Genomic DNA, 163,842 nt, shown 5'->3' with positions numbered 1-163,842 from the left:
CTGACGATCGCTGCCCGAGACGCGTTCCCCACCACGAGACCATGATCCAAGATCACGGGCTCGACGTCCCACCCGCTTACCGTGCACGAGCTCGTTAGGGAAGTCTCGTTCGCGATGGAGGCGGGCCACGGACATGGATTCATCGGTGTGACCCGCCGTACCGTCTGCTGGTCGCGGCCGTTTCAGGCCTGGTATCCGGGCTGGAGCCTCAGTTGTCGGCCAGGTTGCGGTCCAGGAGCGAGAGCAGGCGATCCCAGTGACGCTTGCTCCCGAAGGCGCTGAAAGCGTCGGTGTCGGACATGGTGAAGCCGTGGACGGTGCCGGGGTAGATCTCGGAGGTGTAGTCGACACCTGCCGTATCCAGGGCCTGGTTGAGCTCGCCGAGGGCCTCAGGTGTCATGTCGCCTTCGGCGTGGCCGAGGTGGACCTGGGCGGTGAGCTCGGAGAAGAGGTTGGCTCCATCGACACCTACGGGGCTGTGGAACGCGGCGACGGCCGCCACCTGGTCGGGGTGGGCCGCGGCGGTGCGCATCGCGTAGAGGCCGCCCATGCAGTAGCCGGTCACCGCGACCGGTCCGGCGCCGACCTCGGGCTGGGTGGTGAGGAACCTGAGGTAGGCGTCGGCGTCGCTCAGGACACGTTCGGCAGTGTGCGCCTCGATCAGGGGCATCAGCTGGGCGAAGACCGCGGGCCGGACCTCTTCACCGATGTACTCGGGAAGCTCGACCAGCGGTGCCGGGCCGTGCCGGTAGTAGGAATTGGGGACGAGCACGTAGTAGCCGTGCCCGGCCAGTTCGCGGGCCATCTCCCGCAGCGCGGGCCGGATACCGATGCCGTCCGCGTACATCAGCACCCCTGGGTGCCGCTCGCTGTGGTCGGGGAAGGCGGCGAAGGCGTCGGCCTGGCCGTCCGTGGTGGGAATGCGCAGCGTCGTGGTAGGCATGAATGCTCCTGTCGTGGTTGATGTGCAGAGCCTGTGATCAACACGACGGAGGCGGAGCCCGCGCAACGGCCCAAGTGCCTCGGTCGAACAGCGGGCCCACACCAGCCCGTACGGCGCTCAGAAGAGCCCCGGGTCACCGATCCGTGTGTGGCGCAAGGCCGTCCCGGTATTCATGGCCGTACAGCGTAGCCCACCGGATATGAGCCGACGCCTGCATTCCAGCCCGAGCGGATGCCTCGATGGATGAGAACCGGTGCGCGCCGCATGCGACACAGAGAATCCGACCGCCGGCAGCGAGGGACGGGGCGCCGCAAGCCGTGATCGGTGATCGTCCGGTTCAGGACGCGGCGTTCGGCCAGTTCCTGGGCGGCGTTCGTGATCGCTGAGCTGGCCCGGTTGAACGCGCAGTCGAAGCGGGATTTCACCCTCTCGTAGCGGGCCTGGATCGGGATGGGCCGTTCTTCCAGACGGATGCGGATGGCGATCGTGTGGACCACGAACGTGCGGAGGGGTGTCAGTGCATCGATCCGCCCGAGTTCGCAAAGACGATCAGGAAGATAGCGAGGGCGATGAACACGGCAATGAAGAGCAGAGCGCAGCCCGTGCTCGCGGCGAGCTTCGCTGGAGCCGGGACCTTGGCGGTGGCGCGTTCGGGGCGCTCCGGCAGGTAGTGCACTGTCACGATGTCACCCTCGACCCTGGTTGACGGACCGTCCGTCTCGTCGAACCGGATGACGCGCCCGTCCCGTGTCGTGAACTCGTAGACGTGGTGCAGCGTTGTGCTCACCATGTCGTCTCCGCTGCGGCTGGTTGTCGTGTACGACCTGATACACCGTGCCTCGGCCGTAAGCCCACTGGACCAGGCACTGCTGATATCACGAGAACGGCGAAGCACGACGACGGCACCGTACACGGCGAGGGCGATCAGAAGGAGGGGGACGACGCTGAACAGAACTGCCATGGGATCCCCCAGGTCGTGCGCTTGCCCTGAATGATCGGTGTACCGGGGAAGGTACCCGGAGGGTCCTCGGATCCATTAGCAAGCAGGTCAGAAGTCCGGCATGTTCACGCTGACGGCCTGTCGTCGCGATGCTGGAGCCGAGCGTTGCCGTGCCGATGTGCCACGCGATCCGCCGGCCGGTGATTTCTAGGACTAGGACCCGGCCGCACGCCCAGCCGGACAACGCGCAGCCCGGCGCTCACACTGCCCGGACACCGCGCATTCCTGCCCACCCGAAGCGGTACTGCACGCCCGCCAGCCGCTGTACGACCACCGCCCAGCCTGGCGGGGCATCACTCACCCCCGTACCGGACGACCTGCCAGCCGACGCCCCCACGCTCGGTCCTGGCCGACAGCGGCGGCATGTACCGGACGCACCGCTTCGCCACCGCAGCTGGCGTGCGGGGAGCTTGCTCGGTTCGCGGAGGCTCACTGTCCGGTGCGGCCGGACCGGAGTACGGTCGCGCGGAACGACGCGACCACGGGGCGCAGATCGACTCGGTGCCATGTCGCCCACAGTTGGACGCACTTGCGGTGCCAGGGGAGTTCACGTACAGCGACGGATTCCGACATGCCGCGGACCATGCTCCGCTGCACGAGCGCGAGTCCGAGCCCGGAGGCGACCAGACCCAGCGCGGTCAGTGGCTCCGCGGCTTCCATGCGGATGTCCGGGGTGAACCCGGACGCGGCGCACGAAGCGACGAAGGTGTCACGCCAGCCCGGGTCCTGGAGGTTCTCGACGGCGATCCACGGCTGGCCGTCGAGGTCCTGCGGCGTCAGCTCCGTCCGGTCGGCCAGAGGATGGCGGGCCGGCAGGACGAGCAGCAGGGGGTCTTCCAGCAAGGGCGCGGCCAGCAGGTCGGGATCGTCTCCCGGCGGGGGTTCCTGGACGAGGGCGATGTCGAGGCTGCGTTGGCGCAGGCCCTCGAACTGCTCGGCGGGAGGCAGGCTGTACAGGGCGACGTGGATTCCGGGGCGTTCGTCGTGCAGCGCGCGCAGCGCGCCGGGCAGGATGCCGGTGTGCATGGCGTCGGCGATGTAGCCGATGCAGAGACCGCCCTCCTCACCTCGGCCGAGTCGGCGCCCCAGGTTCTCCAGGCGGTCCGCGTGCCGCAGCAGCGCCTGGGCCTCGGCCAGGAAGACCCGCCCGTCCGACGTCAGCCGGATCCGCTGCTGGCCGCGCTCGAACAGGGTGAGTCCGAGGTTCTTCTCCAGTTGGGCGATCTGCCGGCTGAGCGGTGACTGGGAGATGTGCAGCCGCTCGGCGGCGCGGCCGACGTGTTCGGTCTCGGCGACCGCCACGAAGTAGTGCAACTGGCGAAGATCGAGCATGTAAGACCTCTGAGGACTCAAGTGTGTCCAAGCAAGTCTTGGACAGTCTCAAGTAGGGATCCTAGCCTCGAACACGTTGGGACGACGGACCGCCCCGGTGGGCCTTTCCGTCGCATTACGTACAGCAGCAAGGATCTTCTACATGTCCATCACCTCCCTCCTGCCCGGCGCATTGGGCTTCGGCACCGCACCGCTGGGCAACATGTTCCGGGCCATCCCCGACGAGGAGGCCGCCGCCACCGTCGAGGCCGCCTGGGAGCACGGCATCCGCTACTTCGACACCGCCCCCTTCTACGGTGCGGGTCTGGCCGAGATCAGGCTGGGCGAGGTCCTGGCCGCTCACCCGCGGGACGCGTTCGTCCTGAGCACGAAGGTCGGCCGCGTCATCCTCGACGAGGTGGAGGATCCGTCCGCCCGTGACCTGGGCGAGAAGGGCGGACTGTTCGCACACGGCCGCCCGAACAAGATCGTCGACGACTACACGGCGGAGGCCACGCTGCGCTCCGTCGAGGACAGCCTGAAGCGGCTGAGGACGGACCGGCTGGACATCGTGTGGGTGCACGACGTCGCCCAGGACTTCCACGGCGACGAGTGGCTGGCCGTCTACGAAACGGCCCGCACCGGTGCCTTCCGTGTCCTCCAGAGGCTGCGCGACGAGGGCGTCATCAAGGGCTGGGGCCTGGGAGTCAACCGTGTCGAACCCCTCGAACTGACCCTCGACCTCGACGAGCCGAAGCCGGACGCGTTCCTGCTCGCCGGCCGCTACACCCTCCTCGACCACGAGCGCGCCCTGCAACGGCTGCTGCCGGCAGCAGCCGCACAGAACGTCGACATCGTGGTCGGCGGGCCGTACAGCTCCGGCGTCCTCGCGGGCGGGCAGCACTTCGAGTACCAGCAGGCACCACCTTCCGTCATCGCGAAGGTGGAGCGGATCAAGGCTCTCACCGCGGAGCACGGCGTCAGCATCAAGGCAGCCGCGCTGCAATTCTCCCTGGCCCACCCGGCCACCGCGGCGGTCATCCCCGGAGCGACGCGGCCGAGCCGCATCGCCGAGGACGTCGCCGCGCTCGGGGAGACGGTTCCGGAGGCCTTCTGGACGGCCCTGCGCGAGGAAGGGCTGATCGCCGAGGACGCCCCCGTACCCACCGTCTGACCCCCTCCGGCCTCCAAGGAGACGACCATGGCCCACACCACCGCATCCCTCGACATCCCCGTCGGCCCCGACCGGGTCTGGCAACTTGTCGGCGGCTTCGGCTCGCTGCCGGACTGGCTGCCGTACATTCCGCAGAGCAGGCTCGGTGAGGGCGGCCGCGTCCGCACCCTCACCAATGAGGAAGGCGGCGTCATCGTCGAACGTCTCGAAGCGTTCGACCACGAGGCGCGCACCTACAGCTACTCCATCCTCCAGGCGCCCTTCCCCGTCACCGACTACCGCTCCACGCTGACCGTGCACGAGGTGCCCGGCTCCGGGGCGTCCCGAGTGGAGTGGTCCGGCACCTTCACCCCCGCGGGGGTCGGCGACGACGAGGCGACCGCCCTCTTCCACGGCATCTACACCGAGGGGCTGGCCACACTGAAGCAGGCGCTCGGCGTCTGAGGGACATGTGCGGGCAGTGCCCCGGGCCGTGCCGCCGGGCAGGCGTCAGCCGCCCGGCGACACGGCCCGGCCCGCCGGACCCGGCGATCGGTGTGCAGGGGTGGACGCCACCGGCTTCCCCGACGACCTGGCGCGGAGGCCGGCAAGCCGCTCGGAACGCCGCCCACGCCCCGCCCCACCGCCGCTCCGCGTGACGCTGGTCGGCCACAGTTACGGCGGGATGGTGATCTCCGCCCGTCGCCGACCGTGCCCGCGGCCGGGTCTCACGACGTATGTACCTCGACGTCTACGTGCCGCGCGACGGCGAGTCCTGCTGGTCGTCGACCACCGAGCGCTACCGGCAAGCGTTCATCAATGGTGCTGCGTGCACCGGCTCCGCCGTGCTTCCGCCTGCCGGTGGTGATCCCCGCCGCCGCCCCCATCCGCTCGCCTCGTTCCTGCGCAGACGATCCGGCTCACCGGTGCCGCCGACCAGGTGCCGCGCCGCGAGTGCATCTACTGCTCCGGATGAAGGCCGACAGCAGCGCGGGCCCGTGCGCGGCCTCGGATCGGGCACCGCCGGTGAGTGTGACGGCGAACGGGGGGTCCGCGGCGGTCGACGGTCAGGGGCCCGGAAGGGCGCCCCGCGCGTTCCGCATCGCGGCGGCCAGAACCCCACGCCGCTGCCTGCGGCGCCGCTACCCGGGCCCCGCCGCATCATGCGCCATCCGCCCGATTCCCTTCTTTCGGGTGCACATGCCCGGCTTCATCCGCCGGCCCCCTGACGGAGAGCGATAGTGGTGGGGCCGCCGGAGCTTCCCCCGGACACGGTGGCATCCCCCCGATCAGCGCTGTAGCAGAGGTGACAAGCATGCCCACCACCGAGGCCAACGACCGCGTCCAGCTCGTCTTCTCCCTGTTCGACGCCGACGGCAACGGCGTTCTGGAGTCCGACGACTTCGAGCTGATGGGCAAGCGGGTCATCACGGCGGTGCCCGAGGCCGGCGACGGGGCGAAGGACGAGATGCTGGACGCCTTCCGCCGCTACTGGGAGACGCTCGTCCGTGAACTGGATGCCAACGGCGACGGGCGGATCAGCCCCGAGGAGTTCACCGCCGTGGTGCTCGCCCCCGAACGGTTCGACGCCACGGTCGACGGCTTCGCGGACGCCCTGGCCGCCATGGGCGACCCGGACGGCGACGGCCTGGTCGAGCGCGCTCACTTCACCGCCCTGATGACGGCCATCGGATTCCAGCGCCCCAACATCGACGCCCTGTTCGACGCCTTCGAACCGGTCGCCGGTGACCGCATCCCCACGGTCACCTGGGCGGACGGCATCCGGGACTACTACCGCCCGGAGAAAGCCGGCATCCCCGGCGACCACCTCACCGCGGGCACGGCCCGGTGACCCGCCCCCACGTTCCCGCGCCAGAAGGCGAATCACGTGTCGCCAGGCCCGTCATCGGCCTGGCGGTGGGCCGGGGGACCGGGCCCGAGCTCGCGGACGTCTTCGAGCGGGTGCTCGGCGCGCTGACCGCCGGTCATCCGCACGGCGTGGCGATCGAACGCTCCCCCCGCCTCTACCACTCCTACGTCTCGCTCCGTGCCGAACGGGACGTGGCCAGGATCCGTGCGCTGACCGCCGACGACGCGGACCATTATGAGCGGTTCTGCCGCACCCGGGCCGAGCAGGGCACCGAGGCGATCTTCCGCACCGCCATCAACGCTCAGTCCCTCTACCTCGTCCGGCAGCGGCTGCGCGCCGTGAAGGTCGATCTCCTCACCGACGCCGGGCGCTCCCTGCTCCTGGTGCGGGACCAGGCCCAGGGGTTCTACACCGGGGACAACCGGCACACGCCCGGCGAGGTCATCCGCACCATGACCTTCAGCCGGGAGATCACCGAGGCCGTCGTCACCTACGCCCTGCGGCGCGCCCGGCACGCGTGGCCGGACGGCCACCTCGACCGTATCGTCATGGCCTACAAGTTCCACCTGCTGGACGGCGCCCTCGACGCCTGGGTGGCCGACCTCGCCGACCGGCTCGGCATACGCATCGACCTGTTCCAGCCGGACACGGTCAACCGCAACCTGATCACCCACGGCCTTCCCGACCGCACGCTGATCGTCGCCGGGAACGAGTGGGCCGACATCATGCACGTCATGCTGCTCGACCGGTTCGGCTCCGGCCGGCAGGAGAACCACTGCACCGAGAACGTCTGCCTCGCACCCGGCCCGGCCGGTCTGGTCGAGTACCAGACGGTGCACGGGTCCGCCGACGACCTGGCGGGGCGTGAACTGGTCAACCCGGTGGCGACCATCCGCGCGGCGGCGCTCGTCGCGGAGCGCCACGCCGGCTCCCCGGGAGCGGTACGGGCCACCGAGCGGTCGCTGCGAACGCTGGACGAGCGGGGCGTGCACACCCCGGACCTCGGCGGGCGGCACTCCACCACCGCCGTGGTCGACGCACTGCTCGACTGCCTCGACGTGCCAGGATCCGACGGGACGCCACAGGACACCGCCCTGGTCGGCGGGTCATGACCGGCGGGGAACCGGACGGGACGGCCCTGGTCGTGGTGGACCTACAGAACGACTTCTGCACCGGCCCGACGGCCCTGACCCGTTTCGGCAAGGACCCGGCCGTGCTGGACGCGGCCGTCGCGGGTAGTGTCCGGGCGGTGGGCCTGGCCCGCGAGCGCGGTGTGGAAGTGGTCTTCGTACGGTTCGTCGGCGATCCCGAGTACCAGGGGGCCGCCTGGCGGTTGCGGGACCGTGCCCTCGACAAGCGGCCCAAGTGCCTGGAGGGTTCCTGGGGCGCGGAGTTCCACGCCGTCGCCCCGGCCCCGGGCGAGCGGATCTTCACCAAACGCGCCTGCTTCGACGCTTTCCTGGGCGACGGCTTCGAGGAGCACCTCACCGCGCGGGGGGTGGGCCACTTGGTGCTCGCCGGGCTCTACGCGGACGTGTGCGTGGACTCCACCGCCCGTACCGCGTTCCAGAAGGGCTTCCACGTGACCGTCCTGTCCGACTGCACCGCCGCGCTGCACCTGCCGTACGACGCCGTACTGCGGTTCATGCGTGTCGTGTACGGCGCCCGGACCACCAGCGCGGACGACCCGCGGGCATGGACGGCATCCGTGTCCCGACCCCAGGAGGAGGGGTTGTGCGTCCTGCCGCCGGGCTGAACGCCGGTGTGGCGGAGGGTGTGGGCCGTACCGCCCTGCTGGTGGCCGCGGCCCGCGCCATCGAGACCCATCGCACCGACGCCCTGGCCCGGGACCCGTTCGCGGAGCACTTCGTGCGCGCGGCACCGGTCTCGGCCGGCTGGCCGGTCCGCCCGGAGCAGGTGCCCGCCGGTGAGGCCGACCCGTTGTGGGGCCGCCTCGGCCGGTATTTCGGATTGCGCACCCGGGTCCTGGACGAGCATCTGCTCGACTCCGTGGAGCGGGATGCCCGGCAGGTGGTGCTGCTGGGGGCGGGCCTGGACTGCCGGGCGTTCCGGCTCGGTTGGCCGCCGGGCTGCGCGGTGCATGAGGTGGACACGGCCGGCGTCCTGGCGTTCAAGCAGGCGGTGCTCGACGGGACCCGGGCCACCCCCACAGCCGGGCGCCGCACCATCGCGGCCGACCTCCGGCTCGACTGGAGCGAGGTACTGCTGAACGCGGGCTTCGACCCCGCCGCGCCCACGGCGTGGCTCGCCGAGGGCCTGCTGCTCTACCTCCCGGCGGCGGCCGAACGCCGCCTCATGGCCACGATCGGCCGACTGAGCGCGGCCGGCAGCACCCTTGCCTACGAGATCAAGGAGATCGCCGAGTCACCACGGGTACGGGCCAGTCCGGTCTATGCGGCGGCGCGACAGCGGCTCGGCATCGACCTGCTCGCCCTGTTCGACAGCGAGGCACGCCCCGACTCGGCGGGTGAACTCACCAAGAGGGGCTGGACGGTGGCCGTCCACACTCCGTACGACTTCACCGCCCGGTACGGCCGCGGTCCCCGCCCGGAACCGGACGACGCCCTGGCGGCCAACCGCTGGATCTTCGCCACGGCCCCGGCCTAGGAAGCGGTGGCCGACCGTCGCGACCGCGGTGGGGCCTCCGCGCACCCGGCGGGACCCGGCCGCCGCGGCTCGGCCTGCCCTGTCCTGACGGCGTCGTCAAGGCGAACGCCGATGACCACTGGCGCCGGGGCCCGGGAGTACATCGCCCAGCAGGCCGGCGGCCCGCCGAACTGATCGGCGGGCCGCCGGCCCGGTGGCCGCGGTTGGTGCCGCGGACCCGGCGGCGCGGCTGCTGCTCCTCGCACACCCGTCGGCGGGCTTCCGCTCAGCCCGCCGACGCGGTCACGAACGCCGGCTTCTGGAGCTGCCCGGCCGCGCCGTCCGGGCGGTGACGAGGTGGTTCAGCAGGCGCCGAGGTCCTGCCAGACGCCCCACTCGCCGGTGGTGCCGGGCTCCTCACCCGTCGTCCACCACTTGGCCTTCCAGTTGTGGCCCTTGTACGAGACCTGCTGGCCGCCGGTGTAGACGGTGGCCTTGGCCCACGGGGCGGCCGTGCACTGGCTGCCGGAGCCGCCGGTGATGGTCAGGGAGTAGGTCGCCGAGTGGCTTCCCGTGGCGCCCGCACCGGTCACGGTGACCGTGTAGGTGCCCGAGGCCGCGGCCGAGGTGGTGGCCAGGGTGAGCGTGGAGGAGCCGCCCGCGGTGACCGAGGTCGGGTTGAAGGAGGCGGTGACGCCCGCCGGGGCCCCGCTGACGCTGAGCTTCACGCTCTGGGCGTCGCCCTTCGTCACGGCCGTCTTCACCGTGGCCGTCGTGGACTGGCCGGCCGTCACGGTCCCGGAGGCCGGGCTGAGCGCGACGGAGAAGTCGTTGGACGGAGTGGTGGCGCCACCACCGGTGAAAGGCGCGAAGACGTGGGTGAAGTCCCACGTGTTCTGCTCGATGCCCGAGCAGTTGTCCGCGGCGGCACCGCCCGCGCAGCTGCCGTTGTCCCGCTGTAGCGCCCAGAAGGACAGGGTGTTGATGCCCTTGGCGACCGCCCAGTCGTACACGGTCCGGGCGTTGGCCAGGGTGAAGGTCTCCGCCTTGCCGAAGTCGTCGACGCCTGGCATCTCGGTGACACCGACCATGTTCCACAGCTGGGCCGGGCTCTTGCCCGGGTACAGCTGGGCGAGCAGGTCGTACAGGCCCTGGGCGGCGGTCTGGGTGTCCTTCGCCATGTCGTGGGGCTGGTTGTCGTAGTAGTCGAACGTCATGAGGTTCACGACGTCGACCCGGGCACCGTTGCTCACCGCGTTGCGCAGCAGTGCCTCGCCGCTGTCCGCGAGGCCGTGGGTGGTGGTCGGCAGGGTGTAGGAGATCTCCACCTTGCGCCCGTTGGCCGCCGCCCAGTCCTGGACCACCTTGATGGCCTTGTTGCGGCGGTCGATCGCGGCGGTGTTGTCGAGCGAGTCGACCTCGATGTCCATGTCGAGCCGCGAGAGGTCGTAGGTGGTGATGACCTTCTCGTACGCGGCGGCGATCTGCTGGACGTCGGTGCAGCTGTCGGCGATCTCGGTGCCGGTGGTGTCGGCCGTGTAGCCCCCGAACGAGGGGATGACGTCGCCGCCGTTGCCCTGGATCGTCTTGATGTCGGCGCCGAAGGTAGAGGCGGCGACCGGCATGCTCGTGTCGCCGTTCCAGTACGGCGTGCAGGAGCCCTTGGAGGCGGTCTGCAAGAACGCCATCGTCAGGTGCTTAGCGCCCGACTGGGCGGACAGGGCGGCGGGGCTTTCACCGGTCCAGGCCTCGAAGTAGGGGGCGAAGACGTGGTTCGGCAGTGGTGTCGCGGCCTGGGCGGTGCCGGTTCCCGTGAGGGCGAGGCCCATCGCGGCCGCCATGGTGGCGGCTGCGGTGAGGGCCGCGCGGAAGGGAAGCACGAGTCTCATGTCAGTCCCGGTGTGTGGTGGGGAGGGTGGCCAAGGTCCGTGTGCGGGGCGGGTGTTGCCGACTACTGGAATAACGCCCGTCAGACGGGTGGGTCAATGGTCTGGACCAAGAAGGGACTAGACCAATTTGCGGAGCCTGCGCGCCCATTGCCTGTCCAGAGCGCCCGGCGGTGGACTGGACCACTCACGAATGTTCGACGGCTCGTCAGCGGGCGCCCCACGCCTTCGGCCGCGGGACTCGCGGACGGTGGGCGCGGGAGTCGGCGACCGGGGGCGTGGAGGCGGCTCACGCGGACGTCGGCGTGTTCCGGGACCATGCCCCGGTCGGCCCCCCGGCGCCGGCCCGCCGCCGGGCGGGAAGCAGGGACGCCAGCGCCCAACGCCCCGGGCCGAGAGCGGCGATGAGGAGGAAGCACCAGCAGAACATCGCCGCCGGTTCTCCGCCGTTCTCGATGGGGAGGACCCCGTGGGCCTGGTGCACGTCGAAGTAGGCGTACGCCATCGACCCCGAGCACAGCACGGCCGCGACGCGGGTTGCGAGACCACTCAGAACCAGCGCGCCGCCGACCAGTTGGATGGCTGCGGCCCACCAGCCGGGCCATGCTGCGAAGTGCGGCTCCGCGCCGTGCGGACCGCCCAGGACGCCGAACAGGGCCGCTGCTCCGTGACAGGCGAACAGCAGCCCCACGACGATCCGGAACAGTCCGAGCACGTGCTCCTTGCTTCTTTCCAGCGCTTCCATGGGAGGTGCTCCTCTCTCGCGCAGCGACCTCGGGGGCGCTGCGCCGCGGTGGGGGCTGTGCGAGCTGGATCGCGTTTGCGGGCGTACCGGGCCTGACGGCGTCGGTGTGTGGTGCTCGGGGCGGCGCTCCGGTGGATGACGCAGGTGCGTCGGACGCTGCCGCGCCGCGGGGTGGCGAGGGTTCGGATGTCGCCGGGGGCACGCAGGTGCAGTCGAACTGTGAACCATCCGAGTCAGAGTCGTCTAGACCAATACGGAGAAAAGTTCGGGGGCTCGGCGTGGCGCGCCAAGTGCGGCCTCCGGATCGGCAGTCGCCTTGCCGGGCCTCTTGACCGCGCCCGGTCCGAGGCTATGGTCTAGACCTAGTGGGCGTCAGGTCCAGACCTGCGTCGGCCCCCGCCCCCGGCCCATGGCGTCGTTCGCGCGCCCCTGCGGCGCGGTGTGGCCCGCGCCGCGCGTCAACCTGCCCGCGTGCCTCGCCGGTCCCGGCGGAGCGCGTGGCCGGTGCGGACCGCGCGTCCCGCGCACGATCGGCGAGGCCGGACTTCACAAGCGACGGTTTTGACACACACCGAAGGAAGTGGCACGGCATGAACACGAAAAGACGAGTGGCTCTCACGATCGGCGCACTGGTCGCTCCGGTGCTCGCTGTCGGCCTCCCGGCGAGCACGGCCAGCGCCCACGGCTGGGTGACGTTGCCGGCGAGCCGGCAGCAGCAGTGTGCCGAGGGTGTCGTCGACTGCGGTCAGATCAAGTACGAGCCGCAGAGCGTCGAGGGGCCGAAGGGTCTCCAGAGCTGTAGTGGCGGGCACGCGGAGTACGCCGAGCTGGACAATGACAGCAAGGGCTGGAAGGTCACGCCGGTCGGCACGACGGCGACGTTCACGTGGCACAACACGGCCCGGCACTCCACCGCCAACTGGCAGTACTTCATCGGTGGTCAGAAGATCGCCGAGTTCGCCGGCGGCAACCAGCAGCCGGCCGCGGACGTCAGCCAGCAGGTGAACTTCGGCAACTTCACGGGCCGTCAGAAGGTGCTCGCCGTCTGGAACGTCGCGGACACGGCCAACGCCTTCTACTCCTGCGTCGACGTCAACATCGGCGGCGACAGCGGCGGCGGGACCGGCGGCGGGACCGGCGGTGGTGGGACCACCTGCGCCGCTTCGGCCTGGGACCCCGCACGCGTCTACAACGGCGGCGACACCGTCACGTACGGCGGCCACACCTGGCGCGCCAAGTGGTGGGTGACGGGTGACAAGCCCGGCACCACCGGCCAATGGGGTGTGTGGGAAGACCTGGGAGCCTGCTAGGCCCGGATCCCGGCCCGTCGGCGCGCGCTACCTCACGGGGCGCCGACGGGCACGGATGGCGGCGGCTTCCGCCGCCCCGGCACCGGCCGCCCCGCTGGGACCACCCGAGCGAAACAGCACCCGCGGAGCGGCGGACCTCACGCCGCTCCACTCGGCGCCCCCTCCCCGGGACGGCGGCGATCGGCGCCGGGCCGATGCCCGACTGCCGCCGGTCAGCCGGTCACCCGGACACCGCGTCGGCAGGGACGGGCAGGAAGTCCGGTACCCGGGTGCCCAGCCCGAGGGATTCGGCGCGGCGACGGACGAGGTCGGCGAGGGCGAGGTCGAGGGTGCCCAGGCCGAACGGGGAGAACACGGTGACGCGGTCCTCGGGACGCCGGAAGGGTTTCCCGGTGTTCAGGACGGAACCGAGGGAAGTGGCGATGAAGTCCCGGTTGCCGCAGAGTTGTTCGGCCAGGTGCAGGGAGGTCGACTCGCGGCACACGTGGTCCGCGTCGTCGACCACGTTGACGACGGTCAGGATGCTCCCCGGGGTCAGATCGCGCAGGGACACGTGCAGGACCAGGGTGCCGGGCCGGCAGGCGTCGGTGGTCAGGTGCGGCGCGGCGGCGGTGGTCGCCAGGCAGACCAGCCGGTGGGTGGCGAGCGCCTCCTCGGTGCTCTCGGCGACCTCGGTCTTCAGCCCGGGCCAGCGGGCCTGGCAGCGAGCGGCGAAGGCCTCCGCCCGGGAGCGGTCGAGGTCGAACACGGTGACCGCGGCGAGGTCGGGCAGGACGGCCCGGAGGTAGGCGAGGATCTCGAAGCCGATGACGCCGCAGCCGATCAGGGAGGCGCCGGTCTCGGGGACGGACGAGCCCAGCGTCACCGCCGCGAGGGCGGCGCTCGCCGCGGTACGCCGCGCCGAGATCACCGAGCCCTCCAGCAGGGCCTCCGGCTGCCCGGTGGCCATGGAGTTGAGGATCACCGCGGCAGAGGCGCGTTCCAGTCCGCACGCGGTGTTGCCGGGGAAGGAGGCGATCCACTTGATGCCCGCCACCGGCTCGTCCTCGCCGAGGTAGGCGGGCAGGCCGATGATCCGGTTGCGCGGGTCGTCGGGGAAGCGGAGGAAGACCGAGTGCGGCAGGACCGTCCGGCCCCGTTCGTGCAGCAGGTAGGCGCGGCGTACCGCTGCGACGACCTCCGTCTCGGCGCCGTCGAGGACCTGGTGGACCTCACCGGATCCCAGGATCAGCATGGTGCCACCTGCATCGCCCACTTCTTCTCCTTCCACAGGTGGGACACGTCGCCGAAGTGGCGGGCGACCCATTCGTCGTCGTAGATCGTGTCGAGGTACCGCTCCCCGCGGTCGGGCAGGACGACCGCGCAGCGCGCGCCCGCCGGAATGCGGTCGGCCAGCCGGTCGACCGCCGCCACCAGGGCTCCGGAGGAGCCGCCCGCGAGGACGGCCTCCCGGGCGGCGAGCCGCCGGCAGCCGACCACGCAGTCGAGGTCCGTCACGTGGACGACCTCGTCGGCGAGCCCGTCGCGGTAGAGCGCCGGCCGTACGGCCGCGCCGTGACCCGGGATCAGCCGGGACGCCGGGACGTCGCCGAAGATGGCGCTCCCCCTGGCGTCCACCGCGACCACGGTCACCGGCAGCCCCCGGTCGCGGACGTACTCCGCGCAGCCGCGCAGCGTGCCGCACGAACTCGTCGCGCAGAACACGTAGTCGATCCCGCCCGGCGCCGCCTCCAGGATCTCGCGCATCGTCTGCCGGTGCGCCCGGGGATTCAGCGGGTTGGCGTACTGGTTGGGCCAGTAGGCGCCGGGGATGCGGGCGATCAGTTGGCTGATGCGGCGGATCCGGACGGGCAGGTACTCACCGGTCTCCGGGTCGCACTCGCTCACCACCTCGACCTCCGCGCCGAGGGCCCGCATGACGGCGATGTTCTGTCGGTTGGTGCGGGGGTCCACCACGCAGATGAACCGGAGCCCGTAGTAGGCGCAGATCTGGGCGAGCCCGATGCCGAGGTTGCCGGAACTCGATTCGACGACCACCGAGCGGCCGGGCACGAGGGTGCCGTCCCGGATCAGCTCGCGGAGCATCTCCAGGGCCGAGCGGTCCTTCATGCTGCCGCCGGGGTTGAAGGCCTCCAGCTTGGCGTACGTGGTGAAGTGCCGCCCCGGAGCGAGCTTGGCGAGTTCGACCAGCGGGGTGCCGCCGATCGTGCCGAGAACGCCGGCCGGCCCGTCGTCAGGTGTCGGCATGGTGGCCTCGCCCGGTCGGGTCGGGGCTCGGCCCGAGCATGGTGCGGAACACGCTGGTTCCTCCTGTCAGCACTGGATCGAGGGTGTGTGCGCCGGCCGCCGCCCGGCCGGGTGCGGTGGGAGTGGGAGCCGCGGCCGGGCCGGGGCCCGACGGGTCACCGAGCCGGCGGGCCGGGCGTGGCGCGTACGGTGCGGGCGGCCGGGGCGGCGCCGGCGATGAGCACCATCCAGCCCGCCGGCGCCGGCGTGGCGGTCCGCGCACCGGCCGAGTCGAGCAGCAGGCCGCCGATCAGCGAGCCGATCAGCGGTGCCCCGATCACCAGGGCGCCCAGCGGTCCGGAGGGTGAACCACGGCGCCGCCAGCGAGCCGAGGACGCTCCCGGCCCCCGCGAAGCCGACCATCAGGCCCACCCCCACCCAGGACGCGCCGACAACGGCGGCCAGCACGATGGCGACGAGGAAGAGCGCCCGGAACATCAGGTTGCTGCCGGTCACCAGCAGGGTGGTGGTGCGCGGGAAGGGGTGTCGCCACAGCCGCCCCGGGCCCTCGCGGACCTGCCCGCCGATGCTGCCGGTGCGGGCCGCGCGCTCGGCCTCGAACTCCCCGCGGATGAACAGCAGTCCGGTCAGCGGGACCGGACAGGTCAGTGCGTCGGCCAGGAACAGGACGGCCCGGCCGAGACCGAAGAGCACACCGCCGAGCGGTGTCCCGAGCATCACGGCGGCCCGCCCCCGCGTCCCGTTGCGGAACACAGTCGGCGAGAGCTGGCCCGGCGGCACGACGTTCGGGACGGCCGCGTGCGCTGCGAGCCCGTGGAACACCGTCAGCGCACCCTCGGTGAAACTCACGGCCAGCACCAGCGGCAGGCCCAGGACGCCGAGGGCGGCGGCGACCGCGATGGTCGCCGTACCGAGCGCGCGCAGCGCGTCGCACCAGATCATCAGCCGCCGGAGTGGCCAGCGGTCCACCGGGGCGCCGGCCGGCAGGGGGAGGAGCAGTGCGGGCAGCAGCGCCACGAATCCGGCCGGTCCGGCGGCGAACGGCGAACCGGTGAGGGCCAGGACCAGCAGCGGGTGGGTGATGGTGGTCGCCGTCGAACCGAGCAGGGAGACCGCCGAGCCGCCCCACAGCAGCAGGAAGTCGCGGTTGCGGTGCAGCGGGACCACCGGACCGGCGGTGGCCGCGTCCGGTGGCTCCGGCGGTTGCGTGTCCGCCGGCGCGCTCGTGTCGGGGCTCGTCATCTGTCACACTCCTCGTCCGGCCCGGCCGGACGCTAGCCGCGCGCCGCCCGCTCCATCTGCCGGCGCAGACTGAGCGGTCGCATGTCGGTCCAGACGGTGCCGATGTGGGCGAGGCATTCGGCCCGGGTTCCCTCGGTGCCCTCGGCGTGCCAGCCGAGGGGCAGCTCGCGGTCGGCGAGCCAGACCGAGTACTGCTCCTCGTCGTTGAGGACGACGCGGTACGTACGCTCGTCGATGTCTTCCTCGGCCACGGCGGGCCCTCCCTCGGGTGTGAACTGCCGCGTCACGAACGTCACGTGACCGGGGCCGGCGTCAAGGAGCCTGCCGCAGCCGCCCGGTCCGGTTGCAGAGAAGGAGGCGCAGTCACCGCGACGTCAACGCTGCCGACGTGACTGCCGGTTGTTCTCTCGGAGCGGCGACGGCCCGGCGGCGACGCTGAGGCGCATGACTGCGAACGCCTCGGTCCGGATCACGCCGGCCGACCGCGCCCGGGAGCGCGACGCAAGCTCCACCCTCCCCTGATGATGCCGGCAGAGTCCCCGGTACGCCCCTGTCCGAGCCCCTGTCGCCCGCCCGCCCGCCCGCCCGGCCGGCCAGGCCGCGACGCCGGTGGAGGGAGGCCTTCCGGCACCCGTGACGGTTGTGCCGCGTGAGAGATCACGCCGCGCACCCGGCAGTTCGCGGTAGCTTCCTGCCATACGAAGCGAACTTCCTGCCGATGAAACGAAGGAGACGAGTACGTGGAACCTCGTCCGGCATCGTCCCTGCTCACGCCCGTCCTGCGTGTGCTCACGGGTCTACTGGGCGCGGGGTCCTTCGGAACGGGGGTGCTCGCGGTGTTCGTGACCCAGAACGGGACGGGCACGGGAGTGCTGCTCGCCTTCGGCGGCGTCCTGCTCGTTCTCGCTCTCCTCGGTAACCGCATCGAGAGCTTCGAACTCGGTGGAGCCAGCCTCAGGCTCCGCGCGGCCGCAGGGGAGAGATTCGCGCTGGCGGAGGAGTCCGAGCGTCAGGGGGATCCCGCCACGGCCGGCCAACTACGCGCCGAGGCACGGGCCCTGCTGGACGCCGCGGGGCCCATCGCCGCCAACTACAGGTCGGTTCGCCGCTCGATGCGCCCGGGCCCGGACCGCACCCGCGCCATGCAAGATATTGTTTCCCGGGCTCGCCGTCTCTCGGAGGAGCAGCCGTTCGAGCCGGCCGAGGTTCTGCGGTGGCTGCGAGAGGGGAGCGACGAGGAACGCGTCACCGCCCTGGCCATGATGCAGGCCAGCCGTGAGTTGCGGAACTTCGATGCCGCACTCGCGACCATCGAGCACTCGCGCAGCGCATTCGAGCAATACCTCGCCATGCTGCTCACCAGACTCATGATCGACGATCTTGACGCGGCGCAGTTGAGGCGTCTCGCCGACATCATCAAGTCTCAGCGAGGGCTTCGATTCCGCCGTGACACCGACCGGTGGCGGCTCAGTGAGGAGATCCTCCAGCGGGTGGATGGACGCTCAGGCACCCGCTGACCGCGCCGCTCCTGACCCATCCGTCCAAGCCGTGACCGGGTGGGTCAGGGGCGCGCCTGCGGGTACCCGCAGGACATGATCAGGCGTGCACTGTGGCAGGGATTGGTCGCCGGTACGGCCGGGGGAGTCGTCATGACCTTCGGAGAGAAACTCGAACAAGCCGTCACCGGCCGACCCGACTCCTACGTGCCGGCCCGCGTTCTCCAGCGCCTGACCGGCCTGCCGGAACATGACGGGGCACAGCCACTGCCGGTCAACTGGGCCATGCATTTCGGCCAGGCCGCCCTGCTCGGCGTCCTGCGCTCGATCATGGCTCAGGCGGGACTGCGGGGGCCGCTCGCCTCCGCCAAGTTCGCCGTCGTCCGCCTCACCAACGACCAGATCCTCGAGAACGCGACCGGTGTGGGCGCTCCGCCGTCCACCTGGCCGAGGAAAGAGCTCGTGCTGGACGTCCTGCACAAGACCGTCTACGCCTTCGCCACGGGCGCTGTCGCCGATAGGCTCGCAGCCCGCAGCGGCCTTGGTCCCGGGCAGCGTCACGCCGCGCTCCGCCCGGGTCGCCACCCCGACGTCGGCCCCCTTCCCCGGTGAGCCGACGGTAATGCCCGGCCGGGCATGCCGAGCACGGCCAAGCCGTGCCCCTCCGCCCCCGGCTGAGCGGTGAACCGGTGAGGACGGACCGGCGGCGTTCGGGCATCGGCCCTACCGTGGTGGCATGGCAGTGATCACCGGTTGGCGAAGGGGAGCAGGAACCCCGGGCGGCACGCTGGACGTACTGGGGCCGGCCGTGCTGTTCGTGCTGTCGGTCGTGGCCGCATCCGTCATCCCGCACGAGCACCGGATCGCGTTCCAGTGGCCTGCCGTCGCGCTGGCGGCAGTCGGCTGCTTCGCGTTGCTGTGGCGGCGTCGCCACCCGTTCGGCGTACTGGTCACCGCCCTCGCCTGCGGAATGGTCTTCCAGATGTTCGGGGTCCGGGAGAGCCCGCTGGTGACGAGCCCGGTCATCGTGTCCGTCTACACCGTGGCCGCCCGGACGGACCGGCGGACCACCTGGGTCGTGGCGTCCGCCTCGGCTCTCTCGCTGGTCGGGGCGGCCATGGCGTTCGGGCCGGGATCGTGGCTGGCTCCGGACAACGCGGCGATGCTGGCCTGGACGGCTCTGCCCGCCGCCGTGGGGGACGGAGTGCGGTCACGCCGGGCTTACGTGGCGGCCGTGGAGGAACGGGCGGCGCACGCGGAGCGGACCCGTGAGCAGGAGGCGCGGCAGCGGGTGGCGGCCGAGCGGGTGCGGATCGCGCGCGAACTGCACGACGTCGTCGCGCACCACATCGCCTTGATCAACGCGCAGGCCGGTGTGGCCGTCCATCTGGTGGAGCGGCGGCCGGAGCAACTGGTCACCGCTTTGGAGGGCATCCGGGACACCAGCCGGTCCGCGCTGGAGGAACTCCGGGTGACCGTGGGCCTCTTGCGGCAGTCCGACGATCCGAAGGCGCCGCGGGATCCGATGCCGGGGCTGGCGCAGGTACCGGCGCTTCTGGCGTCCTTCGAGCGGGTCGGCCTGTCCGTCAGGCACAAGCGGCACGGGCCGGCCGAGCCGCTGGCGCCGGCGGTGGACCTGGCCGCGTACCGCATCGTGCAGGAGGCCCTGACGAATGTGCGCAAGCACGCCGGGGCCGATCACGCCCGTCTCTACCTGCACTACCGGCCTCAATGGCTGACGATCACCGTCGAGGACGACGGGCACGCCGGATCGCACGAGCCTCACCCCGGGACCGGCCACGGGCTGATCGGGATGCGCGAGCGTGCGGCCAGCGTCGGGGGAAAACTGGAGGCGGCCGGGCGCCCCGACGGGGGTTTCACCGTGACCGCCGAACTGCCGCTGCGGCCGACCGCGGCAACGGCGGTACCGATCGGGCAGAGTGCCGAGGAGAGATGGGCATGACGATCCGCGTACTGCTCGCCGATGACCAGGCGCTGTTGCGGGGCACCTTCAGGATGCTGTTCGACTCCGCCGACGACATGGAGATCGTGGGCGAGGCGTCCAACGGCCGCGAGGCAGTGGAGCTGGCGCGCTCGCGGCAACCGGACGTGATCCTCATGGACATCCGCATGCCCGAGATGGACGGCCTCGTCGCCACGCGGCTGATCGGCGAGGCGGAGGATCTGGCCTCGGTGAAGGTCCTCATCCTGACCACCTTCGAGGACGACGAGTACGTGGCGGAGGCACTGCGGGCGGGCGCGAGCGGCTTTCTCGGCAAGGGGGCCCGCCCCGAGGAGCTGCTTGATGCCGTCCGCGTGGTCGCCGCCGGGGACGCCCTGCTGTCCCCCTCGGCGACCCAGGGGCTGATCAGGCGATTTCTGGCGCAGCCGGCGCCGTGCACCACAGCCGTGCACGAGCGGCTGGCATGCTTGACGCGGCGGGAACGCGACGTCGTCGGGCTTGTCGCGCTGGGACTGTCGAACGACGAGATTGCCGAGCGTCTGTTCGTGAGCCCGCTGACGGCCAAGACCCATATCAACCGGGCCATGACGAAACTGGCCGCCCGCGACCGAGCCCAGCTGGTGGTGATCGCCTACCAATGCGGTCTGGTCAGCGCGGCGACGACGGCGGCTCCTCCCTCAGTGCCTGGTTGAGCGCCCGGCGCGGCTGCCGAATGCCCTGTCCGGGCGGTAGGACGACCCGCCGCGTACCGCAGCCGCAGTACCCGGGAATCGCCGCACAGGGACGACGCGCGAGGGCCCTCGCCTGGGCGATGGTGAAGGCATGAACGCAACTCTGATAGCCGTCGGACCCAGCCCAGCGTCGGAAGAGCCCACCGTGGTCACCGCCCTCGAGGGCTGCCGCACGATCAGCAACCTGCTGGCCGGACACGCGCTCGACATTCTGGAGTCGCACGAGGCGACCGCGGTCCGTGCCCACCTGGCGACCTGTTCCGACTGCCGGGACGAGCATCACTGCCTTGCGGCCGTGGCCGCCCACCTTTCCTCGCTCCGCAAGGCCCTGGCGTACGGCGCCGGCCGGCAGCGGTCCTCGTACCTGCCCGGCCCCGCCGGGCCTCGCTCGGCACGGCACTCACGCCGTCGGAGCAGTGCCGCCCGAGGCCCCCTGGACACCTCCCTCACACTGTCCCAGTGGGTGAGCAGGCTTGCCTGCGTCAGGTGAGCGGCTGGTCAGGACTGATCAGCCCCGGCGGGCACAACGCCCCGCGGCTCCCCTCGCTGCCCGGCCCCCGCGAGCGCTGCGCGTGCGCGGGGGCCGGAAACACTCGCACTCGACCTGGTTGCCGGGCACAGGCCGAGGGGGCGGCCCCGGGGTGATGCGGTGATCCAGCCCTTCGCGTACGGTGGCCGGTTTCCCCGGACCGAAAGGGAGTTCACCGGAGGTAGGGATCGTGGGCTCCGAGCAGGTGTGCACGCGCGGATGACGCTGCCGCAGATGCCAGGAAAAACCGTTCGGCGCTTCGCATGAGCCGGATTATCCATATGTTGGCCTGGCATGTGCGTTTGTACGGGACGGACCTCCGGGTACGGTCACCCGGGAGGTGGTACCCCGTGACTCAGTCCCTCGCAGCCGCCGGAACGGCCGCCGGTCAGCTGGCGGAATTCGTTCTCGCCGGTGATCTGGCCCGTCCGGCCCGTCTGACGGTGCCCGACCTTCTCGCCTGGCCTCAGCACCAGGCGCAGGTCGCCTTCGAGTGCGCCACCAGCGGCACGCAGCACCACCGCTTCACCGGACCGCTCCTCCACGACGTCCTCACGGACGCGGGCCCCGCCTTCGACCCCGTCCGCCGCAAGGACCGCCTGCGTTTCCTTATCGCCGTCCGCGGGGCGGACGGCCACCACGCCCTGCTGACCTGGGCGGAGATCGACCCGGACTTCGGCCGTGCTCCCGTCCTGCTCGCCGTCACCCTCGACGGCTCCCCGCTCGACCGCGCCGGTGCCCAGTTGGTTCTGCCCCAGGACCGCTGCGGGGCCCGGCACATCAGCGGGATCAACGCGATCCGTGTGGACGGCGGATACACCGCGTGAACCCGACGGCGACGAGAGGAACCTGGTGCGGCACGAGCCCGTGACGGACGTCCGGGTCGTGGAGCCCCCGCCGCACGAGGGCCGCGTGGTAGCGGACGCGCGACGCAGTCGGCGACCTGCTGGACAAGAACCCGGCACCTGGCAACCGCGGCCGGATCGCCGTCTGCGACGATCGTTCCCGTGGATTACCCGAACGACCAGGACCCCGGCGCTCCCGTCCGCTTCGGTATTCCGGAGCACGGCCGCATCCCGAAGTACTACGCGGTGAAGGCGCACATCGCACGGCTCGTCGAGGAACTGGGTGAAGGCGGGCTCCTGCCGACCGAGCGGGACCTCTCGGAGACCTACGGGGTCGCCCGGGAGACCGTGCGGCAGGCACTTCGCGAGCTGCTGCTCGAAGGGAAGCTGCGCCGGCAGGGACGCGGCACGGTGGTCGCCGGTCCGAAGCTGGAGCAGCCGCTCTCCCTGGCGAGCTACACGGAGGGCGTGCGGCGGCAGGGCCGCACCCCCGGCCGTTCACTCATCTCCCTCGACCGGTTCCCGTGTCCGCAAGCGCTCGCCGCCGAGGTGGGGCTCCAGTGCGGTGAACCGGTCTGGCACATGGAGCGGGTGCTTCTCGCGGACGACGAGCGGGTCGGCCTGGAGAGTACCTATGTGGCGGTGGGCCGGGTCCCGGATCTCGACCGTGACTTCGACCCCGACTCCTCGTTCTACGCGTACCTCCGCGACCGGCTCGGCATCGCGTTCGGTGACGCGGACGAGCGGATCGAGACGGTGCTGGCCACCCCGCGCGAAGCGCTGCTGATCGGGACACCGCCCGCCCTGCCGATGCTGCTGATCCACCGGGTTTCGCGGGACACCGGGGCGAGGCCGCTGGAGCGGGTGCGGACGCTGTACCGGGGGGACCGGTTCTCGTTCACCACGCACCTCGGCGATTGATTCCAGCCAGCTGAAGGCGAGCCCCGGCTCGCCTTCATTTATTACGGAAAGATAACGTGTCTAGCCCAAATGTGATGGGCAGTTCATCATCTGGTTGCTGTCCGGACCCTTCCGATTCCCGCGTCCCAAGGAGTGTGGCCGTCGTGAGAGTGATAATTGTCGGAGCCGGCGTGGTGGGCACCCTGCACGCCTGGCATGCCGTGGAGCGCGGCCACGAGGTCGTACAGATCGAACGTGAGGCGGAGGCGCGCGGGGCCTCGTTGCGCAACTTCGGACAGATCTGGGTCAGTGGCCGCGCCGGGGGAGAGGAGCTCGACACCGCCCTGCGCGCCAGGGATCTGTGGGAGGGGATCGGCGCCCGCGTCCCGGATCTGGGCTTCCGGGCCTGCGGCTCGCTGACCCTGATGCGCGACGCCCGTGAGATCGCCGTGGCCGAGGCCGCCCTGGCCCGCGACGACGCGGCGGCCCGCGGCTACAAGCTGCTCACCGCCGGTGAGGCGCGCGCCCTGAACCCCGCCCTGCGCGGGACCTTCGAGGCAGCCCTGTACTGCGAGCGCGACGCGGCCGTCGAGCCGCGCACGGCCCAGGTGGCCCTGCGCGCCGAGCTCCTGAAGTCCGCGCAGTACACGTTCCTGCCGGGTCGCGAGGTCCGCGAGGTGATCGGCGAGAACGCCGTCCGCGACGACCACGGCGACGTCCACACCGGTGACCACGTGGTGCTGTGCACGGGCGCCTGGCTCGGCGGCCTCGTCCGAGAACTGGCCGGGCCGGAACTGCCTGTGCGGCGCGTCCGGTTGCAGATGATGCAGACCGGCCCGCTGGGCGAGCCGCTCACCACCTCCGTCGCCGACGCGGACAGCTTCCGCTACTACCCGGCCTACCGGAGCGAGGCGCTCGACACGCTCAACGCCGGTCGGCCGCAGGCGCCGATCGCGGCCGAGCACCGGATGCAGCTGCTCATGGTGCAGCGCGCGGACGGCGGCCTGACCATCGGCGACACCCACGAGTACGAGCACCCCTTCGGCTTCGACACCCTCGAAGACCCCTACGACCACCTCACCGAGGTCGTCGAATCCTTCCTCGGCCGCCCGCTGCCGAAGATGCGGCGCCGCTGGGCCGGGGTGTACGCGCAGTGCACCGACCCGAGCCGGGTCGTGCACCGCCAGCGCGTACGGGACGGGGTGTGGCTCGTCACCGGGCCCGGCGGGCGCGGCATGACCTGTTCACCCGCGATCGCGGAGACGACCGCCGACGAGCTGGGATGGTGACCGAGTTGAACGACATACGACTTGTGGTACTCGACATGGCCGGCACCACCGTCGCCGACGGCGGCCTCGTGGAACAGGCCTTCGGCATGGCCGCCGGTGAGCTGGGCGTGGAGCCCGGTTCCGCGGACCACGCGGCCAAACTCGACTACGTCCGCGCCACGATGGGCGAGTCCAAGATCTCCGTCTTCCGGCACCTGTTCGGCCAGGAGTCCCTCGCGCAACGGGCCAACGCCGCCTTCGAGAAGGCCTACGGGGAACTCGTCGACGGCGGTCGCATCGCGCCGATCACCGGGGCCCGCGAGATGATCGAGGAACTCCGGGCAGGCGGCCGGACCGTCGTCCTGACCACCGGGTTCGCCCGGGTCACCCAGGACGCCATCCTCGCCGCCCTCGGCTGGCAGGACCTGGTGCCGCTCACGCTGTGCCCGGCGGACGCCGGTGGCCGTGGCCGCCCCTACCCCGACATGGTGCTCGAGGCATTCCTGCGGACCAAGGCCGCCGACGGCGTCCAGCAGATCGCCGTACTCGGCGACACTACGTACGACATGCTCAGCGGGGTCCGCGCCGGGGCCGGTGTCGTCGCCGGGGTGCTCACCGGGGCCCACGAGGAGGAGGCGCTGCGCGCCGCCGGGGCCGGGCACGTCCTCGGTTCGGTGGCCGAACTGCCGGCGCTGCTGGGCAAGTCGGCGGACCCCCGTGGAGCCGGACGATGAGCAGCGGGATCCGCTTCGACCGGGTGTCCGTCGCCTACGGCGGCACCAAGGTCCTCGACTCCCTCGACCTGAGCGTCGGGCCCGGCGAGGTGATGGCCCTGCTCGGGCCGTCCGGATCGGGCAAGACCACCGCACTGCGGGCCGTCGCGGGATTCGTACGGCCCGCCGCCGGGCGGGTGTTCATCGGCGACCGCGACGTGACCGGCCTGCCGCCGCACCGGCGCGGGATCGGCATGGTCGTCCAGCAGTACGCCCTCTTCCCGCACCTGCGCGTCGAGGCCAACGTCGCCTTCGGGCTCAAGGCGCAGAAGGCCCCCAGGGGTGAGATCCGTGGTCGGGTGGCCCAGGCGCTGGAGATGACCGGGATGGCGGCGTACGCGCGGCGCTATCCGCGTGAGCTGTCCGGCGGGCAGCAGCAGCGCGTCGCCATCGCGCGGGCGCTCGCCATCCGGCCCGGCGTCCTGCTGCTCGACGAACCGCTCTCCGCGCTCGACGCCCGGCTGCGCTCCGGGATGCTCGCGGAACTCGCCCGTCTTCACCGGGAGTTGCCCGACGTGTCGATCCTCTACGTCACCCACGACCAGGTCGAGGCACTGACCCTCGCCGACCGGATCGCCGTCATGGACAAGGCGCGGCTACAGGACGTCGGCACACCCCAGGAGCTGTACCGGGCGCCGCGCACCGCCTTCACCGCGTCCTTCGTGGGCAACGCGAACCTGCTGCCCGTGACGGTTAGGGCGGACGGCGTCGACTTCGCCGGAACCGCGCTGAAGGTGCCGACCGTCGACTCCGCCCGGGGTGCGACCGCCACGCTGTGTGTACGCCCGCACCTCGTCGGACTCGGCGCGGGGCCCAACGCTCTCACCGGGACCGTCACCGAGGTGCAGTGGCGGGGGGCCACCCATCGGGTCCACGTCGAAGTCGGGGGGCACCGGGTCAAGGCGGACCTGCGGGAACTGCGGCAGCCGCCCGCCCTCGGGGACGAGGTCACCGTGCACTTCGCCCCCGAGGACGCGGTCCTGCTCCACGCGGGCGTCAGCGACGAACGGGCGGCGCCGGCCACCGCCGGGGAGAGGGCACGAGTGGCCGAAGGGGTGACCCGGGATGGCTAGCGCCGTGGTCGCCGCTCCGGCGAAGGCGGCCCCCCGGTCCAGGACGGGAACACCGCCCTGGCTCTGGGCCCTGCCTCCCGTCGCCGTACTCGGGCTCGTGTTCCCCTGTCCGCTCGCCCTGGTCGTCCGGCAGTCCTTCCGGCCGGACACCGGGGGCGCCTCGGCGCAGGCCTACGAGGACGTGTTCGCATCCGCCGCGTTCCGGGAGGCGCTCGGCACCACGGTATGGCTGGCGCTGGGATCCACGGCCGGGTGCCTGATGCTGGGTTTCGTCCTCGCCCTGGTCATCGCCTTCGTGCCGTTCCCCGGCGGGAAGGCCGTCGCGAAGTTCATCGACGTCTTCCTGTCCTTCCCGTCCTTCCTGATCACGCTCGCGCTGTTGTTCATCTACGGCACCGCCGGCATGGCCAACGGGCTGTGGACGGGCGCCACCGGGGCGGCTGAAGGGCCCTTCCAGTTCCTCACCACGCCCTGGGGGGTCCTGCTCGCCGAGATCACGTACTTCACCCCGTTCGTGATGCGGCCCCTGCTCGCCGCCTTCTCGGGCATCGACACCGGTCAGCTGGAAGTGGCGTCCTCGCTCGGCGCACGGCCCGCGCGGATCGTGCGGCAGGTCATCCTGCCCGAGGCGCTGCCCGCGCTCGCCGCCGGCGGCAGCCTGGTCCTGGTCCTGTGCCTGAACGAGTTCGGCATCGTGCTGTTCACCGGGGCGAAGGGGGTCACGACCCTGCCGATGCTCGTGTACAGCAAGGCGATCCTGGAGTCGGACTATCCCGGAGCGTGTGTCGTCGCCGTCGTCAACGTCCTGATCTCCGTGGGGCTCTACGGCCTCTACCGGGTGGTGAGCCGCCGTGCTGGTGCATAGCCGCAAGGGAAAGTGGGCCACCTGGGCCGTCTTCTTCGTCCTCTTCCTGCCCCTGTTCGCCCTGCCCCTGCTCGTCGTCCTGGCCGCGTCGCTCGCCACGAACTGGTCGAGCGCGTTCCCCGCCGGCTTCACCACCGGGCACTACACCGCCGCCACTCGCGGCGCATCCCTCCAGGCCCTCACCACCAGCTTGGTCACCGCCCTCACCGCGAGCGTGCTCGCGCTGGTCATGGGCACCTGGGCGGCGCTCGCCGGGCACGCTCTGAACCGGCGCGGCAAGCGCCTGCTGGACGCGCTGTTCATGCTGCCGGTCGCGGTGCCCTCCGTCGTCGTCGGACTCGCGATCCTGGTCGCGTTCTCCCAGCCGCCGGTGCTGCTCAACGGCACCCGGTGGATCGTCATCCTCGCGCACACCGTCCTGGTCACGGCGTTCGCCCACCAGTCGGTGTCGGCCGCCGTCGGGCGTCTGGACCCGGTGTACGAACAGGCCGCCGCCTCCCTCGGCGCCCGGCCCTCCTACGTGCTGTGGCGCGTACGGCTGCCGCTGCTGCTGCCCTCGCTCACAGCCGCCGCGGGGCTCTGCTTCGCCCTCTCCATGGGCGAGCTGAGCGCCACGATGATGCTCTACCCGCCGGACTGGACCCCGCTCCCCGTCCAGATCTACGCGGCCACCGACCGCGGCGCCCTGTTCACCGGATCCGCGCTCGCCGTCGTCCTCATGACGGCGACGGTGCTCGTCCTGTCCGCCCTGTCCCGGATCCGCACCAGGGCCTCCTACCGCTGATCCGTCGCGCGCTGCACACGCCTCAACCGCCCCGCCCGAGCAAGGAGTTCATCTCGCCATGCCCAGAAACACCCGCCCGCTCCGCCTCGCCCCGATCACCGCCATGACCGGCAGCCTCGCCCTCACCGGCTCCCTCACCGCCTGCGACGGCGGCTCCGCCGCCTCCGACACCAAGGCCGTGACCGTGTACAGCGCGGACGGGCTCAAGGGCGAGAACGGCGACGGCTGGTACGACCAGGTTTTCAAGGACTTCGAGAAGCGGACCGGCATCAAGGTCAAGTATGTCGAGGGGGGTTCGGGCGAGATGGTCCAGCGGGCCGTACGCGAGAGGACCAACCCGCAGGCCGACGTCCTCGTCACCCTCCCGCCGTTCATCCAGCAGGCCGACGGCAAGGGACTGCTCCAGAAGTACGCCCCCGAGGGCTCCGGGCAGGTCGACGCCGCTGACAAGGCCGCCGACACCACCTGGACCTCCGTCGTCAAGAACTACTTCGGCTTCGTCTACGACAAGAAGGAGCTGAAGCAGGCGCCCACCACCTGGAACGAACTGCTCGGCGGCACGTACAAGAACAGAATCCAGTACTCCACCCCGGGTGTCGCAGGTGACGGAACCGCCGTGCTCATCAAGGCGATCCACGACTTCGGCGGCAAGGACGCGGCGCTCGCCTATCTGAAGAAGCTCCAGTCCAACAACGTCGGCCCGTCCGCCTCCACCGGCAAGCTCGCCCCCAAGGTCGACAAGGGGGAACTGCTCGTCGCCAACGGCGACGTCCAGATGAACTACGCGCAGTCCAAGGCCATGCCCAACCTCGGCATCTGGTTTCCGCGGGCCACCGGCCAGGCGGCCGACGCCGCCGAGAAGCCGACCACTTTCGCGCTCCCGTACGCCGCCGGCCTCGTCGTCAACGCCCCGCACTCCGAGAACGGAAAGAAGCTCCTCGACTTCATGCTGTCCGCCGAGGCCCAGCAGGAGGTCGGCAAGACCGGTGGTTTCTCCGCGCGCACCGACGTCGAGTCCACCGACGCCGACGCCGTCGCGCTGACCCGGCTCATGCACGGCGTCGAGATCTTCCAGCCCGACTGGGCGGACATCGACAAGAACCTGACCTCGTACGTCGAGGACTGGAAGTCCGCCACCGGCAGCTGAATTCCGCTCACCCACGACGCCCCTGGAACCACCGGGGGCGTCACCATGCCCGCCCCGCACCACCCGGCCCTGTCCCACCGGCATCCGGCACCCCAGCCCCCTCCCGGAGGAATACGTGTCGTCACCCATGTCCCGTCGCTCCGTGCTCGCCTCCGCGGCCGGCCTCGCCCTCATCGCGGGCCCGCTCGCGTCCGCCGCCCGGGCCGCCGCCAAGACCCCCAAGGTCCTCGTCATCGGCCTCGACGGCACCCTGCTGAGCCGTATCAGGGACGCCGACACCCCCCACCTCGACGCCCTGATGGCCGGCGGCCCGACCGCACCCAGCAGCATCTGCGCCAACCCGTTCGCCCCCACGCTCTCCGGGCCCGGCTGGTCCACGATCATCACCGGGGTGTGGCCCGACAAGCACAACGTCAAGGACAACACCTTCACCGGCCACGATTTCGCCCAGTAGACCCTCAAGGTGCCGATCGGCGCCTCGACGGCCCGCGTCCGGTTCCGGTACACCGGCGGGAACAACTGGTACTGGGTGATCGACGGGGTGTCGCTCAAGTCGGCCTGACCAGGCATTCAGAGGCCGCTTCCCGGGGCCGCCACCGGAGCAGCGCTCGTGTTGCGACGGTGGTGGGCGAACGGGCGCCCTGCCTTCCCCGCATTGCGGGGAAGGCAGGGCGCCAGGCGTGCCCACTGCTCATCGGCCAGCGGGCGCATGCGCTCGCTGGTGGTCACCGGGGCCGGTAGGCGGTGGCCAGCACGGAGACGGTGACCTGAGCGGGCAGGAGGCCGTCGTCGTTCAGGTCCGCACGGTGCACGTGGCGTGCGCTCGGCGTCATCGCCACCAGGTCCAGGGTATCCAGCCCGGGCAGGGTCGCGCAGTACTCCACCTGTTCGGTGACGACGGGCTCGAAGAAGGGGTTCAGCGTCCGGTGCAGGCGCTGTTCCTTGGCCGGGTCGACCGTGACCATCGCAGGCAACCGGCCGCGCAGCTCGGCCAGATGCCGCCCGGTGGGACGGACCACGATCAGCCGGCCGGTCGGGCGCAGCACCCGGTGGAACTCGGCCGGGTTGCGCGGGGCGAACACGTCCAGCACGACATCGACCACCCCGTCGGCCAGCGGGAAGGGACGGAAGACGTCCCAGGCCACCGCGGCGGCCCGCTCGTGGGCCCGGGCTGCCGAGCGCAGCGCGCGCACCGATGTGTCCAGACCCAGACCACGGGCGCAGGGCAACTGGTCGAGTACGCCGGCCAGGTAGTAGCCCGTGCCACATCCCACGTCCACGACCGGCCTGCCCGGACACGGCATCGGCCGCCAGGCGGGCCCCGACTGTGCGGATGGGTGCGTAGGCGCCGGTGGACAGGAACCGGTCCCGGGCCCGGACCATGGCTGCGTCGTCGCCGCTGGTGGCGCGGGTGCCCGTCAGCAGGCCGGCGTAGCCGTGGCGGGCGATGTCGAAGCTGTGGCCCACCGGGCAGCGCAGTGCGCCGCGGTCGGGGTGCAGGTGGCGTGTGGGGCACGTGGGGCAGCGCAGCAGATCGAGGGACAGTTCGAGGGCAGGGGGAAGCGACATGGGCACGAGGCACTCCTGGCGAGGGGTGAAGGGAAGAGACCGTGCCTGCACCGCGCGCTCAGACCGTCACTGCCTCAGGAAGGGACGGGCAGCGCGGGGAACGTGGTGCACGCAGCAGGCACACCAAGGAGGGCGACGCCGTCCGGCATCGCCCTCAACGTCTTCCGATCCCAGGAAGCAGCAGTGCGGGGTGCTCATGAATGCCACGTCATGAGTCTACGAGCCTCGACGACGTCCCTCATGCCCGCTCCGGGACGCCGGCACCGCCCGGCTGCTGCCACGCCTGGTCCGGGACCGCGTCCGCCAGTGCCGTGTTCGTCGGCGAGCCGAGCGCGCTTCCCGGCTGACGGCCGAGCCGGCAGCAGGCGCTGAGTCGGGCGGTGCAGGTCTGCGGTCGAATGGAGTTCGACGCGGTGTGATGCGTGTAGTGCGGGGATGCTCCAGAGGCCGGCCCCGGCGCCCCCTCCCGCACTCCGTCGTGTGGGCCGAAGGCGAGAGGGGCATGGACCGGCGCCCCAGGTGACTCGCCGCGTACAGGGTGACCTTGTGGCGGTCGGGTGGAAGGTGAGCCGTCGGCAGTCATTCTCCGTGGGGGACCGGGGTCAGAAGTCTGGTGGCGAGGTGCCGCAGTTGGGCCCGCATGGCGTCCCGTGGCACGTTCTCCTGCCCGGCCAGGTGCTCGACGAGATCGGCTCGGGTGGCGGCGAGCAGGGCGTGGGCGGTGAAGTCGCTGTCGGCCACGCCGGGAATCTGGTCGAGAACCGCTCGGAGCAGGCCGTGCCACCGCTGGTAATGCTCTGCCCGGTACGGGCTGCCGCTGCCGCTCTCCTCCAGGGCCAGCGCGAGGCGGCGGTTGTCGAGTTTGAAACACAGGACCGCGTCGAGCAGCGCGGGCACGCGCCGCTCCGGCGGGGTGGTAGGGCCCAGGGGTGGCGGGCCGGTCTCGACGGCCTCTCGGACCGGTTCGAGCCGCGCCTCGTACAGGGCGCGCAGCAGCCCGGTGCGATCACCGAAGGCCCGGAAGAGCGTGCCCTTGCCTACGCCGGCGGCCGCCGCGATGTCGGCCATCGTGACGTCCTCGGGACTGTCGCAGCGGGCGAAGAGGGCGTCGGCGGCCGCGAGCACGGCCTCCCGGTTCCGGACGGCGTCCTTGCGGGACTTGCGCTCGGGCACGCGGTTCCTCCTGTTTGCAAAACGGACCCCGGGTCCGTATCGTCAAAGCGGACCCAGGGTCCGTATTTTACGAGATGGAGGATACCCATGTCCGTACCGACTTCTCCGTCGGATCTCTATCGCCACAGCCTGCGACTGCTGCTGGACAAGGACATCGCCGGCTGGATCGACCTGTGGGCCGAGGACGGCGTCATGGAGTTCCCCTTCGCTCCCGAGGGCCGGCCCGGACGGCTGGAGGGCAGGGAGGCCATCGCCGCCTACATGCGCCCCTACCCCGACCACATCGACCTGCACGACTTCCCCGACCTGCTGATCCACCGGACCACCGATCCGGAGACCATCGTGGTCGAGATGCGCGGCGTGGGCCGCCTGGTGGAGACCGACAAGCCCTTCGAGATGACCTACATCGCCGTCGTCGCCGTGCGGGACGGGCGCATCACCTCCTACCGCGACTACTGGAACCCCCTCGCCGTCCTGGAACCCGGCACCGACTTCACCGGGAGCAGCCGATGAGCACCACCGGCACCACTCTGGTCATCGGCGCCACCGGCACCACCGGCAGCCGTGTCACCGCGCTGCTGACGGAAGCCGGTCACCACGTCAAGGCCGCCAGCCGGCACGCCACCCCGGTCCCCGGCGCCGAACCGGTTCCCTTCGACTGGCACGGCCCCGACACCCACGCCGCAGCGCTCGACGGCGTCGACCGCGTCTACCTCGTACCGCCCCCGGGAGACCCCGATCCCGCGGCGATCATGCTGCCGTTCCTCCGGCAGGCCCGGACCGCCGGGGTGAGGCGCGCGGTACTCCTCAGCTCCTCGGCCGTCCCCGAGGGCGGTCCGGCCGTAGGAGCGGTGCACCGGGCCCTGCCCGCGCTGTTCGACGAATGGGCGGTACTGCGCCCGTCGTGGTTCATGCAGAACTTCACCGGCACCCACCCGCACGCCGTGAGCATCCGTGAAGAGGGCGTCATCCGGACCGCGACCGGGAGCGGCCGGGTCGGCTTCATCGACGCCGGGGACATCGCGGCCGTCGCCGCCCACGCCCTGACCGACGCCCACGCCCCCGACACCGACCTCGTGCTGACGGGACCGGATGCGCTCGGCTACGACGGCATCGCCGCGGTCATCACCGAGGTCACCGGGCGACCAGTGGTCCACCGTCGGCTGTCGTACGAGGAGATGCGTGATCGCCTCACGGCGCTGATGCCGCCGGAGTTCGCCACCATGCTGGCCGGCATGGACCGCGCCATCGCCGAGGGGGCGGAGGACCGCGTCACCGACACCGTCCAGCGCATCACCGGACGTCCCGCGCGGACCTTCCACGCCTTCCTGGAAGAGGAGATGGGCTGCGACAGCTGATGTCAAGATCTACCGGCCGGTACGACCCCTACTCGCAGTGGCCGCGCACATAGTAGGAGCGCACCATCTGGCTCCGGTGGTGGAGCGAGGGAGACCGGCACCGGCACCGCTACCGGCACCGCCCACCGGGGTCGTAGCCCGGCATCAACCGATCGGATGATGCCGCTTCCAGCGGGCCGGCCGATGTGCCGGAGCCCACCCGCCCGGGATGCTCAAGGCATGCCATCCGTCATCGAAGTCACCGATCTGCGCAAGTCGTACGGCGGCCGGGCCGTTGTCGACGGCGTCTCCTTCGCCGTCGAGGAGGGCGAGATCTTCGGGGTCCTCGGCCCGAACGGCGCCGGCAAGACCACCACCGTGGAGTGCGTCGAAGGGCTGCGCGTCCCCGACGGCGGCCGGGTCCGGGTCGCCGGTCTGGACCCCGTCGCCGACCACGAGAAGGTCGCGAAGGTGCTCGGCGCCCAGCTCCAGCAGAGCGGGCTCCAGCCCAAGCTGACCGTGCGGGAGGCGCTTGAGCTGTACGCCGCCCTCTACCCGAATCCGGCCGACTGGCGGCACCTCGCCGACCGCCTGGGCCTCACCGCGCAGCTCGGCACCCGGTTCGGCAAACTGTCCGGCGGGCAGCAGCAGCGCCTGTTCACCGCGCTGGCCCTGATCGGCAGCCCGCGTGTCGTGGTGCTGGACGAGCTGACCACCGGCCTCGACCCCCGCGCCCGCCGCGACACCTGGCAGCTCATCGAGGACATCCGCGCCAGCGGGGTCACCGTGCTGCTCGTCACCCACTTCATGGAGGAGGCGCAGCGGCTGTGCGACCGGATCGCGGTCATCGACAGGGGCCGGGTGGCCGCCCTGGACACCCCGGCCGGGCTCGTTCGCCGCTCGGCGGGCTCCACCGTCATCAGCTTCACCCCCTCCGTGCCGCTGGACGAACGTGACCTCGCCACGCTGCCGGCGCTCGCCTCTATCGAGCACAGGGACGGCCGGGTCACGCTCTCCGGCACCGACGAGACCGTGAACGCGGTCATCACCCTGCTCGCCCGCCACCGCGTCACCGCCCACCAGCTGCGCGTGCTCGAAGCGACACTGGACGACGCGTTCCTGGACCTGACCAAGGAGGCCTCGGCATGAACACGGCCGTGCTGCGTACCGAGTTCCGCCTGTTCCGCCGCGAACCCGCGGCAGTGTTCTGGATCTTCCTGTTCCCGACCCTGCTCCTGGTGATCCTCGGCTCGATCCCGTCGTTCCGGCACCCCGATCCGTCGATGGACGGACTGCGGCCCATCGACGCCTACGTGCCCATCGCCGTGCTGATCGCGCTCATCATGTCCGGCGTGCAGTCGCTGCCGCAGGCCCTCACCGGCTACCGGGAGCGGGGCATCCTGCGCCGGATGTCCGTCACCCCGGTACGGCCCTCCGTCCTGCTGTCGGCCCAGATGACCGTGCAGGGCGCGATCGCCCTGGCCTCCGCACTGCTCGCGCTCCTGGTCGGCCGTGTCGCCTTCGACGTGTCCCTGCCCGAGCAGCCGGCCGGCTATCTGCTCGCCCTCCTGCTCGCCTCGGCGGCGGCCCTCGCCCTCGGCAACGTCGTCTCGGCGCTGTCGCGGACCACGAAGATCGCGGGCGCCATCGGATCGGCGGTGTTCTTCCCGATGATGTTCTGCGCGGGGGTCTGGCTGCCGGTCCGGTCGATGCCGCACCCCCTGGCGCGGGTGGTGCAGCTGACCCCGTTCGGCGCGGCGGCCCGCGCCCTGGACCAGGCGGTCGCCGGCCAGTGGCCCGGCTGGACACATCTGGGTGTGCTCGCGCTGTGGGCGGTCCTGCTGACGGCCGGTGCGGCACGTTGGTTCCGCTGGGAATGAGCGGACCGCGCCGGGAGACTGAGGGGATGACGGACGCCGCGCGACAGATGGCCCGGGCCTCCTTCGACACCTGGGGGCCCTGGGCACTGCTGGTCGCCGGTGCCGTCGCGGCGGCGATCTCCACCCGTGTGATCGGCATGGGCCGGTCGGAAACGGTTGCCGCCGCCGTACTCGTGGCCGCGGCCGCGGTGCTGCAACTGGGCTGGGGAGTGGTGAAGCGCAGGCGGCCGGGCCCGCACCGCACCGGCGCCGTCCTCTACTCGCTGCGCTGGGCCATGGGGTTCGTACTGACCTGGATCAACCCGTTCTTCGCCTTCTACGCCGTGACCGGCTACTACACCGCGGGCCGTGAACTGCCCCGTCGCCTCGTGCTGCCCGGACTCTTCCTGACCGCCGTCACCATGTCCGGCAGCGAGATAGGCGGCATGCCGCCGCACGGGACCGTCCTGTGGCTCGGCTTCTTCCTGGTTCTGGGCGTCAACATGGGCATGGTCAGCGTGTTCACCCGGTTCGCCGAGCAGGAACAGGAACGCCTCGGCTTCCAGGCCGACACCATCGACGAACTGGAGCGCACCAACACGGCGTTGCAGCACGCCCTGGACGAGAACGCCGCCCTGCACGCCCAACTCCTCCTCCAGGCCCGGGAGGCGGGCGTCGCCGACGAGCGCCGTCGGCTCGCCGCCGAGATCCACGACACCATCGCGCAAGGCCTGACCGGGATCATCGCCCAGCTCCAAGTCGTGGCGAACGCCCCCGACCTGACCACCGCCCGCACCCACCTGGAGCGCGCCTCCGCCCTCGCCCGGCACAGCCTCGGCGAGGCCCGCCGCTCGGTGCACAACCTCGCCCCGGTCGCCCTGGCCGCCGACGGACTGCCGCAGGCGCTGGAGAAGACGGTCGCCGAATGGGGCGGACGCACCGGCGTACGCGCCGACTTCACGGTCACCGGCACTGCCGGGCAACTGCACGACGAGGTCGCGGCGACGCTGCTGCGGATCGCCCAGGAGGCCCTGTCCAACGCCGCCCGGCACGCCCGCCCCGCCCGTGTCGGGGTCACCTTGTCCTTCATGGGCGACGAGGTCACCCTCGACATCCGCGACGACGGCATCGGGTTCGACCCGGCCGCCGTACCGGAGCGCACCCGCGGCGGCGGGTTCGGTCTGACCGGTATGCGGGCCCGCGCCGAACGCATCGCGGGCTCGCTCACCGTGGAGTCCGAGCCCGGGCACGGTACGGCGGTGTCGGCTCGCGTACCGTGGGTGGGCGATGACCGCTGACCCCACCATCTCCCTGCTGATCGTCGACGACCATCCGGTCGTCCGCGACGGCCTGCGCGGCATGTTCGACTCCGCGCCCGGCTTCGCCGTGCTCGGTGAGGCCGCGAACGGCGTGGAGGCGGTCGACCGGGCCGCCGCCCTCGACCCGGACGTCATCCTGATGGACCTGCGGATGCCCGGTGGCTCCGGCGTGGACGCCATCCGCGAGCTGGCTCGGCGCGGCTCCCGGGCCCGGGTCCTGGTGCTCACGACCTACGACACCGACTCCGACACGCTGCCCGCGATCGAGGCCGGAGCGACCGGCTACCTCCTCAAGGACGCTCCGCGCGACGAGCTGTTCACCGCCGTCCGGGCCGCCGCCGAGGGCCGTACGGTTCTCTCCCCGGCGGTCGCCTCCCGCCTGGTCCACGCGGTGCGCACCCAGCGGCGGCCCGGCGCCGAGCCGTTGTCCGCGCGCGAGCGTGAGGTGCTGGCCCTGGTCGCCCGCGGCACGTCGAACCGGGAGATCGCCCGGGAGCTGTTCATCAGCGAGGCGACGGTCAAGACGCATCTCACCCATCTGTACGGCAAGTTGGGTGTCAACGACCGGGCGGCGGCGGTGGCGGTGGGGTACGACCGGGGCCTGCTGGGCTGAGCAGGGCCGGCTGCGGGGGAGAGGGTCTGTTCCGTACGGACGACGTAGACCGGTCTCGCCCGTGTGAGGGGAGCGAGTCATCCCCGGGTTCGCCGCCCGGTATCGCCTGCTGAACCCTCGTAGGTGTAGGTCGCGGTTCCGCGTCCCGGCCGGCACACCGGCCGACTCCGGCCCCCTCTGCCGGGGACTGCCTACGGCTGATGAGTCCGCCCGGCGGCCCGGATACCCCGGCGGCGGCCCGCGCGACTTCCCGCCGTCGGAGCGCACGCTGCCTGCCCGACCGGCACGCCGCGGTGCACCGGACCCACGGCGCCCACACACCGGTCGGCGCTCAGCCGTCGGCCTCGCTCCGCCGCGGGCGCAGCGCACGCCGCTGCCTTGCGGTGAGGCCGCCCCAGACGCCGTCGTCCTCTCCGTGCCGTAGTGCCCAGGCGCGGCACTCGCGCACCACGGCACAGCGGAAGCAGATCCGCCTGGCCCTCTCGATCTGCGCGAGCGACGCGCCATCCTCACTGATCGGGAAGAACAGTTCGGGATCCTCGCCGCGACAGGCCGCCCATGTTCGCCAGTCCACAGTGCCCTCCACCTGGTCGGACGCACGGCCGAGCGGTCAGGACCCCGGAGGGCAGCCGGAACCGCGCGGCGCGTGCAACACGTCGCAGACCCGGCAGAGTGCTGACCAAAATAACCCAGATGGGTGGAATTCTTCCAGACCGGGAGACAGGAAAAATGTCCCGTTTCGCGGAGCGGGTGGGTGCTGCCTCGACACAGCTGCCTCGGGGGCTTGGACTCCGGCGATCCGGGCACGCGGGACGCTGAACGAACACCGGTGGTGGACCTGAATGAGGACGGTGCCGTGATGACCCCATTCGAACGTGCATGGATTATGGTGCGGCCCTCGCCGGTGAGGCGGCTCCGGGCCGGCGCTGACCAGCCGGCCGCCTGACCGCCGGCCCCCGCACGCCATGGCTCGCACGAAGCAGTACGCCGTCGCCGCCTCGGGACAGTGGACCGACGAGGAGGAGGGACGCCGTCGGCTGCCCGCCGGCGAGGTCCACGCCTGGGAACCGGGTCGGAACGAAACGGTCTGCGGTCTGTCCCTCAGCCGCTCCCAGCTGACCCGCTTCCCGCACATCACCTGGGTCGACACGTTCCCCGAGTCCGGTGGCGCGGCGGACCGGGTGAAGCGCGTCTGCCCGCGGTGCGCCTCCGTCGCCGGACGCCGCGGCCGCGACGCACGCCCACGGTGGCACCGCACCAACCCCCGGCCCTGAGCCCAGCGCCGTCTCCCGGGCCGTGGCCCCCGTTCCGCGAACATCCGAGTGGGGGACAGGGGGCTCTCGTCGGTGGTCCTACGACTGCGGATCCACGGACTTCGACGCGTATCCGGAATGCAGCAGCAGCGGCGATGTCTCCCTGTGCCTGCATGAGCTGAAGAAGTAGGCGGCGAGGGGGGGTGCGCGGGCCCGCCGGGGCTCGGGCTGCCCCTCGGCGGGCGTCCCGCAAGCGGCGTCCCGCCCCTCCCCTCGGAGGTTCAAGACGGGCCTCGTGGCCGTCCACGACGCGCTGAGCCGCGTAGAGCCGCTGCCGGTCGAGGCGCCGGACCATTTGGCGGCGGGATCGCTGGAGCCGGACCCGCCGCACGGCGGCACTCCCCGGTGCGAAATACTCTCCCGATGAGTTCACGCACTTCCCCGATCGGCCGGTCGATCACGATACGGAGGGCCGTCGCACGGGATGCCAAGCGGCTCACGCGGCTCGTGCGCGGCTCGAGCGCCTACGAGGGGAAGTACGCAGCCGCGGTCGCGGGCTACAGGGTCGGTCCTGATTACATCGAGGCCCACCGCGCCTTCGTAGCCGTCGGCGCCGACGAGCATGGAGGCCGCGTCCTCGGGTTCTACTCGCTCGTCCTCGCTCCGCCGGAGCTCGACCTGCTGTTCGTCGCCGACGAAGCGCAAGGACATGGCATCGGACGGCTGCTCGTCGAGCACATGCAGTCCGAGGCCCGTGCCGCCGGGCTCGACCGTGTCAAGGTCGTGTCGCATCTTCCCGCCGCGGACTTCTACCGCAACGTCGGGGCGGTGCGGACCGGCACCGCGCTCGCGAATCCGCCCGCCGTGGCGTGGGACCGCCCGGAATTCGAGTTCCGGATTCCCTCGGCCTGACGCGATGCACCGGTTCGCAGGGCAGTGACGTCGGCTGCATGGTGGAGGGGGATGCAGGAGCCGCTGGACGCCGCGAAGTCCGTGTACGCCGTCGTCCCTGCCTGACGGGGGGATCGCCTGCGCCAGCGGCCTCTCCCGGTGACTTCCTCACCTCCGGCACTTCGAGGACCGTCGGAAGCGCGCACCTCAGCTGGTCCGACACACGATCGGGGTCGGCGGCGTAGATACGTAATTCCACGGATGGCTCGCGGCCGTGCAGCGGGACGCTGATGTTACGCGGCTCACCGGGGCGGAAGCGGTCGAGGCCGTCGTGCAGGCGTCGAAGCTCGGGGGCCACGCGGGCCTTCGGTCGCTGGGTGCAGTTGGGCATCGCTCACGTTTCTGACCGCTTCCCGGGCCGAGGCCGGGCGACGCACATCCGGTCAATGCCTGAAGCTCGCACGCGCGCCACGTCGTGCTATCCGGACAGCTCCGCCGAGCCGTCTGTCTTCGGTGTCGCGATCCAGGTGCCGAACCCCGCCCCAAGAAGCACCAATGTGCCCTTTCTCGGCCTGGGCACCCGCAAGGACGTCTCCTCCGGTGCCGTGCCCGCAGCAAGTGTCGGGTCAGGCATGATGCCCCCTCAGACACAGCCGTCCTAGGGGGGACATGAACACCAGAACCACCGCTGCCGCCCTCTGCGCCGCCGCACTCCTCTGCCTCACCGCCTGCTCCTCCGACAGCGATGACCACACCACGGCGAAGCCCACTAGGACCAGCAGCCCGAAGGCTTCCCCGACGCCCAGCGTTGATAAGAGCGCAGCCGAGAAGCCTGCTGGCATCCCGCCCGAGCCGACCGCTGCGAAGCGCGCCGAGCTGCTCCGGGCCCTCGCTGCGGCCAACCCGGACATCGTGAAGTACGAGGACAAGGCCATCGATGCGGCCCGCAACGAGTGCGGCGCGATCAATGGTGGAGCCCGGCGGCTCGACTGGTTGGCGGCACAGCGGTTCACCTACAAGGACGTCACGACCAACGAGGTGCAGGGCAAGCAGATCAATCAGGCGCTGGAGGGCATCGGCTTCTGCAAGGGCTGATCCCCGGATCGCTGCTGCGGTGAAGGCGCCGCGGAAGGCGTAGGCCCGTTCGTCGTGCTGGTCCCAGCGGCTGTGGAGCCCGTATCCGATATCCGGCACCTCGATCGTCTGCGGGCGTCACCCCACTGGCCCGGCGTGGCCAGCAAGGCCATGGGGCGGCGGCCGCCCTGCTCCTCGAGTCCGGGCTCACTGCAATCGTCACCACCGCGGAGAACGCCCACGCCTTCCATCTGCGGAGCGAGGACAGTGACAGCGGCACCAGGGAAGACGGTAGGTCCCAATATCACTGTCCCGTTTCGGGGACGAGGGCCACCACCTCCGGTCGCCACGGTCCGGTAGGACGAAGCGCTCCCGGACCCCCTACGTGGTCACGAGTCACGCACGACGAGTCGTCGGCCATCCCCCAGTGGATGTGAGCAGCACATTCGATGCACGTCCTAGTTGCCGGGTGACTCGTCGGCGAGCCGGTTGTTGCGGTCGATCTCCGGCATGTGTGTCTCGGCCCAGACCCGCAGGGCGGAGAGCGGTCCTTCGAGGGACAGGCCGAGCTCGGTGAGCCGGTAGTGGACGGCGGGCGGAACGGTGGGTTCCACGCGGCGCGCGACCAGGCCGTCGCGGACCAGGCTCTGGAGGGTGGTGGACAGCATCTTCTGCGAGATGCCCGGGACACGGCGCCGCAGTTCCGCGAACCGGAGCTCGCCCGGGGCCTCCTGGGCCAGCACCTTGACCATCATGGACGTCCACTTGGTGCCGATGCGGTCGAGTAGCTGGCGGGTCGGGCAGCGCGGATCCAGCAGGTCACCGCGCTCACGGGGCAACTGGTCACGTCCGCCGGGCCTCGACGTGGTCACCTGGGGCTCACCACCTGAAGGGAAAGTGCCGTCTTGGGCGGACCAGGCTAGTTCCCTAGCGTGACCTTGCCACCCCTCCCTCACCACCCACCTGGAGTCCCTCCATGCCCGAGCTGCGACGCGTCCCCGTCAACGGTGTCGAACTGAACGTCGCCCTCGCCGGGTCGGGCCCAGCCGTCCTGCTGCTGCACGGCTTCCCGCACACCTGGGAGTTGTGGACGGACGTCATGGCCGGTCTGTCCGATCGCTACCGTGTCATCGCGCCCGACCTGCGCGGGTTCGGTGGGAGCAGCCGGGCCCCCTCCGGGTACGACGCCGGCACCCTGGCCGAGGACGCCGCAGCGCTTCTCACCACCCTCGGAGTGACCTCGGCCGCGGTGGTGGGCATCGACGCGGGCACCCCGCCGGCCTTCCTCCTGGCCCTGCGCCGCCCTGGTCTCGTCCGGCGTCTGGTCGTCATGGAGTCCCTGCTGGGCAGGCTGCCCGGCGCCGAGGACTTTCTCGCCGACGGGCCGCCGTGGTGGTTCGGGTTTCATTCCGCCACGCCCGGCCTCGCCGAGACCGTGCTGGAGGGCCACGAGGCCACCTACGTCGACTGGTTTCTGCGCGCCGGCACGCTCGGCGACGGGGTGCGCCCCGCCGTCCGCGACGCCTTCGTCCGCGCATACACCAGCCGCCAGGCGCTGAGCTGCGCGTTCTCCTACTACCGGGCTCTGCCCGAAAGCGCGCTACAGATCGAGCGGGCGGTCGCCACTGCCCGCCTGACGGTGCCGACGATGGCGCTGGGCGCCCGGCCCGTCGGTGCGGCGCTGGAACACCAGCTCCGCCCGGTCACCGACGATCTCACCGGACACGTCATCGAGAACTGCGGCCACATGATCCCGCTGCACCGGCCGCGCGCCCTGCTCACGCTGCTGCGTCCGTTCCTGGCCGGTCAGAGCACCAGAGCGGCGTGACCGGGGCCAGCGCCACTCCGCTCCGGGGACCAGGCCGTGCCTCGCGCGCAGCACGGGCTCGCGCGCCTTGTGCTTCTGCCTTCACTGCACCGATGCGCGCGGGACGAATCCCCGTCGGTCACGCGATCGAGCTGATCTCCCGCTCGGAGCCGCGGATTTCCGAGGCGTCAGAGCATCAGCAGCAGCCGCGTGTTCGCCACGAGTTTGCGGTTCACGCTGGTGCTCTGCACGAAGATCGTGTAATCGTCGTTGTGGTCCGGCTTGACGCGGACTTCCGCGTCCGGGAGGCCGAGCAGGGCCCGGGCCTCGGGTCCCGTATACACCCGGTCCGTCTTCTTCTCCAGTACGGCGATCTGCTTCCTCGCCTGTATCTTCTCGGACTTGCTCAGCTGGTAGAACGCGCCGCCGGTACGGTAGGCGTGCCCGTTCTCGGTGACCCATTCCCGGATCGCCGTGTCACGGGTCACCGGGATCAGCTGGTATTGCGACGGCTTCACCGGGGTGAGGCCGGCCGCCTTGATGGTGTCCCTGTTGACCGTTTCCGCACCCATGGAGAACACGGCCCGCGATCCCCGGATGCCCTTGGTGCGGCCCACCATGAATTTCTCGGTGGCCTGCTGGATGACCTGTCCGGCTTCTTCGAGACCCTGTGTGCTGGTGGCGTCCCAGATGGCGACGTTGTCCTTCGGGAAGCCGCACTTCATGGCCTCCCGCTTGCCCATCTGGTCCGGCACCAGGACGGCCAGTGTCCAGTTGTCCGCCTGTGTCTCGATCATCTCGGCAACGGCCTGGGTCAGTTCACGCGGGTCCTGGGTGAGCGTATCGGGGCAGCGATGACTCGCGTTCTCCTGCCCGTCGGTGAGTATGAACGTCAGGAAACTGTGGTCGCCGTACAGTTGAGCGGTCTGAGCCAGTTCCCGCTGTGACTTCAGCGCGGCCGCCAGCAGGGCCGTCATTCCGCCCGCCCGGTACAACTGCTTCAGGGACGGCATCCGCAGCACGTCCTTGTCATAGACGACGCATTCCACCTTGTCCGCGAAGACGTACACCGTGACACGGGTTTCCTGGTCCAGCTCCCTCGAACGCCGGGCGAGATAAGCGATCTGCTGGTCGGCGACTTCGACGACCTTGCGGCTCAGGTGCGTCATGGACGAACTGGCATCCAGCACAAGGGCAACGTGATTGATGTAATTCTGGGTTCCGGACACGAAAGCTCCCCCTCATTCCGACTCGATGCTCCTACCGTCTCACGCACCACTGACAATCGGTCCTGGCTCCCGCCGGCGGCGGTCCGGACTTTCCCCGGGGAGGAAGACGGCAGTGCCCTCGCGCGTGTCACCGGCCGGTGGCGGTCGGCAGGAGGAGAGCGGTCACCGGCAGCGGCGAGTGGACGCCACCGCGTCGCGTGGCGCCGGTGCGCGGACCCGGGCCAGCGTGGTGGCCAGGGTCTGCCAGACATGGGCGGCCAGGTCCATGTTCCGCGCGTCCGTCGCCTGATGGGCCAGCCGTTCCAGGGTCGCTATACCCTCCTCGACGCGGCCGTCCAGGATGGTCAGCCGGCCTTCGAGGACGGCCAGCCGTACCCGGTCCCGGTAGGGCAGCCGCAGCTCGCCGTCGGACAGCAGGGCACAGCACAGCGCGTGGGCCTCGTCCAGCCTTCCCTCGTGGAAGGCCAGGTGGGCGCGCAGCGCGTGCAACTCCTGCCCCTGCAACGGCGTGCCGGTCAGTTCGACGAGCACCTGGGCCTCGCCCAGCCAGCGCCGGGCCGCGTCGAGCCGGGGCGGCGACATCTCGAGCGCGGCGGCAGCCGCGGCGGTGCGCAGCCGTGTCCACAACTCCAGGTCGTCCCGGCTCTGGAGCAGGCCGAGGGCGGTTTCCAGCCGGTCCTGGGCGGCGGTGTGGTCCCCTTGACGGTGGCTGACCACGGACGCGGTCCACAGGGCCTCGGCCGCCTGCGGGGCGCTGGCGGCGGGAAGCAGGTCCCGCTCCAGTTCGTGGACGTGCCGGCCGGCCGCGTCGAGGCGGCCCAGTTCGGTCTCGACACCGATCAGCGTCATGAGCGCGGTCATGGTGTCGGCCACCTGGAGCTCTTCCTCGCGCGCGATGGCCAGCGCGGTCACGGCCGCCGATTCCGCCGTCCCCAGGTCGCCCAGCGCACCCAGGCAGCGGGCGTACTGGACGTTCGCCCTCACCCGCAGCTCCGGTACCGCCAACAGGTCGCTCAGCTCGATGAGTTCGCCGAGCCGGCCGCGTTCCTCCTCGTAGTCGCCGTTGCGGCAGTCGACGCGGCTCAGCAGCCACAGCGCCTGCCAGCGGGTGGAGAGGTCGGCGCGTTCGTCGTCCCGCAGCGCGTGAAGCAGAGCGACGGTGCAGTCCGTGCCGGGCGGTGCCGAGGACGCGGCCGCCAGTGCGTGGCTGAGGGACCTGCCGCCCAGCGGCTCGTTCAGCGCCGACGCGTCGACCCCGAGCCGCTGGGCCAGATAGGTGACGGCGCGTGGGGTGGGCCGGCGTTCACCGGACTCCAGCCGTGACAGGTATCCCGTCGACATGCCCTCGCCGACGACCGCCGCCTGGCTCAACCCTCGTTCGAGTCTGAGCATCTTCAGCCGTCGCCCGAAATGCGGCTGCTCGAGCATTCCCACCCTCTGATCCCCCGAGGTCTTCGTGAGTCCGCTTCCTTCCACGGATTCCGCTGGCAGCGTGCGGAAGCGGTCCAACTTTACGAAGCGTCGACAGCACGGGCAACACGGTGGCGATCGCGTGAGCCACCGGCCATTCACCGGTGTTCGCTCTTCATGGCCTGATCGTGTCCCCGGGTTGCCGGTTTCTTTCGGCCGAAAAACGGCCCTGTGAAAGAGAGTTGACAGACCGTCGGACCGATCGGGCAAACCCTTGCCAAGGGCGTTGCCCGGCCGTAGCCTCCATGGTGCCGGCCTGATGCGATTACGCCCTCGTCTCCGGAGGCTTCCGTGCCCCCTCGCGTCCAGCCGGGCTCGTTGTGGAAGCTGACCGCGGAGAAGACCGCGGCAGCCGCTCCCGAGGCGCCCGGCAGGTTGTCCCGCGGTACCGGTGTCCCTCCAGCCCTGGCGGCGGAGCGGCGATCCCCGGGGAACCCGGGCAGACAGCGTCGGGAAACGGAGCTCCGACAACGTTGTCCGCAGGCCGTCACGCATTCCGACCCCCCATGCACAGAAAGAGGGTACGTCCGTGGCCCCCATGAGCATTGCCTCCTCCCTCTCCTCCTCTCCCTCCCCGGACGGCGGAACGACGGCCGCCGGCCTCGCTTCCCGGGTCCTGCCGGGGGACGCCGGAGGCGGCCGTCGACGTCGTACGTACACGGCCCACGCGTCCGCGAGGGACACGACCGTCACCGCTGCGGAGACGGATTTCGCCGCGGTCTTCGGTCTGAGCCCGGTAGAGATATGCGGGCGTGACCTCTGCGATCTCCTTCTCGCCCGGTTTCCCGTGAGTCTGCGGCGCCGGTTCACCGATCTCTGTGGAGGCCGGACGGACCGGTTCACGGAGCAGGTGACCGGCCGGGACGGCAGCGGCCGGACCTTCTGCGCGGACCTGACGGCGACAGCGGTGGCCGGCCCGGACGGCACGGCCGGACTCGTCATCCTGCTCAGCCGCACCGGGGACGGGGCCGGGGCGGAACGCCGTGGGGAACAGATGCTCAGCGAACTGGACGCACGCGTGCTCGAAGGTGTGGCGAGCGGTGCGTCGACGGTGCAGCTGGCCAGCCGCCTCTACATGAGCCGTCAAGGAGTCGAGTACCGCGTGGGGCGGCTGCTGCGCAGATTCGACGCTCCCAACCGTCCCGCGCTCGTGGCGCGCGCCCACGGGCTGGGGATGTTCTCCGTGGGACAGTGGCCGCCACGCGTCCTGCCCGATTTCGTCGAGTAACCGGCACACGGTCTCCCGCCCCGCCGGGGCGGTCACGGACGGTTCGACCACCGTCCGTGGCCGCCCCGGCAGCAGTTGCCCGCCCCCGACCGGGGTCCGGCCGCGACGGTCACGCCGCCGACGGCAGCCAGGCCTCCCGGAAGCGGCGGCGCGCCCGGTGCAGACGGGACCGCACCGTCCCCACCGGCAGGGAGAGGACCCGCGCCATCTCCTCCTCGTTGAGCCCGTAGGCGCGCAGGGTGAGCACCTGCCGGTGAGAGGTGGGAAGACGCTCCAGTACGTCACTGATGTGCACGGCGTCCAGCGGGTTCGTCTCCTGGCCAGGGTCGACCTGCGCACAGGCCCCCTCCTCACCCGCCCGTTTCGCGACGCGGACGGCCTCGCGGACCGTCACCGAACGCACCCAGCCGTAGAACGCGGCCGGTTCGCGCAGGGTGCGCAGACCGCGGTAGATGGCGAGGAGCGCCTCCTGTGCGGCGTCGGCGCCGTCGTCATGGGTGACGGACCGGCAGATGCGGGCGACGTACGGCGTGATCGCGGTCAGCAGGTGGTTCATCGCCTGCTCGTCGCCCGCCTGGGCTCGGGGCAGCAGCGCGAGGGGGGTGGGGAGGTGGCTGACGGTGCTCATGCGGGGGAGTGCTCCTTGTGGCAACCGGTGCGGTCGGGCGCGGTGGACGGGATGACCGTCCTCACCGTGCGGGCGAGGGCAGAGGTTCGGTGACGTCCGCGAAGGTGAGGAGCCCGGCGAGGACGTCGTCACGGAACGCCTGCATGAAAGAGGGGCTGAAGCACGCGGTGAAGTGCGGGAACTCGATGGCGAGGCGTCCCTCGAAGGAGACGACACACGCCATGACCGGACTGCGGCCCGCCTGCGGGAAGTAGTGTTCGCGAGCGGGCACCAGCCGGATGTCGGTGGCCCGTAGTCCGGCCGGCAGCCGGGGGCCGGGGACGACGCCCATGTTCGTGGCGATGACGGTGGCCAGCTGCAACGCCGGGTTGCCCGGGATCTCCGGCGTGATGCGCAGCTCGTGATACTGGTCCGCGCGGTCGATGAAGTCGCTCAGCCGGCCGTGGACGGTACGCGCCAGCGCCATCGGATCGGTGTCCGCGGCGACGCCGAGGGTCTGTAGATGGGTGGTGACGGCCGGCACCATCAGCAGGGCGGGCAGCGCGGGGGTCAGCCGGGACCGCAGGTCCACGGGGGACAGGCAGCCGAGGGTACGGGGACCGTCGCCCTCCAGACGGCGGCGTGCCGCCGTGAGCAGTGCGGCGGCGACGAGGGCGTGCACGGACACGCCCGCCTGACGTGCGGTCCGCCGCAGCCGGGTGGTGCGCTCCTCGTCGAGGGCCAGCCGGCACACCTCGATGCGGCCGTCGCCGGCCGGTTCCGCACCCGGCCCGGTGCCGGCGGTGGCCGGCCGCGGCACGTCGTAGGGCACGAGTTCGACGGGGTGCCGCCGCGTCTCCTCGACGCGCCGCTCCAGGTAGGCGGCGGTGGCCGCCGGGTCGGCGGCGGGCAGCAGCCGGCTGACCGGCTGCGGCCAGCGCAGGGGATCCCCGGAGTGCCCCTGGGCGTCGGCGGTCGCACCGGTCGGGGTCGCCTTCCCCTCGTTCCCGCCGCCCTCGACCACGGCCCGGTAGTGATCCCAGACGGCGTTGTGCAGGGCGATGCTGCTGTGCCCGTCCGTGATCGTGTGATCCACGACGAGGACGAACAGATGGCGGTCCCCTTCGGGCGCGCTCACCAGGACCGCCCGGCTGAGCGGACCCCCGAGCGGCAGCGGAGCGTTCAACTCCGCGAGGTGGACCTCCTCGCCGCCGGTGCGGGTGATCAGCCGCGGCCGCTCGTCCTCGGCGAGGAGACGCAACGCGAAACCCGGCCCGTCCGGCGCGATGCGCGAACGCAGCGTCGGATGGGCCTGCGTGAGGGCGTCGAATGCCGCGGACAACGCCCCGGTGTCGACCTGCCCGTGCAGGGCGCACGAAAGCACCGCTCTGCTCCGCTGCCCCACGTACAGCGTCTCGACCGGGCACAACACACGATGCATGCCGCCAGCCTTCCTTCCGTATCTCTTCGTCGTACAGGACCTGGTGACGGATCGTCACGGCCGGGCCGCGCATGCCCGACGCCCGTTCGAGAGTGCAACGCCGGGAGCCGGTGAATCCACCTGGACCGGACGGCGGGACGAAAGTCGCGGGAATTCCTTAGAGTCCGCCGGGTCCGGCGCTATCCCGCTCGGTGCGTTCTCCAGGGAAATACCTGAATTCTTGGCGGGGGCCCGGTCCCGGCTTGATCGGTCCCGTCGCCTCGTCGCACCCTGAGGGCACTTGCGGGAGCGGCGGTGGGGCCGTGCATACCCCACGCTCTCGGCAGTGCGACCGCCCCTTCCCCGTTCCGTGGGCCGAGGCCGCACCCCCCGTCCGCCCGACCGGGCCGTTCCGGCCGGGACGTCACGACTTGCCACGCGAGGTTGTGCCATGTCACTCCACGAGGAGTCACTCCGCGAGAACGACCACCGGCCACTGTCCGGAGCCCAGGAGGGACTCTGGTACGCCGGGCGGCTCGCGTCCGACAGCGCCGCGTACAACACCGCGGAGGCGGTGGAGATACACGGCGCCCTCGACACCGACCTGTTCGAGAAGGCCCTGCGCCGGACCGTGGGGGAGGCCGACACCTTCGCCCTGCGTTTCCTCGACACGGACGACGGCCCCCGCTGCCACCGGGCGCCGGACGCGGACGACTGGACGCTTCAGCGGATCGACACCGGCGACGCCGACGACCCGGAGCACGCCGCCTGGGAGCTGGTCCGCACGGAGCTGGCGACGCCGGTGGACCTGGACAAGGGGCCGCTGTTCTCGCACACCCTCCTCACCCTCGCCCCCGACCGGCACCTCTGGCTGCTCAGGGCCCACCACCTCCTGCTGGACGGTTACAGCTACAAGCTGCTCGGCCGTCACCTCGCCGACACCTACAACGCGCTGGCCGAAGGGCGTGAACCCGCCCCGGCCGTCTTCGCGTCCGTGAGCCGGCTCCAGGCGGAGGAGGCCGCCTACCTCGCGTCCGAGCGCCGCGTCCGCGACCGGGCGTACTGGTCGCGGCGGCTGGCCGGACTGCCCGAGCCGGCACGGCTCACGCACCGCACCGCGGCGCCCGTCGCCCCGTTCCTGCGCCGCACCGTGGAACTGGAGGACGCCGACGCGCAGGCCCTGTCGGACGCGGCCGCCCGGCTCGACGTCACGCGCACCGACCTGCTGACCGCCGCCGTCGCCGCCTACCTGCACCGCATGACCGGCGCCGACGACCTCGTGCTGGGCATGGCCACGATGAGCCGGCTGGGCAGCGCCGCCCTGCGCACCCCGGGCACCGCCTCCGACGTCCTGCCGCTGCGTGTGGCCGCCGACTCCGGCACGACCGTCGCCGGCCTCGTCCGGACGGTCGCCGACGAGGTGCGACAGCTGCGCCGGCACCAGCAGTACCGGGGCGAGTTCCTCCGCCGGGACCTGAACCTGCTGGGAACCGGACGCCGGCTGTACGGGCCGGTGCTGAACATCGTCCCGTTCACCGAGACCCTCGACTTCGGCGGTCACCCGGCCACCTGGCACCACCTCTCCGGCGGTGCCGTCGACGACCTCCAGATCAATGTCCGGCCCGGCACCCGGCCCGGCGGCCTCTGGCTGGCCCTCGACGCCAACCCCGCGCTGTACGACGAAGAGGAACTCGCCCTGCACCGCGACCGGTTCCTGCTCCTGCTGCGACAGCTGGCGGACGCCGCGCCCACCACACCGCTGGGGGACCTGGACCTGCTGCTGCCCGGCGAGCAACCGAGCGACGCCCCCGTGCGGGACTTCCCGGTCACCGCGACCCTCACCGACCTGTTCGAGCGGCAGGCGAGGACCTGGCCGCAGCGCGTCGCGGTGTCGTACGAGGATGAACGGTTCACCTACGCGGAACTCGACGCCCGGGCCAACCGCCTGGCCCGACTGCTGGCCGAGCGGGGGGCGGGTCCGGGCCGGGTGGTGGCGCTGGCCCTGCACCGGGGCCCGCGGCTGCTGCCCGCCCTGCTGGCCGTCCTCAAGACCGGTGCCGCCTACCTCCCCCTGGACCCCGGCCATCCGGCACGACGTCTGCGGCTCGTCATGGACGACGCGGACCCCGTCCTCCTCGTCACCGAGACCGATCTCGCCCCGCGCTTCACCGACGGGGTCCCCGCCGTCGTCCTGGACGACCCCGCCGTCGAGGCGGACGTCGCCGCACGGCCGGCCGGCGAGCTGACCGCCACCGACCGCCGGGGGGAGACGAGCCCGTCGGACATCGCCTACATCATCCACACCTCCGGCTCCACCGGCCGTCCCAAGGGCGTGCCCGTCGCGCACGCCCACGTCGTGCGCCTCTTCGCCGCGGCGGCCGAGCACTTCGACTTCGGCGAAGAGGACGTGTGGACGCTGTTCCACTCCTACGCCTTCGACTTCTCGGTGTGGGAGATCTGGGGCGCCCTGCTGCACGGCGGCCGGCTCGTCGTCGTCCCGTACGCCGTCAGTCGCACGCCCCGGGACTTCCTGCGGCTGCTGCACCGCGAGGGAGTGACCGTCCTCAGCCAGACGCCGTCCGCCTTCGGGCAGCTCATGGACGCGGACGGCGAACAGGCGCCGGACGGCGGCCCGGAGCCGGCGGGCGCACTGCGCTACGTCGTGTTCGGCGGCGAGGCCCTGCCCCCCGAGCGGCTGCGCCCCTGGGCCGACCGGCACGGGCTCCAGAGCCCGGCGCTGGTGAACATGTACGGCATCACCGAGACCACCGTGCACGTCACCCACCACCGCATCACCGAGGCGGACCTCACGGACCCGCGCCGGACGAGCGTCATCGGCGCACCGCTGGCGGACCTGCGGGTGCACCTGCTCGACCCCGCGGGCCGGCCGGTGCCGCCGGGCGCCGTCGGCGAGATGCACGTGGCCGGCGCGGGCGTGACCGGCGGCTACCTCGGCCGGCCCGAGCTGACCGCCGAACGGTTCCTCGACGACCCCTTCGGCCCGCCCGGCAGCCGGATGTACCGCTCCGGCGACCTCGCGCGGCGCCGCGCCGACGGCACCCTCGACTACCTCGGCCGGGCCGACCAGCAGATCCAGCTGCGCGGTTTCCGCGTCGAACCCGGCGAGATCGAAGCCGTCCTCAGCGCCCACCCGCGGGTCACCCGGGCCGCCGTCGTCGTACGACGTGCCGACAACGGCGCCCAGCAGCTCGTCGCCTACACGGTGCCCGCCGGACAACAGCCGCCGAGCCCGGCGGAACTGCGCGCCCACGCCGCCGCCCACCTTCCCGACCACATGGTCCCCGCGGCCTGTGTGAGCGTCGACGCCCTCCCGCTGACCGCGAACGGCAAGCTCGACACCGGCGCCCTGCCCGCCCCCGACTTCACCGCCGCCGCAGCCGGCGCCTGCCCGCAGACTCCCCGACAGGCCCTCCTGTGCGCCCTGTTCGAGGACGTGCTGCGGCTGCCGCGCGACACCGTGGGCACCGACGCCAACTTCTTCGACCTGGGCGGCGACTCCCTGCTCGCCACCCGCCTGCTGGCCCGCCTGCGGCACGAGAACGGCGCCGAGGTGCCCATCACCGCCCTGTTCGACGGCCCGACACCGGCCGCGCTCGCGCAGCGGCTCCCCTCCGGGCCCGGCACCGCTCCCGCCCGCCCCGCACTCGGGGACATCGACCGGCCGGAGCGCGTCCCGCTGTCCTACGCCCAGGAACGCATGTGGTTCCTCAACCGGCTCGACGGCTCGGCCGCCACCTACAACATCCCGCTGGTGGTGCCGCTCGGCGCCGCCGTGGACGCCGAGGCGCTGGGCGCGGCGCTCGGTGACGTCACCGACCGGCACGAGAGCCTGCGGACGGTGTTCGCCGAGCGGGACGGCGTGCCCCACCAGCGGATCCTGCCGCCCGGGGAGCTGCGCCCGCGGCTGCGCCGGGTGGACTGCCCGGCCGAAGAGATCGCCGCCCACGTCACCGCGGCCACCCGCCACCGTTTCGACCTGACCGGTGAAAGCCCCCTGGCCGCCTGGCTGTTCGGGACCGGGGAGGAACGGACGCTGCTGCTGGTGCTGCACCACAGCGCGGCCGACGGCTGGTCGCTGCGCCCCCTCGCCGACGACCTGAGCGCCGCCTACGCGGCGCGCCGGGCGGGCCGGGCCCCGGCCTGGGACCCGCTGCCGGCGCAGTACGCCGACCACGCCGTCTGGCAACGCGCCCTGCTCGCCCCGGGACCCGACGGCCCGGGACGGCTGGAACGGCTGACCGCGCACTGGCGCGAAGCGCTGGCCGGTCTGCCGCAGGAGTGCACCGTCCCCGGCGACCGGCCCCGCCCGGCGGCACCGCGTGGCGACGGCGCCCACGTCACCGAGACCGTGGACGCCGCACTCCACCGGGACCTGCTCGCCCTGGCCGAGCGGGAGGGCACCAGCCTGTTCATGGTGCTGCACGCCGCGCTGAGCGCCCTGCTCACCCGCTGCGGGGCCGGCGAGGACATCGTCGTCGGCACCCCCGTCGCGGGCCGCTCCGAACCCGCGCTGGACGATCTGATCGGCCTGTTCACCAACACCCTCGTCCTGCGCGCCGACACCTCGGGCGACCCCGCCTTCCACGAGCTGCTCGCCAGGCTGCGCCCGCACGACCTGGCCGCCCTGGACCACCAGGACCTGCCCTTCGACCGGCTCGTCGACGAGCTGAACCCGCCCCGCCGCGCCGGCCGCCACCCGCTGTTCCAGGTCATGCTGGCCCTCCAGAACAACGAGCCCGCCGTCCTGCGGCTGGACGGCCGCGAGGTGCCGCTGCGGCCCACCGCCACCGGCACCGCCAAGTTCGACCTCTTCGTCGACGTCCTGGAACGGCACGGCGCGGACGGCACACCCGACGGGCTCGACCTGCACGTCGAGTACGCCACGGACCTGTACGACGCCGCCACCGCGGAGGGGTTCGCCCACGCCCTGGGCGAACTGCTGCGCGCGGTCGGCGCGGACCCGGGCCGCAGGATCGGGGACCTCCCGGCGCCGCCGCCGCGCACCCCGGCCGCGTCCGCCGATGCCGGTGCCGACGACGTGACGGACACGGCTCTGTCCGTACCCGGCATCCGCGACGCGGTCGCCCTGCCCGGCTCCGACGGCACGCCGCCGCACCTGTACGTGGTGCCGGGCCGCGCGGATGCCGCCGAGCGCGTCGAACAGGTCCTCGACGCGGCCGGGCACGGCGCCGTCCGCGTCACGGCGGTCAACACCCTGCCCCGCACCGCCGACGGCGCGCTCGACACCGACGCGCTGCGAGCCCTGCCCCCGGCCGACCGCACCGCCGCCGAGTCCTGGCGGCAGCACCTGGCCCGTGTCCCCGGCGTGCGCACGGCCGAGGCCGTGGTGGAGGCCGTCCCCGAGGAACTGGCCCGCCGGCACGCCGGCCCCCCGCGCCGCACCGCCGGGCCGGCACCGGCCGGCCACGGCCGCACGGCGACCGGGACCGTGCCGGCGCTCAGCGAGGGACCGCGGCTGGCCGAACCCACCGTGCCCGGCTGGGCACAGGCCCTCGTCCGCGCCGCCGAGCAGGACCACGGCGACATCGTGCACGTGCACGCCGACGGCAGCGAGACGCGGCGCAGCTACGCCTCCCTGATCACGGAAGCCTCCCGGGTGCTCGCGGGGCTGCGGCGGGCCGGGCTGCGCCCCGGCGACCAGGTGATCCTCCAGTGCGACGCCACCGAGGACTTCCTCGCCGTGCTGTGGGGCTGTGTCCTGGGCGGTTTCGTCGCGGTCCCGCTGACCGTCCCCGCCTCGTACACCACCCCTTCGGCGGCGCTGACCAAGCTGGAGGGCATCTGGCGGATGCTCGGCAGGCCCTGGACGGTGTGCTCGGCGGCGCTGGAGCCCGGCCTGCGCGACCTGGCGGCCCGCCAGGACTGGCCCGGGCTGCGGCTGACGACGGCCGACGCGCTGCGGGACGCCCCCGAGGACCGCGACTGGTACGCCGCCCGGCCGGACGACCTCGTGCTGATGCTGATGACGTCCGGCAGCACCGGCCTGCCCAAGGCCGTGCGCCTGACCCACCGCAACGTGCTCACCCGGTCCGCCGCCACCGCGGCCATGAACCGGCTCGGCGAGCAGGACGTCTCCCTGAACTGGATTCCGCTCGACCACGTCACCGGCGTGGTGATGTTCCACCTGCGCGACGTGTACCTGGGATGCCGGCAGGTCCACGCACCGACCTCCTGGATCCTCCAGGACCCGCTGCGCTGGATGGACCTCGCGCACCGGCACCGGGTCACCGTCACCTGGGCACCCAACTTCGCCTTCGGACTGCTGGCCGGGCAGGCCGACCGCTTCCGGGACCGGGAGTGGGACCTGACACCGATGCGGCTGGTGATGAACGCCGGCGAGGTCGTCGTGGCCGCGGCCGCCCGGCGGTTCCTGCACACGCTGAAGCCGTTCGGGCTGCCGCAGGACGTGATGCATCCCGGCTGGGGCATGTCCGAGACCTGCTCGGTGGTCACCGACGCCGTGCTGCCCGCCGAACCGCCGGCCGCCGACGAGACGTTCGTCAGCTGCGGCCTGCCCTACCCCGGCTTCGCCATGCGCGTCGTCGACGAACACCGCACCGTACTGGCCGAGGGCGATGTCGGCCGGCTCCAGGTCCGCGGCACCTCCGTGACCGGCGGCTACCACGACAACCCGGCGGCCAACGCCGAGGCGTTCACCGACGACGGCTGGTTCGACACCGGTGACCTGGCCTTCCTGCGCGACGGCGAGCTGTACATCACCGGCCGCGCCAAGGACGTCATCATCGTGAACGGCGTCAACCACTACAGCCACGAGATCGAGGCCTGCGTCGAGGAACTCCCGTACGTCGTCCGCAGCTTCACCGCCGCCTGCGCGGTGCGCACCGACCCGTCGGCGGCCACCGACGAACTCGCCCTGTTCCTCCACCTCGCCCCCGGGCACGACCCCGCCACCGCGCTGCGGGAGATCGCCGGCAAGGTGACCCGCGAGATCGGCGTCAGCCCCGCTTTCCTCGTGCCGGTCGACGCCGCCGCCGTACCGAAGACCGAGATCGGCAAGATCCAGCGGACCAAGCTGCGCAAGAGCTTCGAGGCAGGCGCCTTCGACGACGCGGTCCGCGAGGCCCAGTTGCTGCTGGGCACCGCCGCCACCCTGCCCGACTGGTTCCTGCGGCCGGTGTGGCAGCGGGCCGAGCGCCACCGCCCCCGCCCGGCGGCGGCCGGCCGGCACACCCTCGTCCTCACGGGCGGCGACCCGCGGGCACAGGACCTCGCCCGGCGCCTGGCGGAGGAGGTGCGAGCCGGCGGCGGACTGTGCACCCTGGTCACCGACGGAGCGTCGTACGCCCGGCTCGACGCCGCCCACCACCGGCTCCGGCCCACCGAACAGGCCGACCACACGGCGCTGCTGCGGGCCCTCGAGGCCGACGGGCGGCCGGTCGACGCCCTCGTGCACCTCGGCGCGCTGCACCTCGGCGAGACCGCCGATCCCGCGTCCGCCGAGACCGGTACCGCGTCCCTGCTCGCGCTGGCCCGGGCCCTCGCCGGCCGGCCCGGCGGACCGCGCCCGGTCGACCTGCTGCACGTGACGGCCGGCGCCCAGGCGGTCACCGCCGGGGACCGCCCCTCCCCGGCGCACGCCATGGCCGGCGCCGTACTGAAGTCGCTGCGGGAGGAGTCCGGCGGCCTGCGCTGCGTCCACCTCGACCTGGACCCGCACGGCGAGGACGACCCCGTACCCCTGCTGCTCGCCGAAGTGGCCGGCACCCCCGCCGACACCGAGGTCGCCCACCGCGGCGGACAGCGCCTGGTACGCCGGCTGGCCCCCCTGCCCGACCCGGCACCCCGCACCGAACCGCCCGCCGCCGACGGCTTCCACCTGATCAGCGGAGGACTGGGCGGTGTCGGCACCGAACTCGCCGCCCATCTGCTGCGCACGCCCGGCACCCGGCTCCTCGTCCTCGGGCGGACCCCGCTGCCCCCCGAGGACACCTGGCCGCGGCACCTGGCCGCCGGAGGGCCCACGGCCGCCCGCGTCGAGGCGTACCGGCGGCTGCGGGAACTCGGAGAGGTCCGGTACGCGTGCGCCGACGTCACCGACGAGCGGCAGGTACGGGAAGCCGTCCACACGGCCGCCGAACACTGGGGCGCGCCCCTGGTGTCGGTGCTGCACCTGGCCGGAACCCTCGTCGAACGCCCCGTCGGCGAACTGGACGCCGCCGCCTGGCACGAGGCCCTGGACGCCAAGGTGCGCGGCGCCTGGACCCTGCACCGCGTGAGCACCGACCACCCGGTCGGCACCTTCGTCACCTTCTCCTCGGTGAACGGCTGGTTCGGCGGCGCCATGAACACCGCCTACGCCGCCGCCAACGCCTACCTCGACGCCCTCGCCCTGCACCGCCGCGCCCTCGGCCTGCCCGCGCAGAGCCTGGCCTGGAGCATGTGGCGCGAGCGCGGCATGAGCAGCGGCTACCGGCTCGCCCCGCTCACCGAGGCCCGCGGTTACCGGGTCCTGGACACCGCCGCCGCGCTGCGCTCCTTCGACCTGGCCCGCACCCTGGACGAACCCCACCTGCTGATCGGCGTCGACCGCAGCGCTCCCTGGGTCCGCAGCCACGTCCTCGAACCCGCCCGCCAGGTACGGCGCCTGGCCGCGCGCGTCGCCCTGGAGGAGGGCGCCGACATCGGCACCCTGTACCGGGCCGCCGCGGACGCCGTCGGCGGGGACCACTGGGTACTGCGCGCGGCCGGCGCCGCCGAACAGCCGGCGGCCGCCTCCGGCACGGGGGAGCGGCTGAGGAAACTGGAGGACCGGCTCGCCGGCCTGTGGCGCGACGTCCTGGGCCGCGACCGGATCGGCCGGAACGAGAACTTCTTCGACCTGGGCGGCAACTCCCTGCTGCTGGTCGCCGCCCAGAACGCCGTCAACCAGGCCTTCGGATGCGAGCTGCCGGTCGTCGACCTGTTCGCCCACCCCACCGTGCGCGACCTGGCCCGCCACCTGTCGGCCCTCACCGCACCCGAGACGGCCGACACCCCGTCGACGCCGGACCCGCAGGCACCGCCGGAGGCCGCCGGGACCGGGCCGAGCGGCCTGGACCGCGCCAAGGAACGAGCCCAGCGGCAGCGTGCGGCCCGAACCCGCCGTACCGCACGGCAAGGAAAGGACCGAGGCCATGCCTGAGACCACCGAACCGCAGGACGAACAGGCATCCGCCGTCGCCGTGATCGGCATGGCGGCACGCCTCCCCGGCGCGGACGACCCGGACGCGTTCTGGGACAACCTGGCCGCCGGACGCGAGTCCGTGCGGCCCATCACCGACGACGAGTTCCTGGCCGCGGGCGGAGCCGAACGCGACCTCCACGACCCCACGCTCGTCCGCATGGCGTCGGTCGTCGAGGGAATCGACCGCTTCGATGCCGGGTTCTTCGGCTACAGCCCCGCCGAGGCCGCCGTGGTCGACCCCCAGCAGCGGCTGCTGCTCGAGACGGCCTACCACGCCCTCGAGGACGCCCGGTGCCTCGGTCCCGGCGCCGACACCGGTACGTTCGGCGTGTACGCCGGCAGCGGCGACAGCCGCTACTACCCGTCCCACGTGTACCCCCGCTACGCCGGGCAGCCCGGGTCGGTGGAACTCGTCCACGCGGCCACCGCCAACTCCCTGGGCACGCTCGCCACCCGCGTCTCCTACGAACTGGGGCTGACCGGCCCGAGCGTGTCGCTCCAGACGGCCTGCTCCACGGCGCTCGTCGCGGTGCACACCGCCTGCCAGGACCTGCTCGACTACCGGTGCGACACCGCGCTCGCCGCCGCCGTCTCCCTCAACCCCTCGGCGTTCCTCGGCTACCGCCACGTGCCCGGCGGCCCCTTCTCGCCCGACGGCCACTGCCGCGCCTTCGACGCGGCGGCGGCCGGCACCTCCTCCGGCGACGGCGTCGGCGCCGTCGTCCTCAAACGCCTGGAGGACGCCCTCGCGGACGGCGACCACGTCCGCGCCGTCATCCGGGGCAGCGCCGTCAACAACGACGGGCGCCGCAAGGTCGGCTTCAGCGCGCCCAGCGCCGCCGGGCAGACCGAGGTCATCCTCGCGGCGCAGGCCCAGGCGATGACCGACGCCGGCACCATCGGCCTGGTCGAGGCGCACGGCACCGCCACTCGCCTGGGCGACCCCATCGAGGTGGCCGCGCTCACCGAGGCGTTCCGCCAGTCCACGCGACGCCGCGGCTACTGCGCCCTCGGTTCGGTGAAGACCAACATCGGCCACCTGGGAGCGGCCGCCGGCATCGCCGGGCTGATCAAGGCCGTCCTCGCCCTGGAACACCGGCAGATCCCGCCGAGCCTGCACTTCGAACGGCCCAACCCGCACATCGACTTCGCCTCCGGCCCGTTCCGGGTGCCCACCACCCTGGAGGACTGGCCGGCGGACGAGCACCCCAGAAGGGCCGCGGTCAGCGCCTTCGGCATCGGCGGCACCAACGCGCACGTCATCCTGGAGGAGGCGCCGCCCACCCCCGTCCGGCCCCGGGAGCCCGAGGACCGCCACCGCCTGGTCCTGCCGCTGTCCGCCCGCACCGCCGACGCGCTGCGCGGCCAGGCCGAGGCACTCGCCCGCCACCTCGAAAGGCGGCCGGATCTGCGCCTGGACGACACAGCGCACTCCCTGCGCGCCGACCGGCCCGCGCTGCGCCACCGCCTGGCCGTGACCGCCGCTTCCCGGGAGGAGGCCCTGGCCGCGCTGCGCACCGCCGTACCCGGCACGCCCCCCGGACCGGACGAGCCGCCGCGGGTGGCGTTCCTGCTGCCGGGCGGCGGCACCCAGTACCCGGGCATGGGCGCACAGCTCTACCGCGAGCACGACGTCTACCGCGACACCGTCGACGAGTGCGCGCGCATCCTGCGCCCCGCCCTCGGCGTCGACATCCGCGACGCCCTGTTCGCACGCCGCGAGAGCGACGGCACGAGCACGTCCCTGCTCACCCTGGTGGTCACCGAGTACGCCCTCGCCCGCACCCTCATGGCGGCGGGAGTGCGCCCGGACGCGCTCATCGGCCACTCGCTCGGCGAGTACACGGCCGCCTGCCTGGCCGGGGTGATCGACCTCGACGAGATGCTCCCCCTGGTCACCGAACGCGTCCGGCTCATCAGCTCCGCGGGCGGGGCGACCGTCGGAGTAGCGGCACCCGTCGAGGACGTGCTGCCGCTGCTCGGCGAGGAACTGTCCCTCACCGCGGTGAACGGCCCCGTCGCCTGCACCGTCGCCGGACACGAGGACGCCGTCGCCCGCTTCGAGACCGAACTCGCCCGCCGTGACGTCCCGTTCCGCCGGCTGCGCATACCGGTCGCCGCCCATTCCCACGTCCTCGACCCGGTGCTCCCGGCGTACGAGAGACACCTGCGCGGCGTCACCCTGCGCCCGCCGCGGATCCCGTTCGTCACCAACGTCACCGGCGCCTGGATCACCGACGAGCAGGCCACCTCGGTCCGGCACTGGATCGCGCACACCCGCGACACCGTGCGCTTCGCCGACGGCGTCACCACCCTGTGGGAGCGCCGGCCCGTCCTGGTCGAGGTCGGACCCGGGGACACGCTGACCAAGCTGGCCGCCGCCCAGCTCGCGGAGCATTCGCCGGTGACGGTGACCACGATGCGGCACGCCAAGGCCGACGCCGCCGACGGTTTCGTCCTCGCCGAGGCGCTGGGCCGGCTGTGGAGCGCCGGCGTGGACACCGCACTGCCCGAGGTGCCGGGTACGCCCCGGCGGGTGCCGCTGCCCCCCTACGCCTTCGCACGGCACCGGCACTGGATCGACGCCCCCGGCGCCCGCACGGACCCCGGCACGCCGGACAGCGGCGCCGCGGTGCACGCCGAACCGGCCCTCGGCCCGCGGCCCCGCCTGGCGACCGAGCACGTGCCCCCGCGCACCGCGCGCGAACAGGCGGTGACCCGGGTGTGGGAGGAGACCCTCGGTATCGGTGGCATCGGCGTCCACGACAACCTCTTCGACCTGGGCGGCGACTCGATGCGCGCCGTACTGCTGACGGGCCGGCTGCGACAGGCCGGCGTCCTCGACGTGCCCGCCGCCGCTCTGCTGGCCGCGCCCACCGTGGCCGGTCTCCTCGCGGCGGCCGACGACGCCTCGGCGCAGGCGCCCGGCGCGGGCGCGAACGCGCTGGCTCCGCTCCTGCCGCTCCGGGCGCAGGGCGGCGCCGCCCCGCTGTTCTGCGTCCACCCCGGGGCGGGCGTGTCCTGGCGCTACACCGGACTGCTGCCCCACCTCGGCGGCGACCAGCCGGTCTACGGCATCCAAGCCGCGGGCCTCGACGGCACCCGGCCGCCCGCACCGGACGCGGCGTCCATGGTCGCCTGCTACCTCGACCTCGTCCGCGAGGTGCAACCGCACGGTCCCTACCGGCTCCTGGGCTGGTCCTACGGCGGTTTCGTCGCGCACGCGATGGCCTGCGCCCTACAGGAGCGGGGCGAACGGGTGGAACTGCTGGCCATGCTGGACGCCCCCCAGCCGCACGGCATGCGGTACGACGCCGCGGCGGTCGAGCGGCAGGTGGCGTCCCTGCTGATGCGGGTGGCCGGCCCGTCGGCCGGGACGGGAGCGGACGAAGTGCCGGACGTGGCGGCCGTCCTCGCCGGCATCGACACCGCCCTGACGGCCGACCCGACGAGCGCGCCGGTCACCCGGGCCGAGGCCGAGGCCATCGCCGCGGTCATGCGCAACAACCTGCGCATCGCCCACCAGTTCGCGCCCGGTGTCTTCCGCGGAGAGGTGCTGTTCTTCAGCGCCGCCGAGGAGGCGGACACCGGCTTCCCCGGCGATCTGGCGGTGCTGCCCGACAAGGCCGAGAGCTGGCGGCCCCACGTCGAGGGCACCCTGCACGACCACCGGGTGCCGTGCGGCCACTACGAGATGACCGAACCCGAACCCATCGCGCTGATCGGCACCGCGGTCGCCAAGGCGCTGCGGCTGGCAGCCGAGTGACCGACCGGTCCGCCGACGCTCCGCACTCGGGGCGGTGTCGACCACCGGCCTCGGGTGCGGAGCGGGCGGACGACCGCCGGGGAGAATGAGGAAGGCCGGAGAGAGAGGGAACGACAGGCCCCCTCACTCGATTCCGTCGGCGCGTCGACGAGCGACGAGCGCCCACGCGGCTTCGGCGGGGGAGCGGGAAAGGAAAGAGCACCACTCGTGGGTGCGGTTGCGCGGGTGCCGGTGTGCGGGGGGCCTTCGATGAGGCGGTGGCCGGCGGTCAGGGGCCGGCCCGGCCGAGGACCGTGCTGAAGACGCCCGTGCCGACCGCCACCACCTCGACGTACACGGCGGGCCCAGGGTTCCGCCGCGCCTCGATCCGCAGCCCGCGCGCGCATGGGCGGGCGAGCAGGTCGCGCAGGCTCCTCAGCATGCCCGTGGGAAGCGCTTCCGGGCCGGTGTGCAGGGCTTTCCACGCGGCTTCCTTCGCCGAGAACAACGAGGTCACCGACCACCGCGCCGCACCCGGCGCGGAAGCGTGCAGCAGTTCCTCCTCGTCCTCGCGCAGCACCAGGCGGGCCGCCTCGGCGGGCAGGGGGCGCAGTTCCAGATCACAGCCGAGCGGGCTGTCCCGTCCCGGTGCCCGGGCCACGGCCACCGCGACCCCCGCGCTGTGCGAGATGGACGCCGCCCGCCCGGGAGGGAACACCGGCAGGCGGCCCGCCCGCGGGATCTCCCCGCAGTCCAGCCCCACCGCGCGCAACGCGCGCCGCGCCGCGAGCCGGCCGGCCAGGAACTCCAGCCGGCGCTGCGGCGCCATCCCCGCGGCCGCGGCCTCCTCGGCGGGCCCGGCGGGGACGGCCCGCGGTTCCGAGACGACGGCGGCGCCCAGCCCGAGCCCGGCCGCCGCCCACTCCGCCCGCAGCGGGCGGAGCAGCGCGGCCACCTCGGCACCCGGACCGGGCGTTGCCCCCGGGAGCGTGCCCGGGGGAGGGCCTGCCGTCGGAGCCGGGCACTGACACGGGCGCACGCGTCAGGCCCGCAGCAGCTTCTTGACGATCTTCCCGGCGGGGTTGCGGGGCACCTGCTCGATGAACTCCACCCGCCGCGGACGCTTGTACGGGGCGAGCCGCTGCCCCACGTGGGCGAGCAGCTCCGCGGCCCGGGTGTCCGGTTCGGCGACGACGTACGCCAGCGGTACCTCGCCGTAGTCCTCGTCGGGCATCCCGACGACCGCCGCGTCCCGGACCGCCGGGTGGGACAGCAGGGCCCGCTCGATCTCCGAGGGGTAGACGTTCTGCCCCGCCCGGATGATGACGTCCTTGGTGCGGTCCACGAGATGGATACGGCCCGCGTCGTCCACGAACCCCAGGTCACCTGTTCTGATCCAGCCGGCGAGGCTGATCTCGCGCGTGGCCTCGGGGTCGTTCCAGTAGCCCTGCATGACGCCCGGCCCGCGCACGACGATCTCGCCGATCTCGCCGCGCGGCAGCTCCCGCCCGGCTCCGTCGACCGCGCGGGCGGACATCCCGGGCACGACGCGTCCGCAGGGGATGCGGGCCGTGACGTCCCCGGGCGCCGGGTGCTCGTCGGGGCCGAGGGTGACGAAGGGCCCGCCCACCTCCGTCATGCCGTACACCTGCCGGAAACCGCAGCCCAGGCGCTCCACCGCGTCGGCGTACACGTCCAGGGGCATGGGGGCGGCGCCGTACAGGATCTCCCTCAGCGAGGACAGGTCGGCGCGCCCTGCGCCCTTGGCCTGGAGCATGAAGCGGAGCATCTGCGGGACCAGCCACATGTGCGTGGCACGGTGTTCCTCCACCGCGGCCAGCGCCCGCTGCGGCGTGAAGCCGGGCATGAGCACGACGGTGGCCCCGGCCGCCAGGTAGGTCAGGGACACCACCATGCTGCCGTGGTACAGGGGGCAGCAGTTGACCATGACGATGTCGTCGGTGGGCCGTGCCATGACCAGCCAGCCCAGGGCGATGGCGCGGAACGACGCGCTGTCGACGGTGACGCCCTTGGCCTGTCCGGTCGTCGCCGAGGTGTGCAGCACGGCGATCGGGTCGGTGTCGGCCACGTCGGGCAGGTCGCGCTCGGCGGCCAGGGTGCCCAGGGCCTCGAACACCGGCTTGTCCAGAGCCACCCTCATCCGCACCGACGCCGGAAGCTCGGGGTGCCGGTCCAGCAGCTCCGACTCACCGAGGACGGCCACCGCTCCGACGCGTTCGACAATGCCGGCGACCTCCGGCACGGCCAGGCTGTGGTTCAGCGGGACGAACAGCGCGCCGAGCCGGGCGAGCGCGAAGTAGGTCTCCAGGACCTCGATACGGTCCTTGGACAGCACCGCGACGCGGTCACCGCGCCCGATGCCCAGATCGGCCAGCCCCCGCGCGAGTTCCAGCGTGCGGTCGTGGAACTGCGACCAGGTGAGCCGGCGCCGCTCGTCGACCAGCGCCAACCGGTCGGGCCGGCACTGGCGGTTGCGCTCCAGCAGCTGTGCCAGCCACATCACGCACCGCCGGCGCCGGCGACGGAACGCTCGGCCGTGAACCGCTCGTAGTCGGCGATCGTGTGCAGGCGCTCCATGTCGTCCGCGGTGATCTCCACGCCGAGCCGCTGTTCGACGAGCAGGACGAGACGCACCAGGTCACCGGAGTCGATGCCGCTCGCGGCGAGGTCGACGTCGTCACCGACCCGCTCGGCGTCGGCGAACTCCGCGGTACCGGTGAGTTCGACCAGCAACTCCCTGATGGTGCTCATGCTTTCCCCTTTCGCCGCGGCGAGTGACCGCCGGGCGGATCTCGTGGGTCCGGTGTCACCCGAACAAGAGGCCCGCGCGGCGCACGGCAATCCCTGCCGGTCGGCGTGAGCTTTGTCACGCACCCGCACCGGCCGACGCGGGGATAGCGGGGCGCGCACCGAGCCTCTTTCCCCTACGGAGACCGCGCGGCACCCGCCCGGCGGACCGGGCACTGCGAGGCGCCGGGCGACCCGGAGCCCGACGCGCCGGGCCCGCCGGGCGGGCCGATACCCGCAAGACGCCGAAGGAGTGATGCCAGTGCCCAGGCCATACGTCCGGTCCGAGGACCGGTACGTGCCCGCCGTGGCGGTAACCGGCCGCGGAGGCACCGCATGAGCGCACAGCCGGCCGGCACCGCGCCCGCCGCACCGGACGAGCTCCTCGCGCACTTCGACGGCCTCATCACCAGGGGCGAGACGATCGAACCCCGTGACTGGATGCCCGACGGCTACCGCCGGATGATGATCCGTCAGATCGCGCAGCACGCCCACTCCGAGATCATCGGCATGCAGCCGGAGGGCGCCTGGCTCACCCGGGCCCCTTCCCTGCACCGCAAATCGGTGCTCATCGCCAAGGTGCAGGACGAGGCCGGGCACGGGCTGTACCTCTACTCCGCCGCCGAGACACTGGGTGTGGACCGGGCCGATCTCTTCGACGCCCTGCACGGGGGGCAGCAGCGGGCTTCGGCGACGTTCAACCACCCGGCGCTGACGTGGGCGGACACCGGCGCCGTCGCCTGGCTGACGGACGGCGCCGCCGTCATCAACCAAGCGCCCCTGTGCCGCACGTCCTACGGACCGTACGCCCGGGCGATGCGCCGCGTCTGCCAGGAGGAGGCCTTCCACGTACGGCAGGGGTACGACCTCATGCGCGCCCTGTGTGCGGGCACGCCGGAACAGAAGGCGATGGCCCAGGACGCGGTGAACCGCTGGTGGCTGCCGGCCGTGGCGCTGATGTTCGGCCCGCCCGACACCGAGGCCGGCGGCACCGACGCCCGCACCGCCGCACTCGGCGCCGCGGTCTCCCGCCGCGCCATGGCCTGGGGCATCAAGCGCCACACCAACGACGAACTGCGCCAGCGCTTCGTCGACAGCTGTGTCCCCCAGGCCGAACGCCTCGGGCTCACCCTCCCCGATCCGGCGATCCGCTGGAACGAGGAACGCGGCCACTACGACTTCACCCCGGTCGACTGGGACGTCTACCGCGAGGCGCTCGGCGACGACACGCACTGGTCCCGGCAACGCGTCGAACACCGGCGCACGGCGCACGAGGACGGCGCCTGGGTGCGGGAGGCGTCCGCGGCGTACGCGGCACGCTTCGGAGCCGACGGGGCACCCAGCAGCACGGCTACGGCTACGGCTACGGCTACGGCTACGGCTACGGCCACGGACGCGGACACGGCTACGGTCCCGGTCACGGCCACGGCCCAGGGGGCGCGGGAACGGGTGGGTGAGCGCTGATGAGCCGGGAGCGAGAGGGCGCCCCGGCGTCCTGGGAGGTCCTCCTCAGGCCCCGCCGGGGCCTCGCCCACCAGCACGTGGGGTCCGTGCGCGCCTCCGACGCCGAAACGGCCCTGCTGCGGGCCCGTGATCTGTACACCCGGCGCGGCGACCCGCTGTCCCTGTGGGTGGTCCGCTCGGACGCCGTGCACGCGGCCTCCCCGGACGAACACGACCCGTTCTTCGCGGGCGCCCACCACAAGCCCTACCGGTACCCGGAGCAGTTCGCGCCGCTGACCGAGGAAGGCCCCGACGGTGACCCTCTCGACTGACCCCGCCGCGTCCGCCGAAGCCGCCCGCGTCGACGCCCACCTCGCCGTGCACCTGCTGCGCCTCGGCGACGACGCTCTCGTCCTCGGGCAGCGGCTGTGCCAGTGGATCACGCGCGCGCCGACCATCGAGGAGGACATGGCGCTGTCGAACATCGCCCTCGACCTGATCGGCCACGCCCGCATGCTGCTCACCCTGAGCGGACAGGCCGACGGAACCGGACGCACCGAGGACGAGTTCGCCTTCACCCGCTCCGACCGCGAGTTCACCAACGCCCTGCTGACCGAACTGGCGAACGGGGATTTCGCCGTGACCGTCGCCCGGCAACTCGCCTACACCCACTACGCGGTCCTGTACTACGAGGCCCTGGCCGGATGCGCGGACGCCCGACTGGCCGGTTTCGGCGAGCGGGCCGCCCGGGAGGTGGCCTTCCACCGGATGCACGCCGACAACTGGACCCTCCGGCTGGGACTCGGCACCCCCGAGAGCTGCCGTCGCATGCAGCGGGGACTGGAGCGCGTGTGGCCCTACACCGCCGAGTTGTTCGACGTGGACGACGTACTGAGCCACCTCGTCGCGGCGGGCACGGTGCCCTCGCCCGCCCCGCTGCGTCCCGCCTGGGAGCGGAGTGTGGGCGAGGTCGTGACCCGCGCCGGCCTGTCCGTGCCGGTCCCGCGCTGGCAGGCCCGCGGCGGCCGGGCGGGCCTGCACACCGAGGAGTTCGGGCCGCTGATCGCCGAGATGCAGTCGGTGCACCGCCAGTTCCCGGGAGGCCGCTGGTGAACGGCCCGACCCCCTCGGTGACGTCCCCGGCGCCGCCTCGGACGACACCTCCGGCACCGCGACCCGTCGTACCCCTGCGCCCCGCCCGCGCGGTGACGGAGGTCCGGGCCCTCGTGGAAGCACTGCCCGACCCGGAGCTGCCGATGATCGGCCTCGGCGACCTCGGCGTGATCCGCTCGGTCGCCCCGGCCACCGACGGAGTGCTCGAAGTGGAGGTCACCCCGACCTACCTGGGCTGCCCGGCACTGCCCGCCATCGTCTCCGCGATCCGGGACGTGCTGGCCGCGAGCGGCCACCCCGAGGGGCGGGTACGGCAGGTCCTGTCCCCGCCGTGGACGACGGACCGCATCACGGAGGCGGGGCGGGCGAAACTCGCCGCCCACGGCATCGCCCCGCCCGTCCCCGCCCCGGCGGACGGTCCGGTCCCGGTCCCGCTGGCCCAGGTGCCCTGCCCGCACTGCGGCTCCCGTGCCACCCGGCCGCACAGCCCTTTCGGGCCGACCCGCTGCCAGTCCGTGCTCCGGTGCACGGCATGCCACGAGCTGTTCCCCCACCTGAGCGCGCTGTGAGGCGGACCGTGAACACCATCGACACCTCCCACACAACCGTCCCCCCGGGCGGGTCCGCCTCCGCCGCGGACAGGGCCGACGACACCCCAGGCGTGTCCGCCGCGCCCGGCACCGCCTCCGCCGAGACGGGCGCCATCCCCACCGCGCCGGGCACTGCCTCCGCCGCCGCAGGTGGTCCCGCCGGGCCCGGCACCGCCTCGGCCGGAACCGGCACCATCCCCACGGAGCCCGGCGTCGCCTCCGCCGCGGGCGTGTCCGCCCCCGCCGGCGTTCCCGCCGCGCCCCGTCCCGTCCCCGCCGGGCCCGGCGCCATCCCCACCGCGCCGGGCACTGCCTCCACCACCGCCGGCGTTCCCGCCGCGCCCCGCCCCGTCCCCGCCGGGCCCGGCCCCCTCCCCGCCGAGCCCCGTCCCGCCGCCACCCCCGCCGAGGGCGCCGTCGTGCCCGTTGCCGCGCCCCCGGCCGCCTCGGGTCCGGAACCCTCCGGCCGGCCCCGGCGCAGTGGCTGGCACCCGCTCGTGGTCGCCGATGTCCGGCACCTGCCCGGCGACGCGGTCGCGGTCACCCTGGAGGTGCCCGGGCCGCTGCGCGAGGTCTTCGCGCACCGGGCCGGCGAGCACGTCGTGGTCCGGCACCACCTCGCCGGCAGGGAGCTGCGCCGCAGCTATTCCGTGTGCCCCCCACCCGGCGACCCGGCCGCGCTGCGCCTGGTGATCAGGCGCGGTGCCCCCGACGGCTTCGGTGCCCATGCCATCACCGCTCTGGCACCCGGAGACGTCCTCGAACTCTCCTCGCCCACGGGCACGTTCGCTCTGCCCGGCCCACCCGGGGGGCACCACGTCCTGATCGCGGGCGGCTCCGGCATCACACCGCTCGCCGCCATGGCCGCCACCGCGCTGCGCGAGGACCCCGCCTGCCGGGTCTCCCTGATCCACTCGGTCCCGACGTCCGCCGACGCCCTGCTGGCCGACGAACTCGCCCTTCTCAAGGACGCGTTCGTCGACCGCTTCACCGTCCTGTACGTCCTCACCCGGGAGGAGCGCGGCGCCGGGCCGCCGGGCGGGCGCATCGACGGTGTGACGCTGCCGCGCCTGCTCACCGCGGTCGGCGCCCGCCCCGGCCCCGGCACCGCGTTCGCCCTGTGCGGCCCGGCCGGCCTGGTCGTCTCCGTACGCCGGGCGCTCACGGTGTGGGGCGCCGAGGCGGCCCGGATCCGCTCGGAGATGTTCACTCCTGCCGGTACCGGTACCCCGCAGCCGAGTGCGCCGCCTTCCCGGCCGACGGCCGCCCCGCAGCGGACCCGTGTCACCGCGCTGCTCGGCGGTCACCGCCGTCTGGCGACCGCCGGACCCGGCGATGCCACGCTCCTCGACGCGCTGCTGCGCGCCCACCCCGACGTCCCCTTCGCCTGTCGCGAGGGCGTGTGCGGCAGCTGCCGCGCCCGCGTCCTGTCCGGCCGGGTGACGGCGGCACCCCAGCACGCCCTCGACGCCGAGGAGACCGCCGCGGGCTACACGCTCGTGTGCAGGGCCCGGCCGCTCGGCACCGAACTCACCCTCGACTTCGACGCATGACCCGGCGCACGTCGCGTGCGCGATCCCAGCACACTCGCCCGAAGGAGAAGACGTTGACCACCACCCTGCGGCACGAGGGCAGAACCGCCCTGGTCACCGGAGGCAGCCGCGGTATCGGCCGGGCCATCAGCCGGCGCCTGGCCCGGGAGGGTGCCCTCGTGGCGGTCCACTACGGGCACGACCGGACCGCGGCCGAGCGAACCGTGAAGGAGATCGAGGCCGACGGCGGCCGGGCCTTCCCCGTCCACGCCGAACTCGGTGTGCCGGGCGACGCCGACGCGCTCTGGGAGGCGTTCGACCGCGCCCTGACCGGTCAGGGCGCGCAGCCGGGCGTGGACATCCTCGTCAACAACGCCGGCATCACCCTTCCGCGCCGGATCACGGACGTCACCGAGGCAGACTACGACCGGGTGTTCGCCATCAACACCAGAGCACCGTTCTTCATCGTCCAGCGCGGACTGGACCGGCTGCGCGACGGCGGCAGGATCGTGAACGTCTCCTCGGTGGCCACCCGCGTCGCCTTCCCGGCGATCGTCGCCTACACCATGACCAAGGCCGCCCTGGACTACCTCACTCTGTCCCTCGCGCAGGAGCTGGGCCACCGGGGCATCACCGTCAACAGTGTCGCGCCCGGCTACACCGAGACGGAGATCAACCCCACGCTGCGCATCCCGGAGGTCCGCCGGCGGTACTCGGAGGCCTCCGTGTTCGCCCGGCTCGGCGAGCCCGCGGACATCGCCGACGTCGTGTCCTTCGTGGCGAGCGACGAAGCCCGCTGGGTGACCGGCCAGTGGATCGACGCCTCGGGCGGCGTGCACCTCGGCGTGTGAGACAGCCCCTCGCCACACCGCTTTTCCCGCACCACCCGACCGGTGGCCCCCCGCCCCGGCCGCAGGGCCGCGCTCCCGGCCTGTGGCAGCACCAGGAGGATGCCATGAACGACAGCACGTCCGCCCTCGCCCCGCCCCTCGGGGACGGCCTCGACCTGTTGACCCAGCCCTTCCCCGGCGCGAGCCCCTACGACACCTATGTGCACGCGTCCGTCCTCAACACACTCCAGCACCCCCTCACCGAGGCCCCGGACGAGATGGGCTTCCTGGTCACCACCCAGGTGATGGAGCTGTGGTTCACCCTGATCGTCCACGAGTGGCGCACCGCCGGTACGGCCTTCGCCAAGGACGACCTGGACGCGGCGATGGACGCACTGGTGCGCAGCCGCCGCGCCCTGACCGCCCTCAACGCCGCCTGGGCACCGATCGCCGCCCTGACCCCCTCCCAGTTCAACGGTTTCCGCGCCGCGTTCGGCAGGGCGTCCGGCTTCCAGTCGGCGATGTACCGGCACATGGAGTTCCTCCTGGGAGACAAGTCCCCCGGCATGCTCCGCCTGCACCGGGGCGACGGACCGGTCCACGAGGCGCTCGGCGAGACCTACCGTGGACCGTCCCTCTACGACGAGGTGCTGCGCTTCCTGCACCGGCGGGGCCTGCCCGTCCCCGAACACGTCCGGGAGCGGGACGTGACCGGCCCGTACACCTCGGACCCGGACGTGGTCGAGGTCTGGCGGCAAATCTATGCCGGCCCGCAGCACCATCCGCTGCTCGCCCTCGGTGAACTGCTCACCGACATCGCCGAACTCGTCACGCGCTGGCGCTCGGACCACGTCATGGTCGTACGCCGTGCCATGGGAACCAAGAGCGGCAGCGCGGGCTCCGCCGGGCTCGCCTGGCTGGAGCGGCGCGCGGCCCGCCCGGTCTTCCCCGAACTGTGGGAGGTGCGCGGTGGCCTCTAGGACCATCTCCGCCTTCGCGGCCGAGGAGGAGAAGCGGGTGCTGAGCCTGAAGCCGGTGCTGGCGCCCGTGCACGGCTCCTACGGGAACCACCCCCACCAGGTCTACGACGCCTGGCCGGCCGACGACCCCGCCGCCCCGCTGGTGATCCTGTTGCACGGCGGTTACTGGCGCTACGACCGGATGCACCTGACCCCCTTCGCGGCCTACCTCTCCGGGCAGGGCTTCGACGTCCTGCTGCCGGGCTTCCGTCGGTCCGGTGGCGCCGGCGGCTATCCCGAGACGTTCGACGATGTCGCGCGGATCGTGGACACCCTGCCCCAGGGACGGCCGTACGTCCTGGCGGGGCACTGCTCGGGCGGCCACCTCGCCCTGTGGTGTGCGGCGCGCGGCCTGCTGTCGCCCGGTTCGCGCTGGTACACCGCGGACCTGCCCACCGCCGTGCTGGCGCTCGCTCCGATCACGGACCTCACCGCCACCCGCCGCGACGACCTCAGCAACGGCGCCGCCCTGCAACTCCTCGGCGGAATGCACGTGTTCGAGGAGCGACTGTCCGCGGTGGACCCCCTCACCCTGCTGCGCGACGCGGGCACGACCGGCGTCCCCACCGTGCTGCTGCACGGGGCCGTCGACGAGGAGGTCCCGCTCACCCAGTTCACCGACTACGCGTCCGTACACCGTGATCTGAGGACCGTCGTGCTGCCCGGCACCGGCCACTACACGCTCATCGAACCGGGGGCGCCCGGTGCCCGCGCGGTCGCCGACACCCTGGGGGAGATGTCGGCCGCCTTCGGCGCACGCCGCCCGGCCGACGGCAGCCGGAAGACCCCGCAGCCATGACGACCACCGGCACCGGACGACGACAACCGGAAGGCCCGCAACCGTGACGACGACCTTCACCGCACTGGACGAACAGGCCGTGCGACTCGACGCCGACGACGTCCTGGCCCCCCTCGGCGAGCGGTTCCTGCTCCCGGACGGCGTCGTCTACCTCGACGGCAACTCCCTGGGCCCCCTGCCCGCCGCCGTCCCCCAGGCCCTCACCGACGTGGTGTCCCGGCAGTGGGGCACCGACCTCATCCGCTCCTGGAACACCAACGGCTGGTGGGACGCGCCCCTGCGGGTGGGTGACGCCGTCGGCAGGCTCCTCGGCGCGGCGCCGGGGCAGACGGTGGCGGGGGACTCCACCAGCGTGCAGTCGTTCACCGCGCTCAGCGCCGCGGCCGCACTGCGCCCCGACCGGACGCTGCTGGTCACCGACCCCGGCCACTTCCCCACCGACCGGTACCTCGCACAGGCGGTCGCCGACCGCCACGGCCTCGAAGTACGGTACGTCCCCCCGGCCGGCCTGGCGTCGTTCCTCGCCGCGGAGGGCGATCGCGTCGCCGTGATCAGCTACCCGCCCGTCGACTTCCGCACGGGGGAGCTGTACGACATGCGGTCGCTGACCGAGGCCGCGCACCGCGTCGGCGCGCTGGTCCTGTGGGACCTGTGCCATGCGGCGGGCGCCCTCCCGCTGCAACTCGACGCACACGAAGTGGACTTCGCCGTCGGCTGCGGCTACAAGTTCCTCAACGGCGGTCCGGGAGCCCCCGCGTACCTGTACGTGGCCCGACGCCATCACGAGGCACTCGACACCCCGCTGCCCGGCTGGAACGGCCATGCCGACCCCTTCGGCCTGAACCGCCACTACACGCCCGCGCCGGGCATCGCCCGGGCCCGGATCGGCACCCCGCCCATCCTGTCCCTGCTGGCCCTCGAAGCCGCGCTCACCGTCTTCGACGACGTCGACCTGGCCCGGGTCCGCGCCAAGAGCCTCTCCCTGACCACCTTCTTCCTCCAGTGCACCGCCGAACTCCTCGTCCCCCTCGGCTTCGAACCCGTCACCCCGTCCGACCCCGCGCGCCGCGGCAGCCACGTCGCCCTGCGCCACCCTCACGCCCACGGTCTGACCCAGGCCCTGGCGGACCGCGGCGTGATCATCGACATGCGCGCCCCGGACCTGCTGCGCTTCGGCGTGAACGCCCTCTACACGACCCATCAGCACCTGCTCACCGCCGCCGGCCACCTGAGCGGCATCGTCCGGGAAGCCACCTACGACCCGACGCCCCCGCCCTCGGGCCCGGTCACCTGAGAACTGTCGGAGCACCACAGCCGTCCGCACCCGGCGTTCGCGGGGCGGACGCTGCCCAGCCGTCACGCGGCGCTCCCGTCGGCGTCGGCCAGCCGCAGCCGAAGGCGGCCTCCACGAAGCACTGGTGGTAGGCCGCCTGCGCGCCCTGGTGCAGGGCGCGTTCCAGGGCTGCGGGGGTCGGCGAGTCACGCCGGGACCAGCCGTCGCGCAGCAGTGAGACGGCGAACCCGGCGACGAAGGCGTCCCCGCAGCCCATCGTGTCGGACATGGAACCGGGGTCCGCGGTACGGGCCGGCGCGGCGGCCGTGGTCCGGCCGTCGTACGCGATCGCCCCGGCCAGGCCACGGGTGGCCAGCGCCATGCCGGCCCCCCGCTGCACCGCCTCGGTGAGCAGCGCGCGCGTGGCGGCCTCGTCCAGGTGCGAGCACGACAGCAGCGCCAGGTCGACATGGGGGCAGACACGGTCGAGATAGGCGGGAGTGCGGTACTCCTCCTCGTCGGAGAAGTCGAAGCTGACCAGTGGGCCGGCTGTGGCGAGCCGCGGGAGTGCGGCCTCGGTGCGGGAGTAGACGCTGGAGTGCACGAGGGTGAACGACGCGGCGTAGGCGAGCAGGGCGGGGGTGAGGGGGAGAGGTTCGCGGACGGCGTCACCGCCGGGGTCGTAGCCGAGGAAGACCCGGTCACCGTGCCGCACGTGCAGCGTGGAGACCGAGGTCGAACCGTGGCGCACGAGGCTCCGGTCCACGGTGACGCCCTGCGCGGTGACGGCCGCGCGCAGGGCGGTGCCGAGGTCGTCGTCGCCGAACACCCCCAGGTAGGCGGCGTCCAGGCCGAGCCGGTGGGTGTAGACGGCGACGTTGACGCAGTTGCCGCCGGGGTAGTCGGTGCCGCGGTCCACGAAGCGGTCGACGGTGTTGTCGCCGAAGCCGAGGACATTCATGAGGGACTCCCGAGGTGCGGGCACGATGTGCGAAGGCACCGCGCCCGCCGTGGGCGCGCCGGTGCCAGGGCACCGGCGCGCGGGACGTGAGGGACTAGGGGTACCGGTCGGAAGGGCTCAGTAGTCCATGACGCGGTAGTAGCGGCGCAGGTCGAGCGAGTGGTCGCGCACCCGCTCCAGGTGCTTGCTGACCCTGTCCATCACGGTGTCCGTCACCAGCGGGGCGAGCAGTCCGCGGAACCGCGGGCTGATGCCTTCCAGGGGGTAGTCGCGGGTGTCGAAGACGGTGACGTCCTTGGAGACGCGCTTGGCGAAGGCCTCGGCGCGGTCGGTCAGGGCCCGGGTCTCGTCCTCGCCCTGGAAGACGATGACACTGGTGCTCTCCTCCAGGAGCTCCAGCGAGCCGTGGAAGAACTCCGCGCTGTGCACCCGGGTGGTGCGCAGCCACTGCATCTCCTCGAGGATGCACATGGAGTACAGGTAGGTGAATCCCCACAGGTTTCCGCCGCCGATGAGGAAGTGGTAGCCGGTGTCCTTGTGGGCCTCGGCGAAGGCCGCCGCCACCGGCTCGGCCTGCCGGGCGACGTCCACCAGGATGCGGGGCAGGCCCGCGAGTTCGTCGGCGAGTCGTTCGTAGCCCTCGAACTCGCCCCGGCGGGAGAGCAGCCGGCCCATGAACAGCAGCAGCTGGACGTCGAACGGCCAGGCCTTGGGCTCGGAGATCAACGCGGTGTCGACGTTCTGGGCGACGGGGGAGTCGGGGTAGCCGGTGAAGCCGATCGTGTGGGCGCCCCGGGACTTGCAGTAGTCGATGGCGCGGAGGCTGTCGTCGGTGGTGCCGGAGACGGAGGTGAAGACGGCGATGGTGCGTTCGCCGAGGCGGGCGTCGCCGGAGGCGACGAGTTCGGCGGCGACGGCGGCCCGCACCGGCAGCACCGAGGAACGCCGGGCGAGGTGCTCATAGGGCCACATCTGCGCGTAGGTGCCGCCCGCGCCCACGAGGAGGACGTTGTCGTAGCCGTCGTCGGCCAGACGGTCGACGACCTTCTCGATCTGGGGACGCAGCGCCAGGAGGCTCTCCGTCTGGGAGACGAACTCGGCTTCGTTGAACTTGAGCACGGTGATGACTTCCTCAGGGGTTGTTCCGTACCGGCCGGCGTGTGCCGGTGAACCGGTGTCCGAAGGACGCGCGGACCGGGTCAGGTCGCGCGACGCCGGGAGAACAGCACGTTCGCCCCGGCGATGATCAGGCCGCCGACGAAGATCAGCGTTCCCATGACGTTGACCTGCGGGGGCACGCCGGTACGGCTGGCGCTGTACACCCACAGCGGGAAGGTGACCGTACGGCCGGCGTTGAAGCTGGTGATGACGTAGTCGTCGATGGACAGGGCGAAGCAGAGCAGGGCACCGGAGGCCACGCCGGGCAGCAGCATCGGCAGGGTGACCAGCCGGAACGCCGTCCACGGGCCCGCCCCCAGGTCGCGGGCGGCCTCCTCCAGCGTCGGATCGTGTCCGGCCATGCGTGCCCGTACGGTGATGGCGACGTAGGGGATGCAGAAGGCCACGTGCGCGATGACGACGGTCCAGTAGCCGCGGGGCACGCCCATGACGATGAACAGCGACAGCAGTGCGGCGCCGAGGGCGATCTCGGGGGCGGCGATGGCGGCGAACATCAGCAGGTCCACCGAGCCCCGGCCGCGGAAGCGGTGACGGCCGAGCGCCAGCCCGATCGGCGTGCCCAGCAGGGTGGCGACCACGGCGACGACCACGGCGATGGTGAGGCTGTTGACCAGCGCGGAGGTCAGGTTGGGGAGGGCGAACAGGTGCCGGTACCAGGTGAGGGTGAAGCCCTGCCAGGTGAAGTTCACCTTGCTGCCCGTGTTGTTGAACCCGAACAGGATCATGACGGCGATCGGCAGCAGCAGCCAGCCCAGCACCAGCACGGTGTACAGAGTCAGGGTGGGGCGGCGGCGCCCGCGTCCGGCGCGGCGTGGACGTGGCGTGGCGGGCGCGCCGGCCGCGGGAGCGACGGTTGTGGTGGTCATCGCGCGGCCGCCTCCAGGACCTCTTCGGTGCCCAGGGCCCGGGCGTAGGTGAACACGGCCAGCAGCAGTGCGCCCATGAGGACGAAGGACAGGGCGGAGGCGCCGGGGTAGTCGAGGTTGGTGAAGTACTCGGTCTGGATGATGTTGCCGATCATCGTCGTGGAGGGGCCGCCGAGGATCCCGGCGTTGACGTAGTCGGCACAGGCGGGCACGAACGTCAGCAGTACGCCGGCGAAGACCCCGGGCAGCGACAGCGGCAGCACCACGCGCAGGAACGTCTCCGCCCGGGAGGCGTACAGATCGGTGGACGCCTCGATCACCGTGGGGTTCACCCGTTCCAGGGCGACGTACACGGGCAGCACCATGAACGGCAGGAAGTTGTAGGTCAGTCCGCCGATCACCGCGTAGGGCGTGGCCAGCAGGTGGAAGTCGGCCGGGAGCAGACCGATGTCCTTCAGCGGTCCGAGCAGGACGCCGTGGTCGGCGAGCACCACGTTCCAGGACTGGGTGCGGATGACGAAGGAGACGAAGAAGGGCAGCAGGAGCAGGAAGAGGAACACCGATTTGTGCCGGCCGGCCCGGAAGGCGATCCAGTAGGCCACCGGGTAGCCGACGACGGCGCAGCCGACGGTCGCCGCGGCGCCGTAGACCAGGGACCTGACCAGTTGCACGTGGTAGGTGCGCACCACGTCGGCGTATGTGCTGAAGTGGAACGTCTGGCGGAAGCCGTCGATGAAGTCGCCGGTCTGCAACGACAGCGACACCATCACGATCACGGGGGTGACGAAGAAGGCGGCCAGCCACAGCCAGCCCGGCAGGATCAGCAGATAGGGGGCAAGTGCTTCCCCGGGACGGCGGCGGCGCCGGGTCAGGCCTGGTAGATCGGTTCGAACAGCGCGTTCCACTGCTTCTCCTCCTCTTGGTCGAGCACCCGCAGACGGCGCAGCTTCGACTGGTCGGCTTCGGTCGGGAAGACCAGGGGGCTGGTGCTCAGGGCGTCGAGCACGGTGCGCCGCCTGCCGCCGGCGGCGGCCGCGTCGCGTGCGACGACCTGCTGCGCGGCGGGAACGGGGCAGACGAACTGCACGGTCTCGCTGATCTTCGCGGCGACCTCGGGCCGGTAGGCGTAGTCCATGTAGGCCAGCGCGTCGACGGGATGGACGGCCGTCGACGGGATGCAGAGGTTGTCGGTCCACAGCAGACCGCCCTCCTCGGGGATGACGAACTCCAGCTGTGAGCCGCTCTGATTGGCCTGGAAGACGTCGCCCGAGTACACGAGGGAGGCCGCCAGGTCGCCCCGCTGGAGGGAGGACTGGTAGGTCGACGTGGAGTAGGAGCGGACCATGCCGGCGTCGCGCTGCTTGCGCAGCCAGGCCGCCGCCTTGCGCCAGTCGGCACGGGTGGAGGTCTCCGGGTCCACGCCGACGGCCAGCAGCGCGATGTTGCCCATCTGGACGGCGTCGTTCCACATGCCGACCCTGCCGCGCAGCTTCGGGTCGAGCAGGTCCTGCCAGCTGGTGATCCGCCGGCCGACCCGGGCCGGGTCGTAGCCGATGCCGGTCATGCCGGACTGCCAGGGCACGGTGTAGACGTTGCCGTGGTCGAAGGGGGAGTTCTTGAAGGCGGCTCCGCCGTACTGCGCGAAGTGGGGCAGACGGGTGTGGTCGAGCGGGGCGAGGTAGCCGAGTTCGATGTACTTGCCGAGGTAGCTGTCGCCGCCGACGACCATCAGGTCGTAGCCGATGCTCTGTCCGGAGGCGAACTCGGGCTGGATCTTGCCGAACCAGGAGGCGCTGTCGTCGATCAGCTCGTCGTAGGTGACCTCGATGCCGCTCTCGCGGGTGAAGGCGTCGAGGGTGGGATGCTTGCTCTGGTCGGCGGGGTCGACGTCGATGTACTGCGTGTAGTTGACGAAGTCCAGCCTGCCGGACCGCTTCCTCCCCCTCCAGAAGTCGGTGACGGCGGCGGCGATCTCCGCCTTGCCGGTGGGGACGTGTACGCGGGCGCCGGGGACGCTGCACGCGGCGAGCGGGGCCAGTGCGGCGGCGCCGACCGCGGCGCGCAGCAGGCCGCGCCGGGTGCAGCCGCGCGGGGTCAGTCCGCGCGGCCGGGGCGCGAAGGGTGTGGAGTGTTCGGGCATGGTGCTCCGCCTGTCGTCAGCGCGAGGTGAGGGAAACCGGGTCCGCTGCGGTCGCCGGAGTGGCGGGGGCGGTGGTGAGCAGGTAGGAGTGGTCGGTGGCCCAGGAGAGCCAGACGGACTCGCCGCGGGACGGGGACGCGCAGGCGCTGCCGTCGTTGGGCTGGAAGACCGTCATCTCCGCTCCGATGCTGGTGTCCACCGTGTAGCTGGTGGAGGTACCGAGGTAGACCACCTCCCGGACGGTGCCGCGGACGCGGCTGGCGGTGTCGGCCGGTTCGGTGGTCAGCGTGATCTTCTCCGGCCGCACGGTGAGTTCGACGGTCGCGCCGGCCACGTGGGAGCCACGCAGCGGTACCGTGACGCGCTCGCCGCCGCCGAGATCGAGCACCCCGGTTGCCGCCCCGACGGAGGTCAGGCGACCGCGGATCAGGTTGGAGGTGCCGATGAACCCGGCGACGAACGCGGTGGCGGGCCGCTCGTAGACCTCCTGCGGCGGGCCGACCTGCTCGACCAGGCCGTGGTTCATCACCGCGATGCGGTCGGACATGGTCAGAGCCTCGGCCTGGTCGTGCGTGACGTAGATGAAGGTGATGCCGACCTCGCGCTGGATGCGCTTGAGTTCCAGCTGCATGCTCTGCCGGAGCTTGAGGTCGAGGGCGCCGAGGGGTTCGTCCAGCAGGAGCGCACGGGGGCGGTTGACCAGGGCACGGGCGAGGGCGACCCGTTGCTGCTGGCCACCGGAGAGCTGGCGGGGATGCCGGTCGGCCTTGTCGGCCAGTTCGACGGTGTGCAGCATCTTCTCGACCCGGTCGCGGATCTCGTCCTTGGGCACGCGTTTGCGGCGCAGGCCGAACGCCACGTTGTCGGCGACGCTCAGGTGCGGGAAGAGGGCGTAGGACTGGAAGACCATGTTGATGTCGCGCCTGTCGGCGGGCACGCCGACCATGTCGCGGCCGTGCAGGAGGATCTGCCCACCGGTCGGTTCCTCGAAGCCGGCGATCATCCGCAAGGTGGTGGTCTTGCCGCAGCCGGAGGGGCCGAGGAGCGAGAAGAACTCGCCCTCGCCGATGGCGAGATCGACGCCGCGCACGATCGCCGCTTCCCGGGTGCCGGCGCCGCCGAAGTCCTTGACCACGTCGACGAGGGTGATGGCGGGGCCAGCGGCTGGTGGCGGCGAGAGGGTGTCGGTTGCCATCCGTGATACCTCCGGTGTTCGGGGCGTGCGATCGGGGCGGACGCGGGCAGGGGACGTACCGTGGCCGGCCGTGGAAAAGGCGGGCCGGGCCGGTCTCGGCGAAGATTGATAACGTTACCAACGGGCTTGACCTTACCCACGGACAGGCATCGTCCGTCAATGGTTGAATGGCCTCGAATTTCATCGGCCGGTTCCTCGGTCTCCGCCCAGCCGTCACCCACGAGAGATCGCCCATGCCCAACACCCCACGGCCGCCGCGACGCGTCACCATCCCCGACGTCGCCCGGCACGCCGGCGTGGGACAGGCCACCGCCGCCCGTGTCCTCGGCGGATACGGCTCGTCCAGCGCGGCCACCCGGGAACGGGTGCTGGCCGCCGCCGCCGAACTGGGCTACAGCACCAACGCGGTGGCCCGCAGCATGATCAGCGGACGCACCCACACGCTGGGCATGGTCGTCGCCGACGTGGAGAACGCCTACTTCGCCCGCGCGGTGCGCGGCGTCACCGACGTCGCGGCCAAGGCCGGCCTGCACGTCATCCTCGCCAACAGCGACGAGAAGGGCGACACCGAGAGGTCCGCGGTGCAGATGTTCATCGAGCGGCGCGTGGACGGCCTGGTCGTGGCGCCCGCCGCGACCGACCACGAGCACCTCGACAGGGCCGTCGCCGCGGGCATCCCCGTGGTCCTCCTGGACCGCGCACTGAGCGGCGCCACGCTGGACACGGTCGTCGTGGACAACCGCGGCGCCGCCAAGGCGGCGGTCTCCAGGTTCACCGACGCGGGCCACACCCGCATCGCCGTGATCACCTCGGCGTCCCCCGACGAGAACACCGCACAGCTAGCACCCGGTGCCGACATCTGGACCACGACCGAACGCCTCACCGGCTACCGGCAGGCCCTGCGCGCCGCCGGCATCCCCCGCGGGGCCGAGCTGATCCGCCACACCGGATACGACCGCACCTGGGCGCGCTCAGCCGTGCTGGACCTGATGAGCTCGCCCGACCGGCCCACCGCACTGTTCACCACCGACAACGTGGCCACGCTCGGAACCCTCGACGCCCTGCTCGACATCGACGCCCACATCCCCGGCGATGTCTCGGTCATCGGCTTCGACGACGCCGAATGGGCCACACTCGTCCGGCCGAGGCTGAGCGTGGTCAGCCAGCCGGTGCAGGAACTGGGCGGACTGGCCGCCGACATCCTCGTCCGCCGAATCAACGGCTCCACGGCCCGTCCTCGCCGGCACACCCTGCGCGCTGTGTACGTGCCGCGCGAGTCCACCGGTCCCGTGCCCGCGCGGGTACGGCGCCTGCGGGCGCCGGGGCAGTGACGCGCTCACCGGTCCGGTGCCGACCGACAGGACAGGGGTTCGACGCGGGCGGCCGGTACACCTCGATCACCCCTGCTCGGTACCACCGTGCCCGCCGGCGACAGCAACAGCCCCTCGTCCGCCCGGCGAAGGGGTGCGGCCGGTGAACGTGTACGTTCTGGTGGTGCTGATGGCAGCGGCGATGGTGGGGTGGTGCCAGAAGGCCGCGGGCGCCTGCCCATCCACGGCGTTCGCCGCCGCGCTGTTCACCGACCACACGCGTCGGCGTTGTACCGGTGGACGGAGGTGCCGCGAGTCCGTGTACGTCGTCGTGCGCACCCGCACCTGCAAGCACCCCGCACGGCCCGGCCGGAGGCCGGCCACTCAGAGAAAGCAGACCGCACCGTGTTCCAGGAAACCCCCATCTTCAGCCGCCTCGTCGCCGAGCGCGGCGACATCCCCAACCAGGTACGCGGTGAAGCCGACCGCATACACCGCGACCTGGCACGGGTGATGCCTTGGGTATCCGCGTCGGACCTGCCCGCCCGCCCCGTGCAGGACACCACGAGATGGTGACGGTGCGGACGTGGCGCGGTCCCTCCCGCTCGTTCGCCGCCGCGTCCCGCCCGAGTGAAGGACAGCCCGCCCTGGCGCCGGGGGACCGGACCGCTGCCGTGCCCTCGGCCGGATCGAGAGCTGGCCGCCCGCGGCGCACACGGACCTGATCTGAGCGAGCAGGTCGTGTACGGGAACCAGTAAGTCCCCGTACACGACCACCGGTTGCGGATCAGCGACGAGCCGAACCGCGAACTCGGCCCCCGCCTCGAAGCAGCCGTGGCAGCCAGCACCGAACTCCAGGAGCGCGACGCCCTCAAGAGCGTCGGTCTCGCGGCCGCCATGACGGCCGCGCTCATCGCCCGCGGTGTCCCCGACCCGACTGCGCATCTCGCGGGTGAGCTGGGAGTCCTCGCGTTCAAGCGGGGCTGCGCACAGTGGTCCGAAGGCGATCGTGATGACACGGAAGGGCTCGCGCCGCATGCACTGGCAGCCCTGGACGACCTGCGCGCGGCAACCGCGTCGCTGGGCTGATCGGTGCCGCCCGGCCGGGGCCGACCAGGCCCGGGCCGCGCCTGGTGCCGCGTCGCATGGCCTGACCTGCCGCAACAGGTTCGGAAACAGGCACTGATCTTGTTCTTTATGGTCTGAGTTGGTTTCGTTCGGTGATGCTCTCGGGCCGTTTCACGGTCTCGCCCACGTCGTAGTGGGTGGCGGGCCGCCGGTTCTTCGCGCCACGTGGCCTTCCAGGGCCGGGAGTTGAGGGTTTCGGTGCACGGGCCGGACAGTGCAGGTGCGGGCGGAGGTTCCGAAACCCCCGGCGGACTCGGGCCGGGGTGAGCCGGCCGGGCTCAGCGGGCTTTTCCCACGGCCGCCGCAAGTCGGCGACTGCCCCGCGCAGAAGGCGGATCTGGGTGTGCGCGGCGATGATCAGCCAGGTCCAGCGCTCGCCGGCCTCGGGGGTTCGCAGCTTCGGACGGGTCCAGCCGAAGGTCTGCTTCATCAGCCTGAAGAGGTGTTCAATGTCGAATCTCCTCAGGAACGCCTGCCAGCGCACGTCGACGTCCTCGCCGTTCAGGCCGGTGGCCGACGACCAGAGCCAGAGCGGGAGCGGGTCGCCTCCGCCGGGCAGGCGGTCGACCTGGAGGCGGAGCAGCCCTCGATGATGGGGAGTTCGCCGGTGTGGTCGATCCACGCGGAGCGGGTGGTCAGGCGGGGGTGGATGCCGTCCCAGGCCATCGCGCGGGCCGTGCCGTACCGGTCGGTGACCTGCACGGTTGCCGCGTCCGGCTCGCCCCAGGTCTCCGGCTCGGCGAAGCGGAACTCCTTGCCGTGCTTCGGCCGGCGCCCGCCCTGGGGCTAGGCCAGGGCGTACTCGGACGGCGTCCAGCAGTTGACACCAGGTGGTCCGGCCCGTTTCTAGGGCGGCGACGAAGGAGTAGGGCCAGCCGGGGATCGTCTGGTCGGAGGAACGGCCGTTGCGGCCGTAAATGCGGCAGAACAGGCGGTCCGGGCTGGTCGGCGCGTCGGGGCGGAGTCAGTTGCTGACATCGACCGCCAGGACCAGGCGCCCGTCGGCGGCCCACGGCATCGGCAGACCGGCCAGCACCTGACGTAGCCGGGGCACGTCCACGCTCCCGCGGTTCAACGCCTCGTACATCGCGCCGTGCCCACGCCGGTGCTCGGCCACCAGCGTCAGGTCCGCCGGCGACGTCACCGGACCGTCCGCGCACAGCAACGCGTCCACGAGCTCGAACAGCTCTTCCCCACGCGCGGTCAGGCAGTCGAATAAGTCCTCCCGGAAGCGTGACGCTTGCGCGAACGCCTCCCCGGAACCGGCGTCAGGCAGCAGACTCACCTTCACGGCCTTCGTCTCGATCGGTGCACCTTGGTCGGAGCACATGATCAGACGAAGGCCGCCCCAGCGTCCGGCGAACACCCACGTCAGCGACCCAGTTCGAGCCATTTTCGACGCCGGACCTCAAATGGCAAGGTCAGGCTCCCTCCGGAGTGATCAGGCAGAAGGGATGGCCGACGGGGTCCTCGTAGACGCGGTAACCGATCGGCTTGTCCGAACCATCTAGCAGCGTCGCACCGAGGGCGAGCACCTGGGCCTCAGCTGTATCGAGGTCAGCGACCATCACGTCGATGTGCATTTGCTGAGGGCGCGCGGAATCCTTCCACCGCGGCGCGCGAAAGTCGTCTACCTGCTGGAAGGCGACCACCGGGGCGCCCGCCGCGTTCTGGAGCACGACGAAGTCGCCGGTGTCCGCCTGCCGTGAGAGCGACAGCAGCTTCTCGTAGAAACCGGCGAGCTCATCCGGGTCGGGGCAGTCGATGACAATGGTGTACAGGCGTCCGATCATCCGGCTCACTTTGCCACTGGCCCGCGATCGGGCCAAACGGTAGGTGTCCAGCCCAAGGTTGAAGAACAAGCTGATGCTCCGGCGCCTGGCGGCTACGCGCTGGTGAGCGTACTTCCATCAGGGCACGCCGGCCGCCCGAGCCCGGGACACGGCCCGCCCCCGGCCGCCGGTTACCTGCGGCTGGTTGCCTCCGGTGTGGGGTACGCCGGGGCCTGCTCCCGCGACGTCGCCGGGCGGCGCGGGCCGGTCCGGGGCGTTTTACGGGAGCCGGGGGTGGCCGTGGGGCTCGGCGCGCGGCTCGCGAGCGCGTCGGCGCCGGTGGTCTTGCGGGGGGCCGGGGTGGCGGAGTCCGAGGCCGGTGCGGTCTGTCCCGGCGGGGGAGTGGGGCCCGGCGCGGTCGCGGGGGGCGGCGGAGCGAGCGGAACCGTCGGTGTCGCGGGGCCGGACGAGCCGGACAGGTGCAGCGGCAGTGCGACGAGGGCCGCCGCCGCGCACGTCAGGGCCGCCCCGGCGGCGGCGCGCAGCAGCTTGCGGCGGGTCGCCGTGCGGCGGATCGCCTCGTAGCGGCCGGGTGGCGGGCCGAGATAGTCGGCGGGCGGCCGGAGGACCACCATGAGCGGGTCGTCGGACGCGGACTCCGGGTCGTCGTCAAAGCGAGTGGTCAAGGTTTCTCCTCAGGTGGACGCGGAGCAGTTCCCGGGCCGCGTGCAGGTCGGCCTTGACGGTTCCTTCCTTGCGTCCGGTCAGTGCGGCCACCTCCCGGATCGGCATGTCAGCGTAGTAGTGGAGGAGGATCGGTACGCGCAGTCGTTCCGGCAGGGACTGCACGAGCAGGCGCACCGAGGGATCGCTCTGTTCGGCGTGGGGCCTGAGCGATGCCTCGGTGGTGGCGCGGCGTACGGCCCGGCGTTCGCGCTCGAGCTTGCGCCAGTGGTCGCGGACGATGTTGGCCGCCGTCACGTAGAGGAACCCGCGGGGCTCCTCCACGGACGTCCAGCGGGCCCAGAGCCGGGTGAACGCCTCGGAGGCGATCTCGTGGGCCGTCTCGTCGTCGTCGACGAGGCGGCGGCACCAGCCGGCGAGGCGCGGGTACAGGGCGGCGAACAGCTCGGACGCTGCCTTGTCGCGGGACCGTTTCAACGCTCTCCAGGGTCGGGGTGCCGGGTCGGGCACGGGTGGGGGCTGTGGGCGGGCCGGCGCCCCGCGGGGGGATGACGCCGGGCCGGTGGTGTGGCGTTCGCCGGCCCGGCCGCCGCCGCGGGATGCCGGCCCGTCACGGACCGGTGGAGCTGACGCGAGCGAAGACGATCACGTTGTCACGGTAGCCGTGGCCGTCGCGCGGCCCGCCGCAGGTGATGAGCCGCAGCTCCGGGCGGTCCACGTTCCCGTAGACGTCTTCGGTCGGGAAGTGCGCCTTGGCCACCGTGCGGAGGGCGGTGACGGCGAACTCCGCCTGCGTACCGTTCTCCAGGCGGGCCACGATCCTCTCGCCGGTCCGCAGCCGGTCCAGGTGGCGGAAGACTCCGTCGCCGTAGGAGCCGACCGTGACGTGGCCGAGGATCACCGACGGTCCGCGCTGACCCGGCGTCGGCGAATTCCGGTACCAGCCCGCCCGGTCGTGTGCGGTGACCGGGGGGACCTGCACGGTGCCGTCCGGTGCCAGGCCGAGGCTGAGCAGCGGGGTGTCGACCCCGATGGCCGGGATGCGGAGCCGGACCGGTACCGAACGGCGCAGCGGGCGCGGGGCGTCGCCGGCGCCCGGCGGCGTGGCCGACGGCCTTGCCTGCGCGGTGCCTTCGGCGCCCGGGGTGCCGTGGTGGGTGCCCGCCGGGTGGGCGGGCGCGGGCCGGCCGGTCCCGACACCGCCGCAGCCGGCCAGCAGCGCGGTCAGTGCCGCGCCACCGAACGCGCGCCTGGAGAGCGGTGTCATGCCCCGGTCGCCCGGCGGCGGACGACGAAGACGGCTCCGCCGGCCAGCACCAGCGCCGCACCGGCGGCGCCGCCGCCGATCAGCCCGTCCCGGGAGCCGGAGTCCGTGGCGGGCGTGGTGACGCCGGTGTCGGGTGCCCCCGCGGGCACCTTGTCGACCTGGCCGCGGGCCGGGACCCTGGCGGGTCCGGTGCGCGGCCCGCGGCCGTGCTCGGTGCTGTCCTGGGCGGGGGCGCTGGGGACAGGGGTGGCGGCCTTGGACGGGGCCTGGGTGGGGGTGGCGACCTTGGAAGGGGCCTGGGTGGGCTTGGTCCCGTCGGCGAAGGCGGGCACGGTGCCCGCCAGCACGGCGGTGCACGCGAGTGCCGTGGCACTGAGGACGGTTCGGCGCATCGGAGGACTCTCTCTCGTCGGCCGCCCGCACGGTTCGGCGGGCGGTTGCGGAATCGAGCGGAGAGACGAGGCGGGGCGGAACCAGGTTGTAAAGAGCGGGCAAAGTCGCGCGGTGACTGCATTCCAGCGGGTGATGCGTTCACCCCACGGCTGACGCGCGGGCCGGATACCGTACTAGGTCCCCGGCACGGAAGGGCGACGACGCCATGGACAGGTCTGCCTCTAAGAGTGTGGTCCGTGAGAGCCTCGTGCTGGGTGCGGCCCTGGTGTCGGTCGTGCTCTGCGCCACGGCCAGTGGTGCCGCTCCCGGGGACACGAGGGGGGACAAGGCGACGGTTGCCGTTGCCCGTGCGAGCGGCGAAAGCGGCTGTCCGGTTGTGTACTTCGACCTGGGCGAGACCCTCCTGCACACCGCGGACGACGGCAGCACCAGTTATCAGCCCGGCGCGGCCTCGTACCTGCGCTCCTTGCGCCAACGGCACATCGAAGTCGGCCTGATCACCAATGTTCCGTCCTCATGGGGCACGACCGACGCCGAGCGGGCCGCCAAGCTGAAAGAGGAGGTCGACGCGACGTGGCGAGGTCCGGTCCCCTTCGCCTGGGAGGACTTCGGGGACCGGATCCTCACTCCGCGTGCCGAGACCGAGCGCAAGCCGGCTCCGGTCCTTTGGCAGCGCGCGAAGGCCGACTCGGGCCGGTGCCGTGTCGTCTACGAGGCGGAAACGACCGAAGAGGTCATGGTCGCGTCTTCGCTGGGTTTCGTGTCGTACCAGGTCGGCCGACCTCACCGTCCCGCTTTCCTGCCGGTGGGGCTGATCGAACTCCTCCGGGCCCCGGGCGGCGGCGTCATGCCGGGTGGATGAGACGGTTTTCGTGGGCGAAGACCACGGCCTGTATCCGGTCGCGGAGTTCGAGCTTTTGCAGGATTCTCCCCAGATGGGACTTCACGGTCGCCTCCGCGAGGTACAGCGTGGCCGCGATCTCGGTGTTGGACAGGCCGCAGCCCACCTGGATGAGCACCTCGCGCTCACGGGCGCTGAGCCGGCTCAACCGCTCGTCGTGGGCGGCGCCGCTGCCGTCGGGGATGTGCGGGCGGAGGCTCTCCAGCAGACGGCGGGTGATCCGCGGGGAGACCACCGCGTCGCCCGCGGCCACGCTGCGTATCGCGGTGAGCAGTTCCTCGGGCCTGGTGTTCTTCAGCAGGAAGCCCGAGGCTCCGGCGTTGAGTCCGGCGAACGCGTATTCATCCAGGTCGAAGGTGGTGAGGATCAGTACTCTGCTCCGCGGGGAGATCCGGACGACCTGCCGGGTCGCCTCGATCCCGTCGGTCCCGGGCATCCGGACGTCCATGAGGACGACATCGGGGCGCAGTTCCCGGGCGAGGCGTACGGCCTGGACGCCGTCCGCGGCTTCGCCGACCGCTGCCATGTCGGGCTGGGCCTCCAGGACCGTGCTGAACGCCATCCGGAGCAGCGCTTCGTCGTCGGCGATCAGGATGCGGATCGTCATGCGGACGCCGCTCCGCTGCCGTCGAGGAACAGGCGGGTACGGACTCCCCAGCCGCCGCCCGGAAGCGGTCCGGCCTGCAACTTCCCCCCGTAGGCGGCCGAGCGCTCGCGCATGCCGGGGATGCCGTGGCCGGATGGTGCGGTGCCGGGAGATGGTGGGCAGGGGCCGGTGTCGGTGACGTCCACTGTGACGGTCTCGGTCGAGCACCGTATCCGGACCTTCGCGTGGGTGCCGGTGGGCGTGTGCTTGAGGGTGTTGGTCAAGGCTTCCTGTACCAGGCGGTAGACGGTCAGTTGTGCGGTGGCAGGTATGTGGGTGTGGCCGCCCTGGACCTCGACGCGGGTCGGCAGCCCGGCGGCGCCCATCTGGTCGGCGAGGGCCCCCAGTTGCGCGATGCCGGGCAACGGGTGGCGCTCCGCGTCCGGTTCGTCGGTGCGCAGGATGCCCAACGAGCGGCGCATGTCGGTCAGGGCCTGCCGGCCCGTCTCGGAGATCTGGAGCATGGCGGTGGTGGCCTTGTCGGGCGACCGGTGCTGCGCGTAGACGGCGGCGTCGGTGAGCGCGACCATGACGGACAGGTTGTGGGTGACGATGTCGTGCATCTCCCGGGTGATACGTGTCCTCTCCTCGGCGACGGCCAGTCGGGCCTGCTGGTCCTGTTGTTGCTCCAGGCGTGCGGCCCGTTCCTCCAGGGCCGAGAGGTAGGCGCGCGTGGTCCGCGCGTTCACACCCAGGACGGCGGCGGCGACGACCATCGCGGTGACCGCGACGAAGGGGGTCAGGAATGCGCCTTCCGTCGCCCAGCGCAGGCAGGCCAGCAGGGCCCCGCCCTCCACGATGGCACCGGCGACAAGCGTGCCGCGCCGGCCCGAGTGCGCGGCCGCCGTGTGGAGAGCCACCAGCAAGGCGATGTCCGCCGGCAGTTGGACGTCCATCAGCCACTGGACGAAGGCCGCGGCTGCCACGGCGCCGAACGCCGTGAGCGGGGCCCGGCGCCGCCACACCAGGGGCAGCGCAAGGGCGGCGGTGAGGGCCACGGCCACCGGAAGCTCCTGCGGCGCGCGCGTGCTCACGATGTTGAGCAGGAGCAGCGCCGGCAACAGCGCGTCCCACACCATGGGCGGCAGCCGGAGGCACCAGCGCCGGGTTTTTCTCATCAGTCGCGCCGCTCGTACGGAGGTCAGGTCGGCGTACCTCTTCAGCCGTACGGCTGTCCTCGTGCGCCGCACGCGGTCCCGGTAGCGCACCGGGTGGGCATTGCCGGGCCCTGGGGGCGCCTCGGTCATCACACGTCCCTGTCGATTCAGCATCGTGGGGGCCCGGCCGGGGCCACCACCGCGTACAGCCGGAGCCGGGCCGGGTCGGGTGACGGGGAGCGCACACCTCGCGCTCCCCGGCGTGTACCGCGGCCCTGTCACGGTAGGCCGCGGGCCCGCGCAGCGCATGAGCCCACCGTCTGATGGCAACGCGCCGAGGTACGACCGCAGGAGGAGTCCCGCTACCTTCCGCGGTCGCACAGCGGCCGTTCACCTGGTGTGCCCGACTGCGACTCCGGTGGCACGGGAGAGATGTCCGGATGCGACTGTGGTCGCACGGGGGACATGCCTCGGATCGCGACTCCGGTTGCATGCGATGGCGACCCGGGATCGATGTGGCATCGTGTGCCCCGCCCTGAGGATGGCCGGGTGACCGAGATCATCGCGGGGCTGTACATGTCCCCTCTGGAATTCTTCGCCGTGCTGGGTGCCGCCGCGCTGGTGGTGGCGCGCTGGCTTCCCCCCGCTGCCCGCCCCCGCGTCACGATCGGGGCGGGGGCGGTTCTCGTGCTGTCCGCGATCGTGCTGAGCGTGGTGGGAATCCGCTGGCAGATGCTGCCCGTACTGGCAGGCGCCGCCGTCGCGTTGCCGTTCGCCCTCTCACCTGTGCTGCGGCGCCGTACCGACGGCCGGCCGGCGTGGCGGGCCCGGTGGTGGCTGGCGCTGCCCGGGTCGGTGGCCTGCGTCGGCCTGATCGCCGCGGGTCCGGTGGCCGCCTGGGCCTTTCCTGTACCCGTGTTCCCCGAGCCGTCGGGTCGTTTCGCGGTCGGCACCCGCGTGGCGCAGTGGACCGACCCACGCCGCCCCGAGAGCTTCACCGCCGACCCGCACGACCGGCGCACGGTCGTGGTCCAGCTCTGGTATCCGGCGAGGAAGAGCCCCGCGGGCGCGCAGCGGGCCCAGTACCTCGGACGCACGGAGCGCGAGGCGCGCATCGTCTCCGATGCCCTCGCCCGCGAGGTCGGCTTGCCCGGCTTCCTGGTCGACGGCGTCCCGCGTGCCCGCACCCATGCGGTCTTCAACGCCCCGGTGGCCGGTGGGAGCGGACGGTTCCCCGTCGTGCTGTTCTCTCCCGGGTCGGGCGGCGTGCGCACCCAGAACACCGCCTGGGCGGAGGAACTGGCCAGCCACGGCTATGTGGTCGCCGCCCTCGACCACCCGTACGACTCCGCTGCCGTCGTCCTCGCCGACGGCCGCACGATTCACGCCAAGACCGCCTCCACCGGGGACCGGGACCAGGACGACGAACTGGCGGCCGGCTGGACGGCAGTTCGGGCCGCCGACCTCAGCTTCGTCCTCACCCAGCTGGACCAGGTGGGCCGAGGCGAGATCACCGGTGCGCTGACCGGACGCCTGGACACCAGCCGGGTCGCGGTCACCGGCCACTCCATGGGCGGTGCCGCCGCCTTGCGGGCAGCCCGGCAGGACCGCCGGTTCGACGCCGTCATCGATCTGGACGGCTACCCCCACGGCTCCACCTCCACCCCTCTCCACCAGCCGACGCTCGCGCTCACCCAGGCCATCACCCCCGGGGCGGACCCGCGTTACCTGCCCCGCCTCACCAAGGCCCTCGGGCGCAGCACCGCAACGAGCTACCGGCTCACCATCCCCGGCGCCGCACACCTCACCTTCATGGACGGCCCCCTGTACCTGCCGCCCGTGCCCTCGATAGTCGGCTCCCTGGGCCGCGCCCAGAGCCCGCACGTCGTCGCCGCGACCACTCTCGCCTTCCTGGACATCACCCTGCGGCACGAACCCGGTGACCTGGCCGGCGTTCTGTCGGCCTACGGCGACCTCAGCGTCCACCACCCGGACAACAGCCGCTGATCTGCTGTGCCCGCGGCAGCCGACGGCACGGCCGATCCCCTCCCCTCCCGGCCGGAGTGCCGTCCGCGGTGCCGCCCCCGCCGCCGACGGTGGTTCAGGGACGGCTTGCCTCCGGCGCCCAGGCCGACCGACCTGTCGGCATCGGCATCGGCATGCGGCCGGGAAGTCGACGGTCGGGTCGAGCACCTCGGGCGGCAACACCGGGCCGCGAATGCGCCGTACCGGACCGCGTACTCCTCCTCCCGTCAGTCGCTGCTCGTCAGTGCGACCCCGCGGCCACCAGCGTCGCGGTGATGGGTTCGAGCTCGGCGGCCAGCTCGTCGAGCTCGGCGGGAGACAGGGCGTCGTACGGCGGGGCGGCGAGCTCGTCGGTGAGGGCTTCGACGCGTTGCTTGGTCTCGCGGCCGGCGTCGGTGAACCGGCCGCCGCAGTCGACGAGCCCGCGCTCGCGCAAGCCGTCCATGACCGCGGCCAGCCGCTCCGTCGGCAGGTGATGGAGGCGACCGAACGACTCCGGCGGGTGGATGCCGCGTGCCAGCGCGTCGAGGACGTGGGCCTCCGTGCCGCCGATGCGCGCGCCGACGAGAGCGGCGACGTGCCCGTCACCGCGGTGCTCGCGCAGCATGGTCGCGGAATGCCACAGCCGGGCGACCGGGTCGCTCGGCACCGGTAGGGTGCGCATCCCGGCGTACATCACCCGACCTTCTGTGGGCGCGCTCGTCGCGGCTTCGGTGGTCAGGTCGGCGGCGCGCACCAGGCCCGGGGAGCCGGCCAGCTCGTCGCCGAGGATCCGCCGTAGGGAGGCGGCGCTGCCCCGCTCCCGCGCGGCGACGGACGCCTCGGGCGGGATCGTCTCCCACGCGCTCGGGATGTGCCGCGCGGCTTCCCCGTCGGCGAAGCTGTAGAAGGCCGCGTGCACGACCTGCGCCGGCACCCGCCCCAGCGGCGCGGCGCGGCTGGCGAAGTAGCCGTCCCAGTAGGTGCGGTGCCCGAGCGCGGCCAGCTCCTCGTTGCACTCGTCGGCGAAGTAGGTGACCAGGCAGATCGGTTCCAGGAGCTCGAACATGCGGCGAGCGACGCGAGTCATGGCCTCCATCCTCCCTTGCGGTCAGGCCCCGTGGAGCAGTACGGGCCGCGAGACGAGCTCCTGGGTGCGGCCGTCGAACGTCCGCCTCTCCGGTAGCTCGACCACCTCTCCACTTCCTCCGTGGCGGTCCGGAGAAGCTCGCCTTGCGTACCGGTGCGCGCCGGTCGACGGGCTCGTCCGGCCAGGGCCGGAGAGGGGACGCAGCGGCGTGACCGTGGCCGTCACCGGTTCGGAGAGCAGTTCCTCCCCGCGTCCCTCGCCCGCGCCGACGTCTGACCCGTCGGTGGGGGTGGGGCGGCCTTCGGGCGAGGGCGGCACTGCTTCCGGGGGCATCTCCGGGAGGAGTGCCACCTGACCCCTTGTCAGCGAGTTCACCCCGTCCCTACCTTTGTGCAGCACGTTCTTGGCCCAGCGGGTCCACCGGCCCGTGTCGGGCCATTGCCTGTTCCTGAGCGCACGACACACCATGGAGGCGTCACATGCCCGTAGCCGTGCCGGATCTTCTGGAAGCCGACGGATTCCGCGACGCGGGTCCGCTGGAGATCGACGACGAGGCGATCGTGTTCGAGGATGACGACCGCGGCGACCGCGAGCACACGGCGTGTCTCGCCGACCCCTGGGTGACCGCCACCACCCGCTTCGCCTGTGACCTGAACTCGTAGTGGTGGCCGTTTCCATCGCCGGCCGCAGCGGTTGGTCCGACGACACGTGGTCGTACCTGAACGATCCGCGGATGCCGGCGATGGAACACGGCTGGAAACTGCACGTCTCGGCTCGTCCCGGTGACCTCGACGCCGTGACCCGGCTCGTCCTGCCGGTGCTGTCCCGGCACGTCTGCCACGCGAAGTTCGCCCGTGACCCGCAGACGCTGCGCCGCCTCAACTCCGGGGTGGTGAGCGCCGGAGCCGTCGGCAAGGCGATCACCGTCTACCCGCTGGCCGGCACCGTGGTCGAGGTCGCCCGGGAACTCGCCGCCGTACTGCGTGACCGGGAGGGCCCGCGGGTCGTCAGCGACCGGCGGGTCGACCCGAGAGCCCCGGTCTACTACCGCTACGGCCCCTTCACGGGCGACTACCGGACCGGCCGGAGCGGGCGGCTCGAATCCGTCATGACCGGGCCGGACGGCCGGATCTTCGACGGCCTGGCCGTCGGCCGCTACCGGTGCCCGCCCTGGGCCGAGGACCCCTTCGCGATCGGCTCCGGACACCGGGACGAGCCGTCCGCGCCCGGCTTCGGCGGCGGACGCTACACGGTCACCGCCGGCATCACGCGCGCACCCCGGGGCTACGTCTACCGCGCGGTGGACCGCACTTTCGGGCGGCCGGTGGTGGTCAAGCAGGCGAGGGCCTTCGTGGGCGAGGACGAATCCGGTACGGACGCCCGCCACCGGCTGCGCAACGAGCGCACGGTCCTCACCGCGCTCGACGGCGTCACGGGAGTGCCCCGCGCACTGGACTACTTCGCTCACGAGTCGGACGAGTACCTGGTGATGAGCAGCTGCGGCGACCGGGACCTGCGCCGTGAGGTCCTGCGCAACGGGCCCTACCGGGACGACGACACCCGGCCGGCGCGCACCCTGTCCGCCCTCGCCTCCCGGCTCCTCCACGTCCTGGACGCGATCCACGGCATGAACGTGGTCGTCCGCGACCTCAAGCCCGACAACGTCGTGCTCGACGACTCAGGCCACTGCCACGTGATCGACTTCGGGATCAGCGAGTGGGACGGCGCCGGGCCGGGAGGGGCGACCCCCGGATACAGCGAGCCGGTTCTGCGCGCGACCGGACCGGCCGCCCCCGCCGACGACCACTACGCCCTCGGCGCGACCCTCTTCTTCGCCGCCACCGGCATGGACCCGGTGATCGTCGACATCGGCCACGGGGTCAACCGGGACCGGACCCTGGCCTGCCTGGCATGGGCACTGCCCGGGCGCACCCACCGGGAGATCCGGTCGTCGATCACCGGCCTCCTGAGCTTCGACCCGGCCGTACGGACCGCCACCGCCGATCGCCTGCGCACCGGCACGACCGGGACCGCACGCCGGCCCGCGCGCCCCCGGATCGACAGCGACCTGCTGGACGAGATCATCGAGCACACGACCGCGTTCTGCGTCGGTGAAGCGCGCGCGATCGTGGACCCGGAACGGGCCGCACAGCTGAACGTCCCCACCTCGATCGACGTCTACGGCGGCAGTTCGGGACTCGGACTGGAACTCCTCCACCACGCGCACCGGCCCCACGTGCGTTCGACCGTCACCGCGTTGGCACGGTGGACGGCGGACCAGTCCAGGAACCTGCCACCCGGCTTCTACACGGGGCACACCGGCGTCGAACTCTTCCTCGCCGAGGCCGGGTTGAGGGAAGGGACCGACACGGACGGACGGTCCCGGTACCCCGCCCTGCCGGACCGCGCACCGGACGGCGGACCACCGGAGGCGGACCTGATCGCGGGCGCCGCCGGAATCGGCCTCGGCCGGCTGATGCTCGCCGGACACGCCCTCCGCTCCGGTCACCGAGACGCCGCGGACCGGCACCTCGCCGTCGCTGCCGACTGCAACCGGATGCTGGCGTCGGGTACCGCCCGACTGACCCCGACCGGTTCGGACACGGCCGGCGGCGCCGCACTCGGCGAGGGCATCGCGCACGGCGAGGCGGGCGTCGCCTGCTTCCTCCTCGAATACGGCGGCGCGACCGGCGACCCGGACGCGACCAGCCGCTCCGCGAAGGCCGCCGCACGCCTGGCCGCCGTGACACCGGACATCATCGCGGCGGCCGCCCAGCCGGGGGCGACACGCCGCTACGGCTCGTGGTGCCGGGGCCTGGCCGGCATCGGGACCGTACTCGTCCGGGCCGCCCAACGCCTCGACGAGCCCGGGTACCTCGACCTCGCCCAGCGGGCCGCGCGCGCCTGCGCCGCACTGGCACCGCGGATGCCGCTGGTCACACAGTGCTGCGGGCTGGCCGGAGTGGGCGACCTGATGGTGGACGTCGCGGAGGCGTCCGCGTCCGAGGAGTTCCGGGACGCGGCCGAGACCGTCGCCCTGCTCATCCTGAGCCGCAGCGGCGGCACCTGGTCCCGGCCCGTGTTCCCGGACACCGGCCTCACCCGGTCGAGTGCCACCTGGGCCGGCGGTTCCGCGGGCGTGCTGGCCTTCTTCAGACGCCTGCGCGACCGGGGTGGTCCGCGGCTCGGCCTCGTCGCCTGACGGCTGCCACCGGCGACGCGGTCACACGGGCGGCGGGACGGTCGGCCGGGGTATGACGCGACATGCCCTCACCGGCAACCATGCCGCTGACGTCAAGGTCACCCCGTACCCCGACGCCCCGCAGCCAGGTGGCACCGAGTGGGTCGAGAGACACCTCCCCTGAGGGTCGCAACCGGTCGAGCAGGCGGGTGCGCTGACTGGCAGTGCCGCAGGTCATCGACTGCCGCGAAGGCGCATGCCGCGATCACGGGTGTCAGCTCCAGCCCCCAGCCGCCTTCCCGGACTGCTGGGGCACGGCGGGCGGGGGAGCGCCGTCCTGGCGCCGGCCGGGCCTCGAGACTCACGCAGGTGCTGCCACCGGTGCCGGGCGCAGCGACCCGAGCGGAGGTCGCCGTTGCCACCCGGCACCCCCGACGCCCGCCGGACCGTCGCAGCAACGCGCGAGGCGAACTCGCCCTCTGCGCGTGCAGGCTGCTGTCCCGGTGCGGGACGGCTCCGCCTGGCCGTCACGGTCCCGGTCACGGTGTGACCGGGGGATGGTCCCGGGGTCAGGCTGATCGGCCAGAGCGCCGGCAAGTGCCCCCGTACCCGCGGGACCCCCCGGGAGCGGGGACATCTTCGCGCACCTTCCCCTCGGCGTCTCCCACCACGCCGTCACCCGTGCCCAGTTCATCGGCGAGACCACGGTGTAGACGCACCCGTCACGCCCGCAGCGCCTCGAACGCCTCCCGTCCCGCGGCGCCGATCGCCAGGTCCACGTCCGCGGCCAGCCCCGCGCGGCGGTCCGCCCGGGTCAGCGCCGCCATCGCCACCCGGTCCCCGGAGTCCGCCTCGACCACGCCGACCTCGTGCCGCAGGTGCAGGAACGTGCCGGTCTTCCCGCTCCACCGCAGGGTGTCCGCGCGCAGCTCGCCCGCCAAGCGGTGGGTGAAGACCTGTAGGCCCATCAGCCGGCGCAGCTCCGCCGTCGCCGGCGGCCCGGCGATCTCGTCGCGCCATACACGTTGCAGCAGGTCCACGAGTGCCGCGGCCGAACCGGCGTTGGCGTGCGCCGGGTCCAGGGTCTCGATGGTGTGCCGGCCGGCGTGCTCGTCCCGCAGGGCCAGTTCCAGCGCGAGGGAGAAGTCGTTGCCGGCGGCCCCGGCCGCACACTCGTACAGGTGGTTCATCCGGTGCCGCACCCGGATCCCGTCGCATCCCCACGCACGCAGCCGCGCGTCGACATCCGCCACCGGCACCAGGCCGAACAGCGCGTCCGCGGCGGCGTTGTCACTCACCGACAGCATCAGCAGCAGGTCGCCGACGGCGACCGTGGCCGGGTGCCGGAAGGCGGCGAGCCCGGTCGGACCGACGCTGCGCGTGCCCGGGTCCACCGTCACGGGGTGCGCCGGATCGAGCGCCCCGGTTGCGATCCGGTCCAGCACCACGAGGGCCAACGGCACCTTCACCACGGATGCCAGCGGTGTCGGCCGCGCGATGTCGAAGCCGAGTTGCTCGCCGGTGTCGAGGTTGCGGGCCAGGAAGGAGCCGCGGACGCCGAGTACGGCCCAGTCCGCGGCGATGCCCTCGGCGACGTCCAGCAGGTCACCGCGGCCGCCGGTGTACGCCGGGTGGTGCTCCGCCGCCGCGCTCATCCGCGCGCCGCCAGCCGCGCGGCGGAATCCTCGCCGTGGGTGTCGGGCCCGGGGCCGCCGCGTCGGCGGGGCACGGCGCCCACGGCTGACATAAGGGGTGTGGCCAGCCAGTCGGGCACGCCCTGCGGGCCGCCCCGGCCTTGGGCCGCGCCCACGTCGTAGCCCCGGTGCAGCGAGGGGTCGGCCAGGGGAGTCCATCGGACTCCGTGCTGCCGCGCGAACGGCTCGGAGCACAGCAGCAGCGCCCGCCCGGCGAGCGTCTCGGCGAGTGCGGTTGCCGTCGGACCGGCCGGCCGGATGCGCCCCTCGGGCAGCCCGGCGCGAGCCGCGGCACGCGTCAATCTGTCTTCGTAGGACGGAACTTGGTCCTCGGTCAGGAGCAGCAGGGAAGGTGTCGGGGCGGTGCGGTCCGCGGTGCGACCGCGGCGCGGCCGAAGCTCCTCTAGGTGGACGCCACGACGCCCGGCCCGGCTTCCGGCGGCATCCGGCTCCGGCGCGGACGCCAGACCCGCCGGGGCCCGGAACGCTCCCCGTTCCGGAGCGGTCCGCACCAGCGCGTACGCGAGGGAACCGTCGGCGAGGCCGGACTCCCGCTCCAGGGGCGGCAGTTCCCGCATGCCGAGGGTGATCCCCTGCTCGGCGCCGGCGCGGATGGCCCGGGCCAGCGCGGCCGGGGCGCAGTCCGCGGGCACTCCGACGACGCGCACCCGCGACCGCTGGGCCGAGCGGGCGACCTGCCGCAGTCGCTGCGCCCGGTCGAGCACGTCCCGCGCGTACGGAAGCAGCAGGACGCCCAGTTCGGTGATCACGATCTGCCGCCGGGTGCGGTCGAACAGCGGCCCGCCGAAGTACTCCTCCAGGGTCTTGATGCGGCGGCTGAGCAGCGGCTGGGCGATACCGAGCCGGTCGGCCGCGCGGGAGAAGCCCGCCTCTTCGGCCGTCGCCACGTACGCCTCCAGGTGGGCGAGCAGATCCATCCAGCACATATATCAATAGAGCATGGGACGTTCAAAGTTCCCTCTTGGACATGGAAGGGACGCGGCTGCTTCGCTGGGTCCGTCGTAGATCGACGCAGCCGACGCATCATCCGGGAGGACCCACCGATGACCAGCCCCGACCGACCCGCCCCACTGCCGCGCCGCTGTCTGCTCAAGGCCGGCCTCGCGGTCACCGGCGCCGCCGTGACCGCGACGGCCTTCGCCGCGCCCGCCGCCTCCGCGCGCCCCGGCGCCGATTCGTCCGCCGCACGGGCCGAGTTGGCCGAGCTGGAGGAGCGTTTCGGCGCCCGGCTCGGCCTGTACGCGCGCAACGTCCGCACCGGGCGGACCCTGGCCCACCGGGCGGGCGAGCGGTTCGCGATGTGCTCGACGTTCAAGGCGTTCGCCGCGGCGGCGGTCCTGCGCGACGCGGCCGGCCGCGCGCCACTGGACCGGGTGGTGCACTACCCGCCGCACGACAGCCTGCCCAACTCGCCGAAGACCGACGAGCACCAGGCGACCGGCATGACCGTCGCCGATGTGTGTGCCGCGGCCATCCAGTACAGCGACAACACGGCCGGCAACCTGCTGCTCCGGGAGATCGGCGGCCCGGCCGGTCTGACCCGGTTCTTCCGGTCGCTCGGCGACGAGGTGAGCCGGCTCGACCGGTGGGAGACCGAGCTGAACAGTGCGATCCCCGGCGACCCGCGCGACACCACGACCCCCCGGGCCGTCGCCGCGAACCTGGAGCGCCTCGTCCTCGGCCCGGCCCTGGCCCACCCCGACCGCGAGCGGTTCGTCGGCTGGCTGAAGGGCAACACCACCAGCGCGGCGCGGTTCAGGGCGGGGCTGCCACGGGGCTGGGTCGTGGCTGACAAGACCGGCACGGGTTCGCACGCGACGGCGAACGACATCGGTGTCGCCTGGACGACCCGCGGGACCCCGGTCGTGCTGGCCGTCCTGTCGGCCAAGCCCGGTAGGGACGCCCCGGTGGACGAGAAGCTCATCGAGGAGGCGGCCCGGATCGCGGCGCGCGTCGTCGCCCCCGGTGAATGAGCCGGCTCAGCCGAGGAGGTCGTCCGGGCGGACAGGGTGCGCCTCCAGGCCCGGCGTGGGAAGCCGCTCGGCGATCAGCTCCGGTGAGCCGACGACGTAGGTGCTGACCAGGTCCGCGTCCCCGCCCAGGCACCAGGCGCGGTCCGGTGGCCATCGCAGGTCGGGCAGCTCCGCGACCTCGGCCAGGACCACGGGGGAGACGGCGTCGGCAAGCCGGCCGGACAGCGGAACCTCGTCCCGGTACGGCGTCCCGACCACCGGGAACCGACCCCATTCCCAGCGTCCGTACCCAACTTCCACGGGGTCTCATCGATCACTCGCCGGCGCCGGCGCGCCAGGCACGTGACCAGCTCGGCGCGCAGACCGCGATCCGCTTCGGCCGCCGACCTCGCCCGCTGCCGCAACTCGTCGAGCTAGGCATCGGTAAGAGCCTGGACCCAGGCGATCATGCGCCGGTACCCGGCCTCATCCTCGTCGCGCAGCTGCTGGTCGTACCCCAGGGCGGGGCCGACGAGCCACCACCGGACGCCCCCCGCCCGCCTCCCGGGAGGCGGGCGGCCGCGCTGCGATGCGCGGCACACTGGCCCGTCTGCGGCCACGATGAGTCACTGACACCGCACCAGGAGGCGCCCACCCTGACGGGCCGAGCCGCGTCAAGGGATCGACCGGCATGATCGCCTGGCGGATCAACGTCCAGTGATCCGGGCTCAGGGCGCCCCCGGGGAGGGGAGACCCGTGGCCGTCGTCACTTCGTCCGGCCGCCGCCCCGCTGCGCTCCGCGCGGGCCAGTGGTCCCCGCTTCCTCGCCGGCGGGGCGCGCCGCTCGTAGTGGCGCAGCCTCCGCACGTTCACCGTGGCCGCCCCGGCCGTCTGCCCGCTGCGCAGGCCGACGCTCACCGGCGGCTCCCTGGCCGTGCCTGTCCGCGCGGCGGGCTCGCGGTGGTGCTGCGACTCGGATCTGTGTCGCGGCGTGAGGCCGCCGGCGTGGTGTTCGCCGAGAGCAGCTCTCCGGTCGGGTGGTGCCCGGCAGCTGAGGACGACCGGTGAGTGGGGCAGGGACGCCTGTGGTGGGTTTGCCTGGATGTGTGGCGGTTACTTCGGTGTGGCTGCGGGCTGGTACCGGTGACACTGAGGGAGCCTGTGGTGGTGGTTCCAGGGTGCGAGGGAGAGCGTTCGTGAACGACATCGCCGTGGGCTCTGATTCGTGGTCTCTCCTGGTCCTTGCTCGTGCCGCGACGGAGGGGGACCTGTCGGCGGCGCGAGCACAGATGGGCTTCTCGCTGGCCTGGCACATTGTGGTGGCCTGCCTCGGCGTGGGCCTGCCTGCCCTGACCCTGCTCGCGGAATGGCTGGGCATCCGCCGCGACGACCCCGCGCTGAAGCTGCTCGCGCGCCGTTGGGCGCGGGCCATGGGCGTGCTGTTCGCGGTGGGTGCGGTGTCCGGCACGATTCTCAGCTTCGAGATGGGACTGCTGTGGCCCGGCCTGATGGGGCGCTTCGGTCAGGTCATCGGGTTGCCCTTCGCGCTGGAGGGCATCGCGTTCTTCATCGAGGCCATCTTCCTGGGCATCTATCTGTACGCCTGGGACCGGATGCCGCCGCGCCGGCACCTGCTCACCGGTGTTCCCATCGTGATCGCGGGCACCGCCTCCGCCTTCTTTGTCGTCTGCGCCAACGCCTGGATGAACCAGCCGCGTGGCTTCACCCTGCGTGACGGCAAGGTAGTTCACGTCGACCCGTGGGCGGCCATGCTCAATCCGGCCAGCCCGCCGCAGACGGTGCACATGATCCTCGCGGCGTTCATGGTGGCCGCCTTCCTCACCGCCTCCGTCTACGCGGTTGCCCTGCTGCGGGGCCGACGCGACGCCTACCACAAGGCCGGGTTCATTCTTTCCTTCACCGTGGGGGCAGTGGTCGCGCCGTTCCAGATCGTGGTCGGCGACTGGGTAGCCCGGTTCCTGTCCGATTACCAGCCGGTGAAACTGGCCGCCATCGAGGGTGTCTACCGCACGGGTTCGCACGTCCCCCTCACCATCGGCGGGATCGCCGTCGACAACGGTCTCAGGTACGGGCTGGAGGTCCCCGACGGCCTGTCCCTGCTGGTCGGCTACCGGCCCGGCACGGTGGTCGAGGGTCTGGACCGGGTGCCCCGCAGTCAGTGGCCCGCCGTGACCGGAGTGCACTGGGCCTTCGACCTGATGGTCGCCGTCGGCTTCTTCCTGCTCGGGCTCGGCCTGTGGCTGCTGTTCGTCTGGTGGCGCACCCGCCGCAGCGGTGGCGGCCTGCTCGACCGGCGCGGCAGCCGACTGCTGCTCGCTCTCGTCGCGCTCGCCGGGCCCGCCTCCGTGGTGGCGCTGGAGAGCGGCTGGAGCGTCACCGAGCTGGGCCGGCAACCGTGGATCGTCTGGGGGGTGATGAGCGTACGGGACGCCGTCAACCCGGCGCCCGGACTCATGGTGGGCCTGTGGCTGGTCCTCGTGGTCTACGCGGCTATGACTGTCGCCACGGTGTACGTGCTGCGCCGGCTGGTCCGCGACACCCCCGTACCGGCCGCACCGCAGGAGGCGGACGTGCGCGGCTACCCCGTGGTCTGACGCCGGCCCGCATGCCCCCCGTTCCCCGCGCCGTGAACGTCCTTGGAGGTCCCGTGCTCGCCGACACCGCTCTGGCCGTCATGTGGGTCGGGCTGACCTGTTACGCCCTGTTCGGAGGTGCCGACTTCGGCGCCGGGGTGTGGGACCTGCTCGCCGGGGGCGCCCGCCGGGGCGACGCGCAGCGACGGCTCATCGAGCACAGCATCGGGCCGGTCTGGGAGGCCAACCACGTCTGGCTCATCTTCGTCATCGTGCTGCTGTGGTCCGGTTTCTCACCGGTCTTCGCCGCCGTGATGTCCACTCTCTATGTTCCGCTGACCCTCGCCGCGCTCGGCATCATCGCCCGAGGTGCGGCCTTCGCCTTCCGCAAGGCCAGCAGCGAGCTGTGGCAGCGCCGGCTCTTCGGCGCGTGCTTCGCCACCTCGTCGCTGGTCACCCCCTTCTTCCTCGGCGCCGTCGCCGGGGCAGTCGCCTCCGGTCGGGTACCGGCCGGGCTGGCACAAGGCAATGTGATCACCAGCTGGCTGAACCCGACGTCCGCGCTCGGTGGCGTCCTGGCCGTCCTGACCTGCGCCCATCTCGCAGCCGTCTACCTCTGCGCGGACGCGGACCGCGAGGGTGACGCGGAGTTGGCGCGGGGCTTCGCCCGGCGGGCCGTGGGGAGCGGGCTGGCGAGCGGAGCGGTCGCGCTGGCCGGCATCGCGGTGCTGCACGCGGACGCTCCCCAGCTGTTCCACGGGCTCACGCACCGGGCGCTGCCGCTGGTTGTACTCAGCGCGGTGAGCGGTGTCGTGGGCCTCGGTCTGCTGACCCGGCGCCGCTACGTCGCGGCGCGCGGAGCGTCGGCGCTGGCCGTCGCCGCGATCTTGTGGGCATGGGGCGCGGCCCAGTACCCGGCGATGCTGGTCGGCAGCCTCACGGTGAGCGGGGCGGCCTCCCAGCCCGCCGTCCTCTCCGCCTGCCTCATCTCCCTCGCCTGCGGCGCCGTCCTGCTGATCCCGGCCCTGTGGCTGCTGTACGGCACCTTCCAACGGGCCGAGACCGACCGAGCGCCGAACACGCACCGCCGTACATCCTCCTGAGCCGGCGCGGGGCGGGTCACCGTGCCTGACGGTGACGGCCTCGGTCGAGCACCCTGCCTGTCGGCGGCGGCCGGCACAATCCACCACCGCATGAACGGTCACGGCCCCCACCCCCACAGCCCAGACCCCGCGGGCGCCGGGAGGCCGGTCGCAACAGTCTGGCTGCCCTGGGCTCGGGAGCCAGCTCGGCGTTCCTGGCTTGCCGGGCGAGTCGGTACTCGTCAGCTTGGCGGATGAGCTCCTGAGAACGGATCTGGTGCCAGTCGAAGTGCATGCCGCTCGCTCCTACTGCTGGAGTTCCATGAGGTCGGCGACCACGCAGCTGACGTTGTCGGGGCCGCCGGAGGCGTTGGCGAGAGCGATGAGTCCGCGGGCGGCCTGCTCCGGCTCACTGTTCTCGGAGAGCACTCGGCGGATCTCTTGGGTCGGCACGACGGTCGACAGGCCGTCGGAGCAGAGCAGATACCGGTCTTCCCCCTGGGCGTCGTGGAGGCGCAGGTCGGGGGTGGTGTCGGCTCCTGCGCCCAGGGCCCTCACCAACAGCGACCGTTGGGGGTGGGAGGCGGCTTCTTCCGGGCTGAGGCGTCCTTCGTCGACCATCGACTGGACCATGGTGTGGTCGTGGGTGATCTGGAACAGCTCTCCGCCGCGCAGGAGGTAGACGCGGGAGTCGCCGATGTGGACGAGGGCCAGCTGCGATCCGGTCCAGAACATCGCGGTCAGCGTCGTGCCGGTGTCTTCGGAAGCAGAGCCCGTCCCGGCGACGTCGTGCACGGCCTGCTTGGCCCGTTCGACGACGTCTTCCAGGACGTTGAGGAGATCGCCGGCTGGGATGCTGTCGGTTTCGAGGTACTTCAGCGCGTCGATGGCGGCTGCGCCGGCAGGGGCTCCTTGGCTTCCGCAGCCGTCGGCGACAGCGAGCAGCCGGGATCCGGCGTAGGCGGTGTCCTGGTTGCTCTCGCGGACGAGACCCGTGTCGGAAAGGGCGGCGTAGCGGATTTCCAAGGGCTTGGCGGTCGGGGACATGGCGGGGTCCTTCCGTGACAGGTGGTCGATGAGGAAGGTGGCCAGGTCCCGTCGTGCGGCAGTCTCGGCCTCGACCTGGGCCCAGAACGCGCGCACCTCTTGTCCCCCCGGGCCCGCGTCCAGCGCGCAGACGTGCTGGATGCGGGCCAGCGGCATGCCCAGGCGCCGGAGCCAGGCGACCAGTCGGGCTTGGTCCAACTGCTCCGGTGCGTAGAGGCGGTAGCCGGTCACCGGGTCGACGCGTGCAGGGGGCAGCAGACCGAGCTCGTCGTAAAGACGCAGCGCCTTCGGCGACAGTCGGGACGCCTTCGCGAACGCCCCGATGGTCAGCAACCTCATGCTCGCTCCTCCTCATGCCGAGCGCGTCGCCCGGCCTCACTGATGCTGTGGCCTCCCCCAAGGTGAAGGTCAACCAAGGGCTGCGTTCTCGAGGACCTGAAGAGTGACGGCCGCCGCGTAGTCCCGGTGTGTCCCCTACCGCGGCCGCTGGGACAAGCTCCAGGCAGGCCAGCAGGCCAGCAGGCCGTGCACGTCTCCCGCGTCAAGGTCCGCGCCCTCCAGCCGGACGGCGTTACGCACTTGCCCGGCCCCGGCAGGTGACCCTCGGCGCCGGGCATCAGCCGCGACCTGAGCGAGGCCTTTTCGTACCCGGGCCGCGAACGCCTTCCTCCGCCCCGCTCAGGGAGCCAGCACAACCCTGCCGAATACCTCTCCCGCGTCCATCGCACGGTGGGCCGGCACCGCCTGGTCCAGAGGCAACACCTCGTGAACGACCGTGCGCAGGGCTCCGCGCGCAGCATCGGCGAACTGGGACGACCGTACGGCCTGCCGGTCGGGGCCGGGCACGGTGTCAGAGCTGAGAGTGGTGAACGACAACGACCTGCGGAAGGCGTCCATCAGCCGCATGCCGAAGTCCGCCGGGGGCTGCCCACCGACCACACCGACGGCCACATACCGCCCGTTGGCGTTCAACTTGTCCAGAAAAGGGGGAAGCTGGGGACCCCCTACGACATCGATCACCACGTCGAACCCCGTCGGTGCGTCCGGGCCGCCCTCGCCCGAGCGGTCAAGGACATGAGTCGCGCCCAGGCCTCGCAGGCGGGCGCCACGCTCCACCGACGAGGTGGTGACCGCCACCGCGCTCGCGCCGTCCCTGACCGCGAGCTGGACCGCCGTGACCCCGATGCTGCCCGCCGCACCGCGCACGAGCACCGTCTCACCGGGCGTGAAACGGGCCCGGTCCAGGGCGAAATGGGCGACCACGCCGGAGCCGCCGAGAGTCACCGCGTCCGCGCCGGTCAGTCCGTCGGGCAGCGCAAGGACGTCCTCGACCGCGGCGACGGCCTGCTCGGCATACCCACCGGACAGGCCGGTGAACGCCCACACTCGCCGTCCGATCCACGAGGCGTCCACGCCCTCTCCCACCGCGGTGACCCTTCCCGCGACCTCGCTGCCGAGGAGATGCCCCTCCCGGAAGCCGTAGGCGGCAAGCGTCCCCCGGCGGATCACGGCGTCCACGCCGCCCACCCCGATCGCCTCCGTGGCGATCAGCACCTGCCCCGGGGCCGGAACGGGCACGGGCACATCGACGACCTCCAGGCCATCGGGGTCTCCGAAGGTCCTGATCAAGACGGCTTTCATCTCTGCTCCTCGGGTCGGTGGAGGAAGGACCGCAGTCGCTGCGGCCGTGGGCGTCGAGCCGGCCCGCACAGCACAGCCGGGGCATCACCGGCGAAGTGCCGGGACGGGACGGCGGCACCGCCCTGGGACCATAACGAACGTCCCCGTCCGCTTGGCTGAAGTGAGAAACGATGGCCAACCATTTGCCTCACACTGCGCGCTCCGACGCCCGAGACAACCGGGCCCGCATCCTGGACGCCGCCCGCGCGGTGTTCGGCGAAGAGGGCCTGAGTGCGCCCGTGCGCGAGGTCGCACGGCATGCAGGCGTCGGCCCCGCCACGCTGTACCGGCACTTCCCGACCAAGCAGGCACTGATCGCGGAGACCTTCGCCGAGCAGCGGCGAGCCTGCCATGCCGCCGTCCGCGACGCTCTCGCGGACTCGGACCCGTGGCACGGATTCCGGAGCCTGATCGAGCGGATCTGCGAACTGCACGCGTACAGCCGTGGATTCGCCGACGCCTTCATGACGGCCTTCCCCGAGGCCATGGACTTCTCCGCCGACCGGGAGCAGACTCTGCGCGCGGTCGGCGAACTGGCCCGCCGCGCCCAGGAGACCGGCCGGCTGCGCCCCGGGTTCGTCGTCGACGACCTGATCCTCATGCTCATGGCCCACCGGGGCCTCCAGGACACGCCGCGTGCCGCCCGGGTCACGGCCTCCCGCCGCTTCGCCGCCTACATGATCGAGGCGTTCCGCGCCGCACCAGAGACGGGAGCGCCTACGGCGCTGCCGCCGGCACCACGCCTGGAGCTCACGCACTCGCCCAGGACGCGATGAACCCGTCACCTGAGGTCCGTCAATCTCGTAGCCCGGCACCTTGCCGGATCGGTGCCGCAGCCAGGTGGGAAAGGGCTCGTTGTTCGCTGTCGGCTCCCGACGACGTGGATGAACATCGGCGTCCCTGCGCCCAGTTGCCCTGTTACCAAATGCGGGCAGACCGGAGTGAACGACGCCCGCCCCGACGTCATCTCACGGGGTGCAGCGAAACAGCCGATGCGGCCGGTCGCCCTGCGGGAGCAGGGGAGGTGCCGCGTCCTGACCATGGGGGAGCTTTCATCATGACCGCGCACCGTGCCCGCCGTACCGCCCGTTCCGCCGCCCTGGCCGCCGTCACCGCCGCGCTGGCGCTGGGCCTGACCGCCTGCGCCGGCGCCGACAAGGACTCGAAGGCGGCGGGCGGCGACCACACCACTGGCACCGCCACCGCTGGTACCGCACAGAGCCGGTCCGCGTCCGACAGGGACGGCAAGGGCAGCGCGGAGCAGGCCGACAGCGGCGGTGACCGCAAGGAGGGGGCGCGCCCGGCAACCCTCTCCGGCGGGACGGACAAGGTCGCGATCAAGGTCACCACGGCCGGCGTCCAGCAGTGCCGCGGAGACGAGATGCTGGTCACCGCGGTGCACCGGTTCGCCGGTCAGCAGGGCGACCACCTGCTGGTCACCGCGTCGAACGAGGGGACCAAGCCCTGCTGGGTCACCTCGTACCCGGCCGTGAAGCTCGGCGGGGACGTCGACGCCGCCGCACTGCCGCACTCGAAGAAGGACAACCCGGGCGGCGACAAGCACATCACACTCCGGCCCGGAGGCAAGGCATACAGCGCGGTGAACCTCTTCGACTACGGCTCGAAGCACCACACGGCGCAGTCGTTCGCCATCGCGCTGCGCGGCGCGGACGGTCACAACGGCCCCTTCTACTCCGTCGACACCACGGGCCAGAAGCCGCAGTTCAGCTGGAACGAGGCCGACGTGCTGAACTGGACCACCGAGAAGCCGTACGACTTCTGACGGCCCCGCCCGGCAAGGCCGTCGTCCGCGAGCAGAAGAGCGGCGGGGAGCCGATCCTGGTCCGCACAAGCGGACTGCCGAGATCGACGGCGCCCCCGGAGGCCTGTTCGCTCCGCCGCTACCGGCCGGCGACCCCGGCGGCTTCGGCCTGGCGGGCCTTCTCATGTGGCTCAGCAGCCCGCACATCCTCGGCGCCCGCGCCGAACCCGGCTCGGACCGCATGAGCGCCGAACGCCTTGACGGCGGTGGTGGGCACCGTGAGTCCTCCTGCTGAGGGGGTTGGGTCAGGCTTCGGGGATGGCGCGGCCGAAGTCGGCGAGGGTGACGGCTTCGGGTTCGGGGCCACCGCGCCGGCCGGTCTCCAACGCATTCAGGGCGGTCAACTCATCGGCGGTGAGCTCGAAGTCGAAGACATCGATGTTCTCCGCGATGCGTGAGTGCTTGGTGGACTTGGGGATGACCGAGCGGCCCTGCTGGAGGCCCCAGCGCAGCAGTACCTGGGCGGGGCTCCTGCCGTGCGTCTCGGCGATGCGCGTGACGGCCGGGTCCGCAAGGACGCTCTTGCGGTCCTCGCCGTAGCCCGGGTAGAAGGTGATCCCTCCGATGGGGGACCACGCCTGGTTGAGGATGTGGTGTCGGTCGTCGAAGTCGAGGACGGCGCGCTGCTGGAAGTAGGGGTGGATCTCCAGCTGGTTGACGGCCGGGAGGACGTCGGTGGCCTCGAGCAGCGTGGTCAGGTGGTCGACCATGAAGTTGCTGACACCGATCGCGCGGACCTTTCCGTAGGCCAGGAGCTTCTCCAGGGCGCGGTAGGCGGCGAGGGTCTTGCCGAACTCGGACGGCAGGGCCTGGTGCAGGATCAGCAGGTCGATCTGTTCGACGCCGAGCTTGGCTGCGCTCTTGTCGAAGCCGTGCAGGGTCTCGTCGTAGCCGTAGTCGCTGATCCAGATCTTGGTCTCGATGAAGATCTCGTCGCGTGGCACCCCGGAGTCGCGGATGGCCTGCCCGACCTCGCGTTCGTTGCCGTAGGCGGCGGCGGTGTCGATGTGCCGGTAACCGAGGTCGAGCGCTGCCCTGACGGCGGTCCGCGTCTCGTCGGGCGGGGTCTGGAAGACACCGAGTCCCAGGGCGGGCATCTCGACGCCGTTGTTGAGGGTCAGGGTCTGCATCACAGGGACCTTTCGTTGCGGGTGGCCCGTGAGGGCACGATGAGGGTGAGGACGACCGCGACCGCCAGCGCGAGCAGGACGGCAGAGCCGGTCAGGGCCACGCCCGAGCGGGCCGCGATGTCTGCGGCCGCGTGGCCGGTCGAGACGGAGGCGGCGACGGCGGTCAGAATGCTCAGGCTCAGCGCGCTGCCGATCTGGTGCACGGTGTTGACCAGGCCCGAGCCGGCCCCCGCGTCCGCGGGGGCGACGCCGTCGACGCCGCTGGAGGTCAGCGGGGCCAGCGTCAGTCCCTGACCGGCGCCGATGAGTGGCATCGGCGGTGCCACGCCCGTGCGTGCAGAGCGTCTACCACTGGACACCGCTACAGGCCGGCCTCGCGTTGGGCAGTTGCTTGCCGAAGACCTTCTTGCCGGCCGGGGTGAGTCCGTGCCCGTGATGGGCGCGCAAGATCCCCGAGAGAGCCGAATCGCATGACCGTCGACGCCCGTCCCCGAGCACCCGCAACCACCCGGCTCCCAGTAGCTGTACCCCCCGAAAGCGGAACCCGACATCAGGTACTCACGGTGTAAAACAGCAGCCAGATGAGGGCGGCGATCGCGGCGAGCGTCAGGAGTATCGCTGCTGTCCTGCGCCGGAGCGGCTCTGGGCAGGGGCTGCGGTGTGAAGGCCGAGGCGCGGCAAGTGGCAGCCGACTTCGGCAGGACCTGCGGTAGTCCCCGGCGCGGAAACCGATCACCGCCTGGGCCAGCATCAGAGGGAGGCGGTAGGCAGCATGATCGAACTGCTCGGCGGCTGCCCGGCAGTGGTGGCAGTGGGCCAGGTGGCACTGCAGATCGGGCGGGGGAAGCAGACTGGGATGCCGTACGAGCGAGTCGATGAGGTGAGTGTAGCGAGTGCACTGTTCATCGGTGGCCAGACGTTGGTGGGCCTGAAGGCACTCGGCTCGCAGGGCCGCTCGGTGACGTTGCAGCTCGGCCTGTAAGTGGTCTCCGGAGAGTGGCTCAACGCGCGTGGCCAGGATGTCGAGTGGCTCTCGCTCGACTTCCTGATGCCAGAGCAGTAGTTGTGCCCGGTCCGGCAGTTGCCCGAAGGCGGCGGTGAGGAGTTGCCTGTCGGGTGATCCCGACGCGTTTCCCGAAGGGACTGCCTCGGTCAGCGAGGCGCGTAGCAGCGGGTGCAGGCTGTACTTGCGTTCGTCGCAGCCCCACTCGCCGCAGATCTGGGACACCATGGACAGCAGGCGTGGCCGCCACGGAAAGTCAGCGAGGTTCGTGAGGTTGTCCGTCAGCAGCCGCATGAACGCCGTTCCGGTCAGGCGGACCGCGGACTCCTCGGTCACCGTGCACAGTTCTGCATAGTCGAGCACCGCCCGCCAGTGCCCAGCCAGTACGCAGTCGATGGTGGTGGCATGGCGGCGGCAGTCACCGAACGCTGTATGCGGGGGCGTGGGCTCCGGCGGCGGGCAGCTGGGGTGCTGGGTTCCGGTCAAGGCTCTCCCTTCGAAGTTGTCACCGCGTCACCCGGGTGGTAGGGCAATATGTGCCGGTCCCTGCCGAAGGTCGGCAGGGACCCGAGGAGCGCACGGGCTTCGGTGGCGCAAGGCGGCACGCCTTGCCTTGTGGCCAGGGCCCGATGCCCGGTGAGGCGGTTGACGCCGCACGCGACCGCGTGGCGCTCGCGGCGGTGTGACGGATGGAGGTTCGGCGGCCGTCGTCCGCTGTGCGAGCCGGATTCGGCGGTTGCGCGGGGGCCGCCTGGCTGAAGGCGGACGTGGCGGGTTCCAGGGCGACGATGCGCTCGGCGGTGCGCGGTGCGCGGTGCGCGGTGTGGGGAGGGGAGGCGGCGAGTGTGCGCCGCCGTGCCCGATCAGGCAGGCAGTCCGAAGTCGAAGTCGGCGAGGTAACGATCGGCGGCCTGCAGCGGGGTGAGGCCGTCCACGTTGATCAGGGCGTCGATCTCCTCGACGCCATCGTTGCCCAGGCACAGACGGTCCAGTTCGGCGACTGCGCGCGGGTGGATGCGGTCCAGCGCGGCCAGATTGACCACCGTGCCGGCACTGTCCACGGTTCCCAGCAGGCCCTTGGGCTCTTGCAGCGGGCGCAGGTGGTGCAGGCGGTTCAGATAGTGCGGGCGCCACAGCGGTATGACGAACCACTCACCTGTGGCGAGTCCGTGCTCCACGCGGGAGAGGAAGCCGGCCTCGGTCCCCGGTCTGAAGGTGTAGCCCACCCTGTCCAGGCCGTACTCGCCCACCACCCGGGCCGAGAAGCGGCTGATGCCGGCGCCGGGGTTGATGCCGTCGATGGCCGTCGTCATCCTCTCCAGCAGCCCAGGACGGGCCAGGTCAGCGACCTCCCGCACCATCTCGGCAGGCACCCAGGGGGGCACCGCCCATACGCAGTAGGGCTGGTACTGAGCTCTCAGCACACGCACCCGGTCCCGGTAGGGGGAGAGGAACGTGTCGTGACTCGAAGGCAGCCACGCGGACACAAGGACGTCGATGGCGCCCTCTTCCTGGAGCCGGAACAGCCGCTCGTGGGGGGCCTCGACGCTGTGTACCCGGTGACCGTGGGCCTCCAGGACGCGGCGTGTGACTGCTGCCACGGCCCGGTGGAAGGACAGGGCGATGTTGCCAACGGTGACAGTCGACTCGGAGGAAGGGCGGGACATGACGGCTCCCTGGCTGAGTGGTGAGGTGTGCGGCTTCGGCACGTTTCGCGGGCGTCAGGACCGTCCGACCCCTCGGTCGCCGGTTCCCTTTCCCTCTCACACGCTGCACCTCCGATCACCATAAGTCCAAGAAATCTTCTGCACCGTTTCCATATGCTGTGCGCATGGCAACGCTCCGACAGTTGGAATACTTGGTGGCCATCGTGGACGAGGGTTCCTTCACCCGGGCCGCCGAACGTCTCAACGTCACCCAGCCCGGGCTGTCGCACCAGTTCCAGGCACTGGAACGCGAGGTCGGCGGGCCGCTGCTCGAGCGGCGGCCGCGTGGGGTGCGGCTCACCCCGGCCGGACGCTCGATGCTGCCCCACGCCCGGGCCGCTCTGGCCGAGGCGGGCCGGGCCACCGTCTCTGCCCGCAGGGCCGCCGGCGTCTCCACCGGCGAACTGCACCTGGCGACGGTCTATTCGGTCAGCTGCGGCGTGCTTCCCACGGTCCTGGGTCTGTGGCGGGAAAAGCATCCAGGCGTGCGGATCCGGCTCTTCGAGCACCGGCGGGGCGGCGATATGGCGCAGGCCATGGCCGCCGGACAGGCCGACGTCGCCGTGGGGCCGCTACCGGACGGCTGGGAGGGCACCACCCGCCATATCGGCACGGAGGAGTTCGTCGTCGTCACCCATGCGAACGACCCCGTGGCCGTCTCGGACCACGCCCCCCATGTCAACCTGTCCCACCTGGCGCAACGGGAGTGGGTGCACTTCACTCCCGACAGTGGCCTGTGTGACATCCTGGAACAGGCGTGCGCGGCGGCCGGCTTCCGGCCCCGTGTCGCGATACGCACCGAACAGGCCCCGTCGGCCATTGCTTATTCTGCCGCTGGACTCGGCCCCGCCCTCGTGCCCGCCAACACCATCCCGCCGCACTTCGGCGGAGTCATCCTGCGCCCAGATCCGCCCCTGCACCGACGGCTGACGGCGTACACCCGTACCAGCCCGGATCCGGTGGCAGCCTCGTTCCTGGAGATTCTCGGTGACCACGCACCCGTCATGCCTGCACACGTCGCCAGGCGCCTGCGCGCCACCGACGGGACTGCCCGGCGCCCACGGCAGGAGCGATCATGACTGAACCGCCGCACCACCAGGGCCTCCAGCCGGGCAGTAGCCCGCGGAGACGGAAGCGGGTGCGGTTCAGCAGCGCGTGACGAGGACACACCTCGCCCAGACGGTCTTGCCCGTCAGGCGAGGGTACGTTCCCCAGGCCTCGACGAGGGAGTTGACGAGAGCGAGACCGTATCCGCCGTGCGGGCCGCGCCGGTGGGGCGCGAGGACCGTGGGCGACGTGCTGCTGGGGTCGTCGACTTCCACGGTGAGGGCACGACCGTCCCAGATGAGACGCATTTCCATGGCACCGCCGGCGTGCCTCCAGGCGTTGGTCACCAGCTCGGTGGCGACGAGTGCCGCAGTGTCCGTGTTGTCCTGCTCGCCGGGACGCACGGATGAGGACACACCGAGACAGCGGATCATCTGGCGGACAGCGGCGCGAGCCGGGCGGCCGGGGATCGGGTGGTCCCCCAGGTGGATACGCCGGGAGAGGGGCGGATGCGCATCTGGACGGCAAGGTTGCAGCGGGTTCGAAGTCATGGGGGCACCGGTGGGGGAGTGGCGGGAGTGGCAGTGACTGGTAGGCCCTGCCGGAGCAGGGCACCAGTCGGCGGACGCGAGTCAAGCGGGATGGGCCTCGACCGTGAGGGTTTCGGTGGTCACCGCACCGGTTCTCCGGTCGTGCAGCCACACCGCGGTGAATGCCACGGCGCAGACGACGGGGAGGATGCTGACCGTGGCGAAGGCGTAGGCGGCACCGCGAGTGTCGATCATGTGCCCCATCCAGGGAAGGGTGATGGCGGTGGCGAGCATGCCGCCGGATCCCATGAGGGCTAGAACGAACGAGCCGCCCCTGGGGCAGCGTTCGGCTACGGCGCCGAGCATGGTGGGCCAGTAGCGGCTGATGCCCAGCGCGAAGACGGCAGCAGCCGCGTACGCGGCCGCGGCGCTGTGGGCGTGCGCGAGCAGTTGGAGTCCGGCGGCGGCGAGGACGGAGGATACGGCCAGGACGGCGATGGGGCCGGCATGGCCCAGCAAGCGGCTGCCGAGGCTGCGAGCGGCGAACATGATGCCGTTGACGAACGTGAGGACGAGAATGCCGGAGGCGCCGGCGAGTTGCCCGAGGGTGTCGGGCATCCACTGGTTCGGGCCCAGTTCGGTGGACGCGGTCAGGAACATGCAGGCCAGCAGGACCAGGAAGATGGGCCGCCTCGCGGTGCGGAACATCTCCCGGCTGCTGATCGCGGCAGCGACTCGCTCGGAGGCGGGGAAGCTCAGGGGGAGCAGGACCACCCCGTAGATGAGGACGCAGAGGATGATCGCTGCCAGTTTCGCGCGCCAGTCAAGGCCCGCGAGGGTGAAGCCGTAGCCGATCAGGCCGCCCAGGATCAGGCCGCCGGCGAACCACGCGTGGAAGGCGTTGAGGCGTCGTGTCTTGTCCCGGGGGTAAAGGGAGGCGACGAGCGGGTTGGCCGCGGCTTCGATCAGCCCGTTGCCCAGACCGACCACGAGTGTCCCGGCGAACAGCGTGTCGAAGCCGGGGGCGGCGATGGTCAGGACCAGTCCGGCGAGCTGAGCGACGAAGGCGAGCACCAGGATGGCCCGGGCCCCCACGGCGTCCACCAGGAGGCCGCCGCCCAGGATGGCAGCGACATACCCGTAGAAGGCCGCGCCGGCGATGAGACCGAGCTGGTAATGGTCGAGGGAGAAATGCTGCCCCAGCGCGCTCATGATGTCGCCACGTACGGAGAACGTCATGCCGGTGGCGGCGAGGGCGATGCAGCTTCCGACGAACAGCCGTCGTACGTCGAGTGGAGCGGCTGTGGTGGCCGCGGATCTGGGAAAGCGACTGAGCGTGGGCATGGCGGGCTCCGTGTGCGGGATGGAGGGTGAACTTGAGGGATCCGCCGGGGCGCGGAGGGGAGGCCGGCCGCCCCGGCGGAAGTGGTGGGGGCCGTTCAGGCGCCTGCGCCTACCTGGGCGAGGTGGTGGCGCAGGACGTCGGCCGACTGGGCGGTGTAGGCCTCGTACAGGTCTTCGGGAAGCACGCCGGAGGCGTGGTCGCGCAGCCACTTGATCATGCCCTGGCTGAGGGATCCGTCGGCGGCATCGGCGATCTGCCTCTGGGAGAGAGGCGTGCGGTCGAGGGCGGGCATGAACTCAACGGACAGGTGGCCGTCGTAGCCCACCGCGAGCAGTTCGCGCAGCAGCGCAGTCCAATCGATCGCTCCGGACCCGGGCGGCAGCCGGTTGTTCTCGGCGACATGGAAGTTCACCAGCCGGCCCGCGCAGCCGCGGATGGCGGCTCTCCAGTCGGCTTCCTCGATGTTCATGTGGAAGATGTCCAGACAGATGCCGCACCTCTCGCCCACCTCCTCGGCCAGGCGCAGTGCCTGGTCGGCCCGGTTGATGAGATAGGTCTCGTACCGGGTCAGCGGCTCGATGGCGAGCCGGATGCCGTGGTCGTCGGCGTGTTTGTGCGCCTCCCGCAGGGCAGCGACGTACCAGTCCCACTCCAGCTGCGCGTCGGCCATCGGCACCAGCTTGCCGACCGTGCAGGGCACGGTGACAAAGGTGCCGCCGAGCGCGGCGGTGAGGTCGATGGTCTCGATCAGGTAGGTGAGCCCGGCCTGCCGGATGAAGGGGTCTTCGTGGATCAGGTCGCGGCCGCCCATGAACAGCGCGAGGCCGCCGGCGCAGGAGATCCCGTGCTCTTCGAGCAGACGTGCGGTCGCCGCGAGATCGGTGCCGCGGGGGTCGGCGGAGATCTCGATGGCGTCGTAGCCGCACCGGGCAAGCCGGGGGATGGTGACCTCCAGCGGCTCCGGGCGCATCCAGTTGTGCATGGACAGGCGCATGGTCATGGCGCACCCCCTGGTGCGGTAGTGGGTGAGACGGGCTGCGTCGCGCTGCCGAGCAACTCGACGGTGACGAAGCGGAGTGTGGTGTCGCCGTCGTTGTGCAGGTCGTGTATCACCGGCGGTCCATCGCCGTAGGCGAAGAACTGGGTCTCACCGACGCTGTAGGAGCGGCTCTGCCGTCGCCATCCGCTTCCGGTGAGCTGCCACTGCAGGGCTGTTCCCGGCTCGGTGCAGGTCCAGAAGTAATTCAGGGCGTGGCAGTGCAGCGGCGCCCGCGCACCGGGCTCGAGGTGGACCTCCCAGACGCGGACAGCGCCGTTCTCGAACAGGAGACGAGTGCCGACCTGCCGGTTGAGATGCGCGTGCGCGACCTCGCCGTCGGGGGGCCCGTCGTGTGCTAGGCCGTGGGCCGTGGTTTCGGTGCTGTGATGGTTGCCCATGACTCGAGAATGGCCCGACCGGCATCGTAAGTCTAAGACTTCCTCCCTAAGGATTTACATAGAGCTTTCCTATATGTAACCTCGGTGTATGAGCCTGAGGCAGTTCGAGTACTTTCTTGCGGTGGCCGAGGAGGGTTCTCTCAGTCGGGCGGCAGCACGGCTCTCCGTCGCCCAACCGTCCCTGTCCCAGCAGCTCAAGGCACTCGAACGGCGGGTGGGGGGTGCCTTGTTCGAGAGACTGCCGCGGGGTATGCAGCTCACGCCGGCCGGTCGTGCCTTCCTGCCGGAAGCGCTCGCCACGCTGCGCGGTGCGGAGCGCGCCTACCGCTCCGCACGGGCGGCGGTCAGTGGCGAAGCAGCGGAGCTGCACATCGCCACCGTCTCCTCGGTCGCGGCCGGTGTGCTGCCAGACATCATCCGGACCTGGCACGACCAGCACGCACAGTGCCCGGTCCGGCTCGAAGAGTTCAGCCATCGCGACCTGATGGAGGAACAGGTGCGCAATGGCCTGGCCGACCTGGCCGTCGGCCCGCGGCCCCGCGCGTGGGACGGCCCGGTCATCTCGCTGGGATACGAGGAATTCGTGGTGATCCTCCCCAACGGCCACCCCTTGCTGAGTGAAGGCCCGGGGACGCCGGCCACCGCAATCGAGCTGCGCGCCCTGGCGGACCAGGGCTGGGTCCTGTTCGGACAGGGGCACGGCCTCAACGACCTGATCGGCGGCTACTGCTTGAGCGAGGGGTTCCGGCCGACGCCGGCTGTACGCACCTGGCAGGTCGACGCGGCAGCGCGGCTGGCCGCCGCCGGCGTCGGGCCGGCCCTCCTCCCGGACAACGCCGTGCCCGCGGGCCTGGATGCCGCCATCCTGTCGTGCAGGCCCAAGCACTTTCGCGAACTGACCTGTTATCTGCGCAGCGAACCTCACGGTCTCGTGCACCGCTTCCTCACGCTGCTGCAGGACTCGGCCCGGCTGACACAGCTGGCAGACAGGTAGGAGACCGGTGGAGGTGGCCTACACCACTGACACCCGCGCGCCGTTCGCCGTACGGGCGCGTCGCTGGCGGTGCACCAGGTAGGCCGGGCCGATGCAGATGATGCGCCACGACTGCACCGGTCGGTAGGGCCAGCGAGCCGCTCGAAGCACAGGCCACCCTGTGTCCGCTGGCAGTGGCGCGAGGGCCGCTGTTCGGATCTCGGGGGGCGAGCGGTAGCGTCCGAGGAGCGGCCAAGGAGCCCATGACCGGTCGACGATGGCCTCGCTCGTCTCGCGCACCCGCTGGTGAAGAGGCAGTGTTCCATTCCTGTGCTATTCACGCGCGGTTGCTGACTGGAGCGATGGGCTGCTTGCAGGGCAGCAGTGGCCATATTGAGGTGCGTTGGTGCCTGAGACTTGTGCAGACTCCACGCATGGCTGTCGATACCGCCGTCTCGCTTCAGGGGAGGGCTCTGCGACATGTCGGGGCTTCGTCGAGGGGGAAGCCCCTCCCTTCGGACCTGAGGGTGACGATGCACTTTCACCCTGACCGAGTCGCGGGGAACCGTCCCATTCTGCTCCAAATGGCTGACGATGGTGTCTACAGGTCACAGTTCGTCACAGGAACGAGTAACGGCGGGCTGACCGCTCATCCGGGCGGAGACCGATGCCGCTGGGAGAGTCGCATCTTCGCCGGCGCGTATGACGACGCCGCACCTGACCAGCGCCCTGTCTACGGCGCCTTGAACTACCGCCGTGATCCGATCGGCGGTGCCCCGCGATTCGGCTCCTCGTACTTCAGACTCACGCCCGAGGCTCTCACGCGCGCCACTTTCTGTTACCCGGACAGCTCCGCTGAGCCGTCCGCCTTCGGCGTGGCCGATCGATGCTCACTTCTCGAGCTTGCCGAGGCAGCTGACACGGATCCCCTGGACGGCCACATTGAGGCACAGATCCACGGGCCTGTCAGGTTTGACTGTGACGTGGAAGCGCTGGTGCTGGACCCCAGCTACCGCGGTACAGCGGTCGAATACGCGGCAGAACGCCTGCCGTGCCCAGTCGAATGGCATCCCGGGTTTCGGCTCAGCGTGGCTGAACTGCGTCACCATCCGCACTATCGCGGCCAGGCGTATGTGGATCTGGGAGCCAAGATCGCTCCCGGTGGCTGGCTCACTCCCAGGGTTATCGGAGACGCTGCCCGCACAGGTCGATACGCTCTCCAGGACCTCAAGAAGGTCTGGCACTGCCTGGCCCGGTTCGGGAAGCTCAGCGGCTGTTGATATCCCGTGCTGCTTCCGATACGTCCGGGTCAGATTTCGACGCCCTGTCGGGATTGTCTCGTTCAGCGGGTGGTGAGGTAGTACTGGTCTGCGGTCAGTTCGACGATCCGCGTGAGGGGGGAGGGCGTAGAGACGGATCGGGGCGCCGGTGATGCGCATCTCCAAGTGGAGCGAAGTGTCGCTGAGGCATCGGCGTAGCTCTCCCGATGGACGGACTCGAAGCGGGATCGCTACTGGACAATCATGGGGCGAGTTGCGCGACCTTGGAGCCGAGGCATTCGCTGCCGCCGGAGCCGCCGGAGCCGCCGGAGCCGCCGGAGCCGCCGGAGCCGCCGGAGCCGCCGGAGCCGCCGGAGTCGCCGGAGCCGCCGGAGTCGCCGGAGCCGCCGGAGCCGCCGGAGCCGCCGGAGTCGCGAAGCGCGCCGAACGATTCGGAGTCGAGCTCGGTGAGCTACTCCTCCAAGTGGGCGGCTTGATGGGCCAGCCCTGGTGTTCGATGCCTGTTCGACGGGCCGGGACCGCACGAGGGTCAGTCTGTTCGGACGCAGGCGCCGTAGTGGTCCGTCTGGCGCAACACCACCGCGTCCTGAGCGGGTGCCGGCCATGCCTGGACGAGATACCACTCGGTGATCTCATCAGGTGTGAGATCGACGGCGGTGTCACGGCCGCGGGCATGGATGCGAAGCCGGTAAGCACCGGGGCCGCCGAAGGACAGAACCGGCAGCTCCTCGTCCAGGTCGTCCAGCAGGCCGCGCACCATCGATTCCCCGGACTCCGAGTGCAGGGACACCTCGACGATCTCCTCCCACCTGGCGCTCCCGATGCCGGTGTGCAAGGTGACGGTGACGTCGACGTCTCCGGTGAGAATGCCGGTGAGGACTGTGACGGTGCCGTCCTGCACCTCCACCAGTCCGTTGTGGGTGCGGGGCAGATCAAAGCCAGCGGGACCAGCCTCGTCACTGATCTTGAACTGGTGGTACTGCACGGGCGCAGGTCCGCACCCGTGGCCGACGTGACCGCTCACAGCATGCTCCCGGGTGATCGGCGGTGGCTCTCGTGGTGAGTCACTGCCTGGCCGCCCGGCCGCGGCGGCGGCGGTCACGCTTCCGGTGAATGCGTCGAGGGACGCCCGGGCGTGGCCCGGAGTACGTGCCCTTGTCCATGATCTCCTACGGAACCCCGAGACGACGTGGGTCTCCCTGCCGTTCGGTGGCGCGGCCGGGGCGGCCCGCTGCCGGTGGGAGGCCCTGCACGGCATCGGCCCGCGCCAGGCCCAGTGCTGCGCGATTACGGCATCCGCTCGGTCGGTCTGCTCGCTGCCATCCCGCCGCCGAGGGTGCAGCGGCTGCGGGGGAAGAAGGCCGGCCGGCTCGCCGCTGGGCGCGCCCGCGACGTCGACCTCCACCTCCGCGTCCCCCACTCGCTGCGAGCGCCCGCAGCGGTGCACCCACCACACCCTGGACGGCGTCGCCGTCCAGGCGCCCAGCGCGGACAACGGCTACGCCGCTGTGGTCAGGCCGGCCGCGCCCTGACTCCCGCCTTGGCGTTCGCGGCCGGCACCGGCAGGCCCTCACAGGTTCGGGCGCCGAGCGGGTCAGCCGTCGGCTTCGTCCTGCGGCCCATACGCGTCGCCGATGGCGACACGCAGGTCGTGCATGCCTTGCATGATGTCGATGAGGGCTTCTTCCGCCCCGCTCAGAGCGCGTCGGGTCCCGTCCGTATCGCCGCGCTCCGCGTGCCACTGGGCGCTGAGCGCGTACACCGCCGTCATCACGGCGGCGAAGGCGGCCTCCCGGCCGGGCGGCAGTTCGTCCGTCTCATCCGCCTCAGGTGCGGAGACCTGCAACGCGGTGCGCTGAAGCCTGTTCGTCAAGACGTTGACGGCGAGGCTGGGATCCGCTCCTACCTGTTCCCCCCAGCCGAGCAACGTCTCAAGGACATCCTCAACCTCCTCTTCCTCGGTCAGACGGGTGGCGGCGGTGATCTCGAGCTCCGCTTTCGCCAGCAGACTGCCCAGAAGGTGCAGACGATCTTCTTCCTGCGGTCCCTGGGGTCGCTTCTCCGGATCCGCTACCGGTTCAGCTGCCAGAGCAGCCAGCGCTGCGTAGATCTGCTCAGCGCTCACCGGGCGCTCGCTACTCATGCTCACGTCTTCAGCATCACCCAGCGAAGGCGTACCTGCCCGCCCACACGCCCTGGGCTGCCGCCCGGCCGTCCGCAGCCTCGCCGAAGACTCGCCCCGGGACCGTGGTGGGCAACGAGCCAGCCCCTGTCCGTGAGGCGCTCCAGCGCACCGTGGCACTGCCGGCACCGCGACTGAGCGGACAGCCCTGCATGTGTGCCCCGGGGACGTGGAGGAGCGGGTCCAGGCGCTCGCGGCGCTGCGGCGCGAGGCGGCGACCAATCCACCGGTCGCCGCCTTCCGCGAGCAGATCACCAGCACCTGCGAGCCGACCGCACGAGCACTGCGCACCGACGACACCTGACCCTGGCCCCGGGAGGCCGGCCGCCGCGCCGCCGGCCTGCCCGGACAACACACCGGGTCTGTCGTCAAAAGATCTTGCCGAGGCGACGTTGGCAGCAGGCATGATGTGCTGATGGGACAGCTTCCTGCCGACGTGCGGGCTTCGCTTCGGTTCTTCGCCTTCTACTTGGCGAACGGCACCATCGACGTCGACCTGCTCGACGGCTTTGACTACCGGCCTGCTCTCTTCCAGTTCGGTTCAGCGTTGGAGCAGGTCTTCGCGATCTACGGAAATGTGCTGGAAGTCGACACAGACGGCAAGGTGCTGAACGAAGGGGATGCGCAGTACCGTGCCGCACAGTGGATTCGCGGCTGCTGCGACCCGAGTTACCAGGTCGAGCCGCCGTTCCAGGCTTGGGAGACCGAACTCCACGGCCCGTGAATGGGCAGTGGTGCTCGTGAGGCCTCATACCCATGTCTGGAGCGAGGCGAGGGCGACGGCTGCCTGGTAGGACTCGGTGGTCTTGTCGTAGCGGGTGGCGATGCCCCGCCGCTGCTTCAACCTGGTGGAGCAGCGTTCCACCACATTGCGTCGTTTGTAGGTCGCACGGTCGAAGGCCGGTGGCCGAATGCCGCGGCTGCCGAGCCGGGCCCGGTTGCGGACCTGGTCGGCCCGTTCGGGGATGGTGTGGGCGATGCCCCGACACCGTGGCCATACCTAGGCCTGTCCGGCGAGGGCATGCCTTCACGTCTCGGCGCGGAGGAACTCACGGTTTGTGGGTTACCCAGAGCAGTTCCGCCGGCCAGCGGTGTGCCCAGTCGGGTGGGTCGGTTTCGTTGTAGCCGTTGGGTGTTCCGCGTTCGGGCCGCGGCTCGATGAGGTCGTCGATGATGAGACCGGCGCCGCGCAGGACCTTGACCCAGTCGCCGTAGGTGAGCTGATAGCTGGTCGCGCCGTCGTTCTCGGCGATGGTGTTCAGCCCGAAGTAGTCCTGCCGCAGCGTCGTGGTCACGCGGCCGGCGGCTTCGTCGTAGCACGCTTCGAACCACGGGCTGGCGACGTTGAACACCAGGCGCCCGCCTCGGCTCAACACGCGTGCGGCCTGCGGGACGGCCAGGTGCGGAGGTGCCCAGCTGAGCCCACCGAAGTCGCAGAACACCAGGTCGAAGCTGTCGGCGGCGAAGGGGAGTTGTTCGGCGGCGCCTTGCACCAGTGGGTAGCGGGCGGCTCCCATCGCGCCGGCCGCTGCGGCGAGTTGGGCTTCGGACAGGTCGAGCCCGACCACGGTGGCGCCCTCGGCGGCGAGCGCCCTGGACCACTGGCCGGCGCCGCAGCCGAGTTCGAGGACGCGCTTGCCGGTTACGTCGCCCAGGGCGTGCAGGTGCGCGTCGGGGATGGAGTACATGCCCCACAGCCGGGGTGTGGCGCCGATTTGCGGGTCGTGCTTGTGCTGGTAGGCGCTGCTGATCTGGTTCCAGAGCCGCCGGTTGGCGGGGATGCTGTCCACGTGCCGACTCCACCACTGCCTGCCGGGGGCGGTCAACACGATTAGGGCACTGGTCGGCCCGCGCCTCGGCCCGCGCCTGGCTCGGCCCATGATCCGGGACGAGCCCTAGAGACCGCCGACCTTGACGGGGAACTTCTGGATGACGGCGAGCACCTTGTCCGGGTCCTCCGGATCGACCAGCTCGACCGGCTTCTCCAGCGTGTAGAGGTCGCCCCGGGGCGGGTACTGGGTCAGCTGTCCGATGAGGACCATCGGCTCCTTGGTGGTCAGAACCAGCGGTTCGCCCCCGTTCCCGGGCCGGTCGATGGTCATCGTGAAGGTCGAGACCTCGCGAAACTCGTACCTGGGCGGGAACGTCTGGGTCTGGCGCAGGATGCTCGGCGCGTCAACATCGACATCGTTCTGTTCGATGGTGATGGTGCCCCCGTCCGTCCCGTCCTCTCCCGGCAGTTCCGCAGTCACCCTGTGTCCGACGGTTCGCATGCGGACGGAGTTGATCGGGTCCTCAGGGTTGACGTCGATGCGATGCTTGATGCCGCCCCGGAAGTCGACGCTGACGAGGGCGTCCTTGATCCGGAGTGGGGTGTTGATGGCGAGGCGGGAACAGGGGATCTCGGCGCCGATCAACTGGTAGTCGCGCAATTCGAAGAGGTCAAGCGCCTCATCGAGGTCGGACGGGTCCCGGCGTCACACCGGCAGCGCCCACGTCACAGCTGCGGCACGCGGTGTCCCGCGGCACCGCCCCCGTGCAACCCGACTGCCTCGCCCGGTGTTTCCCCTCACGCCCGACTCGATGAAGGCAGTCGATGGAGACCTGTCGATGCAGACGGTCGGTACGGACATCCGACGAGGCATTCGACGACCCAGTGCGAGGCGTGAGATGGGCGAATTCACCGAACTGAGCGCCACCCGGCTCGCCGAGGCGATCCGCGGGCGGGCGATCTCCTCGGTCGAGGCGGTCCAAGCGGTGCTCGACCGCATCGAGAAGGTCAGCCCGGCCGTCGACGCCTCCGTGATCGTCTGCGGCGAACGCCCCCACGAGCGGGCCACCGCCGAGCGCGCCGTCTCGGACGGTGCCGAGCTGGACCCGGTGCACGGGGTTCCCCTCGGTGTGAAGGGCCTGGACCCGGTGGCCGGCGTCCGGATGGCCCGCAGCTCACTGGTCGTCGCCGAGGATGTCCCGCAGGAGACGATCCTGTGCGTCGAACCGCTGGAACAGGTCGGCGCGATCGTCGTGGGCAAGACCGACGCCCCGGAGTTCGCCTCCACGGCCACCACCGACAGCGCCACGCCCTTCGACAGCGCCATGAACGCGGGTGGCTCCTCCAGCGGTAGCGCCACCCCCGTCGCCTCCGGCATGGTGCCGTTCGCCCAGGGCTCCGACGCCGGAGGCTCCATGCGGGTGCCCGCGGCGTTCTGCGGCGTCTTCACCCTGATGCCGCGCTTCGGCCGCGTCCCCGTCCCGGCCAAACCCAACGCCTCCCGCCGGTACCACCCGATGGTCTGCCACGCCGCCCTCGCCCGTACCGTCGCTGCCCTCGGCGTGGACCTGATGTCCGGCGCCCATCCGTACGACCCGTACTGCTTCCCCGCCCCAGAGAAGCTCACCGACGCTTCCCACGGCGATCTCACCGGCCTCACCGTCGCCGACAGACCCGACCTCGGCGGCTACTCCGTCGAGCCCGAGGTCGAGCCCGAGGTCGAGCCCGAGCCCGAGCCCGAGCCCGAGCCCGAGGCCGAGGCCGTCGTACAGGCCGCCCTGCCCGCGCTGCGCGATGCCGCCGCCACCGTCGAGAAGGTCGGCTTCCGGCTGTCCCTGCCGCACGCCGGCCTCACCGCGATATGGCGCCGCTACCTGTCCGTCGCCCACACCGAATCCGCTGCTTTCGCCCGCGACGACGACATCGACCTGCTCGGCGCCTGCGCCGGCTCCCTCGACCAGGGCTACCTGGACTCCGTCCGGGTCGGCGAGTCACTCAGCGCCGTCGGCTTCCGGCCGGAGGACCTCGACCGCACCCGCGCGCTGTACTCCCTCGAGAGCCTCTTCGAGCGCTACGACCTCGTCGTCAGCCCGGCCAACGCCGTTACCGGTATCCCCGACTCCGCCGGGCGCGACCCCGTCGGCCACGACACCGTCGAGGGCCAGGCCGTCGACCGGTTCGTCGGCTGGTCCCTCACCAGCCCCTTCGACCTGATCGGCAGCCCCGCCGCCTCGGTGCCCGTCGGCCGGGCGGGCAACGGCGTCCCCGTCGGCCCGCAGCTCGCCGCCCGCCGCCGCGGCGATGCCCTCGTCATCCGCGCCGCCCGCCTGGAGGCCTGCCTGCCCTTAGCGGTCGCCCACCAGGACCTCGACCTGGCCGCCACCAGCGCCTGAGCCGCGGCCACCGACCGGACCGGCCGCGACCCGACGAGTCCGGGCCGGGCCGGGCCGGTCGATGTTTCGGCGGACGAACCGACCTCCCCGGCGGGGAGCAGAGACGGGAGACACTGTGCAAGCCACGACCGGCGGACGAACCGGACCCAGCGGCATGGCCCTGCTGGTCCTGCTGATCGGACAGGCGATGGCCAACATCGACCTGGCGATCGTGAACCTCGCCGCGCCCGCCATCAGCGCGGACCTCGGCGTGAGCAGTTCCGAACTCACCCTCATGGTCACCGCCTACGCGCTCTGCTCGGCCGTGCTCATCGCCCCTGCCGCCCGGCTGGGCGAGCACCACGGTGTACGCCGGGTCTACCTGTGGGGCCTGGCCCTGTTCACCCTCGCGTCCCTCGCCTGCGGACTCGCCACCAGCGCCGCCGTCCTGATCGCCGGCCGCTGCCTACAGGGCGCCGCCACCTCCCTGATGACCACCCAGGTCCTGGTCGGCATCCACCGCTGGTTCACCGGCCCCGACCGCGCCCGCGCCCTCGGCTGGAACGCGGTCACCCTCTCCGGCGGCGCCGCGTTGGGCCAGATCCTCGGCGGCACCATCGTCTCCGCCGACCTCCTCGGCACCGGCTGGCGTGCGGTCTTCCTGCTCAACGTGCCCATCGTCGCCCTCGTCCTGCTGCTTGGCCTCGTCCTGCTCCCGCACGACCGGCCCGCCGGCACAGACACCCGTGAGGGCGTGGGCCGCGGTGACAACGACATCCCCGGCACCGTGCTGCTCGCCGCCGCCACCCTCACCGTCCTCATCCCGCTGAGCCTCACCCACCCCGACTGGATCCGGCTGCTCCTGCTCGCCGCCGTACCGCTCGCCGCCCAACTGGTCCGCACCGAACGGGGGGTCATCGCCCGCGGCGGCAAGCCGGCCCTCGACCTGCGCCCGCTCGGCGCCCCCACCGTCCGCTGGTCGCTGGCCGCCTACGCCGGCACCACGCTGACCTACATCGCCATGCTCTACCTGCTCTCCCTCCACCTCCAGCAGGCGCTGAAGCTCCCGGCCTGGCAGGCCGGCCTCGTCCCGCTCGGCTGGGTCTGCGCCTTCGGCCTCGCCGGCCCGGTCCTCGGCCGCGCGCCGCGGGCCGTCGTCCGCCTCCTGCCCTTCACCGGCTGTGTCCTGCTCACCGCCGCGTACGGACTCTCGCCCGTCGTGCCCGCCGGAGCGGGCACCGGCATCTGGCCGCTCACCGCCGTCCTGTGCGTCGGCGGCTTCGGCCTCGGTCTCGCCCACACCGCGCTGCTCAACGTGCTCACCAGCGCCGTCCCGCCGCGGTACGCCGCGACGCTCAGCGGCACCGTCAACACCCTGTCCACCGTCGTCGGCGTCACCGGCGTCGCCCTGTTCGGCGCCGTCTACTCCTGGCTCGGCCGCAGTGCCTGGGCCGGACCCACCGCCGCCTGGGCCTGCTCCTGCGCCGGACTCGCCCTCGTCAGCGCACTGTGCGCCCTGGCCGCGCTCCGCGCCGTGGCCACCGCACCCGCCCCGGCGAACGCGGCCACCGCACCCGCCCCGGCGAACGCGGCCGCTGCAACCGCCGCGGCCGCCGCGGTGTTCACCCCCGAGGGGTGCTCCGGCGACACCACGTCCATCGTCGACCGCTCAGGCCGCTCCACCGACGAACGCACGACGAAGGACGACCCGTCATGACCGAGCCCGAGCTCCACCACCTCCACGCCAAGGCCGCGCTCGTCCATCTCGACGGCACCCTGGTGGCCACCGAGCACCGCAGCCGCGCCGTCTGGACCCGCCTGTTCAGCAGCCACGGCCTGCCCTGCGACGACGCGCTGCCGGCGTCCTTCGTCGGGCGGCGGGGCCAAGAAGCCGTCGCCGACCACGTCCACCGCTTTCCCGGCCACACCGTCGACGAACTGTTCGAAGAGGCCTGCGGATACCTGATGAGGCCCCACAGCCCACCGCCGTTCGCCGTCCCCGGCGCGGCCGGGCTCCTGGCCGACCTGCACGGTCGCGGCGCGTCACTCGCCGTTGTCACCTCCGGTATGCGCGCCCACGTCACCGAGCTGCTCGACCACGTCGGCGGCGCCGGGCTGTTCCAGGTCATCGTCACGGGGGAGGACGTCAGCGACGGCTAGTCCGACCCGCAGGGCTACCTGGCCGCCCGGGCCGCCGGGCTGAGCTGGGCCCAGAGCACCGACGGCCGCTGATCACCCGCACGCCGGCCAGGCCCGCACGCCGGCCGGGCCGGGCCCTCGGTCCGGTCCGGCACCACCCGTCCGGCACCACCCGTCCGGCACCACCCGTCCGGCACCACCCGTCCGACACCGCTGGGGAGACCGCCATCATGTCCGCCGCCCGCCCGTCCGAGCCCGCCGCGCTGGCCGCTGCGGCGACCAGCAGCCTGGTCCTGGTCCACGACCCGGTCGCCCGCGCGGTCGCCCCCGACTACTGGAACTGGTCGGCCGACGCCCACCACGCCGCAGCGCAGGCGCTCACCGCCCTCGACGACGACCGGGTCCGTGCCGCCACCGCCCGGCTCGCCCAGGACCCCGCCGACGGGACCGCCGCCGCGGACCTCACCGCCGCGCTCACCGCGCTGCTGCGTCGCCCGGGCGGCGAGGACGAGGGCGTCGACGCGCTGCGCGCCGCCGCCGCCCGTACCGAATCGCTGTCCCGGCTGCTCGTCCAGCCCGGCGCGCCCGGCCGGCCGGCGGCGGGGCCGGCCGCTGAGGCACCCGACACGCCGGACCTGCTGGCCGCCCTCGCCCGCAAGCCGCACGGCGGCACCCATCCCGTGGACGCCGCCGTGGTCATCCCGTTCCGCGCCCCCGACGACGCCACCGGCCGGGTCCGCAACCTGGCGGCCGTCCTCAACGCGCTCGCCGACCAGTCCCACCCTCGCGAGCGCTACCGCGTCGTCGTGGTGGAGAGCGACGAACGGCCCCGCTGGCGCGAGCTGTTCGCCGACGCCTGCGACGCCTACGTGTTCGCGCCCGACCCCGGTCGGTTCAACAAGTCGTGGACCGTGAACGTCGGCGTGGTGCACGGCGCCCGCCCCGCCGAACTCGTCTGCGTCCTGGACGGCGACATCCTCGTCGACCGCGACTTCGTCGCCCGGGCGGCCGAACGGTTCCGGCGGCCCGGCACCCAGGCTCACTGGCCGTTCGAGGACATGCTCTTCCTCGACCCCGCCTCCAGCGCCGAAGCCATCCGCACCCGTTGCCTGGACGCCGCCCCCGACCCCGGCCAGGACCGGCTGCGCGGCGTCCACCTGCGCCGGCCCCCCGGCGGCTGCGTCTGGCTGCGCGAAGACCTCTTCACCCGCATCGGCGGCATGGACGAGCGCTTCTGCGGCTGGGGCGGCGAGGACCAGGACTTCGTGTGGCGGGCCGAACGGTACGGCCCGATGGACCGCCACCGCGATCCGCTCGTCCACCTCCACCACGATCGCGCCGCCCACCGGGGCGACGACGGCGTCCCCTTCTACGACGAGGTCGAACGCGCCGGGTTCTGTAGCTGGCCCTGCGACTCGGACTTCGGCCGCCTGGACCGGAACTCCCCGCGGCCGGCCGGGGCGTAGTCATTTCGGTCGCCACGGCCGACCGGATCCAGCGGTTGTCCTTGTCGCACCTGACCTACCCGCACACCCTCGAGGAGACTGCGGCCAAGCGGCCGGGGTGGGCCGCAACGTCCCGCAGGAGGCGCCGACCGCCGTCGCCCGGGCCGTCGTCGTCGCGGACCACCTGTGCGGCCGGACGATGACCGATCGTTCACCACGGCGGCTCCCACCAGGGCGTGGGAGCGGAACCGAGCACGGCGGGCCGTTCCTGGCCGCGCCCAGCGGCCTGCCGCGGGTCGCGATGCCGACGCGACCATCCGTTGCGGAAGAGGCGTGGGGGCGGCCCGACCGGACCGCCCTTGCGACGTCTCGTCAGCCACCGCTGGCGCTGGTCCGGGTAGGGTAATTCCGGCAGCATTTCGGCTCTTGCGCCGCCACCGCGCCGGCTGACAGGCTCTGGCTCGTGACCGCCAACGATGCGCTCGCAGCAGTCGGGCCGGCCGCCCCCTCCGGGTGGCTGTCGGCCCTGGCGCCGGCGCCGTCCCAGGAGCCGCGGGACCGCGACGCGGCCGAGTTCGTCGAGGCCGCCCTCGCCGCGGCGCCCGGCGACCCGGTCCCGCCGTCCGGGCCGCTGCCGGGCACGGCCGGCTTCGCCGTCGTACTCGCGCCGTTCGCCGAGCTGGCCGGGCGGCGGCTGCTCGCCGGGCTCGACCCGGGCGTCGGCCGGTCGGCCGAGCTGGACGGGATCAACCGGGAGTTCACCGCGACCACGGCCGCCGCGCTCGGCGGCCTGGCGGCCCGCGCGCTGGTGCTGGAGCTCCAGGTGGCCCGGGTGGAGGGACGCCTGGCGGGCGTGACCCCGCGGGCCAGGTTCCGCGACTTCGTCGCCGGAACCGGGACCAGAGCCGGCCTGGTCCGGCTGTTCACCGAGTACCCCCTGCTGGCCCAACTGGTCGGTCGCAGCTGCGTGAACGCCGTCGCGGCCATGGCCGAGCTGCTCAACCGGTACGCCGAGGACCGCGCCGAGCTGGTCGCCCGGCTGCTGGCCGGACGCGACCCAGGCCCGCTGGTCGCGGTGGACCGGGCCGCGGGCGACGCGCACCGGCGCGGGCGCCGGGTCGCCGTGCTGCGCTTCGCCGACGGCAGCCGGGTGGTGCACAAGCCCCGCCCGCTCGCGGCCGACCGCCACTTCGGTGAACTGGTCGACTGGTGCAACGTCCGCGCGGGGACCCCCGGACTGCGCACACCGGCCCTGCTGACCCGTGCGGACCACGGATGGTCGGAGCTGATCGAGGCCCGCCCCTGCGCCTCGCGGGCCGAACTGGACCGGTTCTACCTGCGCCTGGGCACGCTGCTCGCGCTCGCCCACGTGCTCGACCTCACCGACCTGCACCACGAGAACCTGATCGCCAGCGCCGACCACCCGGTGCCGGTGGACCTGGAGACGCTCTTCCACCCGCCGCTGCCCGAGGACCCCGCTGCCGACGACCCGGCGGGCCGCGCGCTGGACGCGTCCGTGCAGCGGATCGGCCTCCTGCCCCAACTGGTGGTCGGGGACGGGGACGCGCTCGACCTCTCCGGCCTCGGCGGCGGCGCCGACCGCCGCTCGCCCGTCGAGACGGCCGGCTGGGAGGCCGCGGGCACCGACGCCATGCGGCTGGTCCGCCGCCCCGGCACGGTCCGCGCCGGGGCCAACCGCCCCCGGCTGGCCGGCGCCGAAGCCGAGCCCGCCGCCCACACCGAGGCGCTGGTGGCCGGCTTCCGCGCGGGCTACCGCATGCTCCTGACGCACCGGCAGGAGCTGGCCGGCCTGTTACGCCGCTTCGCCGACGACGAGGTCCGGGTGGTGACCCGGGCCACCCAGGTCTACGTGACGGTCCTCGCCGAGGCCACCCACCCCGACGTGCTGCGCGAGCCGGGCGACCGGGAGCAACTGCTGCGGCTGCTCGGTACGGACGCGGTGGACGACCAGGGCTGGCCGGGACTGCTCGACCACGAGATCGCCGAGCTGTGGGACGGCGACGTGCCGGTGTTCACCGCCCGCCCCGGCCGCACCGACCTGTGGAGCGGCACCGGCGCCCACATCCCCGGCGCCCTCGACCGGCCCGGACTGGCCCGGGTGACGGTGCGCCTCGCGGCGATGGACGAGGCCGACCTCGCCGTGCAGGAGCGGATCATCCGGACGGCGCTGGCCTGCCGGTCGACGGCGCCGGCGCATCCCGCCGCGGTGCCCGGACCCCGGCCGGCCGGGCCGGGTGCGAGAGCCGCCAGGCAGGCCGGGCCGCCGGCGCCCGGCCAACTGCTTGCCGCCGCCCGGGAGCTCGGCGACCTGCTGGTCCAGCAGGCCCACCGGGGCCGGGGCCGAGCGAACTGGCTGGGCGTCGAACTGCTCGGCGAGCGGTACCGCAGGCTCGGGCCGTGCGGCGCCGATCTGGGGCACGGGTACCCGGGCGTCGCCCTCTTCCTCGCCCAGCTGGCCGCGCTCACCGGCGCGGACCGCTACGCCGGGACGGCACGCGCCGCGCTGCGCCCGCTGCCGCGGCTGCTGGAGCGGCTAGCCGCGCTCCCGGACGAAGATCTCGGCGCGGTCGGCTCGGGCGGCTTCACCGGGCTCGGCGGCATCCTGTACGCGCTCACCCGGGTGTCGGCCGTGCTGGACGACACCGGGCTGCGCGCCCTCGTCGAACCGGCGGCAGCGCTGACCGTCCGGGCCGCCGGGGCCGAGCGGGCGACCGGCGTGCTCGACGGGACGGCGGGCGGCTTGGCCGCGCTGCTGGCCGCGCACCGGGCGTACCCGTCGGCCGAGCTCCGGCGCGGCGCGGACGCCTGCGCCGACCGGCTCGCCGCCGGGCCCGTCCCGGCGGCGCCGGGCTTCGCCACCGGCGCCGCCGGGATCGGCTGGGCGCTGCTCGGCTTCGCGGGCTCCGGGGGCGGCGAGCAGTACCGCCGGGCGGGGCTGGCCGCGCTGCGTTCGGCCGTGGCCGCGCTGCCGTCGGCCGGCGCCGACCTCTCCTGGTGCACCGGCGAGGCGGGGGTGGCGCTGGCGGTCGCCGACCGGCCCGGAGCGATGGCGGATCCGGTGCTGGCGGCGGCCGTCGCCGCGGCCGTCGGACACCTCGCGGACGCCGGACCGGTGCCGGACGGCAGCCTCTGCCACGGCGAGTGGGGCCTGCTGGAGCTGCCGCACCGGACAGCGGCCGCGGCGGTGCTCCGGGCGCGGGCCGCCGGGCCGGTCCGGCGCGGCCCGGACCCCGCGGTCGGCGGCGGCATCACGGCGCCCGGCCTGCTCACCGGCCTGGCCGGCCACGGCCTCGGCCTGCTGCGGCTGGGCTTCGCCGACCTGGTCCCCCCGGCGCTGCTGCTGCGGGCGCCGGACCCCGAACCCGTCCCGTCCCGGCTCCGGGTCGGAGCCGCGGACGGCTCCTGGACTTCTGGAGCCGGGCGCCGCGCCACCTGACGCAGACCACCGAGAACATCCGCAGTGAAAGGAACCCCTTGATGAACACCACCGACCTCGTGCAGCTCCGGAAGCAGCCCACCACCCGGTACGGCGCCACCACCGACCACCCGGCGGGTGAGATCCGGCTGCGCAGCGGCGGCGGGCTCGGCCGCCGGTCCCAGCTGCTCGGCGAGTTCTCGGCGTTCCGCGGTACCAGCCCGTGGACCTCCGTCAGCATCGAGGTCCACGACGAGCGCCACTGAACAGGCCGTCGGGCGGCAGCGGCGGGCCGCTGCGGCGCAGCGTGATCATCTTTCCCGTGGAGTTCTCTCTACTCAGCGCGAGTGCGGCACGGGTAGCCTGCGGAGGTGCACACTACTGCCCCGACCACCATCGGCCGCGAGACCGAACTCGGGCTGTTCCGGCGTGCACTGACTGCCCTTCAGGACCGGGCGGGCCACACGGTCCTGCTGGTGGGGGAGGCCGGGATCGGCAAGTCGCGGCTGGCCGGGGAGTGCGCCGGTCAGGCCGAGTCGCTCGGCCTGCCGGTGCTGCGCGGGCGCGGCAGCCCGACCAGTGCCGGGATGCCGTACCGCCCGCTCATCGAGGCGCTGAACTCCCGCTTCCGGGTCACGGGCGTGCCTCAGGACCCGGAGCTGGAGCCCTACCGGCCGGCCCTGGGCCGGGTGATCCCGGAGTGGCGGCACACCGCCGTGCCCGGCTACCCCGAGAGCGCGGTGGAGCTGGCCGAGGCCGTGCTGCGGCTGCTGGCCGTGCTCGGCCGGGACCGCGGCTGCCTGCTCGTCCTGGAGGACCTGCACGAGGCCGACTCGGAGACCATCGCCGTGGTGGACTACCTGGTCGACAACCTGGCCGGGCTGCCCGTCCTGCTGGCGGCCACGCTGCGGCCCGAGCCGGGCGCCGCGCTGGAGCTGGCCCGGGGCGCCGAGCGGCGCCGGGTCGCCTCGCTGGCCACCCTGGAGCCGCTCGGCGCACCCCAGGTCGGCGCGCTCGCGGCCGGCTGCCTGGACCTGCGGGCCGAGCAGGTGCCCGCCGCCGTGGTCGAGCGACTGAGCAAGCTCAGCAACGGCAACCCGTACCTCGTCGAGGAACTGCTCGCCGAGATGGTCGGTTCCGGAGTGCTGCGCCGGGACGGCGGCGGCTGGCTGGTCGCCGGCGACCTGGCGGCCGCGGTCCCGGTCAGCGTGGTCAGCGGCCTGCGGCAACGGCTGGCGCAGCTCGATCCGCAGGTGCGCGACCTGCTGCTGCTCGCCGCCACCCTGGGCACCGGGTTCTCGATCGGCACGCTGGAGCTGATCACCGGACACAGCATGCGGCTGCTCCTCGACCAGCTGGCCGCCGCGGCCGCCTCGGGCTTCGTCGTCCCCGATCCCACCGCGGTCGACCAGTACGCCTTCCGGCACGCGCTCACCGCGGAGGCGCTGCTCGCCGGGCTGCCGCCGGCCGAGCGGGCGGTCATCGCCCGCCGGGCGGCCGAGGCGGTCCTGGCCGCCGACCCGGCGGTCGCCGACGACCGCTGCCAGCTGGTGGCGCGGCTACGGCTGCTGGGCGGCGACGAGGCGGGAGCGGCGCTGCTCTACGCCGAAGCCGGCCGCCGAGCGCTCGCCGGGGGTGCCTCGGCCACCGCCGTGCGGCTGTTGGAGCGGGCCCGCGGGCTGGCGGCGCCGGCCGACCGCACCGCCGTCACCGAGTCGCTGGTGCACGCGACGGCCGAGACCGGGCAGCTGGACCGGGCACTCGCGCTGGCCGAGTCGCTGCCGGACGCGGGGGCCGACGCGCTGGACATCGAGCGCCGGGTCGCCCTGCACACCAGGCTCGCCTGGGCCGCGGTGATCTCCGAACGCGCCGCCGACACTCTGGCGCAGGTGGCCGCCGCCCGCGCGCAGCTCGGCGACGCGCCGGACCCGCGGCACACCGCCGCGCTGGCCGTGGTCGAGGCCCACCTGGCGCTGCTGCCCGCGCACGGCGCGGAGACGGCCGGGACCGAGCGGCTGGCCCGCGAGGCGGCCGAGGTCGCCGAGCGGGAGAAACTCCCCGTGGTGGCCTGCCAGGCCTGGCAGCTGCTCGCCCTGCTGGCCCGCGAGCGCGGCTTCGACGACGCGGACGCCTGCCTGGAACGGATGCTCGCCGTCGCGGAGGAGCACAGCCTGCCGGTCTGGCGGGTGGAGGCGCTGCTGCGGCTCGGCGCCAACGCCTTCCTGCGCAGCGGTGACGCGCGTCGCATCCGGGAGGCGCGGGACGCCGCCCGCGACCTGGGCGCCCTCGCCCTGGCCCAGCACGCGGAGGGGCTGCTGGCGATGGACGCCGTGCAGCGCGCCGACTTCCCGGCCGCACAGGAGATCATCGACCGCTGCCTGGAGCCGAGCGCCCGGATGCGCAACCTCGGCGGCCACCGCTACCTGCTGCTGGTGGCCGCCACCCTCGCCGCCCACCAGGGCCGGCGGCGGCAGATGGAGCGGGAACTGCTCCGGTTCGACCAGGCCGACGAATCCACCTCCTTCCTGATGCCGGTCCTGCTCGGCCTGTGCCGGGCGTTCTGCGCCCTGCTGGAGGAGAACCGCACCCAGGCGCTGGCCGAGCTGGCCGCCGCGGCGGCCTGGGAGGACCAGCACCCCAACATGTTCTACCTGAGCGGACGGTACGGCCTCGGTCCGCTGCTCGCCGTCGTCGGCGGCACCGCCGACCGTGCGGCGTACGCGGCGGCCCTGGCGGCGCCGGCCGCCGCGCTGGCCTGGAACCGGCAGTTCCTGGTGCTCACCGACGCCGTCCTGCTCGGGCGGGAGGGCCGCGGCCGGGAGGCCGCCGGACTGGTGGACCGGGCGCGGCAGGAGTTCCGGGGGTTCCCGACCGGCCGTCACCTCGGGCTGCGGCTGGTCGCCGAGGCGGCCCTGGCCGACGGCTGGGGCGAGCCCGTCGCCTGGCTGCGGACCGCCGAGGAGTACTTCCACCAGGCCGGCGTCCGCTCCGTCGCAGGCGCCTGCCGGTCGCTGATCCGGCAGGCGGGCGTGCCGGTCGCGCAGCGGCGCACCGGGCGGGAGCTGATCCCCGAGGGGCTGCGGTCGGTCGGGGTGACGCCGCGTGAATTCGACGTGTTCGCGCTGCTCGTGGAGCGGCTCGGGAACCAGGACGTCGCCCAGCGGCTGTCCATCTCGCCCCGCACGGTGGAGAAGCACATCGCCAGCCTGCTCCACAAGACCGGCAGCACGAACCGCGCGGAGCTGTGCCGGCTCGCCCGCGTGCTGTGCGGGGACTGACCGCGCATGGCACCGGGCCGGTCGGATTCCGCCCGGTGCCACGGACGAGTCGTCGGTCACCGCGCCCCGGGTGGGGGGAAGTCCGGGACGTCGGTGCCGAGATCCTGCCCATGAGTCCGGTGACGGATCAGGTCGGCGACGCCGAGGTCCAGCACGCCCAGGCCGAACGGCGAGAAGACCGTCAGGGCCTGGGGGTCGCGCTCGCTCCGGCCACCGGTGAGGATGGCGCCGATCGAGCCGGCGACGAAGTCGCGGTGACCGGCCTGCTCCTCGGCCGGCCGCACCGAGGGGGACTCGCAGACGTGGTCACCGTCGTCGACGATGTTGACGCTGGACAGGATGGTCTCCGGGGCGAGGTCGCGCAGGGACAGGTGCAGCAGCAGCGTCCGGGCGGGCAGGGGGGACGGGTCCAGGTGCGCGCCGGCCGGCGGCGGTTGAGCACGCGGTCGAGGTCGCTGACGTGCACCGCCTCGCCCGCGAGACAGTCCGGGTGGAGGGCCGGGCGCACGGCCGCGCCGTGGCCGGGGACCAGCCGAGGCGCGGACTCGCGTGGGCTGCCCGAGTCGGACTCGACCACGACCGACCGGCCGGGAATCAACCGGCCCTCGCCGGTGGCCCCGCGCAGCAACTCCAGCGCGGAGCGTCTTTGATCTAGCCGCCGGGGTCATGCGCCTCCGGCTCGGCGAACAGGTGGAAGCGGGCGGTCGGGTCGAACCTGGTCAGCTCGACCAGCGGCCTCCGGCCCACGGTCCGGAGCACGCCGGCGGGCACGGTGTCAGACGGTCGCACGGGTCCCGCCGGTGGCGGCGCCGTCCATCCGGTTGCGCAGGCTCAGCGGCCGCATGTCGGTCCACACGGTCCCGATGTGCGCCAGGCACTCCTCCCGGCCGCCCCGGGTACCCTCGGGCCGCCAGCCGAGCGGCAGTTCGCGGTCGGCGAGCCAGACCGAGTACTGCTCCTCGTCGTTGAGCACGACCAGGTAGCTACGGGTGTCGGCGGCTTCCTCGGCCATCAGGCCCTCCTGCCCTCGGGGGTTCGACACGGCGACGGGGCGAGCCTGCCGGGCGCCGGAGAACGGCGACAAGAGACAAACGGGCAGCGGGAACGACATCGCACCCTGCCGTTGTGTCCCTGGTGCCGGGCTTGCGCCCGCCAGCAGGCTTCGCCGGGGGCGCGGTGCGCGTCCGTGAGGACCCGTGGAGGTGGCCGGTGGAGATTGACGACAGCCGTGGCGGCACGGACAGCACGGCCGGGACGCCCCGCAACGCGTCGTTCGGGCAGCAACGGCTCTGGTTCCTCGACCAGTTGCGGCCGGGCACGCCCGACTACCTGCTCCCGCTGGCACTGCGGATCCGGGGCGACCTGGAGACCGGCGCGCTGCTCGGGGCGCTCACCGCCGTCGTCGAGCGGCACGAGGTGCTGCGCACCAGCTACCGGCAGGACGCCGGCCGGCTGTTGCAGCGGATCGCTCCGGATGCCGAACTTCCCTTCCGCCAGTGCGACTTCACCGACCTCCCGGCCGCCGACCGGGAGGCTCGGCTGACCCGGCTGATCGAGGAGGAGCTGCGGCTCCCGGTCGACCTGGCCCGGCAGCCCCCGCTGCGGGCCGTGCTGGCCCGGGTGGGCCCCGCCGACCACCTGCTGATCGTGGTGGTCCACCACATCGCCTTCGACGGCATGTCCTGGCACCTTCTCGGGGCCGAGCTGGCGGCCGGCTACCGGGAGCGCACCGGCGGCGCGCCCGCGGCCCTCGCACCGCTCGCCCTGCAATACGCCGACTTCGCCGACTGGCAGGCCGAGCGGCTCACCGGCCGGCGGCTGGCCGCCGGGCTGGACCACTGGCGCACCGCGCTGGCGGGTCTGACGCCGCTGGAGCTGCCCACCGACCGCCCCCGCCCGGCCGTCTGGGACGGCGCCGGCGACGCCGTCCGCTTCGAGCTGCCGGCCGAGCTGATGGCACGGGTCGACCTACTCGCCCGCCGCAGCCGGGCGAGTAGGTTCATGGTGCTGCTCGCCGCGTTCCAGGCGGTGCTCGCCAGGTTCAGCGGGCAGCGGGACATCGCGGTCGGCACGCCGGTGGCCGGCCGCGGCCTGCCCGACGCCGAGCGGCTGATCGGCCTGTTCGTCAACACCGTGGTGCTGCGCGGCGACCTGAGCGGCGAGCCGTCCTTCCGGACCCTGCTCGGCCGGGTCGCGGCGAACACGCTGGCCGCCCTCAGCCACGCCGGTACGCCGTTCGAAGTGGTGGTGGACGAGCTGGCGCCGGAGCGTGACCTCGCCCGCAACCCGCTGTTCCAGGTGTCCTTCTCGCTGCGCACCGCGCCGCCGGAGCCGATCGCGCTGCCCGGCCTCGACTGCGAGCTGGTCCGCACACCGCTGACCGGCTCGCCGTTCGACCTGGTGCTGGACACCGACGTACTGCCCGACGGGCGGCTCAACGCCCGGCTCCAGTACGCCACCGCGCTGTTCGACCGGGCGACCGCGAAGCGCCTGGCCGACGCCTTCCGGGTGCTGCTCGACGCCGTGCTGGCCGACCCGGACCGCCCGCTGCACCGTGTCGGCCTCCTGACCGACCAGGACCGGGCGGGTGTGGTCGAGAAGTTCAACGAGACCGCCGTACCGCTGCCCGAGCGCTGCCTGCACGAGCTGTTCGTCGAGCAGGCCGAGCGCACCCCGCGGGCGGTCGCGCTGCGCTGGCCGGACGGTGAGCTGACGTATCGTCAGCTCGATCGCCGGGCCAACCTGCTGGCGCACCGGTTGCGGGCGCACGGGGCGGGGCCGGAGAGCCTGGTGGGCGTCTGCCTGCGCCGGGGTCCGGAACTGGTGGTGGCGCTGCTCGCGGTGCTCAAGGCCGGTGCCGGCTACCTGCCGCTGGCGCCCGATCACCCGCCGCTGCGGCGCTCCCGGCTGCTCGACCGGGCCGGCGCCGAACTGCTGATCAGCGACGAGGAGTTGGCGCAGGGCTGGACCGGTACGGTGCTGGCCGTCGAGGACGGGGAGCGGGAGACCGCGCCCGAGAGCGGCGCCGGGCCGGACAACCTCGCGTACCTGATCTACACCTCGGGCTCCACCGGCGAGCCCAAGGGCGTCATGGTGAGCCACCGCAACGTGGTCAACTACGTGCGCTGGTCGGCCCGGACCTACCTCGGCGAGGGCGCCGGCACCGCGCTGTACTCCTCGGTCGCCTTCGACCTGCCGGTCACCTCGCTCTTCCCCGCGCTGCTCACCGGCGCCGCCGTCACCCTCACCCCGGACGACGGCACGCCCGGCCTCGGCGGCCTGGTCCAGCTGCTGAGCCGGGACTCCTTCGACCTGCTGAAGCTCACCCCGACCCACCTCGGGCCGCTCGGCCGGGAGCTGCCCGCGGCGGCGCTGCGCACCGCGACACCCCACCTGGTGGTCGGCGGCGAGCAGCTCACCGGCGCGATGCTGGAACCGTGGCGGCGGCACGCCCCGGACACCGTGGTGTTCAACGAGTACGGCCCGACCGAGACCACGGTCGGCTGTGCCACCCTCGCCCTCCCGGTGCGCGAGCTCGACCAGGGCCCGATGGGCATCGGCGTGCCGATCGACAACACCACCCTGTACGTGCTGGACGCCGAGCTCGAGCCGGTGCTGCCGGGCGCCGTCGGCGAGCTGTACATCGGTGGCGTCCAGGTGGCCCGCGGTTACCGGGGGCGCGGCGACCTCACCGCCGACCGCTTCGTCCCCGACCCGTACGCCAAGGTCCCCGGCGCCCGGCTCTACCGCAGCGGCGACCTGGTCCGGCACCGCTCCGACGGCCTGCTGGAGTTCCTCAGCCGAGTCGACACCCAGCTGAAGATCGCCGGGTTCCGGGTCGAACCGGCCGAGGTGGAGGCCGCGCTGGCCGAGCACCCCGAGGTGCTGGAGGCCGCGGTGGGCGCCCACGGCACGGGAGACGCGGCCCGGCTGGTCGCCTACCTGGTGCCGGCCGGCGAGCGTGAACCGCGGGTGGCCGAACTCCGCACCCACCTGGAGCGGTTGCTCCCCGCCTACCTGGTGCCCGCGCTGTACGTGGTGCTGCCCGAGCTGCCCCACACGGCCAGCGGCAAGGTGGACCGCAAGGCGCTGCCCGACCCGACCGGCGCCCGGCTGGTCCCGGCCGAGGACCGAGTCGCGCCGTGCACCCCGCTGGAGCAGGCGGTCGCCGCCATCTGGTGCGAACTGCTCGACCTGGACGAAGTCGGCGTGCACGACGACTTCTTCGCCCTCGGCGGCAACTCCCTGCTGGCCACCCGGCTGGCCTTCCGGCTCCGGCAGGTGCTCTCGGCCGAGGTGCCGCTGGCGGACGTGTTCGCGGCCGGCACCGTCGCCCGGCTCGCCGAGGTCCTGGCCGCCGCCACCGCCGACCGGCAGGCGCCGATCACCCCGGCGGGCACGGACGGACCGCTGTCGCTCTCCTTCGCCCAGCAGCGCCTCTGGTTCCTCGACCGCCTCGCGCCCGGCGCCACCGACTACCTGGTGCCGATCGCGCTGCGGCTGCGCGGCCCGCTGGACCGGCCGGCGCTGACCACCGCGCTGGCCGCCCTGGCCGAGCGCCACGCGGTGCTGCGCACCCGCTACGAGGAGCGCGACGGCGAGCCGGTCCAGCTCGTCGACCCCGGCGCCCGGATCCCGCTGACCGAGCGGGCGGCCACCGAGGAGGAGGCGCTGCGGCTGATCCGCGCGGACCTGGAGGTCCCGTTCGACCTGGCGGCCGGCGCCCCGGTCCGCGCGATGCTGCTGCGCATCGGCGCGGACGACCACCTGCTGGCGCTGACGCTGCACCACATCGTCTCCGACGGCTGGTCGGTCGAGGTGCTGGCCGACGAGCTGGCGCGGCACTACGCCGGCGAGGCCGTCGAGCCGCTGCCCGTCCAGTACGCGGACTTCGCCCGCTGGCAGCGCGAGCACGCCGCCACCGAGGAGTTCGCCGCCCGGCTCGGGCACTGGCGGGAACGGCTGGCCGGCCTGGCCCCGCTGGAGCTGCCCACCGACCGCCGCCGCCCGCGCCTGCGCGACCCGCGCGGCGACCGGCTCGCCGTCGAGCTGCCCGCCGAACTCGGCAAGTCGATCGATGACCTGGCCCGCCGCAACGGCGCCACCCCGTTCATGGTGCTGCTCGCCGGCTGCTACGCGCTGCTCGGCCGGTGGAGCGGCCAGCAGGACATCGCGGTCGGCACCGCAGTCTCCGGCCGCGCCCGCTCCGAGACGGCGCCGCTGATCGGGTTCTTCGCCAACACCCTCGTGCTGCGCGGCGACCTCAGCGGGCGCCCCAGCTTCACGGAACTGCTCGCCCGGGTCCGGGAATCGGCGCTCGACGCCTACGCCCACGCCGACGTGCCGTTCGAACGCGTCGTCGAGGAGCTGGCACCCGAGCGCGACCTGTCCCGCAACCCGCTCTTCCAGGTGATGTTCGAGCTGCGCCCGCCCCAGGGCGAGGCGTTCACCCTGCCCGGGCTCCGGGTCGAGCAGCTCGCCGTCTCCTGGCCGGCCGCCAAGTTCGACCTGACGGTCTCGGTGCAGCCGCAGCCCGACGGCACCCTGCGCTGCGGCTTCGAGTACGCCACCGCGCTGTTCGACCGCGACACCGTACGAGGGATGGCCGAGCACTACGGCCGCCTGCTCGCCGCGGTGGTCGCCGAACCGGACCTGCCGCTCGACCGGGTCGAGGCGCTGGACCCCGCCGAACGGGAGGCGCTGGTGCACGGCCGGTACGACACCGCCACCGAGCCGCCCGCCCGCTGCCTGCCCGAGCTGTTCTCCGAGCAGGCCGCCCGCACCCCCGACGCGCCCGCCGTCGTCTTCGCCGAGCGCACCCTGAGTTACGCCGAACTCGATGCACGGGCCACCCGGCTGGCGCACCACCTGCGCGCCGTCGGGGTGCGCGCGGAGACCCCGGTCGCGGTCTGCCTGCGCCGGGAGGCCGACCTGGTCACCGCCCTGCTCGGCGTGCTCCGGGCCGGTGGCACCTACGTGCCGGTCGACCCCGCGCACCCGGCGCGGCGCCGCGCCCACGTGCTCGCCGACAGCGGCGCCGCCGTGCTGATCAGCCAGTCCTGGATCCGCGGGGAACCGCCCGAGGGCGCGGCCCGGCTGGTGCTGCTCGACGAGGACCCGGAACTGGTCGGGCCGGCACCGGTCGACCTGCCGCCGGCCGCCGAACTGCCGCCGCTCGACCCCGCCGGGGCCGCCTACCTGGTGTACACCTCGGGCTCGACCGGTCGTCCCAAGGGCGTGCTGATCAGCCACGAGGCCATCCGCAACCGGGTGCTGTGGACGGTGCGCGAACACGGCCTCGGCCAGGCGGACCGGGTGCTGCAAAAGACCACGGTCGGCTTCGACGCCTCCGTATGGGAGTTCCTGGCACCGCTGGTCTGCGGCGGAACGGTGGTGGTCGCCGCCGACGGCGTGCCGCGCGACCCGGCCGCCATGGTGCGGGCGGTGGCCGAGCACCGGATCACCGTGCTGCAACTCGTGCCGTCCGTGCTGCGGCTGCTGGTCCAGCAGCCCGGGCTGCGCGACTGCGGCACCCTGCGGCTGGTGTTCTGCGCCGGCGAGCCGCTGCCCGTGGAACTCTGCGACCGGCTGCTCGCCCTGCTGCCGGTCACCCTGGTCAACACCTACGGCCCCACCGAGTGCGCCATCGACGTGACCTCCTGGCGCTACGACGGCCGGGAGGCCGGCGAGATCGTCGCCATCGGGCAGCCGATCGACAACACCCGGATCCTGGTGCTCGACCCGGACGGTGGCCTGCTCCCGCTCGGCGTCCCCGGCGAGCTGTGCGTGGCCGGCACCGGCCTGGCACGCGGCTACTTTCGCCGCGGCGACCTGACCGCCGAGCGCTTCGTTCCCAACCCGTACCCGGCCGCCCCGGGCGAGCGGCTCTACCGCACCGGGGACCGGGTCCGGCGCCGCGCCGACGGCACGCTGGAGTACCTCGGCCGGCTGGACCGGCAGGTCAAGCTGCGCGGCATCCGGATCGAACCCAGCGAGATCGAGGCCGCGCTGTGCGAGCACCCCTCGGTCGCCGCGGCGGCCGTCGGCGTCTACGGTGACCAGCAACTGGTCGGCCACGTCGTCCCCGTCGAGGGCGTCGAACCCGACCCGGCCGCGTTGCGGGCCCACCTGGCGGCCCGGCTGCCGGACGCCATGGTGCCGGCCGTGCTGCGGGTCCTCGCCGCACTGCCGCTCACCGCCAGCGGCAAGGTGGACCTCGAGGCGCTGCCCGGGCTGGCCGGGCTGGCCGCGGTGGGGGAGTACCTCGCACCGCGTGACCCCGCCGAGCAGACCGTCGCCGAGGTCTTCGCCGAGCTGCTGGGCCGCGAGCCGGTCGGCGCGCTCGACGACTTCTTCGCCCTCGGGGGCCACTCGCTGCTCGCCACCCGGCTGGTCTTCCGGCTGCGGGCGGCCTTCGGCGTCGAGATCCCGGTCGCCGAGGTCTTCTCCCGCCGCACCGTCGCCGCCCTGGCCGAACTGGCCACCGCCCCGGGCGCCCGGCCCGCCGACCCGGCCGGAGCGGTGCTGCCGGTGCCGCGCGGCGGTGCGCTGCCGCTCTCCTCCGCCCAGCGCCGGATGTGGTTCCTCGACCAGCTGGAGCCCGGCAGCTCCGAGTACCTGGTGCCGCTGGTGCTGCGCCTGCGCGGCCCGCTGCACACCGCCGCACTGGCCGGCGCGCTGGACCACCTGGCGGTCCGTCACGAGGCGCTGCGCACCCGCTACCTGGCGCCGGGCGGCGAGCCGGTACAGGTGATCGACCCGGTGGCCGCCCTCGGTGCCGCGCCGGTGGACCTCTCCGGCCTGCCGGCGGAGAAGGCCGCCGCTCGGGCCGGGGAGCTGGTGCGGGCCGAGACCGCCCGGCCGTTCCGCCTCGACCGGGAACCGCCGCTGCGCGCCCTGCTGGTCAAGGTCGGCGAGCAGGAGCACCTACTCGTACTGACGGCCCATCACATAGCGGTCGACGGCTGGTCCGTGGACCTGCTGACCCGCGACCTAGGGCTGCTCTACCGGGCCCGGCTCACCGGCGGCAGCCCACCGCCCGCGCCACCTGTGCAGTACGCAGACTTCGCGGCCTGGCAGGACCGCTGGTCGCGGAGCGAGCTGCCGGAGGCCCAACTCGCGCACTGGCGGGAGCGGCTGGGCGGACTCACCCCGCTGGAGCTGCCCACCGACCGGCCCCGCCCGGCCGTCCGCGACCCGCGCGGCGACCTGCTCGCCCTCGCCGTCCCCGACGAGCTCGCCGAGGCCGTGGCGGACCTGGCGCGCAGCCAGGCGGTCACCCCGTTCGTGGTGCTGCTCGCCGCCTTCGACGTGCTGCTCGCCCGCTACACCCGGCAGGCGGACGTCTGCGTCGGCACCCCGACCGCCGGCCGGACCCGGCCCGAAGTGGAGGAAGTGGTCGGCTCGTTCGTCAACACCGTGGTGCTGCGCGCCGACCTCGGCGGCGACCCGAGCTTCGCGGCGCTGCTGCGCCGGGTCCACCAGGACGTGATCGCCGCCTACAGCCACCAGGACCTGCCCTTCGACCGCCTGGTCGACGAACTCCAGCCGGACCGGGACCTGTCGCGGAACCCGCTGTTCCAGGTGATGTTCGAGCTACAGCACGTCCAGAGCACCCCGCTGCGGCTGGACGGCCTGACCGTCGAGCGGGTCCCCTCGCCCTGGCGGACCGCGAAGTTCGACCTCACCCTCTCGCTCGGCCGCCGCGCCGACGGCGGTCTGCAAGGGCTGTTCGAGTACGCCACGGCGCTCTTCGACCGCACCACGGTCGAGCGGATGGCCGGGCACTACCTGACCCTGTTGCGCGCGGCCACCGCGCGACCCGAGACCCCGCTCAGCCGGCTGGCGATCCTCACCGGGGACGAGCGGGAGCAGCTGGTGCACGGCTGGAACCCGGCCGGCGCCGAGCTGCCGGCGGCCTGCGTGCCGGCCCTGTTCGAGCGGCGCGCCGCCGAGATCCCCGACGCGGTCGCCGTCTCCTTCGGAGCGGCCTCGCTCGGCTACGCCGAGCTCAACGCCCGGGCCAACCAGCTGGCCCACCACCTGCGCGAGCTGGGTGTCGGGGCGGAACGCCCGGTCGCCGTCTGCATGGAGCGCGGGGTCGAGGTCGTGGTGGCGCTGCTCGCGGTGCTGAAAGCGGGCGGGGTCTACGTGCCGATCGATCCCGAACACCCGGCGGAGCGGCTGGCATTCATGCTGGGCGAGCTGGACGCCGGGGCCGTGCTGAGCACCGCCCGGTTCGCCGAGCGGCTCTCCGCCGTCGCCCGCGGCCCGCTGGTGCTGGTCGACGCGGAGGCGGGGCGGATCGCCGAGCGCCCGGACCACAACCCCCCGCCGCAGGCCGCGCCGGACCAACTGGCGTACATGATCTACACCTCGGGGTCCACCGGGCAGCCCAAGGGCGTGCTGATCCAGCACGGCTCCTACGCCCACCACTGCCGGGTGATCGCCGACGCCTACGGCATCGAGCCGGACGACCGGGTGGTGCTGCTCTCGGCGCTCACCTTCGACGTGGCGATGGACCAGATCGCCGCCACCCTGCTGGCCGGCGCGACCGTCGTCGTGGCCGACCCGCTGTTCTGGAGCCCGGCCGAACTCCCCGGACGGGTCGCCGAACACGGCATCACCGTCATGGAGATCACCCCCGCCTACTACCGGGAGGTGATGCAGCAAGTGCGGCCCGGCGACGAACGGCTGAGCGGCCTGAAGCTGATGAACGTCGGCAGCGACGTGGTCACCGTGGACGACGCCCTGGCCTGGGCCACCACCGGCCTGCCCGGCCGGTTCCTGTGCAATTACGGCCCCACCGAGGCGACCGTCACCTGCGTCCTGCACCCCGTGCCGGCGGCCCCGCCCGGCCGTGGTGAGGCCGCGCTGCCGATCGGCCGCCCCGTCCCGGGCACCCGGGCCTACGTGCTGGACGGTGCCGGCGACCCCGCACCGGTCGGGGTGCCCGGCGAACTCCATCTCGCCGGGGTCCGGTTGGCCCGCGGCTACCACCGCCGTCCCGGGCTCACCGCGGAGAAGTTCGTCCCCGACCCCTTCGGCGACGTGCCGGGCGGCCGGCTCTACCGGACCGGCGATCTGGTGCGCTACCTCGCCGACGGCACCATCGAGTTCCTCGGCCGGATCGACCAGCAGGTCAAGCTGCGCGGATTCCGGATCGAACTGGGGGAGATCGAGGCGGTGCTGGCGCAGCACCCCGGGCTGCGCCAGGTCGCCGTCGTCGTCCGCGACGTCCGGCCGGGCGACCGCCGGCTGGTCGCCTACCTGGTACCGCGCGGCGACGGCTGCCCGGACGTCGCCGAGCTGCGCGAGTGGGCCGGCGAGCGACTGCCCTCCTACATGGTGCCCTCGCTCTGGACGACCCTGTCCGAGCTGCCGCTGACCCCCAGCAAGAAGGTGGACCGCAAGGCCCTCCCGGAGCCCGCCACCACCGGCGAGCTGCTGGAACGCCCCTACCAGGCGCCGCGCAACCCGACCGAGGAGATCGTGGCCGAGGTGTGGGCGGAGATCCTCGGCATCGAGCGGATCGGCGTCGACGAGGACGTCTTCGTCCTCGGCGCCCACTCGCTGCTCGCCACCCGGGTGCTCGCCCGGCTGGCCGCCGTGTTCGACGTGGACCTGCCGCTGCGCCGCCTCTTCGAGGCCACCACGGTGGCCGCCCTGAGCCAGGTGCTGCTGGAAGCGCTGGAGGCGCAGATCGCCGAGCTGACGGACGAGGAGGTCGCCGCGCTGCTGGCGGAGGAGGGCGAAGCCCGCTGAACCCCGGGCCCGGCACGTCCGCCCGTCACCCCCTCGGGGGCGGCGGGCGGACGTTCCCGCGTTCCCGTGCTCACGCACGGTCGGGCGGCGTCCTGGGTGGCGGGGCCGGCGCCACGAGGCTGCGGGCGGGCAACGGCGAAGCGCGGCGCACGGTGGGGAGCCGTGCGCCGCGCGGGGGCGGCTCTCGCGGGTCGGCCGTCAGGCGGCCGGCGTCGGCTCCGGCTCGTCGGCGGTCGCCGTGGCACCGGCCAGCGTGGGGGCGGAGCGCACCGAGGGGCTGAGCGCGGCAGTCGCGGCCAGCAGGACCATCCAGGCGGCGAGCACCCGGACGGTGGCGTCCGCGCCCAGCCCGGCCAGCAACTGGCCGCCGACCAGGGAGCCGAGCGGGACGGCGCCGAACGCGACCAGGCCGACCGCGCCGAGCACCCGGCCCCGGATGGCGTCGGGCGTGACGGCCAGCTGGTAGGCCGAGATGACCACGTTCCACACCGGGCCGACGAAACACATCAACGCGTACACCACGCCGATCAGGTACGGGTCGCGGACCACCAGGAGCACCGGAGTGAGCAGGGCCCACGCCCAGTTGGCGCCGATCACCACGGTCCGCATCGACAGCCGGCGCTCCACCGCGGGCGCGAGCAGCGAGCCGAGCACCCCGCCCATCGCCGCCACCCCGAACATCACGCCGATCGCGGCGGACGAGCCGTGCCGTCCGCGGGCCATCACGATGACCGTCAGGAAGAGCGCCTGGAACAGCAGGTTGCTCCCGGCGATCAGGAAGGTGGTCGTACGCAGGAAGGGCTGGCGCCACAACCAGCGCACTCCTTCGGTGAGTTCGCGGTGCAGCGAGGCGGTGCGGGGGCGCCGCTCGGCCTGGAACTCGCGGCGGATCAGCAGCAGGCCGACCAGCGACCACAGGTAGCTGGCGGCATCGAAGAGGAACGGCACCGCCCGGCCCAGGCCGAAGAGCACACCGCCCAGCGGCTGGCCGAGCATCGCGGCGCCGCGCGCCCGCGCCTCGTTGCGGGAGAGCGCGGCGGCGAGCTGGGAGGGGTGCACCACGTTGGGAACGGCCGCCGAGGCGGCGATCCGGAAGCACACCGTCAGCGTGCCCTCGGCGAACCCGACCGCGAGCACGTGCGGCAGCGACAGCCGGTGCAGCAGCAGGGCGGCCGCCACGCTGCCGATGGCCAGACCGCGCAGCACGTCGCAGATGATCATCGTCCGCCGCCGGTTCCAGCGGTCGACCAGCGCTCCGGCCGGCAACTGGAACAGCAGTTGCGGCAGCAGGGTGATGAAGCCGGTGAGCCCGGCGTCGGCCGGGGAGCCGGTCAGCGCGAGGATCAGCAGCGGGTAGGCCACGCTCGAGGCGTTGGAGCCCAGCCCGGAGACCGCCGCGGCCTGCCACAGCAGGACGAAGTCTCGGTTGCGCAGCAACGGCTTGACGGTCCGGGGGACTTCCTCGCGCACGGTGTGGGTCATGGCTCGATGCTGGGAGGCCGCCCGTCCCCGGCCCAGAGAAGGACCGGCAGTCACGCACGCAGTCCGCGGCCGGAAGTTCGCCGCGCTGACCCTGCCCCCCGCCCGTCCGCCGTCGGCAGGCTGCTGCCTGGCCGGTGGACCGTCGCCGGACCGGACCCCGTCGCACGCACAGGAAGGCGAAGGATGAGCACGAGCCCGAGCTCCCGCACGGAGCTGCTGCAGCGGCGCCTGCGCGGCCTGACGAAGAAGCGGCAGGACGGGATCGCCCCCGTTCCCCGGGACGGCGCTCTCCGGCTGTCGTTCGCGCAGCACCGTATGTGGGTGCTCGACCAGCTCCAGCCGGGCGGCACCGAGTACCTGATGCCGCTGCTGCTGCGCCTGCCCGGCCCGGTCGACCCGGTGGCGCTGCGGCGGGCCCTGGACGCGCTGGTGGCCCGGCACGAGGTGCTGCGCACCCGCTACCCGGCGGTGGACGACGAGCCGGTGCTGGTCATCGACGAGCCGGGCCCGATCGCCCTGACCACCGTGGACCTGCGCGGCGCGGACGGCCAGGACGGCGGGCCCGGCGCGGACAGCGGGCCCGGCACGGCCCTCGCACAGGCCGAGCGGCGGCTCGCCGAGCTGGTGGCCGAGGACGGCCGGCGCCCCTTCGACCTGGCCGCCGAGCACCCGGTCCGGGCGCTGCTCGCCAGGGTCGGCGAGGACGCCCACGCGCTGCTGCTGACCCTCCACCACATCGCCTCCGACGGATGGTCCGAAGGCGTGCTGCTCGGCGAACTCGACCGGCTCTACGAGGCGTTCGCCGCCGGGCGGCCCGCACCACTGGAACCGGCCGGCCTCCAGTACGCGGACTTCGCCGCCTGGCAGCGCGAGCAACTCTCCGGGGACCGCCTGGCGGCCCAGCTCGCCTACTGGCGCACCACCCTGGCCGACCTCACCCCGCTGGCGCTGCCCACCGACCGGCCGCGCGGCCCGGTCCGGGACGCCGCGGGCGCCACCGCGGCCTTCACCATCCCGGCCGAACTGGTGCAGCCGCTGACCGAGTTGGGGCGGAGCCGGGGCGCGACCCCGTTCATGGTGTTCCTGGCCGCCTTCCAGCTGCTGCTCGGCCGCAGCTGCGGGCAGCGCGACGTGGTGGTCGGCACCCCGGTGGCGGGCCGGGACCGGGCCGAGACCCAGGCCATGGTCGGCCTGTTCGCCAACACGGTGGCGCTGCGCACCGACCTGTCCGGCGCCCCGTCCTTCCTCGAACTCCTGGACCGAGTCCGGGAGACCGCGCTCGGCGCGTTCACCCACCAGGAGACCCCGTTCGAGCGGCTGGTGGACGAGCTGGCGCCCGAGCGCGACCCCTCCCGCAACCCGATCTTCCAGGTGGTCTTCCAGCTGGCCGCCCACACCCCGGCCGAGCCGGGCGCGCTGCGCGCCGGGCAGCAGCCGGTGGACTGGCGCACCGCCAAGTTCGACCTCGGCCTGGCCCTCGGCAGCACCGCCGAGGGCGCCCTCACCGGCCAACTGGAGTACGCGACCGCACTGTTCGACGAGGCGACGATCCACCGGACGATCGCGCACTACCTGCGGCTGTTGGCCGACATCGTCGCCGAGCCGGGCAAACCGGTCGACCGGCTCGAACTGCTGCCGGACGCCGAACGCGCACTCCTCGCCTCCTGGAGCGGATCCGGCCGAAGCTGTGCTGCCGAGCGGACCCTGCCCGAGGTCTTCGAGCGCTGGGCCGGTCGCACCCCCGACGCGCCCGCCGTCAGCTGCGAGGACGTCTCGCTCGGCTACGGCGAGCTGAACGCCCGGGCCAACCGCCTGGCCCACCGGCTGCGCGCGCACGGCGCCGGCCCCGAGAAACTGGTCGGAGTGCGGTTCGAGCGCGGGCTCGACCTGGTGGTGGCGCTGCTCGGCGTGCTCAAGTCCGGGGCCGGCTACCTCCCGCTCGACCCCGGCCAGCCGGCCGACCGGCTCCGCTACATCATGGCCGACGCCGGGGTGACGGCCCTGGTCGCCGACCGGCGCACGGGCGAGGAGGCCGTCACCACCCTGCTGCTCGGCGAGGACGACCAGCAGTGGCCCGACACCGACCCGGTCCCGCTCGCGAGTTCCGGCAACACCGCGTACGTCATCTACACCTCCGGCTCCACCGGAGCGCCCAAGGGCGTCCAGGTCACCCACGCGAACGTGCTGCGCCTGCTGGGCTCCTGCCAGCAGGACTTCGGCTTCGGCCCCGAGGACGTGTGGACGCTCTTCCACTCCTACGCCTTCGACTTCTCGGTCTGGGAACTCTGGGGCGCGCTGCTGAACGGCGGCCGGGTCGTGGTGGTGCCGTTCGCCGTCTCGCGCTCGCCGCAGGACTTCCTCGACCTGCTGGTCACCGAGCGGGTCACCGTGCTCAACCAGACCCCCTCCGCGTTCCGCGGTCTCCAGGAGGCGGTGGCACTGGCCGACCTGCGGCCCGGGGCCCTTGCGCTGCGGACCGTGGTCTTCGGCGGCGAGGCGCTGGACGTCACCGAACTGGCGCCCTGGTTCGAGCGGTTCGGCGACCAGCGGCCGTCACTGGTCAACATGTACGGCATCACGGAGACCACCGTGCACGTCACCTACCGCCCGGTCGGGGCCGGCGAGGAGGATGGCGCCCGGCGCAGCCCGATCGGCCGCCCGCTCGGCGACCTGCGGCTGTACCTGCTGGACCCCGACCTCAACCAGGTGCCGATCGGCGCCCCGGGCCAGCTCCACGTCTCCGGGCCCGGCCTGGCGCGCGGATACCTGGGCCGTCCGGGCCTGACCGCCGAGCGGTTCCTGCCCGACCCGTTCGCCACCGTGCCGGGGGCCAGGATGTACCGCACCGGCGACCTGGCGCGCTACGGCGTCGACGGCGAACTGGAGTTCCTCGGCCGGGCCGACGAGCAGGTGAAGATCCGCGGCCACCGGATCGAGCCCGGCGAGATCGAGGCGGCTCTCGGCAGCCGGCCCGAGGTGGAGAGCAGCCTGGTGATCGCGCACCGCCGCCCGGGGGAGCGGGAGGCCCGGCTGGTCGCGTACGTCGCCCCGAGGGCCGGCCACTCGGTCGAGGTGGCGGAGCTGCGGGCCCGGCTCGGCCGGACACTGCCCGGCTACATGGTGCCCGCCGTCTTCGTCCCGCTGGACGCCTTCCCGATGACGGCCAACGGCAAGATCGACCGCCGGGCGCTGCCCGACCCCGACGCGCACGGCGCCCGCGGAGCGGGCGAGTACGTCAACCCCCGGACCAGGACCGAGCAGATCGTCGCCGAGACCTGGGCCGAGGTGCTCGGCCTGCCGAAGGTCGGTGCCCTCGACAACTTCTTCGAGCTGGGCGGCGACTCGATCCGTGCGATCAAGGTGGTCGGCGCGCTGCGCCGGCGCGGGATCGACCTGACGGTGCAGAACCTGCTGGTGCACCAGAGCGTCGAGGACCTGGCGGGGTTCGCCGAGACGGCCGCGCCCGGCGGGCCGGCAAGCGTCGAGGAGGAGCGGGTGGCGCCGTTCGCGCTGCTGTCACCCGCCGACCGCGCGGCCCTGCCACCCGGCCTGGTGGACGCCTACCCGCTCGCGATGGTGCAGGCCGCGATGGTCTACCAGATGCTCGCCGACCGGGACGAGAGCCCCTACCACAACATCACGCTCTTCCCGTTCATCGACGACGCGCCGTTCTCGCTGCCGGCGCTGCGCGAGGCGGCCGCGCAGCTCACCAGGCGGCACGAGATCCTGCGCACCGGCTTCGACCTCACCGGTTTCTCCGAGCCGATGCAGCTCGTGCACGCCGAGGCCGTCGCCCAGGTCGGCTACGACGACCTGCGCGGGCTCGACGAGGAGCAGGTGCGGGCGGAGCTGGAGCGGTTCACCGCCGAGACCCGCCGCACGCCCTTCGACATCGGCGAGGCGCCGATGCTGCGCTTCCACGTCCACCAGACCGCCGAGGACCGCTGGACCTTCTCCTTCATCGAGTGCCACGCGATCCTCGACGGCTGGAGCCACCACTCCCTGATCGACGAGGTGATGAGCGACTACCGGGCGATCCGCGCCGGACTGGCCCCGGCCGGCCCGGCCGGGCACACCGTCCGGTTCGCCGACCACGTCGCGCTGGAACGGCGCTCGCTCGCCTGTGCCGAGGACCGGGAGTTCTGGCGGGCGCGCGTCGCCGCCTTCGAACGGGTCGCCCTGCCGCCCGCCTGGGCCGCCGACCCGCAGGACGAGGAGCGGGCGTTCCAGGTCACCGTGCCGTTCAGGGACCTGGAGCCGGGCCTGCGCCGACTGGCCGCCACCGCCGGGGTGCCGCTCAAGAGCGTACTGTTCGCCGCCCACCTGAAGGCGGTGGCCACGATCAGCGGCAGCCACCGCTTCCACAGCGGCCTGGTCTGCAACGGCCGCCTGGAGACCGACGGCGGCGAGCTGGTCCGCGGCATGCACCTCAACACCCTGCCCCTCGGCGTCGAGCTGACCGGCGCCACCTGGAGCGAACTGGCCGGGCAGGTGTTCACCGCCGAGGTGGAGGCCTGGCCGCACCGCCGGTTCCCGCTGCCGGAGATGCAGCGCGCCTGGGGCGAGGGCACTCCGCTCGTCGACGTCGCCTTCACCTACCTCGACTTCCACGTCCTGGACAGCCGGCAGATCGACTCAGGCAAGGTGGTCGACGTCAGCCCCAACGAGTTCGCGCTGGACGTGTGGACCTTCCCCGGGGTGGTCTTCATCTCCGGCCGGCCCGAGCGGATCAGCCGCGCCAACGGGCGCCGGCTGGCCGCGCTGTACCGGCGGATCCTGGAGGCGATGGCCGCCGACCCCCTGGGCGACGCCCGGGGCAGCGTCCTGGCCCCCGAGGAGCACGCCCGGCTGGCAAAGTTCGCGACCGGCCCCGCCACCACCTACCCGGACGCCTGCCTGCACCAGCTGTTCGAGGCGCAGGCCGAACGCACCCCACGGGCCACGGCACTGCGCTGCGCCGACGGCAGCACCCTCGACTACGCCGCACTCAACGCCCGCGCCAACCGGTTGGCCAGACGCCTGGGCGAGCTCGGGGTCGGCCAGGAGTCCCGGGTCGGCGTGCTGCTGCGCCGCGGCCCGGAGCTGGTGGTCGCGCTGCTGGCGGTCCTCAAGGCGGGCGCCGGCTACCTGCCGCTCGACCCGGGCCACCCGGCGGCCCGGCTGACCGGACTGCTCGCCGAGACCGGTGCCCGGGTGGTGGTCACCCAGACCGCCCTGGCCGGCCTGCTCGCCGCGAGCGCCGCCGAGCCGCTGCTGGTCGACCGGGACCCGGGCATCGCCGGCCAGGACCCGGGCAACCCCGGCCTCCCGGTGACGCCCGGTTCGCTGGCGTACGTGATCTACACCTCCGGCTCGACCGGAACGCCGAAGGGCGTGATGATCGAGCACCGCAACCTGGTCAACTACGTCTGCTGGTGCCTGGACGGCTACCGGCCGCTGGGCGGCACCGGCGCTCCGCTGTACTCCTCGGTGGCCTTCGACCTCCCGGTCACCTCGCTCTACCCCGCGCTGCTCTCCGGCCAGCCGGTCACCCTCACCGAGGACGACGGCACGCCCGGGATCGACGCCCTGGTCGCGGAGCTGGAGCGCGGCGGGTTCGGACTGCTGAAGCTGACGCCCTCCCACCTGGCACTGCTGAACCAGTCGCTGTCGCCACAGGCGCTGCGCCGTGCGGCCGGGCGTCTGATCGCCGGCGGCGAGGAGCTCACCCGGGAGATGGTCTCGCGCTGGGCCGAGCACGCGCCGGACACCGTGGTGGACAACGAGTACGGCCCGACCGAGACCACCGTCGGCTGCTCCCACCTCGAAGGCACCCCGGGCGAGCTGCCGGCCGGCGTGCTGCCGATCGGCCGTCCGTTCGCCAACACCACGATGCGGGTGCTGGACCGCGACCTCCAGCTGGTGCCGGTCGGGGTGGTCGGCGAACTGTACATCGGTGGGGCGCAGTTGGCCCGCGGGTACGTCGAACGCCCGGGACTGACCGCCGAACGCTTCGTGCCGGACCCGTACGCGGCGCGCCCCGGCGAGCGGCTCTACCGGTCCGGCGACCTGGCCCGCTACCGGGAGGACGGCGTGCTGGAGTTCGCCGGCCGGGTGGACCACCAGGTGAAGATCCGCGGCTACCGGATCGAGCCCGGCGAGGTGGAGGCCGCGCTGCGCCGCGAGGCCGAGCTGCGCGAGGTCGCGGTCCACATGGTCAGCACGCCGGGCGGGGAGAAGGAACTGGCCGCCTACCTGGTGCCGGCCGGCGGCGGCACGCTCGATCCGGTGACGCTGCGCGACCGGCTGGCCCAGGTGCTGCCGGCCCACCTGGTGCCGTCCAGGTACCTGGTGCTCGACGAGCTGCCGATGACCGCGAGCGGCAAGATCGATCTGGCCAGGCTGCCGAAGGACACCCGGCCGGCCTCCGCCCGCCCCTACCGCGCCCCGCGCACGGCCGTGGAGAACATCCTGGCCCGGGCCTGGGCCGCGGCACTCAAGCGCGAGCAGGTGGGGATCGACGACAGCTTCACCGAGCTGGGCGGCCATTCGCTGACGGTGATGCAGGTGATCACCAAGCTCCGGGCCGAGTACGGCTACAAGCTCACCTTCCAGGACTTCTACCGGCACCGGACGGTGGCCGAGCTGGCCGCCGTGGTGACCGACGCCAAAGCCGCGGAGGCCGCAGAGGGCGCGGGCGGCCCGGACGGCCCGAGCGGAGCGCAGGCCAGGGCGGCGGACTCGATCGTCTGGCTGCGCCGCACCGGCAGCCGGCCGCCGCTGTTCTGCGTGCACCCCGGCAGCGCCCACTGGTTCGCCGAGCTGGCCGACCACCTGGACCCGGACCAGCCGGTGGCCGCCTTCGAGTGGCCTGGCCTGAGCCGTCCGTGCCCGGCGCCGGAGAGCGTCGAGCAGGTCGCCGAGCTGAACCTGGCCGAACTGCGGAGGATCGCCCCCAGCGGTCCGTACCACCTGCTCGGCTGGTGCGGCGGCAGCCAGATCACCACCGAGATGGTGCGCCGCCTGCACGCGGCGGGCGAGGAGGTCACCTTCCTGCTGCTCGACCCCGCACTGGACACCTACGAGCGGGAGAACATGCACGAGTTCGTCCGGCGGTTCGAGCGGGCCGAGGCGGCGTTCGCCGAACTCGCCGACGCCGCGCGGTCCGGAGCCGGCCAGGAGCGGGTGGCCGAGCTGCGGCAGCGGGCCGGTGACCTGCTCAACGGGATCCTGGACGACGGCGAGGTGGCCCCGCCCGAACCGGGCGACGACTTCTGGCCGGGGCGGATCCGGGTCTGGCGGGAGCTGCTGCAAACCCGGCTGGCCTACCGCCACACGCCGTACCCGGGCCGACTGCACCTGCTCGCGGGTGACGACGTCGCGGCGGGTGAGCACGAGGTCGCGGAAGGGGTCAGCTTCGAGGACTTCACCGCGCGCTGGCGGGAGCTGGCCTCCGGCGGGCTGACGGTCCACCGGGTGGGCGGCAACCACCTGGGCGTCCTCAAGCCGCCCCATGTCGCCCAGGTCGCGGAGGTGTTGACCGGCCTGCTGGCCGGCGAGCAGCAGTAAGCACCCGGCCGGGGCGGGTGGCCGGGCCCGCCCGCCCCGGTGCCGGACGAACCGGCCGGCGCGTGCACGACCCACCCGCCGGGTCCGCCTCCGAGCCCGGCCGGGACCACGTACCACCGACGAAGGAAGTGAACCGATGCCCCCCGTTCTCACAGCGGACTCGCACGACAGCGTGGTGACCCTGGACCCCAGCGCGTCCATGGCCGTCGAGAGCCTGGCCGCCGACCTCCTGTCCTTCGCGGACGGACGGATCGACGATCCCGCCTGGATCCGCCAAGCCGGCCGGCGCCGCCACGAGCTGCCCGCCCCCCTGCGCAGATCCCTGGCCGACTTCGGCCGCGACCCAGGACCGGCCGGCGCGCTGCTGATCCGCGGCCTGCCGGTCGACGAGGAGCTGATCGGGCCGACCCCCCTGGTCAGCGGCTCCGTCCAGCGCGAGGCCACCATCCCCGCGGCCGTCCTGATGCTCCTCACCCACGCGCTCGGCGAGCCGATCTCCTTCCGGCCCGAGAAGTCCGGCGCGATGGTCCATGACGTGGTTCCGGTGCGGGGCAGCGAGGAGTTCCAGGGCAACGAGGGCTCGGCCCTGCTGACCTTCCACAACGAGAACGCCTTCCACCCGCACCGCCCCGACTTCGTCCTGCTGCTGTGCGTGCGGGCGGACCACGACCGGGTGGCCGGGCTGCGCACCGCCTCCATCCGGCAGGTCCACCACCTGCTCGGCGACACCCACCGTGAGGCGCTCTTCCAGCCCGAGTTCAGCACCGCGCCGCCGCCCTCCTTCGCACTGCCCGCGGCGCACTCCCGGCCGCACCCGGTGCTCAGCGGCGCTCGCGAGGACCCGGACCTGCTGGTCGACTTCGCCGCCACCGAGCCGCTCACCGAGCGGGCGGCGCAGGCCATGCTGGAACTCCAGCGGCTCTTCGCGGCGCACGCGCTCACCCACCACCTGCTGCCCGGTGACCTGGCGATCGTCGACAACCGGGTGACCGCGCACGGCCGCACCGGGTTCGTGCCGCGCTACGACGGACGCGACCGCTGGCTGCACCGCACCTTCGCGACCCAGGACCTGCGCCGCTCGCGCGTCCACCGGGCCGGCGACGGCCACGTCCTGACCGGCTGACACCGAGCCGGCGGCGGGGAGGGCCCGAGGGAGCAGCCGATCGTACGAGCGTCACCGTCTCGTTCGCCGGTGTCCTGATCGCGGTCGCGGCCGGCGGCGAGTCGCCCGCCGCGACCGCGCGCGTCCTGTGGCCGGCCGCAGGACGCGGCGTCGCGCTCGGCACCGTGGCGTCCCGGGAGGGCCCGGACGCGGTGGCGATCACCGTCCCGCGGCTGCACGGGCCGGCCCCCCGCCGTGGCGGCAGCGGCGCCGGCCCTGGCCGGCGCCGACCGGGTCCGCCTGGACGACCGGGTGGCCGAAGCGGCGGTGCTCGGCACCGGCCTGCGACCGGCCCCCGCGATGACGGCGGCCTTCTGCGCGGCGCAGGCCCGCGCGGGGGCGTGCCTGGCGGCCACCTCGTTCGACTCCCGCCGGCTCGGCGCGTTCTGCCCCCAGGCAGAACTGGGCTCGGCTGTCCGCGCGTTGTGTGAGATCTTCGCGACCGGCGTGCTCGGTACCGGTGCACCGGCCGAGCCGCGGCGGCTGCCGACCCTCGGCTGACCGGCCCCTGACGGACCCTCGCCGTCCAATCCCTGACGGGTCGTCAGCGTTTGGCGCCGGTGTCCGTCGGTGTTCGCTCCCGGCGTGGCATGGTGACGGGCCGCCCCCGGTCGGTCTTCGGGGGCGGCCCGTCCGGCCGGCCGGCGTCAGTCGCCGAGGGCGACGAAGCGCAGTTCGCTGGTGTAGCGGTTGCCCTGGTCGTCGGTGAGCCAGGTCTGCTCCGGGCTGGGCAGCATCTCGGTGACCGTCAGCCGGCCCTCCGGGTCCTGCCGGGCCAGCCGGCGGACCGCCTTGGCGAACAGGTTGACGTACGCCGGACTCTCGAAGTCCACGAAGAACGGCCGGGGTTCGGTCGGCGTGGTGACGAAGACGAACCTGGGCAGCCCGCTCGCGGCGTGCCAGCGGCGGACCCGCACGAAGCGGCGTGCCTCGTTCTTGTCCTGGGCGCAGTCCAGCGCGGCGCCCGCGTACCGCCAGGTCTCCCGGGCCAGCACCAGCCGGTCCACGGTGATCCGGGGCGTGTGGTCGGCCTCCGGCAGCAGCCGGCAGAGGTCGATCACCAGCGTGGTCAGCACGTGCGCGAAGACGTCCAGCACGCCGAAGACCGCGCCGTCGGGCAGCCGGACCACCAGGCGGCCGTCCTGCCGCTCCACCACCGCCTCGGCGCTCGCCACGGTGCGCTCCCGGTGCGGGTCGGCGCCGTGGTCGAGCAGGGCGATCTGGTAGTCCTCGGGGCGGACCAGTGCGTGCCGGACCCGGGTGGAGAGCCGGGCCCGGTGCTCCTTGGGCAGCAGCGGCATCAGCCGCGGCCGCGGATGGTCCAGGCCGGTCTGCGCGAACAGCTCGGCCGGGGCCGGGTGCTGGTGGACGAAGAGCGAGGCACCGAGGGTGTTGATGGCCACGTGCAGCTCGCCGAGCACCAGCTCGAACTCGCCCCGTTCGACGGCCCGCCGCCCGTCGGCGGCGAGCATCACGTCCGGGCTGAGGTAGCGGGCCGCGGTCCAGCCGGCCGATCGCTCGTCGAAGGCGGCCCGCACCGCCCCGGCGATGTCCGCCGCGGCGACCGCGACGTTGCCCTCGTGCTCCGGCAGGCGCAGGATCGCGGACCAGCGGTGCCAGAACTCGCGCTGTAGGGCCGCCGCCTCGCCCGCCGCGTCACCGTGCAGGATCGGCATGCAGGCGAACCAGAACGACGCCAGGTCCACCGGTCCGCCGGCGGCCGTGCTCAGCCGCTCGTGGACCTGTTCGGCCAGCGCCAGCACCCGGGAGGCCAGCCGGGAGGTGAGCCAGCCGGCGCTGGTCATCAGCAGGTCAAGCGGCTCCAGCGCCCGCAGCACCTCGGCGCCGACCGTCGCGGTCGCGGCCCTGACGCTGTCCGAGTAGACGAGGGTGCGGCAGGGCGCGGTGGTGCTGCCCTTCTCGCGGGCCGCCGCCGTGTCGGTCAGCTCCCGGAAGTCGGATTCCAGGGCGGCCAGCGCCGCGGTCAGCTCCGGCGCGGTGGCCGCCGCGGCGACCCCGGCCCGGCCGCGTTCGAGCACCTCCAGCATGCCGAGGCCGCGCCGGCGCGCCGGCTCGTCGCCGACCCGCTCCAGCCAGTCCCGCAGGTGGCGCTCGGGGTGGGTGCCGGCCGGCACCTCCAGCTTGCGGACGATCCAGCGCCGCCGGACCAGCCGATCGAGCAGGTCCTCGACCTGCTGCGGCGCGGCCCGGTCGGCCAGCTCGCGCCGGATCTCCCGGGCCGGGCGCCGGCCGTCGCACAGCCGCAGGGCCGCCAGCTCCAGCTCGGTGGCCGGCTGCGCGGGCCGGCCGGGCAGCAGGACCGCCGCCGCGCCGGTCCGCAGGTACGGCATGCGGCGCGGGGCGACCCACTCGCGCAGCCGCGGGTCGGCGTCCAGGACCTTGGCCAGCTCGTCGATCGACCAGCTGGAGAAGTACACCCCGGTCCTGGTCACCAGGCCCTCGCCCGGCTCGACCGTCACGCCGGGCCGGTCCGGGTCGAGGGTGCCCCAGCCGACCGGGCCGAAGAAGCCGATGGTGTCGTTCTTGACGCAGAACCGCTGCCAGTAGTGCGCCACCAGCTCCTCGCGCTGCCGGTGGCTGCTGGTCCGCCCGGCCGCGCTCGGCTCCCAGCGCACGAACGGCTCCACGGCGCGGCCGACCACCGCGCGGTTCTGCCAGGCCACCGCGGCCTGGAAGTCCGGCCGGGCGGCGATCCGTTGCAGCTCCCTGGCGCCGTCCACCGCGGCCTCGGCGAAGGCCGCCTCGAAGGCCTTCCAAGCGGGCCCGGTCAGCGCGGCCCGCGGTCCCAGGGCGTCCGCCGCCCGGGCCAGTTCGGGCGCGGCCAGCCGCAGCACCCCGTCGGCCGGGAAACCCGGCCCGCGCAGGGCGAACTGCCGCCACAGCTGCCACTTGTCCCCCAGCGGGACGGTTGTCCCGGCCATGGTGCCTCCTTCTAGCTCAGGCCGGCGTCGGCGATGACGACCATGGCGAGGTCCTCGGGCGACGGGTAGGTGAAGACCAGGGCGACCGGCACGTCCGCACCGACGGCCTGCTGCAGCCGGGCGGTGATCTGGAAGGCGCTGAGCGAGTCGCCGCCCGCCTCGAAGAAGTCGCTGAAGGTGTTCAGCGTGTCGTCGCCCAGCGTCTCCCGGTAGAAGGAGGCGATCAGCTCGGGCAGTTCTGCCGGTGCCACCTGCGGGCTGTGCGTGCTGGTCATCCGGTACCTCCGAGTGAGTAGCTGCTTGCTGTACGGGTGCGTGGTGAGTTGGCGCGACATCGGGAAACGGTGCGGTAGCGCCGGCCCGGTGCCGGCGGTGTCGCGGGGGTCAGACCGGATCGCCCGGGGGAGGGCCCAGCAGCCTGGCGGACAGTGCGGCGGGCGTGTTGCCCCCCGACACCACGACGGCGACGCGCTCGCCGCGCAGCCGGCGGCCCGCCGGACAGAGCGCCCCGGCCAGTGCGACGCTGCCGCTGGGCTCGGCGGGGACGCCCGCCCGGTGCAGCAGCCGCATGGCCCTCAGGATCGCCTCGTCGGCGACCTCGACCAGCGCGTCCACCCGCTCCTGGACGATCGGGAACGTGACGGTGCCCGGCCGCTGCCCGCGCAGCCCGTCGGCGACGGTGGCCGACGGCGGCACGGCGACCGGTCGTCCGGCGGCCAGCGAGCGGGCGTACCGGTCGGCCCCGGCCGGCTCCACGCCGACGATCCGCACCGGGCGGCTGGCCGCCCGCGCGGCCAGGCAGATGCCGGCGAGCAGGCCGCCGCCGCCGGTCGGGACGAAGACGGTGTCGACCTCGGGCGCCTGCTCGAAGATCTCCAGGCCGACCGTGCCCTGGCCCGCGACCACCAACTCGTGGTCGGAGGAGGGCACGAACAGCGCGCCGGTCCGCTTCGCGTGGGCCAGCGCCTGCCGTTCGCGCTCGGCCACGCCGCCGTCCACCCGGAGTACCCGCGCGCCCAGTGAGCGGATGACCCGCTCCTTGTCCGCGCTGGCCCCGGCCGCCATCACCACGGTGACCGGGACGCCGAGGGCCCGGCCGTTGCGGGCCACCGCGATGCCGTGGTTGCCCGAGGAGCCGGTGACGATCTCGCCCGCGGTAGCACCGGCCATCGCGTTGGCGGCGCCGCGGACCTTGAAGGAGCCGCTGTGCTGGAGGTGTTCGGCCTTGAGCAGGATGCCGGGCAGCGCGTCGAGGGTCAGCAGCGGGGTGCGGCGCACCCGGGCGGCGATCCGGTCGGCCGCCGCCCGGACGTCCGCCACCCCGAGTCGGGTCGGCAGGGCCGTCACGGTGTCCGGTCCAGGGGCGGGGAACCCAGCGCGCGGCGGTCGGCCTTGCCGGTGCTGGTGGTCGGCACCCGGTCGATCCGGGCGAAGCGGCGCGGCATCAGGTGGAACGGCAGGGTCCGCGCCAGGTGGGCGCGGAGCCCGGCGTCGGTCACCCCGGCCAGTGCCCCGGAGACGTGGGCGACCAGGTAGGTGCGGCCCTGGCCGTCGGTCTCCGCGGTGACCACGGCGCCGGTCACCGCGGGATGGCCGAGCAGTTCGCCCTCGATCTCGGCCGGGTCCACCCGGTAGCCACGGATCTTGATCTGCCGGTCGCCGCGGCCCAGGTACTCCAGGTTGCCGTCGGGCCGCCGCCGGGCAAGGTCGCCGGTCCGGTACATCCGCGCGCCGGGCGGGCCCGCCGGATCGGGCAGGAAGCGTTCGGCGGTCAGCGCGGGGCGGCCGCAGTAGCCGCGCGCCACGCCGGCGCCGGCGATGTGGATCTCGCCGACCTCGCCGTCCGCCACCGGCTCGGACCCGTCGTCCAGCAGCCGGACGGCGACCCCGTCGATCGGCGTGCCGATCAGGTCGGCGGTGGTCTCCGGCCGCTCGGGCAGGTGCAGCCGGGTCGAGGTCATGGTGCACTCGGTCGGGCCGTACTGGTTGACCAGCCCGCCGCCGAGCGCCCGGTGGCCGCCGGCGGCCAGGAACGGCCGCAGCGACTCCCCGCTGGAGACGGTCAGCCGCAGCCCGCGCAGCTCCGCGGCGATCGTCTCGTGCCGGGTCAGGAAGGTGAGCAGCGACGGGGTGGCGCTGAGCACCGTGTCCACGCCGAACCGCCGCACCGTCTCGGCGAAACCCTCCGCCCGGAGCAGCACCGAGCGGTCCGCCAGGACCAGCCGGGCACCGGCGACCAGCGGGGCGAAGGTGTCCCGGACGGACGCGTCGTAGCCGAGCGGGGCCAGCTGCAACGCGGTGGTGCGCGGGCCCAGCCCGTAGTCCCGGGCCACGAACCGCAGGTAGCGGGTGAGCCCGCGGTGCTCGATCAGCACCGCGTTGGGCGTACCGGTCGAGCCGGACGTGTGCGAGACGTACGCCAGTGAGGACGCCACGATCTGCGGCAGCGCGGTCCGCGCGGCCGGTTCCGGCGCGCCTTCACAGCCCGCCCCGGCCTCCTCGTCGATCAGCACGGTCGGCCCAAGGACGGCGAGTTGGAGTTTCTCGGCCAGAGCGGCGGTGGTGAGCAGGACGCCGGCCCGGGCACTGTCGGCCATCGCCCGCAGCCGTGGCAACGGCGCGTCCACGTCCAGGGTGAGGAAGGCACCACCGGCCCGGGAGACGGCGGCCATCGCCACCACGGCGTGCGGGCCGCGCTCCAGCGCCACCGCGCAGACCCGCTCGGGACCGACCCCGCGCGCGGCCAGCAGCCGGGCCAACCCGTCGATGCGGGCGGCCAGTTCGCCGTACGTCAGGACGCCCTCCGGGGTGACCAGGGCCGGCGCCCCGGGAGCGCCGGCGGCGTGCGCCGCGATCGCGTCGACGTAGCTCGGCTCCACGGTCGGCTCTCCGGTCATCCGGCACCGCCCGGCAGCTTGGAGCGGTCGACCGCGACGAAGCGCAGCTCGGAGGTGTACCTGCTGCCCAGGTCGTCGGTGAGCCAGGCCTGTTCCGGGGTCGGAAGCATCTCGGAGACGGTCAGCCGGGCCTGCGGGTCGCGGGCGGTCAGCCGGCGGATCGCCTTGGCCAGGATGTTGACGTACACCGGGCTGTCGAAGTCCACGTAGAACGGGCGGGGTTCGGCGGGGGAGACCACGAAGACGTGCCGCGGCAGCTCCGTCGCGGCCTGCCAGTGGCGGGCCCGGACGAACCGCTTCGCCTCGCTCTTGTCGGTGGCGAACGGCAGTTGACCGGCGGCGAAGCGCCAGGTCTCGCGGGAGAGGACCATCTTGTCCACGGTGACCCGGGGGGAGTGGTCGGCGTCCGGGCGGATCTGGAACCGGTCCATCACCCGGTTGGTCATCGCGTGGCAGAAGACGTCGAGCAGGTCGAACACGGCGCCGTCGGGCAGTTCGGCGACCAGCCGGCCCGCCCGCTCCTCGACCGCCACGTCCGCACAGCGGACGGTGCGCGGCCGGCGCGGGTCGGCCGTGTGGTCCACCAGCGCGACGTAGTAGTCCTGCGGGCGGTCCAGCGCCGGGCGGCTGCGCGCGGACCAGCGGATCAGCGGCAGCTCCTTGGGCAGCATCGGGACCAGCCGGGGACCGGGGAAGTCCGCCGTGGTCTCGGCGATCAGCTCCTCGCGGTCCGGGTGCTGGGTGACGAACAGCGAGGCGCCCAGCGTGTTCATCGCCACGTGCAGCTCGCCGAGCACCAGGCTGAACTCGCCCCGCTCCACGGCCCGCAGGTCCTCGGCGATGAGCATCACGTCCGGGCTGGCGTAGCGGGACAGCGACCAGCCGGTGCCCGGCTCCCCGAACGCCTTGTGGACCTGCTCGGCGATGTCGGCCGAGGCCCGCTCCACCCGGCGGGCACCCTCGGGGGCGGCGATGACGGCCGCCCAGCGCTCGCGCAGCTCCGCCTGGATGGCGTCGATGTCGGCGATAGACCGGCTGTGCGGGGCGGGCAGGCACTCGAACCAGAGCGAGCCCAGGTCCACCGTCCCGTGCTTCGCGCGCAGCCGCCGGTACGCGTCGGTGATCCGGGCGCCGACGACCTCGGCGAACCGGTCGGTCATCCAGCGGGAGGCGGTCAGGCACAGCTCCAGCGGGGTGAGGGCGTCCAGCACCGCACTGCCGACCCGGGCCGTCGCCGAGCGGCGGCAGTCCGCGTACACCAGGGAGCGGTTGGGCGCCGTCCTGGCACCCTTCTCGCGCTGCGCCGCAGCCCGCGTCAGGCGGGCGAAGTCGGCCTCCAGGGCGGCGAGCGCCGCGACCAGCTCCTCCGCGTCGGTCCCGGCGGCCTGCACCCGGTCCCGGCCGCGTTCCAGCACGGCGAGGCCGGCCAGGGCCGGCTCGCGGACCGCCGGGTCGCCGACCCGCTCCAGGGTCTCGCGCAGGTGGCGCTCCGGGTAGGCGGTGGCGGGGATCTCCAGCCGCCAGGTGATCCAGCGCCGCCGGACCAGCCGGCCGAGGAGGTCCTCCACCTCGGCCGGCGCGGCCCGGTCGGCCAGCTCCCGCTGGATGTCCCGGGCCGGGCGCACCCCGTCGCAGCGCAGCAGCACCTCGCGCTCCAGCTCCGACACCGGCTGCGCGGGCCGCCCCGGCAGCCGTACCTGCGCCCCCCCGATCCGCAGGTACGGCAGCCGGCGCGGCGCCAGCCAGGGGCGCAGGCCCGGGTCGCGGTCCAGGGTCCTGGCCAGCTCGTCGATCGACCAGCTGGAGAAGAAGACCTCGGAGCGGCTGATCAGGCCCGTGCCGCGGTCCACCTCGACCCCGCGCAGCTCCGGGTCGAGGGTGGCCCAGCCGACCGGGCCGAAGAAGCCGATGGTGTCGTTCTTGACGCAGAACCGCTGCCAGTAGTGCGCCACCAGCTCCTCGCGCTGGCGGGGCATGCTGGTCCGGCCGGCCGCGCTCGGCGTCCAGGCCAGGAACGGCGCGATGCCGGTGCGCAGCACGGCCCGGTTCTGCCAGGCCACCGCGGCCCGGAAGTCGGGTCGGCCGGCGATCGTCTGCAGCTCCCTGGCGGTGTCCACGGCCGCGTCGGCGAAGGCGGTCTCGAAGGACTGCCAGTCGGCTCCGGCCAGCTCCGCCCCGGCGCCGAACCGGTCGGCCGCCTCGGCCAGGCCCTGCGGCGCCAGCCGCAGCACCCCGGTGACCGGGAAGCCCGGTCCGCGCAGCGCGAAGTGCCGCCACAGGCGCCAGCCGCCGCCGGGCAGCAGCACGGGCTCACTCATCGCCGTCTCCCGCCGGGGCGCCGCCGACGCACCACTCCAGCACCGCGCGGGCGCTGTGGTACTTGTTCTCGGCCTGCTCGAACGCGATCGAGGCGGGCCCGTCGAGCACCTCGGCGGTCACCTCGTCACCGCGGTGCGCGGGCAGGTCGTGCATGAACAGCGCGCCGGGACTGGCCTCCATGACGGCCTTGTCGACCCGGAACGGCTCGAAGGCGCGCTGCCAGTCGGGGTCGGCCTTGGTGGTGCCGGTGGTCTGCCAGCGAGTGGTGTAGACCACATCTGCCTCGGGCAGATCGGCCGGGTCGTGCCGCTGCGTCACCAGCGCGCCGCCGGCCGCCGCGTACTCGGCGGCCCGGTCGAGGTAGTGCTGCTCGACCCCGTACCCCTGCGGAGTGCGCAGGTGCAGTTCGGTGCCGGGGTAGCGGGACAGCGCCAGGGTCAGTGCCGAGGCGGTGTTGTTGCCCTCGCCGAGGTAGAGGACCCGCAGGCCGTCGATCCGCCCGAACCGGCGCAGCAGCGTGGTCAGGTCGGTGAGCGCCTGGGTGGGGTGCTCGGCGGCGCTCATCGCGTTGACCACGGCCATCCGCCGCTGGGCGGCGAAGGCCCGCAGCTCGGCCTCGCCACCGGCGGTCCTGACCACCAGCACGTCGAGCATCCGGGACAGCACCGCGGCGGTGTCCTCGACCGTCTCCCCGGTGTTCTCCTGAAGGTCCCCGGGGCCGTAGGTGATCAGCCGGCCGCCCAGGCGCAGGGCCCCGGCCGAGAAGGCGGTGCGGGTGCGGGTGGAGGTCTTGCGGAACAGCACCCCCACCACGGCGTCGTGCAGCGGGCGGGCGTCCTCGCGACGGCCGGCGGCGAACTCGGCACCCCGCCGCACGATGCCGTGCATCTCCTCGAAGCCGAGGTCCTCGATCGAGATCAGGTGTCGGCGTAGCGGACCGGACATCTGCGGTCTCCTTCCTTCCTTGACGGGCTTGACGGGCTTGACGGCCTGGAACAGGGCTTGACGGACCCGGGAAAAGGTTTCTGATGGGCCGTCAGATGGATCGCAGGCCCTGCCGCAGCACGTCGAGCCCGCGGTCCAGCACGGCGGGATCGATGGTCAGCGGCGGCAGCAGCTTGACCACCTCGTCGCGGCGGCCGCACAGTTCGACGATCAGCCCGCGGTCGAAGGCGTACTGCTGAAGCCGCTCGGCGCGCAGCGGGCCGGCGCCGGCGCCGAGGTCGATGCCGAGCGCCATCCCGCTCCCGCGCGTCACCAGTCCCCGCCCCAGCGCGTCCAGTTCGGCGCGGAACCGGCCCAGGTGGTCGGTCGAGGCGGCGAGCTGGGCGTGGAAGGCGTCCTGCCGCCACAGCTCGCAGGCCGCGGTGGCGGCGACGAAGGCCAGCTGGTTGCCGCGGAACGTCCCGGTGTGCTCGCCCGGCTCCCAGACGTCCAGCTCCCGCTTGAACAGCACCATGGAGAGCGGGAGCCCGTAGCCGCTCAGCGACTTGGAGAGGGTCACCACGTCGGGAGTGATCCCGGCGTGCTCGAAGCAGAAGAACCGGCCGGAGCGGCCGCAGCCCGCCTGGATCTCGTCCAGTATCAGCAGGATCCCGTGCCGCTCGGTGAGTTCGCGCAGGGCCCGCAGCCAGCCGGCGCTCGCGGGATAGACGCCGCCCTCCATCTGCATCGGCTCCACGATCACCGCGGCGGGCAGCTCGACGCCCGAGGAAGAGTCGGTGAGCAGCCGCTCCAGGTAGCCGATCGAGTCGAACCGGCCCTGCGGACCGTCCTCGTACGGCACGAACGTGACGTCCTGCCCGCTGACCCCGCCCGCCCGGCGGGCCCGGCGGCTGCCGGTCACCGCGAGCGAACCGCGCGACATGCCGTGGTACGCGCCGGTGAACGCCACCAGGCCGCAGCGGCCGGTCTGCTTGCGGGCGAGCTTGAGCGCGGCCTCCACGGCGTCGGTGCCGGTCGGCCCCGTGAACTGAGCCTTGTAGTCCAGCCCGCGGGGCCGCAGCACGGTGTCGGCGAAGGCGGTCAGGAAG

Annotated in this window: 132 protein-coding genes and 6 pseudogenes (1 of these 138 cut by a window edge); 72 read left to right on the top strand and 66 right to left on the bottom strand. The window is 72.8% G+C overall.

All coding sequences use genetic code 11. From position 1 onward, the window contains the following. Positions 1 to 208: 208 nt before the first annotated feature. The 4 genes from AB0F03_RS20600 to AB0F03_RS20585 form a co-directional block, all read right to left on the bottom strand. Positions 209 to 943 (bottom strand): dienelactone hydrolase family protein, encoded by a 735-nt coding sequence (locus AB0F03_RS20600; protein ID WP_361993777.1) that lies wholly within the window; start codon positions 941 to 943, stop codon positions 209 to 211. A gap of 170 nt (positions 944 to 1,113) precedes the next feature. Next, positions 1,114 to 1,440, bottom strand: a complete 327-nt coding sequence (locus tag AB0F03_RS20595; protein ID WP_361993774.1) for a hypothetical protein — start codon at positions 1,438 to 1,440, stop codon at positions 1,114 to 1,116. Positions 1,441 to 1,457: 17 nt separating this feature from the next. Then, positions 1,458 to 1,904, bottom strand: a complete 447-nt coding sequence (locus tag AB0F03_RS20590) for a DUF3592 domain-containing protein (RefSeq protein ID WP_361993771.1) — start codon at positions 1,902 to 1,904, stop codon at positions 1,458 to 1,460. A gap of 468 nt (positions 1,905 to 2,372) precedes the next feature. Next, positions 2,373 to 3,275, bottom strand: a complete 903-nt coding sequence (locus AB0F03_RS20585; protein ID WP_361993768.1) for a LysR substrate-binding domain-containing protein — start codon at positions 3,273 to 3,275, stop codon at positions 2,373 to 2,375. Between the two features lie 142 nt (positions 3,276 to 3,417). Here AB0F03_RS20585 and AB0F03_RS20580 point away from each other — a divergent pair, with 142 nt between their 5' ends. From AB0F03_RS20580 to AB0F03_RS20555, 6 genes are all read left to right on the top strand, one after another. Continuing rightward, positions 3,418 to 4,428, top strand: coding sequence for an aldo/keto reductase (locus AB0F03_RS20580; RefSeq protein WP_361993765.1), 1,011 nt, complete (start codon positions 3,418 to 3,420; stop codon positions 4,426 to 4,428). A 27-nt stretch (positions 4,429 to 4,455) separates the two neighbouring features. Beyond that, positions 4,456 to 4,872 carry an SRPBCC family protein gene (locus tag AB0F03_RS20575; RefSeq protein WP_361993762.1) on the top strand — a complete coding sequence of 139 codons (417 nt, stop codon included), beginning with the start codon at positions 4,456 to 4,458 and terminating at the stop codon, positions 4,870 to 4,872. Between the two features lie 850 nt (positions 4,873 to 5,722). Then, positions 5,723 to 6,259: an EF-hand domain-containing protein gene (locus tag AB0F03_RS20570; protein ID WP_361993759.1), complete on the top strand. Its 537-nt coding sequence runs from the start codon at positions 5,723 to 5,725 to the stop codon at positions 6,257 to 6,259. After that, a complete protein-coding gene (locus AB0F03_RS20565; RefSeq protein ID WP_361993757.1) occupies positions 6,256 to 7,389 on the top strand; it encodes an isocitrate/isopropylmalate family dehydrogenase in 1,134 nt (377 codons plus the stop codon). The genes AB0F03_RS20570 and AB0F03_RS20565 overlap by 4 nt, the downstream gene beginning before the upstream one ends. Beyond that, a complete protein-coding gene (locus tag AB0F03_RS20560) occupies positions 7,386 to 8,033 on the top strand; it encodes an isochorismatase family cysteine hydrolase (RefSeq protein ID WP_361993754.1) in 648 nt (215 codons plus the stop codon). Before AB0F03_RS20565 ends, AB0F03_RS20560 begins: the two co-directional genes overlap by 4 nt. Further along, a complete protein-coding gene (locus AB0F03_RS20555; protein ID WP_361993752.1) occupies positions 8,012 to 8,905 on the top strand; it encodes an SAM-dependent methyltransferase in 894 nt (297 codons plus the stop codon). The genes AB0F03_RS20560 and AB0F03_RS20555 overlap by 22 nt, the downstream gene beginning before the upstream one ends. A gap of 341 nt (positions 8,906 to 9,246) precedes the next feature. Here the strand turns inward: AB0F03_RS20555 and AB0F03_RS20550 are convergent, their stop codons facing one another. Together AB0F03_RS20550 and AB0F03_RS20545 are read right to left on the bottom strand one after the other, a co-directional pair. Beyond that, positions 9,247 to 10,773, bottom strand: coding sequence for a chitinase (locus AB0F03_RS20550; protein ID WP_361993749.1), 1,527 nt, complete (start codon positions 10,771 to 10,773; stop codon positions 9,247 to 9,249). Between the two features lie 286 nt (positions 10,774 to 11,059). Beyond that, on the bottom strand, positions 11,060 to 11,515 hold the full coding sequence (locus tag AB0F03_RS20545) for a DoxX family protein (protein ID WP_361993746.1): 456 nt from the start codon (positions 11,513 to 11,515) through the stop codon (positions 11,060 to 11,062). A gap of 590 nt (positions 11,516 to 12,105) precedes the next feature. Here AB0F03_RS20545 and AB0F03_RS20540 point away from each other — a divergent pair. Beyond that, positions 12,106 to 12,825, top strand: a complete 720-nt coding sequence (locus AB0F03_RS20540; protein ID WP_361993743.1) for a lytic polysaccharide monooxygenase — start codon at positions 12,106 to 12,108, stop codon at positions 12,823 to 12,825. A 220-nt stretch (positions 12,826 to 13,045) separates the two neighbouring features. Here the strand turns inward: AB0F03_RS20540 and sbnB are convergent, their stop codons facing one another. From sbnB to AB0F03_RS20520, 4 genes are all read right to left on the bottom strand, one after another. Further along, on the bottom strand, positions 13,046 to 14,059 hold the full coding sequence (gene sbnB / locus AB0F03_RS20535; RefSeq protein WP_361993796.1) for a 2,3-diaminopropionate biosynthesis protein SbnB: 1,014 nt from the start codon (positions 14,057 to 14,059) through the stop codon (positions 13,046 to 13,048). After that, positions 14,053 to 15,072 (bottom strand): 2,3-diaminopropionate biosynthesis protein SbnA, encoded by a 1,020-nt coding sequence (sbnA, locus tag AB0F03_RS20530; protein ID WP_361993740.1) that lies wholly within the window; start codon positions 15,070 to 15,072, stop codon positions 14,053 to 14,055. Before sbnA ends, sbnB begins: the two co-directional genes overlap by 7 nt. A 66-nt stretch (positions 15,073 to 15,138) precedes the next feature. Then, entirely contained in the window at positions 15,139 to 16,314 is a 1,176-nt protein-coding gene (locus AB0F03_RS20525) for an MFS transporter (RefSeq protein ID WP_361993737.1), read from the bottom strand. A 32-nt stretch (positions 16,315 to 16,346) separates the two neighbouring features. Beyond that, positions 16,347 to 16,565 (bottom strand): MbtH family protein, encoded by a 219-nt coding sequence (locus tag AB0F03_RS20520; RefSeq protein ID WP_355934218.1) that lies wholly within the window; start codon positions 16,563 to 16,565, stop codon positions 16,347 to 16,349. A gap of 489 nt (positions 16,566 to 17,054) precedes the next feature. Between AB0F03_RS20520 and AB0F03_RS20515 the strand changes: the two genes are divergently transcribed. The 14 genes from AB0F03_RS20515 (at position 17,055) to AB0F03_RS20450 (ending at position 29,142) form a co-directional block, all read left to right on the top strand. Continuing rightward, positions 17,055 to 17,831 (top strand): hypothetical protein, encoded by a 777-nt coding sequence (locus AB0F03_RS20515; protein WP_361993734.1) that lies wholly within the window; start codon positions 17,055 to 17,057, stop codon positions 17,829 to 17,831. A 75-nt stretch (positions 17,832 to 17,906) separates the two neighbouring features. Continuing rightward, positions 17,907 to 18,422 carry a hypothetical protein gene (locus AB0F03_RS20510; protein ID WP_361993732.1) on the top strand — a complete coding sequence of 172 codons (516 nt, stop codon included), beginning with the start codon at positions 17,907 to 17,909 and terminating at the stop codon, positions 18,420 to 18,422. 124 nt (positions 18,423 to 18,546) lie between these two features. After that, positions 18,547 to 19,773, top strand: coding sequence for a sensor histidine kinase (locus AB0F03_RS20505; RefSeq protein ID WP_361993730.1), 1,227 nt, complete (start codon positions 18,547 to 18,549; stop codon positions 19,771 to 19,773). Next, entirely contained in the window at positions 19,770 to 20,465 is a 696-nt protein-coding gene (locus AB0F03_RS20500; protein ID WP_361993727.1) for a response regulator transcription factor, read from the top strand. The genes AB0F03_RS20505 and AB0F03_RS20500 overlap by 4 nt, the downstream gene beginning before the upstream one ends. Before the next feature lie 130 nt (positions 20,466 to 20,595). Continuing rightward, entirely contained in the window at positions 20,596 to 20,994 is a 399-nt protein-coding gene (locus AB0F03_RS20495) for a zf-HC2 domain-containing protein (RefSeq protein ID WP_361993724.1), read from the top strand. Positions 20,995 to 21,383: 389 nt separating this feature from the next. Further along, complete coding sequence (locus tag AB0F03_RS20490) at positions 21,384 to 21,860, top strand: molybdopterin-dependent oxidoreductase (RefSeq protein WP_361993722.1); 477 nt, start codon at positions 21,384 to 21,386, stop codon at positions 21,858 to 21,860. Between the two features lie 180 nt (positions 21,861 to 22,040). Next, the gene (locus tag AB0F03_RS20485) at positions 22,041 to 22,799 is read left to right on the top strand and encodes a GntR family transcriptional regulator (protein WP_361993719.1); all 759 of its coding nucleotides are present in this window, start codon (positions 22,041 to 22,043) and stop codon (positions 22,797 to 22,799) included. A gap of 143 nt (positions 22,800 to 22,942) precedes the next feature. Continuing rightward, positions 22,943 to 24,067 (top strand): TIGR03364 family FAD-dependent oxidoreductase, encoded by a 1,125-nt coding sequence (locus AB0F03_RS20480; RefSeq protein WP_361993716.1) that lies wholly within the window; start codon positions 22,943 to 22,945, stop codon positions 24,065 to 24,067. Next, positions 24,061 to 24,780: a phosphonatase-like hydrolase gene (locus AB0F03_RS20475; protein WP_361993714.1), complete on the top strand. Its 720-nt coding sequence runs from the start codon at positions 24,061 to 24,063 to the stop codon at positions 24,778 to 24,780. Before AB0F03_RS20480 ends, AB0F03_RS20475 begins: the two co-directional genes overlap by 7 nt. After that, positions 24,777 to 25,892: an ABC transporter ATP-binding protein gene (locus AB0F03_RS20470; RefSeq protein WP_361993711.1), complete on the top strand. Its 1,116-nt coding sequence runs from the start codon at positions 24,777 to 24,779 to the stop codon at positions 25,890 to 25,892. Before AB0F03_RS20475 ends, AB0F03_RS20470 begins: the two co-directional genes overlap by 4 nt. After that, on the top strand, positions 25,885 to 26,757 hold the full coding sequence (locus AB0F03_RS20465; RefSeq protein WP_361993708.1) for a 2-aminoethylphosphonate ABC transporter permease subunit: 873 nt from the start codon (positions 25,885 to 25,887) through the stop codon (positions 26,755 to 26,757). The genes AB0F03_RS20470 and AB0F03_RS20465 overlap by 8 nt, the downstream gene beginning before the upstream one ends. Continuing rightward, positions 26,744 to 27,541, top strand: coding sequence for an ABC transporter permease subunit (locus AB0F03_RS20460; RefSeq protein WP_361993705.1), 798 nt, complete (start codon positions 26,744 to 26,746; stop codon positions 27,539 to 27,541). The genes AB0F03_RS20465 and AB0F03_RS20460 overlap by 14 nt, the downstream gene beginning before the upstream one ends. 58 nt (positions 27,542 to 27,599) lie before the next feature. Further along, on the top strand, positions 27,600 to 28,688 hold the full coding sequence (locus AB0F03_RS20455) for a 2-aminoethylphosphonate ABC transporter substrate-binding protein (protein WP_361993702.1): 1,089 nt from the start codon (positions 27,600 to 27,602) through the stop codon (positions 28,686 to 28,688). A gap of 127 nt (positions 28,689 to 28,815) precedes the next feature. Beyond that, a complete protein-coding gene (locus tag AB0F03_RS20450; RefSeq protein WP_361993700.1) occupies positions 28,816 to 29,142 on the top strand; it encodes an alkaline phosphatase family protein in 327 nt (108 codons plus the stop codon). 161 nt (positions 29,143 to 29,303) lie between these two features. On the opposite strand, the pseudogene AB0F03_RS20445 reads toward AB0F03_RS20450, so the two are convergent. From AB0F03_RS20445 to AB0F03_RS20435, 3 genes and pseudogenes are all read right to left on the bottom strand, one after another. Further along, positions 29,304 to 29,417 (bottom strand): annotated as a pseudogene (locus AB0F03_RS20445) (IS5/IS1182 family transposase); the annotation flags it as partial. Beyond that, a pseudogene (locus tag AB0F03_RS20440) lies at positions 29,414 to 30,263 on the bottom strand (methyltransferase domain-containing protein). The pseudogenes AB0F03_RS20445 and AB0F03_RS20440, both read right to left, overlap by 4 nt. Positions 30,264 to 30,836: 573 nt before the next feature. Continuing rightward, positions 30,837 to 31,430, bottom strand: coding sequence for a helix-turn-helix domain-containing protein (locus tag AB0F03_RS20435; RefSeq protein ID WP_361993697.1), 594 nt, complete (start codon positions 31,428 to 31,430; stop codon positions 30,837 to 30,839). 87 nt (positions 31,431 to 31,517) lie between these two features. On the opposite strand from AB0F03_RS20435, the gene AB0F03_RS20430 reads away from it, so the two are divergent. The 6 genes from AB0F03_RS20430 (at position 31,518) to AB0F03_RS20405 (ending at position 36,558) form a co-directional block, all read left to right on the top strand. Beyond that, a complete protein-coding gene (locus AB0F03_RS20430; protein WP_361993694.1) occupies positions 31,518 to 31,943 on the top strand; it encodes a nuclear transport factor 2 family protein in 426 nt (141 codons plus the stop codon). Beyond that, positions 31,940 to 32,788: an NAD(P)H-binding protein gene (locus AB0F03_RS20425; protein ID WP_361993692.1), complete on the top strand. Its 849-nt coding sequence runs from the start codon at positions 31,940 to 31,942 to the stop codon at positions 32,786 to 32,788. The genes AB0F03_RS20430 and AB0F03_RS20425 overlap by 4 nt, the downstream gene beginning before the upstream one ends. Before the next feature lie 219 nt (positions 32,789 to 33,007). Then, a complete protein-coding gene (locus AB0F03_RS20420) occupies positions 33,008 to 33,916 on the top strand; it encodes an ABC transporter ATP-binding protein (RefSeq protein WP_361993689.1) in 909 nt (302 codons plus the stop codon). After that, complete coding sequence (locus tag AB0F03_RS20415) at positions 33,913 to 34,647, top strand: ABC transporter permease (RefSeq protein WP_361993687.1); 735 nt, start codon at positions 33,913 to 33,915, stop codon at positions 34,645 to 34,647. Before AB0F03_RS20420 ends, AB0F03_RS20415 begins: the two co-directional genes overlap by 4 nt. Before the next feature lie 26 nt (positions 34,648 to 34,673). Continuing rightward, on the top strand, positions 34,674 to 35,924 hold the full coding sequence (locus AB0F03_RS20410; protein WP_361993684.1) for a sensor histidine kinase: 1,251 nt from the start codon (positions 34,674 to 34,676) through the stop codon (positions 35,922 to 35,924). Next, entirely contained in the window at positions 35,914 to 36,558 is a 645-nt protein-coding gene (locus AB0F03_RS20405) for a response regulator transcription factor (protein WP_361993681.1), read from the top strand. The genes AB0F03_RS20410 and AB0F03_RS20405 overlap by 11 nt, the downstream gene beginning before the upstream one ends. Positions 36,559 to 36,889: 331 nt before the next feature. Here AB0F03_RS20405 and AB0F03_RS20400 read toward each other — a convergent pair whose 3' ends face one another. After that, positions 36,890 to 37,132, bottom strand: coding sequence for a WhiB family transcriptional regulator (locus AB0F03_RS20400; protein ID WP_361993679.1), 243 nt, complete (start codon positions 37,130 to 37,132; stop codon positions 36,890 to 36,892). Positions 37,133 to 37,523: 391 nt separating this feature from the next. On the opposite strand from AB0F03_RS20400, the gene AB0F03_RS20395 reads away from it, so the two are divergent. The 3 genes from AB0F03_RS20395 to AB0F03_RS20385 all read left to right on the top strand — a co-directional run bounded on the left by AB0F03_RS20395 (position 37,524) and on the right by AB0F03_RS20385 (position 39,797). Next, positions 37,524 to 37,832: a hypothetical protein gene (locus AB0F03_RS20395; RefSeq protein ID WP_361993676.1), complete on the top strand. Its 309-nt coding sequence runs from the start codon at positions 37,524 to 37,526 to the stop codon at positions 37,830 to 37,832. 402 nt (positions 37,833 to 38,234) lie between these two features. Then, positions 38,235 to 38,723, top strand: coding sequence for a GNAT family N-acetyltransferase (locus tag AB0F03_RS20390; protein ID WP_361993674.1), 489 nt, complete (start codon positions 38,235 to 38,237; stop codon positions 38,721 to 38,723). Between the two features lie 648 nt (positions 38,724 to 39,371). Next, positions 39,372 to 39,797 (top strand): hypothetical protein, encoded by a 426-nt coding sequence (locus AB0F03_RS20385; protein ID WP_361993671.1) that lies wholly within the window; start codon positions 39,372 to 39,374, stop codon positions 39,795 to 39,797. A gap of 61 nt (positions 39,798 to 39,858) precedes the next feature. Here the strand turns inward: AB0F03_RS20385 and AB0F03_RS20380 are convergent. Together AB0F03_RS20380 and AB0F03_RS20375 are read right to left on the bottom strand one after the other, a co-directional pair. Beyond that, positions 39,859 to 40,024, bottom strand: a pseudogene (locus AB0F03_RS20380) (IS5/IS1182 family transposase); the annotation flags it as partial. 210 nt (positions 40,025 to 40,234) lie between these two features. Next, positions 40,235 to 40,648 (bottom strand): helix-turn-helix domain-containing protein, encoded by a 414-nt coding sequence (locus tag AB0F03_RS20375; RefSeq protein ID WP_361993668.1) that lies wholly within the window; start codon positions 40,646 to 40,648, stop codon positions 40,235 to 40,237. Between the two features lie 104 nt (positions 40,649 to 40,752). Between AB0F03_RS20375 and AB0F03_RS20370 the strand changes: the two genes are divergently transcribed. Continuing rightward, entirely contained in the window at positions 40,753 to 41,604 is an 852-nt protein-coding gene (locus tag AB0F03_RS20370) for an alpha/beta hydrolase (protein ID WP_361993665.1), read from the top strand. Positions 41,605 to 41,771: 167 nt separating this feature from the next. On the opposite strand, the gene AB0F03_RS20365 is transcribed toward AB0F03_RS20370, so the two are convergent. Together AB0F03_RS20365 and AB0F03_RS20360 are read right to left on the bottom strand one after the other, a co-directional pair. Continuing rightward, positions 41,772 to 42,812 (bottom strand): vWA domain-containing protein, encoded by a 1,041-nt coding sequence (locus tag AB0F03_RS20365; protein WP_361993662.1) that lies wholly within the window; start codon positions 42,810 to 42,812, stop codon positions 41,772 to 41,774. 162 nt (positions 42,813 to 42,974) lie between these two features. Beyond that, on the bottom strand, positions 42,975 to 44,240 hold the full coding sequence (locus AB0F03_RS20360; RefSeq protein ID WP_361993660.1) for a helix-turn-helix domain-containing protein: 1,266 nt from the start codon (positions 44,238 to 44,240) through the stop codon (positions 42,975 to 42,977). Positions 44,241 to 45,132: 892 nt separating this feature from the next. Here AB0F03_RS20360 and AB0F03_RS20355 point away from each other — a divergent pair. Then, positions 45,133 to 45,510, top strand: a complete 378-nt coding sequence (locus tag AB0F03_RS20355) for a LuxR C-terminal-related transcriptional regulator (RefSeq protein ID WP_361993658.1) — start codon at positions 45,133 to 45,135, stop codon at positions 45,508 to 45,510. Between the two features lie 109 nt (positions 45,511 to 45,619). Here the strand turns inward: AB0F03_RS20355 and AB0F03_RS20350 are convergent, their stop codons facing one another. Further along, the gene (locus AB0F03_RS20350; RefSeq protein ID WP_361993655.1) at positions 45,620 to 46,138 is read right to left on the bottom strand and encodes an RNA polymerase sigma factor; all 519 of its coding nucleotides are present in this window, start codon (positions 46,136 to 46,138) and stop codon (positions 45,620 to 45,622) included. Positions 46,139 to 46,199: 61 nt separating this feature from the next. Next, positions 46,200 to 47,558, bottom strand: coding sequence for a protein kinase (locus AB0F03_RS20345; protein WP_361993653.1), 1,359 nt, complete (start codon positions 47,556 to 47,558; stop codon positions 46,200 to 46,202). Positions 47,559 to 47,988: 430 nt separating this feature from the next. On the opposite strand from AB0F03_RS20345, the gene AB0F03_RS20340 reads away from it, so the two are divergent. Next, positions 47,989 to 56,721, top strand: a complete 8,733-nt coding sequence (locus AB0F03_RS20340; protein WP_361993651.1) for an amino acid adenylation domain-containing protein — start codon at positions 47,989 to 47,991, stop codon at positions 56,719 to 56,721. After that, positions 56,714 to 60,529 (top strand): beta-ketoacyl synthase N-terminal-like domain-containing protein, encoded by a 3,816-nt coding sequence (locus AB0F03_RS20335; protein ID WP_361993649.1) that lies wholly within the window; start codon positions 56,714 to 56,716, stop codon positions 60,527 to 60,529. Before AB0F03_RS20340 ends, AB0F03_RS20335 begins: the two co-directional genes overlap by 8 nt. A 268-nt stretch (positions 60,530 to 60,797) precedes the next feature. Here the strand turns inward: AB0F03_RS20335 and AB0F03_RS20330 are convergent, their stop codons facing one another. The 3 genes from AB0F03_RS20330 to AB0F03_RS20320 all read right to left on the bottom strand — a co-directional run bounded on the left by AB0F03_RS20330 (position 60,798) and on the right by AB0F03_RS20320 (position 63,280). Continuing rightward, complete coding sequence (locus tag AB0F03_RS20330) at positions 60,798 to 61,463, bottom strand: 4'-phosphopantetheinyl transferase superfamily protein (RefSeq protein WP_361993647.1); 666 nt, start codon at positions 61,461 to 61,463, stop codon at positions 60,798 to 60,800. Between the two features lie 87 nt (positions 61,464 to 61,550). Then, positions 61,551 to 63,029 (bottom strand): AMP-binding protein, encoded by a 1,479-nt coding sequence (locus AB0F03_RS20325; RefSeq protein ID WP_361993645.1) that lies wholly within the window; start codon positions 63,027 to 63,029, stop codon positions 61,551 to 61,553. Continuing rightward, positions 63,029 to 63,280 (bottom strand): acyl carrier protein, encoded by a 252-nt coding sequence (locus AB0F03_RS20320; protein ID WP_361993643.1) that lies wholly within the window; start codon positions 63,278 to 63,280, stop codon positions 63,029 to 63,031. The genes AB0F03_RS20325 and AB0F03_RS20320 overlap by 1 nt, the downstream gene beginning before the upstream one ends. A gap of 372 nt (positions 63,281 to 63,652) precedes the next feature. Here AB0F03_RS20320 and paaA point away from each other — a divergent pair, with 372 nt between their 5' ends. The 9 genes from paaA to kynU all read left to right on the top strand — a co-directional run bounded on the left by paaA (position 63,653) and on the right by kynU (position 71,936). Beyond that, a complete protein-coding gene (paaA, locus tag AB0F03_RS20315) occupies positions 63,653 to 64,780 on the top strand; it encodes a 1,2-phenylacetyl-CoA epoxidase subunit PaaA (protein WP_361993641.1) in 1,128 nt (375 codons plus the stop codon). Then, on the top strand, positions 64,780 to 65,091 hold the full coding sequence (locus AB0F03_RS20310) for a 1,2-phenylacetyl-CoA epoxidase subunit B (RefSeq protein ID WP_361993638.1): 312 nt from the start codon (positions 64,780 to 64,782) through the stop codon (positions 65,089 to 65,091). Before paaA ends, AB0F03_RS20310 begins: the two co-directional genes overlap by 1 nt. After that, complete coding sequence (gene paaC, locus AB0F03_RS20305) at positions 65,075 to 65,872, top strand: 1,2-phenylacetyl-CoA epoxidase subunit PaaC (RefSeq protein WP_361993636.1); 798 nt, start codon at positions 65,075 to 65,077, stop codon at positions 65,870 to 65,872. Before AB0F03_RS20310 ends, paaC begins: the two co-directional genes overlap by 17 nt. Positions 65,873 to 65,946: 74 nt before the next feature. After that, positions 65,947 to 66,441 (top strand): 1,2-phenylacetyl-CoA epoxidase subunit PaaD, encoded by a 495-nt coding sequence (gene paaD, locus AB0F03_RS20300; protein WP_361993793.1) that lies wholly within the window; start codon positions 65,947 to 65,949, stop codon positions 66,439 to 66,441. An 8-nt stretch (positions 66,442 to 66,449) separates the two neighbouring features. Continuing rightward, entirely contained in the window at positions 66,450 to 68,015 is a 1,566-nt protein-coding gene (locus AB0F03_RS20295; protein WP_361993633.1) for a 2Fe-2S iron-sulfur cluster-binding protein, read from the top strand. A gap of 53 nt (positions 68,016 to 68,068) precedes the next feature. Beyond that, entirely contained in the window at positions 68,069 to 68,845 is a 777-nt protein-coding gene (locus AB0F03_RS20290) for an SDR family oxidoreductase (RefSeq protein WP_361993630.1), read from the top strand. 104 nt (positions 68,846 to 68,949) lie between these two features. Further along, positions 68,950 to 69,804, top strand: a complete 855-nt coding sequence (locus tag AB0F03_RS20285; protein ID WP_361993628.1) for a tryptophan 2,3-dioxygenase family protein — start codon at positions 68,950 to 68,952, stop codon at positions 69,802 to 69,804. Beyond that, entirely contained in the window at positions 69,794 to 70,642 is an 849-nt protein-coding gene (locus tag AB0F03_RS20280; RefSeq protein ID WP_361993625.1) for an alpha/beta fold hydrolase, read from the top strand. The genes AB0F03_RS20285 and AB0F03_RS20280 overlap by 11 nt, the downstream gene beginning before the upstream one ends. 43 nt (positions 70,643 to 70,685) lie before the next feature. Beyond that, positions 70,686 to 71,936 (top strand): kynureninase, encoded by a 1,251-nt coding sequence (gene kynU / locus AB0F03_RS20275; RefSeq protein WP_361993622.1) that lies wholly within the window; start codon positions 70,686 to 70,688, stop codon positions 71,934 to 71,936. Here kynU and AB0F03_RS20270 read toward each other — a convergent pair. The 6 genes from AB0F03_RS20270 to AB0F03_RS20245 all read right to left on the bottom strand — a co-directional run bounded on the left by AB0F03_RS20270 (position 71,929) and on the right by AB0F03_RS20245 (position 78,256). Next, the gene (locus AB0F03_RS20270; RefSeq protein ID WP_361993619.1) at positions 71,929 to 72,876 is read right to left on the bottom strand and encodes a PfkB family carbohydrate kinase; all 948 of its coding nucleotides are present in this window, start codon (positions 72,874 to 72,876) and stop codon (positions 71,929 to 71,931) included. The two genes, kynU and AB0F03_RS20270, sit on opposite strands and share 8 nt — an antisense overlap. Positions 72,877 to 72,993: 117 nt before the next feature. Next, a complete protein-coding gene (locus tag AB0F03_RS20265) occupies positions 72,994 to 73,995 on the bottom strand; it encodes an SIS domain-containing protein (protein ID WP_361993616.1) in 1,002 nt (333 codons plus the stop codon). A gap of 80 nt (positions 73,996 to 74,075) precedes the next feature. Continuing rightward, positions 74,076 to 74,921 (bottom strand): ABC transporter permease, encoded by an 846-nt coding sequence (locus tag AB0F03_RS20260; RefSeq protein WP_361993614.1) that lies wholly within the window; start codon positions 74,919 to 74,921, stop codon positions 74,076 to 74,078. Beyond that, entirely contained in the window at positions 74,918 to 75,826 is a 909-nt protein-coding gene (locus AB0F03_RS20255) for an ABC transporter permease (protein ID WP_361993611.1), read from the bottom strand. The genes AB0F03_RS20260 and AB0F03_RS20255 overlap by 4 nt, the downstream gene beginning before the upstream one ends. Next, a complete protein-coding gene (locus tag AB0F03_RS20250) occupies positions 75,790 to 77,061 on the bottom strand; it encodes a spermidine/putrescine ABC transporter substrate-binding protein (protein ID WP_361993608.1) in 1,272 nt (423 codons plus the stop codon). Before AB0F03_RS20250 ends, AB0F03_RS20255 begins: the two co-directional genes overlap by 37 nt. A 16-nt stretch (positions 77,062 to 77,077) precedes the next feature. Next, positions 77,078 to 78,256, bottom strand: a complete 1,179-nt coding sequence (locus AB0F03_RS20245) for an ABC transporter ATP-binding protein (RefSeq protein WP_361993605.1) — start codon at positions 78,254 to 78,256, stop codon at positions 77,078 to 77,080. 233 nt (positions 78,257 to 78,489) lie between these two features. On the opposite strand from AB0F03_RS20245, the gene AB0F03_RS20240 reads away from it, so the two are divergent. The 3 genes and pseudogenes from AB0F03_RS20240 to AB0F03_RS20230 form a co-directional block, all read left to right on the top strand. Continuing rightward, entirely contained in the window at positions 78,490 to 79,587 is a 1,098-nt protein-coding gene (locus tag AB0F03_RS20240; protein ID WP_361993602.1) for a LacI family DNA-binding transcriptional regulator, read from the top strand. A gap of 384 nt (positions 79,588 to 79,971) precedes the next feature. Continuing rightward, positions 79,972 to 80,142: a hypothetical protein gene (locus AB0F03_RS20235; RefSeq protein ID WP_361993599.1), complete on the top strand. Its 171-nt coding sequence runs from the start codon at positions 79,972 to 79,974 to the stop codon at positions 80,140 to 80,142. Positions 80,143 to 80,367: 225 nt separating this feature from the next. Then, a pseudogene (locus AB0F03_RS20230) lies at positions 80,368 to 80,655 on the top strand (TetR family transcriptional regulator); the annotation flags it as partial. Positions 80,656 to 80,761: 106 nt separating this feature from the next. Here the strand turns inward: AB0F03_RS20230 and AB0F03_RS20225 are convergent. From AB0F03_RS20225 to AB0F03_RS20200, 6 genes and pseudogenes are all read right to left on the bottom strand, one after another. Further along, positions 80,762 to 81,979, bottom strand: a pseudogene (locus AB0F03_RS20225) (transposase). 136 nt (positions 81,980 to 82,115) lie between these two features. Then, a complete protein-coding gene (locus AB0F03_RS20220) occupies positions 82,116 to 82,487 on the bottom strand; it encodes a VOC family protein (RefSeq protein ID WP_361993596.1) in 372 nt (123 codons plus the stop codon). Between the two features lie 170 nt (positions 82,488 to 82,657). Beyond that, positions 82,658 to 83,152 (bottom strand): hypothetical protein, encoded by a 495-nt coding sequence (locus AB0F03_RS20215; RefSeq protein WP_361993593.1) that lies wholly within the window; start codon positions 83,150 to 83,152, stop codon positions 82,658 to 82,660. Next, a complete protein-coding gene (locus tag AB0F03_RS20210) occupies positions 83,136 to 83,627 on the bottom strand; it encodes an RNA polymerase sigma factor (protein ID WP_361993590.1) in 492 nt (163 codons plus the stop codon). The genes AB0F03_RS20215 and AB0F03_RS20210 overlap by 17 nt, the downstream gene beginning before the upstream one ends. 133 nt (positions 83,628 to 83,760) lie before the next feature. Continuing rightward, the gene (locus tag AB0F03_RS20205; protein WP_361993587.1) at positions 83,761 to 84,417 is read right to left on the bottom strand and encodes a class F sortase; all 657 of its coding nucleotides are present in this window, start codon (positions 84,415 to 84,417) and stop codon (positions 83,761 to 83,763) included. Next, complete coding sequence (locus AB0F03_RS20200) at positions 84,414 to 84,809, bottom strand: sortase-dependent protein (protein ID WP_361993585.1); 396 nt, start codon at positions 84,807 to 84,809, stop codon at positions 84,414 to 84,416. Before AB0F03_RS20200 ends, AB0F03_RS20205 begins: the two co-directional genes overlap by 4 nt. A gap of 248 nt (positions 84,810 to 85,057) precedes the next feature. Between AB0F03_RS20200 and AB0F03_RS20195 the strand changes: the two genes are divergently transcribed. After that, positions 85,058 to 85,672: a hypothetical protein gene (locus tag AB0F03_RS20195; protein ID WP_361993582.1), complete on the top strand. Its 615-nt coding sequence runs from the start codon at positions 85,058 to 85,060 to the stop codon at positions 85,670 to 85,672. On the opposite strand, the gene AB0F03_RS20190 is transcribed toward AB0F03_RS20195, so the two are convergent. Both AB0F03_RS20190 and AB0F03_RS20185 read right to left on the bottom strand, forming a co-directional pair. Next, on the bottom strand, positions 85,656 to 86,318 hold the full coding sequence (locus AB0F03_RS20190) for a response regulator transcription factor (RefSeq protein ID WP_361993579.1): 663 nt from the start codon (positions 86,316 to 86,318) through the stop codon (positions 85,656 to 85,658). The genes AB0F03_RS20195 and AB0F03_RS20190 overlap by 17 nt on opposite strands. Then, positions 86,315 to 87,604, bottom strand: coding sequence for a histidine kinase (locus AB0F03_RS20185; protein ID WP_361993576.1), 1,290 nt, complete (start codon positions 87,602 to 87,604; stop codon positions 86,315 to 86,317). The genes AB0F03_RS20190 and AB0F03_RS20185 overlap by 4 nt, the downstream gene beginning before the upstream one ends. A gap of 363 nt (positions 87,605 to 87,967) precedes the next feature. On the opposite strand from AB0F03_RS20185, the gene AB0F03_RS20180 reads away from it, so the two are divergent. Next, positions 87,968 to 89,461: a dienelactone hydrolase family protein gene (locus AB0F03_RS20180; protein WP_361993573.1), complete on the top strand. Its 1,494-nt coding sequence runs from the start codon at positions 87,968 to 87,970 to the stop codon at positions 89,459 to 89,461. A 259-nt stretch (positions 89,462 to 89,720) separates the two neighbouring features. On the opposite strand, the gene AB0F03_RS20175 is transcribed toward AB0F03_RS20180, so the two are convergent. Beyond that, entirely contained in the window at positions 89,721 to 90,548 is an 828-nt protein-coding gene (locus tag AB0F03_RS20175; RefSeq protein WP_361993570.1) for a MarR family transcriptional regulator, read from the bottom strand. Positions 90,549 to 91,027: 479 nt separating this feature from the next. On the opposite strand from AB0F03_RS20175, the gene AB0F03_RS20170 reads away from it, so the two are divergent. Beyond that, positions 91,028 to 91,210 (top strand): SflA family class IV lanthipeptide, encoded by a 183-nt coding sequence (locus AB0F03_RS20170; RefSeq protein ID WP_315877511.1) that lies wholly within the window; start codon positions 91,028 to 91,030, stop codon positions 91,208 to 91,210. 2 nt (positions 91,211 to 91,212) lie between these two features. Beyond that, the gene (lanL, locus tag AB0F03_RS20165; RefSeq protein ID WP_361993567.1) at positions 91,213 to 93,750 is read left to right on the top strand and encodes a class IV lanthionine synthetase LanL; all 2,538 of its coding nucleotides are present in this window, start codon (positions 91,213 to 91,215) and stop codon (positions 93,748 to 93,750) included. 701 nt (positions 93,751 to 94,451) lie between these two features. On the opposite strand, the gene AB0F03_RS20160 is transcribed toward lanL, so the two are convergent. Then, the gene (locus AB0F03_RS20160) at positions 94,452 to 95,384 is read right to left on the bottom strand and encodes a serine hydrolase (protein ID WP_361993564.1); all 933 of its coding nucleotides are present in this window, start codon (positions 95,382 to 95,384) and stop codon (positions 94,452 to 94,454) included. Further along, a complete protein-coding gene (locus tag AB0F03_RS20155; RefSeq protein WP_361993562.1) occupies positions 95,381 to 96,361 on the bottom strand; it encodes a LysR family transcriptional regulator in 981 nt (326 codons plus the stop codon). The genes AB0F03_RS20160 and AB0F03_RS20155 overlap by 4 nt, the downstream gene beginning before the upstream one ends. Positions 96,362 to 96,487: 126 nt before the next feature. Between AB0F03_RS20155 and bla the strand changes: the two genes are divergently transcribed. Further along, positions 96,488 to 97,417, top strand: coding sequence for a class A beta-lactamase (gene bla, locus AB0F03_RS20150; RefSeq protein WP_361993559.1), 930 nt, complete (start codon positions 96,488 to 96,490; stop codon positions 97,415 to 97,417). 6 nt (positions 97,418 to 97,423) lie between these two features. On the opposite strand, the gene AB0F03_RS20145 is transcribed toward bla, so the two are convergent. Then, a complete protein-coding gene (locus AB0F03_RS20145) occupies positions 97,424 to 97,717 on the bottom strand; it encodes a hypothetical protein (protein WP_361993556.1) in 294 nt (97 codons plus the stop codon). A gap of 875 nt (positions 97,718 to 98,592) precedes the next feature. Here AB0F03_RS20145 and AB0F03_RS20140 point away from each other — a divergent pair. Both AB0F03_RS20140 and AB0F03_RS20135 read left to right on the top strand, forming a co-directional pair. After that, positions 98,593 to 100,011, top strand: coding sequence for a cytochrome ubiquinol oxidase subunit I (locus AB0F03_RS20140; RefSeq protein ID WP_361993554.1), 1,419 nt, complete (start codon positions 98,593 to 98,595; stop codon positions 100,009 to 100,011). A 53-nt stretch (positions 100,012 to 100,064) separates the two neighbouring features. After that, positions 100,065 to 101,093, top strand: coding sequence for a cytochrome d ubiquinol oxidase subunit II (locus AB0F03_RS20135; RefSeq protein ID WP_361993790.1), 1,029 nt, complete (start codon positions 100,065 to 100,067; stop codon positions 101,091 to 101,093). A gap of 285 nt (positions 101,094 to 101,378) precedes the next feature. Here AB0F03_RS20135 and AB0F03_RS20130 read toward each other — a convergent pair whose 3' ends face one another. After that, entirely contained in the window at positions 101,379 to 102,458 is a 1,080-nt protein-coding gene (locus AB0F03_RS20130) for a MerR family transcriptional regulator (protein ID WP_361993552.1), read from the bottom strand. Between the two features lie 339 nt (positions 102,459 to 102,797). Then, positions 102,798 to 103,760 carry a zinc-binding dehydrogenase gene (locus AB0F03_RS20125; RefSeq protein WP_361993549.1) on the bottom strand — a complete coding sequence of 321 codons (963 nt, stop codon included), beginning with the start codon at positions 103,758 to 103,760 and terminating at the stop codon, positions 102,798 to 102,800. A gap of 170 nt (positions 103,761 to 103,930) precedes the next feature. On the opposite strand from AB0F03_RS20125, the gene AB0F03_RS20120 reads away from it, so the two are divergent. The 3 genes from AB0F03_RS20120 to AB0F03_RS20110 all read left to right on the top strand — a co-directional run bounded on the left by AB0F03_RS20120 (position 103,931) and on the right by AB0F03_RS20110 (position 105,856). Beyond that, positions 103,931 to 104,575 (top strand): helix-turn-helix domain-containing protein, encoded by a 645-nt coding sequence (locus AB0F03_RS20120; RefSeq protein ID WP_361993546.1) that lies wholly within the window; start codon positions 103,931 to 103,933, stop codon positions 104,573 to 104,575. Positions 104,576 to 104,856: 281 nt separating this feature from the next. Continuing rightward, positions 104,857 to 105,582 carry a DUF4232 domain-containing protein gene (locus tag AB0F03_RS20115; protein ID WP_361993543.1) on the top strand — a complete coding sequence of 242 codons (726 nt, stop codon included), beginning with the start codon at positions 104,857 to 104,859 and terminating at the stop codon, positions 105,580 to 105,582. Between the two features lie 82 nt (positions 105,583 to 105,664). Beyond that, positions 105,665 to 105,856, top strand: a complete 192-nt coding sequence (locus AB0F03_RS20110) for a hypothetical protein (RefSeq protein ID WP_361993787.1) — start codon at positions 105,665 to 105,667, stop codon at positions 105,854 to 105,856. 10 nt (positions 105,857 to 105,866) lie between these two features. On the opposite strand, the gene AB0F03_RS20105 is transcribed toward AB0F03_RS20110, so the two are convergent. The 4 genes from AB0F03_RS20105 to AB0F03_RS20090 form a co-directional block, all read right to left on the bottom strand. After that, entirely contained in the window at positions 105,867 to 106,751 is an 885-nt protein-coding gene (locus tag AB0F03_RS20105; RefSeq protein ID WP_361993540.1) for an aldo/keto reductase, read from the bottom strand. Then, a complete protein-coding gene (locus tag AB0F03_RS20100; protein ID WP_361993537.1) occupies positions 106,751 to 107,065 on the bottom strand; it encodes a hypothetical protein in 315 nt (104 codons plus the stop codon). Before AB0F03_RS20100 ends, AB0F03_RS20105 begins: the two co-directional genes overlap by 1 nt. Positions 107,066 to 107,301: 236 nt before the next feature. After that, positions 107,302 to 108,240, bottom strand: a complete 939-nt coding sequence (locus AB0F03_RS20095; protein ID WP_361993534.1) for a hypothetical protein — start codon at positions 108,238 to 108,240, stop codon at positions 107,302 to 107,304. 377 nt (positions 108,241 to 108,617) lie between these two features. Then, a complete protein-coding gene (locus AB0F03_RS20090) occupies positions 108,618 to 109,421 on the bottom strand; it encodes a glycine betaine ABC transporter substrate-binding protein (protein WP_361993531.1) in 804 nt (267 codons plus the stop codon). A gap of 164 nt (positions 109,422 to 109,585) precedes the next feature. Here AB0F03_RS20090 and AB0F03_RS20085 point away from each other — a divergent pair, with 164 nt between their 5' ends. Next, positions 109,586 to 110,539 carry a LysR family transcriptional regulator gene (locus tag AB0F03_RS20085; RefSeq protein ID WP_361993528.1) on the top strand — a complete coding sequence of 318 codons (954 nt, stop codon included), beginning with the start codon at positions 109,586 to 109,588 and terminating at the stop codon, positions 110,537 to 110,539. Between the two features lie 66 nt (positions 110,540 to 110,605). On the opposite strand, the gene AB0F03_RS20080 is transcribed toward AB0F03_RS20085, so the two are convergent. From AB0F03_RS20080 to AB0F03_RS20065, 4 genes are all read right to left on the bottom strand, one after another. Then, positions 110,606 to 111,058: an ATP-binding protein gene (locus tag AB0F03_RS20080; RefSeq protein ID WP_361993525.1), complete on the bottom strand. Its 453-nt coding sequence runs from the start codon at positions 111,056 to 111,058 to the stop codon at positions 110,606 to 110,608. Between the two features lie 81 nt (positions 111,059 to 111,139). Beyond that, a complete protein-coding gene (locus AB0F03_RS20075; RefSeq protein WP_361993522.1) occupies positions 111,140 to 112,381 on the bottom strand; it encodes an MFS transporter in 1,242 nt (413 codons plus the stop codon). A 95-nt stretch (positions 112,382 to 112,476) separates the two neighbouring features. Continuing rightward, positions 112,477 to 113,382 (bottom strand): sugar phosphate isomerase/epimerase family protein, encoded by a 906-nt coding sequence (locus AB0F03_RS20070; protein ID WP_361993520.1) that lies wholly within the window; start codon positions 113,380 to 113,382, stop codon positions 112,477 to 112,479. Then, entirely contained in the window at positions 113,379 to 113,819 is a 441-nt protein-coding gene (locus tag AB0F03_RS20065; protein WP_361993517.1) for a hypothetical protein, read from the bottom strand. Before AB0F03_RS20065 ends, AB0F03_RS20070 begins: the two co-directional genes overlap by 4 nt. Positions 113,820 to 113,907: 88 nt before the next feature. On the opposite strand from AB0F03_RS20065, the gene AB0F03_RS20060 reads away from it, so the two are divergent. Continuing rightward, the gene (locus tag AB0F03_RS20060; RefSeq protein WP_361993514.1) at positions 113,908 to 114,813 is read left to right on the top strand and encodes a LysR family transcriptional regulator; all 906 of its coding nucleotides are present in this window, start codon (positions 113,908 to 113,910) and stop codon (positions 114,811 to 114,813) included. Positions 114,814 to 115,226: 413 nt separating this feature from the next. After that, on the top strand, positions 115,227 to 116,072 hold the full coding sequence (locus tag AB0F03_RS20055) for a DUF3626 domain-containing protein (RefSeq protein WP_361993511.1): 846 nt from the start codon (positions 115,227 to 115,229) through the stop codon (positions 116,070 to 116,072). Positions 116,073 to 116,601: 529 nt separating this feature from the next. On the opposite strand, the gene AB0F03_RS20050 is transcribed toward AB0F03_RS20055, so the two are convergent. Both AB0F03_RS20050 and AB0F03_RS20045 read right to left on the bottom strand, forming a co-directional pair. Continuing rightward, entirely contained in the window at positions 116,602 to 117,057 is a 456-nt protein-coding gene (locus AB0F03_RS20050) for a hypothetical protein (RefSeq protein ID WP_361993509.1), read from the bottom strand. A gap of 609 nt (positions 117,058 to 117,666) precedes the next feature. Further along, positions 117,667 to 118,197, bottom strand: coding sequence for a hypothetical protein (locus AB0F03_RS20045; RefSeq protein ID WP_361993505.1), 531 nt, complete (start codon positions 118,195 to 118,197; stop codon positions 117,667 to 117,669). Between the two features lie 226 nt (positions 118,198 to 118,423). On the opposite strand from AB0F03_RS20045, the gene AB0F03_RS20040 reads away from it, so the two are divergent. Next, positions 118,424 to 118,558, top strand: coding sequence for a hypothetical protein (locus AB0F03_RS20040; RefSeq protein ID WP_361993503.1), 135 nt, complete (start codon positions 118,424 to 118,426; stop codon positions 118,556 to 118,558). A 111-nt stretch (positions 118,559 to 118,669) separates the two neighbouring features. After that, on the top strand, positions 118,670 to 118,978 hold the full coding sequence (locus AB0F03_RS20035) for a hypothetical protein (protein ID WP_361993500.1): 309 nt from the start codon (positions 118,670 to 118,672) through the stop codon (positions 118,976 to 118,978). A gap of 24 nt (positions 118,979 to 119,002) precedes the next feature. On the opposite strand, the pseudogene AB0F03_RS20030 reads toward AB0F03_RS20035, so the two are convergent. The 3 genes and pseudogenes from AB0F03_RS20030 to AB0F03_RS20020 form a co-directional block, all read right to left on the bottom strand. Beyond that, positions 119,003 to 119,245 (bottom strand): annotated as a pseudogene (locus tag AB0F03_RS20030) (transposase); the annotation flags it as partial. Positions 119,246 to 119,303: 58 nt separating this feature from the next. After that, positions 119,304 to 120,044: a class I SAM-dependent methyltransferase gene (locus tag AB0F03_RS20025; protein ID WP_361993497.1), complete on the bottom strand. Its 741-nt coding sequence runs from the start codon at positions 120,042 to 120,044 to the stop codon at positions 119,304 to 119,306. A gap of 105 nt (positions 120,045 to 120,149) precedes the next feature. Beyond that, positions 120,150 to 120,686, bottom strand: coding sequence for a hypothetical protein (locus tag AB0F03_RS20020; protein WP_361993494.1), 537 nt, complete (start codon positions 120,684 to 120,686; stop codon positions 120,150 to 120,152). Between the two features lie 238 nt (positions 120,687 to 120,924). On the opposite strand from AB0F03_RS20020, the gene AB0F03_RS20015 reads away from it, so the two are divergent. The 7 genes from AB0F03_RS20015 (at position 120,925) to AB0F03_RS19985 (ending at position 132,695) form a co-directional block, all read left to right on the top strand. Then, positions 120,925 to 122,418, top strand: coding sequence for an amidase (locus AB0F03_RS20015; RefSeq protein WP_361993491.1), 1,494 nt, complete (start codon positions 120,925 to 120,927; stop codon positions 122,416 to 122,418). Between the two features lie 115 nt (positions 122,419 to 122,533). Further along, on the top strand, positions 122,534 to 124,114 hold the full coding sequence (locus AB0F03_RS20010) for an MFS transporter (RefSeq protein WP_361993488.1): 1,581 nt from the start codon (positions 122,534 to 122,536) through the stop codon (positions 124,112 to 124,114). Next, positions 124,111 to 124,557, top strand: a complete 447-nt coding sequence (locus AB0F03_RS20005) for an HAD family phosphatase (RefSeq protein WP_361993485.1) — start codon at positions 124,111 to 124,113, stop codon at positions 124,555 to 124,557. The genes AB0F03_RS20010 and AB0F03_RS20005 overlap by 4 nt, the downstream gene beginning before the upstream one ends. Positions 124,558 to 124,766: 209 nt before the next feature. After that, positions 124,767 to 126,002 carry a galactosyltransferase-related protein gene (locus tag AB0F03_RS20000; protein ID WP_361993482.1) on the top strand — a complete coding sequence of 412 codons (1,236 nt, stop codon included), beginning with the start codon at positions 124,767 to 124,769 and terminating at the stop codon, positions 126,000 to 126,002. 442 nt (positions 126,003 to 126,444) lie between these two features. Beyond that, positions 126,445 to 129,438 (top strand): type 2 lanthipeptide synthetase LanM family protein, encoded by a 2,994-nt coding sequence (locus AB0F03_RS19995; RefSeq protein ID WP_361993479.1) that lies wholly within the window; start codon positions 126,445 to 126,447, stop codon positions 129,436 to 129,438. Between the two features lie 41 nt (positions 129,439 to 129,479). Beyond that, on the top strand, positions 129,480 to 129,683 hold the full coding sequence (locus AB0F03_RS19990; protein ID WP_361993476.1) for a hypothetical protein: 204 nt from the start codon (positions 129,480 to 129,482) through the stop codon (positions 129,681 to 129,683). Between the two features lie 105 nt (positions 129,684 to 129,788). Further along, positions 129,789 to 132,695, top strand: coding sequence for an AAA family ATPase (locus AB0F03_RS19985; RefSeq protein ID WP_361993473.1), 2,907 nt, complete (start codon positions 129,789 to 129,791; stop codon positions 132,693 to 132,695). A gap of 56 nt (positions 132,696 to 132,751) precedes the next feature. Here the strand turns inward: AB0F03_RS19985 and AB0F03_RS19980 are convergent, their stop codons facing one another. Next, positions 132,752 to 132,979: a hypothetical protein gene (locus AB0F03_RS19980; protein ID WP_361993471.1), complete on the bottom strand. Its 228-nt coding sequence runs from the start codon at positions 132,977 to 132,979 to the stop codon at positions 132,752 to 132,754. Between the two features lie 491 nt (positions 132,980 to 133,470). Further along, entirely contained in the window at positions 133,471 to 133,707 is a 237-nt protein-coding gene (locus tag AB0F03_RS19975) for an MbtH family NRPS accessory protein (RefSeq protein WP_361993468.1), read from the bottom strand. Positions 133,708 to 133,904: 197 nt separating this feature from the next. Between AB0F03_RS19975 and AB0F03_RS19970 the strand changes: the two genes are divergently transcribed. Continuing rightward, on the top strand, positions 133,905 to 143,459 hold the full coding sequence (locus tag AB0F03_RS19970) for an amino acid adenylation domain-containing protein (protein ID WP_361993465.1): 9,555 nt from the start codon (positions 133,905 to 133,907) through the stop codon (positions 143,457 to 143,459). Positions 143,460 to 143,657: 198 nt separating this feature from the next. On the opposite strand, the gene AB0F03_RS19965 is transcribed toward AB0F03_RS19970, so the two are convergent. Beyond that, the gene (locus AB0F03_RS19965; protein ID WP_361993462.1) at positions 143,658 to 144,941 is read right to left on the bottom strand and encodes an MFS transporter; all 1,284 of its coding nucleotides are present in this window, start codon (positions 144,939 to 144,941) and stop codon (positions 143,658 to 143,660) included. A gap of 183 nt (positions 144,942 to 145,124) precedes the next feature. Between AB0F03_RS19965 and AB0F03_RS19960 the strand changes: the two genes are divergently transcribed. From AB0F03_RS19960 to AB0F03_RS19950, 3 genes are all read left to right on the top strand, one after another. Next, positions 145,125 to 152,489 (top strand): amino acid adenylation domain-containing protein, encoded by a 7,365-nt coding sequence (locus tag AB0F03_RS19960; protein ID WP_361993459.1) that lies wholly within the window; start codon positions 145,125 to 145,127, stop codon positions 152,487 to 152,489. 136 nt (positions 152,490 to 152,625) lie between these two features. Then, positions 152,626 to 153,612: a TauD/TfdA family dioxygenase gene (locus tag AB0F03_RS19955; protein WP_361993456.1), complete on the top strand. Its 987-nt coding sequence runs from the start codon at positions 152,626 to 152,628 to the stop codon at positions 153,610 to 153,612. A 234-nt stretch (positions 153,613 to 153,846) separates the two neighbouring features. Then, on the top strand, positions 153,847 to 154,152 hold the full coding sequence (locus AB0F03_RS19950) for a hypothetical protein (protein WP_361993453.1): 306 nt from the start codon (positions 153,847 to 153,849) through the stop codon (positions 154,150 to 154,152). Between the two features lie 146 nt (positions 154,153 to 154,298). Here the strand turns inward: AB0F03_RS19950 and AB0F03_RS19945 are convergent, their stop codons facing one another. The 7 genes from AB0F03_RS19945 to ectB all read right to left on the bottom strand — a co-directional run. Beyond that, entirely contained in the window at positions 154,299 to 156,593 is a 2,295-nt protein-coding gene (locus AB0F03_RS19945) for a lantibiotic dehydratase (RefSeq protein ID WP_361993450.1), read from the bottom strand. A gap of 11 nt (positions 156,594 to 156,604) precedes the next feature. After that, positions 156,605 to 156,868, bottom strand: coding sequence for a phosphopantetheine-binding protein (locus AB0F03_RS19940; protein ID WP_361993447.1), 264 nt, complete (start codon positions 156,866 to 156,868; stop codon positions 156,605 to 156,607). A gap of 109 nt (positions 156,869 to 156,977) precedes the next feature. Further along, the gene (locus AB0F03_RS19935; protein WP_361993444.1) at positions 156,978 to 157,940 is read right to left on the bottom strand and encodes a threonine/serine dehydratase; all 963 of its coding nucleotides are present in this window, start codon (positions 157,938 to 157,940) and stop codon (positions 156,978 to 156,980) included. Beyond that, positions 157,937 to 159,490: an amino acid adenylation domain-containing protein gene (locus AB0F03_RS19930; RefSeq protein WP_361993441.1), complete on the bottom strand. Its 1,554-nt coding sequence runs from the start codon at positions 159,488 to 159,490 to the stop codon at positions 157,937 to 157,939. Before AB0F03_RS19930 ends, AB0F03_RS19935 begins: the two co-directional genes overlap by 4 nt. Next, complete coding sequence (locus AB0F03_RS19925; RefSeq protein WP_361993438.1) at positions 159,487 to 161,808, bottom strand: lantibiotic dehydratase; 2,322 nt, start codon at positions 161,806 to 161,808, stop codon at positions 159,487 to 159,489. Before AB0F03_RS19925 ends, AB0F03_RS19930 begins: the two co-directional genes overlap by 4 nt. Continuing rightward, positions 161,801 to 162,754, bottom strand: coding sequence for an ornithine carbamoyltransferase (locus AB0F03_RS19920; protein WP_361993435.1), 954 nt, complete (start codon positions 162,752 to 162,754; stop codon positions 161,801 to 161,803). The genes AB0F03_RS19925 and AB0F03_RS19920 overlap by 8 nt, the downstream gene beginning before the upstream one ends. A gap of 91 nt (positions 162,755 to 162,845) precedes the next feature. Further along, positions 162,846 to 163,842: the 3' portion of a diaminobutyrate--2-oxoglutarate transaminase gene (ectB, locus tag AB0F03_RS19915; protein WP_361993432.1), read on the bottom strand. Its footprint extends 305 nt past the window's final position; only the last 997 of its 1,302 coding nucleotides appear in the window; the start codon falls outside the window, past its right edge; the stop codon is at positions 162,846 to 162,848.

Origin of the sequence: Streptomyces sp. NPDC028722 (assembly GCF_040637655.1) — a bacterium.
In the GTDB taxonomy this organism is placed as follows: Bacteria; Actinomycetota; Actinomycetes; order Streptomycetales; family Streptomycetaceae; genus Streptomyces.
Note: the sequence above shows the minus strand (reverse complement) of the source record. Positions and strands in the feature narration are given on the sequence as shown.

Coding starts and splice junctions, on each gene's coding strand:
- AB0F03_RS20600 (WP_361993777.1), bottom strand. CDS start 943: ATGCCTACCACGACGCTGCGCATTCCCACCACGGACGGCCAGGCCGAC.
- AB0F03_RS20590 (WP_361993771.1), bottom strand. CDS start 1,904: ATGGCAGTTCTGTTCAGCGTCGTCCCCCTCCTTCTGATCGCCCTCGCC.
- AB0F03_RS20585 (WP_361993768.1), bottom strand. CDS start 3,275: ATGCTCGATCTTCGCCAGTTGCACTACTTCGTGGCGGTCGCCGAGACC.
- AB0F03_RS20580 (WP_361993765.1), top strand. CDS start 3,418: ATGTCCATCACCTCCCTCCTGCCCGGCGCATTGGGCTTCGGCACCGCA.
- AB0F03_RS20575 (WP_361993762.1), top strand. CDS start 4,456: ATGGCCCACACCACCGCATCCCTCGACATCCCCGTCGGCCCCGACCGG.
- AB0F03_RS20570 (WP_361993759.1), top strand. CDS start 5,723: ATGCCCACCACCGAGGCCAACGACCGCGTCCAGCTCGTCTTCTCCCTG.
- AB0F03_RS20560 (WP_361993754.1), top strand. CDS start 7,386: ATGACCGGCGGGGAACCGGACGGGACGGCCCTGGTCGTGGTGGACCTA.
- AB0F03_RS20550 (WP_361993749.1), bottom strand. CDS start 10,773: ATGAGACTCGTGCTTCCCTTCCGCGCGGCCCTCACCGCAGCCGCCACC.
- AB0F03_RS20545 (WP_361993746.1), bottom strand. CDS start 11,515: ATGGAAGCGCTGGAAAGAAGCAAGGAGCACGTGCTCGGACTGTTCCGG.
- AB0F03_RS20540 (WP_361993743.1), top strand. CDS start 12,106: ATGAACACGAAAAGACGAGTGGCTCTCACGATCGGCGCACTGGTCGCT.
- sbnB (WP_361993796.1), bottom strand. CDS start 14,059: ATGCTGATCCTGGGATCCGGTGAGGTCCACCAGGTCCTCGACGGCGCC.
- sbnA (WP_361993740.1), bottom strand. CDS start 15,072: ATGCCGACACCTGACGACGGGCCGGCCGGCGTTCTCGGCACGATCGGC.
- AB0F03_RS20525 (WP_361993737.1), bottom strand. CDS start 16,314: ATGACGAGCCCCGACACGAGCGCGCCGGCGGACACGCAACCGCCGGAG.
- AB0F03_RS20510 (WP_361993732.1), top strand. CDS start 17,907: ATGATCAGGCGTGCACTGTGGCAGGGATTGGTCGCCGGTACGGCCGGG.
- AB0F03_RS20505 (WP_361993730.1), top strand. CDS start 18,547: ATGGCAGTGATCACCGGTTGGCGAAGGGGAGCAGGAACCCCGGGCGGC.
- AB0F03_RS20500 (WP_361993727.1), top strand. CDS start 19,770: ATGACGATCCGCGTACTGCTCGCCGATGACCAGGCGCTGTTGCGGGGC.
- AB0F03_RS20495 (WP_361993724.1), top strand. CDS start 20,596: ATGAACGCAACTCTGATAGCCGTCGGACCCAGCCCAGCGTCGGAAGAG.
- AB0F03_RS20475 (WP_361993714.1), top strand. CDS start 24,061: ATGGTGACCGAGTTGAACGACATACGACTTGTGGTACTCGACATGGCC.
- AB0F03_RS20470 (WP_361993711.1), top strand. CDS start 24,777: ATGAGCAGCGGGATCCGCTTCGACCGGGTGTCCGTCGCCTACGGCGGC.
- AB0F03_RS20465 (WP_361993708.1), top strand. CDS start 25,885: ATGGCTAGCGCCGTGGTCGCCGCTCCGGCGAAGGCGGCCCCCCGGTCC.
- AB0F03_RS20455 (WP_361993702.1), top strand. CDS start 27,600: ATGCCCAGAAACACCCGCCCGCTCCGCCTCGCCCCGATCACCGCCATG.
- AB0F03_RS20450 (WP_361993700.1), top strand. CDS start 28,816: ATGTCCCGTCGCTCCGTGCTCGCCTCCGCGGCCGGCCTCGCCCTCATC.
- AB0F03_RS20430 (WP_361993694.1), top strand. CDS start 31,518: ATGTCCGTACCGACTTCTCCGTCGGATCTCTATCGCCACAGCCTGCGA.
- AB0F03_RS20425 (WP_361993692.1), top strand. CDS start 31,940: ATGAGCACCACCGGCACCACTCTGGTCATCGGCGCCACCGGCACCACC.
- AB0F03_RS20420 (WP_361993689.1), top strand. CDS start 33,008: ATGCCATCCGTCATCGAAGTCACCGATCTGCGCAAGTCGTACGGCGGC.
- AB0F03_RS20415 (WP_361993687.1), top strand. CDS start 33,913: ATGAACACGGCCGTGCTGCGTACCGAGTTCCGCCTGTTCCGCCGCGAA.
- AB0F03_RS20410 (WP_361993684.1), top strand. CDS start 34,674: ATGACGGACGCCGCGCGACAGATGGCCCGGGCCTCCTTCGACACCTGG.
- AB0F03_RS20405 (WP_361993681.1), top strand. CDS start 35,914: ATGACCGCTGACCCCACCATCTCCCTGCTGATCGTCGACGACCATCCG.
- AB0F03_RS20395 (WP_361993676.1), top strand. CDS start 37,524: ATGGCTCGCACGAAGCAGTACGCCGTCGCCGCCTCGGGACAGTGGACC.
- AB0F03_RS20390 (WP_361993674.1), top strand. CDS start 38,235: ATGAGTTCACGCACTTCCCCGATCGGCCGGTCGATCACGATACGGAGG.
- AB0F03_RS20385 (WP_361993671.1), top strand. CDS start 39,372: ATGAACACCAGAACCACCGCTGCCGCCCTCTGCGCCGCCGCACTCCTC.
- AB0F03_RS20370 (WP_361993665.1), top strand. CDS start 40,753: ATGCCCGAGCTGCGACGCGTCCCCGTCAACGGTGTCGAACTGAACGTC.
- AB0F03_RS20360 (WP_361993660.1), bottom strand. CDS start 44,240: ATGCTCGAGCAGCCGCATTTCGGGCGACGGCTGAAGATGCTCAGACTC.
- AB0F03_RS20350 (WP_361993655.1), bottom strand. CDS start 46,138: ATGAGCACCGTCAGCCACCTCCCCACCCCCCTCGCGCTGCTGCCCCGA.
- AB0F03_RS20345 (WP_361993653.1), bottom strand. CDS start 47,558: ATGCATCGTGTGTTGTGCCCGGTCGAGACGCTGTACGTGGGGCAGCGG.
- AB0F03_RS20340 (WP_361993651.1), top strand. CDS start 47,989: ATGTCACTCCACGAGGAGTCACTCCGCGAGAACGACCACCGGCCACTG.
- AB0F03_RS20335 (WP_361993649.1), top strand. CDS start 56,714: ATGCCTGAGACCACCGAACCGCAGGACGAACAGGCATCCGCCGTCGCC.
- AB0F03_RS20325 (WP_361993645.1), bottom strand. CDS start 63,029: ATGTGGCTGGCACAGCTGCTGGAGCGCAACCGCCAGTGCCGGCCCGAC.
- AB0F03_RS20320 (WP_361993643.1), bottom strand. CDS start 63,280: ATGAGCACCATCAGGGAGTTGCTGGTCGAACTCACCGGTACCGCGGAG.
- paaA (WP_361993641.1), top strand. CDS start 63,653: ATGAGCGCACAGCCGGCCGGCACCGCGCCCGCCGCACCGGACGAGCTC.
- AB0F03_RS20310 (WP_361993638.1), top strand. CDS start 64,780: ATGAGCCGGGAGCGAGAGGGCGCCCCGGCGTCCTGGGAGGTCCTCCTC.
- AB0F03_RS20285 (WP_361993628.1), top strand. CDS start 68,950: ATGAACGACAGCACGTCCGCCCTCGCCCCGCCCCTCGGGGACGGCCTC.
- AB0F03_RS20270 (WP_361993619.1), bottom strand. CDS start 72,876: ATGAATGTCCTCGGCTTCGGCGACAACACCGTCGACCGCTTCGTGGAC.
- AB0F03_RS20260 (WP_361993614.1), bottom strand. CDS start 74,921: ATGACCACCACAACCGTCGCTCCCGCGGCCGGCGCGCCCGCCACGCCA.
- AB0F03_RS20250 (WP_361993608.1), bottom strand. CDS start 77,061: ATGCCCGAACACTCCACACCCTTCGCGCCCCGGCCGCGCGGACTGACC.
- AB0F03_RS20245 (WP_361993605.1), bottom strand. CDS start 78,256: ATGGCAACCGACACCCTCTCGCCGCCACCAGCCGCTGGCCCCGCCATC.
- AB0F03_RS20240 (WP_361993602.1), top strand. CDS start 78,490: ATGCCCAACACCCCACGGCCGCCGCGACGCGTCACCATCCCCGACGTC.
- AB0F03_RS20220 (WP_361993596.1), bottom strand. CDS start 82,487: ATGATCGGACGCCTGTACACCATTGTCATCGACTGCCCCGACCCGGAT.
- AB0F03_RS20205 (WP_361993587.1), bottom strand. CDS start 84,417: ATGACACCGCTCTCCAGGCGCGCGTTCGGTGGCGCGGCACTGACCGCG.
- AB0F03_RS20200 (WP_361993585.1), bottom strand. CDS start 84,809: ATGCGCCGAACCGTCCTCAGTGCCACGGCACTCGCGTGCACCGCCGTG.
- AB0F03_RS20190 (WP_361993579.1), bottom strand. CDS start 86,318: ATGACGATCCGCATCCTGATCGCCGACGACGAAGCGCTGCTCCGGATG.
- AB0F03_RS20185 (WP_361993576.1), bottom strand. CDS start 87,604: ATGACCGAGGCGCCCCCAGGGCCCGGCAATGCCCACCCGGTGCGCTAC.
- AB0F03_RS20180 (WP_361993573.1), top strand. CDS start 87,968: ATGTGGCATCGTGTGCCCCGCCCTGAGGATGGCCGGGTGACCGAGATC.
- AB0F03_RS20175 (WP_361993570.1), bottom strand. CDS start 90,548: ATGACTCGCGTCGCTCGCCGCATGTTCGAGCTCCTGGAACCGATCTGC.
- AB0F03_RS20170 (WP_315877511.1), top strand. CDS start 91,028: ATGCCCGTAGCCGTGCCGGATCTTCTGGAAGCCGACGGATTCCGCGAC.
- AB0F03_RS20160 (WP_361993564.1), bottom strand. CDS start 95,384: ATGAGCGCGGCGGCGGAGCACCACCCGGCGTACACCGGCGGCCGCGGT.
- AB0F03_RS20155 (WP_361993562.1), bottom strand. CDS start 96,361: ATGGATCTGCTCGCCCACCTGGAGGCGTACGTGGCGACGGCCGAAGAG.
- bla (WP_361993559.1), top strand. CDS start 96,488: ATGACCAGCCCCGACCGACCCGCCCCACTGCCGCGCCGCTGTCTGCTC.
- AB0F03_RS20130 (WP_361993552.1), bottom strand. CDS start 102,458: ATGAGGTTGCTGACCATCGGGGCGTTCGCGAAGGCGTCCCGACTGTCG.
- AB0F03_RS20125 (WP_361993549.1), bottom strand. CDS start 103,760: ATGAAAGCCGTCTTGATCAGGACCTTCGGAGACCCCGATGGCCTGGAG.
- AB0F03_RS20120 (WP_361993546.1), top strand. CDS start 103,931: ATGGCCAACCATTTGCCTCACACTGCGCGCTCCGACGCCCGAGACAAC.
- AB0F03_RS20115 (WP_361993543.1), top strand. CDS start 104,857: ATGACCGCGCACCGTGCCCGCCGTACCGCCCGTTCCGCCGCCCTGGCC.
- AB0F03_RS20105 (WP_361993540.1), bottom strand. CDS start 106,751: ATGCAGACCCTGACCCTCAACAACGGCGTCGAGATGCCCGCCCTGGGA.
- AB0F03_RS20100 (WP_361993537.1), bottom strand. CDS start 107,065: ATGCCACTCATCGGCGCCGGTCAGGGACTGACGCTGGCCCCGCTGACC.
- AB0F03_RS20090 (WP_361993531.1), bottom strand. CDS start 109,421: ATGTCCCGCCCTTCCTCCGAGTCGACTGTCACCGTTGGCAACATCGCC.
- AB0F03_RS20085 (WP_361993528.1), top strand. CDS start 109,586: ATGGCAACGCTCCGACAGTTGGAATACTTGGTGGCCATCGTGGACGAG.
- AB0F03_RS20080 (WP_361993525.1), bottom strand. CDS start 111,058: ATGACTTCGAACCCGCTGCAACCTTGCCGTCCAGATGCGCATCCGCCC.
- AB0F03_RS20075 (WP_361993522.1), bottom strand. CDS start 112,381: ATGCCCACGCTCAGTCGCTTTCCCAGATCCGCGGCCACCACAGCCGCT.
- AB0F03_RS20070 (WP_361993520.1), bottom strand. CDS start 113,382: ATGACCATGCGCCTGTCCATGCACAACTGGATGCGCCCGGAGCCGCTG.
- AB0F03_RS20065 (WP_361993517.1), bottom strand. CDS start 113,819: ATGGGCAACCATCACAGCACCGAAACCACGGCCCACGGCCTAGCACAC.
- AB0F03_RS20060 (WP_361993514.1), top strand. CDS start 113,908: ATGAGCCTGAGGCAGTTCGAGTACTTTCTTGCGGTGGCCGAGGAGGGT.
- AB0F03_RS20055 (WP_361993511.1), top strand. CDS start 115,227: ATGGCTGTCGATACCGCCGTCTCGCTTCAGGGGAGGGCTCTGCGACAT.
- AB0F03_RS20035 (WP_361993500.1), top strand. CDS start 118,670: ATGGGACAGCTTCCTGCCGACGTGCGGGCTTCGCTTCGGTTCTTCGCC.
- AB0F03_RS20015 (WP_361993491.1), top strand. CDS start 120,925: ATGGGCGAATTCACCGAACTGAGCGCCACCCGGCTCGCCGAGGCGATC.
- AB0F03_RS20005 (WP_361993485.1), top strand. CDS start 124,111: ATGACCGAGCCCGAGCTCCACCACCTCCACGCCAAGGCCGCGCTCGTC.
- AB0F03_RS20000 (WP_361993482.1), top strand. CDS start 124,767: ATGTCCGCCGCCCGCCCGTCCGAGCCCGCCGCGCTGGCCGCTGCGGCG.
- AB0F03_RS19990 (WP_361993476.1), top strand. CDS start 129,480: ATGAACACCACCGACCTCGTGCAGCTCCGGAAGCAGCCCACCACCCGG.
- AB0F03_RS19975 (WP_361993468.1), bottom strand. CDS start 133,707: ATGGCCGAGGAAGCCGCCGACACCCGTAGCTACCTGGTCGTGCTCAAC.
- AB0F03_RS19965 (WP_361993462.1), bottom strand. CDS start 144,941: ATGACCCACACCGTGCGCGAGGAAGTCCCCCGGACCGTCAAGCCGTTG.
- AB0F03_RS19960 (WP_361993459.1), top strand. CDS start 145,125: ATGAGCACGAGCCCGAGCTCCCGCACGGAGCTGCTGCAGCGGCGCCTG.
- AB0F03_RS19955 (WP_361993456.1), top strand. CDS start 152,626: ATGCCCCCCGTTCTCACAGCGGACTCGCACGACAGCGTGGTGACCCTG.
- AB0F03_RS19945 (WP_361993450.1), bottom strand. CDS start 156,593: ATGGCCGGGACAACCGTCCCGCTGGGGGACAAGTGGCAGCTGTGGCGG.
- AB0F03_RS19940 (WP_361993447.1), bottom strand. CDS start 156,868: ATGACCAGCACGCACAGCCCGCAGGTGGCACCGGCAGAACTGCCCGAG.
- AB0F03_RS19930 (WP_361993441.1), bottom strand. CDS start 159,490: ATGACCGGAGAGCCGACCGTGGAGCCGAGCTACGTCGACGCGATCGCG.
- AB0F03_RS19925 (WP_361993438.1), bottom strand. CDS start 161,808: ATGAGTGAGCCCGTGCTGCTGCCCGGCGGCGGCTGGCGCCTGTGGCGG.
- AB0F03_RS19920 (WP_361993435.1), bottom strand. CDS start 162,754: ATGTCCGGTCCGCTACGCCGACACCTGATCTCGATCGAGGACCTCGGC.